This is a genomic window from Cupriavidus sp. BIC8F, assembly GCF_032465815.1.
Lineage (GTDB): Bacteria > Pseudomonadota > Gammaproteobacteria > Burkholderiales > Burkholderiaceae > Cupriavidus > Cupriavidus necator.
Map to the genome: position 1 here is coordinate 226,077 of NZ_CP136094.1, position 230,189 is coordinate 456,265.

The following is a 230,189-nucleotide window of genomic DNA, read 5'->3' on the forward strand; positions in this document are numbered from 1 at the left end:
GGCGGCGCCACCGATACGCTGGTGCGCACGCTGGCCGATGGCGCGGCCAGGACGCTGGGCCAGCCTGTCGTCGTGGAAAACCGCCCGGGCGCGGCGGGCGTACTGGGCGCCAATGTCGTGGCGCGGGCCAGGCCGGATGGCTACACCCTGACTGTGATCCCGGAACCGGTGTTCCGCCTGCCTCACCTGCAGAAGACGCAGTTCGACCCGCTGCGGGACTTCACCTATGTGATCCACCTGACCGGCTACACGCTGGGCGTGGCGGCGCGCGCCGACGCGCCATGGAAATCCTGGCAGGACATGGTCGAGGATGCCCGGCGCCGTCCCGGCAAGATCAGCTATGGCAGCACCGGCACCAACGGCACCATGCATGTAACGATGGAAGAGATCAGCAGGAAGCTCGGCATCGAACTCAACCATGTGCCCTACAAGGGCGAGTCCGAGATCATCACCGCAATGCTCGGCGGCCATATCGACCTGGCGGTCACCGCCGGCGGCATCGGTCCCTACGTCGACAGCGGCAAGGCGCGCTGGCTGGTGCTGTGGACCGCCGAGCACTCGCGGCGCTGGACCCGCGTGCCAACGCTGCGCGATGTCGGCATCGACATGGTGTCGACCTCGCCATTCGGCATCGCCGGGCCGCGCAACATGGACCCGCAGTCCGTGCAGGTTCTGCACGATGCGTTCCGCAAGGCCTTGAACGACCCCGCCATGCAGAAGGTGCTGGAGCGGTTCGACCAGGAAAGCGCCTACCTGAACAGCGCCGACTATGCCGCCTTTGCGCGCCAGCGCTATGAGAGCCAGGGCAGGCTGGTGAAGCGCCTCGGCCTGACGGCCAATCCATGACCGCGGAGACCGCCATGTCCTATCGTTCCGTATTCCATCGCGGCCTGTTCGTCGGCCGCACGGTGCTGGTAACCGGCGCCGGCAGCGGCATCGGCCGTTGCACGGCACACGAACTGGCCAGTCTTGGCGCGCGCCTTGCGCTGGCCGGCCGCAAGCTCGAGAAGCTTGAGCAGGTGAAGGCCGAGATCATCGCCGTCGAGCCCGAAGCCGCCAGCCGCATCACGCTGCACAGCTGCGACATCCGCGACGAGGCCCAGGTGCGCGAGACCGTAACCGCCGTGCTGGCCGCGCACGGCGCCATCAACGGCCTCTTCAACAACGCCGGCGGGCAGTTTCCGTCGCCGCTGCGCGATATCAGCCTGAAGGGCTGGGAAGCCGTGGTGCGCAACAACCTTACCGGCGGCTTCCTGGTGGCACGTGAATGCTTCACGCAATGGATGGAAGCCAACGGCGGCGCCATCGTCAACATCATTGCCGATATGTGGAATGGCATGCCGGGCATGGGCCATTCGGGCGCCGCGCGCGCCGGCATGCTGTCTTTCACCGAGACCGCCGCCTGCGAATGGGCCGCTGCAGGCGTGCGCGTGAACGCGGTGGCACCAGGCTGGATCGCTTCCAGCGGCTTTGACACCTACCCGCCGGAATTCCAGGCCAAGATCCGCCAGCTGGCGCGCAAGGTGCCGCTGCAGCGCCTGGGCACCGAAGCCGAAGTCTCCGCGGCGGTGGTGTTCCTGCTCTCGCCGGCGGCGGCCTTCATCACCGGCTCGACCATCCGTGTCGACGGCGGCGTGCCCAACGCCAAGCACACCTGGCCGCAGCCCGAGCACCAGCGCTCGGAGCCTTTCAACGGCTTCCCGCTCTACACGCTGCCGCAGTGCCTGACGCCGGCCACCGAATAAGCGACACCATGACCCTGCAACTGCCAAATCCGCGCTACTACAGCGCCGACCACGAAGCCTTCCGCGCCAGCGTGCGGCGCTTCTTCGAGAAAGAGGTGGCACCCAACGCCGAGGCCTGGGACGAAGCCGGCAGCTTCCCGCGCGAGCTGTACCGGAAGGCCGCCGCAGCCGGCCTGCTGCAGCCGGGCTTTCCGGAAGCATACGGTGGCGCCCCGTGCGACGCCTTCTATCGCATGATCCTGTTCGAAGAGCGCGCCTGGGGCGGCTCCGGAGGCATCGCCTCGGGGCTGTTCTCGCACACCATCGGTGCGCCACCGATCGCCGCGGTGGGCAGCGAGGCGCTGAAGGCGCGCGTGCTGCCGCAGATCCTTGCCGGCGAGAAGATTTCCGCGCTCGCCATCACCGAGCCCGACGCCGGCTCCGACGTGGCGCAGCTGTCCACCAGCGCGCGGCGCGAGGGCGACCACTACGTGGTCAACGGCACCAAGCTCTACATCACCTCAGGCATGCGCGCGGACTACTTCACGGTGGCCGTGCGCACCGGCGGCCCGGGTTCCGGCGGCGTATCGCTGCTGTTGATCGAGGGCGATACACCGGGCCTGACGCGCACGCCGCTGAAGAAGATGGGCTGGTGGGCGTCCGACACCGCGCAGCTGTTCTTCGACGCGTGCCGCGTGCCGGTGGAAAACCTGATCGGCGAGGAAGGCAAGGGCTTTGCCGCCATCACGAAGAATTTCAACCACGAGCGGCTGGCGCTGGCCGCGGCCGCCTGTGGCTATGCGCAGGTCTGCTTCCACGACGCGCTGGCGTGGGCGCGCGAACGGCGCACCTTCGGCAAGCGCCTGGCCGACCACCAGGTAGTGCGCCACCAACTGGTGGACATGGCCACGCGCATCGAATCCACGCGCGCCCTGCTGGACGACCTGGCCGCGCGCCTGGACGACGGCGCCGCGCCGGTGGCGCAGATCGCGATGGCCAAGAACATGGCCACGCGCACCTTCCAGTTCTGCGCGGACCGCGCGGTGCAGTTGCTGGGCGGGATGGGCTATATGCGCGGCAGCCGGGTGGAGCGCCTGTATCGCGAGGTCAAGGTGATGATGATCGGCGGCGGCGCCGAGGAAATCATGAAGGACCTGGCGGCGAAGCAACTGAGCCTGTAGCAAGCCGCGGACGGTGCCGACAGGTGCCGTCCGCGGCCGCCTTCCTCTTACTCCAGCCGCAGTCCGCTCTTCTTCACCACTTCACCCCATCGCACCGCTTCGGCCTTGATGAACGCCTGGAACTGCTCCGGCTTGCCGCCGACCGGATCAATCCCATAGTCGATCAGCCTTGCCCGTACGTCAGGCTGCTGCAGGACCGCTTCCATTTCCCGGGCCAGCTTTGCCTGCACCGCCGGTGGCGTCATCGCCGGTGCGATCAGGCCGATCCAGCTGCCTGCCGTGACGCCCGGATAACCGGCTTCGGCCATGGTCGGCACCTCCGGCGCGGCCGGCCAGCGCGTCGGGCTGGATATCGCCAGCGCGCGCACCTTGCCCGCCTTCACCTGCGGCATCATGGTCTGCACCGAATCGAAGATGATGGCAACCTGCCCCGAGAACAAATCAGGCAGCGCCGGCGAAATGCCCTTGTAAGGCACGTGCGTCATCTGCATGCCGACCGACTGCGCGAACAGCTCGCCCGCCAGGTGCGCGCCGGAGCCATTGCCGCTGGAGGCAAAGGCCATCTTCGCGGGATTGGCCTTGCCCCAGCCCACCAGCTCTTTCACCGTGGTCGGCGGCAACTGCGCGCTGGAGACCAGCAGCAGCGGAATCCGCCCGATCATGCTGACGCCGGTGAGGTCCTTGAGCGGGTCATAGCTCATCTTCGGATACAGGCTGGGATTGATGGCGTGCCCGGCCACCACCACCAGCAGCGAATAACCGTCCGGCGCGGACCTGGCGACGTTCTCCGAGCCGATCATGCCGTTGGCGCCGGGGCGGTTCTCCACCACCACCGGCTGGCCGATGCGTTCCGCCAGCTTCTGCATCACCAGCCGCGTCACGGCGTCTGACACACCACCGGGCGTGTACGGCACGACCACGCGGATCGGGCGGTTGGGATAGGCGTCGCCCTGCGCCTTGGCGGGCAAGGGGCCGGCGAGGCTGCCTGCGGCCAGTCCTGCGAACAGGCCCAGGCATAGCTGGCGTCGGATGCGCGCGTCGGGCTTGGGTCGGGTCATGTCTCCTCCTGGTTGCGCGCGCCAGTGCCGGCGCGCAAGATCTCTGGCCGGGTCTATGCCCAACTGCGGGGTACGGAAAGCGGAAAGTCCAGCAGCATCTGCGCGTAGCTCTTGCCCAGCGGGTCCGAGCGCAGGCTGGCCACGCCGCCACCGCCCAACGCGCCGTGCATCAGGAAATTCAGCGCGTGCAGGCCGGGCACGTCAAAGCGCTCGACCTCGCCCTGCACCAGGTGGGCAAAGTACGCGCGCACGGCTTGCGGGGTGAGTTGCTCGCGCAGCAGTGCCAGGTACTCTGGCTTGCGGGCGATCACGCCGATGTTCTCGTCATCGCCCTTGTCGCCGCTGCGCGCATAGGCAAGCGTGACCAGTGGCCGCTCGACGCGCGGCTCATGGGGGAGCGCAGGCGATGCCGGCGCGTCGATCGCGACCGGCGGCTCCTGCGCCGCGCTCACTGCGGCATTGGGCAGCAGGAGCTCGCCAGCCTCGAACTCCACGCGCATCGGCACCTCCGACTTGGGCACCAGGAAGGAGAACACCTTCACCACGGGCTGGATGTCGACCCGACCGGCGAAGGAAGAGCGCGTGCCGGCCGCCATGGACGTCCCCGCAGAAGAGCATTCGCGCTGCAGAAAGCTCAGCCCCTTGGCGAGCGGATGGCGCGCGCCGATGCGCAGCACCACTTCCCGCGTCGGCAATGCGCGCGCATGCGGGCCATACTGCGATTCGCAGCCGAGCAGCTCGACCACGGTCTCGGTGTAGTCCGGCATCTGGCGCTCGGCCAGCATGGCACGGGTGCGCGCCAGCAGCGCCTCGGCGGTGCGGCGCGCCTTGGCGGGGGCATCGATGCCGCGGATCGCCATCATCAGGCTGATCTGGTACCCGTCCTGCCAGGTGGCATTGCCCTTGTAGTGCGTGCCGGGTGCCCGGCCACGCGCGCCATGCACGCGTACGCGCCCGGGCTCGACCAGTTCCGTGCGCACCATGCGGAAGTCGCAGGTCACGTCCGGCATCAGGTAGTTGGCGGGATCACCGACCTCGTACAGCACCTGTTCCGCGACCGCGGCCGGGTCGATCAGTCCCCCAGTGCCCTCTGGCTTGCTCAGCACGAAGCTGCCGTCGTGCGCGCAGTCGATCACGGGGTAGCCCATGCGCTCCCAGCCCGGCACGCGCTGCCAGTCGGTAAACAGCCCGCCCGTGGCCTGGGCGCCGCACTCGATCACGTGGCCCGCCAGCGTGCCGGCGGCCAGGCGGTCCCAGTCGGTCCAGTTCCAGCCGAACTCGTGGGCCAGCGCGCCCACCACGACGGCGCTGTCCACGCAGCGCCCGGCGATGACGATGTCCGCGCCCAGCGCCAGCGCGCGGGCAATGCCTTGCGCGCCGGTGTAGGCGTTGGCCGACCAGGGCTCGGTGGTTGGCACCGGATTGCCTCCAAGGTCAGCCAGCCCCTCGGCGCACCACTGCGCGAAGCGCGGCTGCACGTCGTCGCCGCTGACCACCGCGATGCGCGGCGACAGCCCCTGCTGCGCCGCCACCTTGAGCAGTGCGTCGCGGCAGCCGTGCGGATTGAGGCCGCCGGCATTGGCAACGACACGGATGCCCCGCCGCAGGATTTCACCGAGGTTCGGTCCCATCGCCGCGTGCACGAAGTCGGTGGCGTAGCCCTGCGCCGGATCCTTGGCACGGGCGCGTGCCAGGATCGACATGGTGGTCTCGGCCAGGTAGTCATAGACCAGGTATTGCAGGCCGGGCACCGCCAGCAGTTGCGGCGTGGCGATGGCGGAATCGCCCCAGAAGCCGGAAGCGCCACCGATGCGCACGGTCTTGCCGGCGCGCGCTTCGCCTTGCACGGATTCGCTCATGCTTCTTCCTTTTCGGCGACATCGGCCTCCACCCGCGCCAGCAACGAGCCGGCACTGGCCTGCCCACCGGTGCGCGCGGGCAACTCCGCCACCACGCCGGCGAAGGGCGCCACGATGGTGTGCTCCATCTTCATGGCCTCCAGCACCACCAGCGCCTGGCCCGCTTCCACGTGGTCGCCCTCGGCCACATTGACCGCGACGATGCGGGCCGTCAGCGGCGCCTGCAGCGCGCCGTCGGCGTCGCCCGCATCGCGGCGGCGGCGCGGATCGTGCAGCGGGAACTGCCAGGCGAGGCCGGACTGGAACAGGTGCAGCGCGTGCTTTTCGGCGGCGAACACCAGCGGATAGGCCACGCCGTCGCATTCGACCAGGGCCGTGCCGTCGACGGCATCGGCGCGCAGCACGCGCAGCCTGCATTCCACCGGCGGGTGGTCTTCACCGCGCTGGCGCAGGCTGACGCGCCAGCCATCGGCAGACACGCGCAGGAACGCTTCCCACGCCTTGCCGGCCGCATTCAGCACCACGCTGGAGGCCGCACGCGCAAGCGTGGCCGGCTTGCCGTTGCCGCCCAGCAGCCCCCACGCGGCCAGCGCGGCGCTTGCCGTCACATGCACCGGAGGCACCGGGGCCTGCAGCGCCGCCTGCATATGGGTGTCGACAAAGCCCGTATGCACGTCATTGCCGGCGAACGCCGGGTGCGCCAGGCACGCGGCCAGGAACCCCTGGTTGGTGGGCACGCCCAGCAGCGCGCAGTCTTGCACCGCGCGCAGCAGCTTGCGGCGCGCCTCTTCGCGGTCGGCGCCATGCGCGACCAGCTTGGCGACCATCGAGTCATAGTGGGTGGGGATGGCACCGCCCTCTTCCAGCGCATGGTCCACACGCACATCGCGACCAGCGGCAGGCGGGCGCCAGCGCAGCAGCGGCCCGCCCTGCGGCAGGAAACCGGCCGGCACGTCCTCGGCGGTGAGTCGCACTTCGATGGCATGGCCGTTGAGCCGGACCTGGTCCTGCGTGACCGGCAGCGGCTCGCCCGCCGCCACGCGCAATTGCCATTCGACCAGGTCGAAGCCGGTGATGGCCTCGGTCACCGCGTGTTCGACCTGCAGCCGGGTGTTCATCTCCATGAAGTAGAAGCTGCCCTCGGCATCGAGCAGGAACTCCATGGTGCCGGCGCCGACGTAGCTGATGGCCTTTGCCGCGCGCACGGCGGCCTCGCCCATGCGCGAGCGCAGCACCGGGCCGACCGCGGGCGACGGCGCTTCCTCGATGACCTTCTGGTGGCGGCGCTGCACGGAGCAGTCGCGCTCGCCGAGATGGATCACATTGCCGTGGGTATCGGCAAAGACCTGGATCTCGACGTGGCGCGGCGCGATCACGGCGCGCTCCAGGATCAGCTCGTCGGAGCCGAAGGCAGACGCCGCCTCGGAGCGTGCGCTCGACAGCGCCGCGGGCAGCGCCGCCGCGTCGCGCACCAGCCGCATGCCGCGCCCGCCGCCGCCGGCCGCGGCCTTGACCATCAGGGGGAAGCCGATGGACCCGGCCTCGGCCAGCAGCGTGGCGTCATCCTGCGCAGCCCCCTGATAGCCGGGCACGCAGGGCATGTCGGCAGCCAGCATCAGTCGCTTGGCCTCGGCCTTGTTGCCCATGGCGCGGATCGCCGCGGCGGGCGGGCCGACGAAGACCAGGCCGGCGGCGGTGACCGCCTCGGCAAAGGCGGCGTTCTCGGCCAGGAAGCCATAGCCGGGGTGCACCGCATCGGCACCGCTGGCGCGGGCTGCTTCGACGATGGCAGCAATGTTCAGGTACGACTCGCGCGGCGCGGCGGCGCCGATGCACACGGCACGGTCGGCGCAGGCAATGTGCGGGCTGTGGCGGTCCGCTTCGGAATACACGGCCACGGTAGCCAGCCCGAGGCGGCGGGCGGTGCGCATGATGCGCACCGCGATCTCGCCGCGATTGGCGACGAGCAGCGTATGAAAGGATCGGCGGGTAGCAGACATGGGAAATCCTGTGAATCTCTTGGAAGATGCGGCCGGCGCGGTCAGCCGGTCGACTGCGCGGCGCGCACCGCCACGGCATCGAAGCGAACGGTCCAGGCGGCATCGCGCTTCTCGCGGAATGCCGCCACGCCTTCGGCGCCCTCGCGCCGCATGCATTGCGCAAACTGGTGCGAGGCCTCGTCCAGCAGCGGGCCTGGCGGCTCGTGGCCGCAGCGGCCGACCAGTGCCTTGAACACGCGGTTGGCATTCGGGCCGCAACGGCCGATGCGCGTCAGCCACTCGGCAATCAGGGCGTCCAGCTCCGCGCTGTCGTCCGCGAGCTGGTCGACAAGACCGATGGCTGCCGCCGCATCGCCGCTGACGCGCGCGCCGGTCAGGCCCAGCCGGCGCGTGGCGGCAGCGCCCAGCCTTTGCACCACAAAGGGGGCGATCTGCGCGGCGACAATGCCCAGCGTGGTCTCCGACAACGCAAAGCGCGCATCGCGCGTAGCCAGCACGACGTCGGCCGCGCAGGCCAGGCCCATGCCGCCGCCCATGGCCGCGCCCTCAACCGCGGCGATCACCGGTACCGGCAGCACGCTCAGGCGCTCCATGAAGTAGCCGAACTGGCGGTTGCGCGTGGCGACCGGGTCTTCCTGGCTGGCGTCGGCATCGAGCCGGGCCTGGAAGCTGCCCACGTTGCCGCCTGCGCTGAAGATGCCGCCGGCGCCGCGCAGCACCAGCGCGCGGACATCCGGGTCGGCTTCGGCCTGCGCCACGGCGGCGGCCAGCGCGGCCACCACTTCGGGCGCGAGCGCGTTGCGCGTGGCAGGAATATTGAGGGTGGCGAACAGTACGCCGCCGGCGCGGCGCACGATCACGGCATCGTTGCATGAGCTGTCAGGCATGGCGATCCTGGCTGGTGGTCGGTTCAGGGTCGCGTCAGCCGCGCGACATCAGGCCCATCTGCTTGGCAATGACCTGGAGCATGACCTCGTCCGCCCCGCCGCCGATCGAGCCCAGCCGGAAATCGCGATAGGCGCGCGACGCGTGGTTGTCCCACGTGTAGCCCATGCCGCCCTGGAACTGCATGCACCAGTCGGCCACCTCGCGCGACAGGCGCCCGGCCTTGAGCTTGGCCATCGACGCCAGTTCAATGACATCGCCCCCGTTGATATAGGTCTGCGTGGCCATGTAGACCAGCGCGCGCAGCGCCTCCATCTCGGTCTTGAGCTCGGCCAGCTTGAACTGGATGAACTGGTTGTCCAGCAGCGGCTTGCCGAAGGCGATGCGCTGGCGCAGATAGTCGGCGGTCTCCTCGATCAGCGCGTTGCAGGCCAGCCGGCGCGCCGCGCCGTTCAGCCGCTCTTCCTGGAACTGCTTCATCTGGTAGATGAAGCCCATGCCCTCGTCGCCGATGCGGTTGCGCACCGGCACGCGCACTTCATCGAAGAAGATCTGCGCGGTGTCGGAGCACCACATGCCGAACTTCCTGATCTTCTGCACTTCCACGCCGCGCACGCGCTTGCCATCTTCCCTGAGAGGCACCACGATCAGCGACTTGTTCTTGTGGACCGGGCCGTCAGAGGTATTGCACAGCAGGCAGATCCAGTCGGCCTGGGTGCCGTTGGTGATCCACATCTTGGAGCCGGAGATGACATAGTCGTCGCCATCGCGCACCGCACGGGTCTTGAGCGAGGCCACGTCGGAACCGGCGCCGGCTTCGGACACGCCGATCGAGCACACCATGTCGCCAGCGATGGCAGGGGCCAGGTAGTTGCGCTTGAGCTCGTCCGAGCCGAACGCGGTCAGCGCCGGCGTCGCCATGTCGGTCTGCACTCCCACGCCCATGCCCACGCCCTGTGCGTGGGCATAGCCCAGTGCCTCGGCGGCGGCAACGGCGTAGGAGAAGTCGAGCCCCATGCCGCCGTATTCGACCGGCTTGGTGATGCCGAGGAAACCGAGGTCGCCCATCTTCTTGAACAGTGCATGCGCCGGGAAAATCTCGGCGGCTTCCCACTCATCGACGAAGGGATCGATCTCCGCCGAGACGAAGCGGCGGATGCTGTCCATGATGTTGCGGTGGTCTTCCGTGTAAAGCATGGTGGTCTCCTGGTGTCTTGTTCGTTTGGGACGTGTAGGGATGGCGGCAGCGCTCAGAAGCGCCCGACACCAAACTGGATCGCATGCGGCTTGCGCAGGCTGGCCTCGCGCGCGGTGGCCAGCACGAAGGCCAGCACGGCGCGCGTGTCGCGCGGGTCGATCACGCCGTCGTCCAGCAGCAGCCCGCTGGTGACAAAGGCGCTGGCCTGGCGCTCGAAGTTGGCAACGATATGGGCGGTCTGGCTGGCAAGCTGCGCCTCATCGACCGGCACGCCCTTGCGCGCGGCCTGCTGGCGCGCCACGATCTCAAGCGTCATGGCGGCCTGCTCGCCGCCCATCACGGCGGTGCGCGCGTTCGGCCACGAGAAGCAGAAGCGCGGCCGGAAGCCCCGTCCGCACATGCCGAAGTTGCCCGCCCCGAACGAGGCCCCGCAGTACAGCGTGATCTGCGGCACCGTCGAGTTCGACAGCGCCTGGATCATCTTGGCGCCATGCTTGATCATGCCGGCCTCTTCCGAGGCACGGCCGACGATAAAGCCGGTGGTGTTCTGCAGGAACACGATCGGCGTGTCCGACTGGTTGCATAGCTGGATGAACTGCGCGGCCTTGGTGGCGCCGGCCGGGTCGATGGGACCGTTGTTGGTGATGAAGCCGACCGTATTGCCTTCGATGCGGGCGTGGCCGCACACCGTGCCGGGACCATAGTCGGGCTTGAACGGCAGCCAGGCGGAGTCGTCGACGATGCGCGCGATCACCTCGCGCATATCCACCGGGCGCTTCATGTCGAGCGTCATCACGCCATCCAGCTCTGACGCGTCGAGCCGCGGCGGGCGGGCGGGCTGCGCGGGCTCCGTCGCCACGGTCGGCCAGTCCAGGCTGGCAACAATGTCGCGCGCGGTGGCAATGGCGTGCTCGTCGTCCTCGGCCAGGTATTCGGCCAGGCCGCTGACCGTGGCATGCAGGTCGGCGCCGCCCAGCTCCTCATCCGTGGCGACTTCGCCGGTGGCGGCCTTCAGCAGCGGCGGCCCCGCCAGGAAGGCGCGCGCGCGATTGCGCACCATCACCACGTAGTCGGACAGCCCCGGCATGTAGGCGCCGCCCGCAGTGGACGAGCCATGCACGACCGTGATCACCGGCAGCCCGGCCGCGGACAGGCGAGCCAGGTTGTAGAACAGCGCGCCGCCGCGCACGAACTTGTCGACGCGGTACTTGCGCAGGTTGGCACCGGCCGATTCCACCAGGTGGATGAATGGCAACCGGTTTTCCAGCGCGATCTCCTGGCAGCGCATCAGCTTCATGTTGCCGGCCTCGGTCATGGCACCGGCGTCGATGCCGGAATCCGTGGCCAGCACCATGCAGCGCACGCCGCAGACGAAACCGATGCCGGCCACCAGCGAACCGCCGGGGATGGAGGTTTCGGGGTCGGGGTCGTCCATGCCGAAGCCGGCCAGCGTCGCAATCGGCAGGAACGGCGCGCCTGCGTCCAGCAGGCGGCCGATGCGCTCGCGCGGCAGCAGCGCCCCGCGTTTGGCAAAGGTAGGCCGGGCGCGTTCCGAGGCCGCCACGGCACGCTGTTCGAGGCCATGGAGGCGGTCGATCAGGGCCTGCATGCCGGCGCGCTGGCTGGCGAATGCGTCGGAAGATGAGTCGATGCGTGAGTCGATGGGAATCATGGCGCTTGCGTGAGGTTCCGTGATGCATGGATTGCAAACCACCACGCCGCCCGGGACAACCGCAATCACTCACTTTGTGCATAATGTGCACAAGCCAGAAACCCGGGATGCGGGGCGCGGCATCCGCCACCCCCAAAGCGCCCCCCGACGCACCTTCCCATGCCCACCAAGACCCCCTCGCCCGGCGGCGTGCAGAGCCTGTCCCGTGCCTTCGCCCTGCTCCGGCTGCTCGCCGAGCATCACGAGGCGGGACTGACCCTGCCCGAGCTCGCCGCGATCGCGCAGATCGACCGTACCACCGCGCACCGGATGGCGCGCTTCCTGGAATCCGCGGGGTATGTCGAGCGCGAGTCGGGGGGCAAGCGTTATCACCTGGGCACTGCCGCCATGGCGCTGGGCCTGCGCGCGATGAACCGGCCGCCGCCCAACAGCGCGCTGGTGAGCAAGATGAAGGCGCTGGCCCGGCTCACGGGCGACGCGGTGTTCCTGACCGTGCGCATCGGCGACCATGGGCACTGCCTGCATACCGAGGAAGGCAGCCACCGGATCAAGACCTTCCACTTGCTGACCGGCACTTCCCGCCTGCTGGGCCAGGGCACCGGCAGCATGGCGTTGCTGGCGAAGATGGACAACGAGGCGGTGCGTGCGCATTACGAGCGGCACCGCGCCGAGTACGCAGCCGGGGGCCTGAGCCTGCTCAGGCTGTTGCGCGGCGTAGAGCGCGCCCGCAAGCTGGGCTATGCGCTTGCCGGCGCGGAGGGGGTGGCAGGCGTGGGCATTGCACTGCCCCTGGAAATGGGCGCCGAGGCGGCCATCAGCATCATGTCGACTGCGTCGCGGATGCCGGCGGCGCGGCGGCATGAGATGGGGGCGATTGTCGGCGCGATGTTTGCGCAGGGAAGTTAGGGCCGGTTTCTGGCGCCGACCCAGGCGCCCAGTCCCTACTTCCTCAACTTCCCCCCAAACTGCTTTCGAAACTTGGCCAGTTTCGGCGAGATCACCAGGGCACAGTACCCCTGACTCGGATTGTCCTGATAGTAGTTCTGGTGACTTGCCTCGGCGCGCCAGTACGGCTGCTCCGGCTCGACCTGCGTAACGATCGGCGCATCAAAAACCTTGGCCGCTGCCAGCTCCCGCATCACGTATTCCGCCGTGGCCCGCTGCGCTTCCGAATGCGTAAAGATCGCCGACCGGTACTGCGTCCCGACATCGTTGCCCTGCCGGTCTGGCGTGGTCGGGTCGTGGATGGCGAAGAAGATCTCCAGGATCTGGCGAAAGTTGATCACCGACGGATTGAAGGTGACACGCACCACCTCGACGTGCCCGGTATCCCCGTCGCAGACCTGCTGGTAAGTCGGGTGATCCACATGCCCGCCGGTATAACCGGACTCCACCGCCACCACGCCATCGACCTGCTGGAAAACCGCTTCCAGGCACCAGAAGCACCCGCCGCCCAGCGTGGCCGTTTCAAGTCCATGTTCCATTTGCGCCGCTCCCTTGCGTTGTCGTCTGTGGTGTCACGGCCTCAAGCATAAGCGCAGATTGACGCCCTTGCAGCAGATTCAGCCAGGCTGGCGCTGCGCCTCCAGCATCGCGCGCAGTTGCGGCTTGAGCACCTTGCCCAGCGCGCTGCGCGGCAGGTCGTCCAGCAGCACCACCTCGCGCGGCAGCTTGAAGCGGGCAATGCGCGTGGCCAGCAGTTCGCGCAGCGTCTCCGCCCCCAGCGCGTCACGCGGCGCGCCCGGCGCGGGCACGATCACCGCCACCGGCACCTCGCCCCAGCGCGCATCGGCCACGCCGACGACCGCGCACTCCCGCACCCCGGGCAGGCCGACCAGCACATTCTCGATCTCGGCGGGATAGATGTTCTCGCCACCCGAGATGATCATGTCCTTGCTGCGGCCGACGACTTCGATGCAGCCGCCGGCATCGCGGTGCGCGAGGTCGCCGGAATGGAACCAGCCGTCGGCCAGGCCGTTATCAGGCTGGTTCCAGTAGCCAGCCATCAGGTTGGCACCGCGCACCCAGAGTTCACCGACTGCGCCCTGCGCCACCTCGGCGCCGTCCGGGCCGGCCAGCCGGACTTGCGCTTCCGGCTGCGGCCAGCCGGCATAGCCAGGCCGGGCCACCGCATCCTGCAGCTTCAGCACCACCGACACCGGACCCGTCTCGGTCGCGCCATAGACCTGCCCCAGCGGCACACCGCGCGCATGGAAGGCCTCGATATACGACAGCGGGATGGTCGACGAACCTGCCATCACGCCGCGCAGCGCCGACAGGTCGGCCCCGGGCCAACCGGGGTGCTCCAGCACCGCGCGCAACGTGGCCGGCACCATCAGCGACAGGCTCGGCCGCGCCTGCGCGACCGCGCCAAGCCAGGCATCCGGCGCAAAGCGGTCGTGCAGCGTGACCTGCGCCCCGGCCAGCAGCGCCGGCAGCGTCTGGATGCACAGCCCGCCGACATGGAACATCGGCAGCACCGACAGCACGTGGTCATCCGCCGTCATACCGTGCGCCCACCAGCTGGCGCGCGCATTGGCCAGCAGCCCGGCCTGGGTATGCACCGCGCCCTTGGGCTTGCCGGTGGTTCCGGAGGTGTAGGCGAGCAGCAGCGGCGCCTCTTCCGGCACCGGCGGATGGGCCACGCCAAACGGCGCGGGATGGTCGACCAGCCGGTCGAGATGCGCGACCTGGCAGCCGCCGCCAGCCTCCTGCGCCAGCCCAGCATGGCGCTCGTCATGGAACAGCGCGGCCAGTTGCGCGTGGGCGGCGATGGTACGCAGCTCCGCCGGCGCCAGCCGGTAGTTCAGCGGCACGAACATCGCCCCGACACGCGCGCAGGCGAACAGCAGCACCAGCTGCAGCTCGTGGTTCAGGCACAGCGTGCCGACGCGGTCGCCCGCGCGGATGCCCCACGTCGCTGCCAGGTGGGCGCTGCCACGCTCGACGTGCCGCCACAGCTTGCCATAGGTGAAGGTGCGGCCCAGGTAGTGCAACGCCGGCCGCCCCGGTGCCGCGGCGGCATGGCCATGCAGCATGGCCGGCAGCGCGCCCAGCCCGGCGGCGCCCGCACGCATGGCGCTGCGGGTGGCGCTCATTCGTCGCGCTCGCCGGATTCGTACAGGGTCTCGCGCCCCATGCGGTCCAGGATCAGCTCGGCGGTCCAGGGCAGCATCAGCGCGCCGCAGCGCGAGTCGCGGTAGAGCCGCTCCAGCGGCAGGTCCTTGAGCATCGACTGCCCGCCGCAGGTGCGGATCGCCAGCCGGGCGATGTCGTTGGCGCCTTCCATCACGGTGTAGTGCGCGGCGTACAGGCGCAGGCGCTCGTCCTTGGTCGGATTGGGCTTCGCCTCATGGATCACGCGCCAGAAGAGCGAGCGCATGGTTTCCAGCTGGATGCGCATCTGCGCCACCGCGATCTGCTTGGTCGGGTACATGCGACGCTTGACCGGCGGCTGGCCCGGCACCTCGCCGCGCAGGTACTGCACGGTGAAGTCGTAGGCGGCTTGCGCCACGCCCAGGTAGGTCGGCGACAGCGTGAAGAACATCGCCGGCCAGGTCTGCGCCGCGCGGTAGTAGACGCCGCGCGGCATCAGCTGCTCATGGTCGGGCACGAACACGTCCTTGAGCAGCAGCGTGCGCGACACCGTGCCGCGCATGCCCATCGGGTCCCACTCGCCGGTCACCGTCAGCCCTTCCGCCTTGCCGGGCACGGCAATGTAGAGCGTGTCGCGCATGTCGGGATGCTGGTCGCCACGGTCCTCGGTGCACAGGATGCCGTAGTAGTCGGCCGCGCCCGACAGCGAGGCGAAGATCTTGCGCCCGTTCAGCACCCAGCCGCCCTCGACCTTGCGCGCGGTGGTGCCGAACGGCGCCTTGCCCGCGGCGGCGGCGGACCCTTCGGAGAACGGCTGCGCATAGACCGCGCCGTCGCGCACCACGCGCGAGAAATGCAGCTCGCGCCGGGCTTCGTGCTCGGCGCGCTGCTCAGGCGTCATGTCGATGCCGTCGGACAGCACGCCGGTCCACATGGTCGAGCAGATATGCATGTTGTACGTCAGCGCCGTGGCCCCGCAGAAGCGGCCGATCTCGGCGCCCACCATGCAGTAGGTGGCAAAGTCCGCGCCCTCGCCGCCGAACGCCCGCGGCACGCACAGGGCCAGCAGGCCGGCCTCGCGCAGGTCGGCATAGTTGGCGAAGGGGAAGCTGGCCTCGCGGTCCCAGGTGGCTGCGCGCGCCGCAAAGCGTTCGCGGCCCAGGCGGTTGGCCAGTGCCAGCAGGCGCGCTTGTTGCGGGGTGAAGTCCGCCGTACCGATGGCGGGAATGAAGTCGAGCTGGCCGGATGGCATGTCGCGGTCTCCTGTTTTCCTGCTCGCGCCGGATGCGGTCGCGGCGCGGCGGTGGTTCTTGTGTTGCGTTGCCGGGAAGCGGCGTGGTTCAGTGCACGGGGAAGCGCCGGTGCAGGAAATCCAGCACCGCCTCGTTGAACAGCGCGGGCCGCTCCATGCAGGCCAGGTGGCCGACATCCGGCAGGCAGCGGTATTCGGCGCCGGGAATGCGCTGCGCCATGCGCTGCATCACCTCGGGCGCGGCATTGGTGTCGTGCTGCCCGGCCAGCGCCAGCACCGGCACCGCGATGCGCGGCAGCGCGTCGCGCTGGTTGAAGCGCACCAGCGCGCCCAGCGCCGCGCGGTAGGTGGGCGCCGGCACTGCCGCCATCACCGCCGTGGCGAAGGCCACGGCTTGTGGCTCGGCATCGGGCGCGACCATGGTGCGCACCAGCCCGGCGGCCATCTCGGCCATGGTCCTGCCGGCGTCCAGCGGCGCGGTGCGCGCGGCGATGAACTCGCGCTGCCAGGGCCCGTCGCCCTTGCCAAAGGCGGGCGAGGTGCCGGACAGCACCATGCCGTCGATCAGCGCGGGCGCGGCTGCGCAGGCCTGCTGCGCCACCATGCCGCCCATGCTGTGGCCCAGCAGCACCACGTGCCGGCCGGCGTCGCGCTCGGCCTGCAGCAGCGGCGCCAGCGCTTGCGCCAGCCCGTCGAAGTCATAGGGATCGATCAGGGCGCTGTCGCCGTAGCCGGGCATGTCCCAGGCCACGGCACGGTAGCCGGCCTGCGCCAGCGCCTCGCCCTGCGTGGGCCAGGCGGCCTTGCCGCCGCCGATGCCGTGCAGCATCACCACCGCCACCGGGCCATCGCCCCAGGCCAGCGTGGCAATGCCGTTGGCGTGGCGTTGCATCGTCGCGCTCGCGCTCATGCCGCCACCTCCACCAGCGTGCCTGCTTCCACCTCATTGCGGCCATCCAGCGATACCGTGCAGTTGCGCAGCGGCAGGTCGAAATGGCCCAGCGTATGCCGCCCGGCCACCTCGTTGGCGCCGGTCGAGAACAGGAAGTTGCCGGCAAACGCGCGCAGCTCAGTGCCGTTGCAGTCGCGCTTGTCGTAGAAGGTCATCGCGTCCCAGCGCGCCAGCCGGTTCAGGCCCCAGCCCACGTGCGAGACCGCGTACGCATCGCGCGTGCCCTCGCGGTCGGCCCAGGCCTGATAGTAGCCGCGCATCATGTCGGCATCCACGCCCTGCCCCTCGACGCCGGCGATGTAGTCGTCCTCGATATGGCAGACCACGGTATCGCGCAGGTAGGTCTTGAAGGTCAGGTTGACGTCGCCCGGCGCCAGCACCAGCGTGCCGTTGACCTGGCGGCTGGCCGGAAACGCCAGGCACAGCCCGCCGGGCCAGTGCGAAACCTGGCCGGGCTTGTTGCAGAATCCCCAGACCCCGCCCACGCGGGCGTCGGCCAGGCCGATGCGCAACTCGGTGCCAGCCGGCGAATGCACGCGCATCTCGCGCGCGCCGCGCAGGCGCTTCATGGCGGCGCGCACGCTGCCTTCCAGCGCCGGGTCGGGCTGGCAACGTTCCAGGATCTCGGGGTGTTCGTTGCTGACCATCAGCATGCGCGGCACGATGCCGTCGGCGCCGCGCAGGATCAGCGGCAGTTCCGGCGCGTGCAGCAGGCCTTCCACCGTGCAATCCAGCACCAGGTGGCAGCGCGACAAGGCCGCCACCACCGGAGCGAGGCTCTGCAAGGCATCGCTGGCGCCGGTGGAGCGCACCGGCGCAGGCGCACTAAGTGCCGGTGTCGGCACCTGGATGCGCACCGGGGTGGCGCCCAGCGACTGCACGGCCAGCTCGGCCAAGGCCACGTTGACAGGGCGGGATTGCGACTCCGTTACAATTCCAACGACTTCCGCACCCTGCAGGGCACAGAGTTCCAGCGTGCGCCGGAATGCCGCCAGCCAGCGGTGTTCGATCTGCTCGATGAGCATGACGTTTGTCTCCTGCTTGTTGTATCGGCGGCAGTGCCCGCCTTGTTGTATGCGCCAGCCCAGCGCCGCGGCCGCAAATAAGCGCACGGCCGGGCTTGAACTTGCTGCCCCTGGCGCGAATAATATATATGAAATTTCATGAACTCCAGCGGAGCCCCCATGGGCATGCCTGAGGCCCAGCCACAGATCGCCAGCGCCGCCGCACCAGATTTCGATGCGCAGCACTTCCGCCGCACCCTGTCGCAGTTCGCGACCGGGGTGACGGTGATCACTACGCGGGCCAGCGCCGATTCTGTCGCCGCCGGCGCGCCGCCGTTCATCGGCATCACCGCCAGTTCGTTCAATTCGGTGTCGCTGGATCCGCCACTGGTGCTGTGGAGCATGGCCACGCGCGCCAACAGCCTGCCGATGTTCCGCGACGGCACGCACTACATCGTCAACGTGCTGTCGGCCTCGCAGCTGGAGCTGTGCCAGCGCTTCGCCACCCTCAAGGGCGACCGCTTCGCCGGCGTGGACTACCGGCTCTCGGCCACCGGCCTGCCGATCCTGTCCAATGCGCTGGCCTGGTTCGAATGTCACAACCGCAGCCGCTACGACGAGGGCGACCACATCATCTTCGTGGGTGAAGTCGAGCGCTGCGGCGTGCTCGATGGCAGCGACGGTCCGCTGGTATTCCAGGGCGGCCAGTTCACCACCACCGCCCCCCTCGACCTCTGAACGGCACCGGGCCCATCATGGCGGACCTGCCTGCGCAATCCCCCCTGCCCTTTGTCGATGGCTACCTGGCCTACCTGCTGGCCCGCGCCAGCCACCTGATCTCGGGCGAATTCCACCGCGAAGTCGAAGCCAGCGGCCTGTCCGTGCAGGAATGGCGCGTGCTGGCCACGCTGGCCGATCGCCCCGACTGCACCATCGGCACGCTCGCCGAAATCACGCTGACCAAGCAGCCGACGCTGACCAAGCTGGTCGACCGCATGGCTGCCGACGGGCTGGTGACGCGCCGCGCCGGCCAGACCGACCGCCGCCAGGCGCTGATCTCCATCACCCCGCGCGGCCTCGCGCTGGCGCAGCCGCTGCTGGCGCGCGCCGCCCAGCACGAGCGCGCAGTGCTGGACGACTTTGGCCCCCGCCAGGGTGCGCTGCTCAAGGAAACCCTGCGGCAGCTGATTGCGCTGCATACGCAACGCTAGGCTAGGCTAGGCACCCTCCGCGCCAGCCTTCAGGATCGCCAGCGGCGAACTGTCCACCTTGATCCTCTGCAGCACGATATTCGAGCGGATATCCATCACGCCCTTGGTGCGGTACAGCCGGTTCACGATGAAGTCCGAGTAGTGCTTCAGGTTGCGCGCCTGCACCCGCAGGATGTAGTTGCTGTCGCCGGTGATGATGTACGCCGACAGCACTTCCGGCCACGACTGCACCGCGGCGATAAAGGTGTCGTGCCAGCCTTCCACGTCATGGCGCATCGACACCTGCACGATCGCCTCAAGCTCCAGCCCGAGCTGCTCGGCGTCGAACCAGGCGCGGTAGCCGCCGATCACCCCTGACTCTTCCAGCAGGCGCACCCGCCGCAGGCATGCCGAAGGCGACAGCGCCACGCGGTCGGCCAGGTCCTGGTTGCTGATGCGGCCGTTCTCCTGCAGGCAGGTCAGGATGCGCAGATCGGTGGGATCGAGGTTCATTCGAATTTCCTTCGATAAATCATCAATTCTTCGCATTTTATGCGAAAGATGACTGCATCGACGGTCCATTTAGCAAGCCTCTTGCCGCCAATTTTGACTATGATTTCCGACATCGAGGCAGACAACGACGGCGCCTTGCAAAGGCGCCGCGCACCCCGCACCACCCTTATGACCGCCCCCAACCAAGACCCGCGCCGGCTGTGGGACATCAGCCCGCCGCTCTCCCCCGCCACCCCGGTCTGGCCCGGCGACACGCCGTTCCAGCAGCAGCCGGCCTGGCAGATGGACGAGCACTGCCCGGTGAATGTCGGCCGCATCACGCTGTCGCCGCACACCGGCGCGCACGCCGACGCACCGCTGCACTACGCCGCCGACGGCGCGCCGATCGGCGCCGTGCCGCTCACGCCCTACCTTGGCACCTGCCGCGTGATCCATTGCATCGGCGCCTCGCCGGTGGTCGAGCCGCGCCATATCGAACACGCGCTGGCCGGCCTGCCGCCGCGCGTGCTGCTGCGCACCTACCGGCAGGCGCCGCTGGCGCAGTGGGACCCGCACTTCTGCGCGGTCGCGGCCGAGACCATCGCGCTGCTGGCCGCGCACGGCGTGCAGCTGGTGGGCATCGACACACCATCGCTGGACCCGCAGGAATCCAAGACCATGGACGCGCACAACGCCGTGCGCCGGCACGGGCTGGCCATCCTGGAAGGCATCGTGCTGGATGAGGTCGATGCCGGCGACTACGAACTGATCGCGCTGCCGCTGCGCTTTGCCGGGCTCGACGCCAGCCCGGTGCGCGCGGTGCTGCGCAGCCTCGACTGAACCACTCCCGAACAACCCCTGGCCAATCCCACGACATGACGACATTTGACCGCGAGCACTGTATCCGGCTCGATCAGCAAGACCCGCTGCGCCCGCTGCGCGACCAGTTCGCGCTGCCCGAGGGCGTGATCTACCTCGACGGCAACTCACTGGGCGCCCGCCCACGCGCCGCCGCCACGCGCGCCGCCCAGGTGGTGGCCGAAGAATGGGGCGAGGGCCTGATCCGCAGCTGGAACACCGCCGGCTGGTTCGAGCTGCCGCAGCGGCTGGGCAACAAGCTGGCCCCGCTGGTCGGCGCCGGCCAGGATGAAGTGGTGGTGACCGACACCACTTCGATCAACCTGTTCAAGGTGCTGGCCGCGGCGCTGCGCGTGCAGCAGACGCGCGACCCGGCGCGCAAGGTGATCGTGTCGGAGGCCAGCAACTTCCCCACCGACCTGTACATCGCGCAGGGCCTGGCCGACCTGCTGCAGCAGGGCTATTCGCTGCGCCTGGTCAATTCGCCGGCCGAGATCGACGCCGCCGTGGGCGCCGACACCGCCGTGCTGATGCTCACCCACGTCAACTACAAGACCGGCGAGATGCTGGACATGGCCGCGCTGACCGAACTGGCCCATGCCCGCGGCGCGCTCACGGTGTGGGACCTGTGCCACTCCGCCGGCGCCGTTCCGGTCAGCCTGAAGGCGGCCGGGGCCGACTACGCCATCGGCTGCACCTACAAGTACCTGAACGGCGGCCCGGGCTCGCCCGCCTTCGTCTGGGTCGCGCCCGCGCTGCGCGATGCCTTCTGGCAGCCGCTGTCGGGCTGGTGGGGCCATGCCGCGCCGTTCGCGATGGACCCGCAGTATCGCCCGGTTGAAGGCGTGCGCCGCTTCCTGTGCGGCACGCAGCCGGTGACTTCGCTGGCGATGGTGGAATGCGGCCTGGACATCTTCGCCCAGACCACTATGCAGGTGCTGCGCGCCAAGTCACTGCTGCTGACCGACTTGTTCGTTGAACTGGTGGAGGCGCGCTGCGGCCACCACCCGCTGACGCTGGTCACTCCGCGCGAGCACGCGCGCCGCGGCAGCCAGGTCAGCCTGGAGCACCCGGACGGCTATGCGCTGGTGCAGGCCCTGATCGAGCGCGGCGTGATCGGCGACTACCGCGAGCCGCGCATTGCCCGCTTCGGCTTCACGCCGCTGTACACCAGCTTCACCGAGGTGTGGGATGCTGTGGAAATCCTGCGCGATGTGCTGGACAGCGGCGCCTATCGCGACGCGCGCTTCCAGACGCGCGGCCAGGTGACCTGATCGGGAGCGCATCATGAGTGAATTCAAGGGATGCCCTTTTTCCGGCGAGGCCGGCACCGCAGGCCAGGCTGCGCCGCAAGGTGACAACTGGCACGGTGCGCAGATGGATTTCGCCAGGGACATGAGCTACGGCGACTATCTCGGACTGGACCAGATCCTGAATGCGCAGCACCCGCTGTCGCCGGACCACAACGAGATGCTGTTTATCGTGCAGCACCAGACCACCGAGCTGTGGATGAAGCTGATGCTGCACGAGCTGCGCGCCGCGCGCGAATCGGTCAAGACCGACAGCCTGCCGCCGGCGTTCAAGATGCTGACGCGGGTGTCGCGCATCATGGACCAGCTGGTGCAGGCGTGGAACGTGCTGGCGACGATGACGCCGCCGGAATACTCGGCGATGCGGCCCTACCTGGGCATGTCGTCAGGCTTCCAGTCGTACCAGTACCGCGAGATCGAGTTCATCCTCGGCAACAAGAACGCTGCCATGCTGAAGCCGCACGCGCACCGGCCGGAGCATTTGGCGCTGGTGGAAACCGCGCTGAAGACGCCGTCGCTGTATGACGAGGCGATCCGGTTGATGGCAAGGCGTGGATTTGCGATCGATGCGGACTGCGTCGAGCGGGACTGGACGCAGCCCACCGCGTATAACGCTTCGGTCGAGGCCGCCTGGCTGGAGGTCTACCGCAATCCCGGCGCGCACTGGGAACTGTATGAACTGGGCGAGAAGTTTGTCGACCTGGAAGATGCGTTCCGGCAATGGCGCTTCCGGCATGTGACCACGGTTGAGCGGGTGATTGGCTTCAAGCGTGGTACCGGCGGCACGGAAGGCGTCAGCTATCTGCGCAAGATGCTGGATGTGGTGTTGTTTCCGGAATTGTGGAAGCTGCGCACGGACCTGTAACACCTGCGCACGTCGGACCTGGCCGTCAGCCCGCCGGGTCCGACAACCTTGCCGCCAGCGCCCGCAACGCCGGCGCCAGCGTCTGGTGGAACACCGCCTCATCCACCGTCCCATAGGAAGCACTGCAACTCAGCATGTGCAACTCCTTCTCCCCCACCGGCCGGAATGCCACCGCACAGGCATGGATGGCCGGATGCCAGTCGCGGAACGATGCCGCATAGCCGCGCTGCTGCGCCTCGGCCAGGGCCACGCGCGTGGCCGTCTCTTGCTGCTTCCATTGCTCGGGGAACGCCTGGCTGAACTCAGCCATGACCCGCTCGCGCCGCGCCGCCGGCAGCGCGGCCAGGTACGCCCGCCCCATCGAACTCGACACCAGCGACAGCCGCGAGCCCACGCCCAGCCCCAGCATCACGCCCGCATCGTTGCGGATCGATTCCAGGTAGATCACTTCCATGCGCTCGCGCTTGCCCAGCGAGACCGAGACCCCGTATGACTGCGCGAACGCCAGCATATGCGGCCGCGCCAGCGACACCACGTCGGACGCCGACAGGTAGGCATAGCCCAGCGCCAGCACGCCGGCATCCAGCGCGTACTTGCCCAGGCTCTCGTCATAGCGCAGGTAACCCAGCTGCACCAGCGTGCCGGCCAGCCGGCTCACCGTGGCCTTGGGGAAGCCGGTGCGGCGCACGAAGTCCTGGTTGCCGAGCATCGCCTCGCCCGTGCGGAAGCAGCGCATCAGCTCCAGCCCGCGCGCCAGGGCGGTGACGAAGTTGGGATCGCTGTCGCGCACCGGCGCGGGCGGCGTGGCATCGGGAGAAAGTGACGGACTGGTCAAGGGCGGCTCCTCTCAGGTCGGCGGTTGTCCGCTCATCGCACAAAGGCATGGGTGTCGGGGGTTTTGCCTGTTGCACGGCAAAGCCATTGCGATATACTAATTCAACGGAACACAGTTCCGCAATGCGGAACCACAAAAACCCTCCGCGAAGATCACCGAACCCATCACGATTCCCGGAAGCGCCGGTGCGGCAAGCGACCATTCGCCCCGCCCCCGATGCTTCCCCCGCGCTACCGAAGGAGACCTGCATGGCTGCCAACGCCGAATTCCACTGGGCCGACCCCCTGCTGCTGGACCAGCAACTGACCGCCGAAGAACGCATGGTGCGCGACGCCGCCGCGGCGTACAGCCAGGACAAGCTGATGCCGCGCGTGCTTCAGTCGTTCCGCAATGAGAAGACCGACATCGAGATCTTCCGCGAGATGGGCGAACTGGGCCTGCTCGGCCCGACCATCCCCGAACAATACGGCGGCCCGGGCCTGAACTACGTCAGCTACGGCCTGATCGCGCGTGAAGTCGAGCGCGTCGATTCGGGCTACCGCTCGATGATGAGCGTGCAGTCGTCGCTGGTGATGGTGCCGATCCATGAATTCGGCACCGAAGCGCAGAAGCAGAAGTACCTGCCCAAGCTGGCCACCGGCGAATGGATCGGCTGCTTCGGCCTGACCGAGCCGAACCACGGCTCCGACCCGGGCTCGATGGTCACCCGCGCCAAGAAGGTCGACGGCGGCTATGAGCTGACCGGCGCCAAGATGTGGATCACCAACTCGCCGATCGCCGACGTGTTCGTGGTCTGGGCCAAGCTGCAAGGCGATAACGGCAAGGAAGAGATCCGCGGCTTTATCCTGGAAAAGGGCTGGAAGGGCCTGTCGGCACCGGCCATCCACGGCAAGGTCGGCCTGCGCACCTCGATCACCGGCGAAATCGTGCTGGACCAGGTGTTCGTGCCGGAAGAGAACATCATGCCGGGCGTGAGCGGCCTGAAGGGCCCGTTCACGTGCCTGAACTCGGCCCGCTACGGCATCGCCTGGGGCGCGCTTGGCGCCGCCGAATTCTGCTGGCACACCGCGCGCCAGTACACGCTGGACCGCAAGCAGTTCGGCCGCCCGCTGGCCGCCACGCAGCTGGTGCAGAAGAAGCTGGCCGACATGCAGACCGAGATCACGCTGGGCCTGCAAGGCTGCCTGCGCCTGGGCCGCATGAAGGACGAAGGCACCGCCGCGGTGGAAATCACCTCGATCATGAAGCGCAACTCGTGCGGCAAGTCGCTGGACATCGCCCGCGTGGCGCGCGACATGCTCGGCGGCAACGGCATCTCGGATGAGTTCGGCGTGATCCGCCACGTGGTGAACCTGGAGGTGGTCAACACCTATGAAGGCACCCACGACATCCACGCGCTGATCCTGGGCCGCGCCCAGACCGGCCTGCAGGCCTTCTTCTGATCGCCATCCGCGACTCGCGCACAGGCTCTCCGCAATAAAAAGGCCCGGCTGCAAAGCCGGGCCAAGCACACTACCAAGGAGACGACGAGGCTGCCCCCGTCGATAAAACACCTGTCGTTCACGCCGGCCCCGCCTTCAAGCGGGGCCGCGTTCATTTGTTGGGTTGGGGCGTCAGGCGCAGGTACGGCCGCACCGCCTGGTAGCCCTTGGGGAATTTCTCGCGGATCACCGCCTCGTCCTTCAGCGAGGGCACGATCACCACGTCGTCACCGTCCTGCCAGTTGCCCGGCGTGGCCACGCTGTGGTTGTCGGTCAGCTGCAGCGAGTCGATCACGCGCAGGATCTCGTTGAAATTGCGCCCGGTGCTGGCGGGATAGGTGATGATCAGGCGCACCTTCTTCTTCGGGTCGATGATGAACAGCGAGCGCACCGTCAGGGTCTCGTTCGCGTTCGGGTGGATCATGTCGTAGAGTTGCGACACCTTGCGGTCGCCATCGGCCAGGATCGGGAAATTGACCTGGGTCGACTGGGTCTCGTTGATATCCTGGATCCAGCCGCGGTGCGAGTCCACGTTGTCCACCGACAGCGCGATCGCCTTGACGCCGCGGCGCGCGAATTCATCCTTCAGCTTGGCGGTCAGGCCCAGTTCGGTGGTGCACACGGGCGTGTAGTCAGCCGGGTGCGAGAACAGCACACCCCAGCTGTCGCCAAGCCATGCATGGAAGCGGATGCGGCCTTCGCTCGAATCCTGCTCGAAGTCCGGGGCGATATCGCCAAGACGCAATGCCATGTTCTGTTCTCCTGATTTCGGGGTGGAACCAGAGTATCCGGATTGATATCCAACCCAAACGAATATAAAGTCACTACAAAATCACTCGAAGTCATATAAACATTTCCTGACATTCATCACGCGTGCTTTCCGGCATGCTTGCGATACCAGGCACTGCAGCGTCGCGCTTGCTGGCGTGTAGCCTTGAAACCACGGCCGCCCGCCACATATGCTAAGTATCAGACCGACAAATGCCGTTAGCCTCGGAGCGTAGAAAATGTCAGAATCCGCACAAACCGAACCAACCGCCCGCAAACAGGAGAAACTGATGAGCGATGTCAAGACCGTTCTGTCCGACGCCGAGGAACTGCTGAAGCAAGCCGCCTCGACCACCGGGGAAAAGGCCGCCGAACTGCGCGAGCGTGGCATGGGCCTCCTCAAGCAAGCCAAGGAAAAGGCCCAGGACCTGCAAGACGCCGTCGTGACCAAGAGCAAGGCCGCAGCACGCGCCACCGACGACTACGTGCATGACCACCCGTGGCGCGCCGTGGGCGTGGCGGCCGGGGTTGGTCTGCTGATCGGTCTGCTGCTGAACCGCAAGTAAGCGATTCCAACCCGGCGCGGCATGCTGGTGCCGCGCCTGAGCGGCAACCCGGTCATCGGGTTGCCAGTGGCCGGGGCACAAGCATGTTGGCGACACACCATGGCGCCACACCCGGCCCCGCCTGCCGGAAAGGCGCGTACGGCCACGCCGTCGCGCCGCTCTTTCACGCCGGAGCCGCATGAGCGAATCCCCCCCTTCCCCCAAGTTCCTCGAATCCGTGCGCAACCTGGCCGGCTCGCTGGTGGCGATGATCCAGACCCGCCTCGAACTCGCCAGCGTGGAGCTTGCCGAGGAACGCACGCGCCTGATGAAGGTCGCGCTGCTGGCCTGCTTCGGCCTGGTGTTCTTTGGCATCGGGCTGGTCACCCTGACCGGGCTGGTCGCCATCCTGTTCTGGGACACCTACCGCTGGCAGGCGCTGGGCGCACTGACGGTCCTTTACCTGGTGCTGTGCGCGATTTGCCTGGCGTACGCACGCAACCTGGTGCGCAACGCCCCGCCGATGCTGGAGGCCACGCTCGCCGAAATCGACAAAGACCGGGAGATCCTGCGCCGATGAGCCCCCTGGAACCCGACGACAGCGCAGCCGGACACAACCGCCGCGATCACCCGCGGCGGGCCCGGTTCACGCAAGAGGTACGCCTGCCGCTGGCGGTGCGCAAGGAATTGCTGCTGACCCGCGCCGCGCTGGAACGCTACGACTGCCTGCAGGCCCTGCACGAGGTGCGGGGTGGCGCGCACCGCCTGGGCACTATCGGCCACTGGCTGCCGCGCATCGCCCGTCCGGGGTCGTGGATGAAAGTGGTCGGCATGACCAAGGACTACCCGCTGCTGAGCACTGTATTGACGCTGGCGCTGCCGCTGGTCAAGCGCACGCCGGTGCTGCGCTGGACCTGGAAGCTGTCCAAGGTCGGCCTGGCAGCTGGCGCCGCCTACTGGGTGTACAACACCTGGCGCGAGGCCAGGCACCAGGCCGTGCCGCCCGCAACCGTGCCGACGCCCGCGCCGGCCGGCACCCCGCCCGGCGCCGATACCGGCTTCCGCGATCCGCTCGTTCCCTGACCCACGGCCGGGCCTGGCGGCTCAGCCCGCCAGCGCCAGCGCCGGCCGGTCGCCGGCCTCGGCATCCGCCGGGGCAAACGGCACCGGCGCCGCAATGTGGTAGCCCTGCACCAGGTCCACGCCCAGCTCGCGCAGCCGTTCGAGCATGGCCTCGCTCTCAACGAATTCCGCAATGGTCTGCTTGCCCATGGCATGGCCGATGCGCTGGATCACTTCCACCATCACCAGGTTGACCGGGTCAGCCAGCATGTCGCGCACGAAGCTGCCGTCGATTTTCAGGTAGGCCGCCGGCAGGTGCTTGAGGTAGGTGAACGACGACATGCCCGCGCCGAAGTCATCCAGCGCAAACTTGCAGCCCAGCTGCTGCAACTGCAGGATGAACGCGCCGGCCTGCGCCAGGTTGGAGATCGCCGCGGTCTCCGTGATCTCGAAGCAGATGCCGTCCAGCGCGATGCCGAAGCGCTGCGCCTGCTCGCGCACGAAATCGGGAAACTGGATGTCCGCCAGCGACGAGCCTGACAGGTTGATCGCGCAGGTGGCAATCTCCGCCTGCCGTCCCGCCAGGGTGCCAAACGCGGTCTCGACCACCCAGCGGTCGATCATCGGCATCAGGTTGTAGCGCTCGCAGGCCGGCACGAACGCCATCGGCGGCACCAGCCGGCCACGTTCATCGACCATGCGCAGCAGCAGTTCCACATGGCGGCCCGTCTGCGGCAACGCGCCATCGTGCGCCGGCACGATCTCCTGCGAGTAGAGGCAGAAGCGGCCAGCCGCCAGCGCCGCATGCACGCGGCTGACCCACTCCATCTCGCCGTGGCGCGCCTGCACCACGCTGTCCAGCGGATGGTAGACCTGCACGCGGTTGCGCCCGCCCTCCTTGGCCACGTAGCAGGCCGCGTCGGCCGCGCTCAACGCCTCGGCGACGTTGACGGTCTGCCGGTCCAGCGTGACCAGGCCGATGCTGACGCCCAGCGTGAAGGTGCGCTGGCGATGCGCAAAGCGGAAGCACGCAATGGCATGGCGCAAGGCCTCGGCCACGCGTTCGCCATCGCCGGTGCCGCAATGCTCCAGCAGCACGCCGAACTCGTCACCGCCCAGCCGGGCCAGCGTGTCGCTGCGGCGCAGCTGGCTGCGCATGACCTCCGCCATCTGCCGGATCAGCTCGTCGCCGGCGGCATGCCCGCAGGTGTCGTTGACCACCTTGAACTGGTCCAGGTCCAGGTACATCAGCGTATGGGTGGTGCCCTGCTCGCGTGTCCGCGTGATCGCCGCGCCGAGCCGGCGCTCGAACTCGGCGCGGTTGACCAGGCCGGTCAGCGCATCGTGGCTGGCCTCGTACGCCAGGCGCGCCGCATGGGCGCGTTCCTGGCTGATATCGTGCAGCACCACCACCACGCCGATGGCCTGCGCGGCACGGTCGCGGATCAGCGCCACCGATGGCTTGACCGCCAGCGCCTGTCCGGGCAGCCCGGACACATCGCGCCGCACCAGCTGCGCCGACCGGCTGCGCCAGCGCTGGCGCAGCGCCAGCGTGACAATATCGGGCAGCGGCGCCAGGCTTTCCTCGTCGCGCAGCACGCAGACGCTGCTCAGCGGCAGGCCGCGGGCGTCGGCTTCGCGCCAGCCGGTCAGGGCCTCGGCCGCGGGGTTGAGCGATTCCACGCGCCCCCACACATCGGCCGTCACCACCGCGTCGCCGATGGCCTGCAGCGTGACCTGGGCGCGCTCCTTCTCGGCAAAGAGCTGGGTCTCGTAGCGCTTGTGGTCGGAAATATTCGTGAGCGACCCCGCCATGCGCGCGCGCCGGCGCCCCGCCCCGCGCACCAGCCGGCCGCGGGCGCGCACCCACAGGTAATCGCCGGCGCGGTTGCGCAGGCGGAATTCGGCGTCAAAGGGCTCGCCGCTGCGCAGATGGTGGGCCAGCTTGGCCTCGAAGGCGGCCAGATCGGAAGGATGCAGCAGGCCCAGCACGGTCTCACGCGCATGCGGCAGCTCGGCGTCCTGGTAGCCCAGCATCTGCGCGCAGCGCGGCGAGAAGTACAGCTCGCCACGGCCGAGATGCCAGTCCCATAGCCCGTCGTTGCTGCCCTCCACCGCCAGCTGCAACTGCTCTTCGCGCTGCGCCAGCGCCTCGCGCAGCCGGCGCTCGCGCCGCAACGGCGCCACCGACAGCAGGATCGCCGACATCAGCAGCGCTGCCGCCATCACCGCGCTGCCGGTGGTCAGCAGCCGCGTCACGCGGCGCGAGGCCTGGCCCAGATGGCTCGAAAAGGCCCGCTCCAGCGGCGTCAGCCTGGCGTCGATCTGCGCAATGTTGCGCAGCACTGGCGCCACGCAATCGTCCCCGCAGCCGGGCTGGCGGATCAGCCGGCGCAGGGTCAGTGCCTGTTCGTGCAGGGCAGATATCTCGATGTCGCCCGCGGCCCACACGCGGATCGCGGCATCGACCTCCTGGATATGGCGGAAATTCCGGTAGAGCCGCACTATCCGCGGAATGTCTTCGGGATGGTTGCCGCCGGCAAGGAGCCCTTCATGGATGCGTTCCAGGTCAGGCTCGTCGCGGTCGAGCTCCAGGCGCGCGCGGTGGTCACCCAGCGGAATCGCGATCGACTCCAGGTATGCCTCGAAATCCGCCGGATCGCGATCGTCGCCGTAGCGCAGCAGGTGCAGCACGGCGTTCTTCTGGCCCTTGGACCACTGGCTCTCGCCCGCGACAAAGGCACGCGCAGCCGACAACAGGTCCAGGCTGGCGATGCTGAACAACGCCAGTGCAACGACCACCGGCACGAACGGCCAGATAATGCGCAGCACGTGCCCGCTGGCCGGCAAGGAAACGCCTGCTCGCCGCATAGGGTCTTGTTGGTGGGCCGTGTCTCGCGGCCGTCCTGATGGACCGCGGTCAACACGCCGCGGTTGACCCATTGTGCTGCGCAGGCAGGTCCAAGTCTCTACCTCGAACTAGTTAATGGACCCCCCACTATCGGGGCATGCCAGACGCAAAAAGGGCCTGTGACTTGCGCCACAGGCCCTTCGTAATACTGGTGGGTCGTGCGTGACTCGAACACGCGACCAACGGATTAAAAGTCAAACCAAGCTGCTAGAACGTTACCCCAGATCGCCTGGCATTTCAAGGGTTTCCGTCACTCTGTATCACTGCTGATCTCGCAGGATCACCGCCACGCTCCGGCAGAATTCCGGCAGAGCCGAGAACTGCCCCCCCCTAAGCAGGGACAATCGCCAGAGCCGCCTTAGAAGGGGTGTACGTCTTCCTCTTACCTCGCGATCGTGGTCTTTTGAACTCGCTTGGCACGATGCGTGGTCCGGATGGCCACCCTTCCATCCAAAGACGGACGTCCCGGACAACCAAAGTGTTCGCTTTTCGGCCAACTAGCCTAGCCACCCTCTCCTCCAATCTCTGGATAGCCGATGCCTGGGGGGAGCGCGCCTTCTTGGGATTTGCGACGCTATAGCTATACGTAGTACCGATAGGCAAATCCAATGCCTCGTCTAGCTGTGGGAAGCTGAACCCAGTCTTGTTTATCGCCTCTTGCACCAACCGGGCCGCGACCCGGCTCAGCGCTGGCTTGAGGATGCGGCCGCTGTTGGGTTCATTGTTCACGCTGCTCCTTGCCAAAAACTGCCCTTCGACTGGTGTTGCCGGAAATCTTACATTCGTCAACGTACTAACTGCAAGGGAATGGGGATCATCAGTGATCACCATCCATCACGACATGGGAAAAATCGACAACGACTTCCGAGCGACCTTTGGTCGTATGGCTGCCGAGGCGGTCATCACTCGCGCGGAGCTTGCAGCTCTTCTAGCAACAACCGAGGGGGCGGTAACGCAAATGGCCTACAAGGGCGAGCTACCCCAAACAGCATTCCCAGCCAAGCGGCGCGCCGTCTGGTTTGTCGCAGACATTAGACGATGGCTCGCCGAAGTAGCAGCGCGCCGAGGAACCGAGAGCGTTGAAGGCGCAGCATCGATGCGGCGAACTGGGAGGCCTCGCCTTCCAATTGGACAGCCGGGCCACGCCGAGACCGGAGGCCTCTAATGGTTCATCACAACCGTCCAATTGCCTGTGAGCAAGCAAGGCGACCCAGCACCTCCGCGGCACTAACGATCAGCAATCAATACATGAAGTACGTTGTGATTGCTTGGGCCGTAGCTTGCTCGCTCGCGTTTGCCAGCACGGTCGCTCTGGCCCAAAGCGGCAATCGCAGCGCGGATGTTAAGCCGGAAATTTTGCCTTGGCAGCCTCAGCAGCCCCAATCCGGGCCAATGCAAGACTGCCAGCGCAGTACAGCCGACTTCGCCAGTCATGGGCAGTGTGGACAGGGGGATCTTGCCTGCGTGGCCCGATTAGAGAACGAGCTGAAGAACACTGTCGAAAAGATCTGCATCAGGGCGATCGAAGAACTCCGCCCCAAGCCACAACTCTATCCTCTCCCGTAACTGGACAGAGGTGCGGCAACTGAAGGGGTCCGAATTGAGAAGGCCATTAGAAGCTATCAAATCATTCCTTGCGTCACAGGCATTCGATCGCGCAACGCATCGAGCCGGCGCCTATTTGCTCCTGTTAAGCAATCTGGTCTCGCCCCTAGGTTTGCATAGACTCTGGATGCGGCTGCCGGGTTGCTGGTGGTTCCCACTAACCTTTGCACTTGGCGCGAGTGGCGCGTGGAACTCTTTGGGGAGTAACCACGCCACAGCGTGGAAGGTGCTGGCTCTGCCGTTTCCCCTGCTGTTCGCTATGGATTTCTGGGCTCTGGCAACTGCGCCTGTACCCCACAGGATTAAGAAATGATCAGGCGCATACTCACTAGCGCGCTCGCGCTCGGGCTGACCGCCGGCGTTGCTTATGCAGACTCCCCAACCGGCATGTCGCTCAACCAATTCACCCCGCCGGCAGGCGACACCTCCGTAGACTTCTTGCGAGAGGTATTCGGGAACATCATCGGGCTAATCTCATCCGGCGGGAACTTCAGCGGCGGACAGAACGATGATGTTCTTGGCGCGATGATGAAGGTCTTCAACGCCGCCGTCCTTTTCCTGGGCATGCTGTTCATCGCTTACACGACGATCAAGGGCACGATCGACTCAGCGCACGACGGAGAGGTTCTCGGCAAGAGCATGAAGTCGCCTTACGTGATCCTGCGCAGCGTCGCCGGCACCGCCCTCCTGCTGCCTCTCGGCTCGGGCTATTCGCTGATCCAGATCGGCATACTCTGGCTCGCACTGCAAGGCGTTGGCGTTGCGGATGCCATCTGGAAGGCCGCGATCGAACAGATCAATCGGGACAACATGATCTCCCGCCCGATGATCCCGGACTCTCGTCCTCTGGCCGCCAACATCCTAAAATTCGAAGTCTGCGCGGCCGCGATGAACAAACAGTTCCAGGACTCCGGCCGCGGCACCAGAGTTCAGCCGGTGCCGTCCACGCAGGTCATGATGAATAGCGGTGAGCTGCTGAACTACGACGTCTTCGATGCGATACCCGTCGTCGGTGCCTACACGACCATCAAGAACCTGTCGAACGCCAAGTACACGGTCAGCAACTACCAGTGGAAAGCCAACGACAATAGCTACGTCAACCCGACGGTTTGCGGCGGAATCTCCTGGAAGCAGTCATGGGAGGCGTCCGAGGGCAACAGCAATACAAAGGTAATCAAAGGGCCGATCATGACTGCACACGCTCAGGCTCTGCAGCGCATGATCCAGGAACTGCAGCCGACCGCCAACCAGATTGTGGCCGGGCAAAAGCCCACTCCGGGTGCAATTGATACGGCGGCAAACAATTACGAGAACGCGCTGCGTGACGCGGCGAAGAGCGCCGTATCGCAGACGAACGACCGAGCCCGCAGTGACTTCCTTCAAGCCGCCAAGGATGGGGGCTGGATCTTCGCCGGCACCTGGTACAACCACATCGTCAAGATGAACGATGTGATGCAGTCCACGCTGAACGGGCTACCCACGTCTGAACCTATCGATATCACGGACAAGGAAACGCAGGAGGTCCTGCAGACCTACCAGGATGCGATGGCCACCGCCAACGAGTACACGAAGAATCGGGTAGAGGGCATTCGCCAGGTCTATTACAACGAGACCAACGTGCGCCCTCCCCAGCAAGGGGAAGGCGCGTGGGAGTACGTGAGGAAGCTGATGTCGGCACCGTTCATGGGTGCCATTAACCAAATGACTCAGGAAATTGCGGGCTCAAACCTCAATCACATGAGCCAGATGAAGTCCTTTGGGGATTCGATCGTCGGCACTGGTGAAGCACTCCTGGTCGGCATGGCCGGCGCGACGGGTGTTGCGAACTCTTGGATCACGCAAGGCACGGCGAAGATTGGGTTCGACGGAGCCGCGGTGTTGCAGTTCCTGTCGGGCCTTGTGACCACAATGGTAATCGCTTTGTTCTTTTTTGGGGCAGTGCTATCGAGCTATGTCCCTATGATCCCGTTCATCACTTGGATGACCTCGGTGGTGAATTGGTTCGTGCTGGCACTGGAGTCAGTGATTGCTGGCCCGCTGTTCGCAGTGGCCCACGTCCACCCAGACGGCGACGATGCAGTCGGAAAGGCCGGGCATGGGTACATGATGATTCTCTCCCTCGTGATGCGACCAGCTCTGATGCTGTTCGGTCTGATCGGGGGCATGCTCCTGACACAGCCAGTCGTGGGGCTCATCAACGTCGGGTTGATGACTGTCGTCGCAGGCGTCCAGGCCGACTCCATGACCGGTATCGTCTCGTTTTTCGCGTATGTCACCATCTACGTGATCATCATGACCACGGTGGTCCACATCGTGTTCTCGCTCATCCACTGGATTCCAGACAATATCCTCCGCTGGCTGGGCGCACATGCGGGTGGCATCGGTTCTGCCGAGCGCGCAGGCGAACAAGGCCACGACATCTTGGTAGGTGGGGTACGCGAGGTTAAACACGGGGCTGGCGGCCTCGGGAGCACCAGCCAGAAGCGGCCAAGTAATGATGCTGGAGCGATAGGGGAGCTCAGACCGAGCTCAAGCGTGTCACCCTCAAATAGAGAGCTTCTTGGTGACTGACGAGCAAGCGCACCCGGCACGCTCGCACTGGGACGGGGGCAACGCTAGAAGTTTTCTGAAATCCGCGCTAAGGAAGGGGCGGGCCAAACAGTCCGATGATGTTGGCAACATCCTCATTGAAGAATTGCGGTTGGCATTCCCCCTGTCGCTAGGTGCGGCACGCTGGAATCTGCATCCTGTGCGGCAGGCTACCGTTTCACAGGGTCCGCCCCATGATGGCGACTTATTTGGCGAACAGGCGAGACGCCAGATACGCGGCGTCGTTATCGGCCTCATCGCGTTCGTGTTCCCCAAATGCCTTCACCACAGTGGGCTTGGGCAACGAGGTATCGATCACAACCTCCCACCAATGATCCTTGACGCCAGCGGCATGCGCGACTCGAATCGCCCGAATATCGGAGGATGGGACGATCTTCGTTTCGGATTTTGCATTGACGGTTAGATAGTGCCCGCCTGCGGACACTTGATAGGTGTTGTTCGGTTGGTAGTCCATTTGGTCCTCGAGTTCGGTGCACGGGCGGCGCCGGCGCAGCGCCCGCGCCCTTGGATTTCGTTTGCACCTCACCGGCGATGGTGCTTGGCCTGAGTGGCCTGAACTAATATCGGCGGCTAGCAATGCGGCTTGAGGTAGGCGGGCATCGCGCCAGCCCGCCGCAATCTAAAAACAGCCGGTTTGATCTGCCTCGGCACTTCGCTGTAGCCGGGATGGCCGTTCCGGGCCGACAAGCGCCTGAACGACCGGGAACTCCGATACACCGGCGCCAGCAGGCAGGAGACGACCCTCAAGCGCCATTTGCGCAGCACCCCGTCTACGGCAGCTTCTGGGGCCAAACGGGCCATCCGCGAGTCTGTATCGCCCCAGATGTGGCTCGGCCAGCATTGGCACGCTTCGCTGCGTTCGTTGACTTCGTTGCATGGATCAAGCTCGCTGCAGCGGTGTCTCGACCGCGCCTTCCTGATCGCCGATGAACTGAGACATTTCGTCTTGGAAGGCGGGGCTCAGTACGTAGTGAGGGGAGGAAGTCGAGCCGGACCGCTCGGCCGAGGATGCGCCGGTCGGCATAAAACGCGTGTTTGACTATGGGAACGCCGGCTCCGCATGGACCGATTCGCACACGAACTCTTGCTGCCGCGTTCAGCGGCGCGGCGCCATCTTATTGAGCGGTTGCTCTGCCGCCGACATTGCCGCCCGACTTGGAGTGCCGTTACAAGTGGTCCAACAAAAACTTTTGAAAAATTTTCTGAAACATCCTGTAACATTTGAGCCCTAACCAGGAGGGACTCATGCGCGTAACACGACTCGCTGCAGCCGTCGCGCTGCCTTTTGCCCTAGTTCTTGCAGGGTGCGATACCGATCAAGAACTGCTGACGCAGCGCCTTGAGGTCTTGAAGGCCGAAGAGGCCGCGCTCAAGGATCTCAAGGCAACGGTGGCCACCGGCGTACCGTCACTGACTGGCCCAGGAGCGGTCAGTGTCTTTCTGTCCGCCGATCTGATCAACGGCATCCTCAAGGGTGCTGATGGTGTGGACGTGCCCGTGCCCCACGTTGAGGGCGCGACGGTCACCGTCAAGTCGATCCGGACGGACTTCAAGATGGGCTACCCGCTGCTCAGGATCGAAGCCACTGGCAAGAAGAAGGGGCTGGACGCTGAGCTCGCTCTCGTGGGTGTCGCTCGACTGATGCCGACCATAGTGGCCGGAGCGGCAGGCAAATCTTCGCAGCTGGAGCTTAAGGTACACGTCGACAGTATGGTGCCTAGCGCCAAGTGGGCCTTCCTGGACTTTCGCCTCAGCGGTTTCGTGCGCGACCTGATGCAAGTGAAGGTGAACAATGAGCTTCGAACCGCCGGCGTTATCCGCGTGCCCGTGGAGACCGACATTCCGCTCAATGTGCCTGCCAAGGAAACGCCCATCCAGTTCACCGGTGTTCTCGGTGTGATTTCCACGCCGGACCTCTCGCTGAAGGGAAAGGCTGCGGTCAACAAGGTCGTCGTTCTGCCTGACGGGATTCACGTCTACGGCAAGGTCAATGTGGATTCGGAGGCATGAAGATGAAGAGCGCACGTATCGCCTTTTCGATCGCAGCGGCAATGACCGCGTCTGGATCTGCGTTGGCCGCCGGGGTGGTAGATGAAGTGGCCGCCAAGGAGGCCGAACTCGTGAAGCTCCGGGCGGAGGTCGCGCCGCTAGTAGCGCCGCTCACGGTCACCGGAGCCGATCTGCGGGTCTTCGCCTCGCTCACGCCATTGGTTGAGTCCGTGGCGGAAATTAACGCCAGGCCACCGGCCGCGCGCCTCATCACCGTGCGGTCGACCGGCCGCAATGGCAACCTTTGGTACAACGGTGGGGCGTGGTGCGGCAGCTATGTCAAGCTTGATGAAAGCGACAGCCTGAACGTAAAAGCTGCCCTGTCCAATGTGGCGGCCTCCATACGAGATGATGGAGCGATCGCCCTCGGCAGCCGCGTCAACATCGATGGCCACGTGCAGGTGAAGTTCCAGTTCAAGGGGCACCGAATCTACTACCCCTTTGGCAGCTACTGCCCTTCTGGTGGCGGAGTGGGTTCGTCCATTGGCGTCGACTTCAAAAAGACACTCGACCTTCAGTTGCTGTTGGCATTCGCGCGCTCTGCCGACGGCCGTTCCATCGACTATAAGGCAAGTTTCGTCAGCCCAAAGGAGGTGAAGGTTACGGCAGAGATTGAAATAAAGCCAATAACCACGCTCGGTCAGCCGATGGGATTCGATCTGCCCCAGTCGCCGATTGCCAGCGGGTCGTTCCCACTACTCATCAGCAAAGAGGGGAAGTTCGAGCTACCGGGGGGTGGTGAGCGTGTCTATTCGTTCGTGCTCACGCCCGCTGCTTTCGTAGCCAACAAGGACGGCATCACCGGTGCCTGGAAGTCGACGGTGCAGTTCAAGTAAGGGCTTGCGCCTGCCTTTCCACGATTCAGCGCGAATTTCCGGTGCCATAGGTGGTGCGCCATGGGCTGCGGCGACGACTGTCATCGACCCTGAGCGGCCTCCAGATGCGGCGCGACCTCAACGGCCGGTTCTGGGTATGCGGGCCGTTTGCTTCTGCAGGAACGACGACGGACCATCGACACACGTTCCAAACCAGTTAGGTTAAACACCGTTGATGTGAGTCTCCGCACCTCGGCGACACTAAATACGGCGCCAAGGACGCGAACTGATCCGAATTTTGGCCTCTTTACGGATCGCGAGGAACTTGCTAATTATGTGGGTTCGCGATCCACCCGCTGGGGCATCCAAAATGACGCCAGACGAAGCAAGAGCACTGCTCGCTGGTCCGTTCGGACTTGAACTCGTGCGTTTTCCGCTGCGCTTTACAAAGCCAGCATTTTTCGGAATCTTGCCGCGCCGCGGCGAGCCGCTGACCGTGAACAACGGATCGGCTTCCCTGATTCGCCGTGGCGAAACGCACTTCGCGATAACGTGTCATCACGTCCTCGATGGGTTCCGCCAGAAGCGCGCGGAATCCGAACAGGCCTTCTTCCAAGTCGGGAATTGCCGGCTCGATCCGCTCGCGCAGTTGGCCGGGGAACGTGACAGGCCAGACGTCGCGGTGATCCGGCTATCGGCAGCGCAGGCCGCCGAGATTACCAGCGATTCCAACGGCATTGGCGAAGCATTCCTGAAGATCGAGGATGCGCGCCCGGAGCTCGTGCCCGAGGGGACGGGAATTGCCTTTGGCGGATTTCCTGGCGATCTTCGCCTTCAGCCTAGCGTGGCGGAATTCAACTTCGGAAGCTACAGCTGCGGCGCGACACCGGTGACGACGTCGCGGGACGACTATCTGGTCTGTCAATTCGAGCGCGCGGAATGGGTTCGGCAAGGATACGAGCCAGAGCCGGCAACGATCGGCGGCATCAGCGGGTGCCCGGTCCTGCGGATTCACGAAAGCGAGGCAGGCATCATCAGTCACAGCTTCGCTGGAATCGTCTACGAATACTCGCGAGAGTTCGACCTGCTCTACATCGTCCAGGCCGCCGCCATCTACGACCTGATGGGGTGGTAGTCACGAACATGGCGGCCGCCGGAATAACGACGTGACTGAACGTCAGCGAAAGTAGATCGAATATTCGACCGCCTACAGCCCCGAGACAGCCCGAACACTGTGCGAGCATGCAAGTCCACTGATCGACCGGAGCGGCCGCTCGAATGACCGTGTATTTTCCTTGTCGGGCGGCAGTAACTGGCCGGGAAGTGCCCGATCGACCCGGCAGCCCGGACAACTGGCGGCGACGGACTGTAGCCGACCCTTCTCGGACGCTCGTGCTTCCCTTGGAGAACGGCCGAAGTTCGGCACATACCGGACTCGAGCAATTGCAAAGGTGAATTGCATTCAATTTGCCATGACTTCTAGCGGGCTGTGGCTTCTCTTGGGCCTTGACGACTGCGATCTCGAAATGCAACAGGGGGCGCTGTCGAAAACGACGTCTTCCGGACCCAAAGTGGGTATTCCGTTTGCTGAGAAGCGGCCGTTAGCCCAAAGACATCAGCCCACCACTAGGGCTTTGGCCGGGCAGCACCGTCGCTAGGCCTTTCTCAGCAACCCCGACTTTCGGTCGTAGGCGTAACCGCGCTCGGCGTAGGCCTTGGTTCGCGATTCTTCGAGTAGTGCAGTCGCCACCTCCTCCCGCAGCAAAGGGTGGTTTGGAGCCAATTCTCCCAACGCTCTTCTGAGTGCACGAACGTAGTCGACACTAACCTTCCGTTCAACATGCTCATCTAGTTCAGCACTCAAGGCGGCGGATAGCCGGCTTTGCAGCTTTTGAGAATGCGCTTCCCACTCAGCAACGGCTGCACGCCCTTCCCGGACCGCGGCGTTTCGAGCTGCCATACCAGCGGACATACCATTCGAATAGTTGCTCATTTCTCTCTCACTGTCTAAACCCGGTTCCCGGGAAGGTCCACCTCAGAAATCCCAAGATGCTCCACCCCTGAGGCTGACCAGTGGGCACGACCATCGGTCTCGCGACGACCAATGTCGCCTGTATTCACCGGGTCCATGGCCCGCTTGCGTGGCAACGCGATAGCTACCGCTGCCGCGTGCGGCTTTGCCTGGATTTTGCCATCAATAGCATCTTGCAGCTCTACCGGCATTCGCCCTGCCTGGAGCTCGCGTAGCCAGAATGCCAAATCTTCCACTTCCAACGCGAGCTTCAGACGGTAGCTAGTAGCACTAGAGATTACACGGTGGCAGTTCGTGAGATAGGTCGCCCAGTCTTGGGCATTCTCCGATCTAGCTTGCGCAACCGTGCCGCTACGAAGCTTTGCCCAAAGCCCGGTTGGTCGAGTTTTCCGCAATGTGGCTCGACTTGCAGAGGCCTGCAGCTTGGCTTCTCGATACTGATCATCCGCATGACGTTCTGCGAACTGATACTGGTCAAGTCGAACAGTGTCTTCCTCGATCTCAGCGGCCGGGATCTTGCCATACATTGCCCAGTGCTTTGCCAAGTTGGCTTCGGCTTCAACTTTGAGGATCAGGATCTGACGAATCAACGGATCAACCTGATTGGATGCAATCCGGACGGCCCCGTCACGGCGATGCTCTGCGAGCGCGACCATATCATCCCTCGACGGCTCGTAGCCGACCACCTTAATGCCCAGTAGGTGACCTTGCAACCACGCGCGCCGCCGGAAGTCGATCGAGCCGGCGGCCGCCACTTCATTCCAGCCCTTCTCGCGCGCGAGTTGCAACGCCGCCTTCACCGCCGTTTCGGGCGTACGATCAAACCGTATCCGGTCACCTAGGTCGTGGAAAGCCGCTGTCTGGCTCTTTTTCCAGGCGTAGGTGCCACCGCCGAGCCGGATAAACAGTAGGTCGATCGTGCGGTTCCGGCGCGTGGGTCGCTCGGCTTCGGCCACGTTCACCGCCCGCAAGATCGCTGCGGGCTCGGCTTCTCCTCGTGCCTTCGCCAAGGCGGCCAGTTGCTGAATAAGTGCCATGTGTCGGGCCGAATCAAAGCCGATTTTCGTGGCTAGCTTCACCCATTTGTATTTCGACCCGAGATCCGAGGCCTTCATGACTGCGCCATCAAGGCGGAAGGAGAACCCATTCATCCGCCCGGTACTGGCAATGTTCGGCAGTAGCTCCAAACCTCCTACCTGGCAGCTTTGGACGAAGGTCTCAAAGCTACCTGCCTGCATGGCTTTGTTCAGGATTGTTTGCATCCGCTCTTTAACAGAGGCCTTGCCCGTACGCTTCGTCTTCGCTGCCTCGCCACGAAGCTTCTTCGGATGGTCGGGCTCGCTATCCAGCCCCGGCGTCAGCCGCAGCCCAAACTCATGCTCCAGGGCCTGTGTCGACTCAATTGCAGTCTTCACGTCGTTGCGGCCATGCCATAGCGTTCCATCGAGACCGATCCGACTAGCGATGATGTGCACGTGGTCATAATCGGTATCATCGTGCCGCACCGCCACCCACATGTGATTGTCGGTATCGATCCCCATAAGCTGCAGGTGACGCGCGCAGACTCGCTGCCAAGCACTGCTATCAAGTCGCTCCTCCTTTGGTAATGCTAACGAGCAATGCCAGACGGGATTCTTTACTTGAGGCCTGAGGCGGCGGCAAATGGCAAACTCGGCCGCCAGGCCGCGGGGGTTCGTGCCTGCCATATTGCCGCCGACCATTGAGGCTCGGTCGCGCTTTCCCTTCTCGCCAGCCCCAAAAACATAGGCTAGTAAGCCGCGGAACCCGCTGCCTCGACTCACTTTGGCTTTCACTGCTGCTCTTCGCCCAAGACTTGTCGTGCCAGCGTTCTGGTAACAGCGGCCAGCCGTCGGACGATACTTTCATCAACTCCGGTTGCGGTGCCGGCATTTAGGTGGTGAGCGACCTGGTTCAGGTTACTGCCAACTCGCGCCAGTTCAAGATATGCCTCCCGATTGACTGCTGGGATCTCCGGCCTCGCCGGCACAACAACGCCGAGCGCTGCCTGGCGGATGAAGGTTGCCATCGGTAGGCCAACCTCTGCCGCACGCCTTTCCACGAGCGTGCGCTCCCCCTGGCTTAGCCGGATGGCAACTACATTTCGGAAACCACTCTTCGGGACATCGGCCATCGCATCACTCGTCAGATCTACAGATACCAAAGGTGGGGGAGCGAAGCGTCCCACCCAGCCCCGCAGGGCGAGGTAACTCCGTATTACACGTGCTAGCACGTGTAATACGGAGTTATACCTCGCTGCTCACCAAAACTATGTTGGCAATATAGGATTGGGCGGAAAAATATGACAAGGTGGGTCACATTGACCCTATTCGTTATCAAGGCCACGGCCATTTGAGTCACTGAGAGGTGGCTTCGTTTGTTCGGACAGGGATCCGGGATTTTTAAGTGGAAGCGCTGGGGCGGTGGTTATGCTGCCAATGGGATTGCAGGCAGTGTCGCGAAGTATGCCTCATCCGGGGTCTGGTCTTCCAGACTCGAATGGGGCCGATTTTGGTTATACCAGGTCAGGTAGGCGGCAATCGAGCGCCGCGCGTGGCTGACCGAGTCGTAGGCTTTCAGGTAGACCTCCTCGTATTTGACGCTGCGCCACAGGCGCTCGACGAACACGTTGTCGCGCCAACTGCCTTTGCCGTCCATCGACAGATCAATGCCGCGGCTGAGCACAGTATCGGTGAAGTCGGCCGCAGTGAACTGGCTACCCTGGTCGGTGTTGACGATCTCCGGCTTGCCGTATTTCGCGAAGGCCTCTTCCAGCGCCTCGACTGCATGGCAGCTCCCCAGCGTGATCGCCACCCGGTGGGCCAGTACTTTGCGGCTGGCCCAGTCCACCACCGCCGTTAGGTACACGAAGCCCCGCGCCATCGGGATGTAGGTCGTGTCCAGTGCCCACACCTGGTTGGCTCGATCGATCTTGCGGTCGCGCAGCAGGTACGGCCAGATCTTGTGCGCTGCGTGCTTGCGGCTTGTGTTCGGCCGGCGGTATAGCGCCTCGATGCCCATGCGCTTCATCAGCGTACTCACGTGCCGGCGGCCGACCTGAATGCCCTCCCGACGCAACAGGCGGGCCAGCATGCGTGCGCCCGCAAACGGATGCTCCAGGTGCAGTTCATCGATTCGGCGCATCAGCTTCAGATCTGCCTCGCTGACCGGCTTCGGCTTGTAATACGCGCTCGACCGGGCGATGCCCACCAACTTGACCTGCCGGCTCACCGGCAATGCGTGCATGCGGTCGATCATCGCTTTCCGCTCAGCAACCCCGCTTTGCTGAGCGCGCCTTCCAAAAAATCATTCTCCAGTGTCAACTGGCCGATCTTGGCGTGCAGCGCCTTCAGGTCCACTGGTGGCTCGCTTGCCACCGTCTTGCCGCCACCGAATAACTCGACCGCGTGTTCGACCAACTGCTGCTTCCAGTCCGTAATCTGGCTGGGATGCACGTCGTACTGCTGGGCCAGCTCTGCCAGCGTCTTGTCGCCCTTGAGCGCCGCCAGCGCGACCTTCGCTTTGAAGGCGGCCGAGTGGGTGCGCCTGCTTCGTTTCGTCATCTTCTGGGTCCTTTCTGCCAGCCATTATGGCCGACTCAGGCCCCAGCTCTTCCACTTATCCGACTGTCCGAATTCCCGGCGCCACCTCTCTGTGACCCTATACGCCCGTGATAGATGGACCTGCCGCGTCAATGTGACCCTGGATTGCGCAAAAAGATGGCAATATTGGGTCACTGTGGCGCAGAAAACGCCGGCACCTGGGTCACCTTGACCTCGATTTTCATTGGCGAGCGCAGGTGCGTGCTTGGATCACCTGGTAGGAGAATTCGGATCTTTTTTCTTATGTGTTGTTTTTCTTCAACATCCCATCCAAGACCCATAGTTCGACACACTATGCATCTGGAAGGCAAGCGATCTGCGATAGTTGATCGAATCTCATTTTTTGCTAAATCTTTGTTTTTTTTTGAGTTTATGAGTCCAACGTCAGTGCGAGATTCCTTGGCTTGCATGACGCCTCCATAGCTCGCTAATTAACATATGCGTTAATTGGCCTAGATAATTAGCGCAAAGCCATGCATTTTTTGTTGGGCCCTGTGGATAACATCCCCATAAACATTCACCTTTGAAGCGTCTTACACCCCATAGACATTCACCTTTGCATCAAAAGTGAATGTCTATGGGGCGAGATACGGAAGAGCGCGGACTCAATCCAGCCCCCCATAAACATTCACCTTACGCCCCATAGACATTCACTTTACACCCCATAAACGTTACTCTCACCCCATAAACATTAACCTCCAATCGAAATAAACCTTACCGATCATATATTTACCGCCACGTAAACAGTTTGTTGTTGTTTGTTCTTTAAAAGAACAACAGACAAACCGTGCTTATCCGGTTAGCTCCCAGACCTACTAGATGTAGTGGGTAGCGATTTTTTGGCATAGAGCTCGGCATAGGTCGGCGCGGTGACGTCACCAGCGATGCCGAGCAGGGAGCGAAACGCGTTGAAGGGATAGAAACGGCGGTTGAAGCGGAAAGTGAATTCGTTGAGATAGGCTTGTAGGTGCTGCGGGCTGACACCGTGATGAATACCGCGCAGCCAGGTCTTGAGATTGGAGAACACAAGGTGAATGATCGGCAGGAAGGTTTCGGCCACTTGCATGTCACCGCGCTGCGCGATGGCGATATGGCCATAGCCGCGCTCGCCCAGCTTGGCATAACCGCTCCAGTCGTCGGTGATGATGGTTGCGCCGGATGCAACGGTACGCTCGATGAATCCGTCCAGCGACCGGGCACTTCGGTCAGGAACCAGAGCGAGCCGAACTCGTCCGGCATACCGTGCGCTCTTGCGTTTGTTGCGGCTGCCGGCAAGCTTGCGTTGCCGAACCTCGACAGCGCCGGCCACAAGAACCATGTCGTGCACGCCCCTGCCTTTGCCGCGAGTACGCCCACCGACGTAGGCCTCATCGGCCTCGACGTGTTCCTCAGGCTTGCCACCGATCCGATCCTGGTCGGGGCGCACCATGCCGGCGCGCAACTTGTGGAGTATCTGGAAGGCGGTCTCGTAACGCGACAGGCCGAGTTGGCGCTGGAACTGAACGGCCGACATGCCAGGCGTCTGACTGGCGACCAGATACGCCGCCCAGAACCAAACCGACAGCGGTGTGTGCGTGCGCTCCATGACGGTGCCAGCAGTGAGGCTCGTGTCGCGTGTGCAATGGCGACAACGGAAAACGCCGGGGCGATTGGCAAAGCGGTACGGCTCATCAATCAAGCCACAGTGGCCACAAATGAACCCATCGCTCCATCGAGCGCGCTCAAGGTAGGCCATGCATGCCGCTTCGTCTGGAAACATCCGCTGAAACTCCGGCAGCGAGCCCGGAAACGGCAGATCGCCTCGGTCAAGCACGTCAATAACCATGGTTGCCCCGGGTTGGCACAGATGCCCAACATACTATCGGTAGGGGGCTTGGGAGACAACCGGATAAGCACGAGACAAACAAAGGCAAGCGATACGTCTTTGGCACATCAAGCTGTGGACAGCCGCCGTGGAGCGGCGGCCCGCGTGGACAACCTGATGGACAGGCAGGGGCAACCGCAGGGGTCGCCCCTGCCTGCCCACGAGGTTGCCCACACTTGCCCACAGCAGCCCTAGTGCGCTAACCAAATGCACTACCAAAGTAGGTGGGGGACAGCCCCAAGAAAGCCGTCCAAGGCGGCCTTGAATCCCCCCTCTCTGGCGTGCTGGCGATCTCAGTTCAGGAGGACGCCGCCTAGCGCATCGCAGATCCTCCCGAAGTTGACTCTAGCCGATAGCCCTTACCTATTGAGCTGATCGCACCCTCTTGATATTCATTTTGACTACGTGTAGCCTTTTTGAGTTCGTGCTCATCGAGACGAACGCGTTCGAGACAACAGCACATCAAGAGTAGAAACATGTCACAACCAACATTCGGGCAGTTGCTGTACACCCTTTTTAGCCGCGGTGTAGTCTTGGCGCGCAAGACCCCCGCTCAACAGAACGAACCGATAACACCGACCTCCATCAGATTGCCCCCTCACGTCCGCCGCTTCTATGAAGCTCAGGCCGAGGCACTCGGTGGCATTTCGTTTCAAGCCGCAATCACAATGGCGCTGACTGGTCTTGCCGAAGCATCTGTAGCTGACGAGCCTTACCACGACCCGGCGCATGCCGCCAGGACGATCCAAGAACGCTTCTTCCTACTGTTCAAGGAACACCGCATTGATCTGATCGAGATCCCATCTATCCTGGAACGGTCTGGCTTCACCCCGTCGTCACTGACGCAGCCAGACCGGCTGCTTGACCTTCTGCGACCATCCGTAATTGCTTGGCTAGCCGAAACAATGGGTATCCGCGCGGATTGGCTCAAAGGCACCTCACCGTTTCCGGCTGAGGACAAATTCAACTGGTACAAGTACGTACCAAACGCTATCCGCCGACTCAGTAGCCTCGTACTGGCAGGCAATCGGGTCGATGTGCTATTTGTCCGGCGCGCTGGGGCAGACTTTGCTGCCGCGCTTGCCGGCGGCGATGCAAACTCCGACCGTGAACCGGTCGGCGTTGTCTTACGCATTTACCGCAAGACAGCTGACCAGGTCTCCTACACGACCTATGAGAAATGGGCCTTCGAGCGTTGGAACTATGAGCGCTGCCGCCAGCAGCTCAAGCTGCTGATGACTTTTTGCGATCAAGCGATGGCACACCACATTCCCGGACTGTCATGTGCGGGGCTTGAACTGCCCGCCGACATCTTTGATCAGCTCGATCACGATAAATGCTTGCCGGTAACCGCCTTCACGTCTTGGCGGAATGGTGCAATTTGGCATCCAGAGGATTACGGCTCGCTGCGCGACAAGTGGGTAACCGAGGAACGTGACGATTTCCGATTGAACGTGCTGCCAGAGTACACATCGTCCAATCTCGATCGCTTCCTCGCACCCGAATACTGGCGGGCTGCCAGCTCACGCTAACAGCGACGCTCAGTTGCGGCCATCTTGCTATTTGGACCACAGCCCGTCGTGCAACTGATCCCGATGACAAGTCACGACTGGTCGGTTGTCAGTGCCAAGCTCATGCATTCGGCAAATTAGCGGGCTCACCTGCATTCACGTAGCATCGTCCAGGGCGCCCCTCCCGTCCGGCACCGTTTGATTGGAGAACGATCAATCAGCCAGACAGAGCGGCGTGTGGTCAGGCTTCTCGTTCACGCGCTCTACTACGCCGAGGAATTGACCAGGCTCCGGCTCCCATGCGAAGTCTGGGTAGATCTCATTGTTCGCGTCGTCGAAAATGCGGATGTCGAACGCCTCTGACTTACATTCCGGGTATCGCTCGTATAGGAGACACAGGGCAGCTTTCGCCTGCGATGGCCGCGGAAGTTCGGCCACCAAATATTTGTCCAGATAGGCGCTATAAACTCCCTGCCACATGCGGGCTGCCATTCTCGGCTCCGTAGCAATGGCTACGCTGAGGTAAAGGAACTGCTCATGAGCGTTGATCGGCATGGTGTTGGCTCCGAAGATCCATCGGGATGGAAAGGCAATTTACCCCGTGCTGGCCCAAAAGACCAAACCGGGGGTCAAAACTTGGCCTAATTTTGGAAAAAGCTCAAAGTTGCACCATTCCCGATGGAGTTCTTGCCCCATCCGCATGGGAGTTTTGTCGATGCGGTCCAGAAGAAATCAAGGGTCAGCCCTCAAATCGGAGCTCGCCGAGGAGGATTATTGGTTGAACGTAAACTTGGGGGCTTTCGTATCGTATTGTGAACGATACGATACGAAATACGATACAGAGGGATAGTTTGGGGCTCATGGGCTTACGCCTGGCGATCTTCTACAGTGCCACTGTGACTCAAGTACAGTAAGTCGTCTGGTGTGAATGGAGTCAATGTGACCCAGATTTGCACAAGAGACATACAACGTTCGGTCACAGTGACCCGGGAAACTGCCGGCGCCTGGGTCACACGACCTCGATCCTTATGGGCGAACGCAGTTGGGTGGGTACCCGTCTGTCGGCAAATGTCCGTTGTACAGCTATAAACTGACGCTGACTCGTGCAAAGTCACAGGTCCGGACTTTCCGTTCTCGGAGGTGCCAGGGAAATCGCGCACGGCATACACTAGAACAGCCTGCGTGACTCCAACTGACACGCGTCTCGCCACAGCTTCTCGGCCAGCGGGTGCCGTGATAACAGACACAGCCAGTACATGGTCGACTCCTTGCTGTTGCGGACCGGGTACATCGTGTCGCAGACCTGCAGTCCGGTCTGCTCGACAAGGCGGGTCCAATGCCGAACGAATGTGTGCCGCATTGCCTGTTTGGCGCTCTGGCCGCTGACGACATCGCGCCACCCCGGCGCAAAGTTATCCAACGGCGATCGCTGTGCCTGGAGACCGGATGCGATGTTGCGCTGGATGTCCCCGATGCTGAGGTGGACGACGATGTCGATGGAGCGCAGCTTCGCCAGCTTCTCGATAATGGAGAAATGCAGGTGCCCGGCATTAAAGGGATCAAGCAGCGCCAGATGAAACCCACTCTTAGCGAGGTGCGGCATGATCCAGTCGACAGTGACATCGGCGTGCCCGACCTTGGATTTGACAGGCGCGCCGAGCTTGCGCAAGCGCGCGTCGCAGGCAGCAAGGTAGTCGGGATTGGCGTCCGCGATGAAGAAATCCGAGAAAGCTCCGCGCTTTTGCTGCGCGATCCGCCAGGCTGCAATGGGGCCACCATCCTGAAAAGTCTGAGTGTGCTTGATGTTGACCCTGCCCGTCCCCGCAAACAGATCGATATAAGTCCGCTGACTGGTGAATTTCTGCCGTGCCGCCCAAGAGTAAGCGGTAAGCCAGCGGCGTTATGTCGGACCGGCGTCCTCGTCGGCACAATCTCCTTCATGTTCAAAACGATGGAGATGGGTCATGAATGGGATGGTCGTAAAGCAATCGGATAAGGAAGTGGAATGGCGCCAACGGCTGGCGCGGTTTGCGTCGAGCGGTCAGCAGATCAAATCGTTCTGCCAGGCGGAGTCGGTTTCGACGGCGACGTTCTACCGCTGGCGCAGGCTGTTGGCCGAAGTCGGTGACGCGACGCCGGCAGTTGACTTCATCGATGTCGGCGTGATGCCGCTGGCGTCTGAAACGCAGTCGATGATGCCGTGTGCGGCGACCAGTGCGGCGCTGGAAATTCGCCTCGACTTGGGCCAAGGCCTGGTGCTAAGCATCTTGAGGCGCTGATGTTCTTCCCCGAAGGGCAAATCCGCGTGTTCGTCTACGGCCGGCCGGTCAGCATGCGCCTGTCTTACGATGGCTTGTACGCGCTGGCCAAACACACCATGCGGCAGGACCCACTGTCGGGCAATCTGTTCGCCTTCATCAACCGGCGCGCCAACCAAATTAAGGTGCTGTACTTCGACCGCAGCGGCTGGTGTGTTTGGGCTAAACGACTCGAACAGGGCCGCCTGCTGACCGACTGGAACGCGGTGAGTACGCGCGAAATGGACTGGACAGGTCTGAAGCTTCTGCTCGAAGGAATAGAGCCGAAACGCGTGCGGCGGCGCTATAGAAATACCGCGTTGGCGCCGCAAGATGTGAGCACAAATGTAGACCCATGAAATACAATTCCATATGCCATCCGATGTCAAGACCGCCCAGTTTTCGCCTGCCGACGCGCCCACGCTGACGCCTGCGCAACTGGCCGATTTGGTTGGCAAGCAGGAACGTGAGATCGTCAATTTGCGTCGCCAACTGGCCTGGTTCCAGCGCCAGATCTTCGGCCAGAAAAGCGAGAAGCGTCACCCTGAGCCAGAAGGTGTTCAAGGCATCCTTGGTATCGGTTTCGATGCCGTTGCGGGCACGCCGTTGCCTGGCAAAAAGGTGGTGGTGGCGGGCCACGAGCGTAAGGCGAAACCGCCTGGCGATGGCGCTGACGAATCGAGCTTGTTCTTTGACGACAAGCGGGTGCCGGTGGAAATCATTGCCGTGCCCAATCCGGACATGGAACTGCTCAATCCAGAGCAGTACGAGGTGATAGGCGAAAAGATCACGCACCGCCTGGCGCAGCGCCCGGGCAGCTATGTCGTGCTCAAATACGTGCGCCCCCTGATCAAGCGAAAAGACACGCAAGCGCTCTCGTGCCCGCCTGCGCCGGTCGGGGTGATCGAGGGCAGCCGCGCCGACGTCAGCTTCGTCGTTGGCATGGTCATCGACAAATTCGACTACCACTTGCCGCTATACCGGCAGCACCGCCGGCTCGACGATGCCGGGATCAAAGTCAGCCGTGCGTGGCTGACGCAACTGATGCAATCGACCGTGGCGCTACTGGAGCCGGTCTACGATGCGCAACTCAATTCAATACGGGATAGCCGTGTCAAGGCGATGGACGAGGTGCCGATCAAGGCCGGGCGGGCCAGCCCGGGCAAGATGAAGACCACCTATTTCTGGCCGATCTACGGCGAGCGCGACGAGATTTGCTTCACGCACTCGCCAGGCCGCTGCGGCCAGCATGTGCGCGACATGCTCGGGCTGTCGCCGCCGGACGACGCCGTGCTTCTCAGCGACGGCTATGCCGCTTATGCCAGTTACGCCAAACAGGTCGGGCTGACACATGCGCAGTGCTGGGCGCACGCGCGCAGGGAGGTGTACGAAGCAAAGGACATCGAGCCGGCACACGCTGAAAAGGCGCTGGAGCACATCGCGGCGCTGTACGCGGCGGAGGAACATATCCGCAAGCAGGACCTGCGCGGTGCGGCCAAACGCGCCTGGCGCCAAGCCTACGCCAGGCCGGCGGCGGAAAGCTTCTTCAAATGGGTCGACCAATACTTCGAGGCGCAAGGCTTCCTGCCCAGCAGTCCGTTCACGAAAGCGCTGAACTACATCCGCGAGCGACGTGAGGGCCTCGCCGTCTACCTGGACGATCCTGGTGTGCCGATCGACACCAACCACCTCGAACGGGAGCTAACGTCAAGAGTGGTGTATGGGCATTTGATGGCGGTCGATTTCAAGCGGCGAGTTTCTGCTGAGCCGGTCGATCGTCTTTTACCGGTTCGCCGTCCTTGAAGGCAATGCCTTCCAGCAACGGCTTGATCTGTTCAGCGCCGTTGATGCGACGCCAGGTCTTCTCCGCTTCCTCGATCAGCTTGAACGCCAGGCCGAGGAAGGTCGCTCGGGACACGCAGTTGCGCGTGCGCGTCGTACGGTGGCGCACCGTCGCGAACGTCGACTCAATCGCATTCGTGGTTCGGATGTGCTGCCAGTGCTCGGCTGGGAAGTCGTAGAATGCCAGCAGACTATCTCGATCCTTGCTGAGCACACCCACAGCCTTGGGGTATTTGGCACCGTAAATCGTCGCAAAGCGGTCAAACGCCACATAGGCATCCGCCCGGGTAGCCGCCATCCAGATCGCCTGCAGATCCGCTTTGGCGCGCCCCTGTTGCGACTTCGGCAGCGCGTTGAGGACGTTGCCCATCTTGTGGAACCAGCAACGCTGAGGCAGCGTGGCAGGGAACACTTCCGAGAGCGCCGCCCAGAAGCCCATCGCGCCATCGCCGACCGCCAGCAGCGGGCCCGCTTGCAGACCGCGCGCTTTCAGATCCAGCAGCACTTCCTTCCAGGAATCCTTCGATTCCCGATAGCCGTCACCGATCGCAATGCGCTCCTTCTTGCCTTCCGGCGTGACCCCGATGATGACCAGCAGGCATTGCCCATCCGAGCCCTCGCTACGCAGACCCGTGTGGATGCCGTCGGCCCACCAGTACACGTAGCGCGACTGCGCCAGGCTTCGTTGCCCCCAGCGCGTATGCTCGTCTGCCCACTGCGCCTTCAGCCGACTCACCACATTGGCCGACAGTCCCTTGGCTTCCTCACCCAGCAGCACCGACAGCGCCTCGCTCATGTCGCCTGTCGAGATTCCCTTCAGATACAGCCAAGGCAACGCCGCGCTCACCCGCGGCGACTTCCTCACATACGGCGGCACGATCGATGAGTTGAATTTCACGCCAGACCCGGACCGGTCGCGCACCTTGGGCACCTTCACCGCAATCGGTCCGGCTGCCGTCAGCACCTCCCGTTCCGGGAGGTAGCCATTGCGCACCACAGCCCGCTGCCCACGCAACGTCCTGACGTTACCGAATCGCTCAAGCAATTCCCCAAGCTCCAACTCGATCGCCTCCTGGATGACCTGCCGGGCCCCGCGCCTGATCAGCTCGTCGAGCCCCAGACCGATTTCCGATAGACCGACAGCCTGTTTTTCCTTATCCTTACTCATGGTGGAGCGTTTCCTTGTGCTGGTTTCTGACTTCGACAATCAGATTCTCAGTTGAAACCTCCACCGCCTTCAACTCCCTGCCTCAACTCCCCGCCCGTACACCACTTTCAACTCTAGCTCCTCGAACGGGCGCTTCGGGTAATACCACTGGGTCGCAAAAATTGGATGTTTAGTTGGACTGAACTGGGCGCCAAGCATATCGGTATCGTCCAGAGCTTGCTCGTGACCTGCCGCCTGCACGAGGTCGACCCTTACGATTACTTGGTCGATGTCCTGCAGCGTGTGGGCCAGCACCCCGCGTTGTTGGTCGAGCAACTGACGCCCCGCGTGTGGAAGACGCTGTTCGCCAAAAATCCACTGCGCTCCGACCTATACCAACGAGACGAACGCCAGTCACGTCAATAACGCCGGCCGCTTACCGCTTACGCCCAAGATGCATCAACGTAGCGCTTGATTATCTGATGCTTCTCCTCGGTGACCCAGCGCCCGACCACCATGGACGGCAATCCGTCGATGGGGTCCGGTACGACTTTATCCTCGGCTTTCATGTGAGACTCTCGGAATTACCCTTTATGTAAAGACAATACGCCAGTACAGTAACCATCGCAACGGACCGAGATCATAGGCCGAGATCCTGCAAGCCCACGCTTCTTCAACTGAGGAACTCATCTCCGAAGTCCCGCGCGGTGTCTTGGTGTAACACATGTTCTCCGGCTTTGGCGCGGTACAATGACAATTGACCAGGACCGGGTTGGCTGCAATGGGAAAAGACTCTCGCATCGAATGGACACACCATACCTTCAATCCCTGGTGGGGTTGCGTGAAGGTATCGGACGCATGCGACCACTGTTATGCCGAAACCTGGGCGAAACGCCTCGGCGAAGGCCTATGGGGTCCCCATACGCCGCGAAGATTTTTTAGCGACGCGCACTGGAAGGAACCTCTGAAGTGGAACAAGGAGGCCGCTAGTGAAAACGTTCGACGACGCGTCTTCTGTGCATCCATGGCGGACGTATTTGAAAATCGGCCTGATTTGGTTTCGGAGCGACGGCGCCTGCTTGAACTCATTGCCCAGACCCCATACCTGGATTGGCTGCTTCTAACCAAACGCATTCATCTCGTACGGAAGCAATTGCCGAAAGGATACGAGTTTCCAAAGAACGTCTGGCTTGGCACAACGGTGGAAGATCAGGCGACAGCCGGAAAACGCATCAAGCACCTGCTGGAGTTCTCCTCTCCTTCGGTCCGGTTCCTATCGTGCGAGCCGTTGCTGAGCGCCGTCGATCTGACGGATTATCTAAAGCGCAACGAAAAGGGTAATCGTGTCGATTGGGTGATAGCCGGCGGCGAATCGGGCCCTCACTCTCGGCCCATGGATCCGGACTGGCCTGCAGCATTGCAGCGCCAGTGCGCAAAGGCCAAGGTGCCCTTCCACTTTAAGCAATGGGGGCACTGGGCGCCAGTCGAACAGGTTGCGAGCATGATGAAGAAATCCACCCCGATCCACGTCATACGGAAGGACGGGTCGGAGGTATCCGTCGCAGCGATTGGAAAGGGAAAAGCAGGCAGAGTCTTGGCCGGCAAGCATTGGGATCAGTTTCCGCACACCGCCGTGTAGTCGTTCAAACCGTTCTCGGGGTCTTCTCTTGGCAAAGCGTCACTACGATTGGAGCAACGGCCCGGCCGAAATCGCGCCGCACAGCCTCACAAAGCATCAGGTTCTAGTCGATTACCTGATTCGGTACTTCCAACAACGGCTGCTCAATGCCCGCGGTCGCGATCGGATCCGAATTACCCTCGTTGACGGTTTTTGCGGTGGCGGACTCTATCAATTGGCGGACTCCGGTGCGCTCGTCGACGGTTCCCCCGTCCGCATGCTCCAGGCCGTAGAAGAGGCATCACTGAAGATCAATCAGGACCGCCTGAAGCGTGTTTTATTCGACGTACAGTTTATCTTCATCGACAAGGACAAGAAGGCGCTCAGCCATCTTCGCGAGGTGCTGACACAACGCGGCTATGCGCATGCCATTGGGGCAACCATCCACATCATGCATGCAGAGTTTGGGGTCGCCGTCGAAGCCGTTCTGGATCGAATCGCTGCACATACTCCTCGCTCGGGCACTGCGCTTTTCTTCCTAGATCAGTACGGCTATACCGAAGTCCCCCTTTCGCTGATCCAGCGCATTTTTGCGCGCGCTAGGGACGCCGAGATCGTTCTCACGTTTCATGTCTCGTCCTTTGCGACGTACACCAACGACGAACTTGCTAGAAAAATCTCGTCGACCCTTCGGGTGGACATCCTCAGACATCTGGGCGGCCGCTCCATCGAGGAGATCAAGCGCCATGATGCGGACTGGCGCCGGTTCATCCAGGCCGCACTGTGCGAGGCGCTGGTTGACGGCTGCGGTGCGCAATTTTTCACACCGTTCTTTATCCGCGGTTCGGGCGCCGGTCACGGTGAATACTGGCTCGTACATCTGTCCCAGCACCCTCGCGCACAGGATGTCATGAAGCAGGTTCACTGGCAGCACAGCAATCACTTCATGCACTATGGTGGCGCCGGGCTGAACATGCTGGCGCCCCAGACCATGGGGTTCCTGCAGGAATTCGACGGCGGATTCCGGTTTGATGACGTCGCTCGCGCCAAGTCTGACAAGGAGCTGGTCACCCAGCTTGCCCGCCGTATCCGAAGCCAATCCACACCCGGGTCATTCCTGCGACTTTTCGCGGAAACCTGTAACGGCACTCCCGCGACTGCGTCGATGTACAAGGACGCTCTTGCGACGCTGATCGCCGAAGGCGACGTGGTGATTCGATCCATTGACGGAAAAGCACGCTATCGATCTCGATATATATCAGACGCCGATCTGGTTGAGGTGCCAAAACAACTCCGATTGCCGATGTCCTGAATAGTATCGGAAGCCAGCGTGAGTTCCAGACGAACGGCGTCGATGATCGTCACAGTGATGCGTATGTATGTGCATTAGCTATGGAGGTACACGTTGTCGCAATTATCGGGCGGGGTAGAGACGGATGCTGAAGTCTTGGCCGGACTGAACTGGCTGGCCTCTGCGAGCCGCGACGCGACAGGGTTCTGGCAGCGCATTGAGGCCGCCCAGCGTCGCTATCGCCAATTCACCTTAGCGCCAGATAACCTCGGTCGAGATCCCGAACTGGCGGACCTTGGGCCGGATTTGGTGGCGTCGTTTCTTGCGCAGGCCAAATCGCTGCTGGACAGCAGACGGACCTACGACATTGCTCTAGCCTCTCGCTGCGTCCCTTGGGTCAAGCAGATTGGTGTAAATGCTAGCGAACTCACGAGAATCCCTGGAGCAAGCGAGCGCGCGCGGCGTATGCTGGTTGATCGAGCCACGGCGCCAGACGGTCCGCTGCTGGAGCTTGTGATGGGTGGCAACTACGCTAATGACGGTTTGGACGTCGCGTTCGTAGCGGAAGAGCCCGGCCACGCCAAGACGCCGGACCTTCACCTGTTCCTACCAGGTTCGGCCGAGCCCGTCGCGATCGAACTGAAGCGACTGCGACAAGGCCGGTACGAGCAGGATGAGCGGGCCCGGCATCGTCGAATCTTCAAGCAAGCCGCTGCCATCATTGATGAACGCCATCTATCGTTGCACATCGATGTGATCTATACCAAGGAATTGATGGACGTTCCGGAGAGCTACCTCGCGGAACGATTATCTCGCTTCCTTGCTAGTCCGCTGGTCATACTTGGAGCATACCCGTGGCGTGACGAGTTCGCGTCCGGAGAGATTCGGTCGGCAAACCTCGACGCAGTGCGAGAGGATATGCGCAACACATCTCTCTACTTTGGCACAAAGATGGCGCGGCTTCTGACCGGAAGTGAGGTCCGGAGTAACGGCTATCACCTCGCCACAAGCGGAATTCCAGACAACCGCGACCCACGCTTCATGGATGAGGTCCACTACGCATCGGTAGTGACGTGGCAGTGCACTGCAGCGGAAGCCCTCGATAGGAAGGCGAGACATGTCAAAAACAAGCTAGTCGAAGCCGAGCGACAAGTCCAGTCGGCCGGCATCGGGATCATCCATCTAGCCATGGATGCCGAAGTGGGCTGCGAATCTTCGGATTTGCGTCGAGAACGTAACAAGCAAGCTATCCTACAGTTCCAGTCGGAATCGCTGTTGGCAGCGCTCTATATCCACTACCTCGTTCCGAGAATGCCGGAGGCGCACTCATGGCTGGTGGACGAGACGGTCGACAAGTTTGGCGCCGGACGAGACCCCGTGCCGTCGATGATGATCTTCCCCGGATCAGCAGCTCTCGACAACGACCTACCCGCGTGGAAGCAAGCCGTGCCCTTCCCCCCATCAGGGGGCAGTCCGGATCGGCAACAGCGCTAGCTGACCTGCTGCCCCATTTTGCAGGGCGGTGGTCCAGCGCTCCTTAGAGGTGCGTGGCGGTCAGGACCAAGCTCAGGTCGGCGGTGTCACAATATTGGGGCAAACACTATTCGCTGAAAGATAGTGCCAATATCACACGAGGTTTATCTTGCAAAACGAGGATGGGGTTCGGTGGGTCGATTCTCCCAATTTTGACGCGCGATGGGAAAAGGGAAAGGCTATGGGCGGAGGCGGACAAGCCTATGCCTATTGCGCAACGTTGAAAGAAGAACCGGGGAAAGAAGCGTTTCTCAAGGTTTTGAAAGAGCAAACAAACCCTGAGCGTCGCAAGCGGATGTTCCGCGAAGCGGCCGCGCTCGCAACATACTCGCACCCGCGAATCCCCCGTCTGGTAGAAAGCAACGCGCAGTTATACGCCGATTCATCGGCACAACTGTATCTCGTCACAGATCTCGTGTCGGGCAAGGACCTGTCCTTTCGCGCTGGAAAACCTTTTTCCTTCGAGGATGCATTGCAGATTGTCGATCAGCTCGCTGACGTCGTCGAATACTGCCATGAGCGCGGTGGCATTCACCGCGATATCAAGCCTGACAATGTCATTCTGCGAGACGGCAATGCCGATGCGGTCTTGGTCGACTTCGGGTTGACGTGTTACGTCCCGCCGAACTTAAGGTTTAGCGAGGGGTGTTCATCGCGGTTTCGGCGAGAGCGTGTTTACGAACTTTGCCTTGATCATCGCGAGACTCAACGGATGTAAAGAAGGCCAGTACTGCTCTGATATCGTGCGACGTTTCCGACCCCGCACGAACCATCAGAACAGACCGGCCTATGCATCGAATTGTATTCGCGTTTCCCGCGCTCGAACAACATCTTCGCGCCGTGCGTTCAACGCCGCAGTCGTATCGGCCGGATGCCTGCGGGCATTGCGGTAGCGCATGCCTGTGGTGCCACGGCTGCTATCACCGCAAGGCTGACCGCAGTGATGACGGCTTGCTCAATCCGGTCCCTGTGCTGCGCTTTCGTTGTTCGACGTGCCGCCGAACCTGCTCTCGCCTGCCGCTGTGCCTCTGTCCACGCCGCTGGTACGACTGGACGGTGCAGCAGCAGGTCCTGCTGCTCCTGCTCATCGGCGCGTCGCTACGCCGCACGGCTGCGGTGCTCGGGCTGAGCTATTACACCGTGCGGCGCTGGTGGCGCTGGCTGCAAATGCATGGCGTCACCTTCGCCTTCCATCTGCGCAGCCGCTTTGCCGGGCTGGGCCGCGCCACCGATACGCGCGCGCTCTGGCTTGCCTGTTTCGACCGGATGCCATTGTGTGAAGCGATGGCCTGGCTCGATCACGACGGACAAGATGTCCCGTGATCCGTTGACTGCGGCGCGACGCGCGATGGGCCGATCCGCGCCGTAGCCAGCGCTCCACACACTTTGCCCACTGCCGCCGGATTCGGATCGCAGGTCTCATGGCGTTTCCTTTCTTTTAACGAGGAACGTTCATGAACGACATCGATCCGAAGGCGCTGTTTCGCCTGTCGGTGCTCGGCCCGCTGGTGAGCCGCGAGAAGCTGGGTCGCGGCGAGCTGCAGCAGCTCGTGCGGCAACTGGCCAGCCAGGAGTACGCGATTCCCGGCTCGCGCCGGCGCCACATCGGCGAGAAGACCTGGCAGGCCTGGTACTACGCCTGGCGGCGCGAGGGCATCGCAGGGCTGGCCGACAAGCCCCGCGCCGATACCGGCCGCTCCAAGCTGCCCGAGCCGGTGCAAGCCGCAGTGCTTTCCGCCAAGCGCGAGAACCCGCGCCGCTCGATTCGCCAGATCCGCCTGCTGCTCGAGGCCGCCGGCGTCGTGCCGCGTGACACGCTCTCGCGCTGCGCGATGCACCGACTGCTCCAGGCGCACGGTCTGTCGCGCATTGCCGGCCCAACTGTCGTGCCGGACGAGAAGCGCAGCTTCGTGGCCGAACACGCCGGTTCCATCTGGTACGGCGACGTCATGCACGGGCCCACACTGTCGCTCGGCGGCCGGCGCATGAAGACCTATCTCGTCTCGCTGATGGATGACGCCTCGCGGCTCATCGCCCACGGCGCATTCTGCCTGGCGGAGACGGCGCTGGATATTGAAGGCGTGCTCAAGCAGGCGCTTCTGAAGCGGGGTATCCCCAGGATGATCGTCGTCGACAACGGCGCGGCCTATCGCGCCTCGACCTTGCAGGCCATCTGCGCCAGACTGTCCATCCGCCTGGTCTATTGCCGGCCGTACGCGCCAGAAGGCAAGGGTAAGTTGGAGCGCTGGCACCGGACCCTACGCGACCAGTTCCTCGCCGAGCTCGACATAAGCCATATCCGCGACCTGGCCGACCTGAACGCCCGCCTGTGGGCCTGGGTCGAGCAGGTCTATCACCGCAACACACACAGCGCGCTCGGTAACCAAACGCCGCTGGCCCGCTATCAACAGGACCTACCCAGGATCCGCCTGCTGGGCTCGCTGGCCGCGCAACTCGATGAGCTGTTCCTGCATCGCGTCGCGCGCCATGTGCGCCGCGATGGCACGGTGTCGTTCCAGGGCAAGCGCTTCGAGGTCCCGTACGAGCTCACCGGCAGGACCGTGCTGCTCGTCGTCGATCCGCATACCGCGACGGTCAGGCGCGTCGAGAGCGAATCCGGACAGCCGCTGGGCGCCGCCACTGAACTCGACGCAGTCGCGAACCTCACCCGCCGACGCCGTAAGCCCCTGCCGGAACCGGCGAGCGGCGAACCCGCCGCGCCGGGTCCTAACCTGATCGAACTCGTTCACCAGCGCCACTACGCACCGGAGTCATGACATGTACCGACAACACTTCGGCCTGCATCGCGCGCCGCTGGACAAGGATTCGACCGAACTGTGGGACGATGGCGCGCTCGCCCAGTTGACTGAGCGCTTCCAGTGGCTGCTGACCAGCCCCGGCATCGGCCTGCTCACCGGCGAGCCCGGCGTGGGCAAGACCGCCGCGCTACGCCACATCACCCGCACACTCAACCCGCATCGCTATCTGGTCATCTATCTGGCCGAAACCGAGTTCGGTCGCGTCGATCTGTACCGGGCGCTGGCCCGCGCGCTTGGCCTCGAACCCGGCTATCGGCGTGCCGACCTGTGGCGCGATCTGAAGCTGCGCATCACCGAGCTCGCCGACAGCAAACAATTGCTGCCTGTGTGGATCATCGACGAAGCCCAGAACCTGCCGCCCGAGTTCTTCCGCGACTTCCCATCGTTCTTGAACTTCGCCTTCGATGCTCGTGACCTGCTCACCGTCTGGCTCGCCGGTCATCCGAGTCTGGCCAGTACGCTCGAACGCGCGCCGTACGCCGCCTTGTATGGACGCATTCAGGCACGCGTGCAATTCAAACCGGTCATCGAGCGTGAACGCTTCGCGCAGCTCATTGCGCACGCGCTCAAGAGTGCCGGCTCCACCCACACGCTGCTGGCCGACTCCGGGCTCGAGCTGCTGCGGCAGGCCTCGCGTGGCCTCCCCCGGCAGGCCGGGCGCATCCTGCGCACCGCGATGCAGCTGGCCGTTCCCAAAGGACTCAATCACCTGCCTGACGAACTGCTACAACAGGCCATTGAGGAATTGCGATGACCGACAACGCCAAGCCTGGCGTTCCCGCAGTCGGCGCGCGGCATCGCCCGGCGTCGCCAACACAAGGAGTACTGCAACATGCGATCGAAGCACACAGCCCGTCCCGCCATCCCTCCAATGCCGGTTCCGCCCACCCTCTCGGACGAAGCCGCGGTGCAGATCCTGCACTTCCTGCGAGACAGCTTCCTGTGGTTCAGCGCCACGTACAGGGACCAGATCCGCCACTACTACGAGCCATGGCACCACGGTAGCGGCCCGCGAGCCCCTCGTTTCGACGATCCGTTCTGAACAGCAGCCCCTGCCTCACCCGCCGGGGCTGTTTGCACTTCGGCCGGCCCCTTCATCGCGCGACGATTCTCAAACGTCGCCTCATTCCATCTCACGCTGCGCAAGATGGCTCTGCGACCCACGCAACGCGCGACGATCGCCGCCGTCTCACCTCGAATAGCTCGCGACGCTGCTCCTCGAATAGGCCGAGACATAACAGTTGACGTTCAACCTGAAGGAAAAAGACGACTGGCACACTCCCCCGGCGTCAGGATAGATGTCACGTCACCTGATTCTTAGAGACGAGGTCCGGGGGCGGTAAAATCAGGGTAAATGAAAGCCTACTCAGCAGAGAGAAGAGAAGCGCTGGTGCGCCGCATGATGCCGCCAGAAAACGTGCTGGTTTCAGCGCTGGCCAGGGAAACGGGGATTACCGAGCAGACGTTGTACACGTGGCGCCGACAGGCGAAAGGAAAGGGGCTGGTCGTGCCGGGCGATGGGAAGAATCCCGAAGGATGGTCTTCGGAAGACAAGTTTGCGGTAGTGCTGGAAACCGCCCCGCTCAATGCAGCGGAGCTGGCCGAGTACTGCCGGCGCAAGGGTCTTTATCCCGAACAGATCGCCGCCTGGCGGGCCGCCTGTCTGGCAGCCAATGCGAACGCTGCGGAGCAGGCGCGGGAGCAGCGGCATCAGTCGAAAGACGACAGGAAACGCATCCACCAGCTCGAGAAGGAATTACAGCGCAAGGAGAAAGCGCTGGCGGAAGCGGCTGCGCTGCTGATTCTGAGAAAAAAAGCCCAGGCGATCTGGGGAGACAAAGAGGACGATTGATCAACGTCCCGGATCGCCTGTTATGTATATCGTTGATCCGCGAGGCAGCGCAGTCCGGCTGCCGGTTGGAGAAGGCTTGCAAAGAACTGGGCCTGAGCCTGCGCACGTTCCAGCGCTGGGTGGGTGACGGCGACGCGGTGCCGGCCGATCGCCGCACGACGACCGTGCGGCCGGAACCGGGCAACAAACTGAGCGACGCCGAACGGCAACAGATTCTTGAGGTTGCCATCAGTGAGGAGTTTGCCAGCCTGCCGCCCAGCCAGATCGTGCCGGGTCTGGCCGACCGCGGCGTGTACCTCGCGTCGGAGTCGAGCTTTTACCGTGTGCTGCGCAGCGTTTCGCAGCAGCACCACCGGGGTCGTGCGCGCCAACCCTCGGCTCGGGTGGTGACCAGTCATTGTGCGACGGCGCCGAACCAGGTCTGGTCGTGGGACATCACGTGGCTGCCGTCGGCGGTCAAGGGGCGGTATTACTACTGGTACATGATGCTGGACGTGTTCAGCCGCAAAATTGTCGGTCACGAAGTGCATGAGGCGGAATCGGCGGAACTGGCCGCACTGCTGATGCGGCGTGCCAGTCTGGCCGAGAGCCTGGCGGGACGTCCGCTGGTGCTGCACTCGGATAACGGCAGCCCGATGAAAGGCGCGACGATGCTCGCCACCCTGGAAAACCTGGGAGTGGCGGCGTCGTTCAGCCGGCCGCGCGTGAGCAACGACAACCCGTACGCCGAGTCGCTGTTCCGCACCTGCAAGTACCGGCCCAACTACCCACGCAGGCCGTTCGGCAGTGTCGATGAGGCCCGTGCCTGGACGCAGCAGTTCGTGCGTTGGTACAACCACGAGCACAAACACAGCGGCCTGAAATTCGTCACGCCGGCGCAGCGCCACAACGGTGTAGCCGCTGCTGTGCTTGCGCAGCGCAAGGCCGTGTACGCGGAGGCCAAGGCGCGCAATCCGCAGCGTTGGTCTCGATCGACGCGCAATTGGGAGCTGGAGAATGAAGTCTGGCTCAATCCGGAACGGATGCAGCCGCAAGAACTAAAGCAGTCCGCATGAAGTGACGCGTCAACTATCTTGACAACCGCCGCACTGGCGACTGGCAAGAATTGGGCAATCGCTTTCTTCGGTTGCCGGAACTGTCGAGCTACAGCGTTCATCGGCATGACCTGAGAAGCGATGTGTCGTTTCTCGCCGGCATTCTCTATTTCTGCCTGTTTGGGCAGCCGCCGGCGGTTCTCGAAGACGCAGCAGGGCGCCTTCCCCATCAGCGCGACGGGATTTCTGTACAAGACGTAGCGCCAAACCCGACCGCGGCAAGGCTATTAGCGCGCCTCTTCGACGTAGCATTTCAGCCCAGGTTGTCAGATCGATTCAACAGCATCAGTGAGTTCCGGAAAATGGCCCAAGACATAAACAACAGCCGAGAACAAGCGGGCGCCGACGATCCCGCTGCGATCGCAGAGCAAATTAAGAAGGGATTCTCGAAAGAAAAGGCGGCCCGGCAACAGCGTCAACGCGCAACGTATGTGAAGGCAGTGGAATGGGTCTATTCCATCCAGGCTGATGTCTCTGCGTTACTCGAGCGTGAATATGTCCCGACCCACAGCGGTGACTATGATCCAGCCACAGATCACTCCTATCGAAACATGGGTCTGCATCATCATTTTCGAGAGCATCTGATGAGGTACTGGATGAAAACCACATTCAGATTCATCGGATCTGAGCTGGTGGTAACGATCGCGGAGGTCGATTCCGGTGCTGATGAAGTTGTGGTCTTGCGCACAGACTCTGAGGCTCCAAATTTCGATGTCGGTAATCGAGACCTTTTCAAGAGTCGCCTTCTCAAGGGGATCTCGAAAATACAAGCGGTCTAGAAACAGAGCGTCGTAAGGGGCGGTTGAAATACTCCGGCACGGACGGGCTTCCATGAATGCGATTGGCGCGATGGGCGGTGTACGTCGTAATCAGTCATTCGCGGTCGGAAATGTGGATGGCCGCTTCGGGTCGCTATGCAAATCTCTGCATAGAGCAGAGATTTTTTTGGTTGGCGATCGCGGCTACTGACGCGTGAACAGGCCGGTCGGGGCCAGTCCGCGATCGGTGACCAAAAAAATACGACCCCTATGCGCAGGTCGCAACTATGCGTAGATGGCGTGAAATCCTCGGTACCGGACCAATCTCCGAGGGGTTTCTGGCCCGATACTGTCTGCGCATAGTTATAGCGTCCGAAGGAACCGCATGCGTGTGTCCCGTGCCTATAACCGATGCATGGTTGTGTCGGCAGGCTTTATTCGTGCGAGTACCTTCTTTTCATCGAGGGTTGGCTTCGACATAACGGTGGAGTGGTCTTGGTGCTCTCGTGGCGTGCCAGAGTGTAATGACCCTGTAATGGCACGCCGGATCGCGAAAGCCATCATAGCCGCCTTAAGTGGCACCACCACTTCAGTCTGCAGCGGAAACTATGCTCAGCTCTCCACTGAACCACCATGCCAGAAGCTGCGCCGCCGCCGGACTCGATCAGACGCCCTGCGCGACCTACGCATAGTTGCGACCTGCGCATAGGGGTCGAACTGAGACGGCCGACCGTGCTGTGAAATCGTGTTTCCGATTTGCTCGACACTTGCAGTGCAAGCATGCAATGAGAGCGTCGTAACCGCTCATTTCAGCACACCTTGTTGAGTCGAGCCGTTACCCGGTAACGTACGCAATATGGAAACGTTACCGGGTAACTAAGGAGTGCAGGATGGCGCAGACGACAGCCCAACGGCAGGCGGCCTATCGGGCAAGACGCGCGACAGCGGGCAAGGACGGCAACGGAGAACGTCGGCTGGACATGTGGGTGAGTAGCGAGGTGGATCTCGCGCTCGCGCGCCTGGCACGCCGTTACGCGGTAACGAAGCGTCAGATGCTGGAGCGGCTGATAGTTCGTGCCGACGAAGCAATCGTGCGCCGGCTCGATCCGGATTCAGAGCAATGGGACCTCTACTTCAAGGCGAGCCGGTAATGCTCGCCCGTTACCGTGTAACGGGCGAGTGCCGTATATGATCGATCAGCGCCTTGGTTGCGGCCGGTCGTCGTTCAGGCGGCGGGCGCAGCGGCGCTTTGGCGTTTGGCGAAGTTGAACGGCAGCAGGTCGGTGACGTCCGCGTCCGGGGCACGCTGCGGCAATTCGGTCAGCACGTGTAGCAGATAGGCATACGGCTCCACGCCGCAAGCCCGGCACGTGAGCATCAGGCTATAGACCATCGCGCTGGCCTTGGCGCCGGCGACTGTGTCGCTGAACATCCACGACTTCCTCCCCGTACAGAATGGTCTGATGTCGCGCTCGATGATGTTGTTGTCCACGGCCGCTTGCCCGTCGGTGACGTAGCGGCTCAGGTACTCCCACTGGTTTCGCGTGTAGGCGATCGCCTTGCCCAGCAGGCTCTCGGGCAGTACCTGCGGCGCCTGCTCGTCCAGCCATGCCTTGAACGCTTCGAGCAACGGCACGCTGTGCTGCTGACGCATCCGGTACGTGTAGTCGATGCGCGTTTCACCTTCGGGTAGGTCTGCCTTGGCGAGCGTCTCGACCTGATACAGAGCCTTGAAGTACTCGAGCGCGTGCTGCGCGCGGCCACCGGGTTTCTTTTGGCCCTTGAGCGCGTCGACAAACGCTCGCCTGGCATGGGCGAGACAGCCGAAGTGCGTGACGCCATTGACCGTGCGCCACGCGCTGTAACCATCGGTCATCAGCATGCCCTCATAGCCGGCGAGAAACGCTCGCGGATATTCCTGAGCGCGCCCCGGCTGGTAGTCGAACAGTACGACCGGCTGTTCGCTGTCTTCGGCACTGCGATAGACCCACATGTACGATTGACTCTGCGGGGTCTTGCCTTCTTCCTTCAGGACCTGCACCGTCGTTTCGTCGCCGTGGATGAGCGGCTGGGACAGCAGCGTGCGGCGTAGCGCCTCGTACAGCCGACTGTAGTGCAATTGCGCGGGCCGGATGATCCAGTTGGCCAGTGTGCCGCGGCCAACTTCAATGCCGGCGCGACTCAGTGCGTCTTCCATACGGTACAGTGGTGTGCCATCCACGTACTTGCCGGTGGTCACCGTCGCAAGCATAGCCGCGCTTGCATTGCTGCCTGGAAGTGGTTGCGCCGGCATCGGCGCAGTCAGCACCGGCGTGCGTTCGGCGTTGCGCTCGCAGTGCCGACACGCATATTTGAAGCGGACGTGCTGCAGCACCGAGACCTTGACTTCGATGTGCAACTGCTCGCTGACCTCCTCGCCCATGCGGTGCATCGCGCCCTGGCAGCAGGAGCAGATCTTCTGGTCCTCGGGCAGGTCGTATTCGATGCGTTGGCGCGGCAACTCCGCCGGCAGCGGCTTGCGACCACGTTTGCGGCCTGCAGGCTTGTCAGGCTCCGGCAACCCCGTGTCCGGAAGCGCGAGCGCGTTATCCTCATTGTCGTCGGCCGACTCTGCGGCCATTTGTTCGGCTTCGTCGAACACGCGGTCCTTGAGCTTCTCGCTGCTTGGTGCGAAGCGTTTGGACTGCGCGAGGCGGAACTGTTCCTCAAGGAGCCTGATGCGCTCGTTTAGCTCGGCGATGTGCTGGGCGTTGGCAGCAGCCCGCGCTTCGAGTTCGCGGATATAGGCCTGGGCGGCCGGCGGCAATTGGGAGAGGTCGTGTTCGTTCATGCTGAACACGATAGTGCAGCCGCCGCCCATTCGGGTATACGTCACACCGAACGACCATCAAGCTGTGTGCTGATATTTGCGCGACGGATGCCGCTGCACGGCGTCTACGTCGATACCGTCCAGCAGCCAGTGCAACTGCTCGGTCGTCAGCTCGATCACCGCCTGCTGACGCCGTGGCCACACAAAGTGGTCTTCCTCCAAGCGCTTCATCAGGAGCCAGAAGCCGGTGCGATCCCACAGCAAGAGCTTGATCCGGTTGCGCCGGCGGTTATGAAAGGCGTAGACGGCACGGGCAAACGGATCGAGCTGCATCGACTGCTCGACCAGGGCAACCAATCCATTGATCCCGAGGCGGAAATCCACCGCATTGCGGTGCAGGTAGACCTGCAGGTCAGCGTCGAGCTTGAACATCAACGCGCTCCCAACGCTTCGATCATCGCCTTCACCAGCGCGACGTCCTGCCCGCCGCATTGGAGCTCGACCGTCACGCCGTTGGGCAACTGCGCCACCAGCCGAGACGGCAATGGCGCCGGCGGTTGCAACGCACGCACAGGCACCGACACTGCCCCAGGCATAGTTGTCCGCCCGGGCTCGGCCTGCGGGCCGGCACCGTGAATTTCCACCACCGGAACGAACGCCGCCGGCGCACTTTCGATGACGTCCCTCGTGCCAGCAGCAACCTTTTGTTCCGCCTTGTGTTGCCCGATCCATCGGCGCAACTGGTTCGCGTTCACCCCGGCCTTGATTGCCATGCTGGCCACCGATACCCCTGGCCGCAGGCAAGCTTCAACCAACCGCCGCTTGTCACCCTTGTCAAAGCTACGCTTGCCGTTGGCGCCGACGTTGATCGCCCGCAGCGGCAAGAAATCCAAATCGATCTGGCCCATGACTTGTGTCCACTAAAAATGGTGGACACAATCCTGCGCCGTCTGCGCTTCTGATGCTATGTGCGGAGAATTTCGCGCTTACAGAGCGTCAACCAGCAAATGCGGATATCCGAATGTTCACCTCTCCGCTCACATGAAGGCGTAACAATTCGCTCGGGCATCGTATAGCGCGTGATGCCGGCCGCCGTGCTCAGAAAAGTACGCATCGAGTCGGCCAGCGTTGATCTTCAGTTGGACATTTTCTGCCTTCCAGCCACGCGGCAGCGGCTCACCAAGTAGGTGGCTGACCAGGTGATAATCGCCGCCAAAGTCGTAGCACAGCACCGGCTTTGGCTTAAGTGGTACGTTCATAAGCCACGCCCGCAGCTCGTCGCGGAGCTGTGCCAACGGCATCGACCGGCCCGGAAACTGGCCAAGCTGCGGCAGCACAACGCTGTGCACAAAGTCACTGCATAGCGCTCTGTCGAAATCGGAGCGTTCCCCATAAAACTCACGGCCATCCTCGCCGACGATCGCTATGCTGATGAGCTGGCAAGCATCGAACGTCGTGAACTCGGTATCGAGGAAATAACGGGTCTTCCACGGGCTACGCGGGGCATTCATGGTTCTCTTGTCCCAAGTGGTCAGTCCTTGCTTTGGCGCCTTCCTTTGTCCCTTGCAAGCGTTCTCAGAAGATCCACGGAAGCAGACGAGAAACGTTAATGGCATCATCAAGGGCCCGGTGATGCGCACCTTCAAGCTGCAGGCCAACCAACTCGCAAGCCTTCGCCATACCTATGGCTTTGCCAATGCGTCGCTTCTTGGCAAAGAGGCGTTTGGCATTGAGGTGTGGGAGATCGATGGGGGTCGTAATGCCGTGCCGCTGGCTCTCCCTTTCCAGCTGCCGGCTATCCCACTCGCCCCAACTCACGAATGTCGAACCTGGTTGACGGTGGAGCGCGACGAAGGCGCGCAATGCATCGGCGACCGCCGGAAAGAGCGATGCAGCATCTACGTCGGCTTGCGTGATGCCTGTAAGCTGCGCGCAGAATGGTGTCAGCGTCGAATTGACCGCGGGACGAACGAACGCCTGGAAGCAATCGAGCACAGTACTGCCATCGGCTGCTGCCCACACCGCACCGATCTCAATGATTTCCATTTCGAACGATGGCGCATTCTCGTCGCACGTGGCCTCGAGATCCACGACGAGGATATTTGGCATAGCTGTTTTGGATCTTGGGTTGAAGGAATTGTCTCTTATCGTGCCTAGGCAAGGCTGGAAGTGTGGGCAAGTGGGGCAAGCTGTGCGCAGTGCGTGGGCAACCCGTAGGGTTGTCCATCCGCTGTGCATGGCTTGTCCCGCGTTCCGCCCGCCAGGGCGGATGTCCATACGAGAGGCCGCGTCCCACGAAGCTACCGTCGAGGTGCTCCCTTTAGGTACACAGCTATCTCGTCCGGTAGTGTGCCTCCGCTCGGCGAGTCGTGGGCACCAGCCCCATATTCTGCCGGTATGACCTCCCCCCCTCCAAAACCGGGGCGCGCTGTCAAGTTTGCTCCGATCGAGAGAGGCTGCCGAGCTACAGACGTTATGTCGTCGAAACCGAATTCATACCCTTGCACAACGACCCGTGCATCTGCCGAATAGCTCCGCAGGAGGTCGATCAGTTCAGCCACATTCATTGGTCTCTCCTCAGGCGTCTGTCATATTTTCCACAAACAGATCAAAGGCAACGGCTGCTGTTGAGCATTTCGAAACCCGCTTGCGCTGCTGTGCAATCACCGCCTGCAGCCGGGTTGGCGTCCGATGGGCCTTTACGACCCGATTCAGGGCCGGGCGCAGGAGGGAAACCAGCTCCTTGGTAAGCCCCGGGTGAGCATCATGCACGTCGGGCGATGCTTCGCATAGCACATCCTCTATCAACACCGTTGATACAATTGCTGTAGCCATGGTCACCTCTCAGATAGGTGGATTGTGGTCAGGTCCCTGCCAGATGGCCGCTTGGCAGAGACCGCTTCGAAAACAAATTAAGCCCGCTGCGGAGAGCGCCTCATAAGCATTCACCATCGACAGTCGGTACCTCCATCTGCCGGCGCGAATCTCAAGGGCCGCCCCGGAAGCAGCACGCGGGGCGCAGCCGTGCCGGCGAGCACCGAACAGGTGAGGATGCAGGCGAAGCGCGCCCTTGAATAGTCGCAGAGGCTGTCAGCCTGTAGGCTGGGGGCAGGGTCCCTGCCCCCTTCCACGTGGCGAACGCGGGGTCCCCCTTGGTCGTACAGCAGCTCATCATTTTTCGGTTGGACCGGGCGCTGAACGGCGAGCGCAGGCGTCTTGCCTCCACTTTGCATTTCCTTCGATCCAGCCGCTGTGCCATGCCCAGCTTAGGTCACTGTTCGGGAGATACGGACAGAACAGTCCGGGACGCCCTTGCTGCCCCACAGCGAACCCTTCTTTCCAAGCTTTGGGATCTTGTCTGAGGATCATCGCCTAACCCAACCGGTCCAATAGGCTTTCTGGCTTCAGGTGCGTATAGCGCTTCAGCATCTGCATGCTTCGATGCCCACTGATGCTGGCTACCTCCATTGGGTGGAGGCCTTTCTCGAACAAGCGTGAGACAGCTTCATGCCGAAGGTCATGCCAGCGAAGGTCATCAATTTGCAGCTTGGCCAAGGCACGCGCCCACACGAGCATTACCGCGTTCGGCGTCGTGGGAAGTACACGATCTACCTCTGATGCAGCCCCCGATCCCTCCAACGGTTCGGCGCGAAGTGTGGCCAGGACGTTGCGAGCGCGAGTTGACAGCGGTAATACGGCGGGGACGCCTTTGTTTGCCGCGCGCCGGGCCTCAGCAGGAAAGCGAATCATCCTTGCCGGGAGATCAACCCACTCCCACCGAAGCGAGAACAAGCTGCCTTTCCTTAAGGCCGTCTCTATTGCCAAGTCGAACGCTGGCGCAGCATATCTGTTCGCGCTCGATTCAAGTTGCGTCCTGATGGCGTCGTATTCGCCGTCAGCGAGGCGGCGATCACGCGCCGAACTCCCGCCGGGCTTTCGGATGTTCTTCAAGGGGTTGAGCAGGCTCTCCAACCCCCACTCCTTCCTTGCCATCTCGAACAGATGACTGACGAGCTGCAGCTCCAGCCGGATCGTGTTCTCGGCGCGGCCTGCCGCCCGCCGCTCATCACGATAGCGTGCGAAATCGGCTCCCCGGAGGGAGCCAAGTGTCCGGTAGGCGAGTTCGTGCCGGAGCCAGCGGGCAATACGCGTGTTCTCTTGCTTCGGGTAGCGTTTTGTCGGAACGATCTCACGCTGATACCGTTCGAGCGCCTCGCGAAGCGTTGTGCGCTCCGCCTCGGTACGGTCAATGTACACACCAGCGTCCATTTCGCCTTCAATGCGCCGTGCCCAGTGCTGGGCCTGCTGCCTTGTATCAAAGGTTCGATAGACGGGCTTGTGGCCACGCCGGCGGATCTCGGCGCGCCAGTACGCACCGCGTTGACTGATGTATGCCACTCTCCAGACTCCTTTGCTCAATAAAGCGCTTGGTCTGGATTGTTCCGTTCCGGCAGTTTTCCGGCAAAGGGCAGTTTTTGACACCACCGCGCACGAGCTACGGACGAAAAAAAAGCACCGCGATCGCTCGCAAGTGCTTGATTTTCTTCACCCAAGGTGAACTGGTGGGTCGTGCGTGACTCGAACACGCGACCAACGGATTAAAAGTCCGCTGCTCTACCGACTGAGCTAACGACCCGAAAAAACAGAACCGCGATTATAGGGATGCGGTTCTCGATGTGTCAAGCATGCGCCTCAGGCCATGCGCTCCAGACGCCACATCTGGTAGCGGAATGCCAGCACCGCGCCGGCCAGGATACCCGCCAGCGCGATAAACGAGCCAAGCGCCAGGGTCGACACGCCCGACAGCCCCTGCCCGACCGTGCAGCCCAGCGCGGTCACGCCGCCCGCACCCATCAGGATGCCGCCGACCATATGGTTGGCGACGTCCTCGGCATTGCCGAAGCCTTCCCAGCGGAACGTGCGCGTGGCCAGGGCATAGGCCGCCGCGCCGGCGATCACGCCGAACACGCTGACGATGCCGACCGTCGCCACCTTGCTCTTGTCGCTGAACATCATCAGCCAGTCGAGCGTGTAGGCATAGGGGGCGACAAAACTCAGGCTTTCCATGCGGCCGCTGTTGGTCGAGACGAACAGTTCTTCAAGCGTGTTGGGGTCTTCGGCCACATAGCCGAGGTGGCCCGAGACATACCACATTGCCACGATGATCAACCCGACGCCGATGCCGCCAAGCAGGTTGTCGAACGAGCGGAAGCCGCGGCCGGCCAGCGCCCACAGCACCAGTACGCCGCCCAGCGCCAGGCCCAGGCCCAGCTGCAGCGCGCCGCGCGCGAGCCCCGTGCCCTGCGCCAGCACGGACGGCAGGTCTTGCGTGGTGGGCAGCGTCAGCGCCACCGCGTCGACGGTATTCACGCGCACCACGCCGAACAGCCCGCGCAGCGTCATGTACGCCGACAGGCCCAGGAAGACAAAGACCACCAGCGATTTCAGGTTGCCGGCACCGATGCGCACCAGCGTCTTGCTGCCGCAGCCCGACGCCAGCACCATGCCGAAGCCGAACATCAGCCCGCCGGCCAGCGCCGACAGCCAGCCCAGCTTGCTGGCGGTGTAGATGGTCTTGGTGGGGTCGATCGCGCCGGTCCAGGCCAGCACGCCGGTGCCGATCATGGCCACGCCGATCGCCAGCACCCACATGCGCATGCGGCTCCAGTCACCCATGTTGACGATGTCGGAGACCGCGCCCATGGTGCAGAAGTGCGTGCGCTGCAGCACGGCGCCAAACAGGAAGGTCAGGACGAACGTGCTCAGCAGCACGGTGCGCGAGAGCGCGGCGAGGTCGATTTCAGGCATGTCGGGGGCGTGGACGGCGGCTGGTGATCAGGCAGCGGCCTGGTAGCGGGTCGGATCGGGCACACCGGCGGCCTCAAAGCCGGCCCGGCGGATGCGGCACGAATCGCACACGCCGCAGGCGCGGCCGTCGTCGTCGGCCTGGTAGCACGACACCGTCAGGCTGTAGTCCACCCCCAGCGCGATGCCGGCGCGGATGATCTCGCCCTTGGTCATGTCGATGATGGGCGCATGCACGCGGAAGCGGTCGCCCTCGACCCCGGCCTTGGTGGCGAGGTTGGCCAGCGCTTCATAGGCCGCGACGTATTCCGGGCGGCAGTCCGGATAGCCGGAGTAGTCGACCGCGTTGGCGCCGAAGAACAGGTCGCGCCCGCCGACGGCCTCGGCCCAGCCGAGCGCCAGCGACAGCATGATGGTGTTGCGCGCCGGCACGTAGGTGACCGGGATGCCGCCGGAAGCGCCATCGGTCGGCACCGCCAGCGTGTCGTCGGTCAGCGCCGAGCCGCCGAAGCGGCGCAGGTCCAGGTCGATGATCTCGTGGCGCGTGGCGCCCAGCGCGGCCGCCACGCGCTTGGCGGCTTCCAGTTCAGAGGAGTGGCGCTGGCCATAGCGCATCGACAGCGCATAGGTCTCGAAGCCCTGGGCGCGGGCCATGGCGAGTACGGTGGCGGAGTCGAGTCCGCCGGACAGCAGGACGATAGCGCGTTGGGTCATGATCGGGAGCGCGCCGTCTGGGCGCGCAGAAGATTCAGGCGAATCGTGTATTTTAGCGCGACCCAAGAAAAATCATTAGGCCCGCCAAAGCGGGCCTTGCAGACAGGACCGGGCATACCGGCCGCTTCCGGTGTTACTTCAATGTCTTCAGCCGGTTGCTGGCCGCCTGCGCGCCTTCGGTGCCCGGATACTTGGCCACCACCTGCTCCAGCGTCTTGCGCGCGGCCGCCTTCTGGCCGGACTCGAGCTGGTTGTTGGCGACCGCGATCATCGCGTCCGGCACCTTGGGATGCGTCGGGTTGTTATTGATCATGGTCTGCAGCACCGAGGTGGAGCCCTTGTAGTCGCGCTGCGCATACAGCGAGTTGCCGAGCCAGTACTGCGCCAGCGGCACGTACGGGCTCTGCGGGTACTTCTTGACGAAGGCCGAGAAGGAACTCCCGGCGCTCTTGAAGTCGCCCGCCTGGAACTGCTTGAGCGCAGCATCGTATTCGGGCTTTTCGCCCGGCTGCGACAGGCCTTCGCGGCCTTCGACCGTGACCTGCTGCGGCTCGAATTTCTTCAGGCGCGCGTCCAGGTCGGCGTAGTAGTCCTTCTGCTGCTTCTGCAGCGCGTCCACCGTGTTCTGCAGCACTTCGTTCTGGCCGCGCAGCCGCGCCACTTCCTGGCGCAGGCCCTCGAGCTGGTTCTGCATGTCGATCGTGGTGCGGCTGTTCTGCTCGATACGCTGTGTCGCGGTCGCCTGGAAACCGTTGAACTGGTCGCGCAGGTTGATGACCGCCTTGCGCGCCTCGTCATCATCGAACACTCCGGCATGCGCCTGCGACAGCGGCAGCATGCCGCCGCCGGCGACGGCGGCGAGCCACAACAGGGTGGAAACGCGTGCTTTCATGGATGGCTATCCGCAGATCAGTAGTTGATGTCCGCGCGGCGGTTTTCGGCCCACGAGGCTTCATCATGGCCGGCGGCCTTGGGCTTTTCCTTGCCCAGGCTCACGGCTTCCATCTGGGTGTCGGGCACACCCATCGAGGCCAGCGAGCGGCGCACGGCTTCGGCGCGCTTCTGGCCCAGCGCCAGGTTGTACTCGCTGGTGCCGCGTTCGTCGGTGTTGCCCTGGATCAGGATCTTGCGGCCCTTGTTCGAGCCCAGGTACTTGGCGTGCTCGCCCAGCATGCCCTGGTAGTCGGACTTGACGCTGTAGCTGTCGAAGTCGAAGTACACGCTGCGCTTGGCCAGCGGGCTGTTCGGATCGTTCAGCGGATCGGCGGCCGTCACCGGGGTCACGGCGCGCGCATCGGCACCGGTGCCCGCGCCGGCACCGGCTTTGGCGGTGTCGTCCAGCTTGACGCCGGAGCTGCAGGCGCCAAGGGCCAGCAGTGCGGCAACGGCAAGGGTTTTGCTCATCAGTTGGGGCATGGTGAATGACTCCTGTTATTGCATGAAAGGACCCCAGGACGGCTCGCGAACATCGCCGGACTGGAGGGACAGAACCTGCCGGGTACGCCCGTCAGTGGAAACCGCCGCCAGCACCGCGCGACCGCCCACGCGGGTGGCATAGAGGATGTACTTGCCGTTGGCGGCAAAGCTGGGCGCTTCGTCGTTGGCCGTATCGGTCAGCGACGTCACGTCGCCGTTGCTCAGGTCCTGCAGCTGCAGCTTGAAGCCGCCCGTGCGCGAGATGTACGCCAGGTACTTGCCGTCCGGCGAAATACGCGGGCTCACGTTGTAGCTGCCCTTGAAGGTGACACGTTGCGCACCGCCACCTTCCTCGCCGGAAGCGGGCATGCGGTAGACCTGCGGCGCACCGCCGCGGTCGCTGGTGAAGTAGATGCTCTTGCCGTCGGGCGAGTACTGCGGCTCGGTGTCGATGGCACTGCTGCGGGACAGGCGGCGGACGCCGGAGCCATCGGCATTGACCTGGTAGACCTGGGTATTGCCGTCGCGCGACAGCGCCAGTGCCAGGTGCTGGCCGTCAGGCGACCACGACGGCGCGCTGTTGTTGCCCTTCTGGTTCGACACCAGGGTGCGCTTGCCGCTGGCCAGGTCGTGCACATACACCACCGGCTTCTTGGCCTCGAACGAGACATAGGCCACGCGCGCGCCGTCCGGCGACCACGACGGCGAGATGATCGGCTCGTTGCTGGTCAGCGCCACCTGCGCGTTCTGGCCGTCCGAGTCGGAAATCAGCAGCTGGTAGCGGCCGCCCACCTTCGACACGTAGGACAGGCGCGTGGCAAACACGCCGCGCTCGCCCAGCAGCTTTTCATAGATGTAGTCGGCGATCTTGTGCGCGGTCACGCGCAGCTGGGACTGGTTGACGGTAAAGGCCAGCCCGCCCAGGCTCTGGCCCTTGACGGTGTCGTACAGGCGGAAGCGGACCTCATACTTGCCGCCGGCGGCCGGGGTCACGCTGCCGGCGACGAAGGCATCGGCGCCGCGCGACTTCCAGCTGCCCAGATCGACATTGGCGGATTCCGCCACCGTGGCGCCACCCGGATCGACATTGCGCAGGCGCCCGCTGCGCGCCAGGTCGCCGCGGATGATCGCGGTCAGGTTCTGCGGGGCCTGGGCCTCGCCCTGGAAGTTGGCGGTCGCAACCGGGATCTGGCTGGAACCGACCCCGGAGATCTCAACGTTGAGTTGCGCGTGCGCGGCGCCGGCTGCCATCGTCATCGCCGCGGCCAGCCAGGCCATCAGCGCGCGGCGGCCGGCCAGGGGGACCGGGCCGATGGCGCGTTGGGATTCGGGTTGGGTTGCGTTGTGCCGCCTCGCGGACAGCCAGTTGGGGGCCCAAAGCTTTCGCATGCTGCTCCTCAGTCGATTTCAAGATTCGTCGGGCACGGCAGGCAATCGGCAACACGGGCAAATGCGGCATTGCAGCGCGTGGCGCTTGCCTCGTCTGCGTGCGTATCGCACACTGCCGGCCGCGTCAGGCAACCTGTCATGCTAGCGCTGGGACCACGACCCGGCGATGAAGGTTGCATTATGTTGCAAATCATGCCGCCCAGGTCACTCAGTCCTTCGGCCGGAAGGTAATGGTGAAGCTGGCCGGCGCCTTGCCGTTCTCATCACGCGGCAGCGGGTCGGAACGTTCCACCGCGCGCAGCACGGCATTATCCCAGCCCGAGTTGCCGCTGGACTTGGACAGCCGCGCCGACAGCAGCGAACCGTCCGGCGCCAGCTGCACCGACACCACCGCGGTCGGGTTGCCCGGCACGTCCTCGGCAAAGACGATGTTCGGCTTGACGCGGCGGCGCACGCGGTCGGCATAGCCCGGCGACGCCTTGCCACCGCCGCCGGCACCCGCGCCGGCCGTGCTGCCCACGCCGCCACCGCCCGCGCCGGAGCCGCCGGCAAGCGCCTGCAGGCGCGCCAGCTCGCTCTTGCGCTGGGCACTGGCTGCAGCCTCGCGCTTGGCCTTGGCGTCGGCATCCGCCTTGGCTTTGGCCTTGTTCTCGGCGTCAGCCTTGGCCTTGGCGTCCGCCTGGGCCTTGGCCTTGGCGTCCGCTTCCTTGCGTTCTGCTTCCTTGCGCTCGGCCTGCTCCTTGCGCTGCTGTTCCTGCTGCTGCGCTGCCTTCTTCTTCGCGTCGTCCTTGCGCTGGGCTTCCTTGCGCTCGGCCTCGCGCTGTTCCGCTTCCTTGCGCTCGGCTTCCTTGCGTTCCGCCTCTTTGCGCTCGGCTTCCTTGCGCGCGGCCGCCTGCTTGCGCTCGGCCTCTTCGCGCGCTGCCGCCTCGGCACGGCGCCTCTGGCGTTCCAGCGCGATGTCGGCGTCGTCCTCGACCTTGCTCTTCACCTCGGGCAGCGGCGGGGCCGGGCGCGGCTGCACCACCGGCGCCGGTGGCGGCGGCGGGGGCGCGGTGGCGGCCGGAATCTCTTCCCACAGCTCGGCCTCGGCGCCGACCGGGGTGCTGCTCTGCAAGCGCACGCCGTAGTACAGCACGACAGCCAGCAGCATGTGCATGAAGAGCGCGAACAGGAAGGAACGCAGGGTTCCCCGCTCCTTGACCGGCTGGTAGGGATAGGCGGCGACGGTCTTCATCAGGCGCAACGGCAATCAGATAGGCGCTTCAATGCGTCAGGAGGTCTTGGACTTGACCATCAGGCCGACGCGCTTGATGCCGTCGGCTTTCAGGATCGACATCACGTCCAGCACCGCCTCGTACTTGACCGAGCGGTCGGCGGCAATCACCACCGGCTGGTCGGGATTCTCGTTCTGGCGCTGGTGCACAAAGTCGAGCAGGCCCTGCTTGTCGAGCTTGCGCTCAAAGGAGTTGCCGGCGTTGTCCTTGCCGCGCGCGGTGAGCTGGCCGCTCTCGTGCACGGTGACCACGATCGGCGGCGCCTTCTGCTGCGGCGTGGCGTTGGCCACGGTGGGCAGGTCGACGGTGGCGGGGCTCACGATCGGCGCCGCCACCATGAAGATGACCAGCAGCACGAGCATGACGTCGATGTACGGCACGACATTGATCTCGGCGCTGGCCCGGCGGCGCGAGCCGCCGCGGCGCTGAATGGCTGCCATTGCAGGACTCCTGGAAACGCCGGCCCGGGCTTGCGCCCGGACCGTCTGGATTAGATTCGATACGTGTGCAGTTAGCGTGCCTGCCGTTGCAGGATGTTCAGGAACTCTTCCATGAAGCTCTCGAACCGGATCGCCAGGCGGTCGATCTCCGTGGCATAGCGGTTGTAGGCGATCACCGCCGGAATCGCCGCGAACAGGCCGATCGCGGTCGCCACCAGCGCCTCGGCAATACCGGGGGCCACCGATGCGAGCGTCGCCTGCTGCACATTCGACAGGCCGCGGAATGCGTTCATGATCCCCCAGACCGTGCCGAACAGGCCGATATACGGGCTCACCGAACCCACCGACGCCAGGAACGGCAGATGCGATTCCATCACATCCATCTCGCGCTGGTAAGCCGCGCGCATCGCGCGCCGGGCCGCATCGAGCAGCGCGCCGGCTTCATTGCCGCGCTCGCGCGCCTTCAGGAACTCGCCCATGCCGGATTCAAAGATCCGCTCCAGCGCGCCGGTGTTGTGGCGGTTGTTGACGGCACTGTTATATAGCGCCTGCAGGTCGCCGCCGGCCCAGAAGTCGCGTTCGAACCCCTCGGTCTGGGTGCGCGCCGAGCGCAGCGCCAGGTGCTTGCGGAAGATATAGGTCCACGAAAACAGGGACATGACGAGCAACAGCGCCATGACGGCCTGTGCCAGCAGGCTGGCGTGGAGCACCAGCGTTACGATCGACATGTCTTGCGTGACGGTCACGGGATTCATCGTGCGGACTTGATGGTAGCTAGAACGGGGTCGGGAATCGGGGCGGGACGGAAAGTGCTTCGATCGACGCACCCAACGCGGATCGCGCCAGAGGCCAGCATCAGCTCGCCACGCCAGGCTTCCTGGGTGAACTGGACCGACGCCGGGCCGACCCGGTCGATGCGCGTGCGGATCTCGAGCTGGTCATCCAGCCGGGCGGGCGCATTGTAGTCCACCGCCGTGCTGCGGACGATAAAGACCACGCCCGCCTCGTCGGCGAGCGACTGCTGCTCGATGCCGAGCGCACGCAGCCACTCGGTGCGCGCGCGCTCGAAGAACTTCAGGTAGTTGGCGTAGAACACTACGCCACCCGCGTCGGTGTCTTCCCAGTACACCCGCAGGGTCCAGACAAAGTTTGTCATGGCCGCGATTGTAACGGAGAGCGCTAGCGGTTTCGTGTAAACCCGCATGACGACTTTGCAACAGCAAGTTGCTGGCCAGCCCTTGCCAGTCCTCGGCTGGCGGGGCCGACGGCTTGCGGCGGGCGCCCGCCTCGCGCTACACTGCGCGCAACCATTCCATCTTGCGCGACTGGCGAAGTCAGTGGGCACTACCACGAGGAAGCGCAAGTTCTCTGGCGTGACGTTCATTGCGCGTTCGCGTAACGTTCAGCACGCCTAGGCGTGAAGTTGCTTGCGCCTGCCGCTCGCCTGGGCAGCGAATGGGAAGCAGGGTGCGCCCTGCACCGACGGTTACAACGTGCCGCCGGTGCTGGTCGCCGCTAGCCTTCCCCGCGCGCCCTACCCCCGATGCGTGAATCGGATTCCCTATTTTTCAGACGAGTTTCGCCATGTTCGAACGCAGCCGTTTTACGATCGACCAGATCGACCCCGAGGTCTTTGCCGCCATCCAGCAGGAAAACCAGCGCCAGGAAGACCACATCGAGCTGATCGCCTCCGAGAACTACACCTCGCCGGCCGTGATGGCCGCCCAGGGTTCGCAGCTGACCAACAAGTACGCCGAGGGCTACCCCGGCAAGCGCTACTACGGCGGTTGCGAGTACGTCGACGTCGTCGAGCAGCTGGCCATTGACCGCGTCAAGCAGCTGTTCGGCGCCGAAGCCGCCAACGTGCAGCCCAACTCGGGCTCGCAGGCCAACCAGGGCGTGTACTTCGCCGTGCTCAAGCCGGGCGACACCATCATGGGCATGAGCCTGGCCGAAGGCGGTCACCTGACCCACGGCATGGCCCTGAACATGAGCGGCAAGTGGTTCAACGTGGTCAGCTACGGCCTGAACGCCCAGGAAGACATCGACTACGACGCGCTGGAAAAGCTGGCGCAAGAGAAGAAGCCTAAGCTGATCATCGCCGGTGCGTCGGCCTTCGCGCTGCGCATCGACTTCGAGCGCATCGGCCGCGTCGCCAAGTCGATCGGCGCCTACTTCATGGTCGACATGGCCCACTACGCCGGCCTGATCGCCGCGGGCGTCTACCCGAACCCGGTGCCGCACGCCGACTTCGTCACCACCACCACGCACAAGAGCCTGCGCGGCCCGCGCGGCGGCGTGATCCTGATGAAGGCCGAGCACGAGAAGGCCATCAACTCGGCCATCTTCCCCGGCATCCAGGGCGGCCCGCTGATGCACGTGATCGCCGGCAAGGCGGTCGCGTTCAAGGAAGCGCTGACGTCTGAGTTCAAGGCCTACCAGCAGCAAGTGGTGAAGAACGCCGCCGTGCTGGCCGAGACCCTGATCGCGCGCGGCCTGCGCATCGTCTCGGGCCGCACCGAAAGCCACGTGATGCTGGTCGACCTGCGCGCCAAGAACATCACCGGCAAGGAAGCCGAGCGCATCCTGGGCGAGGCGCATATCACCGTCAACAAGAACGCCATCCCCAACGATCCGGAAAAGCCGTTCGTGACCTCGGGCATCCGCCTGGGCTCGCCGGCCATGACCACGCGCGGCTTCAAGGAAGAAGAAGCCCGCATCGTCGGCAACCTGATCGCCGATGTGCTGGACAACCCGCACGACGCCGCCAACATCGCCAGCGTGCGCGAGCAGGCGGCAGCCCTGACCAAGCGTTTCCCGGTCTACGGCTGATGCATCGAGGCCGCCCATGCGGGTTCGCATGAGCGGCCGGCAGCTCCGCAAGCCGGCGCCTCGGGGCACCGGCTTGCGGGCCTCGCCAACCCGCCCCGCCACCGCAGAACGACAACACGGACAAGGCGACGGGGTTCAACTGAAGGTGGTCCGGCATGAAATGCCCCTTTTGCGGTCATTCCAATACCCAGGTACTCGACACGCGCATGTCGGAAGACGGCGATGCCGTACGCCGGCGCCGGCGCTGCGAAGCCTGCGACCGCCGCTTCACCACCTATGAGCGGATCGAGCTGTTCTTCCCCGCCATCGTCAAGAAAAACGGCTCGCGCGTTGACTACACCCGCGCCAAGCTGAAGGATTCCATGCGCCTGGCGCTGCGCAAGCGCCCGGTCTCGGCCGAGGCCATCGACGAAGCCATCACCCGCATCGAAGAAAAACTGCTGGCCCTGGGCGAAAAGGAAATCCCCAGCAGCCAGGTCGGCGAACTGGTGATGCGCGAATTGCGCAAGCTCGACAAGATTGCGTATATCCGCTTTGCTTCGGTGTACCGGAGCTTTGAGGATGTGTCGGAATTCCGCGACGTGCTGGATGAGTTCGCGGCGTCCACCCCTCGGAAGGGGTAGCAAAAGTAACAAAATCGTTGTTTAATCCCCGTTGCATTCCCGCAAGGCCCGCTGTCGCATATTAAAAGGGCCGGAATTGCAGACCAAAAAAAGAAGTTAACGAAGTCGGACGTCTTTTGACGGGGGTCAGAATGGGTCAACGCTGCCGCGGGGCAGCCGGCTTTGCCATGCTCGAAGCATTGGTGGCAATCGTCGTCCTGGCGGTTGGCGTGCTCGGCGTCGCCAGCCTGCTGCTGAATTCATCCCGCTTCACGCAACAAGCTTCCTACGACACCACTGCCATGCAGCTGGCCACCGAGATGGCCGAGCGCATGCGTGCCAATCCTGCCGTCTCGCAAACCGGCGCGGCGGCGGAAGCCATCACCCCGAACCGCTACTTCATCGACACGGCCACCGGGCAGCCACCCGCGCTCACGGCAGCGAACAGCCCGTATGCGATCGCCTGCGCGGGCACGGCGGCCGGGTGCGCACAGCAACTGGCGGATTTCGATGTCGCAGAGTTCTGGGAGCGTGTCAGCACAGGCCTGCCTGCCGGACGCGCCGTGATTTGCCGGGACATGGTCGCCTACGACCAGACTACCGGCTTCTCATGGGGATGCACGCCGTCGGCCACTGGCCGCCCGGACGACGCACCGATTGTCATCAAGATCGGCTGGATCTCGCGGCTTGCCGCCAAAACCGTCGCGGCACGGGCCGACATGTCCGATATGGGCACGCGCCCCCAGGTGGTCATCGTGGCCACGCAGGGCACGGTGAACTGACATGCGGAACGCCAGGATGTATCTCAACGCCGGCCGGCATCGTCAACTGGGGCTGTCACTGGTGGAGCTGATGGTATCGATGACGCTGAGCCTGCTCCTGATCATGGCTGCCGCGGCGCTCTACCTGACCGGGCGAGCCAACTACAACAGCATCGACGACACCACGGCGCTGGATGAGAAAGGCCGCTTTGCGGTGGATACCGTGGTGCGGATCGTGCGCCAGGCCGCCTGGAGCAACTATGCGGGCAACAGCGCCGCGGCCTCCCCCGGCGCCAGCGGGCCACCTGCGCCCAGCCCCGGAGGCGTCATGCTCACTACCACGAGCCTGTCGCCGACCATCAGCGGCCTCGACAACTGCGGCACCCCCACGCAAGACCTTGGCAACCCGGCGCAAAACCTCGCGTGTCCTGCTCAACCTGGCGCCGTGAACAAGAGCGATGTGCTGCAGGTCCGCTTCTTCGGTTCCGGCACGCAGCAGGACCGCACCGTTCCGGACAACAGCATGATCGACTGCTCCGGCAACGGCGTCGCCGAGCCGCAGGCCTGGGAAGACGCAGACCTCGCGCGCGGCATGGCGGTCTTCTATGTCAGCAACGATGCCAGCGGCATGCCTCAGCTGATGTGTGGCTATCGTCCACGGGACGCCGCCAACAAGGAAATCCTCACGGCAGGCACGGCGTACCAGGCTGTTTCGCTGATCTCGGGCGTCGAAGTCTTCCAGGTGCTCTACGGCGTGGATACGAATTTCGACCAGACCCCGGACCGCTTCCTGTCGGCCACCGAGGTGCTGGCCCTGCCCACCACCTGGCAGAACGTCGTCGCCATCAAGATGGCCATGGTGCTGATGGGCGATACCGCCAGCGCATCGCCCCAGGATCCGCCAACCTTCCGCCTGTTTGGGCGCCTGTTCCCGGGCTCGCCGGGCAACGACACGTCCTTCACGCCGGCCACGCAACTGCAGCGGATGCGACGCCTGTACACCGTCACCGTACAGCTCCGGAACATGGCCACCTGCACCACGTGCTCGCCGACATGACCGCCCGCACCGCGCAACCCAACCCGCGTGGCATCGCGCTGATCACCGCCCTGGTGATGCTGCTGATCATCAGCGTCATCGCCATCGCCGGTGCCCGGCTGGCCATTGGCAGCAAGCGCATGGCATCGAACCAGCGCGATCGGGACCTGGCTCAGCAAGCGGCCGAGGCAGCCTTGCTGGATGCAGAAATCGACATCCAGGGTGTCGCCGCGCCAACCACCCGGTCAGCCATATTCTCCGGCACCACGATGAATGTCCTGCCGTTCGTGGCGGGTTGCAATACGGGCGTCACAGGCGCCTCACCCTTCCAGGGATTGTGCGACCCGGTGCTCGACGGTACGCCGAACTGGCTTACCGTTGACTTCAGCCAGGCCGGCGCCAACGCACGCACCACCGCCTATGGCACGTTCACCGGCCGCAGGTTCCCGACCGCGACCGGCGGGCTGCTGCCTGCCGCCCTGCCGCGCTACATCATCGAGCCGATCAGCGACATGTCGCCAGGCGCGAGCGAGGGCGCATACATCTTCCGCGTCACGGCCGTCGGCTTTGGCGCAAACCCGGCGACCCGGGTCATGTTGCAGTCGTACTACCGAAAGGGGGAATGAATGGCAACGTCCATGACTGTCGCGGAGCACGGCAAATGAGCCGCATCCGGAAATTCCTTTTCGCGGCAATGGCTGCGCTTCTCAGCCTGCCCGCCGGCCCGTTGCTTGCCGCAACAGAACAGAGCAGCCTCGCGACCGTCAAGATCGCGCAGGCACCGCTGTACGGCCGCAATCAGAATATCCATCCCAACCTTCTGCTGACGCTCTCGGTAGAGTTCCCTACGGTTGGGGCAGCCTATCGCTCCGGCACGTATTCGCCGGCCACCGAATACATTGGCTACTTCAATCCGCTCAAGTGCTACAACTACAGCGGAGGCACCAGCAATGGCTATTTTGTCATTGCTGGCGACGCCAACACGGCCGATCACACATGCGCGGGCCAGTTCAGCGGCAACTTCATGAACTGGGCCACGGCCTCGGCCATCGACATGCTGCGATACGCGCTGACCGGAGGCGACCGCGTGGTTGACACCACCACGCAGACCATCCTGCAACGTGCCGTGCTGCAGGAAAGTTTTTTCAACAGCAACTCTTACTTCCCCCGCAAGACTTACGACAAGGCGTCCTCGGTCACGCCTTTCACCAGCAGGACCCTGTACATCACTTCATGCGGCAACAAGGTGTTCTTCGGGGACACCACCGAGTCCGGCGCCAGCTGCGCGAGCCCCGGCAAGTACAAGAACCAGGGCACCTACCTGGTACGGGTGCAAGTCTGCGATGCAAGCGAAGCCAAGTCCCGCACCGATCTCTGCAAGCTGTATCGCACCGGGTACAAACCGGCTGGTGAAATGCAGCGCAATGCCGACAAGGTCCGCTTTGGTGCGTTTGGCTATCTGAACGACAGTGCCAATACCCGCTATGGCGGTGTCTTGCGGGCGCCCTTGAAGTATGTGGGGCCAAACACCGTCGACAGCAATTTCAATCAAGCCAGCAACCTGCGCCGGGAATGGGATGACGACGGCGTATTCATCCAGAACCCCGAGAGCGCGTCAGAGAACATCAGCGGTGTCATCAATTACCTGAATCAGTTCGGACGTTCCGGCGCCTACAAGTCATTGGATCCCGTCGGCGAACTCTACTACGAGAGCATCCGCTACCTGCAAGGCCGACAACCAACGCCCGAAGCCATCGACAACGCCAGCACCTACAAGGATGGATTTCCGGTCTACACGCAATGGACGGACCCCATCCTTGCCAGTTGCCAGAAGAACTACGTTCTTGCCATTGCCGATATCAATACGCACTGGGACCGATACATCCCTGGCAACACCAGGACGACCTACCTCTCCGGTGGCAAGCAGGTCTCTGCCAACGACTCGGCAAGGCCGGCGGACGCGATATCGAAATACAGCAAGTACAGCTTCGATGTCACGACCTGGACCCAGGCGGTGGCCGATCTAGAGAGTTCGGGGACATCAGGCAACAGCCGCCCCGACACCTCGCTCGCCAACCTGGCTGGCGCCGACACTGGCTCCAGCGGCCACGGCACCTACTATATGGCCGGCGTCGCGTATTGGGCCCATACCTACGGCTTCCGCCCGGATATGCCGGAATTGCGCGTCACCACGTTCAGCATCGACGTCAATGAGAACGGGAACGGCAGCGTGGGCGATGAACAGCGCCGCAGCCAGATGTACCTGGCGGCAAAGTACGGCGGCTTTGACGACCAGAACGGTGATGGCAATCCGTTCCGCACCAAGGGGGCCAGCGGCACCACCGTCACCAGCAATGCCGAATGGGAATCGTCGGGGGGATCCAATGTCCCCGCCAACTGGTTCCTGGCCGGGCAGCCGGCCGCCATGATCGCTTCCATCAAGAAGGTCTTCGCGCAAATCGTCAACGCAGCCGGCACATTGTCTGGCGTGGCACTGACCTCTTCCCAGGTGGCAAGCGACACCCTCTTGTTCACCCCCGGATTCGACCAGCGATGGAACGGGCGCCTGTCGGCACTGGCGGTGACCAATGATCCCAACACCGGCGTTCAGATCTCCAATACCGAAACCTGGGAGGCCGGCAAGGTGCTGACTGCCCGCACCGCTGCCCGCAATCTGCTGACCTGGGTCCCGTCGGGCACGGCCGACAATGCAGGAACCGGCGCGGGTGCGGGCGCCACCTTCGAGTGGAAATCTCTCAACGCCGCGCAGAAGGCCGCACTGAAGATCGCGCCGACAGAGACTGACACCGTGGCCCAGAGCCGGCTCAGCTATTTGCGTGGCGAGCGCAGCCAGGAGCAAGCCACCGGCAGCACGGGGACCATGCGCTTGCGCGACTCACTGCTGGGCGACATCGTCAATTCGGGCCCCGTTTATATGGCGGCCCCGTCCGGCACGATCGCCGAAAGCGACTACACCGCGTTCTACAAGGCCCACAGCCAACGTACGGCCGCCGTATACATCGGCGCCAACGATGGCATGCTCCACGCCTTCAATGCGGCCAACGGTTCTGAACTGTTTGCCTACGTGCCAAATGCAGTGTTCGCCAACCTGGCCCAACTGACCACGCCGAGCTATATCCATCGGCCTTTCGTGGACGCCACGCCTGCCGTGGCGGAAGCCAGGGTGGGCAACGCCTGGCAGACCGTGCTGGTCGCTGGCATGGGCGGTGGCGCGCAAGGCCTCTTTGCGCTGAATGTCAGCGATCCTGCCAGCGTCGGAACTGGCAATGTTTTGTGGGAGTTCACGGACAAGGATGATGCCGACATGGGCAACGTCATGTCGCCGCCCCAGATCGTCAAGTTGTTTGCCGGCAAGGACTCCGACAACAAGCCTGTGTACAAGTGGTTTGCCATGACCGGCAACGGCCTGAATGCCAACGATGCGGATGGCGCGAGCAATCCGGCTGCGCCTTCGGTGCTGTTCATCGTGGCACTGGACAAGCCGGCCGGGACGCCGTGGCAACTGGGCGTCAACTACTGGAAGATCTCGATGGCAGCGGACGCCACCGCCGGCATTGCCAACGGGCTGAGCTCGCCAGCGCTGGTGCGGCTTACCGACGGGCAGACCGTCGCCGCCTACGCCGGCGACCTCCAGGGCCGCCTCTGGAAGTTCATCCTGAATGGCGGCCCATCCACCTGGAACGCTGCCGGGGCACTGCCCTACTACGGCGGCGGCAACTACGGACGGCCGCTTTTCCAGGCCCGCGATGCCAGCGGAAAACCGCAGGCGATCACCGTCCAACCCAAATGGGTCTACGCGCCCGGAGGCTACATGGTGGTGTTCGGCACCGGGAAGTACCTGGAGCCTGCTGACACCATCACCACCGGCACGCTGACCCGGAACGCCATGTACGGCATCTACGATGCGGGAGGCTCCCAGTCGATCGCAGACCGCAGCATGCTGAACCCGGTCACCTTGACCCGCAACAGCAAAGGCGCTTACGAATATTCGTCACGCAGCTATAGCCTCGGTTCAAAGACGGGACAGAAGGCGGGGTGGTACTTTGATTTCCCGGGCAACGGAGAACGCCAGGTCACCGCGCTCGTGCCGGCTTACGGAAAGATCTGGTTCAACTCTCTGATGACCGGCGATGATCTTTGCGGTGCCGCCAGCAACAGCGGCCGCTATCAGATCAATGCGCTGACCGGCATGCCCGCCACGGGGACATCGACCGGCGATCTCTCCACCTTCGGCATCCTGGGTGCGCCGGTGCTGATCCAGACCAAGACCACGGTGGATCCACAACGCAATGCTGTCGGCCAGATCACTACGCTGAAGTTCATCGACGTGTTTTCGTTCGGCGCATCGGGTGGCGGCCGCAGCGCAGGCGCGTCGTTGTCCAGCAGGCCGCTTGTGTCCGGCAATACTGCCACCGACGGGGGGCATCCCACCACCGGGCGCCTTGGCTGGCGCGAGATTCGCAATTTCGGAGCCGCAAAATGAAGCGCTGCCACCGTGACTGGCGTCGCCACGCCAGCGGCTTCACGCTGATGGAGATGCTGATTGCCATCGCCATCCTTGGCATCCTCGCCGGCATTGCGTATCCCAACTACGCCGAGCATGTTGCCCGTGGGCGCCGCACTGATGCCAAGGCCGCATTGATGACGGCCATGCAAGCGCTGGAGCGTCGTTACGCACAGGCCAACTCCTACGTCGACCCCGCCGACAGCACGCGTGCATGGCGCGGCTTCCCGCAAGCCTCGGAAAGCGGCAACTACGCGATTGCATCCGGCGCCTGCGCGGGCCTGGCATTCAACGAATGCGTGCAGGTCAGCGCCACGCCCGCCATCGCCGACAACCGGTGCGGCACGCTGCTGCTACGCAGCACCGGCGAGCGTGGCGTGCTGATCAACAATGTCACCGCCTTCGCGAACCTGCCCCAGGGATGCTGGTGATGCGCGATCAAGCCCCCCAACCTCAGGCCGGGTTCACGCTGATCGAACTGCTGGTCACGCTGGTCGTGCTGGTCATCCTCGCCGGCATGGCGGCACCCGCCTACACCTCGTTCATTCAGCGCAACTCGCTTGCCACTGAAGCAGACGCGCTGGCTTCGTCGCTTTCCCTGGCACGGGCCAGTGCGCTATCGCGCAATAGCTGGGTCACCGTGGCGCCCGTCAACAATGACTGGCAAAACGGCTGGACTGTCTGCCTGAACCCCAATCGAAACGCGGACTGCACTGGCCAGACCGTGCTGGTTCAGCATGTCCCCTCCGCCCAGGGATTGACCGTAGCGTTCTCCAGCACGCCGCAGTCGGCGGTCCTCTCCTACTCGCCCGTAGGCTATACACGCACGCTGGCGGATGCGATGCAGTCTGCCCAGGTGCTGATGGGACTGGGCACCGGCAACCAGAAACTCATCGATATCAGCCAGTTGGGCAGGGTCCGCGTATGCGCGCCCGTGCCGACACAAACCTCGGTGTGTCAGTAAGCGAGGCTGCCTGGTAGCTTTTCCCAGGAAAACCGAAACAACATTCTGCAAATCCTTCACGCTTAGGCACGTATTCGCCTGCTCGGTCGAGTGGCCCGAGGGAGCTGCCCCCTCAGGCTCTCACAGATCCGTACGTGAATCTCTCGATTCATACGGCTCCTCTTGTCCGCCGTTCTTCGAAACAGAAATCCCAGTGCGCGAATAGCTGAGGAAAACTTTCCCGACATCGTTTGAGCCACGCCCAAGCTCGTCGTTTGTGTCCTCTCAGCTTCTTATACTTGTTTCGCGCCCACCCACCAAGCCGTAAGTCTATTCTGATCAAGAACCGTTTTAGCGGCTCCGGATAGAAGGCACCGTAGTAATTCACCCATCCCCGTACCATTGGGTTTATGCGCCGCGCCAGTTCGGGCAGCGTCAATGAGGTACTTCGATTGAGACTCATGCTTCTGATGGCCTGAGACATTCGCGTTAGCGCCTTTTGACTTACCGCAGGTCCGAATCCCGTGAACAAGTTTCCCTCTCGGTCTTGTACCGTCCGAGCGTGAAAGCTGAATCCAAGGAAGTCGAACTTAGTGTGGGTATGTTCCTCTCGGCGTCGTCCATCTTTGCAATAAACCAAGCGTGTCTTCTCCGGGTGTAGCGAAAGCCCACAAGCGGTGAGCCGTTCCCTCAGGACAGACAGGAACTTTTCCGCCTGCTGCTTCGTTTTGCAATGACAGACCACATCGTCGGCATACCGTTCAAACGGCACCTCCGGATGCTCAGTCTGGACCCATCGATCAAACGCATAGTGAAGAAAGAGGTTGGCCAACAACGGACTGATCACCCCGCCTTGCGGAGTACCTCGATCCCGACCAACCAACTCCCCGGTTTGCTTCTGTACCGGACTCTCTAGCCCGACTTTCGCAAGCTTGATGTTGTTCCGGGGCGGCACCGAGTCGGAATGTGGCGTAGATATTGGATTTCGGTTGATTCGTTGGCTCGAAGATGCTACATGAAAGAAATGCACATTTTCGAACGAACAGTCAACGGCCATCGCTACCGCATCGCGGCGCAGTCCGTGTGGAATGCCGAGCGGGGACGATCCGTCGCACGCCAGGTCGTGCTGGGGCCGGCCGAGCCGCCGCGAGTCGCGGATCTGAGTGCGACCCAAACGGTGGGCACGCGCGGGGTCGGCGACGTCGGGGCGTTGATCTGGGTGGCCGAGCAATTGGACCTGATCGGGCAGATTGATCGGGCGTGCGCAGGGGTTGGCGCCAAAGGCGGCCCGTCCGTGGGCGAGTTGGCGGTGGCCGTGGCGATTCAGCGCGCGTGTACACCGGGACCCAAGTGTGAGCTGGGTGAGTTTCTCGACGGGAGTCTGCCGCGCCTGTCGTGTTTGCCGGGCTCAGCGTTCACCGGCCAGGCCTTCCATCGTGTCGCGCAGCAGGTGACCGATGAGCAGTTGGAGCAGGCGCAGGTGGCCATCGCGAAGGCCGCCATCGCCCGCTTCGAGCTGTCCGCGGACGTGCTCGCATTCGATACCACGAACTTCGATACCCACATCGACACACAGACGCCCGGCGATCTGGCCCGGCGAGGACACGCCAAGAGCAAGAGAAAGGACCTGCGTGTGGTCGGGCTTGGCCTGCTGGTCAGCGAGACGGGTCATGTGCCGCTGTTGTATCGGACGTATCCCGGCAACGGCTCGGACCAGGCGGTGCTCGCGGCGTGCCTGGCTGGGTTGGCGCAGTTGCATGAGGCGCTCGACAGCGGTGAGGGTCGCAAGCAGCCGGCGCAGCGCACGGTGGTACGGGACGGCGGGTTCTGGAGCCCGCAACTGGAACTCGATCTCGATGCCGCCGGCTACTACAGCCTCATCTCGTTGCCGCTGGGGCACAAGGCCGCGCAAGAGGCGCTGCAGATGGCGGCGCAGCGCGGTGCGATGAAGCCGCTGTCGGGCAAGCTCAGCGAAGTGCGGGCAGCGCGGGTTCGAACCACCGTCGGCGAGTTGGACCGTACGCTCGTGGTGGTGGAGAGCCAGGAGCTGCTGGCGGGGCAAAAACGCGGGATCGCGGTGGCACTGCGCAAGGCGAAGGAGGAACTGCGCACGCTGGAGGGGTTGGTCCAAAAGGGCCGCATCACGCGCAGCCGGCTGGAGCTGCGGGTCAAGAAGGCGCTGACTCGGGAGCACCTGTCAAGCTTCGTCGTGACCACCATCGCCGGAACCGAAGCGGCACCGACCTTGCAATGGCACGTCGATGCCGCATTGCGCCGCGAGCTGGAGCGAACGCGACTGGGCAGGCGGGTGCTGTGTACGGATCGGCACACCTGGAGTACAGGGCGCATCGTCTACGCGTTCCGAGGGCAGTGGAACGTCGAGGAGTTGTTCCGCAGAACGAAGAAAGGCGGCGTGGTTCCGTGGGGGCCATCACACCAGTGGGCCGACGGATCGCTGCGCCTGCACACCTTCGCGACCGTGCTCGGCCTGATGCTCGTGAGCTTGGCGAAGATTGCCCTGCGGGCCGACGCTTCGGCCCGTCGCATGATGGAAGGACTGGCCGAGATCAAGGTGACGTTGGTGAGGACGAAGACCGGGGCAGCGGGACGACGGCCAACGGCGATGCTGGCGCCGGAGCTCACGGCCGAGCAGCGCCGCGCCGTGAAGCTCTTCGAGCTGCAGAGGTGGGGACCAACATTATTTCATGTATGACGTCGGCGCCCGTTCAGCAACGATTGACGGCCAAGAGCCGTCGATCCGGCCCCTTGCTTTGCGAAAGTACCGCTAGCCAGCGTCTAATGTAGAGCCGTGCCCATGGCTCCGTGACGTGCTTTTCTACCGCACGCCACAGAAGCCCGTGGTCGATTGTGTCAAAGAAGGATTTCAAGTCAATATCGACTACCCAGTCGTAGCGCCAACAGTTTCTTCTCGCTTGCGCCACAGCTTGCTTCGCCGACTTGTTAGGACGATAACCGAACGATGATGAATGAAATCTCGCATCGATTCTCGGCTCAACCATTAACTTTACCGCCATCTGAGCCACGCGGTCCGTGATAGTCGGCACCCCGAGAGGGCGAAACCCGTCCCCCTTCGGAATCAGCACCTCTTTGACCGGCTGAGGAAAATAACTCCCCGAACTCATTCGATTCCACAGGGCGTATAGATTTCTCGCCAAGCGATTTCGGAATAATTCAATACTTTCCCTGTCCACGCCCGGCCCTCCTTGATTGGCGGCCACGCGCTTCCAGGCTTCCCAGATCAACCGCTTGGGTATCTCGAACGACTTGGCGTCGACCCTGGAATCCTCCCGCGACGCGGTTGTTCTATGATCTTCGCCAGACAAGGTCATGCCTTCGCTCCAGAGGTCACCCCCGGCGTCAGGATAGATGTCACGTCACCTGATTCTTAGAGACGAGGTCCGGGGGCGGTAAAATCAGGGTAAATGAAAGCCTACTCAGCAGAGAGAAGAGAAGCGCTGGTGCGCCGCATGATGCCGCCAGAAAACGTGCTGGTTTCAGCGCTGGCCAGGGAAACGGGGATTACCGAGCAGACGTTGTACACGTGGCGCCGACAGGCGAAAGGAAAGGGGCTGGTCGTGCCGGGCGATGGGAAGAATCCCGAAGGATGGTCTTCGGAAGACAAGTTTGCGGTAGTGCTGGAAACCGCCCCGCTCAATGCAGCGGAGCTGGCCGAGTACTGCCGGCGCAAGGGTCTTTATCCCGAACAGATCGCCGCCTGGCGGGCCGCCTGTCTGGCAGCCAATGCGAACGCTGCGGAGCAGGCGCGGGAGCAGCGGCATCAGTCGAAAGACGACAGGAAACGCATCCACCAGCTCGAGAAGGAATTACAGCGCAAGGAGAAAGCGCTGGCGGAAGCGGCTGCGCTGCTGATTCTGAGAAAAAAAGCCCAGGCGATCTGGGGAGACAAAGAGGACGATTGATCAACGTCCCGGATCGCCTGTTATGTATATCGTTGATCCGCGAGGCAGCGCAGTCCGGCTGCCGGTTGGAGAAGGCTTGCAAAGAACTGGGCCTGAGCCTGCGCACGTTCCAGCGCTGGGTGGGTGACGGCGACGCGGTGCCGGCCGATCGCCGCACGACGACCGTGCGGCCGGAACCGGGCAACAAACTGAGCGACGCCGAACGGCAACAGATTCTTGAGGTTGCCATCAGTGAGGAGTTTGCCAGCCTGCCGCCCAGCCAGATCGTGCCGGGTCTGGCCGACCGCGGCGTGTACCTCGCGTCGGAGTCGAGCTTTTACCGTGTGCTGCGCAGCGTTTCGCAGCAGCACCACCGGGGTCGTGCGCGCCAACCCTCGGCTCGGGTGGTGACCAGTCATTGTGCGACGGCGCCGAACCAGGTCTGGTCGTGGGACATCACGTGGCTGCCGTCGGCGGTCAAGGGGCGGTATTACTACTGGTACATGATGCTGGACGTGTTCAGCCGCAAAATTGTCGGTCACGAAGTGCATGAGGCGGAATCGGCGGAACTGGCCGCACTGCTGATGCGGCGTGCCAGTCTGGCCGAGAGCCTGGCGGGACGTCCGCTGGTGCTGCACTCGGATAACGGCAGCCCGATGAAAGGCGCGACGATGCTCGCCACCCTGGAAAACCTGGGAGTGGCGGCGTCGTTCAGCCGGCCGCGCGTGAGCAACGACAACCCGTACGCCGAGTCGCTGTTCCGCACCTGCAAGTACCGGCCCAACTACCCACGCAGGCCGTTCGGCAGTGTCGATGAGGCCCGTGCCTGGACGCAGCAGTTCGTGCGTTGGTACAACCACGAGCACAAACACAGCGGCCTGAAATTCGTCACGCCGGCGCAGCGCCACAACGGTGTAGCCGCTGCTGTGCTTGCGCAGCGCAAGGCCGTGTACGCGGAGGCCAAGGCGCGCAATCCGCAGCGTTGGTCTCGATCGACGCGCAATTGGGAGCTGGAGAATGAAGTCTGGCTCAATCCGGAACGGATGCAGCCGCAAGAACTAAAGCAGTCCGCATGAAGTGACGCGTCAACTATCTTGACAACCGCCGGTCATTACAACCCTTTCAACGCTACTACGCATGACTCCGCCCCTGTGCCTCGCATTGGTACTCTGGCTCTCACGGGTTCTCCGCTTGAGTTTCTCCCTTAGCATCGAGACGACAGGTTCCCAAGTTCCGTATCCATGCCTGCAGGAAGGTCGCGCCATCTCTATGCCGGATGCCGTCAGACCCACTTCCAGGTCGCCGTCTGACTGATCCCGAGGAGATGTCGAATCCTCGGTTTTGACATCATTGCAATTATCGACACTTCTTCGATGGTTCACTTTCGTTCGCCTCCTTCCTGCCTACCTGACGAGATTCATCTCGCCTTTTCCCTAGACGCTCACCACAACCGCTCTTAACGGAAGCAGCTCTGGGTGGTTTGGTATCACCGCCTGATCGGCGAAACCGAGGGCCTACCCTCATCACGGATACAGCATGTACGGCGACAAACTGTCGCTTTCCTTCTTGGCACACCGACAGCTACTTTGACGGTCCCTGCCAGTCTCGGTGACCGCCCATGCCGGATCTTCGCAAGCCAGCACATCAACCTGCCCGCCCGCGCCGCAGACCGCGCTGCGCCAGCCGCCCTGCGGGATTCGCCCTGCACGAAACGCTGTGCTCGCTGATCGTCCTTGGTGCCGGGCTGATGCCAATGATGGGGCTGGCGCCGAAGGCGCTGGCCCAGCTGCGCGAACTCGACGCGCTGGCGCAGGCCGCCCGCCTTGCCGTGGAGATGGCCGAGCTGAATGCTGCGCAGCCGGCACCGCAAAGCGGGCGGCCAGACCTCTGGTCGAGCCGGTGTGGAAGCGACCCGGCGTTCCCTTGCCCGGAAAATGCGCGACTGGTCATGGCAGGACGGCTTGGCGGTCGGGCCGGCATACCCGCGATCGCCTTGTGGGTGCAGCCATGAGGCGGGACGCATCCAGGGCCTTCTCGCTGGTCGAGTTGCTGGTCGGACTGATCCTCGGCCTGATCGTCACTGCGGCAGCCGTTGCGGCATTCCATGCCACACGTACCGCCTACCTCACCGCCACCGACCGCATCCTGCTCGAAGAACGCGGCCAGCGCGCCCTGACGATCATCGCCTCGCTGCTGCGCCAGTCCGGCTGGCCGGGCGAACCCGTATCCGCCACCTCCTACCCGGCGCCGCCGGCCGTCAGCGGCGCCGACGACTGCGGCCAGCCTGCCATCGGCGCCGTGCCGTCCTGCGGCAGGGCCGGCGTCGGCCGCAGCGATGCGCTGCTGGTCCGCTTCAGCGGCAGCGGCCTGCCGGCGGCGCCGGCGCAGCCGGATGAAACCATGACCGACTGCAGCGGCTACGCCGTCGCCGCGCGCGTGGCCGGTGCTGACGCAAACGGCGGCTACGTCGCAGCCAACCTGATCTATGTCGCGGCGGGCGGCGATGGCGTGCCGCAACTGCTGTGCCGCTACCCGGCACGCCGCGGTGGCGTGATCGACGGCATGGGCTGGACCTCCGGCGCGCTGGTCCGCGGCGTTGAATCCCTGCAAGTTCGCTACGGCCTGGATACGGACCGCGACGGCCGGGCCGACCGCTTCGAGACGGCATCCGCGATCCACTCGCTGGGTGAATCCGCGTGGCATCGCGTGGTGGCCGTGCAGATTGCCATTGCCGTGCGCGGCGACCGCCCGGGTTCGGCGGCGGCAAACCCGGGCGAAGGCGCTGACCCATTGCCAGCACCCGGCACCGCCGCCGGCGATCTGGCGCCTGCGCCGCCGTCGCAGGCCGGCACCGCCCGCCGCGTCTTCGCCACCACGGTGCGGCTGCGCAATGCGCCACGCTGCCAGGAGACGCTGTGCTAGCCCGCCGCCTTCCAGGTCGCCGCAAATCAGGCGCCGTCACGCTGCTGATCTGCGCCACGATGCTGCTGCTGGTGGTGCTGATCGCTGCCGGCACGCTGCACATGCTGTTGTCCGCGCAGCAACTTGCCGTCATGCAACTCGAACGCGAAATCGCATTCCGGGCCGCCGAGGTCGCGTTGCTCGATGCCGAGTCGGACCTGCTCGCGGCGGCCACATCGCAAGACATGATGGACCGGCTCGGCATTTGGCCGGCACCGGGACACTGCGGCAGCGGCCAACAGGCTGGCGTGTGCCGGCCAGCGGTGACCGGCCCGCCCGTGTGGCAGCCCTGGCTGCTGGCCGACACCAGCGCGGACGCCGTCGGCGTGCCGTTCGGCCGCTTCACCGGTGCGACGCTGCCGGTGCTGCCCGCGGGAGCCGCCGGCACGCGCGAACTGCCGCGGTATGTCGCCGAGATCCTGGAAGAGGCACCGTCCGGCTACAGCACTGCGGAAGCCCCTTCCGCCACCACACCGGCACCACGGATCCGGATCACGGCCATCGGCTTCGGCCGCAGCCGCGCCGTACGTGCCGTGGTACAGAGCGTGATCCAGCCGTGAATCGCCTCGTTGCCGTTGCCCTCGCCTGCCTGGCCATCGCCATTGCACCCGCGTCTGCCGCCACCGGATCCGAAGCAGGCCGGCTGCCCCTGGCTTACCGGACCACGGCGGGCGCCTATCCGTGGACCGGGCGCTTGTTCGCTGTCGGCTGGCAAGGACCGGCGCCTGGGCTGTCACCATATCTATGGGAAGCCGGCGCGAGCCTTGACCATCGGCCTGTCGGATCGCGTCGCATATTCACGTCGTCAGCGCCGCCGCATCGCGTCATCGCGCTGCAATGGGATGCCATCGATGCCGCCTTCCGGCTTACGGATAGCGCGGACATGCTGAGCCGCCTTGACAGCGCTCAGCTCGAATGGCTGCGCGGCGACCGTACCCAGGCGGGCCTGCGCCAGCGCGACACGCGACTCGGCAATGCCGCAGGCGCCCGCGTGCGGGTGGTGGCGCCTCCGGCCTGGGCGCCTGGCAAACCCGGGCACACCGGCTTTCGCGTGCGCTACAGCCTGCGCCCGCACGTCGCCTGGCTTGGCACCAACGATGGCCTACTGCACGGGTTCGATGCCGTGACCGGCGAGGAGCGCGCCGCCTATCTGCCCCGCGTGCTGTTGCCCTATGCCACCGCGATGTCGGCCACCGACGCGCCACTGCTGCCCGCGCCCTGCCCGCGCCCTGAAGCGCAGGACGTGACGATCCATGGCGAGTGGCGCACGGTCTTGCTGTGCGGCATCCCTGGCAGCGCCAGGACCGGCAACCCCGCGGCGGCATTCGCGCTCGACATCTCGGATCCCGACGGTCCGATGCCCTTTGCATTGCTGTGGGAGATCGCCGCCACAGACACATTGTCACTGTCTGCACGCGGCCCGGTGCGTGCAGCCGGCATTCCTGGCCAGGACGGATTGCGCTGGTACGCAGTCGTGACGCTGGTTGCCGCGACCCATGACAAGCCGGGGGCAGTTCGTTCCGGCCTTGCGCTGCTGCCATTGGACAAGCCCGCCGGGGCGGCATGGGCCGGGCAGTACGCCGTCCGCACATTGCCATTGCCGGAACACGACTGCCTGGGCCGACCGGCGACCGGCGACCTTGTGGCGGTCAGCGTGCTGTCCGACATGACAGGCACGGCACGCGCTGCCTATGCGACAGACGATGCCGGCCAGCTATGGCGCTTCCCGCTCGCCGACGCGCCAGAGCCGGGCGGAGCGCCTGCCGTGTCATGCCTCCACCGGATGCAGACGCCGGCGCAGCCGCTCATGCCTGAAGCACCCGTGCTGCTCGGATCGCCGGCTGCGCCGGTCGTGGTCTATGGCGCGGGCAACGAACTTGCAGCAGTGCCCGACCTGTCGTCCTCGCGCGGCGCCACGGCGGTCCCGTTGGTACAAGTCGCCGCGCAGGCCGGAGATGGCGGGCACATCCTGCGCGCGCAGCCTGCCGGCGCCGACAATGCCGGCTGGCATCTGACCCTGCCCCATGCCGGCGAACAGGTGGTGGAGGTCCAGCCGGTCTTCCCCGGCTATCTGCTGTTCGTGACGCACACGCCCGATGGCGCGCAACGCAGCTACCTGGTGCTGGCGGCGACCGGGGAATCCGTCACCCAGGGCAGCACCGGCGAACGCCTGCACGTGGCCACCGGCCAGCTGCTGCAACCAGGGGCCAGCGTGTTCGGGACTACTGCCGAATTGCCCGCCGCACCGCCACAGCCGGGCAGCACCGCGCGCCAGGCTTACGCGCTGTCGCTGTGGGCTGTCGATGGCAACACGGTCACGCGGGTGTCACAAACCATGGCCAGCCAGCGCACCGGGCGCCTGCGCTGGCGCGAGATCGTCGGACCGGCACGGGAGGATTTGCCATGACTACCGCGGCGCCTGCCTCCCGGCCCCGGGCCGGGTTCAGCCTGGTCGAGCTCGCGGTTGCGCTGGCCGTCCTAGCCATCCTCGCGGCCATCGCCGTGCCCGCGTGGCACGGCCACCTGATGCGGGGATGGCGGGCGCAGGCCCGTACCGCGCTGACCGAGGGAATGCTGCAACTGGAGCGCCATGCCGTCGGCGCCATGACGTTTGCCGCCGAACCCGGTGGCGAAGTGGCCGCCGGGGAATGGCCACTTCCCGTACCGGCCACCGGCACCGTGCGTCATATCGTGACAGCCGCGGCATGCTCGCAGGCCGGCCTGGATACCTGTGTTGAATTGCGTGCCGTTCCGCAGCGGCCCGACCCGGAGTGCGGCGTGCTGATCCTGCGCAGCACCGGACAGTGGCTGGCGCTGCCCGAAGGTGAGGCCGTGCCACGGCCGCTTCCGTCCCATTGCTGAAGGCGCGATGAACAACCACGCACCCCGCCGCGGCCTGACCCTGGCCGAGCTGCTCGCCGGCCTGGCCATCCTGGCACTGCTGGCGGCGGCATCCTATCCGGTGTTCAGCGGCCTGCTCGCCCGGCAACAGGTCACGCTGGCGGCCGACCGGCTGGCGGCGTCGCTGGCGCTGGCGCGGGCCACCGCACTGGCGCGCCGCCTCGAGGTGACGCTGCAGCCGCTGCCGGGCGAATCGACGCTGGGCCTTGGCTGGCAACTGGTCACGGCAGACGGCGACCCGGAGGGCCGCGCGGTGCTGTCCGTGGTCGAACCGGGCATGCCCTGCCTGTGGGTGACGCTGCGCCAGACCGTCCGCGGCACGAATGTGCTGAAATTCCTGCCTGTGGGATACTCTCGATCTGAGCAGGGCGGTTTCCAGGCCGCCACTTTCACGCTCGGCTGCCGTGGCGAGCAGCGGCAAGTCAGGCTGGGCGCGCAGGGACGTATCCGACTCTGCACACCCGGCCGCGACGCTGACTGCGATGCGACGGAGTCCTCCGGACCACCATAACCCGGCAGCCCTGTATTCCAGATCGCTGCGCCAAGGCAAACGCAACCGCCGAATGTTTTCCGATACCGACCACGCCGCCATGCAACAGGCCCTTGCGCTCGCCGCGCGGGGCATGTTCAACACCACGCCCAACCCGCGCGTCGGCTGCGTGCTCGTCAAGGGTGGCCAGGTCATCGGCCAGGGGTTCACCCAGCCGGCCGGGCAGGACCATGCCGAGATCCAGGCGATGAAGGACGCGCTGACGCGCGGGCTGGACCCAGCCGGCGCCACCGCCTATGTCACGCTGGAACCGTGCAGCCATTTCGGGCGCACGCCGCCGTGCGCCGATGCGCTGGTGCGCGCGGGTGTGGCGCGCGTGGTGGCGGCCATGGAAGACCCCAACCCGTCGGTGTCCGGGCGCGGCCTGCAGCGGCTGCGCGAGGCCGGCGTCGACGTGCGCTGCGGCCTGCTGGAAAAGGAAGCGCGCGACCTGAATATCGGCTTCGTCTCACGCATGACGCGCGGGCTGCCGTGGGTGCGCGTCAAGGTGGCGGCATCGATGGACGGCGGCACCGCGCTGCATGACGGCACCAGCCAGTGGATCACCGGCCAGGCCGCGCGCGATGACGGCCATGCCTGGCGCGCGCGTGCGTGCGCGATCCTGACCGGCATCGGCACCGTGCGCGACGACAACCCCGCGCTGACGGTGCGGGCCATCGCCACGCCGCGCCAGCCGCAGCGGGTGCTGGTCGATTCGCGGCTGGAGGTTCCGCTGGACGCGCAGATCCTGACGCCGGATACCGGCGAGTTCGCCAAGCCGGTGCTGGTGTTCTGCGCGGTGGAGGACCGGCAACGCCAGCGCGCACTGGAAAGCCGTGGCGCCGAAGTCGTGGTCCTGCCCAACCCGCACGGCAAGGTCGAGTTGCGCCGCATGCTGGAAGAACTCGGCCGGCGCGGCATCAATGAGCTGCACGTGGAAGCCGGCTTCAAGCTCAACGGTTCGCTGGTGCGCGAGCATTGCGCCGACGAGCTGCTGATCTACCTGGCGCCCAAGCTGCTGGGCGATGCCCAGGGCATGTTCAACCTGCCGCCGCTGGCGCGCCTGCAGGACGCCGCGCAGTTCCGCTGGCATGAGATCCGGCAGATCGGCGACGACCTGCGGCTGATCGCCCGGCGCAACGACGCGTAATGCGACCCACACCGGCACCGCGTATCCAGATTTCAAATACCCAAAGCAGAAGACACCACCATGTTTACAGGCATTGTCGCGGCAGTCGGCCGCATTGAATCCATTACCCCGCTGGGCGCCGCCGATGCCGGCGTGCGCTTGCGCATCGCCGCGGGCGGGCTGGACCTGTCGGACGTCATCATCGGCGACAGCATCGCCATCCAGGGCGCCTGCATGACCGTGATCGCCATGGCGCCCGACAGTTTCGACGTTGAAGTCTCGCGCGAGTCGCTGGACAAGACCGTGGGGCTGGAGAGCACCGGCCGCGTCAACCTGGAAAAGGCCCTGCGCCTGGCCGACCGCCTCGGCGGCCACCTGGTGTCCGGGCACGTCGACGGCCTGGGCGAAGTCGTGCACTTCGCGCCGGTGGGCGAATCGCATGAACTGCGCATCCGCGCCCCGCGCGAGCTGGCACGCTACCTGGCCTACAAGGGCTCGGTCGTGGTCAACGGCGTGTCGCTGACCGTCAACCGCGTCAATGACGAAGCCGACGGCTGCGTGTTCTCCATCAACCTGATCCCGCACACCGTGGAAGTCACCACGCTGCAGGAACTCAAGCCGGGCGCGCGCGTAAACCTGGAGATCGACCTGATCGCCCGCTATGTGGAGCGGATGCTGTCGACCGCGCAGGCCCCCGCGTAATACCGCGGGCTACTTGCCCTCGTCGGGCACGTTATAGGCCTCGCGCAGCTTGTCGGTGAAGGGACGCAGCGCTTCCACGCAGGCGCTGCTGTTGCCGCCCTCCATCGTGGACAGACTCCAGTTGCAGCCGCCGGCGTCCGGCGCGTGCCAGACCACATCGCCAAAGCAGGCGCCCTCGCAAGCGGCGAACTTCGACTGCTCGGCGCGTACCAGGGCACGCAGTTCGGCCTTGTTCTTGATCTGCCTCGACATCCTTGTCTCCCATTGTTGTACAAAGTCCGCGGGCGCGATCGGGCTGGCGCCCTGATTTGAAGTCCGAACTGCCGCCTGCCAGCGCGGCGGCATTCAGGGCGGGGCGTGCCCTTTTGTCCCGAGCATACGCTGACAACCCCTTCCTGTGGCAATTTGCTTGCGCCGTCGCCCCCCGGGGAAGGTGCGCCGCGCGGGGACCCGGCAGCTTTGTTGTAAGTCAGCTGGTTCCTGCAATGCGCGAGGCCTAGAATAGTTAGGTTAGGCAGCGCTTGCAGTCCATGTATGCCCACAGGCGCTCGCCACTCGTTCCCGGGCCTCCCCCCTCGACAACGTCTAGCACTGGTGACGGCTGAAGTCACTCACGGGGACCACCTGGACCTTCATGCCCCCCTGCCCGCCGCGCCGCGCGCTCGTCCGCGAGCTGGCGCTCCCGCCGTTGCTTTCAACTGCCGGCCGGATTGCTGCCCGGCACCCATGAAGGAAACCACCGTGCCCGATCCCACCGCCAGAATCCTGTATCAGCGACTTCCGGCCACGCGCCTGCTGCGTGACCGGCACCCCACCGCGCCGATGCGCGCGCGCCTGGGCTTTGTGCGCCTGGCCGCGACCCACCTGCACCGTGCCGCCACGCTGCTGATCGACTGGGACCAGGCCGTGGGCAACGGATGGCCGCGGCTGCAGCCGCCGTCCTCACCCCTGGCGAAGACATTCCGGCGCCCCGGCGCCCGGCGTTTCGCAGGCTTTCCGTGGTCCAGCGGCAAATGGACCTGACACCAAGCGAGGCATAACCATGCGCACTCTGCTGTATTTCCGGCTGAACGACATTGCCGCGGCAAGGCGCGCGCACGCGCAGCTTGGCGAGCTGGCCGCGACTCCCGCACGCATCGACGGGCCATGGTTCTTCCAGCGCGACGACCAGCCGGCCGAAGGCCTGCCCGCGCCCCACGCGGCGCAGATCACCTATCGCAATGAAGTCGCGGCGGCCGGCCTGGCCGCCGGCGCACTGCTGGTGGCCTGGATCGTGTTCCGCTACGGCACGCCGGCCAACGCGGCCGCGGGCTTCATGGCCTACCTCGGCGGCATGACGCTTGGCGCCGTGATCGGCCAGTGGCTGGGCAGCGTGATCGGTGCCGGGATCATGCGCGCCGGCCTGAGGCGGCAGAAGCGGCAAATGGCGGCAGGCCAGCTGATGATGATCTGCGCGTGTGGCCCGCACGCAAAGGAGCGGCTCTGCGAGATCGCCCAGGATGCCGGCGCCGCCGCCATTGACCCACAGGATGGCCGGCTGCCCCTGCGCGGCTGGCTGACGGACCGCCACTGGCCCGCATGGCTTGCAGGCCATGGCCAGCGTGCTGTCCCACACAGGAAACAAGCATGAGCGAAAGTTTTTTCTATCAGCATTGCCACGTCGTCGTGACACTGGCCGAGGTCACCTTCGGCAAGTGGGAATGGGCCTATGCGCTGGACGCGCATGCCAGGTTCACGAAACCCAACGCCGGCTTCCTCACGCGCGAGCTCGCGCTGGCTGACGCGACCCGCGCGGCCCGGGCGCGCATCGCCAGGACCTTGCGGCTGCGCACCGCGGGCCACGACCGCACACCGCTGGCCGCCGCCGCATAGGCCCCGGCGAGCCCGGCGCCGGCGCCCTGCCGGCAACGGGGCGGCCCATGCAGCACCGCTGTCCACTCCCGCTTCAGGCAGGCGCCGTACTTTCCGGCACCGTCGCCTCACGCGTTGCCTGCCTTGGCGTACAATACCGGGCTTGACTGGGCAACCTGCCGGGCGTATATGGCCTGGCCGGCCCGGCCCGACGCCCCGCCTCAGTCCGGCCGCTTTCAACCGCGGCCATGGTTCCTGCCCCAGCTATTCGCCGGTTTTTCGCTCGATTCGCCCCAATTTGCCGTTCAGCACGCCATGAAAATCGCCCGTACCGAAGACATCATTGCCGACATCCGCGCCGGCCGCATGGTCATCCTCGTCGATGAGGAAGACCGCGAGAATGAAGGCGACCTGGTGCTGGCTGCCGATTTCGTCACACCGGAAGCGATCAATTTCATGGCCAAGCACGGCCGCGGGCTGATCTGCCTGACCCTGACCGCCGAGCGCTGCCGCCAGCTGGACCTGCACCCGATGGTCAGCCGCAACGGCACCCAGCACGGCACCAACTTCACCGTGTCGATCGAGGCCGCCGAGGGCGTGACCACCGGCATTTCCGCCGCCGACCGCGCCCGCACCGTGCAGGCCGCCGTCGCCCGCGACGCCAGACCCGCCGACCTGGTCCAGCCCGGCCATATCTTCCCGCTGACGGCCCAGCCCGGCGGCGTGCTGATCCGCGCCGGCCATACCGAGGCCGGCTGCGACCTGGGCGCGCTGGCAGGCCTGACGCCGGCGGCCGTGATCTGCGAGATCATGAAGGACGACGGCACCATGGCGCGCCTGCCGGACTTGATCGAGTTCGCGCAGGAGCATGACCTGAAGATCGGCACCATTGCCGACCTGATCCACTACCGCAGCCGCACCGAGAGCATTATCGAGCGTGTGGGCGAGCGCGCCATGCAGACCCCCTACGGTACCTTCCACAGCATCGCCTACCGCGACAAGCCCACCGGCCAGGCGCACCTGGCGCTGGTCAAGGGTTCGCCCGCGCCGGACCAGGAAACGCTGGTGCGCGTGCACGAGCCCTTCTCGGTGCTGGACCTGTTGGAAGTGAAGCGCACGACGCACTCGTGGAGCATCCCGGCTGCGCTGGAAGCCATCGCCGCCGCCGACAATGGCGTGGTGGTGCTGCTGAACTGCGCCGACACCGTCGACCAGTTGTTCACGCAGTTCAGCGCGCTCGACGCCCCGCAGTCGCGCCCGCGCCGCAAGCCGGACCTGCGCACCTACGGCATGGGCGCTCAGATCCTGAAGGACGTGGGCGTGGGCAAGATGCGCGTGCTGGCCGCCAGGCAGCGCATGCCCAGCATGACCGGCTTCGACCTGGAAGTGACCGGCTACCAGCCGATGAACGGCGAGACGGAATAAGCCCCCCAATACTTGGCAGCGGCGCACCAGCGCCGTTGCCGCCCCGAAAACTGGAGAACTGAACAATGGATCACGGCTTCTACCCCAGCAACCTCGACGGTGAAGGCCTGCGTATCGGCATCGTGCAGGCCCGCTTCAACGAGCCGGTCTGCGCCGAGCTGCTTGAAGCCTGCGTGGCCGAGCTGGAAAAGCTCGGCGTTGAGGGCGAAGACACCCTGGTGGTGACCGTCCCCGGCGCGCTGGAAATCCCGCTGGCGCTGCAGAAGATGTGCGAGAGCGGCCAGTTCGACGCCCTGGTCGCCCTGGGCGCCGTGGTGCGCGGCGAAACCTACCACTTCGAGCTGGTCTCGAACGAGTCGGGCGCCGGCATCACCCGCGTCGGCCTGGACTTCAATGTGCCGATCGCCAATGGCATCCTGACCGTGGATACCGACGAGCAGGCCCACGCCCGCACCCGCGAGAAGGGCCGCGACTGCGCCCGCGCCGCGGTGGAGATGGCCAACCTGGTCGTCGCGCTCGATTCGCTGCGTGGCCAGGAAGATGAAGACGAGGACGACGATGAGTGATACGTCGAACACCCCCGACAACGACGGCGGCAAAGCAGCCGGCGGCAAGCCCGCCGCGGCCCGCACCGAAGCCAAGGCGCCGCCCAAGAGCGCGCGCCGCCGCTCGCGCGAGCTGGCCCTGCAGGGCCTGTACCAGTGGCTGCTGAACCGCAACGACATCGGCGCGATCCAGGCCCACCTGCATGATGCGCAAGGCTTCAACAAGGCCGACCGCGAGCACTTCGACGCGCTGCTCAACGGCGCGGTGCGCGAAGAAGCCCGCCTGACCGCCGCGTTCGAGCCCTTCCTGGACCGCACCGTGAACGAGCTGTCGCCGGTGGAGCGTGCCGCCCTGCTGGTCGGCAGCTATGAGCTGGTGCACTGCCTCGACATCCCGTACAAGGTCGTGATTAACGAAGCCGTCGAGCTGACCAAGACCTTTGGCGGCGTCGAGGGCTACAAGTACGTCAACGGCGTGCTGGACAAGCTTGCCGCCCAGGTGCGCGCGGCCGAGGTCGCGGCGCGCCGCTGAGTTGCCAACCGAGCCGCCCGCGGGCCGGCCCACGCCATCACGGCTGGCTTGCGCCGGCAATGATGAAGACGACACCCGCCCCGGCGGGTGTTTTCATTCCTACCTACCCTCTTGCTGAACGGGCCCCAGGCCCGTCCCGGATCACCATGGACATGCAGCGCCTAGCCACCGCCTCCCGCCTCGCCAATATCGACGCCTTCCACGTGATGGAGCTGGCCAAGCAGGCCGCCGCGCTGGAGCGCGCCGGCCGCCATATCGTGCACATGGGCATCGGCGAGCCTGACTTCACCGCCGCCGAGCCGGTGGTGCGAGCGGCCGAAGCCGCCATGCGCCGCGGCGTCACGCAGTACACCGGTGCGCTCGGCATCCAGCCGCTGCGCGAGGCCATCGCCGGCTATTACAAGACGGCCTACGGGTTGGATATCCCGGCCCGGCGCGTGATCGTCACGGCCGGCGCCTCGGGCGCGCTGCTGCTGGCGTGCGCGGTGCTGGTCGAGATCGGCGCCGAGGTGCTGATGCCCGACCCCAGCTACCCGTGCAACCGGCACTTCGTCGCCGCCTTCGACGGCGCCGCGCGCATGATCCCGAGCGGCCCGGCCGAGCGCTTCCAGCTGACCGCCGCGCAGGTCGAGGCCAACTGGGGCGAGCAGACCAGCGGCGTGCTGCTGGCATCGCCTTCCAACCCGACCGGCACCTCGATCCTGCCCGACGAGCTCGCCCGCATCCTGCAGGCCGTGCGCGCACGCAACGGCTTTGCCATCCTCGACGAGATCTACCAGGGGCTGTCCTATGACGCCCCGCCGGTCTCGGCACTGAGCCTGGACGAGAACGTGGTCACGGTGAACAGCTTCTCCAAGTACTTCAACATGACGGGCTGGCGCCTGGGCTGGCTGGTGGTGCCGGAGGCGCTGGTGGAAGCCTTCGAGAAGGTCGCGCAGAACCTGTTCATCTGCGCGTCGGCGGTGGCGCAGTACGCCGCGCTGGCCTGCTTCACCCCCGAGGCCCTGGCGATCTACGACGAACGCAAGGCCGAGTTCCGCCGCCGCCGCGACCTGATCGTGCCAGCCCTGGAGTCCCTCGGCTTGCGCGTGCCGGTGCGCCCGGACGGCGCCTTCTATGTCTACGCCGACTGCCGCGGCGTCAACCACCCCGCCGCCGGCGATGCCGACCGGCTGACGCAGGCGATGCTGCACGATGCGGGCGTGGTCATGGTGCCGGGGCAGGATTTCGGCCCGCATACAGCGAAGGACTACATCCGGATCTCGTACGCGACCTCGCGCGAGAATATCGAGGAGGCGATGGCGCGCCTCGGCAGGCTGTTCCGCTGACCGGCCTCTCCCGCGGCTGATGCAGGCAAAAGAAAAGCACCCCGCGGGGTGCTTTTCTGATTGGCGATCCGCCCTCAGGCGTTGTGCGGACCGTTGTTCGCTTCCAGCTTCTCGGTCGGGGCCAGGTGCTCGGCCGGGGCCTTGACCTCGGCCGGCTTGTCGGCGTTGGCGGGCGCGTTGCGCACGCCCAGCAGTTGGCGCAGGCGGGCGCGCTCGGCCAGCACCTTGGCGCCGTAGCCGCCATCGGTGGCCGTGGTGGCACCGACGTAGTACTTCAGGCCGCCTTCGATCGAGCCAGCGCGGGCGATGCAGTCCTTGAGCACCAGCGCACCGATCTTGATATTGGCGTACGGGTTCAGCGCCGCGGCAACGCCGCCGACGGCCTCGTACTTGTCCTGGTGGACCTTGGTCATGACCTGCATCAGGCCCTGCGCACCCACGCCGCTTTCAGCGTACGGGTTGAAGCTGGACTCGATCGCGATCACGCCCAGGATCAGCAGCGGGTCGATACCGACCTCGCGGCCGGTCAGGTAGGCCGCCTTCACCAGTTGCGCGGTGGCCTGGGCCGCCACGCGGTACTTGCGGGCGATGTAGTCGGCCACGGCCGCCTGCTCGCGGGCGGTGCCCAGCGTGCTGGTGCTGCGAGCATCCATCGCCACGCGCGTCACCGGGATCTGCGCGGCCAGGTGCGCGACCGACGGCACCTTGGCGGCAGCCGCCAGGCTCCATTCGTCCACGCCCGACACGGTCGGCAGGCCGCCCTTGCCAAAGGCAAGCTTGGCCGCAGCGACGTCCGCCGAATGCGGCGGCACGGCAGTGCTGGCCACGGCAGGCGCGGCCGGCATGGCGGCGCCAACCAGCACCGCGGGTGCTTCGCCCCCCGCCAGCAGCGCGGCCAGCGTGGTGCGCCATTCCTGGCTCAGCGACAGCGACACGGCCGAAACGACCGCGACCACGCCCAGGCTGTTCAGGGCGTACTTCAGCGTTGTGCGGCCACCGCGCAACGCGCGGCCCGCGACCGGATGCGCGAGACGGACCTGCAATGCCCGACTCACTCCGGGTACCGGCTGTCGGAGACGGACCTGCAAGGCCCGCCCGATGCCGGGAAGATGAAGGGTTTTCCAACCGCTCATGCTTACCTCCATCCGTTGCCCGCTTCGCGCGCCCGACTGCGGCACGCGCCCGATCTCAACGTACTCAAGTAAGGATGCCGCGCCGTCTAGCAGTGACGACCAAGCATCTGTTGGCAGGCGCTCCCCGTGCGCCCAACTGGAAACAGGCTACGCTCTGGGGGAGCGCACCCTGCCACGACTAAACTCACTACGCTCCGGCAAGTCGCCGGAGGCGACCGGTCGGCCCGCTTGCATTCGGGCCTGACCATCTGTCCTTGCTGGAGGGACTTTCTGGCACATTTTCTTGATGTGCACCCCTTGACACAGGGGGAAAATCCATGTTGCGACGCAACACTCCATGGAGCAAGACCGGATTGTAGGAACGGTGTTATATCCCGTCAAGAATAATAACTTTGCTTTCTACTACTTTTAGTTATTTGTAACAATGGTTGCCATGTCGGCATCGGAGCACCAGATTGCCCGCAAACGCAGGCCTGGCCTTGGCTGGTCGCTCGGAAAAGTACGCTGTCAGCGACAAAAAACTTACAATTTGCGCGGCTTGGTCTTGATGATTTTTTTGCCGCGGCGCCGGTGAATGTGTATCGTCACCGACTTGGACGCCGCCTTGCGGACGCTTTCCCCCGCCCCGCATCACAACAGAATTCACTATGCAATACAAAGACTTGCGCGATTTCATCGGCCAACTCGAAGGCATGGGCGAGCTGCGGCGCATCGCCCGGCCGGTCGCGCCCAACCTGGAAATGACCGAAGTCTGCGACCGGCTGCTGCGCGCTGGAGGCCCCGCGGTCCTTTTTGAGAAACCTTCCGGAGCCAGCACCGATGGAGGCATCTATAGCGTCCCTGTACTGGCCAATCTGTTCGGTACGACACACAGGGTCGCACTTGGCATGGGCGCCGAATCGATGGAAGACCTGCGCGACATCGGCCGGGTCTTGTCAGCACTGAAGGAACCGGAGCCGCCGCGCGGCCTGCGCGAGGCCGGCAAGCTGTTCACGCTGGCCAAATCTGTGTGGGATATGGCACCAAAGCGCGTCAGCAGCCCGGCCTGCCAGGAGGTGGTGTGGGAGGGCAACGACGTCGACTTGGCGCGCCTGCCGATCCAGACCTGCTGGCCCGGCGACGCCGCGCCGCTGATCACCTGGGGCCTGGTGGTGACCAAGGGCCCGCACAAGAAGCGCCAGAATCTGGGCATCTACCGCCAGCAGGTGATCGGCCGCAACCAGGTCATCATGCGCTGGCTGGCGCACCGCGGCGGCGCGCTGGATTTCCGCGAGCATGCGCTGGCCAATCCGGGCAAGCCGTTCCCGATCGCGGTAGCGCTGGGCGCCGACCCCGCCACCATCCTGGGCGCGGTGACGCCGGTGCCCGATACGCTGTCCGAGTACCAGTTCGCCGGCCTGCTGCGCGGCAGCCGCACGGCACTGGCCGGCTGCCTCACGCCGACGCTGTCCGAACTGAGCGTGCCGGCCTCTGCCGAAATCGTGCTCGAAGGCCATATCCAGCCCGACCCGAACCACCCGTCCGGCTACCAGCATGCGCTGGAAGGCCCGTTCGGCGACCACACCGGCTATTACAACGAGCAGGACTGGTTCCCCGTGTTCACCATCGACCGCATCACCATGCGGCGCGACCCGATCTACCACTCCACCTACACCGGCAAGCCGCCCGATGAGCCCGCCGTGCTGGGCGTGGCGCTGAATGAGGTGTTCGTGCCGCTGCTGCAGAAGCAGTTCCCGGAGATCACCGACTTCTACCTGCCGCCCGAGGGCTGCAGCTACCGCATGGCACTGGTGCGCATGAAGAAGCAGTACGCCGGCCATGCCAAGCGCGTGATGTTCGGCGTGTGGAGCTTCCTGCGGCAGTTCATGTATACGAAGTTCATCGTGGTGGTCGATGACGACGTCGACGTGCGCGACTGGAAGGAGGTGATCTGGGCCATCACCACCCGGGTCGATCCCAGCCGCGACACGGTACTGGTCGACAACACCCCGATCGACTACCTGGACTTCGCTTCGCCGGTGTCGGGCCTGGGCTCCAAGATGGGCATCGACGCGACCGACAAGTGGCCGGGCGAGACCACGCGGGAATGGGGCACGCCGATCTCCATGGATGCGGCCGTCAAGGCCAGGGTCGACACCTTGTGGGAAACGCTGTTCGAGCGCCCCGCCAACCGCTGATGAACCGCTGACGGGCAACCGGACCCGTCCCCCGTTATCATGTCGGGCTGATGCCGGGTGTCGCCACAGGCGCCCCGGAACCACCATCGCACCATCCCATGCCCGCGACAGACGGGCGCAAGGAGGAGACATGACGACCGCCGCCCCGCTCACCGAAGGCAACCTGATGTGGACGCCCTCTGCGGCGTTCCGCGACAGCAGCCAGATCGCGCGCTTCATGCACTGGCTGCGGGCCGAGCGCGGCCTGGCCTTTGACGACTACGAGAGCCTCTGGCAGTGGTCGGTCACCGAGCTGGAAGCCTTCTGGGACGCCGTGCGCGCCTATTTCGACGTGCGCTTCGACACGCCCGCCACGCAGGTGCTGGACCGCCGCACCATGCCGGGCGCGCGCTGGTTCGAGGGTGCCACGCTGAACTACGTGCAGCAGGTATTCCGCCACGCCGGTACGGGCAGCGCCCGCCAGCGCACCGCGATCCGCCATGCCGGCGAGGCGCAGCCGCTGGCCGATGTCAGCTGGGACACGCTGCAAGCGCAGGTGGCGTCGCTGGCGCATGCGCTGCGCCAGATGGGCGTGCAGCGCGGCGACCGCGTTGCCGGTTACCTGCCCAATATCCCCGCCACCATCGTCGCCTTCCTGGCCACGGCCAGCCTGGGCGCGGTCTGGTCGGGCTGCGCGCCGGACATGGGCCAGGTGGCGGTGATCGACCGCTTCCGCCAGATCGGGCCCAAGGTGCTGATCGCCGTCGACGGCTACCGCTATGGCGGCAAGGTCTACGACCGCGCCCCGGTGCTTGCCGACCTGGTCGCCGCCCTGCCCTCGCTGACCGACCTGGTGCTGGTGCCGCAGATCGGCAGCCCCGCGGCCCCGCCTGCCGGCGTGCGCGCGCATGCCTGGCAGGAGGTGCTGGCGCACGACGTGCCGCTGGCGATCGAGCCGGTGCCGTTCGACCATCCGCTGTGGATCGTCTACTCGTCCGGCACCACCGGCATGCCCAAGCCGATCGTGCATGGCCATGGCGGCATCGTCATCGAGCAGCTCAAGCTGATGGCCTTCCATAACAACCTGGGCCCGGACGACGTCTTCCACTGGTACAGCAGCAGCGGCTGGATCATGTGGAACGCGCAGGTGGCCGGGCTGCTGCTGGGCACCACCATCGCGCTCTACGACGGCAACCCGGCCTGGCCCGACGCGGGCGTGCTGTGGCGCTTTGTCGACGATGCCGGCGTGACGCTGTTCGGCGCCGGCGCGGCCTTCTTCACCAGCTGCATGAAGGCCGGCATCGAACCGGCACGCATCGCCGACGTGTCGCGCCTGCGCAGGCTCGGCTCGACCGGCTCGCCGCTGCCGGTGGAGGCCTACGACTGGATCTACCGCCATGTGCGCGAAGACATCTGGCTGGTGCCGATGTCGGGCGGCACCGACTTTGCCGGCTCATTCGTCGCCGGCTGCCCGCTGCTGCCGGTCTATTCCGGCGAGATGCAATGCCGCTGCCTGGGCGCCAGGGTGGAGGCCTTCGACGACAACGGCCAGCCGCTGATCGACGCGGTGGGCGAACTGGTCTGCACCGAGCCGATGCCGTCGATGCCGCTCTACCTGTGGGGCGACGCCGACGGCAAGCGCTACCGCGACAGCTATTTCGACACCTATCCCGGCGTCTGGCGGCATGGCGACTGGATCCGGATCACAAAGCGCGGCGGCGCAGTGATCTACGGGCGCTCGGACGCCACCATCAACCGCCACGGCATCCGCATGGGCACCAGCGAGTTGTACCGCGTGGTGGAAGACCTGCCGGAAGTGCTCGACAGCATGGTGGTCGACCTGGAATACCTGGGCCGCGAATCCTACATGCCGCTGTTCGTGGTGCTGCGCGAAGGCCTGGTGCTGGATGATGCGCTGCGCGACACCCTGCGCCAACGCATCCGCGAAGCGCTGTCCTCGCGCCATGTGCCCAACGAGATCGTGCAGGCACCCGGCGTGCCGCGCACGCTGTCGGGAAAGAAGATGGAAGTGCCGATCAAGAAGCTGCTGCTCGGCCATGCGCCCCAGGGCATCGCCAACCGCGATGCGATGGCCAACCCGGACACGCTCGACTGGTACTTCGACTACGCCGGGCGCTTCCTGAAGGCACGGCATGCCAACTCCGCCACGGCGTAGCGCCGGCGGCCACGGCGGTTGCCAGCGAGGACATCAGAACTCCACATCCAGTTCGCTGATTTCGTCGGGTTCCTCGCGCGCCGCCGCGATCCACTCCTGCAGCTCCGGCATCGACAGGATCTGCTTGCAGTAGGCAACCGGCACGGGATCGAGCATCACGCCATAGGTGACAAAGCGCGTCACCACCGGCGCGTACATGGCGTCGGCCATGGTGCGCGTTCCAAACAGGTACGGCCCGCCATAGCGCGTCAGGCATTCGGTCCAGATCGCCGTAATGCGATCGATGTCCGCCTGCGCACGCGACCATACCTTCATCCCGGGGAAATGCCCCTTCAGGTTCATCGGCAGCGCCGAACGCATCGCGGCAAACCCGGAATGCATCTCGCCGCAGATGGCGCGGCAGTGGGCACGCGCGGCGCGGTCTTCCGGCAGCAGGCCAGCCTTGGGGCGGATTTCGTTCAGGTATTCGGCGATCGCCAGCGTGTCCCACACCGTCACGCCGTGGTGGCGCAGGCACGGCACCAGGATCGACGGGGACAGCAGCAGGATTTCCGCACGCGCCGCGGCGTCGTCCGGCGGCACCAGCACTTCTTCGAATTCCAGGCCGGCAAAGCGCGCCAGCAGCCAGCCGCGCAGCGACCATGAAGAATAGGTCTTGCTGCTGATGGTGAGTGTGGTCTTGGACATTGCGCCTCCTTTACTGCTTGTTGCCGCTCGTGGCCGCGCACCTATGCAGTGCATCCGGCAGGCACCAGTCTGAAGCCGCTGCGCGCAATGCGCCGCGAAGCGGCGCCGCGCCCATGCGCCAGGCGCATGCCTCGCTACTTGCGCGGCGTCGTCCGCCCCGCTCACCGCACAAAGCGCAAGGCGCGTGCCAGGCCTAAACTGATGGCATACATATTGCGGCTTGCAAGAACCAGAATAGCGGGGGGCCGAGCCATGCTGTACCACGCCTACCAGATCTACGCGGACATGATACTGCCGGCCTGCACACTGGCAGAGCTGGCTGCCGCGACGCTGGCGGCGAATCCCAGGTCCGGCGGTTTCGACGCCGTACACCGCCTGCGTGCCGCCTGCGAGCTCATCGCGGTGGTGCGGCTCACGCACCACCGGCCGGCCTTCGGCATCGACCACGCCACCGTCGGCGGCCAGCCGGTGCCGGTCACCGAGGAAGTCGTCGCGCGCACGCAGTTCTGCTCGCTGCTGCACTTCCGCCGCCACGGCATCGTCGGCCAGCCGCGCGTGCTGCTGGTGGCGCCGATGTCCGGCCACTTCGCCACGCTGCTGCGCGGCACGGTCCAGACCATGCTGGCCGACCACGACGTCTATATCACCGACTGGCACAACCCCCGCGACATTCCGCTGCTGGCCGGGCGCTTCGGCTTCGATGAATTCGTGCAGCACCTGATCGGCTTCCTGCAGACGCTGGGCGGCGGCACGCACCTGGTGGCGATTTGCCAGCCTACCGTGGCGGCGCTGGCGGCGGCGGCACTCATGGCCGAGGACGGTGACCCCGCCCAGCCGCCCAGCCTGACGCTGATGGCCGGCCCCATCGACGCGCGCGTCAACCCGACCAAGGTCAACGAGCTGGCCACCAGCCGGACCCTCGACTGGTTCGAGCGCACGCTGATCGGCATGGTGCCGCTGCGCTTTGCCGGCGCCGCGCGGCGCGTCTACCCGGGCCACGTGCAGCTGCTGGCCTTCATGAGCATGAACCTGGAGCGGCACGAACAGGCGCTGCGCGAACTCTACGCGCTGCGCGAGCGCGGCGAGCACGACAAGGCCGACGCCATCCGCGACTTCTACATCGAGTACTTCGCCACCATGGACCTGACGGCGGAGTTCTACCTGGAAACCGTCAGCCTGATCTTCCAGCGCTTCCTGCTGGCGCAGGGCCTGCTCGACGTGGGCGGGCGCCGTGTCTGTACGCGCGCCATCCACCGCACCGCGCTGCTCACCGTCGAGGGCGAGCGCGACGACATCTGCGCGATCGGCCAGACCGTGGCCGCGCAGGAGCTGTGCACCGACCTGCCTCCCTACCTGCGCATGCATCACGTGCAGACCGGCGTCGGGCACTATGGGGTTTTCAACGGCAGGCGGTGGGAGACGCAGGTGTACCCGCTGGTGCGCAACACCATCTACACCACCAGCTGAGACCGCTGCCACCAGCGCACTGGCTTATCATGGCGGCTGCGCCGGGCAGCACGCGAACGGCGCGGCACCAACGATCATCATGCCATTGCTTCCGACACAAGACTTCCAGGGCCAGCCGCTGGTCCGGGTCGGCGATGCCGACACGTTCCTGCTGCTCGCCCCGCAACACGGGGGGCGGCTGGTCCGCTGGGTGGACCGCGGACAGGACATCCTCTACTGGCCGGACGCTGCCGACTGGTCCCGCCCGGCCAAAGTCCGCGGCGGCAACCCGCTGCTGTTTCCGTTTATCGGCCGGCATTTTACCGAGGGCAATCCCGGGCAGTGGCGTGACCGACAAGGGACGGCGCACACGCTGGCGCAGCACGGCTTTGCGCGCGACCTGCCCTTCGACGTCAGCGCCATCGATGCGCGAGCCGCGGTCACGATGACGCTGCGCGACAGCGATGCAACGCGCGCCGGCTACCCCTTTGCATTCGTCTTCGACGCCATCTACCGCTTGCTGCCCGACGGCCTCGAAGTCACGCTGCGCACCACCAATACCGGCACGCAGCGCCTGCCCTGCTATCCCGGCCACCATTTCTATTTCGCGCTGCCGCACGCGCAACGTGCCGCCGCATCGCTGGCATTGCCGCGCACCGACCGCATGCGCCAGCTACCCGATGGCAGCCCCGGGCCTGCAGAGCCGGGCGAAACGACTTACCAGCTGGACGATCCACGCCTGCAGGACACTTTCCACGCCTTCCGCGCCAGCCCGTCCGCCACGCTGGCGATGCCAGACCGCCGTGTCACGTTCGAACTCGACCTCCCCGGCAGCGCGCCATGGCATGCCGTGACGACCTGGTCCGAGAACGAGACTTCAGACTTCTATTGCGTGGAACCGTGGGTGGGCCTGCCCGACGCAATCCACCACGGCCAGGGGCTGCGGTGGATCGAACCGGGGCAAGCGGAAAGCGCGGTGTGCCGGCTACGCGTGACAGCCTGACAAACCCCGCTGGCGCGGTGCTTCAGCGCTCGAAATCCAGCCCGCCGATCAGGATCGCCTGGTCCACCTGCGACAACGAGCTGAAATCGATGCCGCGCGGCTCCTGCCATGCGCGCAGCTTGCCCGGCAGCGCCGCAAGATAGCCGGCAAAGCGCGCCTCGCCGCCGGCCGCGAACAGCCGCTGCACTTCCAGCCCGTCCCATGCCAGCGTGACATCGAGCGCAAACGGATGGCGCCGCAGTTCGGCCGGCCCTTCGCCGGTTAGGCGCAGGCGCGCGGGCCGGTTGTGGGCATCGGCGGGCAAGGTGTGGAGCTGCACGCGCCGATGCAGCTGGCCGATGGTCTCGGCGATGCGCGGCAGGCATTCCGCTTCAAAGCGGGCGAAGTTATCGGTAGTCAAGGTAAGGGCGTTCTGACGTGGCACGTTGCGGGCGAGGTCGGCATGCGGGGGCCCACCACGATCCAATTACTATACGCCGCCCGGCCCGCCCCGCAGGTCATCACAAATTTAGCTTCCGCTCCGGCACCATACCGTCGTCTACCCTCGTCCAGGCACCGTCCTCAAGCTGCCGTTACCCGTTGACTCCGCCGCAAATTTGGCACATTACTGCCTGCCCGCGAGGATACCCTTCGCGCTCAGGCGCCCTTCCAGCTCCTCGGCAATGTCCACGATGGTGGCGCGTTGCCTGTTCTCGTGCGCTCGGCAGATCTGGCTCCTCCTTCAAGCGCGTCATTGCGCGGGCGGTCGAGGTGGTAGATGAGCGGATTCGGCGTCGTTCGAAGCATCGCTCGCGACAGCTTCCGCCTCTTCCGCCCAGTTCGAAGGCCATGTACAGCCCGCCGGTGATCGTCGTACTCTGCCCCTGAAGACTGTGTCAGGCGCGTCCATTTGCGTGCTCCTTTCGAGAAACGAGACTCCGAATCTTCGTTTTACTCCAAGGGGCTTACCTCCGCGGCGCTTCTCCTGTATCTAAGCAGTGGCCCTGGCTCATTGCCACTTCTTCGCGCGACGATGCAGCATCAGAGGGTCCTCGCTACCCTCGCACGGTTCGCTGCCGCGGCTTAATGTAAGACAGGCACGGAGCGGACTATGATGCGTCTGGCCAAACGTTCAGATGCACCATCACGCCGGAGCAGCCCAACTCGCGTAGATAGGCCAAGGTCTTTTCCAGCCGATCAAATCGGTGCGGGCACTCACGAGTGCGCAACCACTGGAAACCATTGATGCGCACGTACCAGCCTTCTGGCGCCGGCAACAGCTCGACAAACCCCACTAAACCACGCTCAAGCAAGGCTATGAATTGGCTTTCGAACAGATCGGTCAAAGTATCTCTCCTTCGCAGAAACATCGATTAGATCAAAGGAAATACGCACCGATGCCTCCGAATGAGGCAGCAGCGTGATGTCCTAGAAGTATTGAGCAAGGTCACAGCAACGCGTTAACGACCCAGATAAACGGCTGTAATCTCCTCGCGATTGTGACCCAGCTCTGCTGAAACCTGCAGTCGCGCTGAACGATCCACTGCCCGCTGTTGCTGCGTGAGCTGTGCTGAAACTGGGCCACCTGCGGTAGGGGCTGGCCAGCCAGTGAGCTGCTGGTAACGCCGCTGGGCATATGCATGCCGAAGTCCATGTAACTTCGACATGCCAGCCCTTTCAACCGCCGAAACATAGCGACGAAGCTGGTCGACATACTTGAGATCCTTAGGGATCAGCGACCCGCTTGCACAGAACGCAGTCGCACGCGCAAGCACGGCCCGCTGATGCTCATCCGTAACAGGTACAGCACGTGCCCGGCCTCCCTTACACCACGTCGGCTTAAGCTGAATCTCCTGCACTACATCCGCCGTCAGGCCTGCCAGCGCATATCTCGCCTGAAACTTGAGACATTCTTCTCGACGCAGTCCAAAGGCCTGCTGCAACTCGACAGAACAGCGCAGACGCTCATCGGTAATCCTCTCAAGATCCCCCGAAGCGAGCACCAGTGCCTTCGAAATGTTGGTGACGTACCGGCGCCTGCCAATGCCCAATTCGGCATTGGTGCGTGGGACGCAATTCTGCTTGCCAACCTTCTCTGCCCACCACCGTACATGTGACATACGGTTTTTCATGGTGCCCACAGCAATACCGGAGGTTTGCCAACGCTTGACCAGCGCGGCAACATGCTTTGGCTTCAACCCGGTAGCAGGAAGCGTCCGGAAGCCCATGTCTTTGAGGTCATGAGCCACCTGCGCGAGCACTTCCCTGCGGGCCGCTTGCGTTGCATACGAGCCATCACGATTGCGCTTAACCAAGCGCATCAAGTCCACAAAAATATCGATCTTCACTGGTTTCCTCACTCGGTCAGTGTTAACTTTGGTCAGTGTTAACTGCGGCTGGCTAAACCAGCCCTAGCACCGGGACCCTTGGGTACGCGGTACGGGTACAGCGACCAGCCACGGCATTACCAGCCGGCCAGTGCGTCCCGTCGGGCACACACAGACGTTCTGGCGATAACATGCCGGGACTACGTGAGGCGGAGCCCTACGTCCACCTTCATTCCTTTCCAAACAGGCAACCGGTTGGTTCCGTTGGATGTCTGCTTTGAGAGTGCAGACGAACTCGCCAGATACATTCCGGCCATGCTCAGGCTGTCCTGAGGAAATCAGACGGGGGGAAGGGCTTGGAACCCCTTATGGACGCTGCTGATACGGCCACAGCGAAAGGGCAAGAGTGGACGTAGCGCCAGGGCGTGTGAACCCCTTCGGCTACGGTTCAGGAAAATTGAAAAGGGATGGTCGGAGACAGGGAAGCGGGAAACGTGCGCAGCGAAGCTGCGGAGCTCTCTGTAGGCAGGGGATGTGCAAATCGACTGGACGGACTTAGCAAGCCCGCCCGGATTGGCCCCAGAAAATGGACAGGTGGTGATTCAGCAACGCTTGCAGTGCAAAGCGCTGTGTCAATGACAGCACCGTATCCAGTTGTGGCGCGCAGCGCCAATGTCGATGCCCAGAAAGGGCGAAAAGTGCCTACAGAATAATCTGTCGAATTTGATTTGACAAGGGCCAGCGTTAGGTGGCTTCACCTTCGTGAAGGCGAGCTCTTTGAGTTGCTATGCACTACGCCCGTAGCACACCAGGGAGCTCCATTCGCACCGACAGGTGCCCAAAACCATAGTAATCCCCCGAAGTAAACCGGCTCAGCCAGAATCGCCCGACTGATCTGATCGAATGTCGGTGTCAGCGCGCCGGCAGCCTCGTGGATGAAGTTCTGAATGGTGCCCGTGCTCACCGGCACATTGAACAGAGCTCGCAGGGCGTGCGCCGTCCGGTCGATGGCACTTAAGTGGTACTGCGCCCGCCGCTTTTGAGCTGAGGGCCGTATTACGCTGCCTGGCTGCCTCGATTGGGAACTGGCCCGTATAGGTCTTGCTACTACGACCCTATGCAACTTGCACCATGCTCAGTCACTTCAAAGCAGATCGTGGGCAGACTGGATATGGCGGGCGCCGATAAGCCTTGGCTGCCTTTCTTGCCTGAGGCCTGTGGGGGCAGTTGGTGGTCGACCCCGGTCTGTGCCGGCACCGGCAGTGGCAGTTGCTCACACGGCGCTCCTCGCGTTCCGCCTCCTGTGTGCGAAGACCGTTCCGTGCGACCCAGATGAAGAAGGCCGCGATGGGCACGCCCACGACCAAGACGGCTAAGCCGATCGTCATAGCGATGCTCCAAGACTACAGTGTGAGATATAGGGATGTAGCTCCTGCCGGATCGCGTGGATGCGGCTCGACAGAAACATGGGAGATGCCAGGCTGAACTCGAAGCGCAGCACCTGGTTGCGGATCCGGCGCCAGTGGCACGGCAGCGCTCCCCTGCCCTGCCAGTAGGCTGTACAGGCAGCCACGCATAGCACGGCTGCCTGGTAATGGGCCAGTTGGCCCTCTTGGTATTGCAGGTAGGCCGCCACCAGCCCTTGCAGCTGCATTGCGGCAGCCTGCTGGGGAGTGGGAAGGCGAATCGGCCGCTGCGCCAGGGTGGCGCCTAGGTCATGGTACGGCGCGGCCGTCCGGGCGAGATGGCCGGCGTGGCGTGCCGTTTGCCAGAGGACAAACATGCTGCTCATGGTGGGAGTGCGCTTCGGTTCGGAACCGGCAGGGATGCCGGCACTGACATAGCGTAGCCAATCTCACACGAAATGTCACGATTAGTGTGTGTCCGATTAGTGTGCACCCTCCCACAGTAGGGGCCATGAAAACGATCCTACGCCGTCGCTTTGGCAAGCGCATTCGTGAACTTCGGCAAGCCACCGGCCTGTCCCAGGAAGCCTTTGCCGATCATGTGGGCTTTGCCCGCACCTATATGAGCCGTATCGAGACCGGTGCTGCTAACCCGTCGCTGGATGCGATCGAAGCGCTGGCCACGGCGCTGCGGATAAGCGAGGCGGAACTTTTCAGCACGCTTTGAGCGCGATGATCTGGGTTCCTCAGCGCGCTGGCGCATCGCATCTCTCCCGATGTGCCAACCATATCGGAATGTTGTATGCCAAATAGGATGTTCATCGAGATTGGAATAGACACCACCATCGTGGTCTATGCCTACTCGACCGCCATCCCAGGAAGGTGCCCGAGATGCAGCCCTTGCTGCCCGTGCTGGGGCAGCCATCGCCGAGTTGCGCCGTGATCGTGGCCTGACGCAAGCCAAACTGGCAGAGATGATTGATCTTGAGCAGGAGGCGGTCTCCCACATTCGCACGCCAACGCGTGTATCGGCTCCAGCAACTCAGCGACGCGCGTCACGTTAAAATATAGACCTGGAAGCCCAGCCCCGGCGACTGCACAGCAGTCTCCCCTTCCTGCAGCTTTACTGGCCGCAGGCTGCCATTGGCCATCGACTCCCCCGCAAACTCGGCGATATTGCGCAGGCGGGCTGCCGGGATCCCCAGCGCGCTGAGGCGCAATTCCAGGTCCTCTGCGATGCCCGCCGCCACCGCGCCCGCAATCGCCCGCTTGAGCGCGGCTGGATCGAGCGAGCGCACGAAGGCAGGCAAGGCGCCGGCATCCAGCGGCGCCTCGAACAAGGCCGGATCTTGCGCAAGCCCGCCCAGCCCGAGTGCGTCAAGCAGCGCCAGCAACTGCTTCGGCGTATTCGCGCCGATCGCCAGCCAGCCATCCTGCGTGCGGAAGAAATCTGCCGACGGGCTGCCCGAATACCCCTGGTTGCCCTGCCGCGCCGGCACGCCGCCGGTGGTCATGGCATCGCACGTCATCGGATACATCAGCTGCAGGCCGGCCGTGGCCATCGAGACATCGAGCAGCATGCCCCGCCCCGTGCGTTCGCTCTCGCGCACGCCGGCCAGGATGGCAAAGGCGGCCAGCATGCCGGTGGCCGAGTCGATCACCGGGAAGCCGGTCTTCATCGGCGGATCGCCCTCGATGCCGCCCATCCAGGCCATGCCGGTGGCGGCCTGCACCACGTGGTCGTAGGCAGGCCGGCCATGCCACTGCGCCGCGCCGCGGCCGAAGCCCGAGATGCTGCAATAGACCACGCGCGGATTGCGCGCGCGCACCGCCTCGTAGCCCAGCCCGAAGCGCTCGAGCACGCCCGGCCGCAGGTTGTCGACGAAGACGTCGCAGCGGCCGGCCTGTTCCAGCGCATGTTCGCGCCCGGCGTCATCCGACAGGTCGAGCGCCAGCGACGACTTGCCCGCATTGAGCGCGACAAAGGCGGCATGCCCCTTGCCCGCGCGGCGCATCACGTCGCCGCCGCCGGCGCTCTCTACCTTGGTGACCTGCGCCCCCAGCTGCGCCAGCAGGAAGGTGGCAAACGGCCCGGCGATCACGTGCGAGAAATCCAGCACGCTGATGCCGGCCAGCGGGGCAAAGTCCGGTTGTGGAGTGAGGGTCATGGGATGGCCTATTCGATGGTGATGCGGTTCTTGTCGATAACCCGGCGGATGCGGGTGGCCTCATCGGCCACCAGCCGCGAAAAGGCTTCAGGCGTGGGCGTCGGCGCAAGCACCGCGCCCATCTCGGCATAGAGCCGGCGCAGGCCGGGATCGCCCAGCGCCTGCATCACCGCGGCATGCAGCCGTGCCACGATCGGCGCGGGCAGATGGGGCGGCGCCCAGATGCCGCTCCATGCATCGAGATCGAGATCCTTGCGGCCCAGCGCCTCATTCAGCGTGGGCACCTGCGGCAGCACCGCGACGCGGCTGGCCGAGGTCACCGCCAGGGCCCGCACCTTGCCGCTCGCGATCTGCGGAATCGCCGTCGCCGCCACCGGGAAGCCGAACTGCGTGTCGCCCTTGATCAGCGATGGCACGATCTCGACCGAGCCCTTGTACGGCACATGCACCACGTCGATGCCGGTGGCCGACGCAAACGCCGCACCCGACACATGCGCGGCCGAGCCGATCCCGCCCGAGGCGTAGTTCAGCGTGCCGGGCGCGCGGCGCGCCGCGGCGACCAGGTCGGCCACGTTCCGGTAGGGCGAGCTGGTGCTGACCACCAGCACCGCCGGACTGACGCCGACGCGGATGATGTGAGTGAACGCCATCGGGTCGAACTTTGCGCCGGGCTGCAGCAGCTTCTGCGTGACATGGGTCGAGGCACCCAGCATCAGCGTGTAGCCATCCGCCGGCTGCTGCGCGACAAACTCCGCGGCCAGGATGCCACCTGCACCGACCTTGTTCTCGACCACCACCGGCTGGCCAAGCTCGCGCGCCAGCAACTCAGCCAGCTTGCGGGTCTGGATATCCGGACCGCCGCCGGCGGCGTAAGGCACCACCAGCCGGATCGGCCGGTTGGGATAGGGACTGGCCGCACCGGCCCTGCCCAGCGCGGCAGCGGCCGGCAGCGCCAGCAGGGACTTCAGCAGCAGGCGGCGCCCGACGTTGGCATGCATCGCATGTCTCCTCCATGGTTTGCCCCGATTGTCCGGCGCCTGGCCATTCGAAACAATTATCCAGTTTTGATGGCGCCATCACGCTTTGTTATGAGTCCCGCCTCCCCCACCCCCGCCGCCGCCCCTTCTCCCAACCGGATCGACCGGCTGCGCATCCGCCACCTGCGCCTGCTCGACCTGGTAGCATGCAGCGGCTCGCTGACCGCGGCCGGCGAAGCGCTCCATATCAGCCAGCCCGCCGTCACCAAGATGCTGCAGGAGCTTGAGCACGCCTTCGGCTGCAAGCTGATCGAACGCACCACGCGCGGCGGCCGGCTGAGCCCCGCGGGCGAACGCGCGCTGGAGCGGCTGCGCGTGGTGCTGGGCGCGATCGACGCCGCCAGCGAGGCGCTGCAGGCGCGCCCGGAAGTGCCGCTGGTCCGGCTGGGCATGCTGCCGCTGGTGGGCGTGGACGTGCTGCCGCAGGCGGTCGCGCTGCTGCTGGCCCAGGACGCGCTGCCGCGGCTGGCAGTGCGCGAACATACCGTCGGCGGCCTGACCACAATGCTCTGCGAAGGCGAACTCGACTGCATCGTGGGCCGGCTGCAGAAAGACGACACCGACCAGCTCAAGGCCAGGGTCCACATCACCCCGCTGCGCGATGAATACCTGGCCGTGGTCTGCGCCCCCGGCCACGCGCTGGCGCGGCGCCGCGAGGTTGCGCTGGCGGACCTGCATGAAGGCCCCTGGATCCTGCCCCCGCGCGGCACCCACACGCGCGACGTGTTCGATCAGCCATTCCTCGACGCCGGCCAGCTGCCGCCCGTTCCGCATATCGAATCGGCCTCGTTCCACAGCAACCTGGCCATGACCGCCGCCGGCAGCTTCCTGACGGTGGCGCCGGCCACGGCGCTGGCCCACTACCAGGCCATGTCGATGGTGCGGGAAGTGCGGCTGCGCACCCCGTTTGCCTCGGGCCGGCTGGTCTTCATCACCCCGGCGGAGATCGAGGCGCCGCCCGCCGTGATCCGGTTGCGCGAAGCCCTCGAAGCGGTGACAAGGCAGGACACCGGCGCACCGCCGGCACGCGCGCGGCACCGCTGACGGGTCATATCGATTCGTGATGGCGCCATGCAAACTGGCGAATTGCCGGTGATGGCCACGGTCACGACAATGCCTCTTCCCATCACAGGAAGGAGACATCGTGAAAACACGGATCATGGGCATTGCGCGGCAAGCGGCCTGGCTGCTTGCGTCGCTGCTGCTGCCCGGCATCGCCCCGGCGCAAGCACAGCCGGTCGGGCCGGCGGCGTTCTTCGACATGCAGGCCGTACGTGACGAAAGCACGCTGGCACCGGTGATTTCCCGCGATGCCGTGGTGCCCAGCCGCGCGCGCCCCGGCAAGCGCGTGCGCGTGATCGAACTGCGCTTCACCAGCCAGGACTGGAAGGGCCTGTCATGGACGCACCCGGCGCGCATCTACGTGCCCGACGACTACCAGGGCGGCGGCCACGCCGGCATCATCGGCACCGAACGGCAGTTCTTTGGCGAGCCTGCCTGGCCGCGCCACACCATCCCCGGCACCGGCCTGAACACGGAAGCCGAATACGCCGAAGGCACCGCCATCGACCTGGGCATGCCCGTCATGCTGTTCTCCAACCCGGCCGAAGACTACTGGGGCATGAACGAATCCGACCTGACCGGCTATGCGCTGAAGCAGGTGATGGAAACCGGCGACCTGACCTGGAACGGCTATTACCCGATCGCAATGGCCTACCTGCGCGCGATCACCCTGATGCACAACCTGCCCGGCGTGCGCACCGAGCGCGCGGTGCTGATGGGCTGCTCCAAGCGCGGCTTCGCCGTCAGCATCGCCACCGGCGTCGACCCTGACCGCGTCGCGGGGGTGATGGCCACCTGCTATTACGGCGGCAACAGCCTGTACTTCCTTGCGCGCAAGTACGCCGAGTTCGGCCCCGGCGTCGGCGGCCCCGCGCAGCAGCGCACCGGCCCCGGCTTCCAGCCCGCCGACGCCGTGCTGCGCACGATCAACAACCCCACGGGCTTTCGCATGCTGACGCACTTCGACCCGTATATGTGGCGCAAGCAGGTGCGATCCAGCTTCCTGGTCGCGCTCGGCACCAACGACGAGTTCTTCGCGCTGGGCACGCCCAACAGCATGCTGACCGAGATGTCCGGCGACAAGGCCTTCCTGGCGGTGGACAACCTGCCCCACTCCTGTGTCTCGGCCAAGCACCTGGCTGCATGGCGCATGTGGCTGGCGCATACCTTCCTGGGCCGGAAGCTGCCCGCGATCGAAGCCAGCGGGGTGGCGCAGGGCGGGCAGTTCGCGGTGCAGGCGAGCGTCAGGGCCGAAGCGGCGCCTGCCGACGCGCGGCTCTATTACGCCTACAACCCGGTCACCGCCGACTGGCGCAAGGCCAGGTGGGAGTCGGTGCCGATGCGCACCGATGGCGAGATGTATGCCGCCGGACTGCCGCTGCGCGATGGGTATCGGCTGGCGTACTACGTGGAAGTGGAGGACGAAGGCACGGGCGGGAAGGGATTTGTCAGTTCGCTGGTGAACTTTGCGAACTAGCACACCAGGAACCTGCCGCGGCATCGGTGGCGCAGGCAGGGCCGGCGGCCCGCACTACACTGGAAATGGATGCACCGCAATTTCCGGCCCCAGGGAACCGGCTGGCTTTCCCCGGCCTGCTGACCACCCGATGAACCGCCTCAGGTACGCAGTAAGCCTGTCCTATGAGGTCATGGATCCCATGGCGGACTTCCTGCTCAATATCGAAGCCGCCCGCACGCCCCGGCAGTCCGTCGTCTCGGAGCAGTTGACGCTGCCGCCCGGCCTCGAGACCGCCCGCTACACCGATCCTGTGCTGGCCAACCGGCTGCTCAGGCTGCGCGCGCCCCGGGGCCGCCTCGGCATCCGCTATGAGGCGATCATCGACATCGATCACTACCTGGAAGACGGCGACAGGTTGTCAGAAGTGCCCGTTGCCGAACTGCCCTTCGATGTGCTGCCCTACCTCGCACCAAGCCGCTACTGCGAATCCGACCGCCTGATGGAATTCGCCAGCCGCGAGTTCGGCGGCATGCTGCGGGGCTATGTGCGCGTCTACGCCATCCGCGAGTGGGTGCGCAATCACGTGCGCTTCCTGTCGCGGTCCACCAACGAACGCACCTCGGCTGCCGACATCATCGTGGAACGCACCGGCGTCTGCAGGGATTTCGCCCACCTGATGATCGCCCTGTGCCGCGCGATGAGCATCCCGGCACGTATGTCCAGCAGCCTCGACTATGGCGCGGATGCAGGCATGGGCGCGCCGGATTTCCACGCGGTGGTGGAGGTCTACCTGTCGCACCGCTGGTACCTGCTCGATCCTTCGGGCATCTCGATCCCCACCGGCCTGCTTCGCATCGGCACCGGCCGGGATGCCGCGGACATACCGTTTGCGGCCATCTTCGGCCAGGTAAGGTCGGAGCGGCCCGCGGTGGAAATCGAGCCGTTGACGGATGCGGCGGCTGGTATCGGGATGCCGGTGTTTACGCCGCAGGCAATTTCGACGTGGTAGCGGATCAGGACGTTAGTGCTGACACAGGCACTTACTTTGCCCGCACCACAGCTGGCGGCTTGCGTCCTCGCCAGAAATCCGCATAGAATCGCGGGTTCGCGGGCGTCGTATAATGGCTATTACCTTAGCTTCCCAAGCTAAAGACGTGGGTTCGATTCCCATCGCCCGCTCCACTTTCCACGTGATACCGTGGACAAGATACCGCTCGGATCGCGCCTTCCATAACGGCAAGGCCTGCGCCCTGAGCCACCCGCCCCCCTCTGATTCGCCCCCGCCGCCAACGGGAAACCCCTTCGCTGCCTTCTTGCGCTTGTGACCCGTGCACGGCGAGATCGCCCTGCCGATAGGCGGCAAAGTGACGGCCACCCGGACCCCGGAGAAGAACCTCCGGCTGCGCCAGTACTGTCCTCAGCCCAGATTGCGCGACGCAGAGCTCAGCTGATCGCAATCTCAGACCTTAAGTGAATTAAAGACTGAGATTGCGGTCTTGACTGTAAAATCCAGCCGGCATAGGATGTCTGCAATCACAATCTCTAAGTCCATTTAGGACTGCGATTGCAGACATCATGAAACGGAATGAACTTCCCCTGCTGCCACCCGCCCGCCTTGCCGAAACGCAAATGCTGGGCGAACGCATTACGCAGCTACGGCAGGGCCTGAAGCTGCGCCAGTCAGATGTGGCTGCGCGGGCGGGACTTTCTCGTTCCACCGCGATCCTGATTGAAAAAGGCGACCCTGGGCGCACATTGACGCAGGTACTGCGCTATGTGCATGCCATGGCGCCGGATGTTTCCCTGCAAACCTTGCTGGCCGGCGACGTGCCGGCCATGGTTGCCTTGCATGCGCGCAAGTTGCCGCAGCGTGTGCGCACGGTGAGCAAGGCCGAACTGCGCGATCTCGACTTTTAAGGAGGCCACCCTTGGCATCCCGTCGCATTCCTGACCGGGTGGCCGTTTTTGCCCATGTCCCCGACCCGGCCGAGGGCCAGCATCATTTCGTGCCGGCCGGGCTGCTGGACCGCGAGCAGGCGGCGGCCGACCGGCAGACCGTGAGCTTTGCTTACGGCACACGCTACGCCAGGCGCCCGGAGGCGTTCGAGGTGGACCCACGCGCGCTGAGCCTGGCGCGGGCTCGCGAGAATCCGGGCACGCGCTGGTACCCGCTGCCCGGAGTCGGGGAATTTGGCGGCATTCGCGACGCCGCGCCCGACGCATGGGGGCGGCGCGTCATCGAGGCCCGGCTGAGCGCTGCGCCCAACAGCCTGGATGAATTCACCTATCTGCTGGAGGCCGGCAGCGACCGGGTCGGCGCGCTCGACGTGCGCGAAGGCCTGGATGCACCGCCCCGGGCGGCCGCCGGCAATCTGCTGAACCTGCCCTACCTGATTCAGGCCGCGGCGGCGGTTGAAGCGGGAGGGCCGATACCGGCAAATCTCCTGCCTTACCTCGGTGGAGCACCGTCGGCTGGCGGTGCGCGCCCCAAGGCGTCCGTGCGTGACGACAAGGGGATCCTTTGGCTGGCCAAGTTCCCCGCCAGGAATGACACCTACAACATGGCCATCGTCGAGGCCGGCACCCTGGAACTTGCGCGTGCAGCTGGCCTGACAGTCCCCCCGGTGCAGGTGATGGGCGTGGGCGACAGCCCGGTCCTGCTGATCCGCCGGTTTGACCGCTACTAGGCGCCCGCCGGCGAGCCGCCACCGGCAATGGAACGCGGCTATGACTCAGAACCGCAAGCGGGTTTCACCGAAGGACGAATCCCACAGGTCAGCGCATTGACCCTGATGGCCTGCCCGGAAATGGAATCGATCGCCAAGGGCTACAAGGACCTGGCGCAAGCCATCCGGGAGCAGGTCCATCCGGATTGCATTGCGGCGGACAACGCGGAGCTCTTCGCCCAGATGGTGCTCAATATCTTCGTGACCAATGATGACGACCACCTGAGGAATCACGCCTTCTCTTACGATGCGCGACCGCGGGGCTGGCGGCTGAGCCCCTTGTACGACGTCGTGCCCCAACCATCGGTATCGCAGGAGCGGCGCCTGCATCTGAGCATCGGCAGCCAGGGCAAACTCGCCACGCTGGACAACGCGATGAGCGAGTTTGCGGCATTCGTGCAGGACCGGCCCGCCGCCCTTGCAGTGATCCGCCGGGTCTGGAGCGCCGTGCGGCAATGGAAGACCGTCTTCGAGGCCCAGGGGGCGGACCCGGCACTCATCAAGATCCTCGGACAAGCCATTCGCCCCCTGTCCGACATCGCCAGCCCGGAACTTGAGCGTGAGTTGCGCCGCGCATAGTGGATGTGCCGGGTTGTCAACCTCCCCTGGTGCGTTATCTTGCAAGCCGGGCGGAACAGGGCCATAATCTGGCCTCCCCCGGTCTAGAGCCTGGGGAAAACGCAATTTTTTCAATGGGTTATGGGTTAGCTGACGCCCCCGTCGCCCGCTCCACTTCCAGCCGAGACAAGCCGCCTTTGCCACCATTACGGTGATCTGCCCGGCGGCTTTTTTGTTGCCATGCTTCCCCAAGACCCCAGCACCGAACCGACGCCGGCTGACGACGCCGCGCCGGTAGACAGCGCCGGACAATCGTCCGCACCCTCTCCTGCCGATCCTGAAGGCGTTGCGCATCCGCGCCGCATCCGTTCGTTCGTGCGCCGCGCGGGGCGGACCTCGACCGGGCAGCAGCGTGCCATCGACGAGGTCGGGCCGCGCATGATGGTGCCGTACGCGCCACAGCCACTGGACTGGGAGGCTGTATTTGGCCGCAAGGCACCGTCGATCCTGGAGATCGGCTTCGGCATGGGCGAGACCACCGCGCATATCGCAGGCCTGCGGCCGCAAGACAACTTCCTGGGCTGCGAGGTGCATGAGCCAGGCGTCGGCGCACTGCTCAAGCTGATCGACGAGCGCGGACTGGGCAATGTGCGGATCCTCCAGCACGATGCGGTGGAAGTGATCGCGCATATGCTGACCGACGACTGCCTGGACGGCGTGCATATCTACTTCCCCGACCCCTGGCACAAGAAGCGCCACAACAAGCGCCGGCTGGTGCAGCCGCCGCTGGTGAAGGTGCTGGCCGCGCGCCTGAAGCCGGGCGGCTATATCCATTGCGCGACCGACTGGGAAGAATATGCGCACCAGATGCTGGAAGTGCTGTCGGGCGAGCCGTTGCTGGAGAACACCTCGACCGCTGCGGACGGTTTTGCCGAGCGGCCGGATTACCGGCCCGTGACCAAGTTCGAGCGGCGCGGCGTGCGCCTCGGGCATGGCGTGTGGGACGTGGTCTTCCGCAAGCGCGCCTGAGCGCTGGCAGCCGACAAACAAAAAAGCGTGGCAGCTGCCACGCTTTTTTGTTGCCTGCGGCAAACCCACTCAGGCGTGCCAGGACACCAGGCCGGAGTATGCGGTCACCAGCACCACGATGCCGAAGGCGATGCGGTACCAGGCAAACGGCTTGAAGTCATGCGTGGCGACGAAACGCAGCAGCCAGCGCACGCACAGGAAGGCGGACAGGAAGGCAAAGACGAAGCCCACCGCGAAGATGCCGAGGTCGTCGGCGTTGAGCAGCGCGCGCGCCTTGTACAGTTCGTAGACGGTGGCGCCGAAGATCACCGGGATCGCCAGGAAGAACGAGAACTCGGTGGCCACCTGCCGCGACAGCCCGAACAGCATGCCGCCGATGATGGTGGCACCGGAGCGCGAGGTGCCCGGCACCAGCGCGAAACATTGCGCCAGGCCGACCTTGAGGGCGTCGCGCCAGTTCAGGTCATCGACCGATTCAATCCGCGGCGCGCCGGCCTTGGCGGCCTCCAGCAGCGCATTGCCCTGCGGATGCGAGACCGTGCCGCGGCGCGCGTCGCGCCATTCGGCCAGCAGGATCACCACGCCGCCAACGATAAAGGCCAGCGCCACCGAGATCGGGTTGAACAGGTGGGCCTTGATCCATTTGCCGAAGATTAAGGCCAGCACGATGGCCGGCACCGAGGCGACCACCACGTTGACGGCAAAGCGTTGCGCCAGCGGCTCGGCGCGCAGGCCGCGCACCACGTTGCCGATGCGCGCGCGGAATTCCCAGCAGACCGCCAGGATCGCGCCGAACTGGATCACGATCTCGAAGATCTTGCCCTTCTCGTCATTGAAGTCGAGCAGCTGGCCGGCCAGGATCAGGTGGCCGGTGCTGGAGATGGGGAGAAACTCGGTCAGTCCTTCGACGATGCCGAGTATCACGGCTTTCAGGGCAAGTGCAATTTCCATGCGGAACGGAGAAACGTGGTCATGGGCGTTGCCCGGCATGCGCGCCGGGCCGCCTGGATTGTTGTTTGAGCGCCCCGGTCAGGGACGGTTGATCTTGACGTTGATGCCGTCAGGCAAAACGGTGATTGTACCGGGTGCCACATTCATGCCGGCAACCCGCAGCTGGTCTTCGCGGAAGGTATAGAGCGGATAGCCCTGCAGCAGCTGCTCGGCCAGGATGCCGCCCAGCGCGTTGAGCTGGCGCGAGAACTGCGCGGGCATGCCCTGCACGTCGAAGCGCTGCACCTCGGGGTCCTGCAGCACCACCGAGCGCGTGGGCTCGTCGTAGCGCAGGCCGCTGTCCAGCGCAAAGCGGCCGGTCAGAGCCCGGCTGAAGAACAGCTTGTTGTCGATCATGGCGTCAAACTGCACGTTGACGCGGTTGCGCGCCGGGTCCAGCGTCAGTTGCGGGTTGGCCAGCTGGATGTCGAACAGCTCCATATAGCGCTTGTTGAACGGAAACTTGCGCTCCAGCGCCGCCTGCAGCTCGCTTTGCGAGAAGGTGTATTCATTGCGGAACGCGCCGCAGGCGGCCAGGCCCACGGCCAGCGTGGCCGCAGCAGCCGCGGCAAGCCAGCGCCGTCGGGAAGTCCGGATCATATTGCCTCCGATTGTGGGATAGTCGGGTCGCGTACCAGGCGTCATGCGCGCGCACCAGGCCGCCCGGGCGTGGCCTGCGGCGCGGTCAGGATTTCCAGCCGGGTCAGCCAGTGCAGCGCGGCATCGCGCGAATCGCCGCACATCTCGGCCGACGGCTTCAGGCCGCCGCAGAACGCAGGCCGGTCCGGCCTGCCGAACACCGCGCAGCGCATATCCGGCAGCAGCTGCGCGCACGGCACGCCCGCCGGCTTGCCGGCAGGCATGCCGGGCAGCGGCGAGGCGATCGACGGGCCGATGCAGCAGGCGCCGCAGCCCGCGCGGCAGGAAAGGTCTGACCGGCAACTCATGGCGATGGTTTCAGGATGGGCGGCCGCCAGGCGGCCAGCAGAAGGGGACATTGTGCCCGAAGGGCCGCTGCCGTCCTGTAAGAAAAGGAAAACGCAGTAAGCCGCGCCCGGGCACCGCCGTAAAAAGCGCATAAAGAGCCACATGCCGCAATTTAGCCTCAGTGCCGCCTCGGTGTGTTCCCGAGGGTCGCCGGCCTGTGCTTGACCCCCTCATGACGCTCATCTACATTACTGACCCACAAGTTATTAACTTTCCGACCCCCCCCCCGTGCCCCGCAGTGCCCGCAAGACATCCGTGAAAACGCCCGCCGATCCGCACAAGGACGCCGACACCCCGCGCTGGAGCCGGCGCAAGGCCGCCCGCCCGCAAGAGTTGGTGGCTGCGGCGCTCGACCTCTTCGTGGAGCGCGGGTATGCGGCCACGCGGCTGGAAGACGTGGCCGCTGCGGCCGGCGTGTCCAAGGGCACGGTCTATCTTTACTTCGCCAACAAGGAAGAACTGTTCAAGTCGGTGGTACGCGAGAACCTGGTGCCGGCACTGGCGCGCGGCGCCGACCTGGTCGACGCCTACGACGGCAGCACGCCCGAGCTGTTGCGCGAGCTGCTGCGCGGCTGGTGGGGCCTGATCGGCGCCACGCCGGTGGCGGGCCTGACCAAGCTGATCATGGCCGAGTCGGCCAATTTCCCGGACATCGCCCGTTTCTATAACCAGGAAGTGATGATGCCGGGCGACGAGCTGTTCGCCAAGGTGCTGGCCCGCGGCGTGGCGCGCGGCGAATTCCGCGCGTTGCCGGCCAACCCCACCACGACGCTGGTCTGTGCGCCGCTGGTGTTCCTGATGCTGTGGCAGCGCGCGCTGCGCGCCACCGCGGAGAAGGACATCGACCCGGAGGCCTTCCTGGACGGCCTGCTGGACACGCTGCTGTTCGGGCTCACCACCGGCGACGCGCGCAATCGCCCGCTGCCGCCGCAGACCGGCCCCTATATCTGGGAACGCATCCGCGACGACATGCTGGCGCAACGCGCAGCCGCCATGGAAGCCGACACTGAGCCCGATCCCCCTGCGCCGCGACCCGGCCCCTGAACATGACGCGAAAGACCCTGCTGATCACCGCCGCCTGCATCGCCATCGCGCTGACCGCCACGGTCGCCGTGCGCAAGGCCGGCAGCGCGCGCCAGCCGCAGGCGCCGGCCCAGGCCGCCATCAACGTGGTGGAATTCCTGCAGACCGACCTGGTCAGCGTTGCGCGCCAGGACCTCCGGGTGTCGCTGCCGCTGTCGGGCGGCCTGCGTGCGCTGAACCAGGCCTCGGTCAAGGCCAAGGTCTCGGGCGAGGTCAAGGCGGTGCTGGTACGTGAAGGCGAGCCGGTGCGCACCGGCCAGGTGATCGTGCGCATCGATCCCACCGAGTACGAGGCCAAGGTCGCGCAGGCGCGCGGCCAGATGCTGGCCACGCGCGGGCAGTTCGAGAACTCGCGCCAGACCTGGGAGCGCAACCGCGAGCTGGTCGGCAAGGGCTTTATCTCCAGGACCGCGTTCGACAAGTTCCAGGCCGACCTGGACGTTGCCCGCGCCAACCTTGACGCGGCCCAGGGCGGGCTGGCGGTGGCGCAGAAAGCGCTGGCCGACACCGTGGTCAAGGCGCCGCTCGACGGCATGGTGGCCGCGCGCGCGGTGCAGCCGGGCGAGAAGGTCTCGCCGGATACGCGCCTGGTCGACTTAGTCGACCTGCGCGTGCTGGAACTGGAAGCACCGATCCCGATGGCGGACGTGGCGCGCGCCGCGGTCGGCCAGCCGGTGGCGCTGGAGGTGGAAGGCGCCGGCCGCTTTACCGGCAAGCTGGTGCGCATCAACCCGGCCGTCAGCCAGGGCACGCGCAGCATCATGGTCTATATCCGCGTCGAGAATGCAGACCAGAAGCTGCGCGCCGGCATGTTCGCGCGCGGCGCGCTGGTGCTGGGTGAGCGTGCCGGCGTAGTGGCGGTGCCGTCCTCGGCGGTGCGCACGGAAGGCGAGCGCGCCTTCGTCTATGCCATCGACAAGGACACGCTGGCCGAGCGCCCGGTGCAGCTTGGCATCCGCGACGAGGCCAGCGGCATGGTGGAAATCGTCTCGGGGCTGGACGCCGGCACCGAGATCGTCCGCAACAACCTTGGCACGCTGCGCAGCGGCAGCCAGGTCAAGCGCGTCAAGGCGTAAGGACCCGCGCCATGTGGTTCACCCGCCTGTCGATCCGCAACCCGGTGCTGGCCACCATGATGATGATGGCCTTCATCGTGGTGGGGCTGTTCTCTTACCAGCGGCTGCCGGTCGACCAGTTCCCCGACATCACCTTCCCGGTGGTGGTGGTGCAGACCGAATACCCGGGCGCCGCGCCGGAGTCGGTGGAATCCGACGTCACGCGCAAGGTCGAGGAGATCGTCAACACCATCTCCGGCATCGACGAGATTTTTTCGCACTCATACCAGGGCACTTCGGTCGTCGTCATCAAGTTCGACCTGAGCGTCGACGTCGGCCAGGCCGCGCAGGACGTGCGCGACAAGATCGCGCTGATCCGCCCGCAGTTCCGCGACGAGGTGAAAGAGCCGCGCGTGCTGCGCTATGACCCGTCGGACGCGCCGGTCTTCTATCTCTCGGTCTCCAACGCACCGGGCGCCACCCGCAGCCAGCGCGAGCTGACCACCATCGCCGACCAGATCGTGCGCAAGCGGCTGGAGACGGTGCGCGGCGTGGGCGCCATCAATATCGTGGGCGGCACCAAGCGCGAGGTCGAGATCCGCATCCGGCCCGCGCAGCTCGAGGCGCTGGGGATCGGCGTGGACCAGGTGATGAACGCCATCCGCAACGAGAACCAGGAACTGCCCGCGGGCGAGCTGCGCTCCTCGGCCACGGAAACGGTGGTGCAGATCAAGGGCCGCGTGCCCACGCCGGAGGCGTTCCGCCAGATCATCGTGGCGCGCCGCGCCGGCCAGCCGGTCACGCTGGGCCAGATTGCCGACGTGCGCGACGGCCAGGAAGAGCAGGAAAGCCTGGCGCTGCTGGACGGCAAGCGCGCGCTGTTCCTGTCGGTGGTGAAGGCACAGGGCCAGAACACCGTAGATACCGTCGACGGCCTGGTGCGCATGACCGAGGAAACACGCAAGCTGGTGCCGGCCGGCGTGCAGCTGAACGTGGTCAACGACACCGCGCGCGGCATCCGCAGCAGCGTCAAGGAGGTGCGATCGACGCTGCTGGAAGGGGCCTTCCTGACGGTGGCGATCGTGTTCCTGTTTCTGGGTTCGTGGCGCAGCACCGTGATCACCGGGCTGACGCTGCCGATTGCGCTGATCGGCACCTTCGGCGTGATGTATATGTGCGGCTTCACCCTCAACGTGATCACGCTGATGGCGCTGTCGCTGTGCGTGGGCCTGCTGATCGACGATGCCATCGTGGTGCGCGAGAACATCGTGCGCCACAACCTGATGGGCAAGGACCACCGCACCGCGGCACTGGACGGCACCAATGAGATCGGGCTGGCGGTGCTGGCCACCACCTTCTCGATCGTGGCGGTGTTCCTGCCGGTGGGCTTCATGGGCGGCATCATCGGGCGCTTCTTCCACCAGTTCGGCATCACCGTGGTGGCGGCGGTGCTGATCTCGATGTTCGTCTCGTTCACGCTGGACCCGATGCTGTCGTCGGTCTGGCACGACCCGGACCTGCACGGCACCGGCAACAAGAAGAGCTGGTACGGGCGCACGCTGGGGCGGTTGCTGGACTGGTTCTCGGCAAAGATGGACAAGCTTGGCAACGGCTATGCCGGCATGCTGGGCTGGGCGCTGAAGCACCGGCTCGCCACCGCCATCATCGCCGCGGTGACCTTCTTCGGCAGCTTTGCGCTGGTGCCGCTGATCGGCACGGAATTCGTGCCCAATGCCGACCTGGGCGAGACCCAGGTGGGCTTCACCACGCCGGTCGGCACCTCGATCGAAGTCACCGAAGCCAAGGTGCGGCAGGTGGAAGCCGCGCTGAAGTCCTTCCCCGAAGTGGCCTACACCTACGCCACCATCAACTCGGGCAATGCCTCGGGCCGCAACAATGCGCTGGTATCGGTGCGCCTGACCGAGCGGCGCTCGCGCCAGCTGTCCACCGCGCAGCTCAACCCGCTGGTCCGGCAGCGCCTGGCGGGCATTGCCGGCATCACGCTGACGATGGTGGGCATGCCCGACGGCGCCGGCGGCCAGAAGGCGATCCAGGTATCGATCCAGGGCGATGACCTGGACGAACTGCGCCGCCTGTCCAGGGAAGCGGGCACGCGCATGAAAGCGATCCGCGGCCTGGCCGACCTGGATTCGAGCATGAAGGACGACCGCCCCACCATCGAGGTGCGCATCCGGCGCGAGCTGGCATCGGACCTGGGCGTGGGCGTGGCGCAGATCGGCAATGCCCTGCGCCCGCTGCTGGCAGGCGACGCCATCAGCTCATGGCGCGCCCCCGATGACGAGAACTACGACGTGCGCGTGCGCCTGCCCAAGGACGCGCGCACCGGCATGGCGGACCTGAGCGCGCTGATGATCGCCAGCAGCCATACCAACGCCGACGGCTCGCCCAGGATGGTGCCGCTGCGCCAGATCGCCGAGCTGGTGCCGACCACCGGCGCCAACCAGATCAGCCGGCGCGACCTGAACCGCGAGGTCGAGCTGACCGCCAACGTGGCCGGGCGCTCGGCCGGTGAAGTCGCACGCGACGTCAAGGCCGCGCTGGACGGCATGAGCTGGCCGGCCGGCTACAAGTACCGCTTTGGCGGCTCGACCAAGTCGATGAACGAGTCCTTCGGCTACGCCGTGTCGGCGCTGGCGCTGGCGGTGATCTTCATCTACATGATCCTGGCCTCGCAGTTCGCCAGCTTCTTCCAGCCGATCGCCATCATGACCTCGCTGCCGCTGACGCTGGTCGGCGTGTTCGCGGCGCTGCTGCTGTTCCGCTCGACGCTGAACATGTTCTCGATCATCGGCTTCATCATGCTGATGGGGCTGGTGACCAAGAACGCGATCCTGCTGGTGGACTTCGCCAACCAGGCGCGCCAGGGCCATGTGGACGGCGCCGACGGCCGCCAGCCGCTGTCGCGCGAGGCGGCGCTGGTGGAGGCCGCGCGCGTGCGGCTGCGCCCGATCCTGATGACCACGCTGGCGATGATCTTCGGCATGGTGCCGCTGGCCTTCAGCCTGGGCGAAGGCTCCGAGCAGCGCGCGCCGATGGGCCAGACCGTGATCGGCGGGATCATTACCTCGTCGATCCTGACGCTGGTGGTGGTACCGGTGATCTATACGTATCTTGATGATTTCGGGGCCTGGCTGCGCCGGCTGTGGCAAGGCAAGGCGGCCAGCGAGCCAGCAGCGCACGCCCAGCCCGCACCCGGCCGGCAAGCGGCACCGGACCGGCCGGCCCCGGCGGATGCCAGCGCGGAATGAGCCTGGCGGCGTCTGCAAGGTTAAAATAAAGGGTTTGATAAGACTGTCCGGCCGTGGCACCGCGCGGCCGGCGCACAGACCGATAGCGGTTGGCATTGGTAAGGAATGGCAAGATGGATCTCGAAAAAGCCCGATTCAACATGATCGAACAGCAAATCCGCCCGTGGGACGTGCTGGACCAGGAAATCCTGGACCTGCTGGCGGTGGTCAAGCGGGAGCAGTTCGTCCCGGCCGCGTACGCCTCGCTGGCGTTCGTCGACATGGAGATTCCGCTGCCCGCCGGGCAGAACATGCTGGCACCGCGCGTGGAAGCCCGCATCCTGCAGGACCTGGCGGTGCGCAAGCATGAGAACGTGCTGGAAATCGGCGCCGGCTCCGGCTACATGGCCGCCCTGCTGGCCAACCGCGCGCGCCACGTGCTGACCGTGGACATCGTGCCCGCGCTGGTCGAGCTGGCCCGCACCAACCTGGCCAACGCCGGCATCACCAACGTCGACGTGGCCGAAGGCAACGCCGCCGACGGCTGGAGCGCCGCCGCGCCCTACGACGTGATCTGCATCTCGGGCTCGCTGCCGGCGATTCCGCAGTCGATCCTGTCGCAGGTCAAGGTGGGCGGCCGAATCGCCGCCTTCATCGGCGAGCTGCCGGTGATGGAAGCGCGCCTGGTCACGCGCGTGTCCGAGACCGAATACCAGGTCGTCAACCTGTTCGAAACCGCGGTCAAGCCCCTGCAGGGCGCGGCCCGGCCGTCGCAATTCCAGTTCTGAGGACGGACACACCATGCAGGTCATCAAAGCGGCCGAACTGGCCCAGTGGCTGGCCGACGCCAGCCGCGCCAAACCGGTCCTGCTCGACGTGCGTGAAGGCTGGGAGGTGCAGACCTGCGCCATGCCCGGCATCACCCACATCCCGATGCGGGACATCCCCGCGCGCGCGGCCGAACTGGACGAAGACGCCGACATCGTCTGCATCTGCCACCACGGCGCACGCAGCATGCAGGTGGCGGCCTACCTGGAGCGCCAGGGCTACGCCAGGGTCTACAACCTGACCGGCGGCGTCGACGCCTGGGCCAGCGATGTCGATCCGGCCATGCCGAAGTACTGAAGCGGCAGTCCAGCACAGCAACACCAAGAAGAATCGACTGTAGCCGCGGCCCGCGCCCCGGCAACCTGGAGCTTTCATGACGTTTGCGCCCAACGCCCTGCCCGGAGTGATCCGGACACGCCTGGCGATCGCGGTTTCCCTGCTTGCCCCGCTGCTGGCCATGATGCCGGCGGCACCGGCAAGCGCGGCCGACCTGCTGCAGGTCTATCGCGATGCGCAAGCCAATGACGCGCAGTTTGCGGGTGCGCGTTCGCAGCTGCTGGCCACGCGCGAGAAGCTGCCCCAGGGCCGCGCCGGGCTGCTGCCGCAGGTGGTCGGCACCGCGGGCGTCAACCGCACCAAGCTCGACCAGACCGCCTCCTTGCCGATCGGCGGCTCGCCCAGCGCCTCCGGCACGCGTTTCTTCAACAACAACAACTGGCAGCTGCAGCTGAGCCAGCCGCTGTTCCGCTGGGACCGCTGGGAAACCTACAAGCAGGGCGAGCTGGCATCGCTGGCGGGCGAAGTCAGCTTCCACCAGGCCGAGCTCGACCTGATCACGCGCAGCGCGCAGGCCTACTTCGACGTGCTGGCGGCGCAGGACAACCTCTACCTGGCGCGCGCGCAGAAGAAGGCCATCTCCGAGCAGCTGGAGCAGGCCAAGCGCAATTTCGAAGTCGGCACCGCCACCATCACCGACACCAACGACGCCCAGGCCCGCTACGACCTGGCCACCTCGACCGAGATCGCCTCGCAGAGCGACCTGGAGATCAAGCGCGCCACGCTGCAGCAGATCACCGGCAAGCCGGTCGACGAAGTGCTGGGCCTGCGCCGCGAGGCGCCCATCCCCGGCCCGCAGCCGCCCGACGTCAACGCCTGGGCCGCGCAGGCAGAGACCAGCAACCTGCAGGTGAACCTGGCCAGCTATAACCTGGAAACCGCCCAGCGCGAGACCAACAAGGCCAAGGCCGGCCACCTGCCCTCGGTCGACCTGGTGGCCTCATACGGCTTCACCAACCAGACCGGCAGCGCCACGCAGGCCATCTCCACCCATTACAACGCCTCGCAGATCGGCGTGCAGCTGACCATGCCGATCTTCGCCGGCGGCCAGGTCCAGTCGCGCGTGCGCGAGACCCTGGCCCTGGCCGACAAGGCCGCCAGCGACCTGGAATTCGCGCGCCGCACCGCCGCGCAGACGGCCCGGCAGACCTACTCCGGCGTGTCCAACGGCCTGGCCCAGGTCAAGGCCCTGGAAGCCGCCGAACGCTCGGCCACCAGCGCGGTGGAATCCAACCAGCTCGGCTATGAAGTGGGCGTGCGCATCAATATCGACGTGCTGAACGCCGAAGCGCAACTGTTCTCCACCCGGCGCGACCTGGCCAAGGCCCGCTACGACACCATCATGAACGGCCTGAGGCTGAAGGCCTCCACCGGCGTGCTGCAGGAAGCCGACGTGGTGCAGATCAACACCTTGCTGACGTCGTCGCCGGGCGCGCTGTACAAGCTGCCCGCGCCGGCACAGGCCGGCGCCAGGGCCCCGGCAACCCCGCGCGCCTCGGTCGAGCGCCGCGGCACGCGGCGCGAAGCCACGCCCGCGGGCGCACCGCGCACCTGATCCTCCGGAGAACGCCGCAACGCAAATGGGCCGCAATTGCGGCCCATTTGCATGAACGGCGTCGCGCCCTACTTCGCCCGCGTACGCGACTCCACCTTCAGCAGCTGCCAGCGGATCGACGACGCATCCGCCGGCGGGTTCGGCACCTGGTACTCACGCACGCGCAGCTTGTAGGCCACGCCCGGCTCAAAGTCCAGCCCCTCGATCGGGCCATACCAGAGCTGCCACGGCGCCTCCGGCGATTCGCGCCAGCGGTAGCACGTCATCTTGCCCACGCCCGAGCACTCCACGCGCTGCGAATCGATATAGACCACCCTTTCCACGCCGCCGGCCTCCACGCTCGCACCGCGCTTGCCCAGGCCTTCGCGCTCGACAAACTGCAGCAGGTCGCCGCTGGCAGTCTTCCAGATGATCTGCCGGCCCGTGCTGCCCGCCGAAGGCTGCGTGCCGACCGTGGCAAACGGCGTCTGCATCGCCTTGAGCAACGCCGATTCCAGTTCCATGCGCGGCGGCGGGCAAGCCATGCGCGTGCCGGCGATGCGGTCGAAGCGGATGCCGGTATCGGTCTTGCCATAGCTGCCGGCAAAGCGGTTGCAGCCACTGGTGCCGCTGACCGTGCCCTGCGCGGCATCGATGCCCTCATTGAACTCAAAAATGATGGGCTGGCCGTTGTCGCCGTGCGGGATATCGCGCAGCGCGCCGTCGGGCTGCTGCCAGCGCACCAGTTCCCAGCGGCTGGGGCCGGAGGGTTGCGTCTGGTTGAGGTTGGTGCCGGCGGAGGGGAGGTCCGGTGCCGTCGCGGTCGTGCAGGCCCCGAGCATGGCTGCCACCAGCAAAGCGGCCGCGCCGCGGGCAGGCAGAGCAAAGGGAAGCAGGCAGGTACGGCTGTGCATGAAGAGCTCCTGTGATAAGCCGCGTAAGAACGGCCGCACGGCTTGTGCAGTCGGCAGGTATGCCATCGCGAATGCCGAACGGTGCACCCTGCTGCAGCCGTTAGTTTAGCAAGCGACCTGCGCTCCGTCGCCATTAAAGTAATCAATAAAGCACATACATCCTGTAACGCGCCCGCCACGCCAGGCGGCTAGGATGCGGGAGATTCAGAAATACCACCACGGCCATCCGATATAATCGCCCCGCCTGGCGCAGCAATGTGACCGAAGGGCTCCGCCGCTCAAAAGGCCGTGATAACAATGATGGATGGAACGGCACACCCCCGGGTGAACAAACCCTTCCATCGGAATGCTCCTCCATGCACTTGATGATGAGATTGCAGAGATCCCAATCTCACGGGATCGAAAAAACCTTCTACCTGGCCGCCTGCGCCGTCCTGGCGGCGTTCCCCGCGCTGATGTTTGTCAAGCCGACGCTCAGCAATATCTGCTACGGACTCCTGCTCGGCTGGAGCGCCTGCACTCTCGTTGCCGGCGGGCGTGCGGGCTTGGCGGAATGTGGTGCGCTGCTGCGCCGATACTGGCTGTTCATGCTGGCCATGGCGGCGCTGCCGCTTGCGGTGCTGCTGCAGCAACTGCTGGCGGGGGCAGAGGAGCTGCATGTTTCTTACCTGTACCTGCGCTTTGCTTTGTTCATTCCGTTGGTTTTTGGGATGGTACGGCTTGGCAGGGGTGGGATGCGGAGTGTTCAGTGGGGTTTCGTGGCCTGCGCACTGCTTTCCGCCGTCTGGATTCACGAGGCGGCAGCTGCCGGTCGCCCGGATCACGTAGGGTTCTCCAATATCATTCCCCTTAGCAATCTTTCCATGCTGATGGGGATACTCGCCCTGATTTCAATTGGATGGGATCGCCCCAGAGACTATCTGCAATCGGGCCTGAAGCTGCTGGCCGGCTTTGCCGGCCTGTACGCCTCATACACCAGCGGCACGCGTGGCGGCTGGCTCGCCATCCCCGTGCTTGCGCTGATTGCGTTGGCAGCATCACGCAGATTGACCCGCTTGCACAAGGCCGCTGCACTGGCCGGACTGGTTGGTCTCATGGTCCTCACGTGGTTCGGCAGCACCTGGGTGCAGCAGCGCACGACACAGGTTGTATCCGAACTGTCTCAATTTGATCACCATGTAACACCGGACACGTCGATCGGGATACGGCTACAGCTGTGGAGAGCCTCACTGGAACTGATACAGGCTCACCCCTGGACCGGCGTGGGGCCGGAGAACTTCGAGCAGACCCTGGAAGCGCTTGCGGCGCAGCATGTGATCTCCCCGCTGGCTGGTACCATGCCGCATTCACACAATGAACTCCTGCATGCTACGGCCACGCTCGGCATCCCGGGTCTACTGGCAATCCTTGCCCTGTATCTGGTACCGGCCGCCTTCTTCCTGCGCCACCTTGGCAATGCAGACCGGGGCACGCAGGTTGCCAGCGCCATGGGCCTGGCCCTGTGCTGCGGCTTCATGGTGTTCGGCCTGACCGAGGTCATGTTCGGCACGACCCTGGTCAATGCCTTCTACAGCCTGATCATGGCCGTGTGCTTCGCCTACGTGGTTGCGCGCAAGGACGCTTTGCCCGCGCGGGCGGCCAGTTGAGCCAGGACTCACGACGCCACATCGGCTTCCTGACCGGTACATTGAATGCGATGGCCGGCGCGGAACGGATGACCGCAACCATCGCCAATGCGATGGCCGAGCTTGGCCATCATGTCACCATCCTTAGCCTCTGGGACGCTGCCAGCCAGTTTCCGTTGCATCCACGCGTGCGCCATGAAGCGCTGTACGCGCAACGACCCTCCTTCAAACGCGCCTACTTCGCCACGGTCGCCGGCATCCGCAGGCACTGCACCGCGCATCGCATCGATGTGCTGGTACAGGTCGACACCATGCTCGAGCTCTTCGTGCTGCCTGCCACCCTTGGCCTGGGCCTGCACCGTATCGCGTGGGAGCATTGCCATTTCGACGAGGATCTTGGCAAGCCGGCGCGCAAGGTGGCACGGCGACTGGCCGCGCAGTTCTGCCGGCAGGTAGTCGTTCTGACAGAGCGGGACCGCCGCCGCTGGCTTGAGGCTCTGCGACCGCGCAGCGAAGTCGTCTGCCTGCCGAATCCGCTGCCATTTCCGATGCCGGCCGAACCCGCGCCACGCATGCAGAAGACCGTGCTGGCCATGGGCCGGCTGGTTCCGGCGAAAGGCTTCGATGTCTTGCTGCGCGCCTGGCAGAAGGTGGCGGAAGCGGAACCGGAATGGCAACTGGTCATCCACGGCGAAGGCGAAGAGCGCCCTGCCCTCACTGCACTGATCGGCCAGCTGCAAATGGAAGACCGGGCCAGCCTGCCGGGTATCTGCCAGGATCCGGCGCAGGCCTACGGGCGTGCATCGGTCTTCTGCCTGAGTTCGCGCTATGAGGGATTCGGGCTGGTGCTGATCGAAGCGATGGCTTTTGGCCTGCCGATCGTATCGACCGATTGCGAGACCGGCCCCCGCGAACTGCTCACCCCGGGGCAGGATGCGCTGGTGGTTGCCGCGGATGATGCCGATGCGCTGGCCAAGGCGCTGCTGACGGTGATCCGCCAACCGGAACTGGCGAGCCGCCTTGGCGCCGGTGGCCGCCACAAGGCAAGCCATTTCACGCTGGAGCGGCTTGCCCTGCAGTGGGATGCCCTGGTCAGGGCACCAGGATAAGCACCGGATCAGCCTTCCAGCGCCGGGGCCAGCGCAGCGAGGGTGCGCACGGTGGCGCCCCGATGCAGGCCCGCAAAGGTCTGCGCATGCGCGCGCATATCCGCCAGCCGGGCTGGATCGGCCAGCACGCTTGCCGCGGTGCGCATCAGCGCATCGGCATTGTCGACGCGCAGGCAAGCACCCGCGGCAATCGCGTCTTCCGTCGCCTGCGCAAAGTTGAAGGTATGCGGACCGACCAGCACCGGCGTGCCGACCGCGCAGGCCTCGATCAGGTTCTGCCCCCCGAGCGGCAACAGGCTGCCACCGATAAAGGCGAGATCCGACGCAGCAAAGTACATCGCCATCTCCCCCATCGAATCGCCCAGCACGATATCGGCAGTCAGCGGCGACTGGATGCCGTCAAGATCCAGTGCACTGCGGCGCTCGACCGAGAACCCCGCACGCGCCGCCATTGCGGCGACTTCATCGAAGCGCTGCGGGTGACGGGGGATCAGCAGCAAAGCGGGACGCGGGACATCGCCCGCCAGTGATTGCCAGCGGGAGAAGGCATCGAGCAACATCGGCTCCTCTCCCTCGCGCGTGCTGGCGGCGGCCAGCACCGCACGCGTGCCAAAGACCTTGCGCAACTGCTCGCCCAGCGCAACGCCTGCCGGCGCCGGCTGCATATCGAACTTCAGGTTGCCGGTGATCCGCACCGCCGGCACACCCAACGCCTGAAAGCGCTCGGCATCACCCGCCGTCTGCGCCAGCACGCCCGCAAAATCCCCATACATGACCGCCGCCGCGCGCCCGAACCGCGCCGTGCGCCGGAAGCTGCGCGGCGACAGGCGCGCATTGACCAGGAACAGCGGCACCCCGGCCTTGCGCGCGCCGCGCACCAGGTTGGGCCACACCTCCGTCTCCATCAGCATGCCCGCCTGCGGCCGGAAATACCGCATGAAACACCCCACCAGCCACGGCAGGTCATACGGCAGGTAGCACTGCAGGATGCGCGGCTCCTTGCCGAACAGCTGCGCACCGGTCTGGCGGCCGGTGGGCGTCATATGCGTCAGCAGCAGACGGTGGTGCGGATAGGCGCCGAGCAGCGCGTCGATCAGCGGTTGCGCCGCGCGGGTCTCACCTACTGACACGGCGTGGACCCATAGCCACGGACCTTTCCGGGGCAGGCTGCCGTAGACACCCAGGCGTTCGCCGACGTGCTGCACATAGCCCGGCTCCTTGCGTGCACGCCAGGCCAGGCGCAGCAACGCCAGCGGCAGCACCACCACCCACAACATGCTATAGAGCAAACGCAGCATCAGGCAGCCACTCCGCGCACGCGGCAAGCCGCGTCGTAGACCTCATCGACCGACGGCACCACGCCATCGTCACCGACATTGGCGATGCGCCCGGACCAGTAGCCCTCAGTTTTCCAGCGCCACGTGGCCGTATAGATCTCTACCGTCGGCCGGCACAACGCCGCAGCGATATGGACCAGGCCCGTATCGACCCCGATCACCACCTCGGCCCGGTTGATCAGCCCGAATCCCTGCATCACCGAGAAACGCGGCAGCACCTGCGCCTGCGGCACGCCGGCGGCGATTTCTTCGGCGGCCTGGCGCTCCTTGTCGTTGCCCCACGGCAGCAGCATGGCCAGGCCCTCGGCACGCAGCCGGTTGCCCAGCGCGTGCCAGTTCTGCACCGCCCACTTCTTGCGCGCGCCGGCCGTCGCATGGAAGCACACGGCATAGCGCGCGGGCAGGTCCGCCCACAACGGATCGTCGACATGCAAGGACTGCGCCGCCGGCCCGAAGAACTGCGGCGGCTCCGCCGGCGCCATCCCAGTCAGCGCCGCGCCCAGCAAGCGCGAGCGGCGCACCGAATGGGTCTGGCGCGGAACGCGCACCGGGTCGGTGTACAACAGCCGTGCCGCCGGCTCATAGCCCGAGCCCTGCGTGGCATTGCCCAGCCCGATGATCGGCGCACGCGGCGCGCGCGTGGCCACGCGCGCGACCACCGCGGTCTTGAGCAGGCCCTGGCTCTCGATCACGGCGTCGTAGCGTTCGTTGCGCAGCGCATCGCGCACCGCGCCAATCTCGCGCCAGGTGCCGCCCTGCAGGATGCGCTTGCGCCAGCGCCGCAGCGCGAACGGGATCACGCGGCGCACATCCGGCAACAGGCGCACCAGTTCGACGTAGCCCTCTTCCACCACCCAGTCGATCTCGGCGTCCGGCCAGCGCAGGCGCAGGTCGTGCACCAGCGGCATGTTGTGGACCACGTCGCCCAGCGACGACACCTTGACCAGCAGGATGCGCGGCCGCTCCGGCAGCGGGAACGGCGCCGCCGCCGGCATGGGCTGCACCACCCCGGACGCGTCCGGCGATGCCTGTGGCACCGCCGGACGCTCAGAACGGGAGCTGAGCATCCGGCTTCTCGGCCAGGATCACGCGCTTGAACTCCGCCTGGATGCGCGCAAGCGCCGCGTCGTTGTCCGCCTCGAAACGCATCACCACCACCGGGGTGGTGTTGGACGGGCGCGCCAGGCCGAAGCCATCGGCATACTCCACGCGCACGCCATCGATGGTGATCACCTCACGCGCCCCTTCGAACTTCGCGTTCGCCTTGATCTGGTCCAGCAGCGTGAACGGCTCGCCCTCGGCACACTTGATCTGCAGCTCCGGCGTGTTGTTCGCGTTCGGCAGCGCGTTCAGCACCGCGCTCGGATCGGCATGGCGCGACAGGATCTCCAGCAGGCGCGCGCCCGTGTACAGGCCATCGTCAAAGCCGTACCAGCGGTCCTTGAAAAACACGTGACCGCTCATCTCGCCTGCGATCGGCGCGCCGGTTTCCTTCAGCTTGGCCTTCACCAGCGAATGGCCGGTCTTCCACATCAGCGGCTCGCCGCCGTGCTGGCGGATCCACGGCGCCAGCTTGCCCGTGCACTTGACGTCGTAGATCACCTGCGCGCCCGGATTGCGCGACAGGATCTCCTCGGCAAACAGCATCAGCTGGCGGTCCGGGAAAATCACCTGCCCGTCCTTGGTCACCACGCCCAGCCGGTCGCCGTCGCCATCGAAGGCAAGGCCCAGCTCGCAGTCGGTCTCGCGCAGGCACTTCATCAGGTCCTGCAGGTTCTCCACATGCGCGGGATCGGGGTGGTGGTTGGGGAAGTTGCCGTCGACGTCGCAGAACAGCTCCGTCACCTCGCAGCCCAGGCCGCGGAACAGGTCGCCGACGAAGGCGCCGGCCACGCCGTTGCCGGCATCCAGCGCGATCTTCATCGGGCGGGCCAGCTTGACGTCGCCGATGATGCGGTCGAGGTACTTCTGGCGCACATCGACTTGCTTGTAGGTGCCGCTGCCGCTCGCGAAATCGCCGGCGTCGATGCGCTTGCGCAGCGCCTGGATCTGCTCGCCGTAGATCGCATGGCCGGCCAGGACCATCTTGAAGCCGTTGTAGTCGGGCGGATTGTGGCTGCCGGTGACCATGATGCCGGAGGTGGCGCGCACGCCGTCGATCTCGATATTGGCGGCGAAGTACACCATCGGGGTGGCGACCAGGCCGATGTCGATCACGTCCAGGCCGGCGGCGCGCAGGCCCTCTACCAGGCCGGCGATCAGGTCGGGGCCGGAGAGGCGGCCGTCGCGGCCTACTACGACGGTTTTCTCGCCGAGTTCTGCAGCGGCCGAACCGAACGACAGGCCAATCAGGCGTGCGACGTCGCGGGTGAGCGTTTTGCCCACAATGCCGCGGATGTCATAGGCTTTGAAGATGGAGGGTTCGATTTGCATATGGCTTCCTGTCAGTCTGTAGGGCGCGACGCACATTGCCAAGGCATGGACGACGACACCAGATCGGGCTCTTGGAACGAATCAAAGGGGCTATTTTGCCGGATTGCGCGACTGGCGGGCGGTATAATCGCCGCAATATACCGGACGGGCGCAATTTTCAGCGTCTGTCCTACACCCGAGGCTACACTTTACCGCCCGCCAGGCGCGCCGCCTTTCGCCATCCGGTCACGTCGGTTCCGGCAGCGATTGCCCGACATCCAGAAGCTGCCATAACTTGCCGGCACTTTCCGCCCAAGTGGCGGTTGCGACCTAGCTAATTTCGTACGCACACTTGACGTCCGCCGCACAGACCTCGCCGCGCCTGCGCATCGCTTATCTGATCACCAACTCGGAGATCGGCGGGGCGCAATCGCATGTCGGTGACCTGCTGCAGTCAATGCAGGGCCGCGCCGAAACCGTCTTGCTGGCGGGCGGCGAGGGGCCGCTGTTCGATATCGCCACCCGTACCGGGGCGAAAATCATGCGGCTTTCCCGGCTCGACAACGCCCTTTCTCCCTGGCGCGCCGTTACCGCCTTGCGCGAGCTTGTGCAAGCGCTGAAGACGGCGGCCCCTGACCTGATCCATGCGCACAGCGCCAAGGCAGGCGCGCTTGGCCGCATCGCCGGCTTCCTGCTGAGAATCCCCGTGGTCTACACGGTGCACGGTTTTGCCTTCAAGCCCGAATCGCCATGGCGCCAGCGTCTGGCCGCGCGCGTGGCGGAGTGGCTGCTGGCGCCGCTGGCGTCGCGCGTGATCTGCGTTGCCGAGTCCGAGCGCCGGCTGGCCCGGTCACTGCCGGTTCCCGCCGATCGTATCGCGGTGATTGCCAATGGCATTTCGGACACCGATCATCGCGCGGCGCCGCAAGCGCCGCTGCGCAGGATAGTGATGGTGGCGCGCTTTGCCGCGCCAAAGCGACCCGACGCGGTCATCCGCGCGTTTGCGCGCGCGAATCTCCACGATTGCGAACTGGTGCTGGCAGGCGACGGCCCGCAGCGCAAAGCCATGGCGCAGCTCGCACAACAGCTCGCGCCCGGGCGCATACGTTTTCCGGGCAATGTAGCGGACATTGCCGCCCTGCTGGCGTCCGCGCAGGCCTTTGTGCTGGCCTCGGACCATGAGGGCTTGCCGCTGTCGGTGCTCGAAGCCATGCGGGCCGGACTCGCCGTGATCGCGTCGGACCTGCCTGGCATCCGCGAACAGATCGGGCACAACAAGCAAGGGCTGCTGGTCGACCACAATGACGAGCCCGGGTTTTCTGCAGCGCTGAAACGCCTTGCCTCGGACGCTACGCTGCGCGGCGCGCTCGGCAGTGCCGCGCGCCTGCGTTGGGAGCAACACTATGTGCTGGAACGGATGACCGAATCGACCTGGTCCGTCTATCGCGATGCACTGGCGCGCACGCCTCGCGCCGCCCGGGTGCTGACATGATGAACACAAAATCCGACAGCCTGCGCCGCCACGCCCTGTGCCGCCACATCGGCGGCTCCGAGACAGTGCGCCGGGTGAGCCGGATGCTGACCTGGGCAGTGCTCGGCCTGGCGTTATTCGCGATCAGCGCGGTATTCGCCGAGATGGCCCATCGTGCGGGCTTTGTCACCTACGTGTTCACGCGCACGTTGCTGTGGTCCGTGGTGCCGTACCTGTTCGCGTTCATGCTGCTCAACCGCTCGCTGCACTTGCCGGCGATGGAAGGCAACAGCCTGGCGGGGCTGGCGGTCACGCTGCCCTTCTGCGGACTGCTTTTTGCCTTTGCCGCGTTCCACATCGAGTATTCACGAGGCGCCCTGCTGCTGGCATATATCATTACGCTGACCTGGATCTGGTCCGGTTACCGCCGCTTTGTGCAGAACTACGTGCCATTGTTCGGATATACCGATCCGCACACCTTGACGCAGCTCGAAGCCATACTCGCCATGCCCGGCGCCGCGCCGGCAGCCCGCATCCGCTTCGAGCCGGTTGGCTCGCTGGAGGACGCCAGGCATTTCGACGGCCTGATGGTCGAGCGCAGCGTCACCGGCGATCCGGAACGCACGCGCCTGCTCGCGCACTACAAGATGAGCCATGTGCGGATGTATTCGGTGGAGCGTGTTGGCGAAATGCTGACTGGCCGGGTCGGCCTGGCACATATCGACGAGAACTTCCTGGACGACTATGCGGCCCATTACCTGTACGGCTATCTGAAGCGTGTGGTCGACATCGTCACCGTCCTTTGCCTGGCGCCGATCGCCGTGCCCCTGGGCCTGGCCGTCGCGCTCGCGATCCGGCTGGAAACGCCTGGCGGCGCGATCTTCCGGCAGTTGCGCGTCGGTCTCTTCGGCAAACCGTTCGTGATGCTCAAATTCCGCAGCATGGGCGTGGACAGCAGGGCGCCCGCCATGTTCGCCGCACGCCGCGATCCGCGTGTCACGCGCGTTGGGCGAGTCATCCGCAAGTACCGCCTGGATGAGATCCCGCAGCTGTGGAATGTGCTGGTTGGCCACATGAGCCTGATCGGGCCCCGGCCGGAGCAGGCGCCGATGGTCGAGCAGTTCTCGGCATCCATCCCCTACTATCCTTACCGCCACCTGGTGCGGCCCGGCCTGTCCGGCTGGGCACAGGTGCAGCAAGGCTATGCGGGCAGTCATGAAGAAACCGTGACCAAGCTCAGCTATGACCTGTACTACGTCAAGCATTGCTCGTTGGCGTTGGATTTGCTGATTGCGGTGAAGACGTTGCGGACGCTAGCGACAGGGTATGGGGCGCGTTGATGGCGGCGTCTGGCGACTCATCCGCGCAGCAGCCCTTGCGCATCCTCGTCATCACCACCGGCCTGAAGCTAGGCGGGGCTGAACAGCAGATCGCAGCGCTGGCTGGTGCCTTCGTCGCGCTCGGCCACGCCGTGTCCATCATCAGCCTGACTGCTGGACAGGAGGTAGCGCTGCCGCCCGGCATCACCGTCACCGAACTGGCGATGCGCAAGACGCCGTTATCGATGCTGTCGGCGCTGCGGAAAGCGCGGCGCATCGTCAGCCAGTGGCAACCAGACGTCATCCACGCACATATGGTCCACGGCAACTTATTCGCGCGTGTGCTGGCCCGTACCGGGCATACACCGCCTGTCATCTGCTCGGCCCACAGCGCGCATGAAGGCGGCACGCTGCGCACGCTCGCATATCGGCTGACGGACCGCTGGTGTGCACTGACAACCCATGTCAGCGAGGCAGGCAGGCGGGCCATGATCGACAGCGGCGCCGTGCCGCCAGGCCGCATGGCGGTGATACCCAACGGCATCGATATCATGCGCTTCCGCCCCGACCCTGTCGCGCGCGAGCGTGCGCGCGGTGATCTTGTACTGTCGTCCGATGATGTGCTGGTGTTAAACGTTGGCCGGCTGGTACCTGAGAAAGACCAGGCGATACTTGTGGACGCGTTTCGCGATGTGGCCACGGCCCTTCCCCGGGCCAGGCTGATAATTGCCGGCGACGGCCCGTTGCGCGCTGCCCTGACCACGCGGATTGCCCAATATGGGCTTAACCACGCCGTGCTGCTCGCCGGCGCCCGTAACGACATCCCTGACCTGCTGCGCGCCGCCGACGTGTTCGTGCTGTCGTCCCGTATCGAAGGCATGCCGCTCGCGGTAGGCGAAGCGTTGGCCAGCGGCCTGCCCGTGGTCGCCACCGCCGCTGCCGGCGTGGCGGAACTGGCCGGCGGCACCGCCACACTGACGCCAGTCGGCGACGCACCTGCCCTGGCCCGGGCACTGCTTGAGGTCATCACGCAGCTGCCAGACTCGCAGGCCAAATGCGACCGCCGCCGCTCTCAGATCGTCAGCCGCTTCGACGTCGGCGCTGTGGCTCGGCAATGGCTGGTGCAGTACCAACGGTTGAAGGAAGGACACTGATGCGCCACCGAGTCGCCGGTAATCTGCTTTGGATGCTGGCCGACCGCGGCTTGCAGGTGGCTGTGGGTATCGGCGTCGTCGGCATGCTGGCACGTGCGTTGGGGACCGAGGGGTTCGCGCATTTTCAGTATGCGCAGTCGTTGGTGTTTATTGCGGCGTCGATTCCGCTAATCTGCTCGGCTGAGGTTGTGGTGCCGCGGCTGGTGGCGTCGCCGTCGGCGGAGGCTATGCACTCGCTTGTCGCCCACGCATTTGCCATACGGCTGACCGCGGGCATTGCTGGATACGGGTTGATGTGTCTGTGGCTGGTGATTACGCAGCAGCCTTCCGATACGTGGATCCCAGCGGCGACTCTTGGCACAGCGATTATGCTACGCGAGCCTTTTGGGGTGGTGATTGCTTGGATGCAGGCGCGTATGCACAATCGGCCGAATGTGGTGTTCAATCTGATTGCGCTTGCGGCGAAGGCTGGGTTGATCGCTGTGTTCTTAATTACCGGCGTAGACCTGCTGCCAGCGTACGCCACGGCATTTGCTATCGAGCCGTTAGTCGCTGCGGGGCTGCTGGCTTGGTATTACTTGTCGCGTGCGCCTAAGGCAATCCCGGCATATGAATCGGCGCTGACGCGGGATCTGGTGCGGGATGGGGCGTTGTTTTGGGTAAGTTTTGTGATGATGGTGGCGGCGCGGCGGGCAGATCAGTTGATATTGAAGCCAGCTGTGCCATTGGCAGAGTTGGGGACTTATGCAGCAACGATGCAGGTGTTGGACAATTTCACGACCGTCGCGACCATTCTGGCGGCGGGTGTGGCGCCGATGTATGTGTTTGCGCAGAAATCCGCCGTGGCCGCGCGACGCAACGTGCTGCGTGTGACTGGGGTCATGGCTGTCATCGGACTTTCTGGCGCTGTCATACTTGCCCTGTGCGCGGACTGGGTTGTCCACCTACTTTACGGTCAGGCATTTGGGGACACCGTCATCCTGCTGCAACTCGCCGCGCTGGCGTCGACCCTTATCTTTGCTGATGTGGGCCTGAGCCTCCTGCCCGTCTACCTACGTAGGCCGCGCTGGGTGACTCTCAAATGGGCGCTCGTGCTCGCCACCACTGTTATCGTCGACACCATCGCCGTGCCGCGCCTTGGCACGCGTGGGGCCGTCCTTGGCTACGCCGTGGCTAACGCCATCGCCGTGATCTACGGTCTCATCCTAGTTCTTCGCGGCAGCAGGGCCGCGGCTACTGCGACCGCCTCGGCCTGAGTTATACCAGTCCGAACTGCTCCTGCACGGCACTAGGAGTCCGTCGGACTTGAGCCCGGGCGAATCCGAATGATCGGTGCGACGAGATTTTTGGACGGCAATCGCGCTGATCGAACGCTCTTGATGGTTGACGAGGCACTGTGATGGCACATTGGAGCGCCTTAGGGGCTCGGCTTTGGGTAGTCGAGGCGCACTTTGCTATCCAACCGCTCGCAGAACGTGCATGCGCTTGATGTTCCAGGCCATGGTCACAAGACTCCATTCGCCTTGCGCCTTGTCCAGCCCGCGCATGCTCATCTGGCGCCAACCCATTACCCGTTTGATGATGCCGAACACCGGCTCCACCGTCTGCTTGCGCAAGCTGTAGAGGGCGCGCCCGGCTTGTGTGCCCAGTCGGTGCGCCATCTGCACAACCGGGTCCGTGGTCTGGGGCTGCGGCACATCGGGGGCAAAGCGCTCCAGCACAGGGGCATGATGCGGCTCCCGCCTTAGCGCCAGCAGCGGCTCGATCCCTGCATCGTGGCACGCGATCACGTTGGCCTGACTGAAGAAGCCGTTGTCCGTGATCAGCGTGCGCACCTCGCCCAGCACCGCAGGCAACGCCGCGATCTGCTCCAGCGTGGGCACGACTTCGCGCTTGTCGTTGCACGCCTGGCTCACGTGCTGGGTGACCACCATCATCGTCTCTGTGTCTACCCCGGCTTGCGCGTTGTAGCTTTGTTCGAAGCCACCCCCCGAGACGGGCATGATGCGTGACTCTTCATCCGTGAGGTTCACCTGATCGCCATCCTTGGGCCCCGCCTCTGGTGGCTCGGGATCCTTGCCGCGCGGCTTCTTGCCAGCGTCCCGCTGAGACTTGCGCTTAGCCGTCTTGGCCTCGTACTCCTGCTGTTCGAGTTGATGACGCTCGGCGGCGCGCTGCTCGATCTTTGCCTTGGCCAGCGCCATCGCGCTCAAGCGGTCTTCGCGTCGAGCGATCTCCGCCGGCACGTCCATGCCATCCGGGATGGCTGCGCGGTCGCTGTTCTCGGCCAGCGCAAGCAGGGCCTGCACTTCCTGTCGTAACTGCGCCTCGATCTTTTGGGCATGACCCCACGACAGGGCGCGGTGCTTGCTCGCGTTCGCGTCGATCTTGGTGCCGTCCAGCGCAATGTGCCCGAGCTTGAGCAGTTTCATCTCGCGCGCCAGCACCAGCACCTGCACAAACAGCGCCTCCACCTCCTTCAGGAATCGACGCCGGAACGTCGCCAGCGTGTCGTGATCCGGGTGGGTGTTGGCTGCCACATAGCGGAAGGCCACCGAGTCGTAGGTCGCGCGTTCGAGCTTGCGGCTCGAGTGCACGCCATTGGCATAGCCGTAGATCAGCAAGCCCAGCAACACGGCGGGATGGTGCGCCGCCGAACCCCGGCCCGCGTATTGGCGTGTCAGTTCGCTCAGATCGAGCTGCTCGATGACTTCGACTACGAAGCGCGCCAAGTGATCATCGGGCAGCCATTCGTCCACTGAGGGCGGCAACAGGTACGCGGTATCTCGGTCTACGGGAACGAAGCGGCTCATCGGGTAGGTCTTTGGTTGTGCGCCAGCGATTATCTCGGACAACGTCATCTTGCGGAAGACTGCAAAGCCCGACAAACTCCTAGCGACGCTATTAAGATGGCCGAACATGACGGCCACCATCGCTAATGTGTTGGCGCCCAGTGGATAGCGCAAATACCGCGCACTGAGCACATTTAGTTGCGCAAAGGCCATAGAAGGTCGCAAAAGCCACTTGCGTTGGGAACGCCATCCGCGCAGCGGGAGTAGATTGTAAGCTACTGGTCCGCCATCCAGTATTTCTCGATCTGCTTTAGTACAGGACGGATCTTCGCACCCCCCCTAATCTCGATATTGACGGCAAGGCGATTGCCGACAGCATTGGCCGCCTCATCGAAGAGCCGCGAGCGAGCAAACGCATCGCAATTCGAGGCGTGAACTCGCCAGAGGCCTCGCCCACTGAAGCGCACCTTCTCACGATAGTTGGCAAAAAGTGATGTATAGCACTCAAAATGCGATACGAAATGTTCCTTCGGATGACATTGCCGATGCCTACTAGTAAACTTGCAGGCATTTCGTGCGCAAAGCACAGAGTTTTCACAGTTGGCCCTTACGGAAAAATTCATTTAAGGGCGGGAAACGGAATCACGTCTACCAGACCGCCGACCATCTACCATATCCTCCGTTATCGTGCAAATAATCATCCCAATGTCCGGATTCGGCGAACGCTTTCGCCGTGCCGGCTACGCAGTGCCAAAGCCGCTCATTGAGATTGACGAGAAACCAATTATCGCTCATGTCATCGACATGTTCCCAGGCGAACGTGATTTCATCTTTATCTGCAATAGCGAACATCTGGCCAATCCGGACTACCGGATGGAGGAAATTCTGCAGCAATATTGCCCGACTGGGCGAATCGTCGGCATCCCGCCGCATAAGTTAGGTCCCATTCATGCGGTCCGACAGGTCAAATCGATGATCGATCCAACGCGCCCCGTGGTGGTCAATTATTGTGATTTCACCTGTTATTGGGATTGGCAGAATTTCAAGAGATTCGTGCAGTCAACTAAATGTGCAGGGGCAATTCCGGCTTACAAAGGCTTCCATCCGCACACCCTTGGCACAACCAACTACGCTTATATGCGAACATCCCAGGGCTGGGTATTGGATATTCAGGAAAAACAGCCATACACCGACAATCGAATGGAAGAGTATGCTTCCAGCGGCACGTACTACTTCTCGAGCGGCCACCTCATGCTCGACGCCTTTCAGGCGACGATGGAGTGTGATCTCAACGTTGGCGGTGAGTACTACGTCAGCCTCGCCTACAAGCCGCTTTTCAAGGCCGGGCAGCCGGTGGCAGTCTACCCGCTGCAGCATTTCATGCAATGGGGCACACCGGAAGACGTTGCCGAATATGAAGGCTGGTCAACCGTCTTCCGCAAGCTGCTCGAGTCTGAGCAGGCCAGATCAGATGCAGGCACGGTGGTCGTTCCCATGGCCGGCCTGGGCCAGCGCTTCGCCGATCAAGGATACGCGGTTACTAAACCGTTGATTCCCGTCTCCGGCCAGCCAATGGTGCTGCAGGCAACGCACGACCTACCAGCTGCGCAACGCTACGGCTTCGTGCTGCGCGCCGATATGCCGGGCCATGAGAGCATTGCGCGCACACTTACGCATGCTTACCCGGGCGCGCATATTGAAACGATTGAAACGGTTACGGAAGGCCAGGGCTGCACCGCGCTGATCGGCATGGAAGCCACAGCTCGCGCAACCGGTTCTTTACCCGGCCCCATTACGTTCGGAGCTTGCGACAACGGCGTCCTCTACAACCAAGCCCGCCTGCGTGCATTGATCGACGACCCCGCCGTCGATGTAATCGTATGGGGTGTCCGCGGCCACGCCAATGCCGCCCGTCAGCCGCAGATGTTTGGCTGGATCGATGCGAGCGATCGCATCATTAAGCAGATCTCTGTGAAGACGGCGCTGGGTTCGCCGGCAACGGACCCCATCGTAGTCGGCACCTTCACTTTCAAGCGCCCAAGTGATTTCCGGCACGCTATGGACCGCCTCATTGCACGCAACGGCAGAATCAACGGCGAGTTCTATATCGATGCCTGTATTAATGATGCGATCGCAATCGGCTTAAAATGCCATCTGTTCGAAGTAGAGAGCTTTATATCGTGGGGCACGCCGAACGATTTGCGTATATTTGAATACTGGCAATCCTGTTTCCACAAATGGGCGGGCCATCCGTATCGGATGGAACAGGATCATCGTATCCCTGTCGCCGCGGTTACCTACCTGAGTGAAAAATATCGCCAAACCGTTCCCGAGCTGCCCTCGGCACACCAATGATTCGCCGCGAGCTTCGTATCTTCCTCATTGTCGGGTTGCTCACCGTACTGGTAGATTTTTTTTCTTACCGCGCCCTAGTGTTGCTGAATGCGCTGAATGTGGATGCCGCGAAGGCAGTCAGCTTTTTGCTCGGAACCTTGTTTGCTTATTTCGCAAACAGAGCTTGGACATTTGGGCAGCATACCCACGCGACCGGCACCTTCATCCGCTTCGCGCTACTTTATACTACAACCCTCGGCGCAAATGTGCTAGTTAATAGGATAACGCTGGGAGTAATGGGAAATATACCTGGCACATTACAAATTGCGTTTCTATTCGCGACCACGGTCTCGGCTACACTCAATTTTATCGGTATGAAATACTATGTCTTTCGCCGCAAGCCAAGCACGGAGGCGGCGTGAAATTCTCTCTCGTCATCCCGTGCTATAACGAAGCCGCCAATCTTCCATTGCTGCTGGAGCGCTGCCAGGGAGTCACAAACCAAGCGGACGCGGAGGTCATCCTGGTTGACAATGGCTCGACCGACGATAGCCCCACGGTCCTGAAAACGCGGCTGCCTGAGTTCCCCGGCTGCCGCAGCGTGCGCGTCGAGAAAAATCAGGGCTACGGCTTTGGAATTCTCAGTGGCCTGCGCGCAGCGTCCGGTGACATTCTCGGCTGGACGCATGCCGATTTGCAAACTGACCCGCAGGATTGCATCAAGGGCCTGGCACTGTTCACAGAACATGGGCCGGACATCTTTGTGAAGGGTCGCCGATATGGGCGGCCACTGTCCGACGTTGCCTTTACGGTCGGCATGAGCCTGTTCGAGACCGCCCTGCTAAGCAAGCCCATGTGGGACATCAACGCGCAGCCGACCATGTTTTCGCGCAGGTTCCTCGACACTTGGCGTGAGCCGCCAGATGATTTTTCCCTGGATCTCTACGCTTACTACCAAGCTCGCAAAATCAACCTACCGGTCTATCGTTTCCCAGTGCTTTTCGGAGAGCGAGCCCACGGCGTATCGCATTGGAACATCAATTGGGCTGCCAAGCGGAAGTTCATCCGGCGCACGGTTGATTTCAGCCTGCAACTGAGGAGAACATTGAAGCCATGAACCTGATCGCACATCGCCGCAACACGATTGCCGAGTTGGACAGCACGCCGACAAAGTACGGCATTGAGGTGGATATCCGGAGCAGCCAGGATCAATTGATTATTCACCATGACCCTTTCGTCGCAGGTGAGCGTTTTGAAGCGTGGCTGGATCACTATCGCCATGGCACCCTCATTCTCAACGTCAAGGAAGAGGGGCTTGAAGCTCGACTGATCGCGCTGATGACAGCCCGCGGCATCGAGGATTACTTTTTCCTCGACCAGTCTTTCCCTTTTCTGGTCAAGTGGTCTGGCAAGGGAGAACGCCGCTGCGCAGTGCGCGTTTCCGAGTTCGAAAGCATTGAAACCGCACTCTCGCTGGCCGGACGCGTGGACTGGGTCTGGGTCGACTGCTTCACGCGCTTTCCGCTTGACGAATTGCAGGCTCGCCGCTTGCAAGACGCCGGCATGAAGCTATGCCTGGTCTCGCCCGAGCTGCAGGGCCGCGATCCGGTCAGCGAAATCCCCGCAGTAGCGGCCCTGCTCCGCAGCCGCAATATCTGCGCCTCTGCCATCTGTACCAAGCAACCAACATTGTGGGAACAAGCTTTGTGCGCATGAGGAAACTTCTTCACCACCCATTATTTCTCAGCGGCCTTGCAATTCGTATCCTGATAGTCGCCATAGTCCTGCCGCAGGCGGCCATGCATTGGTATGTCCCGTTCATGGACGTCACCACCGGGCGGTTTTCGCTTGACCCGTGGGGAGCCTTCCTCGCCTCCGGAGGTACGCCGGCGGCTTTTCCCTACGGCTATGTCATGTGGCTCGTCTTCGCGCCTCTCACGCTGCTCAGCAAGTGGATCGGTACGCCACTCTACTTCGGCTATGGCCTCACCCTGGTAGCAGTGGACATCGGTCTGCTGCTCGTGCTGAACGCGTTGATCTCCGGACGCGAGCGCTTGCTCCTTTGCGCATACTGGCTCTCGCCGATCGTGTTGCTTGCCACCTACTGGCTTGGCCTCAACGATCTGGTTCCGGTGATGCTGCTGAGCTTGGCCCTGTTCTATACGCGCAGGTATCGCCTGACCCAGGCCGGCGTGCTCTGCGGTGCGGCGGTCTCAGCCAAGCTAAGCATGGTGCTGGCCTTGCCGTTCTTCCTGATCTACCTGTTCCGCAACCGCGCCCTTCGACACCTGCTTCCGACGTATCTGAAAGGCCTGATCGGCGCCGCGCTGGTGTTCAGTGTTCCATTTGCGTTGTCGCAGGCCGGAACATACATGCTGTTCAGTAATCCTGAGATGGGCAAGGTCTATCAGTTTGCAGTGCGTATCGGCGAGAATTTTCACGTCTACGTGCTTCCGATGGCCTATTTGCTGATGCTCTATGCAGCATGGCGCGTAAGGCGCATCAGCTTTGATTTGCTCAACGTGCTGCTGGGGATGGCCTTCTTTCTCGTCGTGCTGCTGACGCCGGCTTCGCCTGGCTGGTTCGTTTGGATCATGCCGTTACTGATTTATTATCAGGCAATGAGCGACAAGGTTGCGATTGGGCTTGCCACAACGTTTTCCTGTCTCTACGTCGTGGCCAGCCTGCTTACTAGTCCGCAGCCATTGTTGGCTGACCGCAAAGCTGTCGATGCCTTGACCCAGCAATTTGCGCTGCAACTGGGCTCCACGGGCATTGCGCTGCTGCAGACCACGCTAATGACAGTGGGGATCCTACTTGCCATTCGCATCTGGCGCGAAGCCGTCCGGCATAACGATTATTTCCGGCTGAGCCGCAAACCATTCGTGGTCGGCATAGCGGGAGACTCGGGGGCGGGCAAGGACACGCTAGCCGACTCGATCGAAGCGCTGTTCGGTACGCACTCGGTGGTGCAGCTCTCCGGCGATGACTACCATCTTTGGGATCGCCAGAAGCCGATGTGGCAAGTGATGACACATCTGAACCCCATGGCCAATGACCTTGAGCGCTATGCCCAGGATCTAGTCGCACTCACCGATGGCAAATCGATTGTCACCCGTCACTATGATCACGAAACGGGTAAAATGAGCCGCCCGCACAAGCTAGGAAGCAATGACATCATTGTGGCAAGCGGCCTGCATGCGTTGTACCTGCCCATCCTCCGCAACTGCTACAACCTCAGCATTTATCTCGATATCGACGAAGGGCTGCGCCGATACTTCAAGCTGCAACGTGATGTGCACCAGCGTGGCCACAGTGTGGAAAAGGTGCTGGCATCGCTCGAAAAGCGCGAGCCCGATTCCGAGAAATTTGTACGTCCGCAGGCCGCGCATGCCGATCTCGTCATGTCGCTGCAGCCCATCCATCCCCGCATGCTGTCCGAGGCTGACCCGGCGCATCCGCCCCGCTTCAAGCTCTCGGTTCGCTCGCGCAACGGCCTCAACGAACTATCGCTTTCACGCGTGCTGGTGGGCATCTGCGGGCTGCATGTCGAGATGGGTATGAGCAACGATGCCTGCGAGGTGGAATTCACCATCGAAGGCGAAACGTCATCGGACGACATTGCGCTGGCAGCCAAGACCCTGTTCCCACGCATCCTCGAGTTCCTGGACCTCAGCCCGCAGTGGCGGGACGGCATCATGGGACTGATGCAATTGGTAACGCTTTCCCACATCAATCAAGCGCTAAACAAGCGGCTACTATGGTGAAGTTAATTAATCCGCAGCGCTTCGAGCGCCTGCCGGATGCCATCCTGTTCGACACGGACAATACGCTATATCACTACGACCCTGCCCATGAGGCAGCCATAGCAGCAGTTCGTGAAAAAGTGACCCGGACGTTCTCGATCGGTGCGGACGAGTTCGATCACGCCTTCGCGGAAGCCCGGCACCAAGTGAAAAGCCGCCTGAAGCACACGGCGAGTTCACACAGCCGCCTGCTCTACCTGCAGCGCATGCTCGAGATTATCGGCCTGGGCTCGCAAGTCATGCTAGCGCTCGATTTCGAGCAAACCTATTGGCGCACTTTTCTAAGCCACGCGGTGTTATTCGACGAAGTGAAGGAGTTGCTTGACGATCTCAGGCTGCTTGGTATTCCCACCGCCATCGTTACCGATTTGACCGCACAGATTCAGTTCCGCAAGATCGTGTACTTCGGCCTGGACCACTACTTTGATTACATCGTGACAAGTGAAGAAGCGGGCTTTGACAAACCTCATGCCGCGCCCTTCCAGATCGCCTTGGAAAAGATGCGCCCGAAAGGCGACTGCATCTGGATGATCGGAGACAATCCGATCAACGATATCAAGGGTGCACGCGAAAAGATCGGCGCCGTGACGTTGCAGAAGCTTCACGCCGGCGTCAGCCTCGGTACGGGACAGAACGGCCCCGATGCTTCATTTGCTGAATTTGGCGAGCTGCGAAGGCTGTTTGCCCGTCTGGCCGGCCGGTCGCAAACCTGAGAATTGTCTGGAGACTGATATGAGAACCGCCGTCACGGAGTATTGCGCCAAGATCGGCCGCGACTCTCTGCTGGTTCAGGGTGCCGGTGGCAATGTTTCCTGGAAGGACGGGGATACGCTTTGGGTCAAGGCATCAGGCATGTGGCTTGCGGATGCCAAGCAAAAGGATATATTCGTCCCCGTAGATTTGGCGCACCTTTGTGTGGCCATCGCGTCCGGAAATATGGAGGTTCAGCCTCACGCGCTGGAAAGCAATGGTTTGCGGCCATCGATCGAGACACTACTCCATGCGCTGATGCCGCACCGAATCGTGGTTCATCTCCACGCTATCGAGGCGCTCGCACATCTGGTGCGATCCGACTATGCAAGCAAGCTAACTGCGATCGCCGATGAGAATCTTCGCTGGGCCTCTGTTTCCTATTTCAAGCCCGGTGCCGAATTAGCGCGCGCTGTAGACCACGCACTCAAGAAGTCCCCAGGTACTGATATCGTATTCCTTAAAAGTCATGGTGTCGTTATTGGTGGCGACGACGTAAATGAAGTTCACAGCAGGCTACGCAAAATAACGTCGCTTTTGCAAACATCGCCATACCCGCTGACAGGAAGGGAGGCCATGCCAAGGCCGATAACAACGCGCAGCGGCCTCGAATATCTGCCGGTCCCGGACCCTACCGTCCAGCAGCTAGCGCTCAACCCGGCGCTCTATGAGCAACTCCGCAGCAACTGGGCGCTCTACCCCGATCACCTTGTATTTCTCGGCGTGGAGCCCTTCTGTCAGGACAGCCCGGAGCACCTAGCGCGATCGTCGATCCCGGCCTCAGAATCACCGGAGCTGGTATTCGTCCGCGATCTGGGCGTATTCTCGTGCCCCTCACTAGGAGCAGGGAAGCTGGCTCAGCTGCGCTGCTATTATGACGTGCTTGCAAGGCAACATGAACCAGAGAAGGTAACATCTCTGACGCTCAAAGAAACGGCTGCGTTGCTCGACTGGGATGCGGAGAAATACCGCATGCAGCTCGCAAAATAGATCACACACAGAGAATGCAATTCCAAATAAGCGCTAGCCCAGTCGCCGCCCCAACCAAGGCGTTTCCGCTATTGCTCCTTGTCTGCCTGGCCGTGCTGATGCGCGCCCTGACATCGTTGAATCCTCACTTCATCGGACAGACGTGGCTCGAAGAAGGTACCGTATACTTTTTCTCCGCACGCTACAAAACACCGTTCGAAGCACTACTCAGCCACGACTACGTCTACATCAACCTAGTACCTAACCTTGTCGCACAATTCCTGGTTGGTCCCGTCGGGGGCGAAACTTCTCTGCTGCTATTTCCGATTCTATTCAAGGCAGCAGGCTGGCTTATCTATGGGGCATGCTGCGGGGCATTAATTTCACAGCGCTTTGATTTCATTTCCCCCCGCATTTGGGACAGATGGCTGCTTGCGCTGCTCTTCTGCGCCTTTCCTCATGTCGACATGAGCTTCGGGTACAACTCGACATATGGCGCCATCTTCCTGCTGCCCTGGCTGGGCGCGCGAACTAACCGCAGAGGCCAAGCACCCTTAGCTTATGTTGGCGAAATCGTGCTCGGCATTCTGTTCGCCTTTTCGAAGCCCATCATAGTCTATGCGGCGACTGTATATTTTGTCCTCGCTCTTTTCGATGCAATCATTAAGCGCTGCGTGCGTTCCACCTTCCTGTTTCTGGTGGTGCTGACATCACTATGCTTTGCTATCTATCTGATGGACCAGCCACCGCTGCAGGATGGTGCCGTGCCGCTCGACCTGCATGTCTTGAAGATCGCTACTTTCCGGCTTGTCGAAGCTGTTTTTCTCTCCATCAACGGCTACATTTCGCTGCCGGCACTGGATGGACGGCTGCCCATAGGATACCTAGCGCTGATTCCGCTTGTTCTTGCAGTAACTCTGCTTGTGCTTCTCGTCGCACGCAGGAAACAACTCCTGTCCCTCGCGACCGGCTGGCTTCGTAACTTTGGGCCCAGTACGCGAACGATAGTCTTCCTGGCATTGCTTGCCGCCGGCGCGGCATTGGGTGCCACGCAGTATTGGGAGCGGTGGCGGGTTGCCCCGCTGCACACATACGATTCATTTGCGATTTTCAATCGCCACCTCTTCCCGATTTTTGTTTCGACCACATTGATTGTATGCATGGCATTGCACAAGGCGGTGGATGGGCTGTCACAGAGGCTTGGCGTGTTGGCAGGGAACGCACTCAACCTTATCTACTTGGTGCAGGTGATTGCAGCTCTCATTTTCTTTCGCCTACCGGTCTCTATCGCCCCAGTTCAGCAGTTGAGGACAGCGGCACAGTTGGACAATCCCTCAATGTGGTCACAAACGATTGGCGATCTGCTGGGTCTGTACCCGTGCGCGCCAATATCCCCGCTCGGCCAAGCCATCAACTGCAAGTTTGAATCGAACAAGGGCAACGGCTTTCAGCAACAGAGGGAGAATGAAGGAGTGAACATTACCCCGTCCAGCCAGGATGGCAAGCATATACGCATAGTGCTCGTCGCCGTTGACAAGGAACCGGGCGCATGTGCACCCTTACGTATCAGTGACTTAGCAAATGGGAATAGCTATCCGGGGAAACGAGAAAACGAGACCAGTAAATTCATACTATTCTCCTTAGATCCTCCCCCGGGCAAGCAGCAGGCTAAGCTATCTCTGGAAGCAAGTTGCTCATCGGGCAAGCTGAGCGGAAAGTACTACATCCTGCAAATGTGAAAACTAAAAGGGATTCTTCTGGCTGCATGCACGCCCAGCGATTATCCCTTTGGGATTAATGCAACAGTTTGCTTCCCCGGGCAAACCACCGCCGCCCACGCCGCAAGAACCTCGCCGCATTGTGCATGATGCACAAATGCACTGCGGTGAGCACCAGGAAAGCTAGAAAGAGCACGCTCTCTGGCACGCCCGCGCGCCAGCCCATGACGCCGATCAGCCCCATCACGACATTGCTGGCCAGGATGAAGGCGACCGTCAAGCCCGGCCGCGAATTCATGCGCAGCAGAATGTGATGCAAATGCGTGCGATCGGCAGACAGCGGATTGCGGCCGGAGACGACTCGCCGTGCAACCACTGCAAGCAGGTCGATAAGCAGGAAGCCCGCCACCCACAACAGGACGACCGGCGGCACGCTCTTTCCACCGTTGTATTGGCCCTGCGAAAGCTGTACTGCGAACCACACGATGCCATAGCCGAGCGTCAAACTGCCAGCGTCGCCGAGGAAGACGCGCAGGCGGTTGTGCCGCAGCCGGTGTGGCAGGTTGAAGAGCAGGAAGCCCAGGATCGCACCGCAGAAGATCAGGCAGATGCGCTGCGCCATCAAGTTGCCGATGTCCCCCGCAATCACAGCAAACCATGCAAACATGAAGAAAGCCAGCCCCCCCGCCAAACCGTCAAGGCCATCGCTCATGTTCATGGCGTTGATTACGGCCAAAGCGGCAAGCAGTGTCAGGGGGATCGACCAGTCCGCAAGTGCGATTTCCCGGTGTCCCAGCAGATCTCCTAGCGACGTGAGATAGACCCCACCCCATGAGGTCATCAGGATGGCGGCAAAGAATTGCACGGCAAGTCGGATCATCGGCGAAACGCCACGCAGGTCGTCCATCATTCCAACGATTACCAGCAGCAGAATGCCGCCCAGCAATGCTGCATAGATACCCAACGGCCGTACGAAGGCGGCTGACATCAGCGCCAGTGCAAGCGTGATGCCGATGCCGCCCACCAACGGTATGACGCCTTCGTGGCGCTTACGGCCGCCGGGCCGGTCCACCAGGTCTGCGGCGACGGCGATCGGCCGTACCAGCAGAATGGCGATTACACAGGCCGCGAAGGCGAAGGCCGGAATCCAGAAGTACTCGAACATATCCCTGCACTCAAATGACAGAACGGGCGCCGTGGCTGCTGCGCCAACAAAAGTTCCTGTAGGTCGGCGAAGCGATCAGCCGGGCAAAGCTGCGCAAATGCCACCACAAATACCTCGGCTTGCGGCGACTATCCCTGCGCGCCGCGTGCTCAACGACGGCGTCCACTGTCCAGCTGACATTCCAGCCGGCGAGGTGCGCGCGCAGGCAGATGTCGACGTCTTCGCAATAAAGGTGGAAGCCCTCGTCAAAGCCACCAAGCATGCGGTAGGCGTCGGCATCGAACACAAGGCACATGCCCGCCATCCAATCCACGCTTTGGATACGGTCCGCCTTGTAGTCCGCACCCCGGATCCCCTTCAGATGGCGTCCCAGCAAACGGGCCAGCGTTGGCACGTGCCGGGCGCTGTCCTCAAGCCCCCCACTCGGGTTGACGACTTTCGGTCCTGCTACGCCCTTAGCCGCGCGAAGCTGGCTAACTAGGGGCCCAAACGGATCGCCCTGCAGCCGGATATCGGGATTCATGACGCAGAAGTACGGTGCTGCGGCGCGCGCAAAGGCAGCATTGTGATTGGCACCGAAGCCCTTGGGCTCCTCGTTGACGATATAGTCGATCGACAACGGCAGTTCGTCGAAACGGCGAGTGCGGTACGGCCCGAGATTCTCCGTCAGGATAACCTCCAGGGACAGATGAGCGCGCAGTGCCGCCAATTGCGCCAGCAATGGCGGAAGCAAGTCAGCCTGACCATGGCTGACAATGGAGACTGTCAGCTCCGGGGATATGGACTGCTGCATCTAGTAGGCCCCCATCCGTCCGATCACACCGTGCCAGATTCCTTTCATCATCATCGCAAAGCGGCGACGGCGCGGAGGCACCGCGAGACCGAAGAAAACCAGGAACTGCACGATGCGGCCGAGATGCGCAAAGCGCCAACTCCATGTCATTGGCGATTGCCTCAGCATCAGCACGGCATTGCGTAGGATGTAGTAGTCGCGCAGCGGCGAGTGGACCGACACTTCACGCCAGCGGCCGAACCAGACACGGATGACGTGATCACCGAGTGCATGGGTCAGCCGGGCCGTGCAAACGCCGAAGATCTGCCAGCCGGCCATGCGTGCGCGAAGGCACCATTCGGTGTCGACGTGGTCAATGAAATAACCTTCCTTCATCTCGCCTACCGCCTCAATCACTGCCATGGGAATCAGGCTGCCCGAGGAGATCAGGAAGTCCGTTTCCATCATGTCGTCCGGAGCGCCACAGGCCACCCGGCAGATGCGTCCGGACTGGACACGAACGAACTTTCCGAGCGTACCTGTACGCCTGTCCACCGACACCGGGCCGACCGCGGCCACGCGCGCGCCGTGTGCCGCAAGCAAGCGCTGCGCATCGACCAGGCGGTCGATCATGTCAGCAGCCGGCAGGCTGTCTTGATCGAACAGGACTACATACTCTAGTCCCAGTTCCGCTACGCGCCGGATTCCGATATTGTGGGCCGCGGCAATGCCGCAATTAATGGGAAGGGCAATCAGCTCAATGTTGCGGCCAGCCGCAAAGGAGCTGAGCAGCTCAACAACAGCGTGGCCTGACCCGTTATCGACAACATAGACCACCCTGACCTGGGCACACAGCGCAAGCAATAACTGCTGCAATGCGCCGAGATCCGGGCGGAAACTCACTACCACGGCACCAACGTGCTGGGCATAACGACTGTGCTCTGGCAACGATGCTGGCACCCTAGAACCTTTCTGACCATGTTGCGCCGCGCTCTTTCGTGTAGCAAGGGTCAACAAACTTAGCATAGACGGGAGGTCCCTCACGGCAGGCACCGACCGATCTGCGCGCCATTCAAGAAAAGCTCACAGATACCCGCACAGGCGCTGCATCACCATATGCCCGAAGATGGCGTGAACGTCTTCAGCCACTTGCATATCGTCGACGTCGGCCCACAGCACGTGCTGCGCCATTTCCTTCAGCTTGCCTCCGCGATACCCGCACAGGCCCAGCGTCACGGCATCGTTATCGTTGGCATACTGCACCGCGCGAATCACATTCTCCGAGTTGCCGCTGCCGGAAATGGCGATTACCAGGTCGCCCGGCGTCAGGATGTTCTTCAGCTGCTCGACAAAAATGTCCTGGAACGAAATGTCGTTGCCATAGGCCATCACTAGGCCCATGTTGTCGACCAGCGAGCGCCCGCGGAACGGCTTGCCGCCATACATGAAGACGCTCTTGTTCCAGTCAGTGATGAAATGGAGAGCGGTCATGGAGCTGCCGCCATTGCCCAGCGTAATGATCTGCTTGCCGGCCTGCCAAGCATCTGCGACAACCTGCACTGCATGATCGATCTCATCACGGTTGATGGTCGACAGCTGAGCGATAAGCTTGCCGAGATAGGCCTCGGCGATACCTTTGGATGAAATCATTTTTAACCCCTTGCCATGTTTCGCTGAGAACTCAATGATAAAAAATGATACGGCTGCCGAGCGGCTCGAAACCGATGGGAATAGGCCGCAAATCAGGCAGCGCCGCCTTGATCCGCTCGTGCTTGTCCTTGGGAGCGTATAGCATCAGGAAGCCCCCCGCACCGGCGCCCAGGATTTTGCCCCCCGTGGCGCCGGCCTTGCGTGCCGCGTCGTACCAATCGTCGATGAACGATGTGCTGATGCCGCTAGTGATGCTCTTCTTCAGCATCCAGTTTTCATGCAGGATGTCACCAAAGGCATCCACGTTGTTGTTTTGCAGTTCATTGCGCATGTCGTAGGCGAGTTGCACCATGCGCACCAGGGTGCGGTGCTTTGCCTCATCATTAGCAATGTCTTCCGACTGCTGCTTCAGCAGCGCCGATGCACTGCGCGTAATGCCCGTATAGAACAGCAGGACGTTACCCTCGAGTTCCTCTACAGTGCGGGGATCGCAAATCAGCGGCGACACCACAACCGATTCATCCGGGCAGAATTCGATCAGGTTAAACCCGCCAAACGCCGCAGCGTATTGGTCCTGCTTGCCGATCGGCTCGCCACACATCTCGATCTCGATCTTGCAGCTGTCCTCGCCGAGCTGTTCGCTGGACACATAGCGGCCTTTATAGGCGTTCAAAGCGTGCAGCAAGCCAACGGTAAAGGAACTCGATGACCCCAGACCTGTGCCCTTTGAAGGAATATCCGCAATGGTCGTGATCTCCACACCGCCATCCAGATCGAGCAGCTCCATGCCGGCGCGAACAAGGCGGTGTTCAATCTTGTCCACCGAGCTAACTTCCTCATTCTTTGAGTATGCGATACGGATGCCATTGTCAAACTTCTTGTTGACATTGACATAGACATATTTGTCGATTGCAGTGCTCAACACCGCACCGTTCTGCTTCCGGTAGAAAGCGGGTAAGTCGCTACCGCCGCCGACGAAGCTCATGCGGAGGGGAGTTCTACTGATGATCATGCTATTTCTTTCCGTTCGATGTGACACCTGCGATCCTGAATAGGATGGCGGTGGTGGCTGGACCGGCCACCACTGGCACCTCCTCGGCATACCGCTCTTCGTACAGCCGCAAGGCCTCGACTTCATTAACGCCGCGTAAGATGTATTCGCGCACGACGCGCTCGCGCCGCTGCGCCTCGTCGATCTCCACAAAAAACCTGTGCTTGGCATCCAGCGCCTCCGCCAGCGTCAGCGCAACAACTCCTTCTACGATGATGATTTCGCCGGGATGCACTTGCAATTCCTCGGCAGCTTGTACCTGCTGCCGCTTGAGCTTGCGATAGCCTGGCAAGGACAGCGATGCTGGCCGCGCAGACGGGTCAACGGATCGTATCGCTGCTTCCAGTGCGTGCATGTCGTGGCGTCCCAACACCCCCTGGCCACGCTCCGCCTCACTCAGCAGCCAGCGGTCGGTGGAAATGACATGGCATCGTTTGCCGGAATTCTGCAGGGTATCCCGCAGCACGCTGGCGAACGTGCTCTTGCCACTGCGCGACTGGCCGCCGACGAACACTATGCTGCCCGCTTCAATGCCATGCGCCAGCGGCGCAATGCGCTCCATAAGTCCTGGATAGATTTCCAGGATGAAGGCCACTGCCGCGGGAAAGTCCGGCACGATGTAGTCCGGCGTGACCCAGTACTTCTGCTCAAGCCCTGCATAGCCGGTCTCGACCAATATGGAGCGCACACCGGCACGTTGCGCGGCGAGCAGATCCGACGTCGTATCGCCGATCATCCACGACCTCTCCTTGGCGATATTCAGCTCTGCAACGGCAGCCTCAATCATTCCTGTCTTCGGCTTACGACAATCGCAGTCGATCTTCAGCTCAGGTACCTCGCCAGCGAAACCCTTGTCCGGATGATGCGGGCAATAGTAAATGCGGTCGACGTAGGCCCCTTCCTGCCCTAGCAAGGTTTCGAGCTTGTTGTGAATCTGCCGCAGTGACTCCGGCGTGCATTCGCCCCGGGCGACTACCGGCTGGTTGGTCACCACGCAGACGCGATACTCCGAGCGGTTCAGGCGGCGGACCGCCAGCTCCACACCCGCGAGCAATTCGAGCTGCCCCGGTTCATTGAGATGGTCCATCTCCCGGTTTAGCGTACCGTCCCGGTCGACGAACACGGCCATCTGCGGAATATCCAGTGCGGCACGGTGAATGCGGCCCGACATAAAGTCTGCGGAAACCTTATCGATGCGCGAAGGCGTGCCGCAATCCTTGATGTACTCGGGGCTGTTGTAGCCGCGCAGCGTCATGCCGCGACCGATCATTGCCGGGAATAACTCCTTGCCGAAATCCAGCATGCCCGCATGGCCCCGCCACGGCTCCAGCGCCGACTTCCGAATCCAATACAGCGCCGCATTGACCAGGTTGGGATAGTAGCGCGCGCTGTCGTGCGGATACGGATGGAAGCCGGAAACGTTGCCCCATTCGTCTATTTCCACCAGGTCCGAGTCCTGCGGATGATCATTGGGGTGCAGGAACAGTGTGGCAGCGACATCCCCCCCCTCCGCGTGATACCTGTGGAAGCGATCAAGATCGACTTCGAGCATGGTGTCACCGTACATCAGCAAGAACTCGTCGTCGAGCTGATCGAGGAGCTGCAGCACGGCACCAGCTGTGCCTCTAGGCTCGCCGTCGTCGATGCACTGGATTTCGAGGCCCCAATTCGCCTTGCTCGCGCAATACTCCGCAATCCGCTCGGCGCGGTAGTTCACCAGGATCAGCACCCTGTTGAACCCGTACCGCTTGGCCAGGAGGACCTGCCGCTCAAGCAGCGGCACGCCGCAAACATCAATCAGCGGCTTGGGAAGATCGCCCAATCGCTCGCGCAAGCGGGTGCCTTTGCCCCCTGCCAGGATTACGACCTGCTTCATCCCTGCGTTGCCTCCTGGGCCACGATCTGGCGCACGGCCTTGCGGACAGCCTCTGCCGACCCGAGCTTGGGTTTCCAGCCGAGGGTTTTAAGCTTGTCGACCGAATAGACGAAACGCGGCACGTCGCCAACCCAGCCCTTATTGCCCTCACCGTATGAGATACTCGCCCCAGGAGAGCGCTCGCGCACGGTTTCTTCTGCGATAAAGCGAACCGTGACACCGTCATCGCCCGCGCCGATATTGAATACGGCAACCTTCTCCGGCGACTTATCTCGGATGAATAGCATCGCGTCGACCAGTTCCTCCACGTGGAGATACCCCTTCTGCTGCGTGCCGTTGCCCAGGACGTCGAGATTGTCAGGTGTTGAGGCAAGCTTGCGCACAAAGTCCAGCATGACGCCGTGGGTGGCCGGAATGCCAATCACATTGGGGAAACGGAAAATGAAGGCACGCTCCAGGTGGCTCTCGGCTGCTGCGCTGATAGCCGCCTCCGAGGCAAGCTTCATCGCGCCATAGTTCGAGATCGGCAGCAGCGGGCCGATGTCCTCGACCAGCGGCCGCTCGCCCAGATCGCCGTAGATGGCCGAGCTGGACGCGAAAGCGATAACTGGCACTTTGGCTGCCTTCATCAGCTCCAAGGTGTTGAAGGTGGTCATGAACGTATCGCGGAGGTCTACATTGGCATTGTGGACGCCGGCCGGGATATCAGAGTTGGCGGCCATATGCCAGACCTCGGTAATCGGATCACGCGCGCGGAACGCCTCAAACGCAGTGCGGTAGGCGTCCAGGTCGGCCATCTCGACCTGAGCGAAGGCGAACCGTGGATGATCGATGACCTTGGCCAGATTCTCGCGACGGCCACGGCAGAAATTGTCCACGCCGAAGACGACGTGCCCCTTAGCAATCAGCACTTCGGCCAAATTGCAGCCTACGAATCCGGCGACACCAGTAATCAATATGCTCACGATAGTCCTGCTTTCAGTCTTAACTCTTCTGCCAGCCTTTACGATGCCGCGAAGGTACTGGCCTTCCAATGCTGGATGGGCCGCTTACGCTGCCACCTCCTCCTGCGCGTCGCTAATCGACTCCAGGCGGGCAACGATCAAGCTCTCAATACGACGTGCCATGCCTTCCTCGGAAGGGAAGCTGTCGACCAAGGCCAGCCCCTTCTCGCGGCGACTGGCCAGTTCTGTCGGGTTTCCGATCAGTTCCGCAATTTCTTCGGCCATGCGCTTTGGCTGCGGATCCGCAAGCAGCGCGATATCGGTGCGACCCGCATAATTGACAGCGTTGTCGCCGCGCGCAAGGTCGATGACCGGCAGTCCACAAGCCATCATTTCGTACGGAATCAGGCTAGGATTAGTGGTTGAGAACACAAGGCCAGCGTCGCCGTCGGAATACATTTGCGCGAGGTCATTGAGCGTAGGCAAGACCTCCCGAATGGTTACAGGGAAGTCGTAAGACTGCTTGCTGGCGTGCTTGGATCCAAACATGACGATCTCCACGTCCGGACGCATGCGATGGAACTCACGCAGTGCCATGACGCCGAGTTCGAAGCAACGGCGTGGCATCTCGGGCTTGGCAAAGAACACAAGATTCCTGTTCCCCTTGGTCCGGGCGCGCGGATAGTAAATTGAGCGGTCCACCGGGAACTGGAAGTGATCAGCGGCGGCCTGGAAATCGCGTCGCAGCATGACTTCGCACCACGGACCCGAGGTGATGTGATACAGGCCTAGGCGATAGGTATTCTCCGCCAGCACATACTCGGTGCCCATGGGTGCGAATGCAGGCTCAAAATCCTGCACGAAGTACATGATCTCCTTGGCCACACCGCGCGCGGTCAGGGCGGCATTGACGGTGGACCAGTGCGTGGCGAAAACCACGTCAGACGGCTGAATCTTGCCTTCGAATAGATGGACCGGACAATCCAGCGGATAGAAATGTTCCTGGATTTGCCGCTTGATGGTCTGCGGGTCCTTCTCCGTACCGATGAAGTACAGGTTAACTTGGTGGCCAAACTGCGAGAGGAAATAGGCTGCACGCAGGATGTTACGATGGCCGCCACCGCCGATGATCAGGCCCGGGATGACCCAGGAAATCCTCAGGCGGCCGGGCGCCAGCGCTTCGGCTCCAAGCGGCGCCACCTCTAACTGATGCGCAGCCTGTGCTGGGCCCTCAAGTGAAGCAAGTTTGTAAGCATCGCGCGCAGTCTTCGCGACTTCCTGGATCGAGAAATGCGCCATTGAGGCGTCGCGCGCCTTACCCCCGATAGTCTTCCGCAATTCGGCGGAGGCGGCCAGTTGAGACAGTGTGTCCTTCCATTCCTGCTGCGAGTTCAAGGCAAAACCATTCACGCCATTCTTGATTGCCCGCACGAACGTGTCGGTCGCGCTCGCCACCGTGGGGATGCCGAGCAGGCCGGCCTCAAAGAACTTCAGTTCGCTCTTGCCATGGCAGAACACGCTGCCGAGATCGAGCGGAGCAATATTGATATCGCACTCGCCCAGCACACGCAGCATAGTTTTGTAAGGCTGGAAGCCCATCCGCTCAATGCGACCGGCCAGCGCTTCCCAGCGCGCATCCAGGTCCAGATAGCCGACAATGCGCAATACTGTGTTCGGGTTCTCCTGCATCACGTCGAACAGGGCATCGGCGCACTGGGCAAAATCCGCTTGGTGCGTGCGGCTGCCGCTAAAATAGCCGATGCGTACAACTTGGCGCCCGACTGGGGGCAGGGCCAGGATTTCGGCAGCAACTGTTTGCTGTGCCTCGTTTATCGAATTGGGAATGACTACGGCGGTCTTGCCTAGCTTTTCCACTCGCGCCCGTAAATACTCTGTCGGCACGGTGACCATGTCCGCCGCCAGCAGCAGCTCTCGATAATGGTGAACGCCGTCAATGTATTGCTTTTGCTCGGACTCTGGCAACTGGCGGAATCCATCGATCTGATCGATGACATCTGGGTCGAAGACCAGATCGTCGACATCGAATACCACCTTGATGCCCCTGATCTTGGCGTACTTCAGAAACTGATCGACACCAACACCAAGATCGTACGGCGCTCGGAACAGCACCACCACGTCGGCCTTGACGTTCTGTTCCTGCAGCACACCGATGCGCCCATAGGGCATCACATGCACTTGGTACCCGAGATCTTCCAGGCCTTCGGCAAGGTTGTGCACGCGGTAGCGCTTCGACTCGCCCTCCCAACAGCCGATCGCGAAGACGACATCAAAATGCTGGTTGGTGATCGCGGGATCCGACGAGCCGCCTTGCCCGGAGACTAGAGCCGACTGTACACCGCTCCAGCCGTCCTGGCCCAGGCGCCGGCGGATCGCACCGGCGAGCGCACGCGTGCCATGCATGCGCTGGTACTCGCTGGCCTTGCGCAACATGCGTAGCGGCTGGCGCAGCTTGCCGCCGACGAAGCGGTATGGAGCCGTCATCTTCCAACTGGAAGAGTTCTGCATGGCAGCGACAACATCCCTCAGGTAGTCGCTGTCGCTGCACTGCAACGCCACTTCGCGCCGCAGTTCGGCGACCGATGTTGGCAACTCACGTTCCGCCGCCAGTGCACGGCGCAAGCCCGCGGCTTCCTCGCGAAGCCCGCCCAGCTCTCGCTCAAGGGCCGAAGACCTGGTACGGAGTTCTTTTTCGGTTGAACGCAAGGCATCGGCCTCGGCGCGCAGGGCTTCCAGTTCCTGCATGTTCCCCGCCAGCGTCGCATCGCGGGCTGCCACGAGTTCCACCAGACGATCTTCCGCATTGTGCAGAATGTCGATGTCACGCTCCAGCAAGGAGACATACTTATCATCACCAATAACCAGCACAGGCGCGATGCCTTCGGTAATCGGGCGTGACGGAGACACCGACGCGACGGCGATGAAGTAGTCCGCCTGCGCCAGCGAATACTGATCTTTCAGCGGCAGAATCTGATCAATTCGCTGCGGCACGCCGTCAGTAATCAGCGAAGCGAAATGGTTATTTTCGAAGTAAAAGCGAACCTGGGGGAAACTGCTTTCCAGCAGCGAGCGGAACTCCTGCTCCGAGAACTCCTTGGTATGAAAATGCGTACGCTTCTGCTCGAGTGCGCGCGGCGTGGAGATGATCAGGACACCGTCATCCTTCAGGGCACGTTGGATACACTGGATTACCTCACGCTGCGCGTCGACGTGCTCAATCAATTCGAAGCAGGTCACGACATCGAAGCGCTCGTCGAAATCGAAATTGGTCGCGGAAGCCACCTCGAAGGTGAGCTTCTCGTGGGCGTAAAATTCCTTTGCGTGACCCACCGCATCTGGCGACAGATCAAAGGCGCGCACGCTCGCCGCACCATTCTGCGCCATCCACCGGGAACCGTAGCCGACTCCACAGCCGACATCCAGCACGCGCTTGCCTTGGATCCATTGCGAGGCGAACGCATAGCGGGCCACGTGCTCCTGGTACATTTTCTCAGCAAACAACGGCTCACAGTTGCCAGCTTCGGGAACAATGCGCTCCCCCGTGAATTGAATCATTTAAAGCACCCTTATCTGACGAGCTGACATTCGATTGTTGCACCCAGCGCGGCGATACCGCCATCGTCGATCAAGCGGTCGGGTACAACTGTGACCTTCAGCGCCTCATAAAAAATATCAACAAGCTTTGGCGTCGCACGCATGTCGTACTGACAGTCGAAAACGACGATATAGCTTCCAGCATTCAGCGCCAGCGGCACCTCAAACGTTATAGAGTAAGTCTCGCCAGCAGCCGCATGCTCTATCATCGAATCGCGGCAAAGCAGGTTGGTATGGTAACAGTCGACCCCGGTTGCAGTGGTAATCATCATACCCATGATTACATTAGGTGTATCCGCATCAAAACGCACCCTCATGCGGAATCGCACGGTATCGCCTTGTTCGAAGGCGAGATGGCGATAATCGTGCCCAGCGATACCGACGTCGAGGATTCTACCCTGGGGCCGGGATTCGCCAGCGGGATCCCGCGGTCGCATTAACTCACCCGATGCAGCACCGATTTCCGACGCCCCGATGGTTGCCACGGCATAGCCGTTCAGTGCATCTGATTCCGCCACGGTATTACCAGTGTCGAGCGAGAACAGCAGCTTATTGTAGCGCTCGGACACCGCCTTGGCATTGCCCACTTGCACCGCCTTGCCGCCGTCAATCAATACCGCTCGGTCGCAAATCTGATTGATAGTATGTGTAGAATGCGACACGAACAAAATGGTTGCCCCGCTTTCCTTGATTTCCTGGATGCGGCGGATGCATTTAAGCTGGAACAGCTCATCACCGACTGCCAGCGCCTCGTCAACTATCAGGATATCGGGATCGAAATTAATGGCGACAGCAAATGCGAGCCGCATGATCATCCCGCTCGAATAATGCTTGACGGGCTGCTGAATGAAATCACCAAGAGCGGCAAACTCGATGATGACGTCCATTTTCCTGGTCAGCTCGAGGTCCGACATGCCGAGCACGGCGGCGCTCATGCGAATGTTCTCGAGGCCGGTGAACTCAGGGTTCAGCCCAGCACCGAGCTCCAGCAGCGCGGTAATGCGTCCGTTGGTTTCGATGCTCCCGGAGGTCGGCGTCAACACGCCTGAGATCAGCTGTAGAAGCGTCGATTTGCCCGCACCGTTGCGACCGACGATTCCGAACGTTTCCCCGCGCTGGATGGTCAGGTTGACATCGCGCAGCGCCCAGAACTCACGGAAGAACTGCCGTTTCCCCATGGCCAAGCCTTGCCAGAGGCGATGGCGAGGGGAATCGTAAATTTCATATCGTTTGCTCAATCCCGAAATACGGATTGCTATGTCTTGATCGGCTTCGCTCATATCCGGCTGGCTTAAAGGGATTACATTACATCGGCAAAAGCATGCCGGGTACGACGGAACCAGACCAAGCCTGCCATCGCCACGATAAGGCTCGCTGCCAGGTGATAGGGATACAGGTGCAGACCGTCGAGGCGCCCCCAGATCAGAAGATCACGGGTGTTCTCAATGTAGAAGGCCAGTGGATTCAATTGAGCCAGCAGACGCAATTTCGGCGGCAGCGCGTCGCTTGGATAAAAAACTGGCGACAGGAACATCATCACAGAAACCAGAATGCCGACCGCCTGCGATACGTCGCGCAGGAAGACCCCCAGCGAGGCAAGAAACCAGGTCAGCCCAGCTGCCAGCAGAACCAGTGGCAACAGCAAAAGCGGAAATAGGACAAAGGTCCAGGGCAACATTCCATTAAGGGCGATGCGAAAAACCAGCAGCACGCACAGGCTGATGCCGGCGCCAAACAACGCGCTTACCAGCGAAACCCAGGTCAGCGCCTCGAGCGGAAATACGACCTTCTTTACGTAGTTCGGATTATCGAGAATCAAGCGCGGCGCGCGGTTGATCACTTCGGCAAAGAAATTGAAAATGATCAGGCCCGCGAACATTAGGGTTGCGAACTCGGTCTTGCTGCCGCTTCCGCCAGCCCAGCGTGATTGGAAAATCACGCTGAAAACAAGCGTATAAACCGCCAGCATCAAAATTGGAGTCAACACGGTCCACAGCGCGCCCAGGACAGAACCTTTGTACTTGGCCGCGATCTCCCGCACTGCCATCTGCCGGATCAGGTTTCGGTTCCGGGTCAGGCTGGTGACGATGCCGGTAACGGGGCGCCCAAGGCGCTTCAAATTCTGCATCTCAATTCCAGCTCTTTCCATCACGCAAACACGTCCGCATCCGCCAACTGCCGTCCGGCCGCATCCTTCGCGGCTAATAGTGGCTCACTGTCGATGGGCCAATCTATGCCGACGTCGGCGTCATTCCAGAGTAGGCTGCGTTCGTGCTCGGGGTACCAGTAGTCGGTGGTCTTGTATAGGAACTCAGCGGAATCCGAGATAACTACAAATCCATGCGCAAATCCTTCCGGCACCCACAACTGGCGCTTGTTCTCTGCAGACAGAGTGACGCCAACCCATTTGCCGAAGGTGGGTGAGCTTTTCCTCAGGTCCACCGCCACATCAAATACCTCTCCTGCGACAACCCGCACCAACTTGCCCTGCGGATGCTGAATCTGGTAATGCAGCCCGCGCAGCACATTGCGCGTCGATCGCGAATGATTGTCTTGCACGAACGTCCGTGTCACGCCGGTTGCTTCCTCGAACTGCTTGGCATTGAAGCTCTCGAAAAAGAAGCCACGACTGTCGCCAAACACCTTGGGTTCAATAATCAAGACGTCCGGAATTTCTGTACGAATGACGTTCAAGCTCATTTGATCGCCTCCGAAATAATCTGCTGCAGGTACTTGCCATACCCGTTCTTGCGGAGCGGCGCGGCCAAGGCTGCCACCTGCTCAGCACTGATCCACTTGCTGCGGTACGCGATTTCTTCCGGACAAGCCACCATCAACCCCTGCCGATTCTGGAGAGTGGCAATAAAACTCGCTGCTTCCAGCAACGACTCATGCGTCCCCGTATCGAGCCACGCGTAGCCCCGCCCCATAATCTCCACGTCCAGCTTGGCAGCTTCCAAATAGCGCTTGTTGACATCGGTGATCTCAAGCTCGCCGCGCGGCGACGGCTTTATATCAGCGGCAATATCGCAGACCTGATTGTCGTAGAAATACAGGCCAGTCACCGCATAATGAGAACGAGGCTTCGCCGGCTTTTCCTCCAGCGACAGCGCGCGGAAATTGTCATCAAACTCCACCACGCCATAACGCTCAGGATCATGCACGTGATATGCGAACACGGTCGCGCCTTCCTTCTGCTTGGCGGAGCGAGTCAATTGACTAACCAGATCGTGGCCATGGAAGATGTTATCCCCCAGAATCAGCGTGGACGGATCATTGCCAATGAACCCGCGGCCGATGATGAAGGCCTGGGCCAAGCCATCCGGCGAGGGTTGCACCGCATACTGCAGATTGATCCCCCACTTGCTGCCATCGCCAAGCATGTCGGTAAAGCGCGGCGTGTCTTCCGGTGTCGATATAATCAGGATGTCCCGAATCCCTGCCAGCATCAGCGTGGACAGCGGATAGTAGATCATCGGCTTGTCATAGACCGGCAGCAGCTGCTTGGAGACCGATCGCGTGATCGGATAAAGCCGAGTGCCGGAGCCTCCGGCGAGAATGATGCCCTTGCGCATGATGTCTAGCTCAGGAAAAGATCTGGTCCAGCAGGTAGTGCACACCTTGCTGCCAATCTGGAAGATGGATGCCGAAGGTCTGGCGCAGCTTGGCGGTGCTCAGGCGAGAGTTGGCTGGGCGCGGGGCTGGCAGCGGATATGCCGTGGCCGGGATCGCTTCGATGCGTGCTGGATCTACCTTCAGTTCTATGCCTTTGGCGGCGGCATAGCGCAGCACTTCGGTGGCATAGGCGTGCCAGCTGGTCTCGCCAGTGGCGGCCAGGTGATAGATGCCGGCGGCGAAGCTCTGCCTGTCACCAAACAACCAGTGGCGCGCCACAATCTGCGCGGTCACATCAGCAATCAACGCGGCCGTGGTAGGGGCACCGAATTGATCGGCAATCACACGCAGGCTATCTCGCTCGCGACCAAGCCGCAGCATGGTCTTGGCGAAGTTGCCACCGTGAGCACCGGCTACCCAGCAGGTCCGTAGGATCAGGGCTGAACCACCGGCCGCTGCAATGGCCTGCTCGCCGGCCAGCTTGCTCTTGCCATAGACCGATTGGGGGTTGACCGGGTCGCTTTCAGCGTAGGCACCGTCCTTGCTGCCATCGAAGACGTAGTCGGTCGAGTAGTGAACCAGCAGGCTGCCGAGCGCCTTCGCTTCTTCCGCAAGAACTCCCGCAGCCGTGCCATTGATGGCAAAAGCCAGTTCTGCTTCTGTCTCTGCCTTGTCGACGGCAGTGTAGGCCGCTGGGTTGACGATGACATCGGGGCGGCATTCTCGGATGACGCGCCGGATATCGTCTGGGCGAGAGAGATCCAAACCGGTGCGGTCAACCGCCACCACCTGGCCAAGCGGCGCAAGGCTACGGCGCAACTCGAAGCCGACCTGGCCATTGCTGCCGGTCACAAGGAGGGTGGGGGCGGCCGATTTATGCTGCATATTGTTTCGCCACCCAGTTCCGATACTGCCCGGACATCACATCCTGCACCCATGCCTGGTTATCCAGGTACCACTGCACCGTCTTGCGCAGGCCGGACTCAAACGTCTCCGCCGGCTTCCAGCCAAGCTCCCGCTCCAGCTTGCGGGCATCGATCGCGTAACGGCGATCGTGGCCAGGACGGTCCTTCACGAAGGTGATCTGGTCGCGGTACGAGCCGGTTGCCTTGGGAGACAGTTCATCCAGCAAGTCACACAGGGTGTGCACCACGTCGAGGTTGGTCTTCTCGTTCCAGCCGCCGACGTTGTAGGTTTCACCCAGGCGACCCCGTGCCAGCACTTCGCGGATGGCCGAGCAGTGGTCCCGCACGTACAACCAGTCGCGCACGTTCTGTCCGTCGCCATAGATCGGCAGCGGCTTGCCGGCCAGCGCATTGGCGATGATCAGCGGGATCAGCTTTTCCGGGAAATGGTACGGGCCGTAGTTGTTGGAGCAGTTTGTCGTCAGTACCGGCAGACCGTAGGTATGGTGATACGCGCGCACCAGATGATCCGATGCTGCCTTGGAGGCCGAGTACGGGCTATTGGGCGCATACGGCGTAGTCTCCGAGAACTGGGGGTCGGTTTCGCTCAGCGAGCCGAACACCTCGTCGGTGGAGACGTGGAGGAAGCGGAAATCGGATCTGGCCGGCTCTTCCAGGCTGCCCCAGTAGGCGCGCGCAGCTTCCAGCAACGTGAAGGTGCCGACGATATTGGTCTCGATGAATTCCGCCGGCCCGTGAATGGACCGGTCGACGTGGCTCTCCGCCGCGAAGTGCACGACTGCGCGTGGTTTGTAGGTAGCGAAAAGCTCGTCCAGGGCGGCGCGGTCGCAGATATCCGTTTGCGAGAACACGTGGCGCGGATCGTTTTCCACCGACGCCAGGGTCTTCCGGTTGCCCGCATAGGTGAGCTTGTCGACGTTAATGACCCCGTCAGCCGACTTGTCACCCAACCATGCCAGAACGAAATTGGCACCGATGAATCCGGCGCCGCCTGTGACCAAAATATGCGACAAACCTTGCTCCTTGCCTCGATATGTTTCGATGACCCGACAAAAGCCGGGCGCCCACCTTGTCCCCTTCAGGACGGGCGGGGCGTTAAGTGCCTGCAGAAGTGGCGGTATTCTATCCGACGGAATGCCCTAACCTACGTCCTCCCCCCCTCTTTTTGTAGCCTCATGTAACCGTGCCACGGTATATCGGTCACAAAACTACAAATCGAAGCGAAATAATTCTCCGACCCCGCTGATGCCCAACACCAAAGTGCTCCTTACAACACCTCACGCCGTCGGCGACCTCCAGGGCTGTGCGCCCTCCCTCGACACGCTCCTCGCACAGCTCCCCGCCGAAACACCACTGCGCTTCGTCGGCGACCTGATCAACCGCGGCCCCGCCGCGCTGCAGACGTTGCGCGCCATCCGCGCCATGGGCAGCCGCACTGAAACCGTCCTCGGCAACCACGACATCCACCTCCTCGCCGTCGCCGCAGGCGTGCGCAAGAAGGGCAAATCCGACACCCTGGACGACATCCTCACCGCCCCCGATTGTGAGGACCTACTCACCTGGCTCCGCCACCGCCCCCTGGCCCTGCTGGAAAACAACTTCCTCCTGATCCACGCCGGCGTCCTCCCCCAATGGACCGCCACCCAGGTCATCGACCTCGCCCACGAAGTCGAAGAACAACTCCAGGGCCCCAACTGGCAAGGCTTCCTCGCCGACATCTTCGGCAACGCCGCCAACCGCTGGCACGACGGTCTGCGCGGCATCGAACGCCACCGCGTGGTAATCAATGCCCTCACCCGGCTACGCTACTGCACTGTCGATGGCGTGATGGACTTCAAGACCAAGGAAGGCCTGGGCAAGGCGCCGGACGGGTTCATGCCATGGTTCGACGTGCCGGGGCGGCGTACCGGGGATGTGACGGTGGTATGCGGCCATTGGTCGACGCTGGGCCTGGTCATGCGGCCGAACCTGATGGCGCTGGATACGGGCTGCGTCTGGGGTGGCAAGCTGACGGCGGCCCGGTTGGCACAGGATCCAGCCGAACGGACGGTTGTTCAGGCGGATTGCCCGCAATATTGTGACCCGCTGGCCTGACTGGCAATCCCGCGTTGGCGGGGACGACAGGACGGCTAGCTGATGGCAGCGGGGGTGGGCTGGGGCACGCCGCCGGGCTCGACGGGGTGATTCAGCCGTCGGGCCGCAGCGGCTGCGTGTTCCGGCGCGCCCTGGCTGAGGTGGGCGACCACCTCCCTGGCGGAGTTCGCAAGCTCGCGGCGGTCACCCGAGGCCGACACCAGCGCGGGCCCGATCACCAGCCTGGCCTTGATCCGGGGTGCGCGCAAGACCGCTTCCAGCGACTGCAGCAGTGTGGTCTCGCCGATGTAGGCGGCGGCAAGCGTTGACTGACCCGTAGCGGCATCGAGGTAGTTCAGCCCCAATGGCTGCACTGGCAACCCACCTGAAATCGGCGCCTGCATCAGGTTGGCGTGGAATGGCAGCACCTCGATGCCGTCGGTCGTGGTGCCTTCCGGGAACACGCCGACGAGGTCGCCCTGCAGCATCACGTCGGTGATGTCGTGCAGCACGCGGTGGGCATCGCGTTTGCGCGCCCGTTCGATGAAGATCGTTCCCGTCTTGCCGCACAGCCAGCCGATCAGCGGCCAGTCGCGTATCTCCGACTTGGCGACGAAGCGCACCGGCTGCCAGCTGTGGATGACGTAGATATCCAGCCATGAAATGTGGTTGGAAACCACCATCGCGCCCTGGCGGCCGGCGCCGTGCGACGCTGCGCCGGTGGCATCCACCACTTCGACCTCCACCCCGCAAATCCGCAGCAACCGCCGCGACCAGCGCCGGATATGCCATTCGCGCGTGCGCACGCCCAGCCACGGGAACAGCAAGGCGCAGGTCACCAGCCCGCGCAGCAGGTGCAGCACCAGCGCGGTCTTGCGCAGCCAGATCATGCGTGGGCGTGGTTTCCGTACACAACCTGCCCGCCGACCAGGGTCATGCGGACCTTGCCTTCCATCTCGTAGCCAAGCCACGGCGAGTTCTTGCCCTGGCTCTTGATGGAGCGGCGGTCGACCTTCCAGACCTGCCTGGGGTCGAACACGCACACGTCGGCGGCGCTGCCGACCCCGAGGGTGCCAGCCTTCAGGCCGATTACGCGGGCGGGCTCGGCGGTGATGCGGGCCAGCGCCTGGGCCAGCGGGACCTTGTGCTCGGCGGCCCAGCGCAGGGTCAGCGGCAGCAGCAGTTCCAGGCCGGTTGCGCCCGGCGATGCCTCGGCGAACGGCAGCAGTTTCTCGTCGTCGTCCACTGGCGTGTGGTCAGAGCACAGGGCGTCGATGGTGCCGTCGACCAGCGCGGCGACGATGGCGTCGCGGTCGCGCGGGCTGCGCAGCGGCGGCGAGAAGCGCATCTGCGAATTGAAGTAGCCGATATCCATGTCTGTCAGCGAGACGTGGTGGATATTGACGTCGCAGGTCACTTTCAGGCCTTCGCGCTTGGCCTGGCGCACCAGTTCCAGCCCGGCGGCGGACGACAGCCGGCACAGGTGCACGCGCGCGCCGGTGCTGCGCATCAGTTCGAAGATGGTGTGCAGGCGCACGGTCTCGGCGATCACTGACACGCCGGACAGGCCCAGGCGCGACGCCACCGCGCCGCTGGCGGCGACGCCGCCGCCCAGGAACGGGTCTTCCGGGCGCAGCCAGACGGTGAAGCCGAAGGTCTGGGCGTATTGCAGCGCGCGCAGCAGCACCTGGGTGTTGTGCACCGGGGCCTCGGCCTGGCTGAAGCCGACGCAGCCGGCCTCGGTCAGCTGGCTCATCTCGGTCAGGGTCTCGCCCTTCAGGCCCAGCGTCAGCGCGCCCAGCGGGTACACGTGGGTCTGGTTCAGGGTGCGGGCGCGGAATTTCAGCATTTCCACCAGGCCGGGTTCGTCGAGCACCGGATCGGTATCGGGCGGGCAGACCAGGCTGGTCACGCCGCCGGCGGTGGCGGCGGCCACTTCGGATTCGAGCGTGGCCTTGTATTCGTAGCCGGGCTCGCGCAGGCGCGCGGAGAGGTCGACCAGGCCGGGGCACACGATCAGGCCGCTGGCATCGATGGTCTTGTTGGCGGTGAAGTCCGCCGGGGCGCTGCCCACGCCGACGATCTTGCCGGCGGCGATGTAGAGGTCCTGCGCGGCGTCGGTGTTGCTGGCCGGATCGATCAGGCGGCCGCCCTTGATGTGGATCTTCATAGCTTGGCTGGTTCAGTGTGTTCTGGCTCGTGTCGCTCGACCGCGTCATTCGTCGACGCTTATTCGCCGACGCTTATTCGTCGCCGCTTATTCGTCGCTATTCCCGGCCACGATGCCCATCACCGCCATGCGCACGGCGATGCCGAAGGTCACCTGGTTCAGGATCACGGACTGCGGGCCATCGGCCACGGCGGAGTCGATCTCGACGCCGCGGTTCATGGGGCCCGGGTGCATCACGATGGCGTCGCGATTGGCCAGTGCCAGGCGCTCCGGCGTGAGGCCGTAGGCCTTGAAGTATTCCTGCGCCGACGGCAGCAGCGCGCCGCTCATGCGCTCGTTCTGCAGCCGCAGCATGATGACCACGTCCACGCCCTTCAGGCCCTCTTCCATGTTGTGGAAGACGCGCACGCCCATCTGCTCCAGCCCCGACGGCAGCAGCGTGCGCGGGCCGATGGCGCGCACTTCGGGCACGCCCAGCGTGGTCAGCGCGTGGATGTCGGAGCGTGCCACGCGCGAGTGCAGGATGTCGCCGACGATGGCCACCGTCAGGTTGGTGAAGTCCTTCTTGAAGTGCCGGATCGTGTACATATCCAGCAGGCCTTGCGTCGGGTGCGCATGGCGGCCGTCGCCGGCGTTGATCACGTGCACGTGCGGCGCGACGTGCTCGGCGATCAGGTAAGGTGCGCCCGAGCTGGCATGGCGCACCACGAACATGTCGGCGGACATCGCCGACAGGTTGTTGATGGTGTCCAGCAGCGACTCGCCCTTGCTGGTCGACGAGGCGTTGATGTTCAGGTTCAGCACGTCCGCCGACAGCCGCTTGGCGGCGATCTCGAAGGTGGTGCGGGTGCGGGTGGAGTTCTCGAAGAACAGGTTGAACACGCTCTTGCCGCGCAGCAGCGGCACCTTCTTGACATCGCGGTCTGAGTCGGACAGCGATACGAACTGGCTGGCGGTGTCGAGGATGTGCGTGATCATGTCACGCGACAACCCCTCGATCGACAGCAGGTGCTTCAGTTCGCCGTTCTTGGTGAGCTGCGGGTTGCGGAACGTCTTGGTCATGGCTGGTCGGGCGCGGGCAAAAAACGGGGGTGGTCTGGTCTCGGAGCTGGGGGGTCAGGCGCGCACGGCGCGCCTGGGGCATTCGGGGGGGTCAGCCGGTGGCGGAATCGGTAGGTTCGGTCGCAAAGGCGAATTGCGCGCCGGCGCCCTCGCCCTGGCGCGACAGCACCAGCGTGGTGCCGGGCGGCAGCGCCATCTCGGCAGCAGTCAGGTCGGCGGCAATGGGCAGCTGGCGCCCGCCTCGGTCGACCAGCACGCCCAGCGCCACGCGCGCGGGACGGCCGTAGTCGAACAGCTCATTGACGGCGGCACGGATGGTGCGGCCCGTGGCCAGCACATCATCGATCAGCAGGATGTTGCGGTCATCCACCGAAAACGGCAGCGTGGTCGGCTGGGCCTGGCTGTGCAGGCCCTTCTTGGCATAGTCGTCGCGATGGAAGGCAACGTTGATCACGCCATGCTCGGGCAGCTTCAGGTCAGCGGCCAGCCGCGCGGCGATCCACGCGCCGCCTGAGTAGATGCCGGCCACCGACCAGCGCGCGCGCTCGGCCTCGGGGATCAACGCCTGGGCCTGGTCCAGCAGCTTGCGGTACAGCGACTCGGCGTCGGGAACGGAAATCTGCGTCATAGCGGGAATTGGTCGAAATACTGTTGCAGGATGATGCGGGCGGCCTCGGCATCGAGCTCGCCGCGGCGGGCGCCGGCCATCGACGCGGCGCGCGAGGTATAGCGTTCGTCCACCCACTCCACCGGCAGGCCGAAGCGGCCGTTGAGCTGGTTGCCGAAGCGCCGCGCCAGCTTCATCGAGGGCTGCTCGCCGCCTTCGGGGTTGACCGGCATGCCGACGATCAGCTGCACCGGGTTCCACTCCTGGATAAGCGCCGACACGGCCTCAAAGCGGCCTTCCACGGTGATATTGGGGAGGATGGTCAGCGCACGCGCCTCGCGCGTGATGAAGTTGCCCAGCGCGACGCCGATCTTTTTTTCGCCGTAGTCGAATGCCAGGACCGTGCCGTCGCGGGGCAGTTCACGCCCCACGGCATCAGGCATGCCCGGCCTCGCCCGACAGCATGGTGAAGTCGATGCCCAGCAGCCGGATGGCGGCGGCAAAGCGCTCGTCGGGCGGCACGCTGAAGATGATCTCGGGGTCGGCCTGGACCGTCAGCCAGCCGTTGCGGCTGAGCTCTTCCTCCAGCTGGCCGGCACCCCAGCCGGAGTAACCCAGCGTCAGCAGGAAGCGGTGCGGGCCGCTGCCGTTGGCCACGGCCTCCAGCACGTCCTTGGAGGTGGTCATTTCCAGCCCGCCGGGCACGGCCAGCGACGACACATAGACGCCCACCGGGTCGTGCAGCACGAAACCGCGCTCGGTCTGCACCGGGCCGCCGAAGTAGACCGGCTGGTGCGCGACTGGCTGGATTTCAAGCTTGAGGTCGATCTTGTCGAACAGCGTGGCCATGTCGATGTCGATGGGCCGGTTGATCACCAGCCCGAGCGCGCCACGATCATTGTGTTCGCAGACATAGACGACAGAACCCGAAAAGGTCGGATCGGCCATGCCAGGCATGGCAATCAGGAACTGATTGGTCAGATTGATAGGTGCTTCGGGCTTCGCCATGCCTTGCATTTTATCAAATCGCCGGGGGTCTTCCGGAAAAGATTGGCGGGCGCTGCAGTGCAGCAATGAGCGCCCGGCCACGCTCTGGGACTGCCGTTTGGCTCAATCCTTGCCGGTCAGCGCGGCCAGCTCTTGCGCCGTCAGCCAGCGCCACTCGCCTCCGGCCAGGGCCGGATCGAGCTGCAGGCCGCCAATGGCGCTGCGATGCAGCGCGCTGACATGGTTGCCGGCCGCCGCGACCATGCGCTTGACCTGATGGTACTTGCCTTGCACCAGGGTCAGCCGCAAGTTGCGTTCGCCGGTGATCTCACACGCTTCTGCCGCGATCGGCGCCGGTTCGTCGAGCAGCTGCACACCACTGCACAGCGCTTCGGCCTGCTCCGGCGTGACCGGCTCGGCAGTCGTCACTTCATAGATCTTGGGCACCTTGCGCTTGGGCGAGGTCTGGGCGTGGATGAACTGGCCATCGTCGGTCAGCAGCAGCAGCCCGGTGGTGTCGTGGTCCAGCCGCCCCACGGCCTGCACCTCGCGCTGGCGCAGCGGCACCGGCAGCAGGTTGTAGACGCTGGGATGATGGCGCGGGCGCTGCGAGCACTCATAGCCAGTGGGCTTGTTCAGCATCAGATAGGCCTTGGTGCAGGCCAGCCATTCCTCGCCGCCGACGGTGAAGCGCAGGCCGTCGACTTCAAACTGCGCGCGCGGGTTTTCGCACAGTTCGCCGTTGACCTCGACCAGCCCGGCGGCGATCAGGTCCCCGCAGTACCGGCGCGTGCCAAAGCCCTGGGATTGGAGGATGCGGTCGAGTGTCATGGAATGGATGGTGGTAGAGATGGGGGTGACGCGACTGCTGCGTGGCAGTCCGGATTGCTGCCGCAGTTTGCCCGCTGTCGGTTTGCTCCCCTCTCCCGCAAGCGGGAGAGGGGGCACACAATCGGTTAGTTTACGCGCAGCCTGAAATCCTCAGGCCGCCAGCATCGCGCTTTCGCGATAGTGCCGCTGCGCGTCGTTGAAGCGCTCGGTTTCCTCAAAGAGCCGCGCCAGCGCCAGGTGCGTGCGCACGCGCAGGCGGCGCTGCTGGTCGGGCTCGGCATATTTCAGCGCGCGCTCAAAGCTGGACTGGGCCTTGCCCCACAGTTTCTCGCCCAGGCACAGCACGCCCAGCGTGTAGTAAAGGTCGGCGTCGGCGGGATGCGCGGCCAGCCATTTCTCGGCCTGCTGGATCTGCGGCAGCGCGTGGCCGGGAACGGCGCAATCGGCATAGCGCAGCACCAGGCGGCTGTCCCAGTTGACCTTGAGCGCGTCTTCGATGATGCGGCGGGCCTCGTTCTGCCGGCCCAGCGCCGCGAAGTAGCGCGCCGCGGGTTCGGCGATGCGGGTGGCGCGGCGCTCGTCGGTGGACAGCGAGCGCCAGAACTCGGTCAGCGCGTCGGCGTCGTGGCGGCGCTCATCCAGCATGGCTTCGACGGCCATCTGCTTGAGCCGCAGCGCCAGCACCGGATGCAGCGCGTTGCGCTTTTCCAGCGAGCGCGCCAGGCGCAACACCTCGGTCCAGTTCTTCAGGTGCTGGTGCGCGCGCAGCGCGATGCGCTGCACGTGGATCTGGCGCGCGCCCTGCGACTGCAGCTGGGCGATGGTTTCCAGCGCACCGTCGGCGTCGCGGGCATCGACCAGCAACTCGGCCATCGACACCAGCCGCGCCTGTTCGCGCTCGGGGTCGGTGACCTGCGACATCCAGGTGTCGCGCCGCTCGGTTTCCTGCATCCGGTGCGCGGCGCGGGCGCCGATCAGCGCGGCGGTCTGGGCCTGGTCGTCCCAGGACTGGGCCTCGCGCGCGGCGCGTTCGGCGCGGGCGAAGCGGCCGGCAAACAGGTTTTCGATCGACTCGCGCAGCGCCGCCTGTGCCTTGCTCATGCGGCTGCGCTCGCGGTAGGCGGCGGCGCGGCGCGGCATGTCGGCCAGATGGCGGACGGTGGACATCACCGTCCACACTACGAAGAACAGCAACAGCAGCAAGGCCAGCGCCAGGTTCAGCGACAGCTCGACGCGATATGGCGGATAGAACAGCACCACATTGCTGTGGTTGAACTGCGTGAACAGGGCCAGCCCGACGGCGCCGCCAAACAGGACCGCAACCCAGAACAGAAGGCGCATGGGCTTACTCCTTCTTCAGGGCATGCAGCGCGCCCAGGCTTTCGGACATGGTCGGCAGCTGCACCGTGACCGCGCCGGCCTGCGCCTGCCGCAGCAGCGTCAGCACCCCCTGCACCCGGCGCGACTTGGTATCGAAATAGCGGCTGATCATCGCCTGCGCGGCGGCCAGGTCGTTGCGGAACACGGGTTCGTTGCGCGACAGCAATGCCAGGCGCGCATTGAGCAGGCGCAGCTTGACGTTCTCGCGCAGGAACCAGCCCTGGTCGCCAGACAGCAGCAGCGCCTCGGCGTCGTCGACCTTGCGGATGCGGACCACCTGCGCCAGTTCTTCGCGCAGGTAGTCCCACAGGCGGGTGAACCAGCCCGGACCCGCGCCGTTGGCGGCGGCCGGCGCGCTGGCACCGTTGGCGGCGGCACCCTTGCGGGCGTCGGCCTCGCTGCGCTCCAGCATGCGTTCGCTGGACAGCAGCGGCAGTGCGTCGATCTGGTTGATGGCCTCGTCCAGCTTGATTGCGGCGCCGGTCAGGTCGGTGTCGGGCACCGCCTTCATGCGCGCGACGTCGCGCGCGATCGCGCGGCGCAGCAGGTTGTATTGCGGCTTGTCGGCGCGCGCCAGGCGGGCGTCGGCGCTTTGCAGCGCGGCCAGCGCCACCTGCACGTTGCCGGTCAGCTGCAGTTGCTGGCCGGCACTGGTCAGCAGCTGCTGGATCTCGGCGATTTCCCAGTCGTCGCGGTTGCGCATCAGGTCCTGGTAGACCTGTTCCAGCGCCACCTGCTTGTCGCGGGTCTCGCCGACCTGGCTCTCCAGCGCACCGACCTTGGCCTGCAGTTCCTTGACCGTGTCCTGCGCGTTGCGGGTCAGCACGCGCGACTCCTGCACCAGCGCATCGTTGCTTTGCTGGCGGCGCGCCAGCTCGCCGGTCAGGTGGTCAACGCGCTGCTGCAGCCACCAGAAGCCGCCAGCCGTCGCCACCACCAGCACGGCGACCAGCGCCCACAACGCAGCGGACCGCCGTGAGGCTGCACTGGGAGCAGCGGCGGTAGCGGAGCCCGACGCTGGCGCGGCTTGCGCCGATTGCGCCGATGCTGCGGAGGCCGCCGTGGACGGCGGCGTAGCGGAGGAGGACGTGGTTTCTTGCGTCACGCGTTCGACCTTCGTTGACGTTGCGGGAACTGCTGCGTCCGGCACGGGGGCCGGCGGCGCTTCGGCTTTGGCGCTGGGCGGGCTGGCTTCGATTGCCGCGCTGGCCATGCCTGCCGGCGCCGGACCGGCATGGGCATCGGCCCACTGCAGGCACGCCGCCAGCAGGCCGGCATCGCCCGGGGCGGCGCGCTGGGTATGGGGGAAGCCCAGCGCCAGCGCCTGTTCGGCGATTCTCGCATGCGGCGCGATGCACTGCACCCGCCGCAGGGTAGCGTCTTCCTCAGGCGACAGATGCTGGCGTGCCAGCGCGTCAAGGTTGCGCACTGCTTCAGAACTGGTTAGGAGCCACGCATGCGGCGCCGCGCCTGGGCGCAGGTTGTCGCGCACGGCCTGCCACTGCATGGCGCTGGGTTCGGGCAGCTTGCGCTGGTAGGCCTCGACGGCCTCGACCTGGGCACCGGCCTCGCGCAGGCGGTCGCCCAGCCAGTCGCGCCCGCCGTTGCCGCGGATGATCAGGACCGGCTTGCCAGCCAGCGCGGCGGGATCAAGCCGGGCCCACAGGGCCTCGGAGTCAAAGCGCAGCGCTTCGGCATCCGGTGCTGCGTCATCGGCGCACTGCCCGTTCGCGGCAGCGCCCGCGGGCGCGATCACCCGATACGCGGGCGGCGCGATGCCGCGCTCGGCCAGGGCCGCGACGCTGGCCGGCCCGACCACCGCCACCGGCACCTGCGCCGGCCATTGGGCCACGGCCACGCCCTGCACGCTGGCCAGCGCGTCGAGCGCGTAGGCAATGGCATTGGGACTGACACAGACCACCAGCGCAAAGGTGTTCAGCCGCGCCAGCGCCGCGCGCAGCGGCGCGTCGTCAGCGGCCGGGCCGATGGCCAGCAAGGGAAAGCTGAGTACGTCCAGGCCCGCGGCCTGCAGCGCCTCGGTCAGTTGCCGGGACTGCCCGGCGGGTCGTGTGACAACGACGGTCGGGCTGGGCATGGGGCAGCCTCAGGCAGGAGCTTGGGAGCCGGCGGGATCGCCAGAATCGGCCAGTGCCGCGAGGATGGCTTCGGCACCCTGCGCCAGCAGATCGCGCGCGCAGGCCTGGCCCAGCGCTTCGGCGGCGGCCAGGTCGGCAGCCGGTCCGGACGCGGCTGCGCGGATGGCGCGCGTGCCATCGGGCAAGGCGACAAAGGCGTCCAGCTTCAGCTGATCGCCTTCCCAGCGCGCGTGGGCGGCCAGCGGCACCTGGCATGAGCCGCCCAGCATGCGCGACACGGCGCGCTCGGCGGTCACGGCAAGCGCCGTCGGCTGGTGGTTCAGGGGCGCCAGCCATTGCGCCAGCTCAGGGCGGTTGGCCGGGGTCTCGATGCCGAGGGCGCCCTGGCCTGCGGCCGGCAGCGACACGTCGATGGGGATCAGCGCGCGGATGCGCTCGCCCAGGCCCAGGCGCTTGAGGCCGGCGGCGGCCAGGATGATGGCGCCGTATTCGCCGCGATCGAGCTTGCCCAGCCGCGTGTCCAGGTTGCCGCGCAGCGGCTTGATCACCAGTTGCGGGTAGCGGCTGCGCAGCGCGGCTTCACGGCGCAGGCTGGAAGTGCCGACCACGGTGCCGGCCGGCATCTCGTCCAGCGAGGCGTAGGCGGAAGACACCAGCGCGTCGCGCGGATCCTCGCGTTCCATCACCGCGGTCAGGGCGAAGCCTTCGGGCAACTCCATCGGCACATCCTTGAGCGAATGCACCGCCAGGTCCGCCCGGCCTTCGTCCATCGCGAACTCCAGTTCTTTGACAAACAAACCCTTGCCGCCGACTTTGGACAGCGTACGGTCTAGAATCTGGTCTCCGCGCGTCGTCATGCCAAGAATGGACACGTCGCACGCGGGATAGTATTGTTGCAACGCAGCACGCACATGTTCTGCCTGCCACAGGGCCAGACGGCTCTCTCGGGAGGCAATGACGAGCTTTTGCGGAAGATTGCGAGACACGACAGCGGTAGAGGAAGACAGGGTGGCAGACGACATGCATCAATGGTAGCACGCGACCCAATAGCCCCTCCGCACCAATAGATAAGCTTAGAGAAGCAGAACGAGGAGATTGCATGACGCAGCATGCTGCGCGCCCCAACGGCCGGCGGACCGCCCCGGCTGCGAAAGACCAAAGCCCTGCCCTCGGCGCCGGCCAGGGTGACGCAAACGGCGCATCCACCACCGAATCGAAACGCCCCGCCACCCGCAGCGGGACCAAACGTTCCCCCAAGCCCAAGCTTTCCATCGTGTCGAGCAACGGAACCGCCATCGCCCCCACCGCCCGCCGCACCGCCGACAAGGACGTGCCGCTGCGCGAGGACATCCGCTTCCTGGGCCGCCTGCTGGGCGAATGCCTGCGCGAACAGGAAGGCGACGCCGCCTTCGAGGTGGTCGAAACCATCCGCCAGACCGCGGTGCGCTTCCGCCGCGAGAACGACCGCGCCGCCGGCGCGGAGCTGGACCGCCTGCTCAAGCGCCTGTCGCGCGACCAGACCAACCAGGTCGTGCGCGCGTTCAGCTATTTCTCGCACCTGGCCAATATCGCCGAGGACCAGCACCACAACCGCCGCCGCCGCGTGCACGCGCTGGCTGGCTCGCCGCCGCAGGCGGGCAGCCTGGCCCACGCACTGGAGGCGATCGACGCCGCCGGCGTGACCGGCAAGCAGCTGCGCAAGTTCCTGGACGAGGCCCTGATCGTGCCGGTGCTGACCGCGCACCCGACCGAAGTCCAGCGCAAGAGTATTCTCGACGCCGAGCGCGAGATCGCCCGCCTGCTGGCCGAGCGCGACCTGCCGATGACCGCGCGCGAGCGCGAGCACAACACCGCGCAGCTGCGCGCCAAGGTCACCACGCTGTGGCAGACCCGCATGCTGCGCGATTCGCGCCTGACGGTGGCCGACGAGATCGAAAATGCCCTGTCGTACTACCGCACCTGCTTCCTGCGCGGCATCCCGCAGCTGATGAGCGAACTGGAAGAAGACATCGCCGCGGTGTTCCCCGCCACGCGCAAGCGCAAGGGCACCCCGGGCGCCTCGGGCACGAAGGCGGCGCCGCTGGCCCCGTTCCTGCAGATGGGCTCCTGGATCGGCGGCGACCGCGACGGCAACCCCAACGTCACCGCCGAGACGCTGGAGCACGCCGCCAGCCAGCAGGGGCAGATGATCATCGACTGGTACCTGGATGAAGTCCATGCGCTGGGCGCGGAGCTGTCGATGTCGACGCTGATGGTCGACGCCAGCGCGGAACTGCTGGCGCTGGCCGAGCGCTCGCCCGACCACTCCGAGCATCGCGCCGACGAACCCTACCGCCGCGCGCTGATCGGCATCTACGCGCGCCTGGCCGCAACCAGCAAGGCGCTGACCGGCCACGCCGTGCCGCGCCGCCCGGTGGCGCCGGCCGAGCCCTATGACAGCGCCGAGGCCTTTGCCGCCGATGTGCAGGTGGTGGTCGACTCGCTGCGCGCCAACCATGGCCAGGCGCTGGCCAATGGCCGCATCGACGCGCTGGCGCGCGCCATCGGCGTGTTCGGCTTCCACCTGGCATCGGTCGACATGCGCCAGGTCTCGGACGTGCACGAGGCGGTCATCGCCGAGCTGTTCGCCGCCGCCGGCATCGCCCCCGACTACGCCGCCCTGCCCGAGGCGCGCAAGCTGGAATTGCTGCTGGCCGAACTGCGCCAGCCGCGCCTGCTGACGCTGCCGTGGCACGAGTACTCGGAGCAGACCCGCAAGGAACTGGCGATCTTCGCCGCCGCGCGCGAGCTGCGCGCGCGCTATGGCAAGCGCATTGCGCGCAACTACATCATCTCGCACACCGAGACGCTGTCGGACCTGGTCGAAGTGATGCTGCTGCAGAAGGAATCCGGCATGCTGCAGGGCACGCTGGGCAGCAAGACCGACCCGGCGCGCATGGAGCTGATGGTGATCCCGCTGTTCGAGACCATCGAGGACTTGCGCAACGCCGCCGGCATCATGCAGTCGCTGCTGGACCTGCCGGGCTTCGATTCCGTGATCGCGCACCATGGCGTCGAGCAGGAAGTGATGCTTGGCTACTCGGACTCGAACAAGGACGGCGGCTTCCTGACTTCCACCTGGGAGCTGTACAAGGCCGAGCTGGCGCTGGTGCAGCTGTTCGAGCAGCGCCAGGTCAAGCTGCGCCTGTTCCACGGCCGCGGCGGCACCGTCGGCCGCGGCGGCGGCCCGACCTACCAGGCCATCCTGTCGCAGCCGCCGGGCACGGTGAACGGCCAGATCCGGCTGACCGAGCAGGGCGAGATCATCAACAGCAAGTTCGCCAACGCCGAGATCGGCCGGCGCAACCTGGAGACGGTGGTCGCGGCCACGCTGGAAGCGTCGCTGCTGCCGCAGCAGAACGCGCCCAGGGAGCTGGACACCTTCGAGGCTGTCATGCAGCAGCTGTCGGACCGCGCCTTCACCGCCTACCGCGACCTGGTCTACGAGACCCCGGGCTTCAAGGACTACTTCTTCGCCACCACGCCGATCACCGAGATCGCCGACCTGAACCTGGGTTCGCGCCCGGCCTCGCGCAAGCTGATGGACAAGAAGAACCGGCGCATCGAAGACCTGCGTGCAATCCCGTGGGGCTTCTCGTGGGGCCAGTGCCGGCTGCTGCTGCCGGGCTGGTACGGCTTCGGCAGCGCGGTCAAGTCGCTGCTGGACACTGCGCCGGACGACAAGGCGCGCAAGCTGGCCGTGACCACGCTGCGCCGCATGGTCAAGACCTGGCCGTTCTTCTCGACGCTGCTGTCCAACATGGACATGGTGCTGGCCAAGACCGACCTGGCCGTGGCCTCGCGCTACGCCCAGTTGTGCGACGACGCGGCCCTGCGCCGCACCGTGTTCAACCGCATCAGCAAGGAATGGCACCTGACCTGCGAGATGCTGACACTGGTCACCGGCCACCAGGAACGGCTGGCGGACAACCCGCTGCTGGCGCGCTCGATCAAGAACCGCTTTGCCTACCTCGACCCGCTGAACCACTTGCAGGTCGAACTGCTCAAGCGTTTCCGCTCGGGCAAGGATGGCGATGACATCCGGGTGCGGCGCGGCATCCACCTGACCATCAACGGGGTCGCGGCGGGCCTGCGCAATACGGGCTGATTGGCGTCAGAGTGCTGCCGGTTTGCGCCCCTCTCCCGCGTGCGGCAGAGGGGCGCGTCCACATCGGGCGGCAGCTTTTTCAAGTAGCGCCAGTCTGACTCCTCACCCCACAAACGCCCCCGGCACCGGATCTTCACCCAGCGCGTGCAGCAGCACCGCCCAGTGCATCGCCTCGTCCCCGAGGATGCTGCCGGCGGCGCGGGTCAGTTCGCGGTTGTAGAAGTTCGGCAGCACGCCCAGGTAGGCGGCGGTGGCGCCCTTCTCCAGCCCCGCTGCAAAGCGCAGCACATCGGCCTGGGTCTTCAGCTTTTCAGTCGGGAAGGTGTATTCCGACGCCCTCTTCGCCACCACCGGCGTGCCGCCCAGCTTCGACACCGTCCCGGCCAGCACCTGTGCGTGCGCCTTGTGGTGGTCCTGGAACTTGACCGCGGTGGCAAGCACCGGCTTTTGCAGCAGGCCGCTTTCCGCGCCGACCTGATAGGCCGCGATCGCCTGGTATTCCAGTCCCAGCGCGGTGTTCAGGATATTGATGTCGTCCCTGGTGCTGCCCGACTGGGTCTGCGCCCAGGCTGGCATGGACTCGCCAAGGCTGATGACGGCCAGCGAGCCCAGCGCGAACAGCCCCGGTGCCTTGAGCAGCCCGCGGCGGCGCGCATCGGGCGCGGTCACAATGCGGTCACGGGAATCGGTCGGATCTGCCATGGCGGCAGTCGTGCGCATGCGTTCCATGATGTTCTCCTGTGTGGAATCAAAGGCGCCGCAGCCCGGGGCCGCCATCGTGCGCCTGCCACCTGATACGCACGCCGGGGCCAATCGGATGCAAGGTCGTGCCTATAATCCGGCAACACCCTTTCGCGAGACGCCCCGGTGCCCCCTTCTCCGGTGTCCCCTTCCGCCGAAACCTACGCCGCGCCGCCTGGCGCCGAGCGCCTTGCGGCCCTGCTCCAGGCCGTGGCCATCGGCGACCGGCAGGCGCTGCGCGGCCTCTATGACCTCACCGCGACGAAACTGTTTGGCCTTGCGCTGCGTATCACTGGCAGGCGCGATTGGGCGGAGGATGTCGTGCAGGAAAGCTTTGTCAGCATCTGGCACCACGCCGGCGACTACCGGCCGCACTTGGCCGCGCCGATGACCTGGATGACCGCGATCGTGCGCAACCGCGCGCTGGACTGCCTGCGCCGGGCAACCGCGGCGCGCGTCGGGCAGACGGTCGAGCTTGACGAAGACCTGGGCGAATGGCTGGCCGACGATACGGCCGGGCCCGCGGAACTGGCCGATGCCAGCCAGCAGGCACGCGCGCTCAACCGCTGCCTGCAGCGCCTGGAGCAGCCGCAGCGCCAGGCCATCATGCTGGCCTACCTGCAGGACCTGAGCCACGCCGAGCTGGCCGCCCGGCTGCGCGCGCCGCTGGGGACGGTCAAGTCCTGGATCCGGCGCGGCCTGGAGCGGCTGCGCAGCTGCATGGAGGGCGCGGCATGAAGCTGGCCAGCCATCCCGACCTGCTCGACCGCATCGCCGCGCAGTACGCGCTGGGGGTGCTGCGCGGCGGCGCACGGCGCCGCCTGGAACAACTCGCACGCGAAGAGCCCGCGGTGCGCGCCGCGATCCACCGCTGGCAGGCGCGGCTCGCGGGCGTGGCCGAGTTGCAGGCGGCCGCCGAGCCGGTCGACAAGGTGTGGTGCGGGATCGAGGATCGCCTCGGCTGGAAGGTGGCAGATCCGGCCAGTCAGCCGGCCCGCCCGGCCCGTGACACCCGTCCCGCGGACGGCTGGTGGCAGCGTCTGTGGTCGGCCCCGGTGTTCTGGCGTGGCGCCGCGGCGGCAATGGCCATGGTGGCGGTGCTGGCCGTCGGCATCGGCATCCAGCTGGCCCGGCAGGACCAGCCGGCGCCGGCCGAGGTCGTCGCCGTGCTGAACGACGACCGTGCCCAGCCTGCGATGCTGGTGTCGTGGGATGCCGGCGCACGCAGCCTGATCGTGCGCCGCCTGGATCACCTGCCCCTGAGCGACCAGCAGGTATTGCAGCTGTGGGCGCTGCCTGCGGGCGGCAAGCCGCAGTCACTGGGCGTGATCGGCCGGGCACCCGAAGCCCGGCTGGCGCTGGCGCGGTTGCCCGCGGCGGCACCCGCGCTGGCGGTCAGCATCGAGCCGCCGGGCGGCTCGCCCAATGCCGATGGGCCAAGCGGCCCGGTGGTGTTCAAGGGGCCTGTGATCCACAGCCGGCTCTGATGATCGGCGCTGCCGTGCCGGCCGGCGCCGCCAGCGGGCCGGCGGGCGATATAATCGCCGTTTCCCAATTTCTCGCGCCCGCCGCCGTCCACGCGCCGGCGCCTGCCCGCGCGAGCCACTGCAGCCGACGTCCATGTCCACCTCCCAACTTGCCAAGAAAGGCGAAGCCTGGTCCGCCCGCTTCTCCGAACCGATGTCCGACCTGGTGAAGCGCTACACCGCCTCGGTGTTCTTCGACAAGCGCCTGGCCCTGTTCGACATCCAGGGCTCGCTGGCCCATGCGGCCATGCTGGCAAAGCAGGGCATCATCGCCGAGGCCGACCGCGCCGAGATCGAGCGCGGCATGGCGCAGATCAAGGCCGAGATCGAGGCCGGCGGCTTCGAGTGGAAGCTGGACCTGGAAGACGTCCACCTGAACATCGAGGCGCGCCTGACAGCGCTGGTGGGCGATGCCGGCAAGCGCCTGCACACCGGCCGCTCGCGCAATGACCAGGTCGCCACCGACATCCGCCTGTGGCTGCGCAGCGAGATCGACAACATCATCGTGCTGCTGGGCGCGCTGCGCGCCGCGCTGCTGGACCTGGCCGAACAGAACGCCGACACCATCCTGCCCGGCTTCACCCACCTGCAGGTGGCGCAGCCGGTGACCTTCGGTCACCACCTGCTGGCCTACAACGAGATGTTCACGCGCGATGCCGAGCGCATGGCCGACTGCCGCAAGCGCGTCAACCGCCTGCCGCTGGGCGCGGCCGCGCTGGCCGGCACCAGCTACCCGATCGACCGCGAGTTCGTGGCGCAGCAGCTGGGCTTCGACGGCGTGTGCCGCAACTCGCTGGACGCCGTGTCGGACCGCGACTTCGCCATTGAATTCTGCGCCGCCGCCGCGCTGGTGATGACGCACGTGTCGCGCTTCTCGGAAGAGCTGGTGCTGTGGATGAGCCCGCGCGTGGGCTTTATCGACATCGCCGACCGCTTCTGCACCGGCAGCTCGATCATGCCGCAGAAGAAAAACCCGGACGTGCCAGAGCTGGCGCGCGGCAAGACCGGCCGCGTCAACGGCCACCTGATCGGCCTGCTGACGCTGATGAAGGGCCAGCCGCTGGCCTACAACAAGGACAACCAGGAAGACAAGGAGCCGCTGTTCGACACGGTCGATACCGTCGTGGACACGCTGCGCATCTTCGCCGACATGGTGCCGGGCATCACCGTCAAGCCCGAAGCGATGCGCGCCGCCGCGTTGCAGGGCTACGCCACCGCCACCGACCTGGCCGACTACCTGGTCAAGAAGGGCCTGCCCTTCCGCGACGCCCACGAGGCCGTGGCCCACGCGGTGCGCGCCTGCGACAGCCGCCAGTGCGACCTGGCCGACCTGAGCGTGGCCGAGCTGCGCGAGGTCTCGGGCCTGGGCGACAAGGCCGCGCTGATCGGCGACGACGTGCACACGGTGCTGACGCTGGAAGGCTCGGTCGCCGCGCGCGACCATATCGGCGGCACGGCGCCGGCGCAGGTGCGCGCCGCCATCGCGGCCGCACGCGCGGCGCTGTAATACCGGGCCGGACTGTAAGTTTCGCGTAAGTTTTGCGCAAGAAGAAGCCAACGCGGCGCGAGCCCGGTGGCTTTTTCTACTGGTGTTCCCCATTCTGGCGCAATCTCGTCGCTCCCGTAGGTAGTAGCCCCTAGCGCCTGCAGATTTTGTTACAGATAAACTAATCGCCGCAAAAACCGGGGAGACAACCCATGTATTACTTGCTTGGTCTGTCACGACAGATCGACAGGTTGAATCAGCACACTGGCAGGCTTGCAAACATCATGATCCTGCTGTCGTGCCTGATCAGCGCAGGCAACGCCCTTCTGCGCTATGGCTTCAACTTGAGCGACAACTGGCCACTCGAACTGCAGTGGTACATGTTTGCCATTGCCGTGATGTTCGGCACCTCCTACACCTTCCAGCGCAATGAGCACGTGCGCGTAGACCTGATCTACGGCAACGTCTCGGAACGCGCGCAGCACTGGATCGACATCTTCGGCATCATCGTGTTCCTGCTGCCCTCGTGCGTGCTGTTCACCTGGCTGTCGTGGGATTCACTGTTTCTGCCCTCGTGGCGCATCCTCGAGCAATCGGGCAATTCCGGCGGCCTGCCGCGTTACCCGATCAAGCTGGTGGTGCCCGTCGGCTTCGCCCTGCTGACGCTGCAGGGCGTGTCCGAACTGATCAAGCGCTTCGCCGCCCTCAAGGGCCTGGTGCGCATCGAATCCAAGTACGAGAGGCCGGTTCAATGATTCCGTTGGAATATATGCCGCCGCTGATGTTCGGCGGCCTGGTGGTATTCATGCTGATCGGCTTCCCGGTCGCGTTCTCGCTGTCGGCGGTGGGCCTGGCCTTCGGCTTCCTGGCAATTGAATTGGGTTACTTCCCGATCAGCTTCCTGCAGGCCGTGCCGAGCCGCGTGTTCGGCAGCGTGCTGGCCAACGAGCTGCTGCTGGCGATCCCGTTCTTCACCTTCATGGGCGCCATCCTGGAGAAGTGCGGGCTGGCCGAGGACATGCTGGACTCGATGGGCCAGCTGTTCGGCCCGGTGCGCGGCGGCCTGGGCTATTCGGTGATCATCGTCGGCTTTATCCTGGGCGCGATTACCGGCACGGTGGCGGCACAGGTGATCGCGATGGCGATGATCTCGCTGCCGGTGATGATGCGCTACCGCTACAACATGAAGTACGCCACCGGCGTGCTGGCCGCATCGGGCACCATCACGCAGCTGGTTCCGCCGTCGCTGGTGCTGGTGGTGCTGGCCGACCAGCTCAAGACCCCGCTGGGCAGCGCCGACGTGGGCAGCATGTACCTGGGCGCATGGGGCCCGTCGGTGGTGCAGATCGCGCTGTTCGCCCTCTATACCTTCATGCTGGCCCGCTTCAAGCCTGACTGGCTGCCGCCGGTGCCGCCGGAGGCGCGCACGCTGCGCGGCTGGGCGCTGTGGCGCAAATGCCTGCGCGGCATCATCCCGTGCGCGGTGCTGATCTTCCTGGTGCTGGGGACGATCATGATGGGCATTGCCACGCCGACCGAATCCGGCGCCATGGGCGCAGTCGGCGCGCTGGTGCTGGCCGTGATCCGCGACAAGGCCTTCAGCCGCATCGACCGCCAGGTCTATCGCGTCGGTATCGCCGCCGCGCTGGTGGCCTCGGCCATCGGCATCTTCGCCTTCGGCTCGCACGTGTTCCGTATCCCGCTGGCGGTGGTGTACCTGGTCATCCTCTGGCTGCTGCTGCGCGCCGGCCAGATGACCGAACTGCGCCTGCTGATCGTCGATGCCTACCAGTCCACCGCGCGCCTCACCGCGATGGTGGTGTTCATCCTGATCGGCTCCACCTGCTTCTCGGTGGTATTCCAGGGCGTCGACGGCGGTGCGTGGGTGGAACACCTGTTCACCTCGCTGCCGGGCGGCTGGATCGGCTTCCTGATCGTGGTGAACCTGTTCATCTTCTTCCTGGCCTTCTTCCTCGACTTCTTCGAGATCGCCTTTATCGTGGTGCCGATGCTGGCGCCGGTGGCGGTCAAGGTGCTGGCGCCGGTGGTGGCCGACTCCATGGGCGGCAATCCGGAAGCCGCGGCTACGGCGGCGCTGGTGTGGTTCGGCGTGATGCTGTGCGTGAACATGCAGACCTCGTTCATGCACCCGCCGTTCGGCTTCGCGCTGTTCTACCTGCGCGGCATCGCCCCGAAGGAAGTGAAGAGCTCGGACATCTACTGGGGCGCCCTGCCCTGGGTGGGCCTGCAGATGGTGATGGTCGTCATGGTGATGTTCCTGCCCGGCATGGTGACGGGGCTGCTGGACAAGGGATCGCTCAAGCACAGCAACGCGGCAGAGGTCAGTATCCCGCTTGGCGGAGAGCCGGAGAAACCGGCGTCGGCGCCAGGATCGGCCGCCCCGCCGGGTTCGCTGGAACTGCCAGGCGCGGCACCGGCACCTGAGCCCGCGGCACCACAGTTCGAGTTCGAAAAGAAGAACTGACCGGATAGTCGATCCAAGGCCCCGCAGCGATGCGGGGCCTTTTCATTGGCGCGGGTCCGCTCCGGCGCCGGCGTGCGATTGCGAATCGGCTCATCGACCGGCGCGCTTGCGTGGCCCAGACTGGCCCTGTGTTCTGCGAACCGCCCCCAGGAGAGCCACCATGCAAACCACCACACCCTTCGACCGGCCGGGCACGGCAACGATGCACCGCCTGCCATCGATACGTGACCGCCGTATTGATAACAATGCTATCATCTCTTCATCCGATGGTGAGGAGGTCAAGATGGCAACACTACTCGTTCGTGGCATCGATGAATCCCTGGTCCAGCGCCTGCGCGAGCGGGCCGTCGCCAACGGCCGCAGCGCCGAGGCCGAGCACCGCGCCATCCTGGCGCAGGCGCTGGGCGGCACGCGCCGGCGCAGCCTTGCCGAGGTGCTGGCCAGCATGCCGGACGTCGGCCACGACGCCGACTTCGAGCGGACCCAGGACCCGGGCGAGGCGCCGCGTGTATTTGATTGATACCAACGTCATCAGCGAGACGCGCAAGCGCGAGCGCGCCAACCCCGGCGTGCGCGCGTTCTTCCGCCAGGCGGCGCGGGAAGGTGCCGCGCTCTACCTGTCGGCGCTGACCGTGGGCGAGCTCCAGCGCGGCATTGCGCTGATCCGCCATCGCGGCGATACGGCGCAGGCCGCGGTGCTGGAGCAATGGCTGGCGACTGTGCTGGAGGATTTTGGCCGGCAGGTGTTGCCGGTCGATGCCGACGTCGCCCAGGTCTGGGGCCAGCTGCGCGCGCCGCGGCCCGAGCATGCGCTGGACAAGTTCATTGCCGCCACCGCGCTGATCCACGACCTGACCATTGTCACGCGCAATGTGGAGGACTTCCGCGGCACGGGCGCGATGCTGCTGAATCCGTTCACCTAGTCCAAAAAGGAAAGGGCCCCGCATCGCGGGGCCCTGCTCACGTCAGCGGGACGCGGACTGGCGCTCAGCCGTCCTGCTTCACGCAGTCGACAAAGTACGCCTTCTTGCCGTCGATCTCGTCCTCGACCAGGCCGTGGATGTCGGTCTCGAAGCCCGGGAACAGCTTGTTGAACTCGCGCGCGAACTTCAGGTACTGCACGATGGTGCGGTTGAAGCGCTCGCCCGGGATCAGCAGCGGAATGCCCGGCGGGTACGGCGTCAGCAGGATGGCGGTGACGCGGCCTTCCAGGTCGTCCACCGGCACGCGCTCGATCTCGCGGTGCGCCATCATGGCCCAGGCGTCCGACGGCTTCATCGCCGGCTCCATGTCCGACAGGTACATCTCCGTCGTCACACGGGCCACGTCGTTGGCCTTGTACACGCTGTGGATCGCATCGCACAGGTCACGCAGGCCCATGCGCTCGTATTGCGGATGCTTGCCGACGAATTCCGGCAGCACACGCCACAGCGGCTGGTTCTGGTCGTAGTCGTCCTTGAACTGCTGCAGCTCGGTCACCAGCGAGTTCCAGCGGCCCTTGGTGATGCCGATGGTGAACATGATGAAGAACGAGTACAGCCCGGTCTTCTCGATGATGATGCCGTGCTCGGCCAGGTACTTGGTGACGATGGCCGCCGGGATGCCGCGTTCGCTGAACTCGCCGTCCACGTCCAGGCCCGGGGTAATGATGGTGGCCTTGATCGGGTCGAGCAGGTTGAAGCCGTCGGCCAGGTCGCCGAAGCCGTGCCAGCGTTCGTTAGCCTTGAGCATCCACTCCTCGCGGTCGCCGATGCCGTCTTCGATCAGCGCGTCCGGGCCCCACACCTTGAACCACCAGTCGCCGTTCTTGCCGTCGTCATAATCGCCCTCGACCTTGCGCATGGCGCGGCGGAAGTCCATCGCCTCCTGGATGCTCTCCTCCACCAGCGCGGTGCCGCCCGGGGCTTCCATCATCGCCGCGGCCACGTCGCACGAGGCAATGATGGAGTACTGCGGGCTGGTCGAGGTGTGCATCAGGTACGCCTCGTTGAAGCGGTAGCGGTCCAGCTTGCGCGTCTCGGAATCCTGCACGAGGATCTGCGAGGCTTGCGACAGGCCGGCCAGCAGCTTGTGCGTGGACTGGGTGGCAAACACCAGCGCGTCCTTGCTGCGCGGGCGGTCCTTACCGATCGCGTGCATGTTGTGATAGAAGTCGTGGAAGGCCGCGTGCGGCAGCCAGGCTTCATCGAAGTGCAGCGTGTCGATCTCGGCAGCCAGCATTTCCTTGATCTGCTCGGCGTTGTACAGCACGCCGTCGTACGTACCCTGGGTGATGGTCAGGATGCGCGGCTTCTGGTTCTTGGCCTTGCTGGCGAACGGGTGGTTGGCGATCTTCTTCCTGATCGTTTCCGGGTCGAACTCGCTCTTCGGGATCGGGCCGATGATGCCGTAGTGGTTGCGCGTCGGCATCAGGAACACCGGGATCGCGCCCGTCATCATGATCGCGTGCAGGATCGACTTGTGGCAATTGCGGTCCACCACCACGATGTCGCCCGGCGCCACATTGGCATGCCACACCATCTTGTTCGAGGTGGAGGTGCCGTTGGTGACGAAGTACATGTGGTCGGAGTTGAAGATGCGCGCGGCATTGCGCTCCGATGCGGCCACCGGGCCGGTGTGGTCCAGCAGCTGGCCCAGTTCGTCGACCGCGTTGCAGACGTCGGCACGCAGCATGTTCTCGCCGAAGAACTGGTGGAACACCTGGCCCACCGGGCTCTTCAGGAATGCCACGCCGCCCGAGTGCCCCGGGCAGTGCCACGAGTACGAGCTGTCCTGCGCGTAGTCGATCAGCGCCTTGAAGAACGGCGGCGCCAGCGTGTCGAGGTAGACCTTGGCTTCGCGGATGATGTGGCGTGCCACGAATTCCGGCGTGTCCTCGAACATATGGATGAAGCCGTGCAGCTCGCGCAGGATATCGTTGGGGATATGGCGCGAAGTGCGGGTCTCGCCGTACAGGAAGATCGGCAGGTCCGAGTTGCGGCGGCGCACTTCGGCAACGAAGGCGCGCAGCTTTTCGATGGCGGCGGCCTCGAGCTGGTCGTCGCCATCTCGCGTGAACTCGTCGTCGTCGATCGACACGATAAAGCTCGATGCCCGGCTGGACTGCTGGGCAAACGACGTGAGGTCGCCGTAGCTGGTCAGGCCCATGACCTCCATGCCCTCTTTCTCGATCGCCTCGGCCAGCGCGCGGATGCCCGAGCCGGAAATGTTCTCGGAGCGAAAGTCTTCGTCAATGATGATGACGGGGAAACGGAATTTCATCGGGCATCCTTGATGGAAAGCAGGACATAAAGGACTTGAGCCACATGGCCGGCGGGAGGTTCCCCGCGACGGCGACATGTGGCTCTCACGTCAGTTGTGGCGGCCGCTCTGGGCCAGCCGTACCGGCAGACGCCGGCATTGTAATGCGCTCAGGTCTTCGGCAGTGTGACACCGTGCTGGCCCTGGTACTTGCCGCCCCGGTCGCGGTACGAAGTCTCGCAGACTTCGTCGCTCTCGAAGAACAGCACCTGGGCGCAACCCTCGCCGGCGTAGATCTTGGCGGGCAGCGGCGTGGTGTTGGAGAACTCCAGCGTCACATAGCCTTCCCATTCGGGCTCGAACGGCGTCACGTTGACGATGATGCCGCAGCGGGCATAGGTGCTCTTGCCCAGGCAGATGGTCAGCACGCTGCGCGGGATCCGGAAGTACTCCATCGTGCGCGCCAGCGCGAACGAGTTGGGCGGGATGATGCAGACATCACCCTTGAAATCCACGAAGGACTTCTCGTCGAAATTCTTCGGATCGACGATGGTGCTGTTGATATTGGTGAAGATCTTGAATTCATCGGCGCAGCGGATGTCGTAGCCATAGCTCGAAGTGCCGTACGAAACGATCTTGCGCCCGTCCTGCTCCCGGACCTGGCCTGGCGCGAACGGCTCGATCATGCCGTGCTGCTCCGCCATGCGGCGGATCCACTTGTCGGATTTGATGCTCATAAGGTTGGGAGGGTAAACACACTGGCTCGGAGTGCGCCGCATTGTACAACCAATCGGCGCCCGTCCCTGCAAGCGAATGCAAGCAGCCAAGTGCCGCTTACGCCACCGCGTCTTCCGGCAGGCGGTGGCGGAAGCGCTCGCGCCCGGTGTAGAGCAGGAAGTGCTTGCCGGTGCAGCGCGCAAACAGCGTCAGGTTGACGCGCCGGGCCATCTGGTAGCCCATCTGCGTCACGCCCGAGCGCGACAGCAGGAACGGGATGCCCATCTGCGCGCCCTTGATCACCATCTCGGAGGTCAGGCGCCCGGTGGTGTAGAAGATCTTGTCGCTGCCCGTCATGCCTTCCAGCCACATGCGTCCGGCAATGGCGTCCACGGCATTGTGGCGGCCCACGTCCTCGATGAACATCAGCAGCTCGGTGCCCTGGAACAGCGCGCAGCCGTGCACCGAGCCAGCCTGCTTGTAGACCGACTGCTGCAGCCGGATGGTGTCGATGATGCCGTACAGGGTGTCCTGGTCCAGCGTGGCGCCCACCGGCAGGCGGATGTTGTCGACCTCATCGAGCAGCGAGCCGAACACGGTGCCTTGCCCGCAGCCGGTGGTCACCACGCGGCGCGCGGTGCGTTCTTCGATGCGGTCCACGCCATTGCGCGTGGTCACGGCGGCCGACTCGGTTTCCCAGTCGACCTGCACCGCGGCGATGTCTTCGATCGATTCCACCAGCCGCTGGTTGCGCAGGTAGCCCAGCACCAGGTGCTCGGGCGCGCCGCCCAGGGTCATCAGCGTGACCAGCTCGCGCTTGTCGAGGTAGACCGTCAGCGGACGCTCGCCCGGCAGGTAGGCCGCGCGCACACGGCCCTGCTCGTCGACGACTTCAACCTCTTCGATCAGGGGAACGGCTGCCTGGGTAAGCTCGGGACGCAGGGTCATGACGAGGGGCTCTGGACTGCTGGTGAGGGCCCCGCGCCGCGCGCGGCGAGCATGGGGCTGTGGTTACGGCGCCTTTGCAGGGGATTGTACCGCGCCGGCCGCGGCCGGTTTGGCGTCGGCCGCGGTGCTTGCCACGGCTGGCGCCGGGGCCGCAGGCGCAGCGGCGGTCGGCGCCACAAACGGGCCCGGATCGGCACACGCAGCGGTCTGCGACGGCGCGCGGGCTTCCTGGCCGTGGGCCTTGCGCTCGGCGAAGTAACGCGCCGCGGTCTTGTCCTGCGCGCGGCACAACTGGTAGGCGGCGACCTTGTCGGCCCAGGCGGCGCGCGCCTTGGTCTCGGCGGCCTTGGCCTGCTGGGCCTCGGTCGGCGGCGGCAGCTTGGCCAGCGCGCCGGTGGCAAAGGTGGCGCCCGCGCACAGGGCAACCAGCGTCAGGGTGCGTGTCATCGTCATGGTGGGTTCCGCATGGTCTGGTTGGCGCCGGCCTCAGGCTTCGCCCGGGGTATGCCGGGTGTTGCGCCCCGCGGCGGCTTCCGGGCTGGCCGAACGCTGGGCCGGGATCTTGCCGGACTTGATGTCGTCGTACCAGTGCTCGTGGTGCTCCTTGGCCCAGGCCTCGTCCACCCAGCCGTCGCGCATGGCGCGGTAGGCGCCTTCCATGCCGACCGTGCCCATGTAGATATGGCCGCACGCCATCGCGATCATCAGCACGGCCGAGATCCCGTGGATCACGTTGGTGATCTGCATGGTCGAGCGGTAGTAGTCCATGCCAGGCACGATCATGTCCAGCACCCAGCCCGACGCCGACAGCACCAGCCCGAACACGAACACGCCGATCCAGAACCACATCTTCTCGCCGGCATTGAAGCGCCCGCTCGGCACATGCTTGCCGGATACCAGGCCGCCAAGGCTGGTCACCCAGCGCATATCGTCGCGGTTGGGCAGGTTGTCGCGCACGAACACCACGAAGCCCACGATCACCGACAGCGTAAAGATCGGGCCGATCACGTTGTGCAGGTTCTTCAGCACGTAAGTCAGCCAGCCGAACAGCATGTGGCCCATCAGCGGCAGCAGGAAATGCTTGCCCAGCAGCAGCACGATGCCCGACACCGCCAGCACCACGAACGAGATCGCCATGGTCCAGTGGACAATGCGCTCAAGCGGCGTGAAGCGCTCGATCATGCGGCCGGTGCGCGGCGTGCGCAGCGGGATGGTGCCGCGCCAGAGGAAAAAGCCCAGGATGGCAAGCGGCACCACCAGCAGCAGCCAGCCGCCCCAGACGGTGATGACGCCATTGCGGAACAGGCGCCATTGCTGCCCGGTGCGCTGGATCAGCACGCCCGCTTCCTTGTCGGGCAGGCTGCTGTAGTGGCGCTGGTCGGAATTGACCTCGCGCCAGACCGGCGCATTGTTGCCGGGCTGCGTGACGGTGCGCTGCTGCTGCGACTGTGCCTCGGCGGCGATATCGCGGCGCGGTATGTTGAAGATATTCTCGGATGCGATGCCGGCCAGCGGCTGGACCGGATGCGTGGCCGGGTTGTTGGCGTCAGCATTGGCCTGGGCGGCGGCCGGTGCCGGCGGTGCCGAGGCCGGCGCCTGTGCGGCGGCGGTGCCGGCAAAGGCCGCCAGCGCCAGGGCGCCGGCGCTGAGCCAGCGCCGCCAGCCTGCGCGGCATGCATTCTGCGACGGCGTCATGTGCGCTCCTTCGGATCGTCGAGGGCCAGCGCCCGGCTGCCGGGGCGGCCCAACTGCAGCGCCTTCATTGCGTGCGGTTGTACTCGTTCTGCAACTGGTTGCGCTGGCGAATCTGGTTGTGCCAGCTGGTCTTGTCACCCTGCGTCCAGCCCTTGGCCACGAACGGATCGTCCGGGGCGCCCTGGTAGGCCTGAGCATCGGACTTGCGGTGCGACGGGCCGATGGTCTGCGGCTTCTCGCCGCACGCCGCCAGCAGCACGCCGCACAGCGACAACAACGCAACAACGCGGACGCGGTTCATGACGCTTGCCCTCCCGAGGCCGCGGGTGCGGCCGGTGCAGCGGGCGCCGGCTGTGCCGGTTGGGCCGGCTGGGCCGCGCCGCCCTTGGCGGTGCCGTAGGCCGTACCCCAGCCGAACACGTCGCCGCCGGTGCCGCGCTTGATCACGCGGTTGCGCAGGATGTCGGCGATCACATCGCCGTCTCCGCCCAGCAGCGCCTTGGTCGAGCACATCTCGGCGCACAGCGGCAGCTTGCCTTCGGCCAGGCGGTTGCGGCCGTACTTCTCGAATTCCGCTTCCGAGCCGTTCTTTTCCGGGCCGCCCGCGCAGAAGGTGCACTTGTCCATCTTGCCGCGCACGCCGAAGGTGCCGGTCGACGGGAACTGCGGCGCGCCGAACGGGCAGGCGTAGGAACAGTAGCCGCAGCCGATGCAGACGTCCTTGTCGTGCAGCACCACGCCGTCCTCGGTGCGGTAGAAGCAGTCGACCGGGCAGACCGCCATGCAGGGCGCGTCCGAACAGTGCATGCAGGCCACCGAGATCGATTTCTCGGCGCCGACCATGCCGTCGTTGACGGTGACCACGCGGCGCCGGTTCACGCCCCAGGGCACCTCGTGCTCGTTCTTGCAGGCAGTGACGCAGCTGTTGCACTCGATGCAGCGCTCGGCGTCACAGATAAATTTCATGCGTGCCATGGTGTCCCTCTGCCCTTATGCAAACCGCTCGATCTGGCAAACGGTGGTCTTGGTTTCCTGCATCATCGTCACCGCGTCATACCCATAGGTGGTGGCCGTGTTGACCGCCTCGCCCCGCACCACCGGCATCGCGCCCTCGGGGTAGTAGTCCTTCAGGTCCTTGCCCTGCCACCAGCCCGAGAAATGGAACGGGATAAACGCGGTATCGGGCCCTACCCGCTCGGTCACCAGCGCGCGCACCTTGATGCGGGCCCCGGTGGGCGTCTTCACCCAGCAGAAGTCGCCGTTGCGGATGCCGCGGTCGGACGCCGCGCGCGGGTTGATCTCGACGAAGTTCTCCTGCTGCAGTTCGGCCAGCCACGGGTTGGAGCGGGTTTCCTCGCCGCCGCCCTCGTACTCGACCAGCCGCCCGGAGGTCAGGATGATCGGGAACTTCTCATAGACCTTGTTCTCGATATTGCGCTGCTGCACCGACTTGTACAGCGTCGGCAGCCGCCAGAACGCCATCTTGTCATCGTGGGTCGGGTACTTGGCGACCATGTCGGGCCGCGTGGAGTACAACGGCTCGCGGTGCTGCGGGATCGGGTCGGGGAAGTTCCACACCACCGCGCGCGCCTTGGCATTGCCGAACGGGTGGCAGCCATGGTTCTTCAGCACCACGCGCTGGATACCGCCCGACAGGTCGGTCTTCCAGTTCTTGCCTTCGGCCTTGGCCTTCTCGGCATCGGTCAGGTCGTCCCACCAGCCCAGCTTCTTCAGCAGCACATGGTCGAACTCCGGATAGCCGGTGGTGATCTCCGCGCCCAGCGAGCAAGAGCCGTCCTCGGCCAGCAGGTTGACGCCGTCGCGCTCCACGCCGAAGTTGGCGCGGAAGTTGCCGCCGCCGTCCATCACGTGCTTGCTGGTGTCGTACAGGTTGGGCGAGCCCGGGTGCTTCAGTTCGGGCGTGCCGTAGCATGGCCACGGCAGGCCGAAGTAGTCGCCGGTCAGGTCGTAGCCCGTGACCGGGTCCTTGCCCGCCTTGCAGCGCAGCGTCTTGACGTCGAACATCTGCATATTGCGCATATGCGACTTCAACCGCTCCGGCGACTGGCCGGTGTAGCCGATGGTCCAGTTGCTGGCGTTGATCTCGCGCAGGATCGATTCCGGCTCAGGCTCCATCCAGGTGCGGCCGGCGCGCTTGACCTCGATCAGCTTCATGTTCTTCGACAGCTCCTTGCCAAAGCCAAGCTTGTCGGCGAACGCCTGCATCAGCGTCTGGTCGGGCATCGACTCGAACAGCGGCTCGATGACCTTCTCGCGCCATTGCAGCGAGCGGTTCGACGCCGTGCACGTGCCCGAGGTCTCGAACTGAGTGCAGGCCGGCAGCAGGTACACCGCGCGGTTCGGGTTGACCTTGTCGCCCTCGGCCGGCGGCATGTTGGCCATCGCCGCGGTCGCCGACGGATAGGGGTCGACCACCACCAGCAGGTCGAGCTTGTCCAGCGCCTTCTTCATCTCCAGGCCGCGCGTCTGCGAGTTCGGGGCATGGCCCCAGAAGAACACGCCGCGCACGTTGTTGTCCTGGTCGATCAGCTCATTCTTCTCGGTGACGATATCGATCCAGCGCGACACCGTGGTGCCGGACTTCTCCATCATCGCCTGCGAGGCGAACTGCTTCTTGATCCATTCGTAGTCCACGCCCCACACCGCGGCGTAGTGCTTCCACGCGCCGGTGGCCAGGCCGTAGTAGCCCGGCAGCGAGTCCGGGTTGGGGCCCACGTCGGTGGCGCCCTGCACGTTGTCGTGGCCGCGGAAGATGTTGGCGCCGCCGCCCGACACGCCGATATTGCCCAGCGCCAGCTGCACGATGCACGAGGCGCGCACGATCGCGTTGCCGATGGTGTGCTGGGTCTGGCCCATGCACCACACCAGCGTGCTGGGACGGTTCTTGGCCATGATCTCGGCGACCATCTTCACCTGCGCCTCGGGCACGCCGCAGACTTCCTCGACCTTGTCGGGGGTCCACTTGGCCAGCACCTCTTGCTTGACCTTGTCCATGCCATAGACCCGGTCGTTCAGGAACTTCTGGTCTTCCCAGCCGTTCTGGAAGATGTGGTACAGCATGCCGAACAGGAACGCGATATCGGTGCCCGAGCGGATGCGCACATAGTGCTGGGCCTTGGCCGCGGTGCGCGTGTAGCGCGGATCGACCACGATCACCTTGCAGCCGTTCTCCTTGGCATGCAGCAGGTGCAGCATCGACACCGGGTGCGCCTCGGCCGCGTTGGAGCCGATATACAGCGCTGCCTTCGCGTTCTGCATATCGTTGTACGAGTTGGTCATCGCCCCGTAGCCCCAGGTATTCGCCACGCCCGCCACGGTGGTGGAGTGGCAGATGCGCGCCTGGTGGTCGGTGTTGTTGGTGCCGAAGAACGACACCCACTTGCGCAGCAGGTAGGACTGCTCGTTGCTGTGCTTGGACGAACCGACGAAGAACATCGAGTCCGGGCCGGTCTGCTGGCGGATCTCCTTCATCCTGGCGGTGATCTCGTCCAGTGCCTGGTCCCAGCTGATGCGCTGGTACTTGCCGTTGACCAGCTTCATCGGGTACTTGAGGCGGTATTCGCCGTGGCCGTGCTCGCGCAGCGCCGCGCCCTTGGCGCAGTGCGCGCCCAGGTTGATGGGCGAATCGAACACCGGCTCCTGGCGTATCCACACGCCGTTCTGCACCACCGCGTCGACCGCGCAGCCGACCGAGCAGTGGCCGCACACGGTGCGCCTGACCACGATGCCGGTCTTGCCGTCGGCGGCCGCCTTCTTGTCGTCGGCGGCGTCCGCCTTGCGGATCAGCGTCAGCTGCGAGGCCGCCAGCCCGGCACCGACGCCGATGCCAGAGCGCTTGAGGAAGCTGCGGCGGTCCATGGTCGGCATCGCGCCGGCCAGGCTGGCCGCGAGTCGCTGCGAGAGTCGGCCGGAGGCTGCGCCGGCAAGTTCAGGCCGGTTGGCCAGGCCGTCAGCGAGGCGGGCGGATGCGCCCTGCGCCGCGCGTTTGCGGGTCAAGATCATGTCTCACCTCAGATGCGGACGCTGGTCGCGTCCGGTTGCAGGCGGCGCGGCAGACCACACCGCCCTGGCAGTTACACCAGCGTGGTCCGGTAGTACTTGCGGATGTGGTCAGAGACCCGGTAACCCTTGCTGTCCGACGGAGGATCGGTGGGTTCCGGCAGAGCAGTGGCCTGGCCCGGCATGGCCGGACCGCGCGCGGTCAGCGCTGCCGCACCCGTAGCGGCAGCCACAACTCCAGCGCCCGCGAGAAACGTGCGACGCGCGACCCTGGTTTGCTTCTCTGTCATGTGGGGGCTCCTCGGCTGTCCAAGCCCGATGGTTTTAGCCGTTATGCGTTGTTATGCATATTCTAGAATCAACTTGCAGGAAAGACCATGATATGCACGGGTTTTTCCCTACTTTCCAACCCATTTTCGCGCAAGTGGCTGCCTTCGTCCCGCGGCGCCAAAGAAACCTCGAAGCGCGCCGATATTCAATGCCCCCGGCTCAATGCATCTCGAGGGCCACGGCCTCCACGCCGGAAAACGCGCCCAGCAAGCCGGCCACGCCGCGATAGAAACGCGCCTGCGGGTGCGCCGTCACTGCATCGCACAATCGCTCCACCCAGGGCTGCAGGTGCTGCGCATAGAAGCGCTGCTGCTCGCCCAGGTTGGACACCGCCAGGTCGTCGCCCGCCACCAGGAAGCGCATCACCTCGCACAGCGTGGCGATATGGTCCTCGGTTTCGCTGACATCTTCATGGCGCTCCAGGCCGTAGCGGGCCAGGTCTTCGCGCAGCGCCACCAGCGGGCGCTCGTTCAGGAAGCCGGTCATGTAGAAGGAGCCGTACAGGAACACATCCTGGCGGCCCACGCCCACGAACAGCTGCCGATACTCCTCCTCGGCCTCGGCCGCGGTGGTCTCCGATGCTGCATCGCACAACGCATTCCACGCCTTGCCCAGCACGGATTTCGCGTCCTCGCCTACGGCGCGGTTGGCGGCGATGTGGTGCAGCAGCGCGGCGTCGGGCGCGTGGTAGAACAGCGTGGCGAGCAGCCCGTAGAGGTCGGCGCGGGCGGTGTCTTCGGCATCGTCGGCCGGCGGCGCGGCGGTGAGCTGGATCGGCTGGAAATCTGTCATGTCGTGATGATTTGTCCTGGGTGGCCTGGCCGCCGTCAGCGCAGCGTGGCGCCGGTGGCGGTTCCCGTATCGCGCTCGATCATGTCGATGACGCGGCAGTCAGGGCACATCTTCAGGCGCTCGGCCGCGGCGCCGGCAAAAGCCGGATGGCCGGCCAGGCGCACCAGCATGGACTCCACCATCTGCGCCGTGCCGAACGGCTTGGCGCAGCGGATGCAATGGAACGGCTGGGTCTCGTTGAGGGTCACCGGGCGGCGCGCCGCGTCGCCGGCCAGCAGGCGCGGCACCAGGCTGATGGCGTCTTCCGGGCAGGTCTTCTCGCACAGCCCGCACTGCACGCAGTTGCGCTCGATAAAGCTGAGCACCGGGCGCTCGGGGTTGTCGCGCAGCGCCTGCGACGGGCACGCGCCGACGCAGGCCATGCACATGGTGCACTTGCCCGTATCCACCGCGATCGCGCCGATCGGCGCGCCGGCCGGCAGCGGCACGCTTTGCGCGGGCACCGGCGCGTGCCGCGCCAGGTGATCCAGCACAAAGTCCAGCATCTCGCGCTTGGCCGCGACCGGGCCGAACGGCGCCGGCGGCAGTGCATTGCGGCCCGGGCGCAACGCCGCCAGGCCGTCATCCAGCGCCGGGGTATCGGCGGCCTCGACCAACGACAGCACCTCGCCGTCATAGCCCAGGCCCGCCAGCATGGCGCGCCCGACCGCGATCTGCTCCAGCAGCGCGGTGCGGTACTGCGGTGCCTCGTCGCCGGTGAGCAGCACCGCTACGCGGCTGGCGCCCCAGCACAGCGCGGCGAGCCACAACTCCAGCCCGGCCGAGGCCGGGTGGAACAGCGACAACGGCATCACATTGGCGGGCACGCCCTTGGCCTTGCCGCCGCGGGCGGCACGGCCAAGGGCCAGCAGCGCTGGCGTGCCGTATTCCTCGCCATGCAGCAGCACCACCGGATCGCGCGCACCGGCCTGGCGGTACGCTGACAGCAGCGTCCTCAGGCGCGCGCCCGTCACCTCCGGCCCCGGGTAGCCATAGCTGATGGCCCCGCTCGGGCACACGGTGGTGCAGGCGCCGCAGCCCATGCACAGGTTGGGCGTGACCTCGATGCGTCCCTTGCCGTCATGCCAGCGCGAGCCGATGGCCTCGGTCGAGCAGATGTCGATGCAGGCGGTGCAGCCGGTGGTCTGGTTGCGGCCATGCGCACACAGGTTTTCCTTGTAGCGGAAGAACCTGGGCTTCTCGAACTCGCCCACCAGGCCTGCCAGCAGCAACGCCTGGGCCTGCTGGCGCGCGGCATCGGCGCCCGCGTGCAGGTAGCCCTGCGGCGGCTGGTGCATGGTGAAGGCGGGCGTGTCGCACAGGTCGAAGACCAGGTCGAAGCGACCCTGCACGCTGCCCTGCGGGCGGTCGAAGTCGATCGCCGCGGCGGCGCCGCAGGCGCGCACGCAAGCACGGTGCGAGCGGCAGCGCGACAGGTCGATCTGGTAGCTGAAGTCGATCGCGTCTTCAGGACAGGCGTCGATGCAGGCGTTGCAGCGGGTGCACAGGTCCAGGTCGATCGGGTTGCTGCGGCCTGCGCCGGTCTCCCAGCTGGCCTCGAATGCGCCCAGCCAGCCCGTCAGCGAAGCGAGCCGGCCGCTGTGGACCGGATAAGCGCGCGCCGCCGGCTGCGCCGCGGCGCCTTCACGCTTGTCGCTGCCGGTCAGCAGCACCGTGACCTCCAGCTGCATCGCGGCCAGCCGCTCGGCCCACGGCAGCGCACGCTGGGCCGGGCCCAGCACCAGCACCGCGCCGTCGGAACGGTAATCCACCACCGGCACCGGGTCAGGTTCTGGCAGCGCGGCCACCGCCAGCAGCGCGGCAATCTTGGCATTGGCGGTCTTCGGGTCGCGCCGGGCGCCCTGTGACCAGCCGCCGGTCTCGCGGATATTGACGAAGCGCACCGGCGCGGTCACCACCGGGCGGCCATCGCTGCCCTGCGCGGCTTGCGCTGCGACTTCAGTAAATAGCTGGCGTTCCTGGGTGCAGGCGACGATGACGTCGTCGGTGCCGTCGAGCGCGGCGGTGAAGTCGCCGATCTCGCGCCGGCACAGCAGGTGATGGACCTTCAAGGGGCCCTGGTTGGCGTCCTTGGTTGCTTCGGACAATGCCGCCCCGTCAAGCGGCATGGTGTCGTTGCAGTTGCAGATCAGCGTCGGCATGGCGAATGCAGCTGACCGGTCCGGACGTCCTTCTTGGCGAGGGGTCTGCAGGCCGGCGGATTGTGGGGATGCCTATTGTAGGCTGCGCTGCACCTGTGGGGCTACGCGCATTTATGCGGGTCTTGCGGGCCCTGTTCTGCCCTTTGACTTACCGTTTGCTGCGGCGTTTCGACTGGTGCGGGTATGTCCGTAGTGTCGGCGGTCTCGCCGGATTCGGCGAACTCGGCGGGCGCCGCCGGCGGTACATCCGCAGGCCCCGCGGCGGCGGCCGCGGCCTGTGCCGCCGCGCGTTCCTCGTCGGTCGGCTCGAACAGCCCCAGCGTATCGGCCTGGCGCAGCTGGCGCAGGATCTCCGGCGGGATCGGGTCGGGCTTGCTGTAGTCGTCGATATAGATGTCGAGCCCGTCCATGACATTGAAGTGCGGATCGGCGAACAGCGTCTTCAGCGCCGCGCGCTTGACCGACTCATCCACGCCGCGGGCCACAAACCGGGCGATCTCGTCGCCGGGGCGCAGCGCCGCCACGTCCTCCAGCGTCGGGGCCGGTACCTGCGGCGCTTCGGGTGCTGCCCCGGCGGTCGCGGGGACGGCGTCGGCAACCGCCGGCGGTGCCGGCTCGGCCGGCACGGGCATGCCCTCCCGCACCGCGGCCTTGCGGCGCGACCAGCGCGACAGGAAGGACGAATCGCTCATCGGCAGGGCAAGCTCAGGTCGTCAGGGTCAGTAGCGGGCGCGGTCTTCCGGCGCCTTGAAGGATTCGGGCCGGCGCCGCTGCTTGGGCTCGGGCCGGTAGTGCTCGTCGACATAGGCCTGCAGCCACTCGCGCTGCTCGGGCGCCAGCGGCACGTTCTCGACGGTCTCGCCGGCATCGAGCCAGCGGCCGGCCTCGTTGTACGACAGCGTCACGGTCATCGGCACTGGATGGGCTTCTTCGCCATCGCCGTCATCCTCTGGCATGCGCCACAGCACGAACCAGCACGGCGTGGTCGAGGTCAGGTTCAGGTAGTAGCCTTCGCCCTGGTCGCGGAACAGCGTCACCTCAAAGCCTGGGTAGAGCCAGTGCGCGCCATGGGCGTCATGCTCCAGGCACACGGGGTGCGTGCCGAACTCGCCAAGGTCCGGCAGCACCGCGTCCAGCTCCCACTTCCACGGCTGCCAGCGGTTGGCCAGCGCGACCTTGCGCATCACCACCGCCATGGTGACGGCGGGGCGGGCTCCGGGTGCCGGCAGGTCGGGGGTAGGCTGGCTGTCCATGGTTGCTGCGCGCGGCGCGCCGCGCCCTCAGGTGTTTTGCACCACGATGCTCGGAAACTTGCTGGTCATGTCACGCGCCTTGTCGGCGACCTTGATCGCCACCTTGCGCGCGATGGCGCGGTACGTCTCTGCCACCGGGCTGTCGGGCTCGGCCACCACGGTCGGACGGCCGGAGTCGGCCTGCTCGCGGATCTGCAGGTTCAGTGGCAGGCTGCCGAGCAGGTCCACGCCGTAGTCGGCGCACATCTTCTCGCCGCCGCCGTGCCCGAAGATATGCTCGACATGGCCGCAGTTCGGGCAGCAGTAGACTGCCATGTTCTCGACGATGCCGAGGATGGGAATGCCCACCTTCTCGAACATCTTCAGGCCCTTCTTGGCGTCCAGCAGGGCAATATCCTGCGGCGTGGTGACGATCACCGCGCCGGTGACCGGCACCTTCTGCGACAGCGTCAGCTGGACGTCGCCGGTGCCCGGCGGCATGTCGACGATCAGGTAGTCCAGGTCGTGCCAGTTGGTCTGGCGCAGCAGCTGCTCCAGCGCCGAAGTCACCATCGGGCCGCGCCATACCATCGGGTTGTCCTGCTCGATCAGGAAGCCGATCGAGTTGGCCTGCAGGCCGTGGCCTTCCAGCGGCTCCATGGTCTGGCCGTCGGCGGATTCCGGGCGGCCGTCGATGCCCAGCATCATCGGCAGGCTCGGGCCATAGATGTCTGCGTCGAGCATGCCGACGCGCGCGCCCTCTGCCGCCAGCGCCAGCGCCAGGTTCACGGCCGTGGTGGACTTGCCCACCCCGCCCTTGCCCGACGCCACCGCGATCACGTTCTTCACGCCCGGCAGCAGCTTGACCCCGCGCTGCACCGCGTGCGCGACGATCTTCATGGTCACGGCCACGCTGACATTGCTCACGCCCGGCACCTGCCGCACTGCAGCAACCACCAGTTTGCGGATCGGATCAAACTGGCTCTTCGCGGGGTAGCCGAGTTCGACTTCCAGCGAGACATCGCCGCCGTCGACACGGATGTTCCTGGCCGAGCGGGTGGACACCAGGTCCTTGCCCGTATTGGGGTCGATGACGGTGCGCAGGGCTTCGGTGACCTGCTCAGTGCTGACGCTCAAGACAAACTCCGCTTCGATGATTGGGGGACTGGCGCATGATGGCCTGCGCCTAATGTATCAAAGTATGCAGCACCGGCCATGAAGGCCGGAAATCCACGCGCAATACCCTGCATGGGGTGTGGGATTACAGACATTTACAAATCTCACAAGCTCGCACTTGTGCGCGCGCCGCCATATCCATATTGTAGTGCGGTTGGACGGCCCGGTACGTCGGCACCGCAGGCGGTGTCAGGACCGGCCGGGGCCCGACGCGTACAAAGGGTTACCTGCCGCTAGCCTTGGCGTTACCATCGCGATGCGGTACCAAGAACATTTACGGGAACATCAGAAGGAGAAAGCATGAAGATCAAGCTCGTTACCGTCTCGCTCGCCGCTGCCACGTTGCTGGCCGCGGGTTGCGCCACTGAACAGCAGACCCATACGGCAGTCGGCACCGGCGTGGGCGCCGCGGTCGGCGCCGGGCTTGGCAACCTGATCGGCGGCAATACCACCGGCACGCTGGTGGGCGCGGCGGTGGGCGGTGCCATCGGCGGCGCAACCGGCTACAACTGGAACGCCATCCGCGGCAAGCTGAACAAGGACACCGCGGGCACGGGCACCCAGATCACCGAGCAGCCGGATGGCACGCTGAAGGTCAACATCCCCAGCCAGGTGACTTTCGATACCGACAGCGCCACCATCAAGCCGTCGTTCCGCTCGGTGCTCGACCAGGTCGCGCAGACCCTGGGCCAGCACCAGGACGTGAGCGCAAACGTGGTGGGCCATACCGACAGCACCGGCAACCCCAACTACAACTTGCAGCTGTCGCAGCGCCGCGCCCAGAGCGTGGCCGGCTACCTGGGTGATCGCGGCGTCGCACGCAACCGCCTGACCGCCGAAGGGCGCGGGCAATCCCAGCCGGTTGCGGACAACGGCAGTGAGGCCGGACGGGCACAAAATCGCCGCGTCGAAATTTTTTTGAAACCAATTCAAGGATGACCTTGTCATAGAAACAGGTGCCGCTTGCCACCGTTGCTGGCTCGCGATGGGTGGCTGACCTCCCGGGCGGTACCTGATTTCTCCTCCTTTTCCGTTGTGGAAAGCTGCGCCGGCTCTGACCGGCGCTTTTTTTTGGCCGAACGGATCCGTGGGTTTCGCCATTCCGCCATGCGGAACCGGCGCGCAGGCGCTGGCCAATTGCTAAAATAGCCCCTTCCCGGCACGCGCCCCCCCCTCCTGGCTGGCGCCGTCCCCTGATATTTCCCCGCTCCTGACCGGCTCCTGTTTATGACCGCACGTCGCATCCTCGTCACATCCGCCCTGCCTTATGCCAACGGCCAGATCCATATCGGCCACCTGGTGGAATACATCCAGACCGATATCTGGGTGCGTTTCCAGCGCATGATGGGCAACGAGGTCTACTACGTCGGCGCCGACGACACCCACGGCACGCCGGTGATGCTGCGCGCCGAGAAGGAAGGCATCACGCCCAAGGCACTGATCGACCGCGTCTGGACCGAGCACAAGCGCGACTTCGACAGCTTCCTGGTGTCGTTCGACAACTACTACAGCACCGACGCGGAAGAAAACCGCGAGCTGTGCGAAAAGATCTACCTGGCCCTGAAGGCCGAGGACCTGATCGCCGAGCGCGAGGTCGAGCAGTTCTTCGACCCGGTCAAGAACATGTTCCTGCCTGACCGCTTCATCAAGGGCGAGTGCCCGAAGTGCGGCGCCAAGGACCAGTACGGCGATTCCTGCGAGGTCTGCGGCACCACCTACGTGCCGACCGACCTGAAGAACCCGTATTCGGTGGTGTCCGGCGCCACGCCGGTGCGCAAGTCGTCGGCCCATTACTTCTTCAGGCTGTCCGACCCGCGCTGCGAGACCTTCCTGCGCGAATGGGTGGCCGACCTGGCCCAGCCCGAAGCCGCCAACAAGATGCAGGAATGGCTGGGCGCCGAGGGCGAGGCCTCGACCCTGTCCGACTGGGACATCTCGCGCGATGCGCCCTACTTCGGCTTCGAGATCCCCGGCGCGCCCGGCAAGTACTTCTACGTGTGGCTGGACGCCCCGATTGGCTACTACGCCAGCTTCCAGAACCTGGCCGCGAAGCAGGGCATCGACTTCGACGCCTGGGTCGGCCCGCATTCCACCGCCGAGCAGTACCACTTCATCGGCAAGGACATCCTGTACTTCCACACGCTGTTCTGGCCGGCGATGCTGCGCTTCTCGGGCTATCGCACCCCGACCAATGTGTTCGCCCACGGCTTCCTGACCGTGGACGGCGCCAAGATGAGCAAGTCGCGCGGCACCTTTATCACCGCGCAGAGCTATATCGACACCGGCATGAACCCGGAATGGCTGCGCTATTACTTCGCCGCCAAGCTCAACGCGAGCATGGAAGACCTCGACCTGAACCTCGATGACTTCATCGCGCGCGTGAACAGCGACCTGATCGGCAAGTACGTCAATATCGCCAGCCGCGCCGCGGGCTTCCTGGTCAAGCGCTTCGAAGGCAAGGTCGATGAAGCCGCACTGGCCCACCCGCTGCTGGAGCAGCTGCGCCAGGCCGCGCCACAGGTGGCGCATCTCTACGAGGCGCGCGAGTACAGCAAGGCGTTGCGCCTGGTGATGGAGCTGACCGACACGGTCAACGCCTTCGTCGACACCGAGAAGCCGTGGGAGCTGGCCAAGGACGAAAACAAGCGCGCGGCACTGCATGCGGCGTGCTCGGTCTCGCTGGAAGCCTTCCGCCTGCTGACGGTGTACCTGAAGCCGGTGGTGCCGAACGTGGCTGCCGGCGTGGAACGCTTCCTGAACGTCGAGCCGCTGGACTGGCGTGCCATCGACAAGCAACTGTCGGCTGCCAGCCCGGTGCAGGCCTATCAGCACCTGATGACGCGCGTCGATGCCAAGCAGGTCGACGCGCTGCTGGCTGCCAACCGCGAATCGCTGCAGGCAACCGCGGCGCCGGCCGCCGCGGGCGCGGCGATCGAGCCGATCGCCGACACCATCACCATCGACGACTTCGCCAAGGTGGACCTGCGCGTCGCCAAGATTGTCGAATGCCAGAAGGTGGAAGGTTCGAACAAGCTGCTGCAGCTGACGCTGGACCTCGGCGAAGGCCGCACCCGCAACGTGTTCTCGGGCATCCAGTCGGCCTACACGCCGGAGCAGCTGGTCGGCAAACTGACCGTGGTGGTGGCCAACCTGGCCCCGCGCAAGATGAAGTTCGGCGTGTCCGAAGGCATGGTGCTGGCGGCATCGGCCGCGGATGAGAAGGCCGCGCCGGGCCTGTATATCCTGGAACCGCACGAGGGCGCGGTGCCGGGCATGCGCATCGGCTGAAGCAGAGCACTCATCGCCGTTCCCCTCTCCCGCTCGCGGGAGAGGGCGGCAAACCCGCGGTAACGCCATGTTCCGCGCGTCCCATCGGTAGCGATACACGGCCAGCCAGGCCTCTGGATCGACCCGCCACACCGCCCGAGATTCTGCAATGCAGAACAGAACGGGCAGCACTTCCCCCTCCCCCTCGCTCGCGCGCTATGCACGCGCGGCATGTCATACATGGTTCCGGCGCATCGCGCTTGTGACCCCTGGACGAGCCGCGTAGATTCCACCTCGCAGAATCACAAACCAAAAAACAGAAGCCGGCCACGCAACGCTGCTTGCGCGATGCCGCTTCGCATGAAGGGGACATTTGTGAAGAAGCTCCTGATCGCCAATCGTGGCGAGATCGCGTTGCGCGTGCAGCGCGCCGCACGAGACCTTGGCATCGCCACCGTGGCGGTCTATGCCACCGACGACGATGCCAGCCGGCACCGCCTGCTGGCCGACGAAGCTGTCGCGCTTCAGGGCCAGGGGGCCGCCGCCTATCTGGACATTCCCGCCATCATCAGCGCAGCGCGCGCCACCGGCTGCGACGCCGTCCACCCTGGCTATGGCTTTCTCAGCGAGCGCGCCGACTTTGCCAGCGCTTGCGCAGCCGCGGAGATCGTCTTTGTCGGCCCCGACCCCGAGCAGCTGGCCCTGTTCGGCGACAAGGGCCGCGCGCTGGCGCTGGCCGCACGCTGCGGCGTACCGGTGATGCCCGCCACCGCGGGCGGCGCCACGCTCGACGCGGTGACCGCCTTCTTTGACGAGCAGGACGGCGCCGGCGTGGTGCTCAAGGCGGTGGGCGGCGGCGGCGGGCGCGGCATGCGCGTGGTGCGCGAGCGCGACGCCCTGGCAGAAGCCTATGCGCGCTGCCGCTCCGAGGCGCGCTCGGCCTTCGGCATCGATGCCATCTACGCCGAGCGGCTGGTGGCCCGCGCGCGCCATATCGAAGTGCAGATCGCCGGCGACGGCCACCACGTGATCGCACTGGGCGAGCGTGACTGCACGCTGCAACGCCGTTTCCAGAAAGTGGTCGAGATCGCGCCCAGCCCGGCGCTGGATCCGGCGCTGCGCCAGCGCATTGTCGATGCCGCCTGCACGCTCGCGCGCGAAGCGCGCTACCGCAGCCTGGGCACGTTTGAATTCCTGGTCGAAGAGCCCGAGGACGGCGCGCGCCGCGATGGCGCGGTCTTGCCCTTTGTCTTTATCGAAGCCAACCCGCGCCTGCAGGTCGAGCACACCGTCACCGAGCAGGTCACCGGCGTGGACCTGGTAGCCGTGCAGCTGGGGCTGGCCGAAGGCCGGCGCCTGGCAGACCTGGGGCTGGACCCGCGACACCCGCCGCGCGTGCGCGGCTATGCCATCCAGGTGCGCGTGAATGCCGAGGCCACCGACGCGCAAGGGCTGGCACGGCCCGCACAGGGGCGGCTGGAGCGTTTCGATCCGCCCACCGGGCCGGACGTGCGCGTCGACACCCACGGCTATACCGGCTATGCACCGTCCGCGCACTACGACACGCTGCTGGCCAAGCTGATCGTCACTTCCGCCAGCGACAACTTCGCTGACGCAGTGCGGCGCCTGCAGCGCGCGCTGGGGGAATTCAATATCGGCGGCATCGCCACCAACCTCGACCTGCTGCGGGCGCTGGCCGAGCGCGAGGACTTTGCCAGCCAGCGCGTGCATACGCGCTATATGGAAGCCGCGCTGCCCGCCCTGCTGGAACGCACCGCGCAGATTGCGGCGCAGGACGCGGCGCGGCAGGCCCTGGCAGGAGGCACCGCCCCCAGGGTGGCGGCACCTTCCAGCACGGCAAGCTTCGAGGAGCAACTGGGCGAAGGCCTGTCCGCGGTGCGCGCGCCAATGAACGGGCGCGTGATCGAACTGGCGCGCGAGAACGACCTGGTCAAGGCCGGCCAGACCGTGGCCGTGCTCGATGCAATGAAGATGGAGCACGCCATCGTGGCCGAGTGCGCCGGCCGCGTGATCGACTTGCGCACCGCTTCAGGCGAGCAAGTCGCCGAGGGCCAGGTCATGCTGGTGCTGGAGCCGGCCGACGCCGGCGGCCATGCCAACGGCGAAGCCGAGCACGCCGACCCCGCCACGATCCGCGCCGACCTGCAGCGCGTGCTCGACCGCCATGCCTTCCTGTACGACGCGGCCCGCCCGGAGGCGGTGGCACGCCGCCATGCGCGCGGCCAGCGCACCGCGCGCGAGAACGTCGACGACCTGTGCGATGCCGGCAGCTTCCGCGAATACGGCGGCCTGGCGCTGGCGGCACAGGCCAGCCGGCGCAGCGAGGCCGACCTGATCGCCAACACCCCGGCCGACGGCCTGATCACCGGCACCGGCGCCGTCAACGGCAGCCTGTTCGCCCCGGAGCGCGCGCGCTGCGCGGTGCTGGCCTACGACGCCACCGTGCTGGCCGGCACCCAGGGCAAGCGCAACCATATCAAGACCGACCGCATCCTGGAGGTGGCGCTGCGGAACCGGCTGCCCACGGTGATCTTTGCCGAAGGCGGCGGCGGCCGCCCGGGCGACATCGACTTTCCCACCGTGGCCGGCCTGTACCAGCCTTCGTTCGCCGCCTTCGCCGAGCTGAGCGGCGAAGTGCCGGTGGTGGGCATCGCCTCCGGGCGCTGCTTTGCCGGCAATGCCGCGCTGCTGGGCTGTTGCGACCTGATCATCGCCACGCGCAACGCCAATATCGGCATGGCCGGCCCGGCCATGATCGAAGGCGGCGGCCTGGGCGTGTTCCGCCCCGAGGATATCGGCCCGGCCACGGTGCAGTACCACAACGGCGTGGTTGACCTGCTGGTCGACGATGAGGCCGATGCCGTGGCCGCGGCCAGGCATTACCTGTCGATGTTCCAGGGCCGCGTCGACGACTGGCAGGCGCCTGACGCGCTGGCGCTGCGCCAGGTGGTGCCAGAGAACCGCCTGCGCGTCTACGACACGCGCGCCGCCATCGCCGGCCTGGCCGACGCGGGCAGCCTGCTGGAGCTGCGCGCCGGCTTCGGCACCGGCATCCACACCGCGCTGGCGCGCATCGAAGGCCGGCCCGTCGGCATTCTCGCCAACAACCCGCGCCACCTCGGCGGCGCCATCGATGCCGATGCCGCCGACAAGGCCGCGCGCTTCATGCAGGTGTGCAATGCGCACGGGCTGCCGATTGTGTCGCTGATCGACACCCCGGGCTTCATGGTGGGCCCGGAGGTCGAGGCCCGCGCCCAGGTGCGCCATGTGTCGCGCATGTTCGTCGCCGGCGCCAAGCTGCGCGTGCCGTTCCTGGCGGTGGTGCTGCGCAAGGGCTACGGCCTGGGCGCGATGGCGATGGCCGCGGGCGGCTTCCGCGCGCCGACCTTCACGGTCTCGTGGCCCACCGGCGAGTTCGGCGGCATGGGCCTGGAGGGCGCGGTGCGGCTGGGCTTCCGCAAGGAGCTGGAAGCGCTGCCGGCCGGTCCGCAGCGCGATGCGCTGTACCAGCAGCTGGTGGCGCAGATGTACGAGCGCGGCCATGCCATCAACGCCGCTGCGGCACTGGAGCTGGACGCCGTGATCGACCCCGCCGCCACCCGCCAGTGGGTGGTCAGCGGGCTCGAGGCCGGCGCCGCCAATCCCCAGCGTCCGATACGGACCTTCGTCGACGCCTGGTAGGCGCGGCGGCGGACAGAACCAGAGCGAAAGCAAGAGGAGACAGCAGATGAACGAACAGGCGTTCTTCGAGGACCTGGAAGCCCGGCATCGCAAGATCTGGCCCACCGGCCTGCCCGATGCACCGGTCTACCCCCATGGCGAGGCCCCGTTGGGCGATTACCTGCGCGCGTGGGCGCGCAAGCGCCCGGACCACGCCGCGCTGGTCTGGTACGGCACCACCGTGACCTACGCCGAGCTCGACGACCTGTCCGAGCGCTGCGCCGCGCTGCTCAAGGGCCGCGGCGTGGGCGCAGGCGACCGGGTGGCAGTGATGATGGGCAACTGCCCGCAGTTCCACGTGGTCTTCTACGGCATCCTCAAGCTGGGCGCGGTCTATGTGCCGGTCAACCCGCTCTTCAAGGAACAGGAACTGGTCTATGAGCTGAACGATGCCGGCGCCACCACAGTCATCGTGCAGGACCAGCTTGCGCCGCTGCTGATGTCGGTGCGCGCGCAGACGCGGCTGCACACCGTCTACACCACCAGTGCCGGCGCGATGCTGCCGGCGCGGCCCGAGCTGCCGCTGCCAGCGGGACTCGACGCGCCCCCGCTGGCCGTGGAAGGCACCATCGACCTGCTGCAGGCGCTGCGCGACACCGAGCCGGTGGCACTGCCCCCGGTCGACATGGACGCGCTCGCCGCACTGAACTACACCGGCGGCACCACCGGCCTGCCCAAGGGCTGCATGCACACGCAGCGCGACATGGTCTACACCGCGGCGGCTTCCTACGCGCTCACCGGCGGTGTCGATGCGCAACGGCTGGCGGAAGGCTCCGACGACGTGATGCTGAATTTCCTGCCGATGTTCTGGATCGCGGGCGAGAACCTCGGGCTGATCTACCCGATCTTCAGCGGCGCGACGGTGGTGCTGCTGGCGCGCTGGGACCCCGTGGCGGTGATGGCCGCGATCGAGCGCTATCGCGTCAACCGCACCTTCGTGGTGGTGGACAACGCGGTCGAGCTGATGAACCACCCCGATTGCGGCCGCTACGACCTGCGCTCGCTGCAGCATACGCGCGCGGCCTCGTTCATCCGCAAGATCACACCTGACATCCGCGAGCGCTGGCACGCGCTGACCGGCAGCATCATTGCCGAGGGCGCGTGGGGCATGACCGAAACCCATACCAGCGACACCTTCACCACCGGCATGCAGGACGACGACATGGACCTGCGCGGCCGCCCGGTCTTTGTCGGCCTGCCGGTGCCGGGCACGCGCATCAAGATCTGCGACTTCGACACCGGCGCGGTGCTGCCGGTCGGCGAGGAAGGCGAGATCGTGGTCAGCACGCCGTCGCTGTTCAAGGGCTACTGGGGCCGCCCCGACGTGGATGCCGAGGTGTTCCGCGACGGTTGGTTCCGCACCGGCGATATCGGCGCCTATGACGAGGCGGGCTACCTGCATTTCCTGGGGCGGCGCAAGGAGATGCTCAAGGTGCGCGGCATGAGCGTGTTCCCGTCCGAGCTGGAGGTGCTGCTGTCGCGCCACCCGGCGGTGCTGGGCTCGGCCGTGGTGGGCCGCCCCGACCCGGACAAGGGCCAGGTCCCGGTGGCCTTTATCCGCCTGCGCGCCGAGCACGCCGACGGCATCACTGCCGACACGCTGCATGCATGGTGCCGCGAGCAGATGGCGGTCTACAAGGTGCCCGAGATCCGCATCCTGCCCGAGTTCCCGTTGACCGCCACCGGCAAGGTGCGCAAGGTCGAGCTGCAGGCCCTGCTGGATACCGAGGCCGGCGGCTGAACGGGATCGCTGCCGGGTAGTACCGCCGTACCGGACGAGGACGCCGCGCGCGCGTGCCGCACGCCTGCGCGTCGAGCAAGCGCGGCTGGCGTGCAACGGCACAACGAAGGAGCCAACGGTTATGCAGGACCGATCCACCGGCAATGCCTTCAAAGAAGACCGCCACTTCGTCACCGCGCTGGCGCGCGGGCTGGAAGTGCTGGCCTGCTTCCGCACCTGCGACCGCGTGCTGGGCAACCAGGAAATCGCCCGCCGCTGCGGGCTGCCCAAGTCGACGGTATCGCGCCTGACCTCCACCCTGACCCGGCTGGGCTACCTGGCGCAGGCCGAAGGCAGCCACAAGTACAGCCTGGGCACGGCCTGCCTGCGGCTTGGCAGCGCCATGCTGTCACGGCTGGACATCCGCAAGGTGGCGCGGCCGCTGATGCAGGAGCTGGCGGACTTTTCCGGCGGTACGGTGTCGCTGGGCACGCGCGACCGGTTCTCGATGATCTATGTCGAGCACTGCCGCAGCTGCGCCGCGATCGCGCTGACGCTCGATACCGGCTCGCGCATTCCCGTCGCCACCTCGGCCATCGGCCGCGCCTGGCTGGCGGTGGTGCCGGACCAGGAGCGCCAGGCCTTCATGGAACAGGTGCGCGACGTCGACGACATGGCGTGGCCGCGCCTGCGCCAGGGCATCGAACAGGGCCTGGCGGACCACCTCACCCTGGGCGTGACCTGCTCGATGGGCGAGTGGCAGCCGGACGTCAACGGCATTGCGCGCGGCTTCGAGCCCGGCCATGGCATGCCGCCCATGGCCATCAACGTGGGCGGGCCGTCGTTCCGCCTGTCCCCGTCATTCCTGCTCGACGAGGTGCGCCCGCGCCTGCTGGAGGTGGTACGCCAGCTGGAAGGCAGCTTCCCGCGCTGAGCGCATCCGTTGTTCACACCAACAGCGCCGCCACGAGACGGCGCAACAGGAGGAGCACCATGCAAGTGAAGTTGACCGACGCCGCCCGGCGCCGCCTGCTGGCCGGCATGCTGGCCGCCGCCACCGTCCCCGCGGCCCACGCCGCGCCGGCCGCCCCGGCCAGCGGCAGCCTCACCGTCGCCTTCGGCGCGGAGTCGACCACGCTCGATCCGGTCAAGATCTCGGCCGGCGTCGACCACTACTTTGTCGGCCAGATCTTCGAGATGCTGGTGCGCCGCAATGCCGCGCTCAAGGACGAGAACTGGCTGGCGGAGAACTGGAAGCTGGAAACCGGCAAGGACGGCAAGCCCGTGCTCGACGTGCAGCTGCGCAAGGGCGTGCGCTTCCACAACGGCGACCCGCTGACGTCCGAGGACCTCGAGTTCTCCTGGCAACGCCAGCGCGACCCCAAGAGCAGCTTCTTCTCGCACTATGTCTCGTCGGTGGAGCGTTTCGAGATCGTGGATGCGCACCGCTTCAAGCTGCATTTCAAGGAGCCGGATGCGCAGTTCATCGTCGGCAACATGCAGCTGTGGGCCATGCCCAAGAAGTACATCCAGAAGGTCGGCGAAGAAGAGTTCGCCCGCAAGCCGGTCGGCACCGGGCCGTGGAAGTTTGTCTCGCGCACGGTCAAGGACGAACTGAAGCTGGAAGCCTTTGACGGCTACTGGAACAAGGAGAAGCGGCCCGGCGTCAAGGAGCTGACCATCAAGGTGATTCCCGAGGACCTGACCCGGGTGGCGGCCTTCAAGACCGGCAAGGTCGATTTCATCGACAACGTGCCGCCCTCGATGGTCGAGGAATTCAAGAAGATGCCCGGCGTGAAGACCGTCACGCTGGTGAGCGGCAACAACCTGTTCCTCAATTTCAACACGCAGATGCCGAAGTCGCCGTTCAACGATGTGCGCGTGCGGCAAGCGGCCGCGCACGCCATCGATGTCGACGCCATCATCAAGCGCGTGCTGTTCGGCCAGGGCGAGCGCTATGCGCAGGTGGGCAAGGAGTCGAATGGCTACGACCCCGAGCTCAAGCCCTACGCCTTCGACCAGAAGCGTGCGCGCGAGCTGCTCAGGCAGGCGGGCTATCCCAATGGCTTCGAGACCCCCTGCTACAACCTCACCACGCCGCGCGAACCGGGCGTGAAGGAAGTGGGCGAAGCCATGTATGCCTACCTGAGTTCCGTGGGCATCCGCTGCCAGGTGCGCAACCTGGAGTACGGGGCCTGGATCAGCCTGGGCAAGCGCGGCCGCTCGGGCCCGCCGGAGATGGACGGCGTGCTGAGCTGGATGTGGTCGCAGGGGCTGCCCGGCGACCCGGGACTGGCCTGGTCCGGTCATTTGCACAGCTACCAGGGCGGCGGCGGCTGGGGCACTTATTCCTACACCAGCGACCCCGAGGTCGACGCGCTGCTGGAGAAGCAGCGCCAGACCATGGACCCAGCGGCGCGCACCGCGCTGCTGCGCCAGATCGCGCGGCTCAAGCAGGAGCGCGTGCTGGGCGGCCTGCCGACCTACCGGCCGCTGGTGACCTTTGCCTGGCGCGACAACAAGATCAACTACGTGCCCTGGCCCATCCGCGACTACTGGCGCTCATTCCAGGAAGTCAGCTGGAAGCAGTGATCCGCCGCCGCGCCCGGCGCCCGAGCCGGGTGCGGCATTCCCGCTGACGATTCTCCGACGGAGCCTGTCATGCCTATTGCGAAACGCCTGCTGCACGGCCTGATCAGCATCCTTGGCGCGAGCGTGATCATCTTCCTGATCTCGCGCCTGTCCGGCGACCCGCTTGCCCTGTTGCTGCCGGCCGACGCTCCGCCGCAGGTGATTGAGGCAACGCGCCGCCATCTCGGCCTGGACCAGCCCCTGGTGGCGCAGTACCTGGTCTTCCTCGGCCATGCCGTCACCGGCGACTTCGGCAACTCGTACCGCTGGCAGGAACCGGCACTGGGGCTGATCCTGGAGCGGCTGCCGGCCACGGTGGAACTGGCGCTGGCCGCGCTGGGCTTCTCGATTGCGATGGCGGTGCCGTTCGGCGTGCTGTCGGCGGTCTACCGCGGCTCCTGGTTCGACCGCTTTGCCAAGGTCTTCGCCATGCTTGGCCAGGCCATGCCCAACTTCTGGGTCGGGCTGCTGCTGATCCTGTTCTTCGCGGTGCAGCTGAACTGGCTGCCGGCGTTCGGGCGCGATTCGTGGAACAGCCTGGTGCTGCCCGCGATTGCGCTGGGCTGGTATCCAGTGGCGGCGCAGATCCGCGTGGTGCGCTCGGCCATGCTGGATGTGCTCGACAGCGACTACATCCGCATGGGCCGCGCCATGGGCCTGCCCGAGCGCGTGCTGATCTGGAAGTACGCGCTGCGCAACGCGGCCATTCCGCTGGTGACCATCCTCGGCGTGTACTTCCCGGCGATGCTGGGCGGCGCCTTCGTGGTCGAAGTCATCTTCGCCTGGCCAGGTGTCGGCCGCACCGTGGTCGAGGCCGTGTTCGCGCGCGACTTTCCCGTGGTGCAGGCGGGCGTGATGCTCACCTCCGTGCTGTTCGTGCTGTCCAACCTGCTGGTCGACCTGAGCTACGGCCTGATCGACCCGAGGATCCGCCATGCCTGAGATCACCGTTCCTCCCGCCAGCGCCCCGGCGGCGCCGGCCCGCGAGCGCCGGCGGCGTGACCTGCGTGGCCTGCCCTGGTTTGCGCTGGCAATCTTTCCGGTGCTGCTGGTCTGCGCCGTCGGCGGCGAGGCGCTGCTGCCGCACGACCCCAACGGCCTCGACCTCGGCCTGGCCTTCCAGCCGCCGGCCTGGCTGGCGGGCGGCAGCTGGGCCTATCCACTGGGCACCGACAACATGGGGCGCGACCTGCTCTCGCGCATCATGGCCGGCACGCGCATCTCGCTGGTGGTCGCGCTGTACGCCATCCTGATCTCGGGCGGCATCGGCACCGCCGCCGGCATGCTGGCCGGCTACTTCGGCGGGCGCCTGGACGCGCTCATCATGCGGCTGGTCGATATCCAGATGTCGATCCCCGCGCTGGCGCTGGCGCTGGTGCTGGCCGCGGTGCTGGGCCCAGGCTTCAACACCGTGGTGCTGGTGATCGTGGTGACCTACTGGACCTGGTATGCGCGCATCGTGCGCGGCGAGGTGATGTTGCTCAAGCAGCGCGACTACGTGGCGCTGGCGCGCGTGGCCGGCTGCGGCACGCTCACCATCTTCCGCCGCCACCTGCTGCCCAACCTGCTCAACACCCTGCTGGTGCTGGCCACGCTGCAGGTGGGCCAGGTGATCATCTTCGAGGCCTCGCTGAGCTTTCTCGGCCTGGGCATCCAGCAACCCGACGTGTCGTGGGGGCTGATGCTGGCCGATGCGCGCAACTACATCACCAACGCGTGGTGGGCCATCACCATGCCCGGACTGGCCATCATGGCCACCTGCCTGGCATCCAACCTGCTGGGCGACTGGCTGCGCGACCACTTCGACCCGAAAAGGAGGCAGCTATGACCGGCCCCGACCCGCACGTGACGCAACGCCCGTCGCCAGCGCCCGCCGCCGGGGTCTCCCCCCGCGGCGCGCCCATGCTGTCGGTGCAGGGGCTGACCACGCACCTCGAACTGCGCCGCGGCACGGTGCGCGCCGTGGACGGCGTCGACCTGCATGTGCATGAGGGCGAGACCCTGGGTGTGGTGGGCGAATCCGGTTCAGGCAAGTCCATGACGATCCTGTCGATCCTGCGCCTGCTGCCGCGCCAGGGCGGCGTGCACCTGGGCGGCAAGGTGCTGCTCGATGGCGTGGACCTGCTGCAGCTGCCCGAGAAGACCATGAGCACGCAGTACCGCGGCCGCAAGATCGCCATGATCTCGCAGGATCCGCTGACCTCGCTGAACCCGGTCTTCACGGTGGGCGACCAGGTCGGCGCGCCGCTGCGCTTCCACGGCCGCGCCGACAGCCGCGAGGCGCGACGGCGCCAGGTGGTGCAGGTGCTGGACAGCGTGCGCATCCCCTCGCCCGAGACGCGGCTGGACGATTATCCGCACCAGTTCAGCGGCGGCATGCGCCAGCGCGTGGTGACCGGCATGGCCATTGCCAGCGCGCCGCGCCTGCTGGTGGCGGACGAACCCACCTCGGCACTGGACGTGACCATCCAGGTGCAGATCATGGCGCTGTTCCGCAAGATCCAGGCGCAGACCGGGGTCGGCATCATCCTGATCACGCACGACCTGGGCGTGGCCGCCAGCATCTGCCACCGGGTGGCGGTGATGTACGCCGGACGCATTGTCGAGACCGGCGATGTGCGCACGCTGTACCAGCGCCCCGCCCATCCCTACACGCAGGCCCTGCTCCAGGCCATCCCCCACTTCGGCGAAAAGCGCGAGCGCCTGTACGCCATTCAGGGCAGCCCGCCCAGCCTGATCGACCCGCCGCACGGCTGCCGTTTCGCGGCGCGCTGCCCGCACCGCAAGCCGCTGTGCGATGACGCCTATCCCCCCGAGATCGAACTTGAATCCGGCCACAAGGTGAGCTGCTGGCTGGCTTCGGCCGGCTGAGCCACGGCAACACAGGAGGCGCCATGCTGCTCGAAGTCGAAAACCTGAAGAAGCATTTCCCCGCGCGCGGCGGCGGCACGGTGCGCGCCGTCGACGGCGTCAGCTTTGCCGTGGATGCCGGCCAGACCTATGCGCTGGTGGGCGAGTCCGGCTGCGGCAAGACCACCATCGCCAGGCAGCTGCTGCTGCTTGAGCGCCCCAGCGCCGGCACCATCCGCTTCGACGGCCAGGACGTGCTGGCGCTGGACCGCAAGGGCGTGCTCGCTTACCGGCGCCAGGTGCAGGCGGTGTTCCAGGATCCGTCCTCGTCGCTCAATCCGCGCCTGAAAGTGGGCATGCTGCTGGCCGAGCCGCTGCTTGCGCACGGCCAGGGCGGCGACCGCGCCGCGCTGCGCCGGCGGCTGCTGGAGCTGCTGGAGATCGTCGGCCTGCCGCCCGGCGCGCTTGACCTTTATCCGCACGAGTTCAGCGGCGGCCAGCGCCAGCGCATTGCCGTGGCGCGCGCGCTGGCGCTGCAGCCACGGCTGATCGTGCTGGACGAGCCCACCTCGGCGCTGGATGTCTCGATCCGGGCGCAGATCGTCAACCTGCTGTCCGATATCCAGCGCAGCTTCGGCCTGGCCTATGTGGTGATCGCCCATGACCTGGCGCTGGTGGAGCACTTCAGCTCGGCCGTGGGCGTGATGTACCTGGGCAATATGGCCGAAAGCGGGCCCAGCGCCGCCGTGTTCAGCGCCCCGCGCCACCCCTACACGCAGGCGCTGCTGGGCTCGGCGCCGCGGCCCGACCCCGACCACCAGCCGGCCGAGGGGCTGATCCTGGGCGATATCGGCTCGGCGCTGAGCCCGCCAGCGGGCTGCAAGTTCCATCCGCGCTGCCCGCGGGCGGTGCCGGCCTGCGCCACCGAGATCCCCCGCATGCTGCGGCTGGACCCGGCCGCCGGTTCAGCCGCGCCCGCGCACGTGGCCGCCTGCCACCTGCTCCACTAAGAACCCGTTTCAGAATGAAAAAGGGGCGCGAAGGCTGCTGCCGGGCCGCAGGGCTAGGCGTGGCCGACGCCGCGTGGTCATTCCACGCAAGGAGGCCACAACGACGCCATGCGGCCCGGCAGCAGCCTTCCCTGCGGGTTCAAGCCAGGCGCGGCGCATGCGTCGTTGCGGGCCTTGACCTTGGAATGACCAAGGCCGGCGGCCCGCGCCTAGCCTGCGCCGCGCCTGGCTTGAACGCGTCCCCTTTTTCATTCTGAAACGGGTTCCAAGGGCCGGGGCACGCGTCAGCCGCCCTGCATCTTCGACGGATCGTCGCTTCGCGAGGTCGTGGTGACGGTGCCGTCGCTGTTGAAATGCACGTTGAAGAAGG

Annotated in this window: 205 protein-coding genes, 2 tRNA genes, 5 pseudogenes and 1 riboswitch (2 of these 213 cut by a window edge); of the genes and pseudogenes, 109 read left to right on the plus strand and 103 right to left on the minus strand. The window is 64.7% G+C overall.

Annotation, left to right across the window (positions count from 1 at the left end):
* The 3 genes in view from RS901_RS01040 to RS901_RS01050 are tightly spaced (at most 14 nt apart) and all read left to right on the plus strand, a layout consistent with a single transcriptional unit that may run on beyond the window.
* Positions 1-846, plus strand: partial view of a tripartite tricarboxylate transporter substrate binding protein gene (locus tag RS901_RS01040; protein WP_316150974.1) — the 3' portion only. 168 nt of this gene lie to the left of the window's left edge; only the last 846 of its 1,014 coding nucleotides appear in the window; its start codon lies off the left edge, out of view; the stop codon is at positions 844-846.
* Between the two features lie 14 nt (positions 847-860).
* Positions 861-1,745, plus strand: coding sequence for an SDR family oxidoreductase (locus RS901_RS01045; RefSeq protein ID WP_316150975.1), 885 nt, complete (start codon positions 861-863; stop codon positions 1,743-1,745).
* 8 nt (positions 1,746-1,753) lie between these two features.
* Positions 1,754-2,905, plus strand: coding sequence for an acyl-CoA dehydrogenase family protein (locus RS901_RS01050; RefSeq protein WP_316150976.1), 1,152 nt, complete (start codon positions 1,754-1,756; stop codon positions 2,903-2,905).
* A 47-nt stretch (positions 2,906-2,952) separates the two neighbouring features.
* Here the strand turns inward: RS901_RS01050 and RS901_RS01055 are convergent, their stop codons facing one another.
* From RS901_RS01055 to RS901_RS01080, 6 genes are read right to left on the minus strand one after another with little or no spacing between them, the layout of a single operon-like run.
* Positions 2,953-3,963, minus strand: a complete 1,011-nt coding sequence (locus RS901_RS01055) for a tripartite tricarboxylate transporter substrate binding protein (RefSeq protein ID WP_316150977.1) — start codon at positions 3,961-3,963, stop codon at positions 2,953-2,955.
* 53 nt (positions 3,964-4,016) lie between these two features.
* Positions 4,017-5,822, minus strand: coding sequence for an acyclic terpene utilization AtuA family protein (locus tag RS901_RS01060; RefSeq protein WP_316150978.1), 1,806 nt, complete (start codon positions 5,820-5,822; stop codon positions 4,017-4,019).
* Positions 5,819-7,822, minus strand: a complete 2,004-nt coding sequence (locus tag RS901_RS01065; protein WP_316150979.1) for an acetyl-CoA carboxylase biotin carboxylase subunit — start codon at positions 7,820-7,822, stop codon at positions 5,819-5,821. Before RS901_RS01065 ends, RS901_RS01060 begins: the two co-directional genes overlap by 4 nt.
* Positions 7,823-7,863: 41 nt before the next feature.
* Positions 7,864-8,709 (minus strand): enoyl-CoA hydratase/isomerase family protein, encoded by an 846-nt coding sequence (locus tag RS901_RS01070; protein WP_316150980.1) that lies wholly within the window; start codon positions 8,707-8,709, stop codon positions 7,864-7,866.
* A gap of 34 nt (positions 8,710-8,743) precedes the next feature.
* Positions 8,744-9,904, minus strand: coding sequence for an acyl-CoA dehydrogenase family protein (locus RS901_RS01075; protein WP_316150981.1), 1,161 nt, complete (start codon positions 9,902-9,904; stop codon positions 8,744-8,746).
* Positions 9,905-9,957: 53 nt separating this feature from the next.
* Positions 9,958-11,577, minus strand: coding sequence for an acyl-CoA carboxylase subunit beta (locus tag RS901_RS01080; RefSeq protein WP_316150982.1), 1,620 nt, complete (start codon positions 11,575-11,577; stop codon positions 9,958-9,960).
* A 159-nt stretch (positions 11,578-11,736) separates the two neighbouring features.
* Between RS901_RS01080 and RS901_RS01085 the strand changes: the two genes are divergently transcribed.
* Positions 11,737-12,483: an IclR family transcriptional regulator gene (locus RS901_RS01085; protein WP_316150983.1), complete on the plus strand. Its 747-nt coding sequence runs from the start codon at positions 11,737-11,739 to the stop codon at positions 12,481-12,483.
* A 35-nt stretch (positions 12,484-12,518) separates the two neighbouring features.
* Here the strand turns inward: RS901_RS01085 and msrA are convergent, their stop codons facing one another.
* The 5 genes from msrA to RS901_RS01110 all read right to left on the minus strand — a co-directional run bounded on the left by msrA (position 12,519) and on the right by RS901_RS01110 (position 17,902).
* On the minus strand, positions 12,519-13,061 hold the full coding sequence (msrA, locus tag RS901_RS01090) for a peptide-methionine (S)-S-oxide reductase MsrA (RefSeq protein ID WP_316150984.1): 543 nt from the start codon (positions 13,059-13,061) through the stop codon (positions 12,519-12,521).
* 78 nt (positions 13,062-13,139) lie between these two features.
* Positions 13,140-14,675, minus strand: a complete 1,536-nt coding sequence (locus RS901_RS01095) for a class I adenylate-forming enzyme family protein (RefSeq protein WP_316150985.1) — start codon at positions 14,673-14,675, stop codon at positions 13,140-13,142.
* The gene (locus RS901_RS01100) at positions 14,672-15,925 is read right to left on the minus strand and encodes an acyl-CoA dehydrogenase family protein (protein WP_316150986.1); all 1,254 of its coding nucleotides are present in this window, start codon (positions 15,923-15,925) and stop codon (positions 14,672-14,674) included. Before RS901_RS01100 ends, RS901_RS01095 begins: the two co-directional genes overlap by 4 nt.
* A gap of 88 nt (positions 15,926-16,013) precedes the next feature.
* Positions 16,014-16,835, minus strand: a complete 822-nt coding sequence (locus tag RS901_RS01105; protein WP_316150987.1) for an alpha/beta hydrolase — start codon at positions 16,833-16,835, stop codon at positions 16,014-16,016.
* The gene (locus tag RS901_RS01110; RefSeq protein WP_316150988.1) at positions 16,832-17,902 is read right to left on the minus strand and encodes a peptidase M29; all 1,071 of its coding nucleotides are present in this window, start codon (positions 17,900-17,902) and stop codon (positions 16,832-16,834) included. The genes RS901_RS01105 and RS901_RS01110 overlap by 4 nt, the downstream gene beginning before the upstream one ends.
* A gap of 159 nt (positions 17,903-18,061) precedes the next feature.
* Here RS901_RS01110 and RS901_RS01115 point away from each other — a divergent pair, with 159 nt between their 5' ends.
* Both RS901_RS01115 and RS901_RS01120 read left to right on the plus strand, forming a co-directional pair.
* Positions 18,062-18,619, plus strand: coding sequence for a flavin reductase family protein (locus tag RS901_RS01115; RefSeq protein ID WP_316153618.1), 558 nt, complete (start codon positions 18,062-18,064; stop codon positions 18,617-18,619).
* A 17-nt stretch (positions 18,620-18,636) separates the two neighbouring features.
* Entirely contained in the window at positions 18,637-19,092 is a 456-nt protein-coding gene (locus tag RS901_RS01120; protein WP_114131884.1) for a MarR family winged helix-turn-helix transcriptional regulator, read from the plus strand.
* A 6-nt stretch (positions 19,093-19,098) separates the two neighbouring features.
* Here RS901_RS01120 and RS901_RS01125 read toward each other — a convergent pair whose 3' ends face one another.
* Positions 19,099-19,584 carry an Lrp/AsnC family transcriptional regulator gene (locus RS901_RS01125; protein ID WP_013957609.1) on the minus strand — a complete coding sequence of 162 codons (486 nt, stop codon included), beginning with the start codon at positions 19,582-19,584 and terminating at the stop codon, positions 19,099-19,101.
* Positions 19,585-19,752: 168 nt separating this feature from the next.
* On the opposite strand from RS901_RS01125, the gene kynB reads away from it, so the two are divergent.
* From kynB to kynA, 3 genes are read left to right on the plus strand one after another with little or no spacing between them, the layout of a single operon-like run.
* Positions 19,753-20,403, plus strand: a complete 651-nt coding sequence (gene kynB / locus RS901_RS01130) for an arylformamidase (protein WP_010813723.1) — start codon at positions 19,753-19,755, stop codon at positions 20,401-20,403.
* 35 nt (positions 20,404-20,438) lie between these two features.
* Positions 20,439-21,695: a kynureninase gene (gene kynU, locus RS901_RS01135; RefSeq protein ID WP_316150991.1), complete on the plus strand. Its 1,257-nt coding sequence runs from the start codon at positions 20,439-20,441 to the stop codon at positions 21,693-21,695.
* Positions 21,696-21,708: 13 nt separating this feature from the next.
* Positions 21,709-22,596: a tryptophan 2,3-dioxygenase gene (gene kynA, locus RS901_RS01140; RefSeq protein WP_316150992.1), complete on the plus strand. Its 888-nt coding sequence runs from the start codon at positions 21,709-21,711 to the stop codon at positions 22,594-22,596.
* Positions 22,597-22,621: 25 nt separating this feature from the next.
* Here the strand turns inward: kynA and RS901_RS01145 are convergent, their stop codons facing one another.
* The gene (locus RS901_RS01145; protein WP_316150994.1) at positions 22,622-23,431 is read right to left on the minus strand and encodes an IclR family transcriptional regulator; all 810 of its coding nucleotides are present in this window, start codon (positions 23,429-23,431) and stop codon (positions 22,622-22,624) included.
* 248 nt (positions 23,432-23,679) lie between these two features.
* Here RS901_RS01145 and RS901_RS01150 point away from each other — a divergent pair, with 248 nt between their 5' ends.
* Complete coding sequence (locus RS901_RS01150; RefSeq protein WP_316150995.1) at positions 23,680-24,873, plus strand: acyl-CoA dehydrogenase; 1,194 nt, start codon at positions 23,680-23,682, stop codon at positions 24,871-24,873.
* A gap of 151 nt (positions 24,874-25,024) precedes the next feature.
* On the opposite strand, the gene RS901_RS01155 is transcribed toward RS901_RS01150, so the two are convergent.
* Positions 25,025-25,663, minus strand: coding sequence for a peroxiredoxin (locus tag RS901_RS01155; protein WP_316150996.1), 639 nt, complete (start codon positions 25,661-25,663; stop codon positions 25,025-25,027).
* 256 nt (positions 25,664-25,919) lie between these two features.
* Between RS901_RS01155 and RS901_RS01160 the strand changes: the two genes are divergently transcribed.
* The 3 genes from RS901_RS01160 (at position 25,920) to RS901_RS01170 (ending at position 27,308) form a co-directional block, all read left to right on the plus strand.
* Complete coding sequence (locus RS901_RS01160) at positions 25,920-26,246, plus strand: DUF883 family protein (RefSeq protein WP_010813729.1); 327 nt, start codon at positions 25,920-25,922, stop codon at positions 26,244-26,246.
* A gap of 178 nt (positions 26,247-26,424) precedes the next feature.
* Positions 26,425-26,805, plus strand: coding sequence for a phage holin family protein (locus RS901_RS01165; RefSeq protein WP_114131889.1), 381 nt, complete (start codon positions 26,425-26,427; stop codon positions 26,803-26,805).
* Entirely contained in the window at positions 26,802-27,308 is a 507-nt protein-coding gene (locus RS901_RS01170) for a DUF3318 domain-containing protein (RefSeq protein WP_316150997.1), read from the plus strand. The genes RS901_RS01165 and RS901_RS01170 overlap by 4 nt, the downstream gene beginning before the upstream one ends.
* A gap of 21 nt (positions 27,309-27,329) precedes the next feature.
* On the opposite strand, the gene RS901_RS01175 is transcribed toward RS901_RS01170, so the two are convergent.
* The gene (locus RS901_RS01175) at positions 27,330-30,230 is read right to left on the minus strand and encodes an EAL domain-containing protein (RefSeq protein ID WP_316150998.1); all 2,901 of its coding nucleotides are present in this window, start codon (positions 30,228-30,230) and stop codon (positions 27,330-27,332) included.
* 1,882 nt (positions 30,231-32,112) lie between these two features.
* On the opposite strand from RS901_RS01175, the gene RS901_RS01180 reads away from it, so the two are divergent.
* Positions 32,113-34,374 (plus strand): DotA/TraY family protein, encoded by a 2,262-nt coding sequence (locus RS901_RS01180; RefSeq protein ID WP_316151000.1) that lies wholly within the window; start codon positions 32,113-32,115, stop codon positions 34,372-34,374.
* A 223-nt stretch (positions 34,375-34,597) separates the two neighbouring features.
* Here RS901_RS01180 and RS901_RS01185 read toward each other — a convergent pair whose 3' ends face one another.
* Positions 34,598-34,867, minus strand: a complete 270-nt coding sequence (locus tag RS901_RS01185) for a hypothetical protein (RefSeq protein WP_316151001.1) — start codon at positions 34,865-34,867, stop codon at positions 34,598-34,600.
* A 791-nt stretch (positions 34,868-35,658) separates the two neighbouring features.
* Between RS901_RS01185 and RS901_RS01190 the strand changes: the two genes are divergently transcribed.
* The 3 genes from RS901_RS01190 (at position 35,659) to RS901_RS01200 (ending at position 38,412) form a co-directional block, all read left to right on the plus strand.
* Complete coding sequence (locus RS901_RS01190; protein ID WP_316151003.1) at positions 35,659-36,423, plus strand: hypothetical protein; 765 nt, start codon at positions 35,659-35,661, stop codon at positions 36,421-36,423.
* Positions 36,420-37,298 (plus strand): hypothetical protein, encoded by an 879-nt coding sequence (locus tag RS901_RS01195; protein WP_316151004.1) that lies wholly within the window; start codon positions 36,420-36,422, stop codon positions 37,296-37,298. Before RS901_RS01190 ends, RS901_RS01195 begins: the two co-directional genes overlap by 4 nt.
* A 349-nt stretch (positions 37,299-37,647) precedes the next feature.
* Positions 37,648-38,412 (plus strand): hypothetical protein, encoded by a 765-nt coding sequence (locus tag RS901_RS01200; RefSeq protein WP_316151005.1) that lies wholly within the window; start codon positions 37,648-37,650, stop codon positions 38,410-38,412.
* 519 nt (positions 38,413-38,931) lie between these two features.
* Here RS901_RS01200 and RS901_RS01205 read toward each other — a convergent pair.
* The 6 genes from RS901_RS01205 to RS901_RS01230 all read right to left on the minus strand — a co-directional run bounded on the left by RS901_RS01205 (position 38,932) and on the right by RS901_RS01230 (position 44,754).
* Positions 38,932-39,270 (minus strand): hypothetical protein, encoded by a 339-nt coding sequence (locus RS901_RS01205; protein ID WP_316151006.1) that lies wholly within the window; start codon positions 39,268-39,270, stop codon positions 38,932-38,934.
* 14 nt (positions 39,271-39,284) lie between these two features.
* On the minus strand, positions 39,285-41,123 hold the full coding sequence (locus RS901_RS01210; protein WP_316151007.1) for a relaxase/mobilization nuclease domain-containing protein: 1,839 nt from the start codon (positions 41,121-41,123) through the stop codon (positions 39,285-39,287).
* Positions 41,120-41,461: a plasmid mobilization protein gene (locus RS901_RS01215; protein ID WP_410054142.1), complete on the minus strand. Its 342-nt coding sequence runs from the start codon at positions 41,459-41,461 to the stop codon at positions 41,120-41,122. Before RS901_RS01215 ends, RS901_RS01210 begins: the two co-directional genes overlap by 4 nt.
* A 293-nt stretch (positions 41,462-41,754) precedes the next feature.
* A protein-coding gene (locus RS901_RS01220; RefSeq protein WP_316151009.1) for an IS3 family transposase occupies positions 41,755-42,890 on the minus strand; the annotation gives its coding sequence in 2 pieces (ribosomal slippage) (positions 41,755-42,626 and positions 42,626-42,890; 1,137 coding nt in all).
* Between the two features lie 170 nt (positions 42,891-43,060).
* Positions 43,061-43,339: a hypothetical protein gene (locus RS901_RS01225; RefSeq protein WP_316151010.1), complete on the minus strand. Its 279-nt coding sequence runs from the start codon at positions 43,337-43,339 to the stop codon at positions 43,061-43,063.
* Between the two features lie 389 nt (positions 43,340-43,728).
* Entirely contained in the window at positions 43,729-44,754 is a 1,026-nt protein-coding gene (locus RS901_RS01230; protein WP_316151011.1) for an IS1595 family transposase, read from the minus strand.
* A 515-nt stretch (positions 44,755-45,269) separates the two neighbouring features.
* Between RS901_RS01230 and RS901_RS01235 the strand changes: the two genes are divergently transcribed.
* The gene (locus RS901_RS01235; RefSeq protein WP_316151012.1) at positions 45,270-46,325 is read left to right on the plus strand and encodes a hypothetical protein; all 1,056 of its coding nucleotides are present in this window, start codon (positions 45,270-45,272) and stop codon (positions 46,323-46,325) included.
* 192 nt (positions 46,326-46,517) lie between these two features.
* Here the strand turns inward: RS901_RS01235 and RS901_RS01240 are convergent, their stop codons facing one another.
* Complete coding sequence (locus tag RS901_RS01240; protein WP_316151013.1) at positions 46,518-46,859, minus strand: hypothetical protein; 342 nt, start codon at positions 46,857-46,859, stop codon at positions 46,518-46,520.
* A gap of 613 nt (positions 46,860-47,472) precedes the next feature.
* Positions 47,473-48,186 (minus strand): annotated as a pseudogene (locus RS901_RS01245) (three-Cys-motif partner protein TcmP); the annotation flags it as partial.
* An 82-nt stretch (positions 48,187-48,268) separates the two neighbouring features.
* Here RS901_RS01245 and tnpA (RS901_RS01250) point away from each other — a divergent pair.
* From tnpA (RS901_RS01250) to tnpC (RS901_RS01260), 3 genes are read left to right on the plus strand one after another with little or no spacing between them, the layout of a single operon-like run.
* Positions 48,269-48,583, plus strand: coding sequence for an IS66 family insertion sequence element accessory protein TnpA (gene tnpA, locus RS901_RS01250; protein WP_316151014.1), 315 nt, complete (start codon positions 48,269-48,271; stop codon positions 48,581-48,583).
* Positions 48,583-48,960, plus strand: coding sequence for an IS66 family insertion sequence element accessory protein TnpB (tnpB, locus tag RS901_RS01255; RefSeq protein ID WP_316151016.1), 378 nt, complete (start codon positions 48,583-48,585; stop codon positions 48,958-48,960). Before tnpA (RS901_RS01250) ends, tnpB (RS901_RS01255) begins: the two co-directional genes overlap by 1 nt.
* A 13-nt stretch (positions 48,961-48,973) precedes the next feature.
* Complete coding sequence (tnpC, locus tag RS901_RS01260) at positions 48,974-50,404, plus strand: IS66 family transposase (RefSeq protein ID WP_410054143.1); 1,431 nt, start codon at positions 48,974-48,976, stop codon at positions 50,402-50,404.
* Here tnpC (RS901_RS01260) and RS901_RS01265 read toward each other — a convergent pair.
* On the minus strand, positions 50,346-51,611 hold the full coding sequence (locus RS901_RS01265) for an IS256 family transposase (protein WP_316153370.1): 1,266 nt from the start codon (positions 51,609-51,611) through the stop codon (positions 50,346-50,348). The genes tnpC (RS901_RS01260) and RS901_RS01265 overlap by 59 nt on opposite strands.
* A 120-nt stretch (positions 51,612-51,731) precedes the next feature.
* On the opposite strand from RS901_RS01265, the pseudogene RS901_RS01270 reads away from it, so the two are divergent.
* Positions 51,732-52,016: pseudogene (locus RS901_RS01270) on the plus strand (transposase domain-containing protein); the annotation flags it as partial.
* Positions 52,017-52,033: 17 nt separating this feature from the next.
* Here RS901_RS01270 and RS901_RS01275 read toward each other — a convergent pair.
* On the minus strand, positions 52,034-52,159 hold the full coding sequence (locus RS901_RS01275; RefSeq protein WP_316151017.1) for a hypothetical protein: 126 nt from the start codon (positions 52,157-52,159) through the stop codon (positions 52,034-52,036).
* Positions 52,160-52,371: 212 nt separating this feature from the next.
* Here RS901_RS01275 and RS901_RS01280 point away from each other — a divergent pair, with 212 nt between their 5' ends.
* The 11 genes and pseudogenes from RS901_RS01280 (at position 52,372) to RS901_RS01330 (ending at position 63,706) form a co-directional block, all read left to right on the plus strand.
* A complete protein-coding gene (locus RS901_RS01280; protein WP_316151018.1) occupies positions 52,372-53,229 on the plus strand; it encodes a phage Gp37/Gp68 family protein in 858 nt (285 codons plus the stop codon).
* Between the two features lie 28 nt (positions 53,230-53,257).
* Positions 53,258-54,520, plus strand: a complete 1,263-nt coding sequence (locus tag RS901_RS01285) for a three-Cys-motif partner protein TcmP (protein WP_316151019.1) — start codon at positions 53,258-53,260, stop codon at positions 54,518-54,520.
* Positions 54,521-54,613: 93 nt separating this feature from the next.
* Entirely contained in the window at positions 54,614-55,993 is a 1,380-nt protein-coding gene (locus tag RS901_RS01290; protein ID WP_316151020.1) for a hypothetical protein, read from the plus strand.
* Between the two features lie 148 nt (positions 55,994-56,141).
* Complete coding sequence (locus tag RS901_RS01295; RefSeq protein WP_316151021.1) at positions 56,142-56,750, plus strand: serine/threonine protein kinase; 609 nt, start codon at positions 56,142-56,144, stop codon at positions 56,748-56,750.
* Positions 56,751-56,821: 71 nt separating this feature from the next.
* On the plus strand, positions 56,822-57,355 hold the full coding sequence (locus RS901_RS01300) for a DUF6431 domain-containing protein (protein ID WP_316151022.1): 534 nt from the start codon (positions 56,822-56,824) through the stop codon (positions 57,353-57,355).
* Between the two features lie 131 nt (positions 57,356-57,486).
* Entirely contained in the window at positions 57,487-58,809 is a 1,323-nt protein-coding gene (locus RS901_RS01305; protein ID WP_316151023.1) for a DDE-type integrase/transposase/recombinase, read from the plus strand.
* Between the two features lies 1 nt (position 58,810).
* A complete protein-coding gene (locus RS901_RS01310; protein WP_316151024.1) occupies positions 58,811-59,605 on the plus strand; it encodes an ATP-binding protein in 795 nt (264 codons plus the stop codon).
* Positions 59,606-59,683: 78 nt separating this feature from the next.
* Positions 59,684-59,893, plus strand: coding sequence for a hypothetical protein (locus tag RS901_RS01315; protein ID WP_316151025.1), 210 nt, complete (start codon positions 59,684-59,686; stop codon positions 59,891-59,893).
* Positions 59,894-60,205: 312 nt separating this feature from the next.
* Positions 60,206-61,758 (plus strand): annotated as a pseudogene (locus tag RS901_RS01320) (IS3 family transposase).
* Between the two features lie 122 nt (positions 61,759-61,880).
* Positions 61,881-62,576 (plus strand): hypothetical protein, encoded by a 696-nt coding sequence (locus RS901_RS01325; RefSeq protein WP_316151026.1) that lies wholly within the window; start codon positions 61,881-61,883, stop codon positions 62,574-62,576.
* 869 nt (positions 62,577-63,445) lie between these two features.
* The gene (locus tag RS901_RS01330; RefSeq protein WP_316151027.1) at positions 63,446-63,706 is read left to right on the plus strand and encodes a hypothetical protein; all 261 of its coding nucleotides are present in this window, start codon (positions 63,446-63,448) and stop codon (positions 63,704-63,706) included.
* Between the two features lie 74 nt (positions 63,707-63,780).
* Here RS901_RS01330 and tnpC (RS901_RS01335) read toward each other — a convergent pair whose 3' ends face one another.
* The 18 genes from tnpC (RS901_RS01335) to ybgC all read right to left on the minus strand — a co-directional run bounded on the left by tnpC (RS901_RS01335) (position 63,781) and on the right by ybgC (position 77,558).
* On the minus strand, positions 63,781-65,385 hold the full coding sequence (gene tnpC / locus RS901_RS01335) for an IS66 family transposase (protein ID WP_316151028.1): 1,605 nt from the start codon (positions 65,383-65,385) through the stop codon (positions 63,781-63,783).
* Between the two features lie 57 nt (positions 65,386-65,442).
* The gene (gene tnpB / locus RS901_RS01340) at positions 65,443-65,796 is read right to left on the minus strand and encodes an IS66 family insertion sequence element accessory protein TnpB (protein WP_316151029.1); all 354 of its coding nucleotides are present in this window, start codon (positions 65,794-65,796) and stop codon (positions 65,443-65,445) included.
* Positions 65,796-66,272 carry an IS66-like element accessory protein TnpA gene (gene tnpA / locus RS901_RS01345; protein WP_316151030.1) on the minus strand — a complete coding sequence of 159 codons (477 nt, stop codon included), beginning with the start codon at positions 66,270-66,272 and terminating at the stop codon, positions 65,796-65,798. Before tnpA (RS901_RS01345) ends, tnpB (RS901_RS01340) begins: the two co-directional genes overlap by 1 nt.
* Before the next feature lie 129 nt (positions 66,273-66,401).
* On the minus strand, positions 66,402-66,875 hold the full coding sequence (locus tag RS901_RS01350; protein WP_316151031.1) for a 3'-5' exoribonuclease: 474 nt from the start codon (positions 66,873-66,875) through the stop codon (positions 66,402-66,404).
* 64 nt (positions 66,876-66,939) lie between these two features.
* Positions 66,940-67,473 (minus strand): 3'-5' exonuclease, encoded by a 534-nt coding sequence (locus RS901_RS01355; protein WP_316151032.1) that lies wholly within the window; start codon positions 67,471-67,473, stop codon positions 66,940-66,942.
* A 468-nt stretch (positions 67,474-67,941) separates the two neighbouring features.
* On the minus strand, positions 67,942-68,199 hold the full coding sequence (locus RS901_RS01360) for a hypothetical protein (protein WP_316151033.1): 258 nt from the start codon (positions 68,197-68,199) through the stop codon (positions 67,942-67,944).
* 336 nt (positions 68,200-68,535) lie between these two features.
* Positions 68,536-68,733 carry a ribosome modulation factor gene (locus RS901_RS39030; protein WP_425476454.1) on the minus strand — a complete coding sequence of 66 codons (198 nt, stop codon included), beginning with the start codon at positions 68,731-68,733 and terminating at the stop codon, positions 68,536-68,538.
* 3 nt (positions 68,734-68,736) lie between these two features.
* A complete protein-coding gene (locus RS901_RS01365; protein ID WP_316151034.1) occupies positions 68,737-69,762 on the minus strand; it encodes a site-specific integrase in 1,026 nt (341 codons plus the stop codon).
* Between the two features lie 162 nt (positions 69,763-69,924).
* Positions 69,925-70,000 (minus strand) — tRNA-Lys (locus tag RS901_RS01370).
* A 56-nt stretch (positions 70,001-70,056) separates the two neighbouring features.
* Positions 70,057-71,172: a YeeE/YedE family protein gene (locus RS901_RS01375; protein WP_316151035.1), complete on the minus strand. Its 1,116-nt coding sequence runs from the start codon at positions 71,170-71,172 to the stop codon at positions 70,057-70,059.
* A 27-nt stretch (positions 71,173-71,199) separates the two neighbouring features.
* Positions 71,200-71,883 (minus strand): 7-cyano-7-deazaguanine synthase QueC, encoded by a 684-nt coding sequence (gene queC, locus RS901_RS01380; protein WP_316151036.1) that lies wholly within the window; start codon positions 71,881-71,883, stop codon positions 71,200-71,202.
* Between the two features lie 133 nt (positions 71,884-72,016).
* Positions 72,017-72,775 (minus strand): tol-pal system protein YbgF, encoded by a 759-nt coding sequence (gene ybgF, locus RS901_RS01385; protein ID WP_316151037.1) that lies wholly within the window; start codon positions 72,773-72,775, stop codon positions 72,017-72,019.
* A 17-nt stretch (positions 72,776-72,792) separates the two neighbouring features.
* The gene (gene pal, locus RS901_RS01390; RefSeq protein ID WP_013957625.1) at positions 72,793-73,299 is read right to left on the minus strand and encodes a peptidoglycan-associated lipoprotein Pal; all 507 of its coding nucleotides are present in this window, start codon (positions 73,297-73,299) and stop codon (positions 72,793-72,795) included.
* Between the two features lie 15 nt (positions 73,300-73,314).
* On the minus strand, positions 73,315-74,688 hold the full coding sequence (gene tolB, locus RS901_RS01395; RefSeq protein WP_316151039.1) for a Tol-Pal system beta propeller repeat protein TolB: 1,374 nt from the start codon (positions 74,686-74,688) through the stop codon (positions 73,315-73,317).
* A gap of 208 nt (positions 74,689-74,896) precedes the next feature.
* Positions 74,897-75,922 (minus strand): cell envelope integrity protein TolA, encoded by a 1,026-nt coding sequence (gene tolA, locus RS901_RS01400; RefSeq protein WP_316151040.1) that lies wholly within the window; start codon positions 75,920-75,922, stop codon positions 74,897-74,899.
* A 36-nt stretch (positions 75,923-75,958) separates the two neighbouring features.
* On the minus strand, positions 75,959-76,402 hold the full coding sequence (tolR, locus tag RS901_RS01405) for a protein TolR (protein ID WP_316151041.1): 444 nt from the start codon (positions 76,400-76,402) through the stop codon (positions 75,959-75,961).
* A 71-nt stretch (positions 76,403-76,473) separates the two neighbouring features.
* Positions 76,474-77,157: a protein TolQ gene (gene tolQ, locus RS901_RS01410; RefSeq protein ID WP_316151042.1), complete on the minus strand. Its 684-nt coding sequence runs from the start codon at positions 77,155-77,157 to the stop codon at positions 76,474-76,476.
* Positions 77,154-77,558, minus strand: a complete 405-nt coding sequence (gene ybgC, locus RS901_RS01415; RefSeq protein WP_010813741.1) for a tol-pal system-associated acyl-CoA thioesterase — start codon at positions 77,556-77,558, stop codon at positions 77,154-77,156. Before ybgC ends, tolQ begins: the two co-directional genes overlap by 4 nt.
* 155 nt (positions 77,559-77,713) lie before the next feature.
* A riboswitch (ZMP/ZTP riboswitch) is annotated at positions 77,714-77,859 on the plus strand.
* 127 nt (positions 77,860-77,986) lie between these two features.
* Between ybgC and glyA the strand changes: the two genes are divergently transcribed.
* The 8 genes from glyA (at position 77,987) to RS901_RS01455 (ending at position 87,122) form a co-directional block, all read left to right on the plus strand.
* On the plus strand, positions 77,987-79,234 hold the full coding sequence (glyA, locus tag RS901_RS01420; protein WP_316151044.1) for a serine hydroxymethyltransferase: 1,248 nt from the start codon (positions 77,987-77,989) through the stop codon (positions 79,232-79,234).
* Positions 79,235-79,389: 155 nt separating this feature from the next.
* Positions 79,390-79,857 (plus strand): transcriptional regulator NrdR, encoded by a 468-nt coding sequence (gene nrdR, locus RS901_RS01425; protein WP_010813743.1) that lies wholly within the window; start codon positions 79,390-79,392, stop codon positions 79,855-79,857.
* Positions 79,858-79,988: 131 nt separating this feature from the next.
* Positions 79,989-80,618 (plus strand): type IV pilus modification protein PilV, encoded by a 630-nt coding sequence (gene pilV / locus RS901_RS01430; protein WP_316151045.1) that lies wholly within the window; start codon positions 79,989-79,991, stop codon positions 80,616-80,618.
* A 16-nt stretch (positions 80,619-80,634) separates the two neighbouring features.
* Positions 80,635-81,654 carry a PilW family protein gene (locus RS901_RS01435; protein ID WP_316151046.1) on the plus strand — a complete coding sequence of 340 codons (1,020 nt, stop codon included), beginning with the start codon at positions 80,635-80,637 and terminating at the stop codon, positions 81,652-81,654.
* Entirely contained in the window at positions 81,651-82,259 is a 609-nt protein-coding gene (locus RS901_RS01440; RefSeq protein ID WP_316151047.1) for a pilus assembly PilX family protein, read from the plus strand. The genes RS901_RS01435 and RS901_RS01440 overlap by 4 nt, the downstream gene beginning before the upstream one ends.
* Positions 82,260-82,294: 35 nt before the next feature.
* Positions 82,295-86,137, plus strand: a complete 3,843-nt coding sequence (locus tag RS901_RS01445) for a pilus assembly protein (protein WP_316151048.1) — start codon at positions 82,295-82,297, stop codon at positions 86,135-86,137.
* Positions 86,134-86,589: a type IV pilin protein gene (locus tag RS901_RS01450; protein WP_316151049.1), complete on the plus strand. Its 456-nt coding sequence runs from the start codon at positions 86,134-86,136 to the stop codon at positions 86,587-86,589. Before RS901_RS01445 ends, RS901_RS01450 begins: the two co-directional genes overlap by 4 nt.
* A complete protein-coding gene (locus RS901_RS01455) occupies positions 86,589-87,122 on the plus strand; it encodes a GspH/FimT family pseudopilin (RefSeq protein ID WP_316151050.1) in 534 nt (177 codons plus the stop codon). Before RS901_RS01450 ends, RS901_RS01455 begins: the two co-directional genes overlap by 1 nt.
* A gap of 148 nt (positions 87,123-87,270) precedes the next feature.
* Here the strand turns inward: RS901_RS01455 and RS901_RS38800 are convergent, their stop codons facing one another.
* Complete coding sequence (locus tag RS901_RS38800; RefSeq protein WP_410054144.1) at positions 87,271-88,158, minus strand: reverse transcriptase domain-containing protein; 888 nt, start codon at positions 88,156-88,158, stop codon at positions 87,271-87,273.
* Between RS901_RS38800 and RS901_RS01460 the strand changes: the two genes are divergently transcribed.
* A complete protein-coding gene (locus RS901_RS01460) occupies positions 88,117-89,814 on the plus strand; it encodes an IS1634 family transposase (RefSeq protein ID WP_316151051.1) in 1,698 nt (565 codons plus the stop codon). The two genes, RS901_RS38800 and RS901_RS01460, sit on opposite strands and share 42 nt — an antisense overlap.
* A gap of 13 nt (positions 89,815-89,827) precedes the next feature.
* Here the strand turns inward: RS901_RS01460 and RS901_RS01465 are convergent, their stop codons facing one another.
* Complete coding sequence (locus RS901_RS01465; RefSeq protein ID WP_316151052.1) at positions 89,828-90,451, minus strand: reverse transcriptase domain-containing protein; 624 nt, start codon at positions 90,449-90,451, stop codon at positions 89,828-89,830.
* Between the two features lie 93 nt (positions 90,452-90,544).
* Between RS901_RS01465 and RS901_RS01470 the strand changes: the two are divergent.
* From RS901_RS01470 to RS901_RS01510, 9 genes and pseudogenes are all read left to right on the plus strand, one after another.
* Positions 90,545-92,097 (plus strand): annotated as a pseudogene (locus RS901_RS01470) (IS3 family transposase).
* 542 nt (positions 92,098-92,639) lie between these two features.
* Complete coding sequence (locus RS901_RS01475) at positions 92,640-93,032, plus strand: hypothetical protein (RefSeq protein WP_316151053.1); 393 nt, start codon at positions 92,640-92,642, stop codon at positions 93,030-93,032.
* A complete protein-coding gene (locus RS901_RS01480; protein WP_316151054.1) occupies positions 93,029-93,943 on the plus strand; it encodes a PilW family protein in 915 nt (304 codons plus the stop codon). Before RS901_RS01475 ends, RS901_RS01480 begins: the two co-directional genes overlap by 4 nt.
* A complete protein-coding gene (locus RS901_RS01485) occupies positions 93,937-94,542 on the plus strand; it encodes a pilus assembly protein (RefSeq protein WP_316151055.1) in 606 nt (201 codons plus the stop codon). The genes RS901_RS01480 and RS901_RS01485 overlap by 7 nt, the downstream gene beginning before the upstream one ends.
* 323 nt (positions 94,543-94,865) lie before the next feature.
* Positions 94,866-96,389: a pilus assembly protein PilY gene (locus tag RS901_RS01490; protein ID WP_316151056.1), complete on the plus strand. Its 1,524-nt coding sequence runs from the start codon at positions 94,866-94,868 to the stop codon at positions 96,387-96,389.
* Positions 96,386-96,844, plus strand: coding sequence for a type IV pilin protein (locus RS901_RS01495; protein ID WP_316151057.1), 459 nt, complete (start codon positions 96,386-96,388; stop codon positions 96,842-96,844). Before RS901_RS01490 ends, RS901_RS01495 begins: the two co-directional genes overlap by 4 nt.
* A gap of 7 nt (positions 96,845-96,851) precedes the next feature.
* Positions 96,852-97,394: a GspH/FimT family pseudopilin gene (locus RS901_RS01500; protein WP_316151058.1), complete on the plus strand. Its 543-nt coding sequence runs from the start codon at positions 96,852-96,854 to the stop codon at positions 97,392-97,394.
* A 52-nt stretch (positions 97,395-97,446) separates the two neighbouring features.
* Positions 97,447-98,562 (plus strand): bifunctional diaminohydroxyphosphoribosylaminopyrimidine deaminase/5-amino-6-(5-phosphoribosylamino)uracil reductase RibD, encoded by a 1,116-nt coding sequence (ribD, locus tag RS901_RS01505; protein ID WP_316151059.1) that lies wholly within the window; start codon positions 97,447-97,449, stop codon positions 98,560-98,562.
* Between the two features lie 60 nt (positions 98,563-98,622).
* Positions 98,623-99,243 (plus strand): riboflavin synthase, encoded by a 621-nt coding sequence (locus RS901_RS01510; RefSeq protein ID WP_035821100.1) that lies wholly within the window; start codon positions 98,623-98,625, stop codon positions 99,241-99,243.
* Between the two features lie 9 nt (positions 99,244-99,252).
* Here the strand turns inward: RS901_RS01510 and RS901_RS01515 are convergent, their stop codons facing one another.
* Positions 99,253-99,495, minus strand: coding sequence for a hypothetical protein (locus RS901_RS01515; protein WP_018311203.1), 243 nt, complete (start codon positions 99,493-99,495; stop codon positions 99,253-99,255).
* A gap of 489 nt (positions 99,496-99,984) precedes the next feature.
* On the opposite strand from RS901_RS01515, the gene RS901_RS01520 reads away from it, so the two are divergent.
* From RS901_RS01520 to RS901_RS01550, 7 genes are all read left to right on the plus strand, one after another.
* Positions 99,985-100,266: a hypothetical protein gene (locus RS901_RS01520; protein ID WP_011615862.1), complete on the plus strand. Its 282-nt coding sequence runs from the start codon at positions 99,985-99,987 to the stop codon at positions 100,264-100,266.
* Positions 100,267-100,285: 19 nt separating this feature from the next.
* Positions 100,286-100,873: a hypothetical protein gene (locus tag RS901_RS01525; protein WP_316151062.1), complete on the plus strand. Its 588-nt coding sequence runs from the start codon at positions 100,286-100,288 to the stop codon at positions 100,871-100,873.
* The gene (locus tag RS901_RS01530) at positions 100,870-101,115 is read left to right on the plus strand and encodes a hypothetical protein (RefSeq protein WP_316151063.1); all 246 of its coding nucleotides are present in this window, start codon (positions 100,870-100,872) and stop codon (positions 101,113-101,115) included. Before RS901_RS01525 ends, RS901_RS01530 begins: the two co-directional genes overlap by 4 nt.
* Before the next feature lie 294 nt (positions 101,116-101,409).
* On the plus strand, positions 101,410-102,519 hold the full coding sequence (ribBA, locus tag RS901_RS01535; RefSeq protein WP_316151064.1) for a bifunctional 3,4-dihydroxy-2-butanone-4-phosphate synthase/GTP cyclohydrolase II: 1,110 nt from the start codon (positions 101,410-101,412) through the stop codon (positions 102,517-102,519).
* 65 nt (positions 102,520-102,584) lie between these two features.
* Complete coding sequence (ribH, locus tag RS901_RS01540) at positions 102,585-103,085, plus strand: 6,7-dimethyl-8-ribityllumazine synthase (protein WP_013957645.1); 501 nt, start codon at positions 102,585-102,587, stop codon at positions 103,083-103,085.
* Positions 103,078-103,596: a transcription antitermination factor NusB gene (gene nusB, locus RS901_RS01545; protein ID WP_013957646.1), complete on the plus strand. Its 519-nt coding sequence runs from the start codon at positions 103,078-103,080 to the stop codon at positions 103,594-103,596. The genes ribH and nusB overlap by 8 nt, the downstream gene beginning before the upstream one ends.
* A gap of 146 nt (positions 103,597-103,742) precedes the next feature.
* Positions 103,743-104,924: a pyridoxal phosphate-dependent aminotransferase gene (locus RS901_RS01550; RefSeq protein ID WP_316151066.1), complete on the plus strand. Its 1,182-nt coding sequence runs from the start codon at positions 103,743-103,745 to the stop codon at positions 104,922-104,924.
* A gap of 74 nt (positions 104,925-104,998) precedes the next feature.
* Here the strand turns inward: RS901_RS01550 and RS901_RS01555 are convergent, their stop codons facing one another.
* The gene (locus RS901_RS01555) at positions 104,999-106,057 is read right to left on the minus strand and encodes a lytic transglycosylase domain-containing protein (protein ID WP_316151067.1); all 1,059 of its coding nucleotides are present in this window, start codon (positions 106,055-106,057) and stop codon (positions 104,999-105,001) included.
* Positions 106,058-106,704: 647 nt separating this feature from the next.
* Between RS901_RS01555 and ubiD the strand changes: the two genes are divergently transcribed.
* Positions 106,705-108,234, plus strand: a complete 1,530-nt coding sequence (gene ubiD, locus RS901_RS01560) for a 4-hydroxy-3-polyprenylbenzoate decarboxylase (RefSeq protein WP_316151068.1) — start codon at positions 106,705-106,707, stop codon at positions 108,232-108,234.
* Positions 108,235-108,364: 130 nt separating this feature from the next.
* Complete coding sequence (locus tag RS901_RS01565; protein WP_316151069.1) at positions 108,365-110,389, plus strand: acetoacetate--CoA ligase; 2,025 nt, start codon at positions 108,365-108,367, stop codon at positions 110,387-110,389.
* 33 nt (positions 110,390-110,422) lie between these two features.
* Here RS901_RS01565 and RS901_RS01570 read toward each other — a convergent pair whose 3' ends face one another.
* The gene (locus tag RS901_RS01570; RefSeq protein ID WP_316151070.1) at positions 110,423-111,076 is read right to left on the minus strand and encodes a glutathione S-transferase family protein; all 654 of its coding nucleotides are present in this window, start codon (positions 111,074-111,076) and stop codon (positions 110,423-110,425) included.
* A gap of 252 nt (positions 111,077-111,328) precedes the next feature.
* Between RS901_RS01570 and RS901_RS01575 the strand changes: the two genes are divergently transcribed.
* Positions 111,329-112,543 (plus strand): polyhydroxyalkanoate depolymerase, encoded by a 1,215-nt coding sequence (locus tag RS901_RS01575; RefSeq protein WP_316151071.1) that lies wholly within the window; start codon positions 111,329-111,331, stop codon positions 112,541-112,543.
* A 79-nt stretch (positions 112,544-112,622) separates the two neighbouring features.
* Entirely contained in the window at positions 112,623-113,525 is a 903-nt protein-coding gene (locus RS901_RS01580; protein WP_316151072.1) for an aldose epimerase, read from the plus strand.
* A gap of 22 nt (positions 113,526-113,547) precedes the next feature.
* Here RS901_RS01580 and RS901_RS01585 read toward each other — a convergent pair whose 3' ends face one another.
* From RS901_RS01585 to RS901_RS01600, 4 genes are all read right to left on the minus strand, one after another.
* Complete coding sequence (locus RS901_RS01585) at positions 113,548-113,925, minus strand: DUF5594 family protein (protein WP_316151073.1); 378 nt, start codon at positions 113,923-113,925, stop codon at positions 113,548-113,550.
* A gap of 688 nt (positions 113,926-114,613) precedes the next feature.
* A complete protein-coding gene (locus RS901_RS01590; protein WP_316151075.1) occupies positions 114,614-114,850 on the minus strand; it encodes a hypothetical protein in 237 nt (78 codons plus the stop codon).
* 114 nt (positions 114,851-114,964) lie between these two features.
* A complete protein-coding gene (locus RS901_RS01595; protein WP_410054165.1) occupies positions 114,965-115,825 on the minus strand; it encodes a phage integrase N-terminal domain-containing protein in 861 nt (286 codons plus the stop codon).
* Between the two features lie 1,390 nt (positions 115,826-117,215).
* Positions 117,216-117,623, minus strand: a complete 408-nt coding sequence (locus tag RS901_RS01600; RefSeq protein ID WP_316151078.1) for a hypothetical protein — start codon at positions 117,621-117,623, stop codon at positions 117,216-117,218.
* A 125-nt stretch (positions 117,624-117,748) separates the two neighbouring features.
* Between RS901_RS01600 and RS901_RS01605 the strand changes: the two genes are divergently transcribed.
* Positions 117,749-117,964: a helix-turn-helix transcriptional regulator gene (locus tag RS901_RS01605; RefSeq protein ID WP_316151079.1), complete on the plus strand. Its 216-nt coding sequence runs from the start codon at positions 117,749-117,751 to the stop codon at positions 117,962-117,964.
* 328 nt (positions 117,965-118,292) lie between these two features.
* On the opposite strand, the gene RS901_RS01610 is transcribed toward RS901_RS01605, so the two are convergent.
* Positions 118,293-119,405 (minus strand): CoA transferase, encoded by a 1,113-nt coding sequence (locus RS901_RS01610; protein ID WP_316151080.1) that lies wholly within the window; start codon positions 119,403-119,405, stop codon positions 118,293-118,295.
* Positions 119,406-119,413: 8 nt separating this feature from the next.
* Entirely contained in the window at positions 119,414-120,403 is a 990-nt protein-coding gene (locus RS901_RS01615; protein ID WP_316151081.1) for a tripartite tricarboxylate transporter substrate binding protein, read from the minus strand.
* Between the two features lie 90 nt (positions 120,404-120,493).
* On the opposite strand from RS901_RS01615, the gene RS901_RS01620 reads away from it, so the two are divergent.
* The 7 genes and pseudogenes from RS901_RS01620 to trmB all read left to right on the plus strand — a co-directional run bounded on the left by RS901_RS01620 (position 120,494) and on the right by trmB (position 127,276).
* Positions 120,494-121,486, plus strand: coding sequence for a LysR family transcriptional regulator (locus RS901_RS01620; protein ID WP_316151082.1), 993 nt, complete (start codon positions 120,494-120,496; stop codon positions 121,484-121,486).
* 100 nt (positions 121,487-121,586) lie between these two features.
* A complete protein-coding gene (locus RS901_RS01625) occupies positions 121,587-122,981 on the plus strand; it encodes a PhoPQ-activated protein PqaA family protein (protein WP_316151083.1) in 1,395 nt (464 codons plus the stop codon).
* A 130-nt stretch (positions 122,982-123,111) separates the two neighbouring features.
* Positions 123,112-123,972, plus strand: coding sequence for a transglutaminase family protein (locus RS901_RS01630; RefSeq protein ID WP_316151084.1), 861 nt, complete (start codon positions 123,112-123,114; stop codon positions 123,970-123,972).
* Between the two features lie 98 nt (positions 123,973-124,070).
* Positions 124,071-124,145 (plus strand) — tRNA-Gly (locus tag RS901_RS01635).
* Positions 124,146-124,592: 447 nt separating this feature from the next.
* On the plus strand, positions 124,593-124,880 hold the full coding sequence (locus RS901_RS01640; protein ID WP_316151086.1) for a helix-turn-helix transcriptional regulator: 288 nt from the start codon (positions 124,593-124,595) through the stop codon (positions 124,878-124,880).
* 410 nt (positions 124,881-125,290) lie between these two features.
* A pseudogene (locus tag RS901_RS01645) lies at positions 125,291-126,268 on the plus strand (type II toxin-antitoxin system HipA family toxin).
* A gap of 219 nt (positions 126,269-126,487) precedes the next feature.
* Positions 126,488-127,276 carry a tRNA (guanosine(46)-N7)-methyltransferase TrmB gene (gene trmB / locus RS901_RS01650; protein ID WP_316151087.1) on the plus strand — a complete coding sequence of 263 codons (789 nt, stop codon included), beginning with the start codon at positions 126,488-126,490 and terminating at the stop codon, positions 127,274-127,276.
* Positions 127,277-127,345: 69 nt separating this feature from the next.
* Here trmB and RS901_RS01655 read toward each other — a convergent pair whose 3' ends face one another.
* The 3 genes from RS901_RS01655 to RS901_RS01665 form a co-directional block, all read right to left on the minus strand.
* A complete protein-coding gene (locus RS901_RS01655; protein ID WP_316153344.1) occupies positions 127,346-128,227 on the minus strand; it encodes an undecaprenyl-diphosphate phosphatase in 882 nt (293 codons plus the stop codon).
* Between the two features lie 78 nt (positions 128,228-128,305).
* The gene (locus RS901_RS01660; RefSeq protein ID WP_316151088.1) at positions 128,306-128,866 is read right to left on the minus strand and encodes a DUF1439 domain-containing protein; all 561 of its coding nucleotides are present in this window, start codon (positions 128,864-128,866) and stop codon (positions 128,306-128,308) included.
* Between the two features lie 41 nt (positions 128,867-128,907).
* Positions 128,908-129,213: a YkgJ family cysteine cluster protein gene (locus tag RS901_RS01665; RefSeq protein ID WP_316151089.1), complete on the minus strand. Its 306-nt coding sequence runs from the start codon at positions 129,211-129,213 to the stop codon at positions 128,908-128,910.
* Between the two features lie 268 nt (positions 129,214-129,481).
* Here RS901_RS01665 and RS901_RS01670 point away from each other — a divergent pair, with 268 nt between their 5' ends.
* The 6 genes from RS901_RS01670 (at position 129,482) to RS901_RS01695 (ending at position 137,358) form a co-directional block, all read left to right on the plus strand.
* Entirely contained in the window at positions 129,482-130,297 is an 816-nt protein-coding gene (locus tag RS901_RS01670; RefSeq protein ID WP_316151090.1) for a TetR/AcrR family transcriptional regulator, read from the plus strand.
* 2 nt (positions 130,298-130,299) lie between these two features.
* The gene (locus tag RS901_RS01675; RefSeq protein WP_316151091.1) at positions 130,300-131,412 is read left to right on the plus strand and encodes an efflux RND transporter periplasmic adaptor subunit; all 1,113 of its coding nucleotides are present in this window, start codon (positions 130,300-130,302) and stop codon (positions 131,410-131,412) included.
* Positions 131,413-131,423: 11 nt separating this feature from the next.
* On the plus strand, positions 131,424-134,660 hold the full coding sequence (locus tag RS901_RS01680; RefSeq protein ID WP_316151092.1) for an efflux RND transporter permease subunit: 3,237 nt from the start codon (positions 131,424-131,426) through the stop codon (positions 134,658-134,660).
* A 113-nt stretch (positions 134,661-134,773) separates the two neighbouring features.
* Entirely contained in the window at positions 134,774-135,427 is a 654-nt protein-coding gene (locus RS901_RS01685) for a protein-L-isoaspartate O-methyltransferase (protein ID WP_316151093.1), read from the plus strand.
* A gap of 13 nt (positions 135,428-135,440) precedes the next feature.
* Entirely contained in the window at positions 135,441-135,764 is a 324-nt protein-coding gene (locus RS901_RS01690) for a rhodanese-like domain-containing protein (RefSeq protein ID WP_013957704.1), read from the plus strand.
* 76 nt (positions 135,765-135,840) lie between these two features.
* Complete coding sequence (locus tag RS901_RS01695) at positions 135,841-137,358, plus strand: TolC family outer membrane protein (protein ID WP_316151095.1); 1,518 nt, start codon at positions 135,841-135,843, stop codon at positions 137,356-137,358.
* A gap of 68 nt (positions 137,359-137,426) precedes the next feature.
* Here the strand turns inward: RS901_RS01695 and RS901_RS01700 are convergent, their stop codons facing one another.
* Positions 137,427-138,251 (minus strand): META and DUF4377 domain-containing protein, encoded by an 825-nt coding sequence (locus tag RS901_RS01700; protein WP_316151096.1) that lies wholly within the window; start codon positions 138,249-138,251, stop codon positions 137,427-137,429.
* Positions 138,252-138,607: 356 nt separating this feature from the next.
* Here RS901_RS01700 and RS901_RS01705 point away from each other — a divergent pair, with 356 nt between their 5' ends.
* Positions 138,608-139,897 (plus strand): O-antigen ligase family protein, encoded by a 1,290-nt coding sequence (locus RS901_RS01705; RefSeq protein ID WP_316151097.1) that lies wholly within the window; start codon positions 138,608-138,610, stop codon positions 139,895-139,897.
* Positions 139,894-140,985 (plus strand): glycosyltransferase family 4 protein, encoded by a 1,092-nt coding sequence (locus tag RS901_RS01710; RefSeq protein ID WP_316151098.1) that lies wholly within the window; start codon positions 139,894-139,896, stop codon positions 140,983-140,985. Before RS901_RS01705 ends, RS901_RS01710 begins: the two co-directional genes overlap by 4 nt.
* Before the next feature lie 8 nt (positions 140,986-140,993).
* Here the strand turns inward: RS901_RS01710 and waaA are convergent, their stop codons facing one another.
* The 3 genes from waaA to RS901_RS01725 are packed head-to-tail and all read right to left on the minus strand — an operon-like array spanning position 140,994 to position 144,755.
* The gene (gene waaA / locus RS901_RS01715) at positions 140,994-142,283 is read right to left on the minus strand and encodes a lipid IV(A) 3-deoxy-D-manno-octulosonic acid transferase (protein WP_316151099.1); all 1,290 of its coding nucleotides are present in this window, start codon (positions 142,281-142,283) and stop codon (positions 140,994-140,996) included.
* On the minus strand, positions 142,283-143,389 hold the full coding sequence (waaC, locus tag RS901_RS01720) for a lipopolysaccharide heptosyltransferase I (protein ID WP_316151100.1): 1,107 nt from the start codon (positions 143,387-143,389) through the stop codon (positions 142,283-142,285). Before waaC ends, waaA begins: the two co-directional genes overlap by 1 nt.
* Complete coding sequence (locus RS901_RS01725) at positions 143,370-144,755, minus strand: phosphomannomutase/phosphoglucomutase (protein ID WP_316151101.1); 1,386 nt, start codon at positions 144,753-144,755, stop codon at positions 143,370-143,372. The genes waaC and RS901_RS01725 overlap by 20 nt, the downstream gene beginning before the upstream one ends.
* Before the next feature lie 331 nt (positions 144,756-145,086).
* Between RS901_RS01725 and RS901_RS01730 the strand changes: the two genes are divergently transcribed.
* From RS901_RS01730 to RS901_RS01745, 4 genes are read left to right on the plus strand one after another with little or no spacing between them, the layout of a single operon-like run.
* Complete coding sequence (locus RS901_RS01730) at positions 145,087-146,226, plus strand: glycosyltransferase family 4 protein (RefSeq protein WP_316151102.1); 1,140 nt, start codon at positions 145,087-145,089, stop codon at positions 146,224-146,226.
* On the plus strand, positions 146,226-147,545 hold the full coding sequence (locus RS901_RS01735; RefSeq protein ID WP_316153346.1) for a sugar transferase: 1,320 nt from the start codon (positions 146,226-146,228) through the stop codon (positions 147,543-147,545). Before RS901_RS01730 ends, RS901_RS01735 begins: the two co-directional genes overlap by 1 nt.
* Positions 147,545-148,678, plus strand: a complete 1,134-nt coding sequence (locus tag RS901_RS01740; protein WP_316151103.1) for a glycosyltransferase — start codon at positions 147,545-147,547, stop codon at positions 148,676-148,678. Before RS901_RS01735 ends, RS901_RS01740 begins: the two co-directional genes overlap by 1 nt.
* Complete coding sequence (locus RS901_RS01745; protein WP_316151104.1) at positions 148,678-149,934, plus strand: lipopolysaccharide biosynthesis protein; 1,257 nt, start codon at positions 148,678-148,680, stop codon at positions 149,932-149,934. Before RS901_RS01740 ends, RS901_RS01745 begins: the two co-directional genes overlap by 1 nt.
* Positions 149,935-150,132: 198 nt before the next feature.
* Here RS901_RS01745 and RS901_RS01750 read toward each other — a convergent pair whose 3' ends face one another.
* Positions 150,133-151,491, minus strand: coding sequence for an IS1182 family transposase (locus RS901_RS01750; protein WP_316153348.1), 1,359 nt, complete (start codon positions 151,489-151,491; stop codon positions 150,133-150,135).
* A gap of 684 nt (positions 151,492-152,175) precedes the next feature.
* Between RS901_RS01750 and RS901_RS01755 the strand changes: the two genes are divergently transcribed.
* Genes RS901_RS01755 through RS901_RS01790 form a run of 8 tightly spaced genes read left to right on the plus strand, consistent with a single transcriptional unit; the run spans position 152,176 to position 161,068 of the window.
* Complete coding sequence (locus RS901_RS01755; protein ID WP_316151105.1) at positions 152,176-153,825, plus strand: sugar phosphate nucleotidyltransferase; 1,650 nt, start codon at positions 152,176-152,178, stop codon at positions 153,823-153,825.
* On the plus strand, positions 153,822-154,226 hold the full coding sequence (locus RS901_RS01760; RefSeq protein ID WP_316151106.1) for a GtrA family protein: 405 nt from the start codon (positions 153,822-153,824) through the stop codon (positions 154,224-154,226). Before RS901_RS01755 ends, RS901_RS01760 begins: the two co-directional genes overlap by 4 nt.
* The gene (locus RS901_RS01765; protein ID WP_316151107.1) at positions 154,223-154,921 is read left to right on the plus strand and encodes a glycosyltransferase family 2 protein; all 699 of its coding nucleotides are present in this window, start codon (positions 154,223-154,225) and stop codon (positions 154,919-154,921) included. The genes RS901_RS01760 and RS901_RS01765 overlap by 4 nt, the downstream gene beginning before the upstream one ends.
* A complete protein-coding gene (locus RS901_RS01770; protein ID WP_316151109.1) occupies positions 154,918-155,520 on the plus strand; it encodes a phosphatidylinositol-specific phospholipase C/glycerophosphodiester phosphodiesterase family protein in 603 nt (200 codons plus the stop codon). Before RS901_RS01765 ends, RS901_RS01770 begins: the two co-directional genes overlap by 4 nt.
* On the plus strand, positions 155,517-157,571 hold the full coding sequence (locus RS901_RS01775; RefSeq protein WP_316151110.1) for a uridine kinase: 2,055 nt from the start codon (positions 155,517-155,519) through the stop codon (positions 157,569-157,571). The genes RS901_RS01770 and RS901_RS01775 overlap by 4 nt, the downstream gene beginning before the upstream one ends.
* Positions 157,565-158,323, plus strand: coding sequence for an HAD family hydrolase (locus RS901_RS01780; RefSeq protein WP_316151112.1), 759 nt, complete (start codon positions 157,565-157,567; stop codon positions 158,321-158,323). The genes RS901_RS01775 and RS901_RS01780 overlap by 7 nt, the downstream gene beginning before the upstream one ends.
* 19 nt (positions 158,324-158,342) lie before the next feature.
* Complete coding sequence (locus RS901_RS01785) at positions 158,343-159,350, plus strand: class II aldolase/adducin family protein (protein ID WP_316151113.1); 1,008 nt, start codon at positions 158,343-158,345, stop codon at positions 159,348-159,350.
* A 14-nt stretch (positions 159,351-159,364) separates the two neighbouring features.
* Positions 159,365-161,068 carry a hypothetical protein gene (locus tag RS901_RS01790; RefSeq protein ID WP_316151115.1) on the plus strand — a complete coding sequence of 568 codons (1,704 nt, stop codon included), beginning with the start codon at positions 159,365-159,367 and terminating at the stop codon, positions 161,066-161,068.
* Between the two features lie 55 nt (positions 161,069-161,123).
* Here RS901_RS01790 and RS901_RS01795 read toward each other — a convergent pair whose 3' ends face one another.
* The 14 genes from RS901_RS01795 to rfbB all read right to left on the minus strand — a co-directional run bounded on the left by RS901_RS01795 (position 161,124) and on the right by rfbB (position 177,671).
* On the minus strand, positions 161,124-162,212 hold the full coding sequence (locus tag RS901_RS01795) for an MraY family glycosyltransferase (RefSeq protein WP_316151116.1): 1,089 nt from the start codon (positions 162,210-162,212) through the stop codon (positions 161,124-161,126).
* 10 nt (positions 162,213-162,222) lie between these two features.
* Complete coding sequence (locus RS901_RS01800) at positions 162,223-163,005, minus strand: glycosyltransferase (RefSeq protein WP_316151117.1); 783 nt, start codon at positions 163,003-163,005, stop codon at positions 162,223-162,225.
* Positions 163,006-163,887, minus strand: a complete 882-nt coding sequence (locus tag RS901_RS01805) for a rhamnosyltransferase (RefSeq protein WP_410054145.1) — start codon at positions 163,885-163,887, stop codon at positions 163,006-163,008.
* A gap of 180 nt (positions 163,888-164,067) precedes the next feature.
* Complete coding sequence (locus tag RS901_RS01810) at positions 164,068-164,634, minus strand: SIS domain-containing protein (RefSeq protein ID WP_316151119.1); 567 nt, start codon at positions 164,632-164,634, stop codon at positions 164,068-164,070.
* Between the two features lie 31 nt (positions 164,635-164,665).
* Entirely contained in the window at positions 164,666-165,646 is a 981-nt protein-coding gene (locus tag RS901_RS01815; protein WP_316151121.1) for a GHMP kinase, read from the minus strand.
* 1 nt (position 165,647) lies between these two features.
* The gene (locus tag RS901_RS01820; protein WP_316151122.1) at positions 165,648-167,561 is read right to left on the minus strand and encodes an HAD-IIIA family hydrolase; all 1,914 of its coding nucleotides are present in this window, start codon (positions 167,559-167,561) and stop codon (positions 165,648-165,650) included.
* The gene (locus RS901_RS01825; protein WP_316151123.1) at positions 167,558-168,526 is read right to left on the minus strand and encodes an NAD-dependent epimerase/dehydratase family protein; all 969 of its coding nucleotides are present in this window, start codon (positions 168,524-168,526) and stop codon (positions 167,558-167,560) included. The genes RS901_RS01820 and RS901_RS01825 overlap by 4 nt, the downstream gene beginning before the upstream one ends.
* An 84-nt stretch (positions 168,527-168,610) precedes the next feature.
* A complete protein-coding gene (locus RS901_RS01830; protein ID WP_316151124.1) occupies positions 168,611-172,078 on the minus strand; it encodes a methyltransferase domain-containing protein in 3,468 nt (1,155 codons plus the stop codon).
* Positions 172,079-172,089: 11 nt separating this feature from the next.
* Complete coding sequence (locus RS901_RS01835) at positions 172,090-173,397, minus strand: ABC transporter ATP-binding protein (protein WP_316151125.1); 1,308 nt, start codon at positions 173,395-173,397, stop codon at positions 172,090-172,092.
* Positions 173,398-173,417: 20 nt separating this feature from the next.
* Positions 173,418-174,245 carry an ABC transporter permease gene (locus RS901_RS01840; RefSeq protein WP_316151126.1) on the minus strand — a complete coding sequence of 276 codons (828 nt, stop codon included), beginning with the start codon at positions 174,243-174,245 and terminating at the stop codon, positions 173,418-173,420.
* A gap of 20 nt (positions 174,246-174,265) precedes the next feature.
* On the minus strand, positions 174,266-174,817 hold the full coding sequence (gene rfbC, locus RS901_RS01845; protein WP_316151128.1) for a dTDP-4-dehydrorhamnose 3,5-epimerase: 552 nt from the start codon (positions 174,815-174,817) through the stop codon (positions 174,266-174,268).
* Positions 174,814-175,692: a glucose-1-phosphate thymidylyltransferase RfbA gene (gene rfbA / locus RS901_RS01850; protein ID WP_316151131.1), complete on the minus strand. Its 879-nt coding sequence runs from the start codon at positions 175,690-175,692 to the stop codon at positions 174,814-174,816. Before rfbA ends, rfbC begins: the two co-directional genes overlap by 4 nt.
* Positions 175,693-175,702: 10 nt before the next feature.
* Positions 175,703-176,617 (minus strand): dTDP-4-dehydrorhamnose reductase, encoded by a 915-nt coding sequence (gene rfbD, locus RS901_RS01855; RefSeq protein WP_316151133.1) that lies wholly within the window; start codon positions 176,615-176,617, stop codon positions 175,703-175,705.
* Complete coding sequence (rfbB, locus tag RS901_RS01860) at positions 176,607-177,671, minus strand: dTDP-glucose 4,6-dehydratase (protein ID WP_316151134.1); 1,065 nt, start codon at positions 177,669-177,671, stop codon at positions 176,607-176,609. The genes rfbD and rfbB overlap by 11 nt, the downstream gene beginning before the upstream one ends.
* Before the next feature lie 232 nt (positions 177,672-177,903).
* Between rfbB and RS901_RS01865 the strand changes: the two genes are divergently transcribed.
* Complete coding sequence (locus RS901_RS01865) at positions 177,904-178,752, plus strand: symmetrical bis(5'-nucleosyl)-tetraphosphatase (protein ID WP_316151136.1); 849 nt, start codon at positions 177,904-177,906, stop codon at positions 178,750-178,752.
* Positions 178,753-178,787: 35 nt separating this feature from the next.
* Here the strand turns inward: RS901_RS01865 and RS901_RS01870 are convergent, their stop codons facing one another.
* The 10 genes from RS901_RS01870 to hemC all read right to left on the minus strand — a co-directional run bounded on the left by RS901_RS01870 (position 178,788) and on the right by hemC (position 188,886).
* Complete coding sequence (locus tag RS901_RS01870; RefSeq protein ID WP_316151137.1) at positions 178,788-179,621, minus strand: lysophospholipid acyltransferase family protein; 834 nt, start codon at positions 179,619-179,621, stop codon at positions 178,788-178,790.
* Positions 179,618-180,901: a dihydroorotase gene (locus tag RS901_RS01875; protein ID WP_316151138.1), complete on the minus strand. Its 1,284-nt coding sequence runs from the start codon at positions 180,899-180,901 to the stop codon at positions 179,618-179,620. The genes RS901_RS01870 and RS901_RS01875 overlap by 4 nt, the downstream gene beginning before the upstream one ends.
* A gap of 87 nt (positions 180,902-180,988) precedes the next feature.
* A complete protein-coding gene (locus RS901_RS01880; protein WP_013957750.1) occupies positions 180,989-181,963 on the minus strand; it encodes an aspartate carbamoyltransferase catalytic subunit in 975 nt (324 codons plus the stop codon).
* A 91-nt stretch (positions 181,964-182,054) separates the two neighbouring features.
* Positions 182,055-182,591 carry a bifunctional pyr operon transcriptional regulator/uracil phosphoribosyltransferase PyrR gene (gene pyrR, locus RS901_RS01885; RefSeq protein ID WP_010813826.1) on the minus strand — a complete coding sequence of 179 codons (537 nt, stop codon included), beginning with the start codon at positions 182,589-182,591 and terminating at the stop codon, positions 182,055-182,057.
* A complete protein-coding gene (gene ruvX, locus RS901_RS01890; protein WP_316151140.1) occupies positions 182,588-183,013 on the minus strand; it encodes a Holliday junction resolvase RuvX in 426 nt (141 codons plus the stop codon). Before ruvX ends, pyrR begins: the two co-directional genes overlap by 4 nt.
* Positions 183,006-183,578: a YqgE/AlgH family protein gene (locus tag RS901_RS01895; protein WP_316151142.1), complete on the minus strand. Its 573-nt coding sequence runs from the start codon at positions 183,576-183,578 to the stop codon at positions 183,006-183,008. The genes ruvX and RS901_RS01895 overlap by 8 nt, the downstream gene beginning before the upstream one ends.
* Positions 183,579-183,680: 102 nt before the next feature.
* Positions 183,681-184,388, minus strand: coding sequence for a 16S rRNA pseudouridine(516) synthase (locus tag RS901_RS01900; RefSeq protein ID WP_316151143.1), 708 nt, complete (start codon positions 184,386-184,388; stop codon positions 183,681-183,683).
* A 150-nt stretch (positions 184,389-184,538) separates the two neighbouring features.
* Positions 184,539-185,729: a heme biosynthesis protein HemY gene (locus tag RS901_RS01905; RefSeq protein ID WP_316151144.1), complete on the minus strand. Its 1,191-nt coding sequence runs from the start codon at positions 185,727-185,729 to the stop codon at positions 184,539-184,541.
* Positions 185,730-185,733: 4 nt separating this feature from the next.
* Positions 185,734-187,863, minus strand: a complete 2,130-nt coding sequence (gene hemDX, locus RS901_RS01910; protein ID WP_316151145.1) for a fused uroporphyrinogen-III synthase HemD/membrane protein HemX — start codon at positions 187,861-187,863, stop codon at positions 185,734-185,736.
* A gap of 9 nt (positions 187,864-187,872) precedes the next feature.
* Complete coding sequence (hemC, locus tag RS901_RS01915; protein ID WP_316151147.1) at positions 187,873-188,886, minus strand: hydroxymethylbilane synthase; 1,014 nt, start codon at positions 188,884-188,886, stop codon at positions 187,873-187,875.
* Positions 188,887-188,963: 77 nt separating this feature from the next.
* Between hemC and ppc the strand changes: the two genes are divergently transcribed.
* Positions 188,964-192,011: a phosphoenolpyruvate carboxylase gene (ppc, locus tag RS901_RS01920; RefSeq protein ID WP_316151148.1), complete on the plus strand. Its 3,048-nt coding sequence runs from the start codon at positions 188,964-188,966 to the stop codon at positions 192,009-192,011.
* Between the two features lie 102 nt (positions 192,012-192,113).
* On the opposite strand, the gene RS901_RS01925 is transcribed toward ppc, so the two are convergent.
* Entirely contained in the window at positions 192,114-192,713 is a 600-nt protein-coding gene (locus RS901_RS01925) for a ferritin-like domain-containing protein (protein ID WP_316153350.1), read from the minus strand.
* Positions 192,714-192,893: 180 nt separating this feature from the next.
* Between RS901_RS01925 and RS901_RS01930 the strand changes: the two genes are divergently transcribed.
* The 7 genes from RS901_RS01930 to RS901_RS01960 all read left to right on the plus strand — a co-directional run bounded on the left by RS901_RS01930 (position 192,894) and on the right by RS901_RS01960 (position 199,172).
* Complete coding sequence (locus tag RS901_RS01930; RefSeq protein WP_114132928.1) at positions 192,894-193,490, plus strand: sigma-70 family RNA polymerase sigma factor; 597 nt, start codon at positions 192,894-192,896, stop codon at positions 193,488-193,490.
* Positions 193,487-194,239 (plus strand): anti-sigma factor, encoded by a 753-nt coding sequence (locus RS901_RS01935; protein ID WP_316151153.1) that lies wholly within the window; start codon positions 193,487-193,489, stop codon positions 194,237-194,239. Before RS901_RS01930 ends, RS901_RS01935 begins: the two co-directional genes overlap by 4 nt.
* 133 nt (positions 194,240-194,372) lie before the next feature.
* On the plus strand, positions 194,373-195,785 hold the full coding sequence (gene argH / locus RS901_RS01940; RefSeq protein ID WP_316151156.1) for an argininosuccinate lyase: 1,413 nt from the start codon (positions 194,373-194,375) through the stop codon (positions 195,783-195,785).
* A 191-nt stretch (positions 195,786-195,976) separates the two neighbouring features.
* Positions 195,977-196,519: a TRAP transporter small permease subunit gene (locus tag RS901_RS01945; RefSeq protein WP_316151158.1), complete on the plus strand. Its 543-nt coding sequence runs from the start codon at positions 195,977-195,979 to the stop codon at positions 196,517-196,519.
* Positions 196,516-198,249, plus strand: a complete 1,734-nt coding sequence (locus RS901_RS01950; RefSeq protein ID WP_316151161.1) for a TRAP transporter large permease — start codon at positions 196,516-196,518, stop codon at positions 198,247-198,249. Before RS901_RS01945 ends, RS901_RS01950 begins: the two co-directional genes overlap by 4 nt.
* 283 nt (positions 198,250-198,532) lie before the next feature.
* A complete protein-coding gene (locus RS901_RS01955; protein WP_316153351.1) occupies positions 198,533-198,769 on the plus strand; it encodes a FitA-like ribbon-helix-helix domain-containing protein in 237 nt (78 codons plus the stop codon).
* Complete coding sequence (locus RS901_RS01960; protein WP_316151164.1) at positions 198,756-199,172, plus strand: type II toxin-antitoxin system VapC family toxin; 417 nt, start codon at positions 198,756-198,758, stop codon at positions 199,170-199,172. Before RS901_RS01955 ends, RS901_RS01960 begins: the two co-directional genes overlap by 14 nt.
* Positions 199,173-199,236: 64 nt before the next feature.
* Here RS901_RS01960 and RS901_RS01965 read toward each other — a convergent pair whose 3' ends face one another.
* From RS901_RS01965 to apbC, 14 genes are all read right to left on the minus strand, one after another.
* A complete protein-coding gene (locus RS901_RS01965; protein WP_316151166.1) occupies positions 199,237-201,510 on the minus strand; it encodes an arginine/lysine/ornithine decarboxylase in 2,274 nt (757 codons plus the stop codon).
* A gap of 149 nt (positions 201,511-201,659) precedes the next feature.
* Positions 201,660-202,226 carry a dCTP deaminase gene (gene dcd / locus RS901_RS01970; protein WP_010813843.1) on the minus strand — a complete coding sequence of 189 codons (567 nt, stop codon included), beginning with the start codon at positions 202,224-202,226 and terminating at the stop codon, positions 201,660-201,662.
* Between the two features lie 97 nt (positions 202,227-202,323).
* Positions 202,324-203,154, minus strand: coding sequence for a formate dehydrogenase accessory sulfurtransferase FdhD (locus tag RS901_RS01975; RefSeq protein ID WP_010813844.1), 831 nt, complete (start codon positions 203,152-203,154; stop codon positions 202,324-202,326).
* A gap of 63 nt (positions 203,155-203,217) precedes the next feature.
* Positions 203,218-203,607, minus strand: coding sequence for a hypothetical protein (locus RS901_RS01980; RefSeq protein ID WP_316151174.1), 390 nt, complete (start codon positions 203,605-203,607; stop codon positions 203,218-203,220).
* Positions 203,608-203,640: 33 nt separating this feature from the next.
* The gene (locus RS901_RS01985; RefSeq protein ID WP_316151176.1) at positions 203,641-204,849 is read right to left on the minus strand and encodes a formate dehydrogenase subunit gamma; all 1,209 of its coding nucleotides are present in this window, start codon (positions 204,847-204,849) and stop codon (positions 203,641-203,643) included.
* A 64-nt stretch (positions 204,850-204,913) separates the two neighbouring features.
* Positions 204,914-205,150: a hypothetical protein gene (locus RS901_RS01990; RefSeq protein WP_316151178.1), complete on the minus strand. Its 237-nt coding sequence runs from the start codon at positions 205,148-205,150 to the stop codon at positions 204,914-204,916.
* Entirely contained in the window at positions 205,147-205,824 is a 678-nt protein-coding gene (gene fdh3B, locus RS901_RS01995; RefSeq protein WP_211980168.1) for a formate dehydrogenase FDH3 subunit beta, read from the minus strand. The genes RS901_RS01990 and fdh3B overlap by 4 nt, the downstream gene beginning before the upstream one ends.
* 15 nt (positions 205,825-205,839) lie before the next feature.
* On the minus strand, positions 205,840-208,872 hold the full coding sequence (locus RS901_RS02000) for a molybdopterin-dependent oxidoreductase (protein WP_316151184.1): 3,033 nt from the start codon (positions 208,870-208,872) through the stop codon (positions 205,840-205,842).
* A gap of 71 nt (positions 208,873-208,943) precedes the next feature.
* Positions 208,944-209,159: a formate dehydrogenase gene (locus RS901_RS02005; protein ID WP_316151187.1), complete on the minus strand. Its 216-nt coding sequence runs from the start codon at positions 209,157-209,159 to the stop codon at positions 208,944-208,946.
* 199 nt (positions 209,160-209,358) lie between these two features.
* Positions 209,359-209,991, minus strand: coding sequence for a TorD/DmsD family molecular chaperone (locus tag RS901_RS02010; protein ID WP_316151190.1), 633 nt, complete (start codon positions 209,989-209,991; stop codon positions 209,359-209,361).
* A 35-nt stretch (positions 209,992-210,026) separates the two neighbouring features.
* Positions 210,027-212,192: a 4Fe-4S binding protein gene (locus RS901_RS02015; RefSeq protein ID WP_316151193.1), complete on the minus strand. Its 2,166-nt coding sequence runs from the start codon at positions 212,190-212,192 to the stop codon at positions 210,027-210,029.
* 101 nt (positions 212,193-212,293) lie between these two features.
* A complete protein-coding gene (locus RS901_RS02020; RefSeq protein ID WP_316151195.1) occupies positions 212,294-212,884 on the minus strand; it encodes a DUF3306 domain-containing protein in 591 nt (196 codons plus the stop codon).
* Positions 212,885-212,911: 27 nt separating this feature from the next.
* Entirely contained in the window at positions 212,912-213,445 is a 534-nt protein-coding gene (locus RS901_RS02025; protein WP_035816578.1) for a DUF3305 domain-containing protein, read from the minus strand.
* A 27-nt stretch (positions 213,446-213,472) separates the two neighbouring features.
* Complete coding sequence (apbC, locus tag RS901_RS02030) at positions 213,473-214,561, minus strand: iron-sulfur cluster carrier protein ApbC (RefSeq protein ID WP_316151199.1); 1,089 nt, start codon at positions 214,559-214,561, stop codon at positions 213,473-213,475.
* Between the two features lie 339 nt (positions 214,562-214,900).
* Here apbC and RS901_RS02035 point away from each other — a divergent pair, with 339 nt between their 5' ends.
* The 10 genes from RS901_RS02035 (at position 214,901) to RS901_RS02080 (ending at position 229,819) form a co-directional block, all read left to right on the plus strand.
* Positions 214,901-215,539, plus strand: a complete 639-nt coding sequence (locus RS901_RS02035) for an OmpA family protein (protein ID WP_316151200.1) — start codon at positions 214,901-214,903, stop codon at positions 215,537-215,539.
* Positions 215,540-215,827: 288 nt separating this feature from the next.
* Entirely contained in the window at positions 215,828-217,888 is a 2,061-nt protein-coding gene (gene metG, locus RS901_RS02040; RefSeq protein ID WP_316151201.1) for a methionine--tRNA ligase, read from the plus strand.
* Between the two features lie 354 nt (positions 217,889-218,242).
* Positions 218,243-221,569 (plus strand): acetyl-CoA carboxylase family protein, encoded by a 3,327-nt coding sequence (locus RS901_RS02045; RefSeq protein ID WP_316151202.1) that lies wholly within the window; start codon positions 218,243-218,245, stop codon positions 221,567-221,569.
* 46 nt (positions 221,570-221,615) lie between these two features.
* Positions 221,616-223,349 carry an AMP-binding protein gene (locus tag RS901_RS02050; protein ID WP_316151203.1) on the plus strand — a complete coding sequence of 578 codons (1,734 nt, stop codon included), beginning with the start codon at positions 221,616-221,618 and terminating at the stop codon, positions 223,347-223,349.
* Between the two features lie 121 nt (positions 223,350-223,470).
* Positions 223,471-224,262 carry an IclR family transcriptional regulator gene (locus tag RS901_RS02055; RefSeq protein WP_316151205.1) on the plus strand — a complete coding sequence of 264 codons (792 nt, stop codon included), beginning with the start codon at positions 223,471-223,473 and terminating at the stop codon, positions 224,260-224,262.
* A 59-nt stretch (positions 224,263-224,321) separates the two neighbouring features.
* Entirely contained in the window at positions 224,322-225,920 is a 1,599-nt protein-coding gene (locus RS901_RS02060) for an ABC transporter substrate-binding protein (RefSeq protein WP_316151206.1), read from the plus strand.
* Between the two features lie 69 nt (positions 225,921-225,989).
* Positions 225,990-226,901 (plus strand): ABC transporter permease, encoded by a 912-nt coding sequence (locus RS901_RS02065; protein WP_316151208.1) that lies wholly within the window; start codon positions 225,990-225,992, stop codon positions 226,899-226,901.
* On the plus strand, positions 226,894-227,787 hold the full coding sequence (locus RS901_RS02070) for an ABC transporter permease (RefSeq protein WP_316151209.1): 894 nt from the start codon (positions 226,894-226,896) through the stop codon (positions 227,785-227,787). Before RS901_RS02065 ends, RS901_RS02070 begins: the two co-directional genes overlap by 8 nt.
* Complete coding sequence (locus RS901_RS02075) at positions 227,784-228,830, plus strand: ABC transporter ATP-binding protein (protein ID WP_316151210.1); 1,047 nt, start codon at positions 227,784-227,786, stop codon at positions 228,828-228,830. The genes RS901_RS02070 and RS901_RS02075 overlap by 4 nt, the downstream gene beginning before the upstream one ends.
* Positions 228,831-228,853: 23 nt before the next feature.
* Positions 228,854-229,819, plus strand: a complete 966-nt coding sequence (locus tag RS901_RS02080; RefSeq protein ID WP_316151211.1) for an oligopeptide/dipeptide ABC transporter ATP-binding protein — start codon at positions 228,854-228,856, stop codon at positions 229,817-229,819.
* Between the two features lie 284 nt (positions 229,820-230,103).
* Here RS901_RS02080 and bamE read toward each other — a convergent pair whose 3' ends face one another.
* On the minus strand, positions 230,104-230,189 hold the 3' portion of the coding sequence (gene bamE / locus RS901_RS02085; protein ID WP_316151212.1) for an outer membrane protein assembly factor BamE domain-containing protein. Its footprint extends 463 nt past the window's final position; 86 of the gene's 549 nt are visible here — the last part of the coding sequence; its start codon lies beyond the right edge, outside the window; the stop codon is at positions 230,104-230,106.

Excerpts from the sequence above, each read along its gene's own strand:
- RS901_RS01735 (WP_316153346.1), top strand. The coding sequence starts at position 146,226 with ATGAACACAAAATCCGACAGCCTGCGCCGCCACGCCCTGTGCCGCCAC.
- RS901_RS01950 (WP_316151161.1), top strand. The coding sequence starts at position 196,516 with ATGATTCCGTTGGAATATATGCCGCCGCTGATGTTCGGCGGCCTGGTG.
- RS901_RS01115 (WP_316153618.1), top strand. The coding sequence starts at position 18,062 with ATGGGCATGCCTGAGGCCCAGCCACAGATCGCCAGCGCCGCCGCACCA.
- RS901_RS02065 (WP_316151208.1), top strand. The coding sequence starts at position 225,990 with ATGCCTATTGCGAAACGCCTGCTGCACGGCCTGATCAGCATCCTTGGC.
- RS901_RS01125 (WP_013957609.1), bottom strand. The coding sequence starts at position 19,584 with ATGAACCTCGATCCCACCGATCTGCGCATCCTGACCTGCCTGCAGGAG.
- RS901_RS01310 (WP_316151024.1), top strand. The coding sequence starts at position 58,811 with ATGTACCGACAACACTTCGGCCTGCATCGCGCGCCGCTGGACAAGGAT.
- RS901_RS01815 (WP_316151121.1), bottom strand. The coding sequence starts at position 165,646 with ATGATCATCAGTAGAACTCCCCTCCGCATGAGCTTCGTCGGCGGCGGT.
- RS901_RS01525 (WP_316151062.1), top strand. The coding sequence starts at position 100,286 with ATGCGCACTCTGCTGTATTTCCGGCTGAACGACATTGCCGCGGCAAGG.
- RS901_RS02055 (WP_316151205.1), top strand. The coding sequence starts at position 223,471 with ATGCAGGACCGATCCACCGGCAATGCCTTCAAAGAAGACCGCCACTTC.
- RS901_RS01150 (WP_316150995.1), top strand. The coding sequence starts at position 23,680 with ATGGCTGCCAACGCCGAATTCCACTGGGCCGACCCCCTGCTGCTGGAC.
- RS901_RS01740 (WP_316151103.1), top strand. The coding sequence starts at position 147,545 with ATGGCGGCGTCTGGCGACTCATCCGCGCAGCAGCCCTTGCGCATCCTC.
- RS901_RS01360 (WP_316151033.1), bottom strand. The coding sequence starts at position 68,199 with ATGGCTACAGCAATTGTATCAACGGTGTTGATAGAGGATGTGCTATGC.
- RS901_RS01180 (WP_316151000.1), top strand. The coding sequence starts at position 32,113 with ATGATCAGGCGCATACTCACTAGCGCGCTCGCGCTCGGGCTGACCGCC.
- trmB (WP_316151087.1), top strand. The coding sequence starts at position 126,488 with ATGCTTCCCCAAGACCCCAGCACCGAACCGACGCCGGCTGACGACGCC.
- pal (WP_013957625.1), bottom strand. The coding sequence starts at position 73,299 with ATGCCCCAACTGATGAGCAAAACCCTTGCCGTTGCCGCACTGCTGGCC.
- RS901_RS01685 (WP_316151093.1), top strand. The coding sequence starts at position 134,774 with ATGGATCTCGAAAAAGCCCGATTCAACATGATCGAACAGCAAATCCGC.
- ubiD (WP_316151068.1), top strand. The coding sequence starts at position 106,705 with ATGCAATACAAAGACTTGCGCGATTTCATCGGCCAACTCGAAGGCATG.
- RS901_RS02020 (WP_316151195.1), bottom strand. The coding sequence starts at position 212,884 with ATGAGCGATTCGTCCTTCCTGTCGCGCTGGTCGCGCCGCAAGGCCGCG.
- ruvX (WP_316151140.1), bottom strand. The coding sequence starts at position 183,013 with ATGCCTGATGCCGTGGGGCGTGAACTGCCCCGCGACGGCACGGTCCTG.
- RS901_RS01170 (WP_316150997.1), top strand. The coding sequence starts at position 26,802 with ATGAGCCCCCTGGAACCCGACGACAGCGCAGCCGGACACAACCGCCGC.
- RS901_RS01455 (WP_316151050.1), top strand. The coding sequence starts at position 86,589 with ATGCGCGATCAAGCCCCCCAACCTCAGGCCGGGTTCACGCTGATCGAA.
- tnpB (WP_316151016.1), top strand. The coding sequence starts at position 48,583 with ATGTTCTTCCCCGAAGGGCAAATCCGCGTGTTCGTCTACGGCCGGCCG.
- RS901_RS01510 (WP_035821100.1), top strand. The coding sequence starts at position 98,623 with ATGTTTACAGGCATTGTCGCGGCAGTCGGCCGCATTGAATCCATTACC.
- RS901_RS01640 (WP_316151086.1), top strand. The coding sequence starts at position 124,593 with ATGCTGGGCGAACGCATTACGCAGCTACGGCAGGGCCTGAAGCTGCGC.
- RS901_RS01630 (WP_316151084.1), top strand. The coding sequence starts at position 123,112 with ATGAACCGCCTCAGGTACGCAGTAAGCCTGTCCTATGAGGTCATGGAT.
- RS901_RS01760 (WP_316151106.1), top strand. The coding sequence starts at position 153,822 with ATGATTCGCCGCGAGCTTCGTATCTTCCTCATTGTCGGGTTGCTCACC.
- RS901_RS01235 (WP_316151012.1), top strand. The coding sequence starts at position 45,270 with ATGTCACAACCAACATTCGGGCAGTTGCTGTACACCCTTTTTAGCCGC.
- ppc (WP_316151148.1), top strand. The coding sequence starts at position 188,964 with ATGACGCAGCATGCTGCGCGCCCCAACGGCCGGCGGACCGCCCCGGCT.
- tnpC (WP_410054143.1), top strand. The coding sequence starts at position 48,974 with ATGCCATCCGATGTCAAGACCGCCCAGTTTTCGCCTGCCGACGCGCCC.
- RS901_RS01080 (WP_316150982.1), bottom strand. The coding sequence starts at position 11,577 with ATGATTCCCATCGACTCACGCATCGACTCATCTTCCGACGCATTCGCC.
- RS901_RS01865 (WP_316151136.1), top strand. The coding sequence starts at position 177,904 with ATGCCCAACACCAAAGTGCTCCTTACAACACCTCACGCCGTCGGCGAC.
- RS901_RS01075 (WP_316150981.1), bottom strand. The coding sequence starts at position 9,904 with ATGCTTTACACGGAAGACCACCGCAACATCATGGACAGCATCCGCCGC.
- RS901_RS01215 (WP_410054142.1), bottom strand. The coding sequence starts at position 41,461 with ATGGCCGATGTCCCGAAGAGTGGTTTCCGAAATGTAGTTGCCATCCGG.
- RS901_RS01330 (WP_316151027.1), top strand. The coding sequence starts at position 63,446 with ATGGCGCAGACGACAGCCCAACGGCAGGCGGCCTATCGGGCAAGACGC.
- rfbD (WP_316151133.1), bottom strand. The coding sequence starts at position 176,617 with ATGCAGCATAAATCGGCCGCCCCCACCCTCCTTGTGACCGGCAGCAAT.
- RS901_RS01675 (WP_316151091.1), top strand. The coding sequence starts at position 130,300 with ATGACGCGAAAGACCCTGCTGATCACCGCCGCCTGCATCGCCATCGCG.
- rfbC (WP_316151128.1), bottom strand. The coding sequence starts at position 174,817 with ATGAGCTTGAACGTCATTCGTACAGAAATTCCGGACGTCTTGATTATT.
- pyrR (WP_010813826.1), bottom strand. The coding sequence starts at position 182,591 with ATGACGCAGATTTCCGTTCCCGACGCCGAGTCGCTGTACCGCAAGCTG.
- RS901_RS01055 (WP_316150977.1), bottom strand. The coding sequence starts at position 3,963 with ATGACCCGACCCAAGCCCGACGCGCGCATCCGACGCCAGCTATGCCTG.
- ybgC (WP_010813741.1), bottom strand. The coding sequence starts at position 77,558 with ATGACAAACTTTGTCTGGACCCTGCGGGTGTACTGGGAAGACACCGAC.
- msrA (WP_316150984.1), bottom strand. The coding sequence starts at position 13,061 with ATGGAACATGGACTTGAAACGGCCACGCTGGGCGGCGGGTGCTTCTGG.
- RS901_RS01050 (WP_316150976.1), top strand. The coding sequence starts at position 1,754 with ATGACCCTGCAACTGCCAAATCCGCGCTACTACAGCGCCGACCACGAA.
- RS901_RS01065 (WP_316150979.1), bottom strand. The coding sequence starts at position 7,822 with ATGTCTGCTACCCGCCGATCCTTTCATACGCTGCTCGTCGCCAATCGC.
- RS901_RS01450 (WP_316151049.1), top strand. The coding sequence starts at position 86,134 with ATGAAGCGCTGCCACCGTGACTGGCGTCGCCACGCCAGCGGCTTCACG.
- RS901_RS02035 (WP_316151200.1), top strand. The coding sequence starts at position 214,901 with ATGAAGATCAAGCTCGTTACCGTCTCGCTCGCCGCTGCCACGTTGCTG.
- RS901_RS38800 (WP_410054144.1), bottom strand. The coding sequence starts at position 88,158 with ATGGCCGTTGACTGTTCGTTCGAAAATGTGCATTTCTTTCATGTAGCA.
- RS901_RS01615 (WP_316151081.1), bottom strand. The coding sequence starts at position 120,403 with ATGCATGCCAACGTCGGGCGCCGCCTGCTGCTGAAGTCCCTGCTGGCG.
- RS901_RS02005 (WP_316151187.1), bottom strand. The coding sequence starts at position 209,159 with ATGACAGAGAAGCAAACCAGGGTCGCGCGTCGCACGTTTCTCGCGGGC.
- RS901_RS01660 (WP_316151088.1), bottom strand. The coding sequence starts at position 128,866 with ATGATCCGGACTTCCCGACGGCGCTGGCTTGCCGCGGCTGCTGCGGCC.
- tnpA (WP_316151030.1), bottom strand. The coding sequence starts at position 66,272 with ATGGGCCAGATCGATTTGGATTTCTTGCCGCTGCGGGCGATCAACGTC.
- kynA (WP_316150992.1), top strand. The coding sequence starts at position 21,709 with ATGAGTGAATTCAAGGGATGCCCTTTTTCCGGCGAGGCCGGCACCGCA.
- RS901_RS01375 (WP_316151035.1), bottom strand. The coding sequence starts at position 71,172 with ATGCCTGAAATCGACCTCGCCGCGCTCTCGCGCACCGTGCTGCTGAGC.
- argH (WP_316151156.1), top strand. The coding sequence starts at position 194,373 with ATGTCCACCTCCCAACTTGCCAAGAAAGGCGAAGCCTGGTCCGCCCGC.
- RS901_RS01655 (WP_316153344.1), bottom strand. The coding sequence starts at position 128,227 with ATGGAAATTGCACTTGCCCTGAAAGCCGTGATACTCGGCATCGTCGAA.
- tnpA (WP_316151014.1), top strand. The coding sequence starts at position 48,269 with ATGAATGGGATGGTCGTAAAGCAATCGGATAAGGAAGTGGAATGGCGC.
- RS901_RS02075 (WP_316151210.1), top strand. The coding sequence starts at position 227,784 with ATGACCGGCCCCGACCCGCACGTGACGCAACGCCCGTCGCCAGCGCCC.
- RS901_RS01705 (WP_316151097.1), top strand. The coding sequence starts at position 138,608 with ATGCACTTGATGATGAGATTGCAGAGATCCCAATCTCACGGGATCGAA.
- RS901_RS01495 (WP_316151057.1), top strand. The coding sequence starts at position 96,386 with ATGACTACCGCGGCGCCTGCCTCCCGGCCCCGGGCCGGGTTCAGCCTG.
- RS901_RS01795 (WP_316151116.1), bottom strand. The coding sequence starts at position 162,212 with ATGTTCGAGTACTTCTGGATTCCGGCCTTCGCCTTCGCGGCCTGTGTA.
- tolA (WP_316151040.1), bottom strand. The coding sequence starts at position 75,922 with ATGAAGACCGTCGCCGCCTATCCCTACCAGCCGGTCAAGGAGCGGGGA.
- RS901_RS01810 (WP_316151119.1), bottom strand. The coding sequence starts at position 164,634 with ATGATTTCATCCAAAGGTATCGCCGAGGCCTATCTCGGCAAGCTTATC.
- RS901_RS02080 (WP_316151211.1), top strand. The coding sequence starts at position 228,854 with ATGCTGCTCGAAGTCGAAAACCTGAAGAAGCATTTCCCCGCGCGCGGC.
- RS901_RS01880 (WP_013957750.1), bottom strand. The coding sequence starts at position 181,963 with ATGACCAAGACGTTCCGCAACCCGCAGCTCACCAAGAACGGCGAACTG.
- RS901_RS01975 (WP_010813844.1), bottom strand. The coding sequence starts at position 203,154 with ATGACCCTGCGTCCCGAGCTTACCCAGGCAGCCGTTCCCCTGATCGAA.
- dcd (WP_010813843.1), bottom strand. The coding sequence starts at position 202,226 with ATGAGCATCAAATCCGACAAGTGGATCCGCCGCATGGCGGAGCAGCAC.
- RS901_RS01240 (WP_316151013.1), bottom strand. The coding sequence starts at position 46,859 with ATGCCGATCAACGCTCATGAGCAGTTCCTTTACCTCAGCGTAGCCATT.
- RS901_RS01445 (WP_316151048.1), top strand. The coding sequence starts at position 82,295 with ATGAGCCGCATCCGGAAATTCCTTTTCGCGGCAATGGCTGCGCTTCTC.
- RS901_RS01045 (WP_316150975.1), top strand. The coding sequence starts at position 861 with ATGTCCTATCGTTCCGTATTCCATCGCGGCCTGTTCGTCGGCCGCACG.
- RS901_RS01280 (WP_316151018.1), top strand. The coding sequence starts at position 52,372 with ATGGGAAAAGACTCTCGCATCGAATGGACACACCATACCTTCAATCCC.
- RS901_RS02050 (WP_316151203.1), top strand. The coding sequence starts at position 221,616 with ATGAACGAACAGGCGTTCTTCGAGGACCTGGAAGCCCGGCATCGCAAG.
- RS901_RS01355 (WP_316151032.1), bottom strand. The coding sequence starts at position 67,473 with ATGCCAAATATCCTCGTCGTGGATCTCGAGGCCACGTGCGACGAGAAT.
- RS901_RS01620 (WP_316151082.1), top strand. The coding sequence starts at position 120,494 with ATGAGTCCCGCCTCCCCCACCCCCGCCGCCGCCCCTTCTCCCAACCGG.
- RS901_RS01565 (WP_316151069.1), top strand. The coding sequence starts at position 108,365 with ATGACGACCGCCGCCCCGCTCACCGAAGGCAACCTGATGTGGACGCCC.
- RS901_RS01980 (WP_316151174.1), bottom strand. The coding sequence starts at position 203,607 with ATGACGATGACACGCACCCTGACGCTGGTTGCCCTGTGCGCGGGCGCC.
- RS901_RS01300 (WP_316151022.1), top strand. The coding sequence starts at position 56,822 with ATGCATCGAATTGTATTCGCGTTTCCCGCGCTCGAACAACATCTTCGC.
- RS901_RS01570 (WP_316151070.1), bottom strand. The coding sequence starts at position 111,076 with ATGTCCAAGACCACACTCACCATCAGCAGCAAGACCTATTCTTCATGG.
- RS901_RS01770 (WP_316151109.1), top strand. The coding sequence starts at position 154,918 with ATGAACCTGATCGCACATCGCCGCAACACGATTGCCGAGTTGGACAGC.
- rfbA (WP_316151131.1), bottom strand. The coding sequence starts at position 175,692 with ATGCGCAAGGGCATCATTCTCGCCGGAGGCTCCGGCACTCGGCTTTAT.
- RS901_RS01665 (WP_316151089.1), bottom strand. The coding sequence starts at position 129,213 with ATGAGTTGCCGGTCAGACCTTTCCTGCCGCGCGGGCTGCGGCGCCTGC.
- ribBA (WP_316151064.1), top strand. The coding sequence starts at position 101,410 with ATGAAAATCGCCCGTACCGAAGACATCATTGCCGACATCCGCGCCGGC.
- kynU (WP_316150991.1), top strand. The coding sequence starts at position 20,439 with ATGACGACATTTGACCGCGAGCACTGTATCCGGCTCGATCAGCAAGAC.
- RS901_RS02070 (WP_316151209.1), top strand. The coding sequence starts at position 226,894 with ATGCCTGAGATCACCGTTCCTCCCGCCAGCGCCCCGGCGGCGCCGGCC.
- metG (WP_316151201.1), top strand. The coding sequence starts at position 215,828 with ATGACCGCACGTCGCATCCTCGTCACATCCGCCCTGCCTTATGCCAAC.
- RS901_RS01690 (WP_013957704.1), top strand. The coding sequence starts at position 135,441 with ATGCAGGTCATCAAAGCGGCCGAACTGGCCCAGTGGCTGGCCGACGCC.
- RS901_RS01435 (WP_316151046.1), top strand. The coding sequence starts at position 80,635 with ATGTATCTCAACGCCGGCCGGCATCGTCAACTGGGGCTGTCACTGGTG.
- RS901_RS01955 (WP_316153351.1), top strand. The coding sequence starts at position 198,533 with ATGGCAACACTACTCGTTCGTGGCATCGATGAATCCCTGGTCCAGCGC.
- RS901_RS01515 (WP_018311203.1), bottom strand. The coding sequence starts at position 99,495 with ATGTCGAGGCAGATCAAGAACAAGGCCGAACTGCGTGCCCTGGTACGC.
- nusB (WP_013957646.1), top strand. The coding sequence starts at position 103,078 with ATGAGTGATACGTCGAACACCCCCGACAACGACGGCGGCAAAGCAGCC.
- RS901_RS01780 (WP_316151112.1), top strand. The coding sequence starts at position 157,565 with ATGGTGAAGTTAATTAATCCGCAGCGCTTCGAGCGCCTGCCGGATGCC.
- RS901_RS01105 (WP_316150987.1), bottom strand. The coding sequence starts at position 16,835 with ATGAGCGCGAGCGCGACGATGCAACGCCACGCCAACGGCATTGCCACG.
- RS901_RS01490 (WP_316151056.1), top strand. The coding sequence starts at position 94,866 with ATGCTGAGCCGCCTTGACAGCGCTCAGCTCGAATGGCTGCGCGGCGAC.
- RS901_RS01990 (WP_316151178.1), bottom strand. The coding sequence starts at position 205,150 with ATGAACCGCGTCCGCGTTGTTGCGTTGTTGTCGCTGTGCGGCGTGCTG.
- RS901_RS01905 (WP_316151144.1), bottom strand. The coding sequence starts at position 185,729 with ATGCGCCTTCTGTTCTGGGTTGCGGTCCTGTTTGGCGGCGCCGTCGGG.
- glyA (WP_316151044.1), top strand. The coding sequence starts at position 77,987 with ATGTTCGAACGCAGCCGTTTTACGATCGACCAGATCGACCCCGAGGTC.
- RS901_RS01225 (WP_316151010.1), bottom strand. The coding sequence starts at position 43,339 with ATGCAAGCCAAGGAATCTCGCACTGACGTTGGACTCATAAACTCAAAA.
- RS901_RS01480 (WP_316151054.1), top strand. The coding sequence starts at position 93,029 with ATGAGGCGGGACGCATCCAGGGCCTTCTCGCTGGTCGAGTTGCTGGTC.
- RS901_RS39030 (WP_425476454.1), bottom strand. The coding sequence starts at position 68,733 with ATGATCCTCAGACAAGATCCCAAAGCTTGGAAAGAAGGGTTCGCTGTG.
- RS901_RS01555 (WP_316151067.1), bottom strand. The coding sequence starts at position 106,057 with ATGAGCGGTTGGAAAACCCTTCATCTTCCCGGCATCGGGCGGGCCTTG.
- RS901_RS01095 (WP_316150985.1), bottom strand. The coding sequence starts at position 14,675 with ATGAGCGCCACCCGCAGCGCCATGCGTGCGGGCGCCGCCGGGCTGGGC.
- waaC (WP_316151100.1), bottom strand. The coding sequence starts at position 143,389 with ATGCTCAGCTCCCGTTCTGAGCGTCCGGCGGTGCCACAGGCATCGCCG.
- RS901_RS01820 (WP_316151122.1), bottom strand. The coding sequence starts at position 167,561 with ATGAAGCAGGTCGTAATCCTGGCAGGGGGCAAAGGCACCCGCTTGCGC.
- RS901_RS02015 (WP_316151193.1), bottom strand. The coding sequence starts at position 212,192 with ATGCCGACGCTGATCTGCAACTGCAACGACACCATGCCGCTTGACGGG.
- RS901_RS01315 (WP_316151025.1), top strand. The coding sequence starts at position 59,684 with ATGCGATCGAAGCACACAGCCCGTCCCGCCATCCCTCCAATGCCGGTT.
- RS901_RS01085 (WP_316150983.1), top strand. The coding sequence starts at position 11,737 with ATGCCCACCAAGACCCCCTCGCCCGGCGGCGTGCAGAGCCTGTCCCGT.
- RS901_RS01275 (WP_316151017.1), bottom strand. The coding sequence starts at position 52,159 with ATGAAAGCCGAGGATAAAGTCGTACCGGACCCCATCGACGGATTGCCG.
- ribH (WP_013957645.1), top strand. The coding sequence starts at position 102,585 with ATGGATCACGGCTTCTACCCCAGCAACCTCGACGGTGAAGGCCTGCGT.
- RS901_RS01835 (WP_316151125.1), bottom strand. The coding sequence starts at position 173,397 with ATGAGCGAAGCCGATCAAGACATAGCAATCCGTATTTCGGGATTGAGC.
- RS901_RS01265 (WP_316153370.1), bottom strand. The coding sequence starts at position 51,611 with ATGAGTAAGGATAAGGAAAAACAGGCTGTCGGTCTATCGGAAATCGGT.
- RS901_RS01750 (WP_316153348.1), bottom strand. The coding sequence starts at position 151,491 with ATGAGCCGCTTCGTTCCCGTAGACCGAGATACCGCGTACCTGTTGCCG.
- RS901_RS01155 (WP_316150996.1), bottom strand. The coding sequence starts at position 25,663 with ATGGCATTGCGTCTTGGCGATATCGCCCCGGACTTCGAGCAGGATTCG.
- RS901_RS01120 (WP_114131884.1), top strand. The coding sequence starts at position 18,637 with ATGGCGGACCTGCCTGCGCAATCCCCCCTGCCCTTTGTCGATGGCTAC.
- RS901_RS01550 (WP_316151066.1), top strand. The coding sequence starts at position 103,743 with ATGGACATGCAGCGCCTAGCCACCGCCTCCCGCCTCGCCAATATCGAC.
- tolR (WP_316151041.1), bottom strand. The coding sequence starts at position 76,402 with ATGGCAGCCATTCAGCGCCGCGGCGGCTCGCGCCGCCGGGCCAGCGCC.
- RS901_RS01500 (WP_316151058.1), top strand. The coding sequence starts at position 96,852 with ATGAACAACCACGCACCCCGCCGCGGCCTGACCCTGGCCGAGCTGCTC.
- hemC (WP_316151147.1), bottom strand. The coding sequence starts at position 188,886 with ATGTCGTCTGCCACCCTGTCTTCCTCTACCGCTGTCGTGTCTCGCAAT.
- RS901_RS01925 (WP_316153350.1), bottom strand. The coding sequence starts at position 192,713 with ATGGCAGATCCGACCGATTCCCGTGACCGCATTGTGACCGCGCCCGAT.
- RS901_RS01695 (WP_316151095.1), top strand. The coding sequence starts at position 135,841 with ATGACGTTTGCGCCCAACGCCCTGCCCGGAGTGATCCGGACACGCCTG.
- RS901_RS01070 (WP_316150980.1), bottom strand. The coding sequence starts at position 8,709 with ATGCCTGACAGCTCATGCAACGATGCCGTGATCGTGCGCCGCGCCGGC.
- queC (WP_316151036.1), bottom strand. The coding sequence starts at position 71,883 with ATGACCCAACGCGCTATCGTCCTGCTGTCCGGCGGACTCGACTCCGCC.
- RS901_RS01935 (WP_316151153.1), top strand. The coding sequence starts at position 193,487 with ATGAAGCTGGCCAGCCATCCCGACCTGCTCGACCGCATCGCCGCGCAG.
- ribD (WP_316151059.1), top strand. The coding sequence starts at position 97,447 with ATGTTTTCCGATACCGACCACGCCGCCATGCAACAGGCCCTTGCGCTC.
- pilV (WP_316151045.1), top strand. The coding sequence starts at position 79,989 with ATGGGTCAACGCTGCCGCGGGGCAGCCGGCTTTGCCATGCTCGAAGCA.
- RS901_RS01790 (WP_316151115.1), top strand. The coding sequence starts at position 159,365 with ATGCAATTCCAAATAAGCGCTAGCCCAGTCGCCGCCCCAACCAAGGCG.
- RS901_RS01895 (WP_316151142.1), bottom strand. The coding sequence starts at position 183,578 with ATGGCGAAGCCCGAAGCACCTATCAATCTGACCAATCAGTTCCTGATT.
- RS901_RS01530 (WP_316151063.1), top strand. The coding sequence starts at position 100,870 with ATGAGCGAAAGTTTTTTCTATCAGCATTGCCACGTCGTCGTGACACTG.
- RS901_RS01440 (WP_316151047.1), top strand. The coding sequence starts at position 81,651 with ATGACCGCCCGCACCGCGCAACCCAACCCGCGTGGCATCGCGCTGATC.
- RS901_RS01840 (WP_316151126.1), bottom strand. The coding sequence starts at position 174,245 with ATGCAGAATTTGAAGCGCCTTGGGCGCCCCGTTACCGGCATCGTCACC.
- RS901_RS01465 (WP_316151052.1), bottom strand. The coding sequence starts at position 90,451 with ATGACCTTGTCTGGCGAAGATCATAGAACAACCGCGTCGCGGGAGGAT.
- RS901_RS02025 (WP_035816578.1), bottom strand. The coding sequence starts at position 213,445 with ATGGACAGCCAGCCTACCCCCGACCTGCCGGCACCCGGAGCCCGCCCC.
- nrdR (WP_010813743.1), top strand. The coding sequence starts at position 79,390 with ATGAAATGCCCCTTTTGCGGTCATTCCAATACCCAGGTACTCGACACG.
- RS901_RS01600 (WP_316151078.1), bottom strand. The coding sequence starts at position 117,623 with ATGAGCAGCATGTTTGTCCTCTGGCAAACGGCACGCCACGCCGGCCAT.
- RS901_RS01985 (WP_316151176.1), bottom strand. The coding sequence starts at position 204,849 with ATGACGCCGTCGCAGAATGCATGCCGCGCAGGCTGGCGGCGCTGGCTC.
- RS901_RS01205 (WP_316151006.1), bottom strand. The coding sequence starts at position 39,270 with ATGAGCAACTATTCGAATGGTATGTCCGCTGGTATGGCAGCTCGAAAC.
- RS901_RS01195 (WP_316151004.1), top strand. The coding sequence starts at position 36,420 with ATGAAGATGAAGAGCGCACGTATCGCCTTTTCGATCGCAGCGGCAATG.
- RS901_RS01745 (WP_316151104.1), top strand. The coding sequence starts at position 148,678 with ATGCGCCACCGAGTCGCCGGTAATCTGCTTTGGATGCTGGCCGACCGC.
- tnpB (WP_316151029.1), bottom strand. The coding sequence starts at position 65,796 with ATGTTCAAGCTCGACGCTGACCTGCAGGTCTACCTGCACCGCAATGCG.
- tolQ (WP_316151042.1), bottom strand. The coding sequence starts at position 77,157 with ATGAATCCCGTGACCGTCACGCAAGACATGTCGATCGTAACGCTGGTG.
- RS901_RS01475 (WP_316151053.1), top strand. The coding sequence starts at position 92,640 with ATGCCGGATCTTCGCAAGCCAGCACATCAACCTGCCCGCCCGCGCCGC.
- RS901_RS01060 (WP_316150978.1), bottom strand. The coding sequence starts at position 5,822 with ATGAGCGAATCCGTGCAAGGCGAAGCGCGCGCCGGCAAGACCGTGCGC.
- RS901_RS01110 (WP_316150988.1), bottom strand. The coding sequence starts at position 17,902 with ATGCTCATCGAGCAGATCGAACACCGCTGGCTGGCGGCATTCCGGCGC.
- RS901_RS01870 (WP_316151137.1), bottom strand. The coding sequence starts at position 179,621 with ATGATCTGGCTGCGCAAGACCGCGCTGGTGCTGCACCTGCTGCGCGGG.
- RS901_RS01680 (WP_316151092.1), top strand. The coding sequence starts at position 131,424 with ATGTGGTTCACCCGCCTGTCGATCCGCAACCCGGTGCTGGCCACCATG.
- ybgF (WP_316151037.1), bottom strand. The coding sequence starts at position 72,775 with ATGAAAGCACGCGTTTCCACCCTGTTGTGGCTCGCCGCCGTCGCCGGC.
- RS901_RS01830 (WP_316151124.1), bottom strand. The coding sequence starts at position 172,078 with ATGATTCAATTCACGGGGGAGCGCATTGTTCCCGAAGCTGGCAACTGT.
- fdh3B (WP_211980168.1), bottom strand. The coding sequence starts at position 205,824 with ATGGCACGCATGAAATTTATCTGTGACGCCGAGCGCTGCATCGAGTGC.
- RS901_RS01945 (WP_316151158.1), top strand. The coding sequence starts at position 195,977 with ATGTATTACTTGCTTGGTCTGTCACGACAGATCGACAGGTTGAATCAG.
- RS901_RS02060 (WP_316151206.1), top strand. The coding sequence starts at position 224,322 with ATGCAAGTGAAGTTGACCGACGCCGCCCGGCGCCGCCTGCTGGCCGGC.
- RS901_RS01965 (WP_316151166.1), bottom strand. The coding sequence starts at position 201,510 with ATGAAATTCCGTTTCCCCGTCATCATCATTGACGAAGACTTTCGCTCC.
- RS901_RS01700 (WP_316151096.1), bottom strand. The coding sequence starts at position 138,251 with ATGCACAGCCGTACCTGCCTGCTTCCCTTTGCTCTGCCTGCCCGCGGC.
- RS901_RS01190 (WP_316151003.1), top strand. The coding sequence starts at position 35,659 with ATGCGCGTAACACGACTCGCTGCAGCCGTCGCGCTGCCTTTTGCCCTA.
- RS901_RS02010 (WP_316151190.1), bottom strand. The coding sequence starts at position 209,991 with ATGACAGATTTCCAGCCGATCCAGCTCACCGCCGCGCCGCCGGCCGAC.
- RS901_RS01165 (WP_114131889.1), top strand. The coding sequence starts at position 26,425 with ATGAGCGAATCCCCCCCTTCCCCCAAGTTCCTCGAATCCGTGCGCAAC.
- RS901_RS01460 (WP_316151051.1), top strand. The coding sequence starts at position 88,117 with ATGAAAGAAATGCACATTTTCGAACGAACAGTCAACGGCCATCGCTAC.
- RS901_RS01160 (WP_010813729.1), top strand. The coding sequence starts at position 25,920 with ATGTCAGAATCCGCACAAACCGAACCAACCGCCCGCAAACAGGAGAAA.
- RS901_RS01800 (WP_316151117.1), bottom strand. The coding sequence starts at position 163,005 with ATGCAGCAGTCCATATCCCCGGAGCTGACAGTCTCCATTGTCAGCCAT.
- hemDX (WP_316151145.1), bottom strand. The coding sequence starts at position 187,863 with ATGCCCAGCCCGACCGTCGTTGTCACACGACCCGCCGGGCAGTCCCGG.
- RS901_RS01900 (WP_316151143.1), bottom strand. The coding sequence starts at position 184,388 with ATGACACTCGACCGCATCCTCCAATCCCAGGGCTTTGGCACGCGCCGG.
- kynB (WP_010813723.1), top strand. The coding sequence starts at position 19,753 with ATGACCGCCCCCAACCAAGACCCGCGCCGGCTGTGGGACATCAGCCCG.
- RS901_RS01305 (WP_316151023.1), top strand. The coding sequence starts at position 57,487 with ATGAACGACATCGATCCGAAGGCGCTGTTTCGCCTGTCGGTGCTCGGC.
- RS901_RS01575 (WP_316151071.1), top strand. The coding sequence starts at position 111,329 with ATGCTGTACCACGCCTACCAGATCTACGCGGACATGATACTGCCGGCC.
- RS901_RS01775 (WP_316151110.1), top strand. The coding sequence starts at position 155,517 with ATGAGGAAACTTCTTCACCACCCATTATTTCTCAGCGGCCTTGCAATT.
- tnpC (WP_316151028.1), bottom strand. The coding sequence starts at position 65,385 with ATGAACGAACACGACCTCTCCCAATTGCCGCCGGCCGCCCAGGCCTAT.
- RS901_RS01350 (WP_316151031.1), bottom strand. The coding sequence starts at position 66,875 with ATGAATGCCCCGCGTAGCCCGTGGAAGACCCGTTATTTCCTCGATACC.
- RS901_RS01875 (WP_316151138.1), bottom strand. The coding sequence starts at position 180,901 with ATGAAGATCCACATCAAGGGCGGCCGCCTGATCGATCCGGCCAGCAAC.
- RS901_RS01175 (WP_316150998.1), bottom strand. The coding sequence starts at position 30,230 with ATGGGTCAACCGCGGCGTGTTGACCGCGGTCCATCAGGACGGCCGCGA.
- RS901_RS01185 (WP_316151001.1), bottom strand. The coding sequence starts at position 34,867 with ATGGACTACCAACCGAACAACACCTATCAAGTGTCCGCAGGCGGGCAC.
- RS901_RS01200 (WP_316151005.1), top strand. The coding sequence starts at position 37,648 with ATGACGCCAGACGAAGCAAGAGCACTGCTCGCTGGTCCGTTCGGACTT.
- RS901_RS01230 (WP_316151011.1), bottom strand. The coding sequence starts at position 44,754 with ATGGTTATTGACGTGCTTGACCGAGGCGATCTGCCGTTTCCGGGCTCG.
- tolB (WP_316151039.1), bottom strand. The coding sequence starts at position 74,688 with ATGCGAAAGCTTTGGGCCCCCAACTGGCTGTCCGCGAGGCGGCACAAC.
- RS901_RS01755 (WP_316151105.1), top strand. The coding sequence starts at position 152,176 with ATGTCCGGATTCGGCGAACGCTTTCGCCGTGCCGGCTACGCAGTGCCA.
- RS901_RS01580 (WP_316151072.1), top strand. The coding sequence starts at position 112,623 with ATGCCATTGCTTCCGACACAAGACTTCCAGGGCCAGCCGCTGGTCCGG.
- RS901_RS01725 (WP_316151101.1), bottom strand. The coding sequence starts at position 144,755 with ATGCAAATCGAACCCTCCATCTTCAAAGCCTATGACATCCGCGGCATT.
- RS901_RS01610 (WP_316151080.1), bottom strand. The coding sequence starts at position 119,405 with ATGACCCTCACTCCACAACCGGACTTTGCCCCGCTGGCCGGCATCAGC.
- RS901_RS01785 (WP_316151113.1), top strand. The coding sequence starts at position 158,343 with ATGAGAACCGCCGTCACGGAGTATTGCGCCAAGATCGGCCGCGACTCT.
- RS901_RS01605 (WP_316151079.1), top strand. The coding sequence starts at position 117,749 with ATGAAAACGATCCTACGCCGTCGCTTTGGCAAGCGCATTCGTGAACTT.
- RS901_RS01100 (WP_316150986.1), bottom strand. The coding sequence starts at position 15,925 with ATGCCATCCGGCCAGCTCGACTTCATTCCCGCCATCGGTACGGCGGAC.
- waaA (WP_316151099.1), bottom strand. The coding sequence starts at position 142,283 with ATGCTGCGTTTGCTCTATAGCATGTTGTGGGTGGTGGTGCTGCCGCTG.
- RS901_RS02000 (WP_316151184.1), bottom strand. The coding sequence starts at position 208,872 with ATGATCTTGACCCGCAAACGCGCGGCGCAGGGCGCATCCGCCCGCCTC.
- RS901_RS01595 (WP_410054165.1), bottom strand. The coding sequence starts at position 115,825 with ATGCGCTTGGTTAAGCGCAATCGTGATGGCTCGTATGCAACGCAAGCG.